The organism is Sphingomonas trueperi, assembly GCF_040545965.1.
GTDB lineage: Bacteria > Pseudomonadota > Alphaproteobacteria > Sphingomonadales > Sphingomonadaceae > Sphingomonas > Sphingomonas trueperi_C.
This window is the reverse complement of sequence record NZ_JBEPMV010000003.1, coordinates 1-222,050: the sequence shown is the minus strand read 5'-3', so window position 1 is coordinate 222,050 and position 222,050 is coordinate 1. Positions and strand designations below refer to the sequence as shown.

219 protein-coding genes, 2 tRNA genes, 2 pseudogenes and 1 riboswitch are annotated in these 222,050 nt (G+C 67.3%); of the genes and pseudogenes, 109 read left to right on the top strand and 114 right to left on the bottom strand.

Annotated features, from left to right (window positions below):
* Positions 1 to 14: 14 nt before the first annotated feature.
* Entirely contained in the window at positions 15 to 740 is a 726-nt protein-coding gene (locus tag ABIC35_RS08740) for a glycine betaine ABC transporter substrate-binding protein (protein WP_121075147.1), read from the bottom strand.
* A gap of 268 nt (positions 741 to 1,008) precedes the next feature.
* On the opposite strand from ABIC35_RS08740, the gene ABIC35_RS08735 reads away from it, so the two are divergent.
* From ABIC35_RS08735 to ABIC35_RS08720, 4 genes are read left to right on the top strand one after another with little or no spacing between them, the layout of a single operon-like run.
* On the top strand, positions 1,009 to 1,572 hold the full coding sequence (locus ABIC35_RS08735; RefSeq protein ID WP_121075150.1) for an ester cyclase: 564 nt from the start codon (positions 1,009 to 1,011) through the stop codon (positions 1,570 to 1,572).
* A gap of 20 nt (positions 1,573 to 1,592) precedes the next feature.
* A complete protein-coding gene (locus tag ABIC35_RS08730; RefSeq protein WP_354278407.1) occupies positions 1,593 to 2,708 on the top strand; it encodes an L-dopachrome tautomerase-related protein in 1,116 nt (371 codons plus the stop codon).
* A gap of 8 nt (positions 2,709 to 2,716) precedes the next feature.
* Complete coding sequence (locus ABIC35_RS08725; protein ID WP_121075156.1) at positions 2,717 to 3,019, top strand: putative quinol monooxygenase; 303 nt, start codon at positions 2,717 to 2,719, stop codon at positions 3,017 to 3,019.
* Positions 3,020 to 3,042: 23 nt separating this feature from the next.
* The gene (locus ABIC35_RS08720) at positions 3,043 to 3,879 is read left to right on the top strand and encodes an SDR family oxidoreductase (protein WP_121075159.1); all 837 of its coding nucleotides are present in this window, start codon (positions 3,043 to 3,045) and stop codon (positions 3,877 to 3,879) included.
* Between the two features lie 269 nt (positions 3,880 to 4,148).
* On the opposite strand, the gene ABIC35_RS08715 is transcribed toward ABIC35_RS08720, so the two are convergent.
* Positions 4,149 to 4,775, bottom strand: coding sequence for an MBL fold metallo-hydrolase (locus tag ABIC35_RS08715; RefSeq protein ID WP_183049334.1), 627 nt, complete (start codon positions 4,773 to 4,775; stop codon positions 4,149 to 4,151).
* A 111-nt stretch (positions 4,776 to 4,886) separates the two neighbouring features.
* Here ABIC35_RS08715 and ABIC35_RS08710 point away from each other — a divergent pair, with 111 nt between their 5' ends.
* From ABIC35_RS08710 to ABIC35_RS08700, 3 genes are all read left to right on the top strand, one after another.
* The gene (locus ABIC35_RS08710; RefSeq protein WP_121075165.1) at positions 4,887 to 5,309 is read left to right on the top strand and encodes a winged helix-turn-helix transcriptional regulator; all 423 of its coding nucleotides are present in this window, start codon (positions 4,887 to 4,889) and stop codon (positions 5,307 to 5,309) included.
* A 35-nt stretch (positions 5,310 to 5,344) separates the two neighbouring features.
* Complete coding sequence (locus ABIC35_RS08705; protein ID WP_121075168.1) at positions 5,345 to 6,235, top strand: LysR family transcriptional regulator; 891 nt, start codon at positions 5,345 to 5,347, stop codon at positions 6,233 to 6,235.
* 99 nt (positions 6,236 to 6,334) lie between these two features.
* A complete protein-coding gene (locus ABIC35_RS08700; RefSeq protein ID WP_121075171.1) occupies positions 6,335 to 7,348 on the top strand; it encodes a zinc-binding alcohol dehydrogenase family protein in 1,014 nt (337 codons plus the stop codon).
* A 274-nt stretch (positions 7,349 to 7,622) separates the two neighbouring features.
* Here the strand turns inward: ABIC35_RS08700 and ABIC35_RS08695 are convergent, their stop codons facing one another.
* Positions 7,623 to 7,838 carry a helix-turn-helix transcriptional regulator gene (locus ABIC35_RS08695; RefSeq protein WP_121075174.1) on the bottom strand — a complete coding sequence of 72 codons (216 nt, stop codon included), beginning with the start codon at positions 7,836 to 7,838 and terminating at the stop codon, positions 7,623 to 7,625.
* 311 nt (positions 7,839 to 8,149) lie between these two features.
* Here ABIC35_RS08695 and ABIC35_RS08690 point away from each other — a divergent pair, with 311 nt between their 5' ends.
* From ABIC35_RS08690 to ABIC35_RS08680, 3 genes are read left to right on the top strand one after another with little or no spacing between them, the layout of a single operon-like run.
* Positions 8,150 to 8,362, top strand: a complete 213-nt coding sequence (locus ABIC35_RS08690; protein WP_066725748.1) for a hypothetical protein — start codon at positions 8,150 to 8,152, stop codon at positions 8,360 to 8,362.
* Between the two features lie 10 nt (positions 8,363 to 8,372).
* Complete coding sequence (locus tag ABIC35_RS08685) at positions 8,373 to 8,831, top strand: hypothetical protein (protein WP_121075177.1); 459 nt, start codon at positions 8,373 to 8,375, stop codon at positions 8,829 to 8,831.
* Between the two features lies 1 nt (position 8,832).
* Positions 8,833 to 9,147 (top strand): hypothetical protein, encoded by a 315-nt coding sequence (locus ABIC35_RS08680; RefSeq protein WP_121075180.1) that lies wholly within the window; start codon positions 8,833 to 8,835, stop codon positions 9,145 to 9,147.
* On the opposite strand, the gene ABIC35_RS08675 is transcribed toward ABIC35_RS08680, so the two are convergent.
* The 3 genes from ABIC35_RS08675 to ABIC35_RS08665 are packed head-to-tail and all read right to left on the bottom strand — an operon-like array spanning position 9,144 to position 10,501.
* A complete protein-coding gene (locus tag ABIC35_RS08675; protein WP_121075183.1) occupies positions 9,144 to 9,788 on the bottom strand; it encodes an SOS response-associated peptidase in 645 nt (214 codons plus the stop codon). The genes ABIC35_RS08680 and ABIC35_RS08675 overlap by 4 nt on opposite strands.
* Before the next feature lie 56 nt (positions 9,789 to 9,844).
* Positions 9,845 to 10,213 carry a hypothetical protein gene (locus tag ABIC35_RS08670; RefSeq protein WP_354278444.1) on the bottom strand — a complete coding sequence of 123 codons (369 nt, stop codon included), beginning with the start codon at positions 10,211 to 10,213 and terminating at the stop codon, positions 9,845 to 9,847.
* A gap of 33 nt (positions 10,214 to 10,246) precedes the next feature.
* The gene (locus tag ABIC35_RS08665) at positions 10,247 to 10,501 is read right to left on the bottom strand and encodes a hypothetical protein (RefSeq protein ID WP_354278406.1); all 255 of its coding nucleotides are present in this window, start codon (positions 10,499 to 10,501) and stop codon (positions 10,247 to 10,249) included.
* 790 nt (positions 10,502 to 11,291) lie between these two features.
* On the opposite strand from ABIC35_RS08665, the pseudogene ABIC35_RS08660 reads away from it, so the two are divergent.
* From ABIC35_RS08660 to ABIC35_RS08645, 4 genes and pseudogenes are all read left to right on the top strand, one after another.
* A pseudogene (locus ABIC35_RS08660) lies at positions 11,292 to 11,678 on the top strand (TrbI/VirB10 family protein); the annotation flags it as partial.
* 9 nt (positions 11,679 to 11,687) lie between these two features.
* Positions 11,688 to 11,906, top strand: a complete 219-nt coding sequence (locus ABIC35_RS08655; RefSeq protein ID WP_121075186.1) for a DUF2274 domain-containing protein — start codon at positions 11,688 to 11,690, stop codon at positions 11,904 to 11,906.
* 348 nt (positions 11,907 to 12,254) lie between these two features.
* On the top strand, positions 12,255 to 12,518 hold the full coding sequence (locus tag ABIC35_RS08650) for a type II toxin-antitoxin system Phd/YefM family antitoxin (protein ID WP_121075189.1): 264 nt from the start codon (positions 12,255 to 12,257) through the stop codon (positions 12,516 to 12,518).
* Complete coding sequence (locus ABIC35_RS08645) at positions 12,518 to 12,940, top strand: type II toxin-antitoxin system VapC family toxin (RefSeq protein ID WP_121075192.1); 423 nt, start codon at positions 12,518 to 12,520, stop codon at positions 12,938 to 12,940. The genes ABIC35_RS08650 and ABIC35_RS08645 overlap by 1 nt, the downstream gene beginning before the upstream one ends.
* 63 nt (positions 12,941 to 13,003) lie before the next feature.
* Here the strand turns inward: ABIC35_RS08645 and ABIC35_RS08640 are convergent.
* From ABIC35_RS08640 to ABIC35_RS08605, 8 genes and pseudogenes are all read right to left on the bottom strand, one after another.
* Positions 13,004 to 14,236 (bottom strand): annotated as a pseudogene (locus ABIC35_RS08640) (tyrosine-type recombinase/integrase).
* A gap of 197 nt (positions 14,237 to 14,433) precedes the next feature.
* Positions 14,434 to 14,507: transfer RNA gene (locus ABIC35_RS08635), tRNA-Gly, on the bottom strand.
* On the bottom strand, positions 14,498 to 15,058 hold the full coding sequence (locus tag ABIC35_RS08630; RefSeq protein WP_147425839.1) for a hypothetical protein: 561 nt from the start codon (positions 15,056 to 15,058) through the stop codon (positions 14,498 to 14,500). Before ABIC35_RS08630 ends, ABIC35_RS08635 begins: the two co-directional genes overlap by 10 nt.
* An 89-nt stretch (positions 15,059 to 15,147) precedes the next feature.
* The gene (locus ABIC35_RS08625; protein ID WP_183049335.1) at positions 15,148 to 15,444 is read right to left on the bottom strand and encodes a hypothetical protein; all 297 of its coding nucleotides are present in this window, start codon (positions 15,442 to 15,444) and stop codon (positions 15,148 to 15,150) included.
* 288 nt (positions 15,445 to 15,732) lie between these two features.
* A complete protein-coding gene (locus ABIC35_RS08620; protein ID WP_220667339.1) occupies positions 15,733 to 16,089 on the bottom strand; it encodes a baseplate J/gp47 family protein in 357 nt (118 codons plus the stop codon).
* On the bottom strand, positions 16,004 to 16,201 hold the full coding sequence (locus tag ABIC35_RS08615) for a hypothetical protein (protein WP_147425840.1): 198 nt from the start codon (positions 16,199 to 16,201) through the stop codon (positions 16,004 to 16,006). Before ABIC35_RS08615 ends, ABIC35_RS08620 begins: the two co-directional genes overlap by 86 nt.
* 871 nt (positions 16,202 to 17,072) lie before the next feature.
* Positions 17,073 to 17,408: a hypothetical protein gene (locus ABIC35_RS08610; RefSeq protein ID WP_354278405.1), complete on the bottom strand. Its 336-nt coding sequence runs from the start codon at positions 17,406 to 17,408 to the stop codon at positions 17,073 to 17,075.
* A gap of 7 nt (positions 17,409 to 17,415) precedes the next feature.
* On the bottom strand, positions 17,416 to 18,006 hold the full coding sequence (locus ABIC35_RS08605) for a phage tail protein (protein ID WP_354278404.1): 591 nt from the start codon (positions 18,004 to 18,006) through the stop codon (positions 17,416 to 17,418).
* 183 nt (positions 18,007 to 18,189) lie between these two features.
* On the opposite strand from ABIC35_RS08605, the gene ABIC35_RS08600 reads away from it, so the two are divergent.
* Positions 18,190 to 18,642, top strand: a complete 453-nt coding sequence (locus tag ABIC35_RS08600; protein ID WP_147425841.1) for a hypothetical protein — start codon at positions 18,190 to 18,192, stop codon at positions 18,640 to 18,642.
* A 127-nt stretch (positions 18,643 to 18,769) separates the two neighbouring features.
* Here ABIC35_RS08600 and ABIC35_RS08595 read toward each other — a convergent pair whose 3' ends face one another.
* A complete protein-coding gene (locus tag ABIC35_RS08595) occupies positions 18,770 to 18,910 on the bottom strand; it encodes a hypothetical protein (RefSeq protein ID WP_183049336.1) in 141 nt (46 codons plus the stop codon).
* A gap of 199 nt (positions 18,911 to 19,109) precedes the next feature.
* Here ABIC35_RS08595 and ABIC35_RS08590 point away from each other — a divergent pair, with 199 nt between their 5' ends.
* From ABIC35_RS08590 to ABIC35_RS08575, 4 genes are read left to right on the top strand one after another with little or no spacing between them, the layout of a single operon-like run.
* Positions 19,110 to 20,330 (top strand): NAD(P)/FAD-dependent oxidoreductase, encoded by a 1,221-nt coding sequence (locus ABIC35_RS08590; protein WP_121075206.1) that lies wholly within the window; start codon positions 19,110 to 19,112, stop codon positions 20,328 to 20,330.
* A gap of 57 nt (positions 20,331 to 20,387) precedes the next feature.
* Positions 20,388 to 21,161, top strand: coding sequence for an enoyl-CoA hydratase-related protein (locus ABIC35_RS08585; RefSeq protein WP_121075209.1), 774 nt, complete (start codon positions 20,388 to 20,390; stop codon positions 21,159 to 21,161).
* 39 nt (positions 21,162 to 21,200) lie between these two features.
* On the top strand, positions 21,201 to 22,043 hold the full coding sequence (locus ABIC35_RS08580) for a diacylglycerol/lipid kinase family protein (protein WP_121075212.1): 843 nt from the start codon (positions 21,201 to 21,203) through the stop codon (positions 22,041 to 22,043).
* Positions 22,040 to 22,786 carry a metallophosphoesterase family protein gene (locus tag ABIC35_RS08575; protein ID WP_121075214.1) on the top strand — a complete coding sequence of 249 codons (747 nt, stop codon included), beginning with the start codon at positions 22,040 to 22,042 and terminating at the stop codon, positions 22,784 to 22,786. Before ABIC35_RS08580 ends, ABIC35_RS08575 begins: the two co-directional genes overlap by 4 nt.
* On the opposite strand, the gene ABIC35_RS08570 is transcribed toward ABIC35_RS08575, so the two are convergent.
* The 12 genes from ABIC35_RS08570 to ABIC35_RS08515 form a co-directional block, all read right to left on the bottom strand.
* On the bottom strand, positions 22,783 to 24,141 hold the full coding sequence (locus ABIC35_RS08570) for a DUF1501 domain-containing protein (RefSeq protein ID WP_121075217.1): 1,359 nt from the start codon (positions 24,139 to 24,141) through the stop codon (positions 22,783 to 22,785). The two genes, ABIC35_RS08575 and ABIC35_RS08570, sit on opposite strands and share 4 nt — an antisense overlap.
* Before the next feature lie 12 nt (positions 24,142 to 24,153).
* Positions 24,154 to 25,842, bottom strand: a complete 1,689-nt coding sequence (locus ABIC35_RS08565) for a DUF1800 domain-containing protein (RefSeq protein ID WP_121075221.1) — start codon at positions 25,840 to 25,842, stop codon at positions 24,154 to 24,156.
* A 412-nt stretch (positions 25,843 to 26,254) separates the two neighbouring features.
* A complete protein-coding gene (gene rpsI / locus ABIC35_RS08560; protein ID WP_064310032.1) occupies positions 26,255 to 26,824 on the bottom strand; it encodes a 30S ribosomal protein S9 in 570 nt (189 codons plus the stop codon).
* Complete coding sequence (gene rplM, locus ABIC35_RS08555; protein WP_019369452.1) at positions 26,824 to 27,303, bottom strand: 50S ribosomal protein L13; 480 nt, start codon at positions 27,301 to 27,303, stop codon at positions 26,824 to 26,826. Before rplM ends, rpsI begins: the two co-directional genes overlap by 1 nt.
* A 136-nt stretch (positions 27,304 to 27,439) precedes the next feature.
* On the bottom strand, positions 27,440 to 27,754 hold the full coding sequence (gene cutA, locus ABIC35_RS08550) for a divalent-cation tolerance protein CutA (RefSeq protein WP_121075223.1): 315 nt from the start codon (positions 27,752 to 27,754) through the stop codon (positions 27,440 to 27,442).
* Positions 27,751 to 28,779 (bottom strand): COX15/CtaA family protein, encoded by a 1,029-nt coding sequence (locus ABIC35_RS08545; RefSeq protein WP_121075226.1) that lies wholly within the window; start codon positions 28,777 to 28,779, stop codon positions 27,751 to 27,753. The genes cutA and ABIC35_RS08545 overlap by 4 nt, the downstream gene beginning before the upstream one ends.
* Positions 28,780 to 28,821: 42 nt before the next feature.
* Positions 28,822 to 29,046 (bottom strand): hypothetical protein, encoded by a 225-nt coding sequence (locus tag ABIC35_RS08540; RefSeq protein ID WP_147425842.1) that lies wholly within the window; start codon positions 29,044 to 29,046, stop codon positions 28,822 to 28,824.
* Positions 29,043 to 29,414, bottom strand: a complete 372-nt coding sequence (locus tag ABIC35_RS08535) for a plasmid mobilization protein (protein WP_121079218.1) — start codon at positions 29,412 to 29,414, stop codon at positions 29,043 to 29,045. Before ABIC35_RS08535 ends, ABIC35_RS08540 begins: the two co-directional genes overlap by 4 nt.
* Before the next feature lie 186 nt (positions 29,415 to 29,600).
* A complete protein-coding gene (gene dxs / locus ABIC35_RS08530) occupies positions 29,601 to 31,526 on the bottom strand; it encodes a 1-deoxy-D-xylulose-5-phosphate synthase (protein WP_121075232.1) in 1,926 nt (641 codons plus the stop codon).
* A gap of 51 nt (positions 31,527 to 31,577) precedes the next feature.
* A complete protein-coding gene (locus tag ABIC35_RS08525; protein ID WP_121075235.1) occupies positions 31,578 to 32,036 on the bottom strand; it encodes a Fur family transcriptional regulator in 459 nt (152 codons plus the stop codon).
* A gap of 53 nt (positions 32,037 to 32,089) precedes the next feature.
* Positions 32,090 to 32,476 (bottom strand): MerC domain-containing protein, encoded by a 387-nt coding sequence (locus ABIC35_RS08520; protein ID WP_354278403.1) that lies wholly within the window; start codon positions 32,474 to 32,476, stop codon positions 32,090 to 32,092.
* A 305-nt stretch (positions 32,477 to 32,781) separates the two neighbouring features.
* Positions 32,782 to 33,504: an RBBP9/YdeN family alpha/beta hydrolase gene (locus ABIC35_RS08515; protein ID WP_121075241.1), complete on the bottom strand. Its 723-nt coding sequence runs from the start codon at positions 33,502 to 33,504 to the stop codon at positions 32,782 to 32,784.
* A gap of 135 nt (positions 33,505 to 33,639) precedes the next feature.
* Between ABIC35_RS08515 and ABIC35_RS08510 the strand changes: the two genes are divergently transcribed.
* Positions 33,640 to 34,374: a TlyA family RNA methyltransferase gene (locus ABIC35_RS08510; RefSeq protein WP_121075244.1), complete on the top strand. Its 735-nt coding sequence runs from the start codon at positions 33,640 to 33,642 to the stop codon at positions 34,372 to 34,374.
* Between the two features lie 54 nt (positions 34,375 to 34,428).
* Here the strand turns inward: ABIC35_RS08510 and ABIC35_RS08505 are convergent, their stop codons facing one another.
* Positions 34,429 to 35,565, bottom strand: a complete 1,137-nt coding sequence (locus ABIC35_RS08505) for a TonB family protein (RefSeq protein WP_121075247.1) — start codon at positions 35,563 to 35,565, stop codon at positions 34,429 to 34,431.
* Between the two features lie 230 nt (positions 35,566 to 35,795).
* Between ABIC35_RS08505 and ABIC35_RS08500 the strand changes: the two genes are divergently transcribed.
* The 5 genes from ABIC35_RS08500 (at position 35,796) to ABIC35_RS08480 (ending at position 38,752) form a co-directional block, all read left to right on the top strand.
* A complete protein-coding gene (locus tag ABIC35_RS08500; protein ID WP_121075250.1) occupies positions 35,796 to 36,359 on the top strand; it encodes a TspO/MBR family protein in 564 nt (187 codons plus the stop codon).
* A 15-nt stretch (positions 36,360 to 36,374) separates the two neighbouring features.
* Entirely contained in the window at positions 36,375 to 36,635 is a 261-nt protein-coding gene (locus ABIC35_RS08495) for an accessory factor UbiK family protein (RefSeq protein ID WP_064310044.1), read from the top strand.
* A 112-nt stretch (positions 36,636 to 36,747) separates the two neighbouring features.
* Entirely contained in the window at positions 36,748 to 37,257 is a 510-nt protein-coding gene (locus ABIC35_RS08490) for a YbjN domain-containing protein (protein WP_064310045.1), read from the top strand.
* Position 37,258: 1 nt separating this feature from the next.
* Positions 37,259 to 38,065 carry a pyrroline-5-carboxylate reductase gene (gene proC / locus ABIC35_RS08485; RefSeq protein ID WP_121075253.1) on the top strand — a complete coding sequence of 269 codons (807 nt, stop codon included), beginning with the start codon at positions 37,259 to 37,261 and terminating at the stop codon, positions 38,063 to 38,065.
* Positions 38,066 to 38,137: 72 nt separating this feature from the next.
* Positions 38,138 to 38,752, top strand: a complete 615-nt coding sequence (locus ABIC35_RS08480) for a hemerythrin domain-containing protein (protein ID WP_121075255.1) — start codon at positions 38,138 to 38,140, stop codon at positions 38,750 to 38,752.
* Between the two features lie 23 nt (positions 38,753 to 38,775).
* On the opposite strand, the gene ABIC35_RS08475 is transcribed toward ABIC35_RS08480, so the two are convergent.
* Positions 38,776 to 39,261: a MarR family transcriptional regulator gene (locus ABIC35_RS08475; RefSeq protein ID WP_121075257.1), complete on the bottom strand. Its 486-nt coding sequence runs from the start codon at positions 39,259 to 39,261 to the stop codon at positions 38,776 to 38,778.
* Between the two features lie 69 nt (positions 39,262 to 39,330).
* Here ABIC35_RS08475 and ABIC35_RS08470 point away from each other — a divergent pair, with 69 nt between their 5' ends.
* The 4 genes from ABIC35_RS08470 (at position 39,331) to ABIC35_RS08455 (ending at position 42,515) form a co-directional block, all read left to right on the top strand.
* On the top strand, positions 39,331 to 40,428 hold the full coding sequence (locus ABIC35_RS08470; RefSeq protein ID WP_121075260.1) for a branched-chain amino acid aminotransferase: 1,098 nt from the start codon (positions 39,331 to 39,333) through the stop codon (positions 40,426 to 40,428).
* A 23-nt stretch (positions 40,429 to 40,451) separates the two neighbouring features.
* Positions 40,452 to 40,526, top strand: a tRNA-Gln gene (locus ABIC35_RS08465).
* 621 nt (positions 40,527 to 41,147) lie between these two features.
* Complete coding sequence (locus ABIC35_RS08460) at positions 41,148 to 41,474, top strand: abortive infection family protein (RefSeq protein WP_220667340.1); 327 nt, start codon at positions 41,148 to 41,150, stop codon at positions 41,472 to 41,474.
* A gap of 510 nt (positions 41,475 to 41,984) precedes the next feature.
* Positions 41,985 to 42,515, top strand: a complete 531-nt coding sequence (locus tag ABIC35_RS08455; RefSeq protein ID WP_121075263.1) for a TolC family protein — start codon at positions 41,985 to 41,987, stop codon at positions 42,513 to 42,515.
* A 58-nt stretch (positions 42,516 to 42,573) separates the two neighbouring features.
* Here the strand turns inward: ABIC35_RS08455 and ABIC35_RS08450 are convergent, their stop codons facing one another.
* From ABIC35_RS08450 to ABIC35_RS08410, 9 genes are read right to left on the bottom strand one after another with little or no spacing between them, the layout of a single operon-like run.
* Complete coding sequence (locus tag ABIC35_RS08450) at positions 42,574 to 44,247, bottom strand: GMC family oxidoreductase (protein WP_121075266.1); 1,674 nt, start codon at positions 44,245 to 44,247, stop codon at positions 42,574 to 42,576.
* Between the two features lie 32 nt (positions 44,248 to 44,279).
* Positions 44,280 to 45,125 carry a sugar phosphate isomerase/epimerase family protein gene (locus tag ABIC35_RS08445; RefSeq protein WP_121075270.1) on the bottom strand — a complete coding sequence of 282 codons (846 nt, stop codon included), beginning with the start codon at positions 45,123 to 45,125 and terminating at the stop codon, positions 44,280 to 44,282.
* A complete protein-coding gene (locus ABIC35_RS08440) occupies positions 45,122 to 45,685 on the bottom strand; it encodes a gluconate 2-dehydrogenase subunit 3 family protein (protein WP_121075273.1) in 564 nt (187 codons plus the stop codon). Before ABIC35_RS08440 ends, ABIC35_RS08445 begins: the two co-directional genes overlap by 4 nt.
* Positions 45,682 to 46,512 carry a 3-keto-disaccharide hydrolase gene (locus tag ABIC35_RS08435; RefSeq protein WP_121075276.1) on the bottom strand — a complete coding sequence of 277 codons (831 nt, stop codon included), beginning with the start codon at positions 46,510 to 46,512 and terminating at the stop codon, positions 45,682 to 45,684. Before ABIC35_RS08435 ends, ABIC35_RS08440 begins: the two co-directional genes overlap by 4 nt.
* Positions 46,513 to 46,526: 14 nt before the next feature.
* Positions 46,527 to 47,429 (bottom strand): hydroxypyruvate isomerase family protein, encoded by a 903-nt coding sequence (locus ABIC35_RS08430; protein WP_121075279.1) that lies wholly within the window; start codon positions 47,427 to 47,429, stop codon positions 46,527 to 46,529.
* Positions 47,426 to 47,788 (bottom strand): c-type cytochrome, encoded by a 363-nt coding sequence (locus ABIC35_RS08425; RefSeq protein WP_121075282.1) that lies wholly within the window; start codon positions 47,786 to 47,788, stop codon positions 47,426 to 47,428. Before ABIC35_RS08425 ends, ABIC35_RS08430 begins: the two co-directional genes overlap by 4 nt.
* Positions 47,785 to 48,930, bottom strand: a complete 1,146-nt coding sequence (locus tag ABIC35_RS08420; protein WP_121075285.1) for a Gfo/Idh/MocA family protein — start codon at positions 48,928 to 48,930, stop codon at positions 47,785 to 47,787. The genes ABIC35_RS08425 and ABIC35_RS08420 overlap by 4 nt, the downstream gene beginning before the upstream one ends.
* A complete protein-coding gene (locus tag ABIC35_RS08415) occupies positions 48,927 to 49,991 on the bottom strand; it encodes a sugar phosphate isomerase/epimerase family protein (RefSeq protein WP_121075287.1) in 1,065 nt (354 codons plus the stop codon). Before ABIC35_RS08415 ends, ABIC35_RS08420 begins: the two co-directional genes overlap by 4 nt.
* On the bottom strand, positions 49,988 to 51,211 hold the full coding sequence (locus ABIC35_RS08410) for an MFS transporter (RefSeq protein ID WP_121075290.1): 1,224 nt from the start codon (positions 51,209 to 51,211) through the stop codon (positions 49,988 to 49,990). The genes ABIC35_RS08415 and ABIC35_RS08410 overlap by 4 nt, the downstream gene beginning before the upstream one ends.
* A gap of 150 nt (positions 51,212 to 51,361) precedes the next feature.
* Here ABIC35_RS08410 and ABIC35_RS08405 point away from each other — a divergent pair, with 150 nt between their 5' ends.
* From ABIC35_RS08405 to ABIC35_RS08390, 4 genes are all read left to right on the top strand, one after another.
* Positions 51,362 to 52,369: a LacI family DNA-binding transcriptional regulator gene (locus ABIC35_RS08405; RefSeq protein WP_121075293.1), complete on the top strand. Its 1,008-nt coding sequence runs from the start codon at positions 51,362 to 51,364 to the stop codon at positions 52,367 to 52,369.
* Between the two features lie 67 nt (positions 52,370 to 52,436).
* A complete protein-coding gene (locus tag ABIC35_RS08400; protein WP_354278402.1) occupies positions 52,437 to 53,363 on the top strand; it encodes a VOC family protein in 927 nt (308 codons plus the stop codon).
* 97 nt (positions 53,364 to 53,460) lie between these two features.
* Positions 53,461 to 54,339 (top strand): hypothetical protein, encoded by an 879-nt coding sequence (locus ABIC35_RS08395; RefSeq protein ID WP_183049337.1) that lies wholly within the window; start codon positions 53,461 to 53,463, stop codon positions 54,337 to 54,339.
* Positions 54,340 to 54,680: 341 nt separating this feature from the next.
* Positions 54,681 to 56,138: a carbohydrate porin gene (locus tag ABIC35_RS08390; RefSeq protein ID WP_121075299.1), complete on the top strand. Its 1,458-nt coding sequence runs from the start codon at positions 54,681 to 54,683 to the stop codon at positions 56,136 to 56,138.
* Between the two features lie 120 nt (positions 56,139 to 56,258).
* Here ABIC35_RS08390 and ABIC35_RS08385 read toward each other — a convergent pair whose 3' ends face one another.
* The 3 genes from ABIC35_RS08385 to glpK form a co-directional block, all read right to left on the bottom strand.
* Complete coding sequence (locus tag ABIC35_RS08385) at positions 56,259 to 56,744, bottom strand: SRPBCC domain-containing protein (protein ID WP_121075302.1); 486 nt, start codon at positions 56,742 to 56,744, stop codon at positions 56,259 to 56,261.
* Entirely contained in the window at positions 56,725 to 57,087 is a 363-nt protein-coding gene (locus ABIC35_RS08380; protein ID WP_121075305.1) for an ArsR/SmtB family transcription factor, read from the bottom strand. Before ABIC35_RS08380 ends, ABIC35_RS08385 begins: the two co-directional genes overlap by 20 nt.
* A gap of 170 nt (positions 57,088 to 57,257) precedes the next feature.
* Positions 57,258 to 58,757 carry a glycerol kinase GlpK gene (glpK, locus tag ABIC35_RS08375; RefSeq protein WP_121075308.1) on the bottom strand — a complete coding sequence of 500 codons (1,500 nt, stop codon included), beginning with the start codon at positions 58,755 to 58,757 and terminating at the stop codon, positions 57,258 to 57,260.
* Positions 58,758 to 58,855: 98 nt separating this feature from the next.
* Here glpK and ABIC35_RS08370 point away from each other — a divergent pair, with 98 nt between their 5' ends.
* From ABIC35_RS08370 to ABIC35_RS08335, 8 genes are all read left to right on the top strand, one after another.
* A complete protein-coding gene (locus tag ABIC35_RS08370) occupies positions 58,856 to 60,382 on the top strand; it encodes a glycerol-3-phosphate dehydrogenase (RefSeq protein WP_121075311.1) in 1,527 nt (508 codons plus the stop codon).
* The gene (locus ABIC35_RS08365; protein WP_121075314.1) at positions 60,382 to 61,164 is read left to right on the top strand and encodes a DeoR/GlpR family DNA-binding transcription regulator; all 783 of its coding nucleotides are present in this window, start codon (positions 60,382 to 60,384) and stop codon (positions 61,162 to 61,164) included. Before ABIC35_RS08370 ends, ABIC35_RS08365 begins: the two co-directional genes overlap by 1 nt.
* An 84-nt stretch (positions 61,165 to 61,248) precedes the next feature.
* Positions 61,249 to 62,505: an MFS transporter gene (locus tag ABIC35_RS08360; RefSeq protein WP_121075317.1), complete on the top strand. Its 1,257-nt coding sequence runs from the start codon at positions 61,249 to 61,251 to the stop codon at positions 62,503 to 62,505.
* Positions 62,502 to 64,889 carry a glycoside hydrolase family 31 protein gene (locus ABIC35_RS08355; protein ID WP_121075320.1) on the top strand — a complete coding sequence of 796 codons (2,388 nt, stop codon included), beginning with the start codon at positions 62,502 to 62,504 and terminating at the stop codon, positions 64,887 to 64,889. The genes ABIC35_RS08360 and ABIC35_RS08355 overlap by 4 nt, the downstream gene beginning before the upstream one ends.
* A gap of 239 nt (positions 64,890 to 65,128) precedes the next feature.
* Entirely contained in the window at positions 65,129 to 67,300 is a 2,172-nt protein-coding gene (locus ABIC35_RS08350; RefSeq protein WP_354278401.1) for a TonB-dependent receptor, read from the top strand.
* 263 nt (positions 67,301 to 67,563) lie between these two features.
* A complete protein-coding gene (locus tag ABIC35_RS08345) occupies positions 67,564 to 69,867 on the top strand; it encodes a TonB-dependent receptor (RefSeq protein ID WP_121075326.1) in 2,304 nt (767 codons plus the stop codon).
* Positions 69,868 to 70,120: 253 nt separating this feature from the next.
* Entirely contained in the window at positions 70,121 to 72,412 is a 2,292-nt protein-coding gene (locus ABIC35_RS08340) for a TonB-dependent receptor (RefSeq protein ID WP_121075329.1), read from the top strand.
* A 59-nt stretch (positions 72,413 to 72,471) separates the two neighbouring features.
* Complete coding sequence (locus ABIC35_RS08335) at positions 72,472 to 73,782, top strand: alpha/beta hydrolase family protein (RefSeq protein WP_121075332.1); 1,311 nt, start codon at positions 72,472 to 72,474, stop codon at positions 73,780 to 73,782.
* Between the two features lie 6 nt (positions 73,783 to 73,788).
* Here ABIC35_RS08335 and ABIC35_RS08330 read toward each other — a convergent pair whose 3' ends face one another.
* Positions 73,789 to 75,174, bottom strand: coding sequence for an L-serine ammonia-lyase (locus tag ABIC35_RS08330; RefSeq protein WP_121075335.1), 1,386 nt, complete (start codon positions 75,172 to 75,174; stop codon positions 73,789 to 73,791).
* 102 nt (positions 75,175 to 75,276) lie between these two features.
* Positions 75,277 to 75,367: riboswitch (glycine riboswitch) on the bottom strand.
* A gap of 27 nt (positions 75,368 to 75,394) precedes the next feature.
* Positions 75,395 to 76,072, bottom strand: a complete 678-nt coding sequence (locus tag ABIC35_RS08325) for an HAD-IA family hydrolase (protein WP_121075338.1) — start codon at positions 76,070 to 76,072, stop codon at positions 75,395 to 75,397.
* An 84-nt stretch (positions 76,073 to 76,156) separates the two neighbouring features.
* Between ABIC35_RS08325 and glmU the strand changes: the two genes are divergently transcribed.
* Both glmU and ABIC35_RS08315 read left to right on the top strand, forming a co-directional pair.
* Positions 76,157 to 77,509, top strand: a complete 1,353-nt coding sequence (gene glmU, locus ABIC35_RS08320) for a bifunctional UDP-N-acetylglucosamine diphosphorylase/glucosamine-1-phosphate N-acetyltransferase GlmU (protein WP_121075341.1) — start codon at positions 76,157 to 76,159, stop codon at positions 77,507 to 77,509.
* A complete protein-coding gene (locus ABIC35_RS08315; protein WP_121075344.1) occupies positions 77,506 to 77,817 on the top strand; it encodes a hypothetical protein in 312 nt (103 codons plus the stop codon). The genes glmU and ABIC35_RS08315 overlap by 4 nt, the downstream gene beginning before the upstream one ends.
* A gap of 16 nt (positions 77,818 to 77,833) precedes the next feature.
* On the opposite strand, the gene ABIC35_RS08310 is transcribed toward ABIC35_RS08315, so the two are convergent.
* Positions 77,834 to 78,586: a hypothetical protein gene (locus ABIC35_RS08310; RefSeq protein WP_183049338.1), complete on the bottom strand. Its 753-nt coding sequence runs from the start codon at positions 78,584 to 78,586 to the stop codon at positions 77,834 to 77,836.
* 164 nt (positions 78,587 to 78,750) lie between these two features.
* Between ABIC35_RS08310 and glmS the strand changes: the two genes are divergently transcribed.
* The 3 genes from glmS (at position 78,751) to ABIC35_RS08295 (ending at position 84,182) form a co-directional block, all read left to right on the top strand.
* Positions 78,751 to 80,574 carry a glutamine--fructose-6-phosphate transaminase (isomerizing) gene (gene glmS / locus ABIC35_RS08305; protein ID WP_121075347.1) on the top strand — a complete coding sequence of 608 codons (1,824 nt, stop codon included), beginning with the start codon at positions 78,751 to 78,753 and terminating at the stop codon, positions 80,572 to 80,574.
* Between the two features lie 292 nt (positions 80,575 to 80,866).
* Entirely contained in the window at positions 80,867 to 82,183 is a 1,317-nt protein-coding gene (locus tag ABIC35_RS08300; protein WP_121075350.1) for an SIR2 family protein, read from the top strand.
* Positions 82,173 to 84,182, top strand: coding sequence for an ATP-binding protein (locus ABIC35_RS08295; RefSeq protein WP_121075353.1), 2,010 nt, complete (start codon positions 82,173 to 82,175; stop codon positions 84,180 to 84,182). Before ABIC35_RS08300 ends, ABIC35_RS08295 begins: the two co-directional genes overlap by 11 nt.
* 42 nt (positions 84,183 to 84,224) lie before the next feature.
* Here the strand turns inward: ABIC35_RS08295 and ABIC35_RS08290 are convergent, their stop codons facing one another.
* Together ABIC35_RS08290 and ABIC35_RS08285 are read right to left on the bottom strand one after the other, a co-directional pair.
* Complete coding sequence (locus tag ABIC35_RS08290) at positions 84,225 to 85,631, bottom strand: CBASS cGAMP synthase (RefSeq protein ID WP_121075356.1); 1,407 nt, start codon at positions 85,629 to 85,631, stop codon at positions 84,225 to 84,227.
* A 6-nt stretch (positions 85,632 to 85,637) separates the two neighbouring features.
* Positions 85,638 to 86,624 carry a CBASS cGAMP-activated phospholipase gene (locus tag ABIC35_RS08285; protein ID WP_121079222.1) on the bottom strand — a complete coding sequence of 329 codons (987 nt, stop codon included), beginning with the start codon at positions 86,622 to 86,624 and terminating at the stop codon, positions 85,638 to 85,640.
* Between the two features lie 567 nt (positions 86,625 to 87,191).
* On the opposite strand from ABIC35_RS08285, the gene ABIC35_RS08280 reads away from it, so the two are divergent.
* The gene (locus ABIC35_RS08280; protein WP_121075362.1) at positions 87,192 to 87,401 is read left to right on the top strand and encodes a hypothetical protein; all 210 of its coding nucleotides are present in this window, start codon (positions 87,192 to 87,194) and stop codon (positions 87,399 to 87,401) included.
* Between the two features lie 38 nt (positions 87,402 to 87,439).
* Here the strand turns inward: ABIC35_RS08280 and ABIC35_RS08275 are convergent, their stop codons facing one another.
* The 9 genes from ABIC35_RS08275 to ABIC35_RS08235 form a co-directional block, all read right to left on the bottom strand.
* The gene (locus tag ABIC35_RS08275; RefSeq protein ID WP_121075365.1) at positions 87,440 to 87,880 is read right to left on the bottom strand and encodes a DUF411 domain-containing protein; all 441 of its coding nucleotides are present in this window, start codon (positions 87,878 to 87,880) and stop codon (positions 87,440 to 87,442) included.
* A gap of 58 nt (positions 87,881 to 87,938) precedes the next feature.
* Positions 87,939 to 88,316, bottom strand: coding sequence for a DUF305 domain-containing protein (locus ABIC35_RS08270; protein WP_354278400.1), 378 nt, complete (start codon positions 88,314 to 88,316; stop codon positions 87,939 to 87,941).
* 48 nt (positions 88,317 to 88,364) lie between these two features.
* The gene (locus tag ABIC35_RS08265; RefSeq protein ID WP_121075371.1) at positions 88,365 to 89,081 is read right to left on the bottom strand and encodes a PepSY domain-containing protein; all 717 of its coding nucleotides are present in this window, start codon (positions 89,079 to 89,081) and stop codon (positions 88,365 to 88,367) included.
* Positions 89,082 to 89,105: 24 nt separating this feature from the next.
* Complete coding sequence (locus tag ABIC35_RS08260) at positions 89,106 to 89,549, bottom strand: DUF305 domain-containing protein (RefSeq protein WP_121075374.1); 444 nt, start codon at positions 89,547 to 89,549, stop codon at positions 89,106 to 89,108.
* Between the two features lie 35 nt (positions 89,550 to 89,584).
* The gene (locus ABIC35_RS08255) at positions 89,585 to 90,772 is read right to left on the bottom strand and encodes a copper resistance protein B (protein WP_354278399.1); all 1,188 of its coding nucleotides are present in this window, start codon (positions 90,770 to 90,772) and stop codon (positions 89,585 to 89,587) included.
* Positions 90,769 to 92,697: a copper resistance system multicopper oxidase gene (locus ABIC35_RS08250; protein ID WP_121075377.1), complete on the bottom strand. Its 1,929-nt coding sequence runs from the start codon at positions 92,695 to 92,697 to the stop codon at positions 90,769 to 90,771. Before ABIC35_RS08250 ends, ABIC35_RS08255 begins: the two co-directional genes overlap by 4 nt.
* Positions 92,698 to 92,778: 81 nt before the next feature.
* Positions 92,779 to 93,345 (bottom strand): RNA polymerase sigma factor, encoded by a 567-nt coding sequence (locus tag ABIC35_RS08245; RefSeq protein ID WP_121075380.1) that lies wholly within the window; start codon positions 93,343 to 93,345, stop codon positions 92,779 to 92,781.
* Positions 93,342 to 93,782 (bottom strand): periplasmic heavy metal sensor, encoded by a 441-nt coding sequence (locus ABIC35_RS08240; protein ID WP_121075383.1) that lies wholly within the window; start codon positions 93,780 to 93,782, stop codon positions 93,342 to 93,344. Before ABIC35_RS08240 ends, ABIC35_RS08245 begins: the two co-directional genes overlap by 4 nt.
* Positions 93,779 to 94,054, bottom strand: coding sequence for a hypothetical protein (locus tag ABIC35_RS08235; protein ID WP_121079226.1), 276 nt, complete (start codon positions 94,052 to 94,054; stop codon positions 93,779 to 93,781). Before ABIC35_RS08235 ends, ABIC35_RS08240 begins: the two co-directional genes overlap by 4 nt.
* A gap of 146 nt (positions 94,055 to 94,200) precedes the next feature.
* On the opposite strand from ABIC35_RS08235, the gene copC reads away from it, so the two are divergent.
* On the top strand, positions 94,201 to 94,575 hold the full coding sequence (copC, locus tag ABIC35_RS08230; RefSeq protein WP_121079227.1) for a copper homeostasis periplasmic binding protein CopC: 375 nt from the start codon (positions 94,201 to 94,203) through the stop codon (positions 94,573 to 94,575).
* A 2-nt stretch (positions 94,576 to 94,577) separates the two neighbouring features.
* On the top strand, positions 94,578 to 95,504 hold the full coding sequence (gene copD, locus ABIC35_RS08225) for a copper homeostasis membrane protein CopD (protein WP_354278398.1): 927 nt from the start codon (positions 94,578 to 94,580) through the stop codon (positions 95,502 to 95,504).
* Positions 95,505 to 95,541: 37 nt separating this feature from the next.
* Here the strand turns inward: copD and ABIC35_RS08220 are convergent, their stop codons facing one another.
* Positions 95,542 to 96,258 carry a MauE/DoxX family redox-associated membrane protein gene (locus ABIC35_RS08220; RefSeq protein ID WP_183049482.1) on the bottom strand — a complete coding sequence of 239 codons (717 nt, stop codon included), beginning with the start codon at positions 96,256 to 96,258 and terminating at the stop codon, positions 95,542 to 95,544.
* A 109-nt stretch (positions 96,259 to 96,367) separates the two neighbouring features.
* Here ABIC35_RS08220 and ABIC35_RS08215 point away from each other — a divergent pair, with 109 nt between their 5' ends.
* The gene (locus tag ABIC35_RS08215; protein ID WP_121075388.1) at positions 96,368 to 96,760 is read left to right on the top strand and encodes a MerR family transcriptional regulator; all 393 of its coding nucleotides are present in this window, start codon (positions 96,368 to 96,370) and stop codon (positions 96,758 to 96,760) included.
* 217 nt (positions 96,761 to 96,977) lie between these two features.
* Here the strand turns inward: ABIC35_RS08215 and ABIC35_RS08210 are convergent, their stop codons facing one another.
* Genes ABIC35_RS08210 through ABIC35_RS08180 form a run of 7 tightly spaced genes read right to left on the bottom strand, consistent with a single transcriptional unit; the run spans position 96,978 to position 104,982 of the window.
* Positions 96,978 to 97,895, bottom strand: coding sequence for a cation diffusion facilitator family transporter (locus ABIC35_RS08210; RefSeq protein WP_121075391.1), 918 nt, complete (start codon positions 97,893 to 97,895; stop codon positions 96,978 to 96,980).
* Positions 97,885 to 101,115, bottom strand: coding sequence for an efflux RND transporter permease subunit (locus ABIC35_RS08205; protein ID WP_121075394.1), 3,231 nt, complete (start codon positions 101,113 to 101,115; stop codon positions 97,885 to 97,887). The genes ABIC35_RS08210 and ABIC35_RS08205 overlap by 11 nt, the downstream gene beginning before the upstream one ends.
* Positions 101,116 to 101,118: 3 nt before the next feature.
* Entirely contained in the window at positions 101,119 to 102,270 is a 1,152-nt protein-coding gene (locus ABIC35_RS08200) for an efflux RND transporter periplasmic adaptor subunit (RefSeq protein ID WP_121075397.1), read from the bottom strand.
* A complete protein-coding gene (locus ABIC35_RS08195; RefSeq protein WP_121075400.1) occupies positions 102,267 to 103,532 on the bottom strand; it encodes a TolC family protein in 1,266 nt (421 codons plus the stop codon). Before ABIC35_RS08195 ends, ABIC35_RS08200 begins: the two co-directional genes overlap by 4 nt.
* Before the next feature lie 54 nt (positions 103,533 to 103,586).
* Entirely contained in the window at positions 103,587 to 103,913 is a 327-nt protein-coding gene (locus ABIC35_RS08190; protein WP_121075403.1) for a hypothetical protein, read from the bottom strand.
* A gap of 56 nt (positions 103,914 to 103,969) precedes the next feature.
* Complete coding sequence (locus ABIC35_RS08185; protein WP_354278397.1) at positions 103,970 to 104,338, bottom strand: DUF3703 domain-containing protein; 369 nt, start codon at positions 104,336 to 104,338, stop codon at positions 103,970 to 103,972.
* Entirely contained in the window at positions 104,335 to 104,982 is a 648-nt protein-coding gene (locus tag ABIC35_RS08180; RefSeq protein ID WP_121075406.1) for a cation transporter, read from the bottom strand. Before ABIC35_RS08180 ends, ABIC35_RS08185 begins: the two co-directional genes overlap by 4 nt.
* A gap of 81 nt (positions 104,983 to 105,063) precedes the next feature.
* On the opposite strand from ABIC35_RS08180, the gene ABIC35_RS08175 reads away from it, so the two are divergent.
* Both ABIC35_RS08175 and ABIC35_RS08170 read left to right on the top strand, forming a co-directional pair.
* On the top strand, positions 105,064 to 105,474 hold the full coding sequence (locus ABIC35_RS08175; protein WP_354278443.1) for a MerR family transcriptional regulator: 411 nt from the start codon (positions 105,064 to 105,066) through the stop codon (positions 105,472 to 105,474).
* Positions 105,471 to 106,298: a hypothetical protein gene (locus ABIC35_RS08170; RefSeq protein ID WP_121075411.1), complete on the top strand. Its 828-nt coding sequence runs from the start codon at positions 105,471 to 105,473 to the stop codon at positions 106,296 to 106,298. Before ABIC35_RS08175 ends, ABIC35_RS08170 begins: the two co-directional genes overlap by 4 nt.
* Positions 106,299 to 106,433: 135 nt before the next feature.
* Here ABIC35_RS08170 and arsH read toward each other — a convergent pair whose 3' ends face one another.
* The 7 genes from arsH to ABIC35_RS08135 all read right to left on the bottom strand — a co-directional run bounded on the left by arsH (position 106,434) and on the right by ABIC35_RS08135 (position 111,164).
* Positions 106,434 to 107,180: an arsenical resistance protein ArsH gene (arsH, locus tag ABIC35_RS08165; protein WP_121075414.1), complete on the bottom strand. Its 747-nt coding sequence runs from the start codon at positions 107,178 to 107,180 to the stop codon at positions 106,434 to 106,436.
* Positions 107,177 to 107,617, bottom strand: coding sequence for an arsenic resistance N-acetyltransferase ArsN2 (gene arsN2, locus ABIC35_RS08160; protein ID WP_354278396.1), 441 nt, complete (start codon positions 107,615 to 107,617; stop codon positions 107,177 to 107,179). The genes arsH and arsN2 overlap by 4 nt, the downstream gene beginning before the upstream one ends.
* Entirely contained in the window at positions 107,614 to 108,642 is a 1,029-nt protein-coding gene (gene arsB / locus ABIC35_RS08155; RefSeq protein ID WP_183049340.1) for an ACR3 family arsenite efflux transporter, read from the bottom strand. The genes arsN2 and arsB overlap by 4 nt, the downstream gene beginning before the upstream one ends.
* On the bottom strand, positions 108,642 to 109,070 hold the full coding sequence (gene arsC / locus ABIC35_RS08150; RefSeq protein ID WP_121075420.1) for an arsenate reductase (glutaredoxin): 429 nt from the start codon (positions 109,068 to 109,070) through the stop codon (positions 108,642 to 108,644). Before arsC ends, arsB begins: the two co-directional genes overlap by 1 nt.
* Before the next feature lie 10 nt (positions 109,071 to 109,080).
* The gene (locus tag ABIC35_RS08145) at positions 109,081 to 109,413 is read right to left on the bottom strand and encodes an ArsR/SmtB family transcription factor (RefSeq protein ID WP_121075423.1); all 333 of its coding nucleotides are present in this window, start codon (positions 109,411 to 109,413) and stop codon (positions 109,081 to 109,083) included.
* A 147-nt stretch (positions 109,414 to 109,560) separates the two neighbouring features.
* Positions 109,561 to 110,742, bottom strand: a complete 1,182-nt coding sequence (locus ABIC35_RS08140; RefSeq protein WP_121075426.1) for an abortive infection family protein — start codon at positions 110,740 to 110,742, stop codon at positions 109,561 to 109,563.
* 56 nt (positions 110,743 to 110,798) lie between these two features.
* Positions 110,799 to 111,164 carry an ArsR/SmtB family transcription factor gene (locus ABIC35_RS08135; RefSeq protein ID WP_354278395.1) on the bottom strand — a complete coding sequence of 122 codons (366 nt, stop codon included), beginning with the start codon at positions 111,162 to 111,164 and terminating at the stop codon, positions 110,799 to 110,801.
* 215 nt (positions 111,165 to 111,379) lie between these two features.
* On the opposite strand from ABIC35_RS08135, the gene ABIC35_RS08130 reads away from it, so the two are divergent.
* The 26 genes from ABIC35_RS08130 (at position 111,380) to ABIC35_RS08005 (ending at position 139,078) form a co-directional block, all read left to right on the top strand.
* A complete protein-coding gene (locus ABIC35_RS08130; RefSeq protein ID WP_183049341.1) occupies positions 111,380 to 112,117 on the top strand; it encodes a hypothetical protein in 738 nt (245 codons plus the stop codon).
* A 56-nt stretch (positions 112,118 to 112,173) separates the two neighbouring features.
* A complete protein-coding gene (locus ABIC35_RS08125; protein WP_121075432.1) occupies positions 112,174 to 113,055 on the top strand; it encodes a 3'-5' exonuclease in 882 nt (293 codons plus the stop codon).
* Between the two features lie 47 nt (positions 113,056 to 113,102).
* Complete coding sequence (locus ABIC35_RS08120; RefSeq protein ID WP_147425844.1) at positions 113,103 to 113,744, top strand: hypothetical protein; 642 nt, start codon at positions 113,103 to 113,105, stop codon at positions 113,742 to 113,744.
* Complete coding sequence (locus ABIC35_RS08115) at positions 113,741 to 114,631, top strand: hypothetical protein (protein ID WP_121075437.1); 891 nt, start codon at positions 113,741 to 113,743, stop codon at positions 114,629 to 114,631. Before ABIC35_RS08120 ends, ABIC35_RS08115 begins: the two co-directional genes overlap by 4 nt.
* A 22-nt stretch (positions 114,632 to 114,653) precedes the next feature.
* Positions 114,654 to 115,325 carry a multiubiquitin domain-containing protein gene (locus ABIC35_RS08110; protein WP_183049342.1) on the top strand — a complete coding sequence of 224 codons (672 nt, stop codon included), beginning with the start codon at positions 114,654 to 114,656 and terminating at the stop codon, positions 115,323 to 115,325.
* Positions 115,300 to 116,508, top strand: a complete 1,209-nt coding sequence (locus ABIC35_RS08105; protein WP_121075444.1) for a ThiF family adenylyltransferase — start codon at positions 115,300 to 115,302, stop codon at positions 116,506 to 116,508. Before ABIC35_RS08110 ends, ABIC35_RS08105 begins: the two co-directional genes overlap by 26 nt.
* A gap of 51 nt (positions 116,509 to 116,559) precedes the next feature.
* Entirely contained in the window at positions 116,560 to 116,961 is a 402-nt protein-coding gene (locus tag ABIC35_RS08100) for a hypothetical protein (RefSeq protein ID WP_121075447.1), read from the top strand.
* A gap of 287 nt (positions 116,962 to 117,248) precedes the next feature.
* The gene (locus tag ABIC35_RS08095; RefSeq protein ID WP_183049343.1) at positions 117,249 to 118,055 is read left to right on the top strand and encodes a TnsA endonuclease N-terminal domain-containing protein; all 807 of its coding nucleotides are present in this window, start codon (positions 117,249 to 117,251) and stop codon (positions 118,053 to 118,055) included.
* On the top strand, positions 118,055 to 120,217 hold the full coding sequence (locus ABIC35_RS08090) for a DDE-type integrase/transposase/recombinase (protein ID WP_121075453.1): 2,163 nt from the start codon (positions 118,055 to 118,057) through the stop codon (positions 120,215 to 120,217). Before ABIC35_RS08095 ends, ABIC35_RS08090 begins: the two co-directional genes overlap by 1 nt.
* On the top strand, positions 120,214 to 121,866 hold the full coding sequence (locus ABIC35_RS08085) for an ATP-binding protein (protein ID WP_121075457.1): 1,653 nt from the start codon (positions 120,214 to 120,216) through the stop codon (positions 121,864 to 121,866). Before ABIC35_RS08090 ends, ABIC35_RS08085 begins: the two co-directional genes overlap by 4 nt.
* A gap of 2 nt (positions 121,867 to 121,868) precedes the next feature.
* Positions 121,869 to 123,584: a TnsD family Tn7-like transposition protein gene (locus ABIC35_RS08080; RefSeq protein WP_121075460.1), complete on the top strand. Its 1,716-nt coding sequence runs from the start codon at positions 121,869 to 121,871 to the stop codon at positions 123,582 to 123,584.
* A 53-nt stretch (positions 123,585 to 123,637) separates the two neighbouring features.
* Positions 123,638 to 125,347, top strand: a complete 1,710-nt coding sequence (locus tag ABIC35_RS08075; protein WP_183049344.1) for a TnsD family Tn7-like transposition protein — start codon at positions 123,638 to 123,640, stop codon at positions 125,345 to 125,347.
* A gap of 529 nt (positions 125,348 to 125,876) precedes the next feature.
* A complete protein-coding gene (locus ABIC35_RS08070; protein WP_220667341.1) occupies positions 125,877 to 126,302 on the top strand; it encodes a hypothetical protein in 426 nt (141 codons plus the stop codon).
* 286 nt (positions 126,303 to 126,588) lie between these two features.
* Positions 126,589 to 127,260, top strand: coding sequence for a carboxypeptidase-like regulatory domain-containing protein (locus tag ABIC35_RS08065; RefSeq protein ID WP_121075469.1), 672 nt, complete (start codon positions 126,589 to 126,591; stop codon positions 127,258 to 127,260).
* Position 127,261: 1 nt separating this feature from the next.
* Positions 127,262 to 128,461 carry a phage tail sheath family protein gene (locus ABIC35_RS08060; RefSeq protein WP_121075472.1) on the top strand — a complete coding sequence of 400 codons (1,200 nt, stop codon included), beginning with the start codon at positions 127,262 to 127,264 and terminating at the stop codon, positions 128,459 to 128,461.
* Positions 128,462 to 128,488: 27 nt separating this feature from the next.
* The gene (locus tag ABIC35_RS08055; protein ID WP_121075475.1) at positions 128,489 to 128,962 is read left to right on the top strand and encodes a phage tail protein; all 474 of its coding nucleotides are present in this window, start codon (positions 128,489 to 128,491) and stop codon (positions 128,960 to 128,962) included.
* A gap of 4 nt (positions 128,963 to 128,966) precedes the next feature.
* Positions 128,967 to 129,845 carry a hypothetical protein gene (locus tag ABIC35_RS08050; protein ID WP_121075478.1) on the top strand — a complete coding sequence of 293 codons (879 nt, stop codon included), beginning with the start codon at positions 128,967 to 128,969 and terminating at the stop codon, positions 129,843 to 129,845.
* A complete protein-coding gene (locus ABIC35_RS08045; RefSeq protein ID WP_121075481.1) occupies positions 129,833 to 130,606 on the top strand; it encodes a CIS tube protein in 774 nt (257 codons plus the stop codon). Before ABIC35_RS08050 ends, ABIC35_RS08045 begins: the two co-directional genes overlap by 13 nt.
* Positions 130,603 to 132,117, top strand: coding sequence for a phage baseplate assembly protein V (locus tag ABIC35_RS08040; protein ID WP_121075484.1), 1,515 nt, complete (start codon positions 130,603 to 130,605; stop codon positions 132,115 to 132,117). Before ABIC35_RS08045 ends, ABIC35_RS08040 begins: the two co-directional genes overlap by 4 nt.
* Before the next feature lie 3 nt (positions 132,118 to 132,120).
* A complete protein-coding gene (locus ABIC35_RS08035) occupies positions 132,121 to 132,465 on the top strand; it encodes a hypothetical protein (RefSeq protein WP_121075487.1) in 345 nt (114 codons plus the stop codon).
* Positions 132,462 to 132,893, top strand: a complete 432-nt coding sequence (locus ABIC35_RS08030) for a GPW/gp25 family protein (protein ID WP_121075491.1) — start codon at positions 132,462 to 132,464, stop codon at positions 132,891 to 132,893. Before ABIC35_RS08035 ends, ABIC35_RS08030 begins: the two co-directional genes overlap by 4 nt.
* Entirely contained in the window at positions 132,893 to 135,433 is a 2,541-nt protein-coding gene (locus ABIC35_RS08025) for a baseplate J/gp47 family protein (protein WP_121075494.1), read from the top strand. The genes ABIC35_RS08030 and ABIC35_RS08025 overlap by 1 nt, the downstream gene beginning before the upstream one ends.
* The gene (locus tag ABIC35_RS08020) at positions 135,433 to 136,005 is read left to right on the top strand and encodes a hypothetical protein (protein ID WP_121079235.1); all 573 of its coding nucleotides are present in this window, start codon (positions 135,433 to 135,435) and stop codon (positions 136,003 to 136,005) included. Before ABIC35_RS08025 ends, ABIC35_RS08020 begins: the two co-directional genes overlap by 1 nt.
* Positions 135,992 to 137,386 (top strand): FG-GAP-like repeat-containing protein, encoded by a 1,395-nt coding sequence (locus ABIC35_RS08015; protein WP_183049345.1) that lies wholly within the window; start codon positions 135,992 to 135,994, stop codon positions 137,384 to 137,386. The genes ABIC35_RS08020 and ABIC35_RS08015 overlap by 14 nt, the downstream gene beginning before the upstream one ends.
* A 38-nt stretch (positions 137,387 to 137,424) precedes the next feature.
* Positions 137,425 to 138,465 (top strand): PASTA domain-containing protein, encoded by a 1,041-nt coding sequence (locus ABIC35_RS08010; RefSeq protein WP_121075499.1) that lies wholly within the window; start codon positions 137,425 to 137,427, stop codon positions 138,463 to 138,465.
* Between the two features lie 7 nt (positions 138,466 to 138,472).
* Positions 138,473 to 139,078: a hypothetical protein gene (locus tag ABIC35_RS08005; protein ID WP_147425845.1), complete on the top strand. Its 606-nt coding sequence runs from the start codon at positions 138,473 to 138,475 to the stop codon at positions 139,076 to 139,078.
* Positions 139,079 to 139,095: 17 nt separating this feature from the next.
* On the opposite strand, the gene ABIC35_RS08000 is transcribed toward ABIC35_RS08005, so the two are convergent.
* The 12 genes from ABIC35_RS08000 to ABIC35_RS07945 all read right to left on the bottom strand — a co-directional run bounded on the left by ABIC35_RS08000 (position 139,096) and on the right by ABIC35_RS07945 (position 156,647).
* Positions 139,096 to 139,788 (bottom strand): hypothetical protein, encoded by a 693-nt coding sequence (locus ABIC35_RS08000; protein WP_121075505.1) that lies wholly within the window; start codon positions 139,786 to 139,788, stop codon positions 139,096 to 139,098.
* 19 nt (positions 139,789 to 139,807) lie between these two features.
* The gene (locus tag ABIC35_RS07995; RefSeq protein WP_121075508.1) at positions 139,808 to 140,743 is read right to left on the bottom strand and encodes a hypothetical protein; all 936 of its coding nucleotides are present in this window, start codon (positions 140,741 to 140,743) and stop codon (positions 139,808 to 139,810) included.
* 4 nt (positions 140,744 to 140,747) lie between these two features.
* Positions 140,748 to 141,035 (bottom strand): hypothetical protein, encoded by a 288-nt coding sequence (locus ABIC35_RS07990; RefSeq protein WP_147425846.1) that lies wholly within the window; start codon positions 141,033 to 141,035, stop codon positions 140,748 to 140,750.
* A 290-nt stretch (positions 141,036 to 141,325) separates the two neighbouring features.
* A complete protein-coding gene (locus tag ABIC35_RS07985) occupies positions 141,326 to 142,717 on the bottom strand; it encodes an HlyD family type I secretion periplasmic adaptor subunit (protein ID WP_121075511.1) in 1,392 nt (463 codons plus the stop codon).
* On the bottom strand, positions 142,714 to 144,849 hold the full coding sequence (locus ABIC35_RS07980; RefSeq protein WP_354278394.1) for a type I secretion system permease/ATPase: 2,136 nt from the start codon (positions 144,847 to 144,849) through the stop codon (positions 142,714 to 142,716). Before ABIC35_RS07980 ends, ABIC35_RS07985 begins: the two co-directional genes overlap by 4 nt.
* Positions 144,846 to 146,450, bottom strand: coding sequence for a TolC family protein (locus ABIC35_RS07975; protein ID WP_121075514.1), 1,605 nt, complete (start codon positions 146,448 to 146,450; stop codon positions 144,846 to 144,848). The genes ABIC35_RS07980 and ABIC35_RS07975 overlap by 4 nt, the downstream gene beginning before the upstream one ends.
* 82 nt (positions 146,451 to 146,532) lie before the next feature.
* Positions 146,533 to 150,846, bottom strand: coding sequence for a glycosyl hydrolase (locus ABIC35_RS07970; protein WP_121075517.1), 4,314 nt, complete (start codon positions 150,844 to 150,846; stop codon positions 146,533 to 146,535).
* Positions 150,847 to 151,071: 225 nt separating this feature from the next.
* On the bottom strand, positions 151,072 to 151,902 hold the full coding sequence (locus ABIC35_RS07965; protein WP_121075520.1) for an alpha/beta fold hydrolase: 831 nt from the start codon (positions 151,900 to 151,902) through the stop codon (positions 151,072 to 151,074).
* Positions 151,903 to 151,976: 74 nt separating this feature from the next.
* On the bottom strand, positions 151,977 to 154,061 hold the full coding sequence (locus tag ABIC35_RS07960) for a PAS domain-containing sensor histidine kinase (RefSeq protein ID WP_354278393.1): 2,085 nt from the start codon (positions 154,059 to 154,061) through the stop codon (positions 151,977 to 151,979).
* 28 nt (positions 154,062 to 154,089) lie between these two features.
* Positions 154,090 to 155,718, bottom strand: a complete 1,629-nt coding sequence (locus ABIC35_RS07955; RefSeq protein ID WP_121075526.1) for an FAD-dependent oxidoreductase — start codon at positions 155,716 to 155,718, stop codon at positions 154,090 to 154,092.
* A gap of 4 nt (positions 155,719 to 155,722) precedes the next feature.
* Positions 155,723 to 156,442: a hypothetical protein gene (locus ABIC35_RS07950; RefSeq protein WP_121075529.1), complete on the bottom strand. Its 720-nt coding sequence runs from the start codon at positions 156,440 to 156,442 to the stop codon at positions 155,723 to 155,725.
* A 55-nt stretch (positions 156,443 to 156,497) separates the two neighbouring features.
* The gene (locus ABIC35_RS07945; RefSeq protein WP_183049347.1) at positions 156,498 to 156,647 is read right to left on the bottom strand and encodes a hypothetical protein; all 150 of its coding nucleotides are present in this window, start codon (positions 156,645 to 156,647) and stop codon (positions 156,498 to 156,500) included.
* A gap of 230 nt (positions 156,648 to 156,877) precedes the next feature.
* Between ABIC35_RS07945 and ABIC35_RS07940 the strand changes: the two genes are divergently transcribed.
* The gene (locus ABIC35_RS07940; RefSeq protein ID WP_121075532.1) at positions 156,878 to 157,972 is read left to right on the top strand and encodes a Zn-dependent alcohol dehydrogenase; all 1,095 of its coding nucleotides are present in this window, start codon (positions 156,878 to 156,880) and stop codon (positions 157,970 to 157,972) included.
* Positions 157,973 to 158,362: 390 nt separating this feature from the next.
* Here the strand turns inward: ABIC35_RS07940 and ABIC35_RS07935 are convergent, their stop codons facing one another.
* A complete protein-coding gene (locus ABIC35_RS07935; RefSeq protein WP_183049348.1) occupies positions 158,363 to 158,734 on the bottom strand; it encodes a response regulator transcription factor in 372 nt (123 codons plus the stop codon).
* Positions 158,735 to 158,949: 215 nt separating this feature from the next.
* On the opposite strand from ABIC35_RS07935, the gene ABIC35_RS07930 reads away from it, so the two are divergent.
* Positions 158,950 to 160,377, top strand: coding sequence for an aldehyde dehydrogenase family protein (locus tag ABIC35_RS07930; protein WP_121075538.1), 1,428 nt, complete (start codon positions 158,950 to 158,952; stop codon positions 160,375 to 160,377).
* Between the two features lie 3 nt (positions 160,378 to 160,380).
* The gene (locus tag ABIC35_RS07925) at positions 160,381 to 161,253 is read left to right on the top strand and encodes an aldo/keto reductase (RefSeq protein WP_121075541.1); all 873 of its coding nucleotides are present in this window, start codon (positions 160,381 to 160,383) and stop codon (positions 161,251 to 161,253) included.
* A 42-nt stretch (positions 161,254 to 161,295) separates the two neighbouring features.
* Here ABIC35_RS07925 and ABIC35_RS07920 read toward each other — a convergent pair whose 3' ends face one another.
* Positions 161,296 to 161,637, bottom strand: coding sequence for a carboxymuconolactone decarboxylase family protein (locus tag ABIC35_RS07920; protein ID WP_354278392.1), 342 nt, complete (start codon positions 161,635 to 161,637; stop codon positions 161,296 to 161,298).
* 187 nt (positions 161,638 to 161,824) lie between these two features.
* Between ABIC35_RS07920 and ABIC35_RS07915 the strand changes: the two genes are divergently transcribed.
* Positions 161,825 to 163,795, top strand: a complete 1,971-nt coding sequence (locus ABIC35_RS07915; RefSeq protein WP_183049349.1) for a sensor histidine kinase — start codon at positions 161,825 to 161,827, stop codon at positions 163,793 to 163,795.
* Here ABIC35_RS07915 and ABIC35_RS07910 read toward each other — a convergent pair.
* The 4 genes from ABIC35_RS07910 to ABIC35_RS07895 form a co-directional block, all read right to left on the bottom strand.
* Positions 163,782 to 164,426, bottom strand: a complete 645-nt coding sequence (locus ABIC35_RS07910; RefSeq protein WP_121075547.1) for a response regulator transcription factor — start codon at positions 164,424 to 164,426, stop codon at positions 163,782 to 163,784. The genes ABIC35_RS07915 and ABIC35_RS07910 overlap by 14 nt on opposite strands.
* A gap of 118 nt (positions 164,427 to 164,544) precedes the next feature.
* The gene (locus ABIC35_RS07905) at positions 164,545 to 165,879 is read right to left on the bottom strand and encodes a c-type cytochrome (protein ID WP_121075550.1); all 1,335 of its coding nucleotides are present in this window, start codon (positions 165,877 to 165,879) and stop codon (positions 164,545 to 164,547) included.
* Position 165,880: 1 nt separating this feature from the next.
* On the bottom strand, positions 165,881 to 168,025 hold the full coding sequence (locus tag ABIC35_RS07900; RefSeq protein WP_121075553.1) for a xanthine dehydrogenase family protein molybdopterin-binding subunit: 2,145 nt from the start codon (positions 168,023 to 168,025) through the stop codon (positions 165,881 to 165,883).
* On the bottom strand, positions 168,022 to 168,483 hold the full coding sequence (locus ABIC35_RS07895) for a (2Fe-2S)-binding protein (protein WP_121075555.1): 462 nt from the start codon (positions 168,481 to 168,483) through the stop codon (positions 168,022 to 168,024). Before ABIC35_RS07895 ends, ABIC35_RS07900 begins: the two co-directional genes overlap by 4 nt.
* Before the next feature lie 173 nt (positions 168,484 to 168,656).
* Between ABIC35_RS07895 and ABIC35_RS07890 the strand changes: the two genes are divergently transcribed.
* Together ABIC35_RS07890 and ABIC35_RS07885 are read left to right on the top strand one after the other, a co-directional pair.
* On the top strand, positions 168,657 to 169,067 hold the full coding sequence (locus ABIC35_RS07890) for a hypothetical protein (RefSeq protein WP_121075559.1): 411 nt from the start codon (positions 168,657 to 168,659) through the stop codon (positions 169,065 to 169,067).
* A complete protein-coding gene (locus ABIC35_RS07885; protein ID WP_121075564.1) occupies positions 169,064 to 169,687 on the top strand; it encodes a glutathione binding-like protein in 624 nt (207 codons plus the stop codon). Before ABIC35_RS07890 ends, ABIC35_RS07885 begins: the two co-directional genes overlap by 4 nt.
* Here ABIC35_RS07885 and ABIC35_RS07880 read toward each other — a convergent pair.
* Positions 169,671 to 169,922, bottom strand: a complete 252-nt coding sequence (locus ABIC35_RS07880) for a hypothetical protein (RefSeq protein WP_147425847.1) — start codon at positions 169,920 to 169,922, stop codon at positions 169,671 to 169,673. The two genes, ABIC35_RS07885 and ABIC35_RS07880, sit on opposite strands and share 17 nt — an antisense overlap.
* Before the next feature lie 219 nt (positions 169,923 to 170,141).
* Positions 170,142 to 171,086 carry a GlxA family transcriptional regulator gene (locus tag ABIC35_RS07875; protein WP_121075570.1) on the bottom strand — a complete coding sequence of 315 codons (945 nt, stop codon included), beginning with the start codon at positions 171,084 to 171,086 and terminating at the stop codon, positions 170,142 to 170,144.
* Between the two features lie 107 nt (positions 171,087 to 171,193).
* Between ABIC35_RS07875 and ABIC35_RS07870 the strand changes: the two genes are divergently transcribed.
* Genes ABIC35_RS07870 through ABIC35_RS07850 form a run of 5 tightly spaced genes read left to right on the top strand, consistent with a single transcriptional unit; the run spans position 171,194 to position 175,259 of the window.
* Positions 171,194 to 171,997, top strand: coding sequence for an SDR family NAD(P)-dependent oxidoreductase (locus tag ABIC35_RS07870; protein ID WP_121075573.1), 804 nt, complete (start codon positions 171,194 to 171,196; stop codon positions 171,995 to 171,997).
* 42 nt (positions 171,998 to 172,039) lie between these two features.
* Positions 172,040 to 172,804: an SDR family oxidoreductase gene (locus ABIC35_RS07865; protein WP_121075576.1), complete on the top strand. Its 765-nt coding sequence runs from the start codon at positions 172,040 to 172,042 to the stop codon at positions 172,802 to 172,804.
* A gap of 58 nt (positions 172,805 to 172,862) precedes the next feature.
* Positions 172,863 to 174,032 (top strand): M48 family metalloprotease, encoded by a 1,170-nt coding sequence (locus ABIC35_RS07860; RefSeq protein WP_183049350.1) that lies wholly within the window; start codon positions 172,863 to 172,865, stop codon positions 174,030 to 174,032.
* Between the two features lie 37 nt (positions 174,033 to 174,069).
* Entirely contained in the window at positions 174,070 to 174,696 is a 627-nt protein-coding gene (gene rclC, locus ABIC35_RS07855) for a reactive chlorine resistance membrane protein RclC (protein WP_121075588.1), read from the top strand.
* Positions 174,697 to 174,731: 35 nt separating this feature from the next.
* Complete coding sequence (locus ABIC35_RS07850; protein WP_121075591.1) at positions 174,732 to 175,259, top strand: DUF302 domain-containing protein; 528 nt, start codon at positions 174,732 to 174,734, stop codon at positions 175,257 to 175,259.
* Positions 175,260 to 175,304: 45 nt separating this feature from the next.
* Here ABIC35_RS07850 and ABIC35_RS07845 read toward each other — a convergent pair whose 3' ends face one another.
* Positions 175,305 to 176,240 carry an MBL fold metallo-hydrolase gene (locus ABIC35_RS07845; protein ID WP_121075594.1) on the bottom strand — a complete coding sequence of 312 codons (936 nt, stop codon included), beginning with the start codon at positions 176,238 to 176,240 and terminating at the stop codon, positions 175,305 to 175,307.
* Positions 176,241 to 176,585: 345 nt separating this feature from the next.
* On the opposite strand from ABIC35_RS07845, the gene ABIC35_RS07840 reads away from it, so the two are divergent.
* The 6 genes from ABIC35_RS07840 to ABIC35_RS07815 all read left to right on the top strand — a co-directional run bounded on the left by ABIC35_RS07840 (position 176,586) and on the right by ABIC35_RS07815 (position 181,367).
* Positions 176,586 to 177,014 (top strand): DUF983 domain-containing protein, encoded by a 429-nt coding sequence (locus tag ABIC35_RS07840; RefSeq protein ID WP_121075597.1) that lies wholly within the window; start codon positions 176,586 to 176,588, stop codon positions 177,012 to 177,014.
* A 5-nt stretch (positions 177,015 to 177,019) separates the two neighbouring features.
* Positions 177,020 to 177,337: a hypothetical protein gene (locus ABIC35_RS07835; RefSeq protein ID WP_147425848.1), complete on the top strand. Its 318-nt coding sequence runs from the start codon at positions 177,020 to 177,022 to the stop codon at positions 177,335 to 177,337.
* Positions 177,338 to 177,396: 59 nt separating this feature from the next.
* Positions 177,397 to 178,779, top strand: coding sequence for a PLP-dependent aminotransferase family protein (locus ABIC35_RS07830; RefSeq protein ID WP_121075603.1), 1,383 nt, complete (start codon positions 177,397 to 177,399; stop codon positions 178,777 to 178,779).
* Positions 178,780 to 178,841: 62 nt separating this feature from the next.
* Complete coding sequence (locus tag ABIC35_RS07825) at positions 178,842 to 180,248, top strand: cytochrome ubiquinol oxidase subunit I (protein ID WP_121075606.1); 1,407 nt, start codon at positions 178,842 to 178,844, stop codon at positions 180,246 to 180,248.
* A complete protein-coding gene (cydB, locus tag ABIC35_RS07820; RefSeq protein ID WP_121075610.1) occupies positions 180,238 to 181,245 on the top strand; it encodes a cytochrome d ubiquinol oxidase subunit II in 1,008 nt (335 codons plus the stop codon). The genes ABIC35_RS07825 and cydB overlap by 11 nt, the downstream gene beginning before the upstream one ends.
* The gene (locus tag ABIC35_RS07815; RefSeq protein WP_121075613.1) at positions 181,245 to 181,367 is read left to right on the top strand and encodes a DUF2474 domain-containing protein; all 123 of its coding nucleotides are present in this window, start codon (positions 181,245 to 181,247) and stop codon (positions 181,365 to 181,367) included. Before cydB ends, ABIC35_RS07815 begins: the two co-directional genes overlap by 1 nt.
* A 126-nt stretch (positions 181,368 to 181,493) precedes the next feature.
* Here ABIC35_RS07815 and ABIC35_RS07810 read toward each other — a convergent pair whose 3' ends face one another.
* Both ABIC35_RS07810 and ABIC35_RS07805 read right to left on the bottom strand, forming a co-directional pair.
* Positions 181,494 to 182,333: an alpha/beta fold hydrolase gene (locus tag ABIC35_RS07810; protein WP_220667342.1), complete on the bottom strand. Its 840-nt coding sequence runs from the start codon at positions 182,331 to 182,333 to the stop codon at positions 181,494 to 181,496.
* 10 nt (positions 182,334 to 182,343) lie between these two features.
* A complete protein-coding gene (locus ABIC35_RS07805; protein ID WP_121075616.1) occupies positions 182,344 to 183,195 on the bottom strand; it encodes an alpha/beta fold hydrolase in 852 nt (283 codons plus the stop codon).
* Positions 183,196 to 183,514: 319 nt separating this feature from the next.
* Here ABIC35_RS07805 and ABIC35_RS07800 point away from each other — a divergent pair, with 319 nt between their 5' ends.
* Together ABIC35_RS07800 and ABIC35_RS07795 are read left to right on the top strand one after the other, a co-directional pair.
* Entirely contained in the window at positions 183,515 to 184,291 is a 777-nt protein-coding gene (locus ABIC35_RS07800) for a DUF2334 domain-containing protein (protein ID WP_121075619.1), read from the top strand.
* Positions 184,291 to 185,460, top strand: a complete 1,170-nt coding sequence (locus ABIC35_RS07795) for a glycosyltransferase (protein WP_121075622.1) — start codon at positions 184,291 to 184,293, stop codon at positions 185,458 to 185,460. Before ABIC35_RS07800 ends, ABIC35_RS07795 begins: the two co-directional genes overlap by 1 nt.
* Positions 185,461 to 185,562: 102 nt before the next feature.
* Here ABIC35_RS07795 and ABIC35_RS07790 read toward each other — a convergent pair whose 3' ends face one another.
* Positions 185,563 to 186,789 carry a histidine-type phosphatase gene (locus ABIC35_RS07790; RefSeq protein WP_121075625.1) on the bottom strand — a complete coding sequence of 409 codons (1,227 nt, stop codon included), beginning with the start codon at positions 186,787 to 186,789 and terminating at the stop codon, positions 185,563 to 185,565.
* Positions 186,790 to 187,022: 233 nt separating this feature from the next.
* On the opposite strand from ABIC35_RS07790, the gene ABIC35_RS07785 reads away from it, so the two are divergent.
* On the top strand, positions 187,023 to 189,815 hold the full coding sequence (locus tag ABIC35_RS07785; RefSeq protein WP_121075628.1) for a TonB-dependent receptor: 2,793 nt from the start codon (positions 187,023 to 187,025) through the stop codon (positions 189,813 to 189,815).
* 287 nt (positions 189,816 to 190,102) lie between these two features.
* On the opposite strand, the gene ABIC35_RS07780 is transcribed toward ABIC35_RS07785, so the two are convergent.
* The 4 genes from ABIC35_RS07780 to ABIC35_RS07765 form a co-directional block, all read right to left on the bottom strand.
* Positions 190,103 to 190,831, bottom strand: coding sequence for a 3'(2'),5'-bisphosphate nucleotidase CysQ (locus ABIC35_RS07780; protein ID WP_354278391.1), 729 nt, complete (start codon positions 190,829 to 190,831; stop codon positions 190,103 to 190,105).
* Entirely contained in the window at positions 190,828 to 192,741 is a 1,914-nt protein-coding gene (gene cysN / locus ABIC35_RS07775; protein WP_121075634.1) for a sulfate adenylyltransferase subunit CysN, read from the bottom strand. The genes ABIC35_RS07780 and cysN overlap by 4 nt, the downstream gene beginning before the upstream one ends.
* On the bottom strand, positions 192,741 to 193,661 hold the full coding sequence (cysD, locus tag ABIC35_RS07770) for a sulfate adenylyltransferase subunit CysD (protein WP_121075637.1): 921 nt from the start codon (positions 193,659 to 193,661) through the stop codon (positions 192,741 to 192,743). The genes cysN and cysD overlap by 1 nt, the downstream gene beginning before the upstream one ends.
* A 116-nt stretch (positions 193,662 to 193,777) precedes the next feature.
* The gene (locus ABIC35_RS07765; RefSeq protein WP_121075640.1) at positions 193,778 to 195,094 is read right to left on the bottom strand and encodes a UDP-glucose dehydrogenase family protein; all 1,317 of its coding nucleotides are present in this window, start codon (positions 195,092 to 195,094) and stop codon (positions 193,778 to 193,780) included.
* Here ABIC35_RS07765 and ABIC35_RS07760 point away from each other — a divergent pair.
* The 4 genes from ABIC35_RS07760 (at position 195,087) to ABIC35_RS07745 (ending at position 199,835) form a co-directional block, all read left to right on the top strand.
* Positions 195,087 to 195,404 carry a hypothetical protein gene (locus ABIC35_RS07760; protein ID WP_147425849.1) on the top strand — a complete coding sequence of 106 codons (318 nt, stop codon included), beginning with the start codon at positions 195,087 to 195,089 and terminating at the stop codon, positions 195,402 to 195,404. The two genes, ABIC35_RS07765 and ABIC35_RS07760, sit on opposite strands and share 8 nt — an antisense overlap.
* Positions 195,405 to 195,675: 271 nt before the next feature.
* On the top strand, positions 195,676 to 196,923 hold the full coding sequence (locus tag ABIC35_RS07755) for a putative bifunctional diguanylate cyclase/phosphodiesterase (RefSeq protein WP_354278390.1): 1,248 nt from the start codon (positions 195,676 to 195,678) through the stop codon (positions 196,921 to 196,923).
* A complete protein-coding gene (locus ABIC35_RS07750) occupies positions 196,920 to 199,379 on the top strand; it encodes an ATP-binding protein (protein ID WP_147425850.1) in 2,460 nt (819 codons plus the stop codon). The genes ABIC35_RS07755 and ABIC35_RS07750 overlap by 4 nt, the downstream gene beginning before the upstream one ends.
* 69 nt (positions 199,380 to 199,448) lie before the next feature.
* Positions 199,449 to 199,835 carry a response regulator gene (locus ABIC35_RS07745; protein ID WP_121075646.1) on the top strand — a complete coding sequence of 129 codons (387 nt, stop codon included), beginning with the start codon at positions 199,449 to 199,451 and terminating at the stop codon, positions 199,833 to 199,835.
* A 3-nt stretch (positions 199,836 to 199,838) separates the two neighbouring features.
* On the opposite strand, the gene ABIC35_RS07740 is transcribed toward ABIC35_RS07745, so the two are convergent.
* From ABIC35_RS07740 to ABIC35_RS07730, 3 genes are all read right to left on the bottom strand, one after another.
* Positions 199,839 to 201,125 (bottom strand): MFS transporter, encoded by a 1,287-nt coding sequence (locus tag ABIC35_RS07740; RefSeq protein WP_121075649.1) that lies wholly within the window; start codon positions 201,123 to 201,125, stop codon positions 199,839 to 199,841.
* 192 nt (positions 201,126 to 201,317) lie between these two features.
* The gene (locus tag ABIC35_RS07735) at positions 201,318 to 202,598 is read right to left on the bottom strand and encodes an ATP-binding protein (protein ID WP_354278389.1); all 1,281 of its coding nucleotides are present in this window, start codon (positions 202,596 to 202,598) and stop codon (positions 201,318 to 201,320) included.
* Positions 202,595 to 203,332, bottom strand: a complete 738-nt coding sequence (locus ABIC35_RS07730; RefSeq protein WP_121075652.1) for a response regulator — start codon at positions 203,330 to 203,332, stop codon at positions 202,595 to 202,597. The genes ABIC35_RS07735 and ABIC35_RS07730 overlap by 4 nt, the downstream gene beginning before the upstream one ends.
* Positions 203,333 to 203,554: 222 nt before the next feature.
* Here ABIC35_RS07730 and rpsU point away from each other — a divergent pair, with 222 nt between their 5' ends.
* Both rpsU and ABIC35_RS07720 read left to right on the top strand, forming a co-directional pair.
* The gene (gene rpsU / locus ABIC35_RS07725; RefSeq protein ID WP_010545388.1) at positions 203,555 to 203,761 is read left to right on the top strand and encodes a 30S ribosomal protein S21; all 207 of its coding nucleotides are present in this window, start codon (positions 203,555 to 203,557) and stop codon (positions 203,759 to 203,761) included.
* Positions 203,762 to 203,848: 87 nt separating this feature from the next.
* On the top strand, positions 203,849 to 204,433 hold the full coding sequence (locus tag ABIC35_RS07720) for an FKBP-type peptidyl-prolyl cis-trans isomerase (RefSeq protein ID WP_121075655.1): 585 nt from the start codon (positions 203,849 to 203,851) through the stop codon (positions 204,431 to 204,433).
* Between the two features lie 66 nt (positions 204,434 to 204,499).
* Here the strand turns inward: ABIC35_RS07720 and ABIC35_RS07715 are convergent, their stop codons facing one another.
* The 3 genes from ABIC35_RS07715 to wecB form a co-directional block, all read right to left on the bottom strand.
* Positions 204,500 to 205,252, bottom strand: coding sequence for a metallophosphoesterase family protein (locus tag ABIC35_RS07715; protein WP_121075658.1), 753 nt, complete (start codon positions 205,250 to 205,252; stop codon positions 204,500 to 204,502).
* A gap of 2 nt (positions 205,253 to 205,254) precedes the next feature.
* Positions 205,255 to 206,553 (bottom strand): UDP-N-acetyl-D-mannosamine dehydrogenase, encoded by a 1,299-nt coding sequence (wecC, locus tag ABIC35_RS07710; protein WP_121075661.1) that lies wholly within the window; start codon positions 206,551 to 206,553, stop codon positions 205,255 to 205,257.
* A gap of 67 nt (positions 206,554 to 206,620) precedes the next feature.
* Positions 206,621 to 207,760, bottom strand: a complete 1,140-nt coding sequence (gene wecB / locus ABIC35_RS07705) for a non-hydrolyzing UDP-N-acetylglucosamine 2-epimerase (protein ID WP_121075664.1) — start codon at positions 207,758 to 207,760, stop codon at positions 206,621 to 206,623.
* Positions 207,761 to 207,873: 113 nt separating this feature from the next.
* Here wecB and galU point away from each other — a divergent pair, with 113 nt between their 5' ends.
* A complete protein-coding gene (gene galU / locus ABIC35_RS07700) occupies positions 207,874 to 208,743 on the top strand; it encodes a UTP--glucose-1-phosphate uridylyltransferase GalU (RefSeq protein ID WP_121075667.1) in 870 nt (289 codons plus the stop codon).
* Between the two features lie 39 nt (positions 208,744 to 208,782).
* Here galU and ABIC35_RS07695 read toward each other — a convergent pair whose 3' ends face one another.
* The 10 genes from ABIC35_RS07695 to ubiE form a co-directional block, all read right to left on the bottom strand.
* Positions 208,783 to 210,129, bottom strand: a complete 1,347-nt coding sequence (locus ABIC35_RS07695) for a nucleotide sugar dehydrogenase (RefSeq protein ID WP_121075670.1) — start codon at positions 210,127 to 210,129, stop codon at positions 208,783 to 208,785.
* A gap of 46 nt (positions 210,130 to 210,175) precedes the next feature.
* Positions 210,176 to 211,195, bottom strand: a complete 1,020-nt coding sequence (locus tag ABIC35_RS07690; RefSeq protein ID WP_121079247.1) for an NAD-dependent epimerase/dehydratase family protein — start codon at positions 211,193 to 211,195, stop codon at positions 210,176 to 210,178.
* 48 nt (positions 211,196 to 211,243) lie between these two features.
* Positions 211,244 to 212,008, bottom strand: a complete 765-nt coding sequence (locus ABIC35_RS07685) for a HesA/MoeB/ThiF family protein (protein ID WP_121075673.1) — start codon at positions 212,006 to 212,008, stop codon at positions 211,244 to 211,246.
* Positions 212,005 to 212,385: a hypothetical protein gene (locus tag ABIC35_RS07680; protein ID WP_121075676.1), complete on the bottom strand. Its 381-nt coding sequence runs from the start codon at positions 212,383 to 212,385 to the stop codon at positions 212,005 to 212,007. Before ABIC35_RS07680 ends, ABIC35_RS07685 begins: the two co-directional genes overlap by 4 nt.
* Positions 212,382 to 212,828 carry a dUTP diphosphatase gene (dut, locus tag ABIC35_RS07675; RefSeq protein ID WP_121075679.1) on the bottom strand — a complete coding sequence of 149 codons (447 nt, stop codon included), beginning with the start codon at positions 212,826 to 212,828 and terminating at the stop codon, positions 212,382 to 212,384. The genes ABIC35_RS07680 and dut overlap by 4 nt, the downstream gene beginning before the upstream one ends.
* Before the next feature lie 2 nt (positions 212,829 to 212,830).
* The gene (locus ABIC35_RS07670) at positions 212,831 to 213,652 is read right to left on the bottom strand and encodes an alpha/beta hydrolase (RefSeq protein WP_354278388.1); all 822 of its coding nucleotides are present in this window, start codon (positions 213,650 to 213,652) and stop codon (positions 212,831 to 212,833) included.
* A complete protein-coding gene (coaBC, locus tag ABIC35_RS07665; RefSeq protein ID WP_121075682.1) occupies positions 213,642 to 214,814 on the bottom strand; it encodes a bifunctional phosphopantothenoylcysteine decarboxylase/phosphopantothenate--cysteine ligase CoaBC in 1,173 nt (390 codons plus the stop codon). The genes ABIC35_RS07670 and coaBC overlap by 11 nt, the downstream gene beginning before the upstream one ends.
* Positions 214,811 to 215,929: a hypothetical protein gene (locus ABIC35_RS07660; RefSeq protein ID WP_121075685.1), complete on the bottom strand. Its 1,119-nt coding sequence runs from the start codon at positions 215,927 to 215,929 to the stop codon at positions 214,811 to 214,813. Before ABIC35_RS07660 ends, coaBC begins: the two co-directional genes overlap by 4 nt.
* The gene (ubiB, locus tag ABIC35_RS07655) at positions 215,926 to 217,458 is read right to left on the bottom strand and encodes a 2-polyprenylphenol 6-hydroxylase (protein ID WP_121075688.1); all 1,533 of its coding nucleotides are present in this window, start codon (positions 217,456 to 217,458) and stop codon (positions 215,926 to 215,928) included. The genes ABIC35_RS07660 and ubiB overlap by 4 nt, the downstream gene beginning before the upstream one ends.
* Positions 217,459 to 217,588: 130 nt before the next feature.
* Positions 217,589 to 218,320 carry a bifunctional demethylmenaquinone methyltransferase/2-methoxy-6-polyprenyl-1,4-benzoquinol methylase UbiE gene (gene ubiE, locus ABIC35_RS07650; RefSeq protein ID WP_121075691.1) on the bottom strand — a complete coding sequence of 244 codons (732 nt, stop codon included), beginning with the start codon at positions 218,318 to 218,320 and terminating at the stop codon, positions 217,589 to 217,591.
* Positions 218,321 to 218,409: 89 nt separating this feature from the next.
* Between ubiE and mutM the strand changes: the two genes are divergently transcribed.
* The 4 genes from mutM (at position 218,410) to ABIC35_RS07630 (ending at position 221,879) form a co-directional block, all read left to right on the top strand.
* Positions 218,410 to 219,219 carry a bifunctional DNA-formamidopyrimidine glycosylase/DNA-(apurinic or apyrimidinic site) lyase gene (gene mutM, locus ABIC35_RS07645; protein WP_121075694.1) on the top strand — a complete coding sequence of 270 codons (810 nt, stop codon included), beginning with the start codon at positions 218,410 to 218,412 and terminating at the stop codon, positions 219,217 to 219,219.
* Positions 219,220 to 219,316: 97 nt separating this feature from the next.
* On the top strand, positions 219,317 to 219,580 hold the full coding sequence (rpsT, locus tag ABIC35_RS07640) for a 30S ribosomal protein S20 (RefSeq protein ID WP_121075697.1): 264 nt from the start codon (positions 219,317 to 219,319) through the stop codon (positions 219,578 to 219,580).
* Positions 219,581 to 220,014: 434 nt separating this feature from the next.
* The gene (dnaA, locus tag ABIC35_RS07635; RefSeq protein WP_121075700.1) at positions 220,015 to 221,394 is read left to right on the top strand and encodes a chromosomal replication initiator protein DnaA; all 1,380 of its coding nucleotides are present in this window, start codon (positions 220,015 to 220,017) and stop codon (positions 221,392 to 221,394) included.
* The gene (locus tag ABIC35_RS07630; RefSeq protein WP_121075703.1) at positions 221,391 to 221,879 is read left to right on the top strand and encodes a GNAT family N-acetyltransferase; all 489 of its coding nucleotides are present in this window, start codon (positions 221,391 to 221,393) and stop codon (positions 221,877 to 221,879) included. The genes dnaA and ABIC35_RS07630 overlap by 4 nt, the downstream gene beginning before the upstream one ends.
* Positions 221,880 to 222,050 lie beyond the last annotated feature (171 nt).

The window sequence follows — 222,050 nt, the reverse complement described above, 5'->3', positions numbered from 1 at the left end:
TTTCCAGCTCCACATCAACGAATATCTCGCACGAGCGCATCTTCAAGCGCGCTAACCCGCGCATTGCCTAGTTGTAACGCCGCTAGATCCGCCAAGGCAGCTGCACCAACACGAGCCTCGGCGTCGCGGCGGACGATTAGCGTCGCCGCGTCGGTGCCGCCGAGCAGGCCCAGCGGCTCCTCCAACGCGCGGATGGTGTACCGGGCATGGAGATATTGCGGGTGCCATAGCGGCACCACGATCCATCGCTTCTCCGCAACTGCCGCTTCGAAGCGATCGAAACAATCGGCTTCGCTGCCGGTCTCGAAATGATAGCCACCCGCGCCGAGGCCGTAGCGGTCAACAATGGCTTGCGAGAAGCGGCTGATGCCGGCGCCGGGGTTGATCCCCTGGATACGGCGTTCCATCCGCTCCAGCGCCGGCGCGCTGAGCAGATCGGCAACGCCGGCCACCTCGGCCGACACATAGTCCGGTACGCCCCAGATGCAGTAGGGCGTGTAGAGCACGGTCAGCTTGCGCACGTCGTTCTCGAACGGATCGAGATACGTGCCATGGCTCGCGGGCAGCCAAGCGGAGACGAGCAGGTCCACCTCGCCGCGTCCCATGCGCCGGAACATCTCCTCATGGGGTGCAGCAGAGCGCTCGACGCGGTGGCCGTGGCGCGCGAGGACGGACTCGACCACGCGCGCGCTGGCATCGTGAAAGCCGAGTGCAATATGGCCGACGCGTATGAGGGACATGGCAGGATCTCCTTTTCGATGTGCACCCTTCGTGCACGCGCCTGCGGCCCAGGGGCATCGCCAGCTTCGAATTGTGGTCATGCGTCGGCGCATGGTGAGCCGCATCCCCTACCGGGGCAGGCCCGTGGTGGTCCACGGTGCAGGTGGTGCATGGCGGCTGATCGAGTCAGGCCACGACCATGCAGCGCTGCATGGAGAACATGCGTGATTGGCCGTGGAGCGCGGCTGAAAGGCTCCCCATTGTTCTCGGCAACGAAAGGACACCGCCATGAAGACCCATGTCACACGGATTGCCGTTGCCGCCGCCATTACCTCCGCGATGCTACCGGCGAGTGCCGGCGCTGCGCGTCTGGACGACCACGCCGCGATCGCCGCCACCCGTCCGCAGGAGCTGATCGTCGCGGCCGATATGCCGGCCGCCGAACGCGCACGGTTGCTCGCGCCGGTGGATGCCTTTTACGGTTTCTGGGCGAACGGGAGCGCGACGCTGCTTGCCCGCGCGATCGGTGCCGACTTCGTCGACCACACGCTGCCCGCCGGCAGGCCGCAAGGGCCTAGCGGCCCCGCCGCCGCGTCCAAGGCATTTCTCGGGGCAGTGCCCGACCTAAAGGTCACCGTCGTGCAGCGGCTGGTGGTCGCCGATCGCGTAGTATCGCATCTGCGCTTCACCGGCCATTTCACCGGCAGCTTCGGCGGTCGACAGGGGCGAGGCGAGCCGGTGGACTTCATCGCGACGGACATCGTTCGCGTCCGAGACGGTCGCATCACTGACAATTGGCATCTCGAGGACAACCTGACCTTCCTCCAGCAGATCGGCATGGCTGCGCGATGAGCGCGGGAAAGGAAAATTCGATGAAGCACATCGTCGCCGCGCTGGCACTCGCCGTCGCCGCACCCGCCCTTGCCCAGCCGGCCAGAGTGGAGGTGGTCGCCAACCTTACCGGGGCGATGCCCACCGGCGTCACCATCGCCCCCAGCGGGCGCATCTTTCTCAACTATCCCCAGTGGGGAGATCATCCGCCATTCGCGGTGGGCGAGCTTCGCGGCGGCAAGGTGATCGCCTATCCCGATGCCGCGACCAACGATCCCCAGGGCGACCCGGCTCACCATTTCCTCAGCGTGCAAAGCGTCGTCGCGGACGGTGTCAACCGGCTCTGGGTGCTCGACACCGCCGCACCGGGTTTTGCCGCGCCGACCGTCGGCGGCCCGAAGCTGGTCGCGATCGACCTGGCGACCGACAAGATCGTCCGCACGATCGTGCTGGGCCCCGAGGTGGTGCTGCCCACCACCTATCTGAACGATGTGCGGTTCGATCTCCGCCAGGGCGAGGCCGGCGTCGCCTATATCACCGACAGCTCGGTGAAGGGCCCCGGCGGGCTCATCGTCGTCGATCTTGCCAGCGGCAAGGCACTGCGCCGCCTGTCGGGCCATGCGAGCACCATGCCCGATCCGGGCTTCACCCCGCGCATCGAGGGCGCGGTGCTGATGAACCGGCCCGCTGGCGCCGCGCCGAGCCCGTGGCTGGTGGCGACCGACGGTATCGCCATCTCGCCGGACGGGGAGACGCTCTATTACTGCGCGCTTTCCAGCCGCCACTTCTACGCCGTGCCGACCGCCCTGCTGCGGGATCCGGCGACGAACGACGCAACGATCGCCGCCGCGATCCGCGACCTCGGCCCCAAGGCCCCGTCGGACGGGTTGGCCGAGGATGATCGCGGCGTGATCTACGCCGGCGATTACGAACAGGGCACCATCCGCAGCTTTGCCGATGGCGTCTGGAAGACGATCGCGCGCGACCCGCGTATCCTGTGGCCGGACACGCTTTCGGTCGGCACCGACGGCTATCTCTATTTCACCGCCAACCAACTCTACCGCCAGCCCGGCTTCCACCAGGGCAAGGATCTGCGCAGGCCGCCCTATCAACTGCTGCGCGTGAAGATCGGCGCCGACCCCGTCTTGTTGAAGTGAGGATTCCGATGACCGACACCAACCAAATCCATCTCGTCGCCTATCTCGTCGCCAAGACGGCCAAGGAGCAAGCGCTGATCGACGCAGTTCTCGCGATCGTGCCCGCCGTTCGCGAGGAGCGGGGCTGCATCGCCTATGAGCCGCATCTAAGCCTCGAGCACCCTGGAACGGTGGTGATGGTGGAGGCCTGGCAGGACCAGGCCGCGCTCGATGCGCACGCCGCAGGCGCCAGTTTCACCGCACTTGCCGCGCGGTTCGACGAACTGCTCGCCGAACCGCTCCGCGTCGAAACCCTGCGCCGACTCGCCTGAGCGGCGCTTCAGGAGAAGACAGCATGTCCAACTGGTTCATCACCGGCATCAGCAGCGGCCTCGGCCGTGCGCTGGCCGAAACCCTGCTCGCGCGCGGCGATCGCGTATTCGGTACCGTCCGAGCGATCGAGCTCGTCGCCGAGCTGCGCGAGCGCTACCCTGATCGGCTGCACGTCGCCACGCTCGACCTGCGCGCCATCGATGCCGTGCGCGCCGTGGTGGACGACGCGTTCGCGGTACTCGGCAGCATCGACGCGGTCGTCAACAATGCGGGCTACGGCCTCTTCGGGGCGGCGGAGAGCCTCACCCTCGAGCAGATCAAGGACCAGCTGGCCACCAACCTTCTCGCGCCGATTGAGGTGGCGCGCGCGGCGCTCCCCCATCTGCGTCGGCAGGGCAGCGGGCGGCTGATCGCCATCTCCTCCTATGGCGGCCAGGCGACGCATGGCGGCGCATCGCTATATCACGCCAGCAAATGGGGACTGGAGGGCTTTTTCGATGCGCTCGCCCAGGAAGTCGCCCCGTTCGGCATCGGCGTGACGATCGTCGAGCCGGGGGCGGCGCGCACCGGATTCCGCGCCGCCGCCACCGCAGCGCTCGGCGCGGACCTCGACGCCTATCGCGGAACCCCGATCGGGCATTTGCGCACCGTGCTCAGCGATCCGGCCCGCACGCCGGGCGGCGATCCGCAGCGCATGGCAGCAGCGATCATCAAAAGCGCGGCCGCCGAACCTGCGCCGCTGCGGTTGGTGCTCGGCAGTGATGCCCCGGCCATTCTGGATCGCGCACTCTCCGCCCGGCTGGAACAGGTCCGCGCACAGGCGGAAACCGCATCGCGAACCGACGCCGTCGCGGGCTGACGACGTGCACCGGGCGGAGGGACGGCACCTCCTTCCGCCCGGCGTGCCCGGTCAGCCCTGCACGGCGTATAGCTGTAACCGGTCCGTTCCCGCTCCACGCGCCCGAAGCCGGGGAAGCGGACATGCATGCCGGTGACCAGCGCGCCATCCACCGAGACCCGGTCGAACAGCGAGAGCCGGGACGTGCGCGCGCCCGCCTGGTCCACGTCCGCCTGCACGGAAACCGCCGGGTCCCGCGTCTGCACGTCAACCTGGTGCACCGCATCGCCTCAAACGACCAGCTGCTGCTTGCCGGCGCCGTCGACGTGGAAGCCGCTATGCCCCGGCGTATGCCCGGGCAGCGCCAGCGCCTCGATGCCGGGCAGGATCTCGCCCCCCGTGAACGGCTCGATACGGCCGGCATAGGGCGCGAAGGCTTCGTGCGCCCAGTCGTACAGCGCGCGCATGGTCTCGGGCGCTGCCGTCCGCGCGTCCTCCGACAGCCAGAAATCCACCTCGCGCTGGTGCACGAAGATCTGGGCATTGGCGAACAACGGGGCCTTGTCCGCGTCGATCAGGCCATTGGTGTGATCGGGGTGGATGTGCGTGCACAGCACCGCATCGATATCGGCGGGCGTGAGGCCCACCGCGGCAAGGCTCGCGCCCAACTTGTTGACGGTGGGGCCCAACTGGGCACCGGCGCCGGTATCGACGAGGATGTTGCGCGCTCCCGTCTGCAGCAGGAAGCAGTTCACGTCGAGGTGGAAGGTCTCGCCGTCCATCGCCTGGGCGCCGTCGGGGCGCTGCAGAAAGCCGGTCGGCAGGTCGAAATGGCCGTCGTGCAGCGCCGTTACATGAAATTGGCCGAGCGCGAGGGCACGGGGAGCGGTGTCCGCTCCAGAAGTCGTCGTTTCCATTCTAGGGATTCCCTTGCGGATGCCGGAGGCGGCGGTTCCTGTGGTATCGAATGGATACCTCGTGTAAATTACGCACCGAAAGATCATAAGGTATCGCGGAGGTGACCGGGCATGGCGGAGCATGAGGAACTGGAGGCGATGCGCCTGCTGATCGATCTGCTGGCCGACAAATGGACCATTGCGGTGCTGGCGTCGCTGTGCACGGGCGGCGGCGCGCAACGGTTCAACGCCATCCGGCGGGCGGTGCCGGCGATCTCGCAGAAGAGCCTGGTGACCTGCCTCAAGCGGCTGGAGCGGAACGGCCTGATCGAGCGCGTGGTGATGACGACGGGGGAACTGGCGGTCGAATATCGCGTGACTCCGCTGGGGCGGACGCTCGACGATCCGGTAGCGGCGCTGCTGCAATGGTCTGCGCTGCACAGCCCGGCGGTGCGCGCCGCGCGCCATGCCTTTGCCGAGCGCGCCGCCGCCAATGCAGGCGCCTGGGGGCGGGAACCGCTCGCAACCGCGTGCCCTGTCCCCCTTTCGGTATAGCTTGTGCGGATGCGCCTGCGCGGCGATGAAACGGCATGGCCGCCGAACCGACGCTCCGCCTCGACTGGGATGATCTCAAGCTGTTCGTCGAGATCGCCCATACCGGCACGCTGACGGCGGCAGCCGAGCGTCTGCGGCTCAGCCAGCCCACGGCAGGCCGGCGGCTGCGCAGCCTGGAAGAGGCGGTCGGCGCGGCGCTGTTCCAGCGCACGCCTGCCGGCTTCCGCCTGACCGACGAAGGCGAGGCGATGCTGGTCCATGCCGAGCAGATGGCGGAGGAGGCGGTCGCCCTGCAGCGCAAGCTGATCGGCGGCGCGCGCGGGCTGGAAGGCGTGCTGCGGCTCTCCGCCTCGGACTGGGTTTCGTCGCGGGTGCTGGCGGCGCCGCTCGCCGGCTTCGCGGTCGAGCATCCCGGCCTTGTCGTGGAGGTGCTGGCCGACTCCCGCCTCTATGATCTTCAGCGGCGCGAGGCGGACCTGGTGCTGCGCTTCGTGCCGTTCTCCGGCAGCGACATCGTCCAGCGCCGCTTCCTGCGGATTCGCTATGCGCTCTACGCCGCGCCCGCCTATCTGGCGCGCTGCGGCGATCCGCGCGCGAGCGGGGACGGCAACGGCCACCGGCTCGTGACAATGAACAGTGCGCTCGATCAGCTCCCCGATGTCGCCTGGCTACGCGGTCGCTGGCCTGCCGCCACGCCGGCCTTCCGCAGCAACAATCGCGAGGCCCAGGGCGCAGCCTGCGTTGCGGGCGCTGGACTGGCCGTGCTGCCGCGGGTGATCGGCGACCAGTTGCCGCTCGCCCGGCTGGAAGGCGAGGAGCCACCGCCGCGCGACCTGTGGGTCGGCTATCACCAGGATCTGCGGCGGTTGCGACGGCTTCGGATGCTCGTGGACGCGCTGGTTTCCGCGCTGCCTAGCGAACTCTGAGGTGCATGCATCATCGCATGGCGGCCGTGCGGAACTGGCCGTGGCGGCACGCATTCGCATGGACGATCTGTAGCGCGAACGATCATCAGGAGGTTCGACATGAAAGCCATCGGTTACCATCAGCCCGGCAGCATAGACCGCGAAGACGCGCTGCTCGACCTGGACATTCCCGCACCCACGCCCGGCCCGCACGACCTGCTCGTCCGGGTGAAGGCGGTCTCGGTCAATCCGGTCGACGTGAAGGTCCGTGGCGGCAGCCCGGCGCCAGAAGGCGGCCCGAAGATCCTCGGCTGGGATGCATCGGGCATTGTCGAGGCGGTGGGGGACGCCGTCACGCTGTTCCGCCCGGGCGACGTAGTCTTCTACGCGGGCGACATCACCCGTCCCGGCGCCAACGCCGAGCTGCACACGGTCGACGAGCGCATCGTCGGGCACAAGCCAGTCAGCCTGGATTGGGCGGAAGCCGCCGCGCTGCCGCTCACCGCGATCACCGCGTGGGAATTGCTGTTCGACCGGCTGAACGTGCCGCATGGGCGCAAGCGGGCGCAGGGCAGCCTGCTGGTGATCAACGGCGCCGGGGGTGTCGGATCGATCCTGATCCAGATGGCACGGCGACTGACCGGCCTCACGGTCATCGCCACCGCCTCGCGCCCGGAGACGATCGCCTGGGTGGAGCAAATGGGGGCGCATCATGTGATCGACCACCACAAGCCGCTGGACGAGGAACTTGCCCGGATCGGCCATCCGGAAGTCAACTATGTCGCCGGCCTCACCGCGTCGGACCGCTACCTGCCGCTGTTCCCCAAGATCGTCGCGGCGCAGGGGCATATCGCGTTGATCGATGATCCCGCGCACTTCGACATCGTGCCGCTGAAGCGCAAGTCGATCACCGTCGCCTGGGAGCTGATGTTCACGCGCGCAATGTTCCAGACGCCCGACATGATCGAGCAGCACCGGCTGCTGGAGGAAGTGGCGCATCTCGTCGACGCGGGCGTGCTGCGGACGACGCTACGGGAGCGCGTGGCCGGCATCGACGCAGCCAATCTGAAGCAGGTGCATGCGTTGCTGGAGAGCGGGCGCGCGATCGGCAAGACCGTATTGGAAGCGTTGTAATCAGCACAATGGCCGGCATGGCTGCAGGCAGGTCATGCCGGCGAATAAGAACTAGGATCAGTCCCCTTGATCATTTCCGCTGCGGCAATTGGTCGCAAGCGTCATCGTTCAGTGGAGTGGCTCCGGGGGATCGATTTGCGTTTTCCCTCCATTAGCGATCTCCCGTTGAATGAGCTATGGCTGGCGCGATGCCGTGGCGGCTTGCGGCGAGAGCAGCCGTTCCGGGGGCACCTGAAGAATGACGGCTTTGTCCCACACCCGGTCAATCGTTGCCTTATCGCTCCAGGGTCGGGGCTGCCTCATATGTCATCGGATCATCAAGCCAGCAGCTAACAGCAGACTCGCGCCAGCCGATACAGCGGGTGCTGATCTGCGTGCTAGCGGGGAAGGTGCCTGCTTCCATCTTCCGGTAAAGGGTGGAACGCGTGAGGCCTGTTAGAGCGAGGACGGCTTTGCGCCGCAGGATGCGGTCCGTTGCGTTGGAGTGCATTGCTATCACCTTGCATCGTTCGGGGGTTGGTGGAGGGTTTCGACGCAAGATGGACCCGAACGGCTTGCCGGCAGAAGAGTTCGTCTGGGGCTGAAATGGCACTGTTCGGTGCAGGCTGGCATGTACATCGACTGGGATCGACGGTCGTGCGAGCAGTCCGTCTGCCCGAGAGTGTCGCCGACTAGGTTGCAGCCCACCTGAGCCTGCATGGCACAAGTAAGAGACTTTGCGTTCTTGCCCTTCGTTCCCATTTTGTTCTAGCTGACAATCCGCTGCCGATGCAGCGATTCGACATCATTGGGAGCTTCGGCATGGAGCACGACCTCCAGCTGCGCGCTGCTGCGCGTGCGATCTACGACGCCTGCTATCCGAGCGAGGAATGGGCGCCGTTCGGCTTCGACGAGGCGGAGCGCTTCAGGACCATCCACTATCGCCAGGCAGTCGGCGCGGCGCTGCAGGCGCGTCGGGCGCTGCACGATCGCGCCGTGCAACCGAGCCTGTTCGCCGAGCAGGTGCACGCCTGACGCCCGCGCGATGGATGCGATCGAGAGGACCAACTGGCTGGCGCACCGCTGGCCGATCGAACTCGAAACCTTCTCCTATGGTGGATGGCTGATCCATGTAGGCAGAGTCGAGGGGCATCGCCTGGGGCAGGTCAATTCCGCTGCGGAGTTCGAGACCTGGAAGTCGGCGCAGCGACCGCTATGCCTGGCACGCTTCATTGCGGGGAGGCGCGAGCTTCACCCTCCGGCGGTGCTGGTGGTTGCCGGCAAGTACCGCCTGGGCCGAATCCCGCCGGAACTGTGGTGCGGCTATGACGCGACGCTGCTGATGGATGCACCGGCGGCGACGCTCCTGTCCGCCAAGGTGCGGGCGATGTTCCCGGCTTGGCCAGATGCTCTTATCCGGGTGGTGCCGCAGGCGCAGGTGCCCGCGCTCGGCCTGCACCCTGCGCCTGCGGCGGCAGGTCCGCGCCTGCGCTTGGTAGGTTGATATGGCACGCTACGACGCAGATGGCGGGCAGGTGCCCCGGACGCTGTTCGAGGCTGCGGCGTTCCACCGTTCGGTCCGGGCAGCCTGTGCGGGGTGCGGACACATCGGGGTCTTTCATGCGGCGGCGCTCTGGCGGCTGTTCGAGCGCAGGCAATGGCCCGGCCTGCTCGTCGAGGTGGGGGCTCGCCTCCGATGCTCGCGGTGCGGGCGGCGCGGCACGACGATCAGCCTGACCCGTGATCCGCCGACGATTACCAGCCTGCCGCTCCCGAGCGATGTCGAATGGCGGCGGGCGGTCAGCCGGTTTCGTGCCTAGAACAGGGCCGGCTGTTCGACAGCGCCCTTGCGCTTCACCCAGGGCTCGTCGGTACGCTCAATGACAATCAGGTCATCGGGGAAGCAGCGCGCCTGGAAAGCGAGGATGTCATCGAAGCTGCCGTGCAGCCAGCGATCATGGTCGTCGCGGTGAAGCAGCACCGGCATGCGATCGTGCACCGGGCGGATCGCCTCGTTGCAGTCGGTCATCACGCCGGAATAGACCGGACCCCATTCGGCGCTGTCCCGCCACAGTCCCGCCCAGGCGAAGAGCGACGCATCCTTGACGCTGAACCAGGTCCGCGTCTTCGATCCCTTGGCGCCTTCCGCTTCGGCAAAGCCGGTCAGCGGGATGAGGCAGCGCCATTCCGGCTTGCGCGCGAGCCCGACCCACATCGGCTTGGTGAGATCGGCGATGTTGTTGACCGGCTTCGGCTTTGCGGTCGGGCTCATCCCCTTGAGCCGGAGCGGGAAGCCCCAGCCCATCGACTGGAGCACGCGGGCGCCCGCTTCCTCGCGCACCACCATGCCGGGGTAGCCGGGGTAGACTTCTTCGCCCGCGTTGGACTGCACCGGATTGTCGACGCCGAAATGCGCGGCGACTTCGGCTGCGCTCTTCCGAAGGTGGTAGAGGTTGCACATCGCGGCAGCCTAGGTCGAAGGCGAGGGGGCTGCAACGCGCAGCCCATGGTTCGCGGCTAGAGCAGGTCCAACTGCGTGCCATCGGGCGGCGGACCGCCGCCGCGCCAGGAATTTTCGGTGCGCAGGACGACCATCCGCTCGGCCGCAATCGGCGGGCGAAACTGGAAGCCGATCACGTCGCGGATCGAGCCGTGCAGCGAGCGCGCGTGCTCGTGCGGCTCGAGCAGTACCGGCATGCGATCGTTGGTCGGCGGAATGGCCGCGTTCGCCTCCATGGTCATGCCCGCATAGGAAGGGCCCACCTCGGGGAAGTTCCGGCAGAAGCCTGCCCAAGCCAGGATTGGCTGGTCGCGGACCGAGAACCATGTCCGTGTCTTGGCCCCTTCGTCGCCGTCCGGGTTGCCGAAATGCGTGATCGGGATGATGCAGCGGTAGCGTGGCTCGACGACGGTCTGCTCCTAGAGCGGATTGGTGAGGTCCGCTACCAGGCCGATGATCTCGGGCTCGTTCCGCTGCAACTGCGCGTCGCGGATACGGCGGGGAAAGCCCCAGCGCATCATCCGCAGCCGCCTGCGGCGACCGGCCTCGAACATCACCAGCCCTTGGCGGCCCTCGGTTACGTCGGGCGGAAGGGTGATCTGCCCCACGGGCTCCGCGTCCAGGAAGCGGGTGACATCGTCGATCGTGGCGCGGAGGCTGTGAAGGCGGGACATGGTTCGACGCGGGAGCCTAGCGCTACCCGCCGACGGGGCAAGGGCACCGCGCAAATGCGGACATCCGCCGCTGCTGCCGCCCTGCAAACATTTTTTCGGGTCGGACCCCGTGTTTCGCCGTCGGCTGCGTCAATCGCTCCAGTGCCGGGACACCGGCCGCGGGAGAAAAGAATGACGATTTCGAAAAGGGCGCTTTGTGCGGCGACGCTTGCCGCGACGCTTTCCTACAGTGACATGGTGGTTGTCGAGGCACGCGCCCAGGCGGGCGCGACGCGCTTCGACCTGCCGGCGCAGGACCTTGCCTCCACGCTCCGTGCGATCGCTCGTCAGGGCGGCCGGGAGATCCTGTTCGCGGACGAGGAGGTGCGCGGCAAGCGCTCGGGGACGATCCGGGGTATCTACACCGTCGAGCAGGCGGTGCGTCTCGCCATAGGAGAGGAACTTCTGGTCGGCGAGGAATCCGGCGCCATCGTTATCCGGGAGCGACCCGGCAAAGGCGGGGGCGCCTCAGCCCAAGAAGAGAAATCGGATGCCATCACGGTAACCGGCTCGCGCATCCGCGGGGCCGAGGGGCCTTCGCCAGTCATTATCGTGTCGCGCTGGGGGCTGGAGGAGCAGGGTATCCCCGACATGGCGAGTGTTTCGCGGATACTCCCGCAGAATTTCACCGGAGGGCAAAACCCCGGGGTCGCGGGGGGCGGTGACCAGGGCGGATACAATAATGCGAACAATGCGACGACGCTCAACCTTCGCGGGTTGGGCTCGGACGCGACGTTGACGCTCATCAATGGTCGTCGCCTTCGGGCAAAAGCGTGCGCTGGTCATTTGGCAGCGCATCCTGCTGCCGAACGGCAGTTCGCTCCGGATCGACAACGTGCCGGCGACCGATGCCTCGGGCTATGCCGGCCTGCAGGACAAGGTGGACTTCCACACCTGGACGCTGCTCAAGGGGATCGCGCTGTCGACCCTGCTCGGCGTGGGCTCGGAGCTGACGATTTCCGGTGACAGCGATCTTGTCCGGGCGATCCGGCAGTCGACGCAGCAGAATGTCGCGCGCGCGGGCGACCAGCTCACCTCCCGCAATCTCAACGTCCAACCGACGCTCACGGTTCGCCCCGGCACGAACGTGCTGCTCGTGGTCCACAAGGACCTGATCCTCGCGCCCTGGCGCGGATAGGAGGCCGACATGCCCGACCTGAAACTCGCCAAGCTACCGGATCGAAAGCCCGTCAAGCTGGCGATCCTCATCACGCCCGACCTGCACCAACGGCTGCAGGACTATGCTGCGCTATATGCCGACACCTATGGTCAGAAGGAGGCGGTAACGGATCTGATCCCGGCGATGCTGGCGTCCTTCCTCGAGAGCGGTCGGGGGTTCGCGCGGGGGCGGGGAGCCAGCCGATGACATCCGGTCTGGCAGGCTGAAGCTTCGTTGCTGGCCAACTTGCCAATCTCGGCGCCGCCGGAAGCAGAGCCTCCAGCGCCCGATGTGAGTCCTGTAAGCGCGGCGTCTAGGAGGCTGAAGCTTCCGGAAAAGGGAGGATAGTCGCTCCGCATCGTAAGCTGTCCAGCAGGTTCAACCACCACTGTGCCCTGGCCATGCGCTCCTTCCAGTGGGTACCGCCATGATAGGCCGCACGCACATTGTCGGTATCGCCATGCGCTAATGGTAACCCCTACGTTCGCACGCGTCTTGACTTTCGCCGCCTCGCTGACAATGTAGCAACATATCGTCAAGCGCCAGGAGGGCGTCATGGGCATCACCAGCCTTACCAGCCGCGAGTTCAATCAGGACGCCGCCCGCGCCAAGAAGGCGGCCCTGCATGGCCCTGTGTTCATCACCGATCGCGGGCGCCCCGCGCATGTCCTGCTCTCGATCGAAGAATATCAGCGGCTGATCGGCAAGGGCCCGACGCTAGCGGATATGTTTGCGGATAAGGACGGTGGCGGAGACTTCGATTTCGACCCGCCCAAGCTGAACATCGGCTTCCGTCCAGCCGAGTTCGGCGAGGATTGATGTTCCTGTTCGATACCAACGTCGTGTCGGCACTCCGAAAGCCGGAACGGGCAGGCCCTGCGTTCGAGGCTTGGACAAAGATGGCAGTCGGTGCTCGCCCGTTCGTGTCGGCAGTGACGATCATGGAAATCGAGATCGGCATCCTTCGGCTGCAACGGCGGGACGAAGCGCAGGCAGCATCGCTCCGTCGCTGGATGGACAAGACCGTGATGCCCGGATTTGCGGATCACATTCTCGACTTCGATTCTGCGGTGGCCCGTCGCTGCGCAGCCCTCCACGTTCCCGATCCTCGCGCAGAACGCGATGCAATGATTGCCGCCACCGCCCTTGTTCACGGCCTCACCGTCGTCACCCGCAATACCGCCGACTTCATTGCGACCGGCGTTCCGCTGCTCAATCCCTGGGAAGACCCCGCCCAATAGGCGTGCGGCGTCGCATACCGACACCTAAAACGGCGCGCGATCGGGCGGCGTGACCGGAGGCGTTCAGCCGACCCGCACTCCCGGGAAGGGCAAGATCGTTGCGCCGCTGCGCAGGTTGTCGAGCAGGTTCGACCACCACTGTGCCATCGCTACCCGCTCTTTCCAATGGGTACCGCGATGATAGGCCGCACGAACCTTGTCGGTATCGCCATGCGCCAGCGCGCGTTCGATCGCGTCGTAGGACCACTTGCCCGACTCGTTGAGCAGGGTGCTCGCCATGGCGCGGAAGCCATGTTCGGTCATTTCATTGCTGGCATAGCCCAATCGGCGGAGTGCGGCGTTGAGGGTGTTGTCCGACATCGGCCGCGTGCGCGACCGCATTGACGGGAATACATATCCGTTTGACCCTGTGATCGACCGGATCTCCAGCAGGATGGCGATCGACTGGGTCGAAAGCGGGACGTGATGCGGCTTGCGCATCTTCATCTTCTCGGCCGGGATGGTCCACACTGCGGCGTCGAAGTCGATCTCGTCCCATCGTGCGTGACGTAGTTCTCCGGGGCGCACGAACACATGCGGCGCCAGTTGCAGCGCCCATTTGGTCATGCCCTAGCCCTCATAGGCGTCGATTGCACGCAGCAGCTTGCCAACGTCCTTCGCCTCGGTGACCGCGCCGTAGTGCTTGACGGTTGGCGTCAGCAGCGAGCCGCGCAGGTCCCTCGTCGGGTCCGACTTCAATCGGGCAGTGGCGACGGCGTAGCGGAACACGGCGCTCGCCAACTGCAAGGTTCGCCGTGCGCTCTCCAGCTTGCCACGCTTCTCGATCTTTCGAATCGCGGTCAGCGCATCGATGGGCTCTATCTCATGGATCGGCATTGTGCCGATGGAGGTGTCGAGCAGGCTGAGGAGATATTCGCACCGTGCAGCGGTGGAGGGTGCCCAGGCCCGGTCGCCGTCGCGCCGCCGCTTCGAGCAGTATTCGTTGGCGATGCGAGTGAAGGTGTTTTCCGCCAGTGCTTCGGCCCGAATTCTCTCGCGCTGCTTCTCCAGAACGGGGTCCTTCCCCTCGGCAAGGATCTCGCGCGCGTCATCGCGCAGTTTACGCGCGTCGCGCAGGCTGACCTCCGGGTAGGAGCCGAAGCTGAGCTTCTTCTCGACGCCACGGTGTTTGAACTTCATCCGCCACAGGCGGGAGCCGGACGGAGACACGATGACGTAAAGGCCCAATTCGTCATATAGCTTGTAGGCCTTTTCGCGGGTCTTGGCCTTGCGGATCGCCATATCACTCAACGGCATGGTTCGGGCCTCTCATCCCGAGGCCCCACCACCTTGGGGCCTCGTGCAAAAAAGTGGGGCCCGCGATTTTTGAGAAGGCCCCATCTCCAGTTGCGATTTGATGAGATGAGACGAGCGATCACGAACCGGACAGCCCGAAAAATACCGCCGATTTCCGCGGTTTACAAAGTTCTGTGGGATTTCGTGAGATCGGAAAATGGAGCGGGTGAAGGGAATCGAACCCTCGTCGTAAGCTTGGGAAGCTTCTGCTCTACCATTGAGCTACACCCGCAAACCGTTGAGAGGCCTCAACTTTTCGCCGCTGCCGCCGAGTTGTTTTGCAAAATGTTTTGCAACCGGCGGCTGGTGGAGGTCGAAATAGCGACGCTGGCGCCCTCTGGCAATGCCCCACTTGCTGCCAGAGAGCGCCGCGATCCGTTGTCCGAGAGCGACAACGACGCGCGTGTGATCAACGTACACCTTGCGGATGTGTGCGACGCGGTCGGGCCACCATCCCATGATATCGACCGCCCCCTGATCCGTTAATTCCCACTCGGTCAGCAGCATTGTGCAAAAGGTGCCGCGAACGTCGTGCAGGTGCTTTGGCCGCACGTCACCGTCTTCGTCGACGTGCACGATGTTGGCAGCGTCGCGGATTCGGTTGAAGCTGCCGCCGAAGCCATCGCCGGTCCATGGCTCGCCACGGCTGTTCACCAGCACGTTGTTCACACCTGGTGAACGGTAGCGGCTGCGCAGCTCGCCCAGAACCAGCTCCAGCTGGGATGTCTGTGGAATGACGGCCCGGCGGCGTTTGCCTCGGCTGCGCTTCAACGTGCGCTTCACGATCGCAAACTCCCCGACTTGGTCTCAAGTCAGCGAGACGAGATCCTGCCGGCGCATACCGGTAACCGCCGCCAGTTGCAGTCCGTCGATCAAGTAAGGGCAGCCCCCTCCCAGGCGTGCCACTCGAACGCAGCCATGTCGTCGTTCGTCCAGACGATCTCGGCTCGGTCGCTGCCCTTGTAAAGCTGCGGTATGTCGCGGGCTACGTTCTCGGGAACATGTCCGCGCAGGCGTGCGAACGCCAGCAGAGCCGACAGCACGGTGATGCCTATGTCGCCTGATCGCGGTGTTGCTGCCCGCTCGTTGCGCCACTTCACAACCTTCGCCGTCATCCGAGGATCGGCGAAGATGGCGGTGGGGAACTTACCCGCCCGTTCCTCGATCAAGTCGATGTGGCCGCGGCATACGCGTCGCGATTCGAACACGCTGCCCGAACCGTCAGGAGAGATCTGGAAGCCGGCAACGTCAAGGCCGAGCTCGCGAGCGATGTTGACGGCCTCGGCAATCTTACCGCGACGGGCCCAACGGGTCCGGTGCTCTCGTTCTGTCGTGTCATCGGCGGCGTTCTCCCACTACGGCAGCGATCGCGAGCACGAGCAGGCCCAGCATGACGGCGATCGACGAACGCGCGGTGCCTGCGGCGCGCACGGGCGCCGCGGCGCGGATAGGCGACACTAATCGCGGTGCAGAGGGCGGCCTGGGTGCGGCCTCGGCAAGCACGACATTCTGCACGCCTTCGGCATAGAGGGCGGCAAAGATGCCGGAGCGCGTGACGTCGACGCCCAGGCGGTGCTGGCGATCGCGATACTCCTCAACCCGGCTACAGGCCTCGGTGAGTACGATCGAGCCATCAGGGCCGCTGTACGTCGTGAGGGTGGCGGCGATCTGGTAGGTAAGATCGTCGCGGACTGCACCGTCACCGCGTCGGTGAGCGGGCGCACCGCCTCAGCTGAGACGTGCGCCGAGATCTTGGCCAGCAGCTCGGGCGAGGCGGTGCCGTCGCCCAGACGCGACAGGATGGTGACCAGCACCCCCCCCAGGTGCGGGCTGGTCGCGCTGGAGCCCGGCGACGTTCATCAGCGCGGCGAGCCGGTCGAGATCCGAGAGGTCGACTGCGGCGAAGGTGACGGAGGTATCGACCATGACGGCCATTTTGCGGCGACCGGGGCAGGCTTGCCAGCGGTGGGGCTTGTAAAGAGCGAGTTTACAAGGTCAGTCGAGACAGGCGAACGGCTGAAAGCGGCGCTGGAACTGCCGTTCCGCTCTCATGGCCTTATCAATCGTCGATCCTCTCAGGCTCCACCTCTTTAACAAAGTTAAGCCTGGGTTTCTTCAGCATAACGAAGATAGCGAGCGCCGCGTATATGGCTAATGCTGTCAAAATACCGCAAATTAGCCCTAGTGAGTCAAATAACTGCAACTGTTTTATCCCTTCCTCTTCGTGATTGGGTGGGAATGGATCAGTCGCCGTTTGCCGCCATTATATCGGCAATAAGTACAGTCGCGATCGGCAGTGCTATGAAGATGATAAAGAGCGTTGCAATGATGCCCAGTGCAAACGATAGCGCAAGTGCAAACATTTTTTTCCCCGGTTACGTCGCCCCCTGTGAGGGTCGCAAGTCGGTATTTCGAAATATTACTCGATTGCAACGCAAGGAAATATTTCAGTATTTATGAAGGCTTTTGTCGTTCCCACGGGAATGCGCCATCGGGTGGTGCTGCAAGCCGGACGAGTGTGCCAGAAGGGAACAGCAAGGAGTTTGTCTTGCGAAAAAAAGTTGGGAACAACAAGTGATAAGTACCGGGCAGTGCGCAAAAAAAAAGTTCCTTTCATATCGGCTCCGTCACGATACGGTGCGCCTACACCGGGCCCCCTTTCCGAAATACGGTCAGGGTAATCTCGTCGGGTGGCAGAGCAGCATGTCGAGCATTGCGCCCGCTTAGGCACCGGTGACGCCCAGCAACGCGCGGCGAGCGTAGCGTAAGGGTTTCGCCTTGGCCGCCGGCCGATCCATCAATCCGTGTTGAGACACGCCGGCAATTTCCGACGCACGACCAAAAAGCCGATCCACGCCTCTCGATCGGTAGCGCCAGCGCGCAGGTTGCGCCCGTTGCGAAGCTTGCGGAACATGGCAGCGCGCCGAATGCTGCTCTTGCGCCGATACTTCCCCGCGCCCTTGTTCTGCTCCTCGGGCTCCAGGGGTAGCCAGCGGTCGACCTTGTTCCAGAAGAAGCTACGCGCGCCGCCGGCCTCGACGTCGAAGCCGGTGAGTAGGTTGCCCTCGTGGGTCCAGCTCTTCATCAGCACCAGGCGCGGCTCGGCGGCGCCCTTAGGGTAGAGAAACTTCACCGCGTAATTACCTGGGCGCGGCGCGGGCTTGGCCTTGGGTGGGCTGTAGGCGCTGCCATCGGGGTTCTGCTAGCGACCGATGCGCGCGGCTTGCGAGCGCTGCAGCTCCTTGACCATTGCCGGAGGAGGCGGCGCGGTCCTGGCGGCACGATTGTCCGCAGCCATGCGCTCGCGATCCGCTCCAGCTCGGCCAGGTCGCCGCGCATTCGACGAGCCGCGGTTCGGCCAGTTGCACGGCGTTGAAGCCGCCCTGCGCCAACGCCTCGACCGACACCGCCTCGGTCAGCTCGATCCACGCCGACACGTCGGCCGCGTCGGCGTCGAGGAGTTCGGACTCGAAGCGGAAGGGGTCCTGCTGGCCCACCGCGAGCCGTTCGGGCTGGGCTTCGGTGCTCCAGGCGAGAATGGGCACCATCAGCCCATCGATAGAGCCGGCATAGTCCCGGGCTACGATGTTGAGCGTGTAGCGATATTTGAAGGACAGCCGGTCGCGCCGCGCGGCGACGCGACCCTTGTCGACGAACAGGCTGCGCTTCAAGGGATCAGCGCCGAGCTGAGGCACAGTTGGTAGAGCATCTTGTTTACACTGATAGCCCATGCTTCGAGTGTACTGCAGAAGAGTTGGTGGTCCGCTCCGTGGGGAAGCTGCCAGTCCGTCCACGCCCCAGCTTGCAGGGCCAGTAGACGCCCGCGAGCCTCAATTGTTCGGCTCGTGCGGTGCAAGCAATTTACCCGCTGGGCTGAGGCTCTTATCCTGCGGTGCCGGATAGAGGAGCATGACATGTCGCGTGGGAAAGTGATGGTTAATAACCGCAGCGAGCAGAAGCTGGCGGCGCTGGTCGTGTTTCATACGCCAAGCCTGCCGGAACCCCAAGATCTCCAGCTTAGCCGCGCCGTGATTAACGTTGCCGGCCCGGAGCATGGGCTGGGGGCGAATGGAGACGTGGACCTGCCCACCTCGCCTTTTGACTTCTGGATGCTCGGCTGCCGGTTCGAGGGCGATGACGCGGGCTATGCCATGTCGAACATCTCCTCCATGCCCTTCAAGGAATTCGCCATATCCGACGGCGACAGGATCGAGTTTGAAATCCGCGAGGCCGGGCTACCCGGACATTATCCCGTCGACGTCAAGCTCAACGGCGACTATTCGGCCACCGCGAAGCTGGTGAACGCGAAGGAGCTCGTGGTGCTCGAACTGGTCGAGGTGCTGCTCGGGGTAATCGGCGGAATCTGAACGGGCGGGTTCGGGCGCGGCAGTCAGCTTCCTCTGCGCTACGAGCGATAGCTGCCCGCGAGCTTCCCACCCAATCTCGGCCTTCAGGATAGACCTACGTCCAAGACCGGACGAGTGCCTGCTCCGCTCATCCATGACCTGAGCTGAAATTAGTTTGCAGGCTCTTGTTAAGTGGCTGTTCTGTAATGATATTTTTGAGACCGTCTTTGCGCTGAATAGCTGGGAAAGGTGCGGAAACGGCCAGCTTGGGAAGCTTCTGCTCTACCATCAAGCTACACCCGCAATGCCGCCACGGGGCCGTGGTGCATCAGCGTTTCTGCCCGGCGGAATAGCGTTGCTTAACTGCAGTGGCAATGGGGTAGTTGACGCTATTGGCGCAGCTGCGCACCGGCAATATGGCATGGCAGCCGGCACGCGTTCGTATGAGTATAGCGATTTCGTGCATGGGATCGCAGGGAGTGCGCTTTTTGGACAGATTCGATATTCTGATCGTCGGTAGCGGCCATGGCGGGGCGCAGTGCGCGGTGGCGCTCCGGCAGGCGGGGTTCGGGGGCACGCTGGCGGTGATCGGCGAGGATCCCGAGCTGCCCTATGAGCGGCCGCCGCTCTCCAAGGATTATCTGAAGGGCGAGAAGAGCTTCGAGCGCATCCTGATCCGCGCGCCCGCCTTCTGGGAGGAGCGCTCGGTGACGATGCTGGCCGGGCGCCGGGTTGTGGCGGTCGATCCCGCGGCGAAGACCGTTACCGACGCGGCGGGCGCGCAGATCGGCTATGGCGCGCTCGTCTGGTCTGCGGGCGGCAGCGCGCGGCGGCTGGCGTGCAGCGGGCATGATCTCGCCGGCGTCCATGCCATCCGCACGCGCCGCGACGTCGACCAACTGCTTGCCGAATTGCCGGCGACCAAGCGGATCGTCGTGATCGGCGGCGGCTATATCGGGCTGGAGGCGGCCGCCGCGCTGATCAAGGCCGACAAGCACGTTGTTGTGCTGGAAGCGATGGACCGGGTGCTCGCCCGCGTCGCCGGCGAGCCGCTGTCGCGCTTCTACGAGGCCGAGCACCGCGCCCACGGGGTCGAGATCCGCACCGGCGCGCTGGTCAAATGCCTGGAGGAGCAGGACGGGCGCGTCTCCGGCGTGCGGCTGGCGGGCGGCGAGGTGCTGCCGGCGGACATGGTGATCGTCGGCATCGGCATCGTCCCCGAAGTGGCGCCGCTGCTTGAAGCGGGCGCTGCCGGCGGCAACGGCGTGCGAGTGGACGCGCAGTGCCGCACCAGCCTGGCGGACGTCTATGCGATCGGCGACTGCGCGCTGCATGTGAACGGCTATGCCGACGGCGCCGAGATCCGGCTGGAATCGGTGCAGAATGCCAATGATCAGGCGAATGTCGTCGCCAAGCTGCTCACCGGCCAGGACGCGCATTATGACGCGGTGCCGTGGTTCTGGTCGAACCAGTACGACCTCAAGCTGCAGACCGTCGGGCTGTCGATCGGCCATGACGCGACGGTGCTCCGCGGCGATCCGGCGGCACGATCCTTTTCGGTGATCTACCTCAAGCAGGGGCGGGTGATCGCGCTCGATTGCGTCAACGCCATGCGCGACTATGTCCAGGGCAAGCGGCTGGTGGCCGAGCGCATGGTGGTCGATCCCGCCGTGCTCGCGGATCCGGCGACGGTGCTCAAGGAGCTTTGAGTTGCGCGAGGCCGCGCGCGCGGGCATCCCGTTTCCCGACCAAAAGGAGAAGTGAGGATGTCCGACGCGCCGGTGCTGCTTGCGATGGAAGGCGATGTCGCGGTGGTGCACCTGAACCGCCCCGATCGGCTCAACGCGCTCACCCCCGACATGCTCGATCTGCTCGCGGCGACGCTACGGCGCGCGGCAGAGGATGGAGCGCGGGCGGTGCTGCTCACCGGCGAGGGTCGTGCCTTCTGCGCGGGCGCGGACCTTACCGCCAGCGTCGGCATGCGCGATTCGGGCGAGGCGTTGCGGCGGCACTATAATCCGGTGATCGCGACGATGGCCGAGCTGCCGATCCCGATCGTCGCCGCGGTCAATGGCGCGGCAGCGGGGGCGGGGGCCTCGATCGCGCTCGCCGCGGACATCGTGGTGATGGCGCAATCGGCCTATCTGCTGCTCGCCTTCGCCAATATCGGGCTGGTGCCCGATGCCGGGGCGACCTGGCTGATCGGCAAGGCGGCGGGCCGTGCGCGGCTCTTGGAAATGGCGCTGCTCGGCGAGCGGATGCTGGCCGAGGAAGCGCTGGCCAACGGGCTCGTCACACGGGTCGTGGAGGATGGCGGGCTGCTGCAGGTGGCGCACGGGCTGGCGACCAAGCTGGCGGCCATGCCCACCGTCGCGCTGGGGCTGATCCGCAAGCAGGTAAGCGTCGCGCTCTCGGGAACGCTGGCCGAGACGATGGAGATCGAGGCCGATCACCAGAGCATCGCCGCCAAGACCGACGATTGCCGCGAGGCGATCGCCGCCTTCCTCGAAAAGCGCGAGGCGCATTTCACCGGCCACTGAGCGACGCCACGAAATCGGTTCTCGGGCGTTACGAGGGCCATGCAGACGCTCTGGTTCATCACCAATCCCAATTCCGGCACCACCTCGCAGGCGAAATGCGACGCGATGGAGGCGGTGTTCGAGGAGCGCGGGTTGCGGCTCGCCGGCCGCACCCGCTTCCCCGAGGACGCGCTGCCCGAGGCGGCGCGGCTCTACGCGGCGGACGTCGATACGGTGGTGCTGTTCGCCGGCGACGGCACGATCAACGCGGCGCTGCGCGCGTTGGCGGATTGGGAAGGCGCGTTCCTGATCCTGCCCGGCGGGACGATGAACCTGCTCGCCAAGGCGCTGCACGACGAGACCGATCCCCACAAGATCATCCACGCCGCGCATGGCTGTGATCGCCGGGTGGCGCTGCCCTATATCGTGGCGGGCGAGCATCGCGCGTTCGTTGGCCTGATCCTCGGTCCGGCGGCGAGCTGGTTCCGTGCGCGGGAGGTAGTTCGCAAAGGCCGGTTCGGCCGGCTGCTCGCGGCAGTACGCGGCGCCTGGCGGAGCACCTTCCACCGGCGCGGCGTGCGGGTGCAGGGCGCCCGCAATCTCGGCGACAGCTACCAGGCGGTGTTCGTCACGCCCACGCTCGAGGGGCTGGAGGTCGCGGCGGTCGATGCGCGCGACTGGGGCTCGATCGCGCAGCTCGGCTGGGAATGGGTGACCGGCGACTGGGTCGCGGCGCGCGCGGTGACCGAAAGCCGCACCGAGCAGCTCAAGCTCGCCGAGCGCAAGCCGGTGCTCGCATTGTTCGACGGCGAGCCCGAGACGCTCGAGCCCGGCACCACCATCCGCGCGGGACGGAGCCTGGAGACGTTCATCGCCACCCGCGCGGAGGTGCCGGCCGCATGACCCGCTTTTTCCATGTCAGTGACGTGCATTTCGGCCGAGAAAATCGTGAGGCGGTCGACTGGTTCAACGCCAAGGTGCGTGACGAAAAGCCCGCTGCGGTGATCATGACGGGCGACCTCACCATGCGCGCCCGCGCCAAGGAGTTCGCCGCCGCCGCCGAGTGGCTGGAGAGCCTGGCAGTGCCGACCACGGTAGAGGTCGGCAACCACGACCTGCCCTATTTCAACCCGTTTGCGCGACTGGCGATGCCCTATCGCCGCTACCGCGCGCTGGAGCGGATGATCGAACGCCCGCTCGACATCCGCGGCGTCTCGATCGTCCCGCTCAAGACCACCGCACGCTTCCAGTTCCGCACCAATTGGTCGAAGGGCCATGTCAGCCGCCACGCGCTGCACAAGTCGCTGGCGTTGGCGGAGGCGGTGCCGGCGGGTGGGCTGGTCTTCGTCGCCGCGCACCACCCGCTGGTAGAGGCAGGCACCCGCGCCACCTCGCGCACCCGCGGCGGACGACGGGCGCTGGAGGCGCTGGCCCAGGCCGGCGCGAACGCGGTGCTGACGGGGCATGTCCACGACCCCTTCGATATCGAGCACCCCGTCGGCGATCGCACGGTGCGGCTGATCGGTGCGGGCACGCTGTCCGAACGCACCCGCGACCAGCCGCCCTCGTTCAACGAGATCACCGTCGACGGCACCAGCTTCTCCACCCGCGCCCGCTTCCTGGGCGAGGCGAGCGTCGCACTCTAGCGGCGAAACAGCGCCAGCGGTCCGCGCCCGGCGGTCGACCAGGTTGACCAGTTGGGGAAGACATAGGGCATGTCCGCATTGCTCACGCCGTGCCATCGCGCGATCGCGCCGAGATATTCCTCCTGCGCGATGCCGGGGATGAAGCGGCCCTCCTTGGTGATGTCGTCGTCGCCGCCGAGCACCGGATCGGGATAGGTGCCGAAGATGCCGCCCTTCGCGACGTCTCCGCCCATCACGAGGTGGTTGTTGCCCCAGGCGTGGTCGGTGCCGTTCTGCGCATTGCTGGCATAGGTGCGGCCGAAGTCGCTCATCGTGAAGGTCGTCACGTTGGCGCCTACGCCCAGCGCCGTCACCGCGCGGTGGAAGGCGGCCATCGCCTGCGCGAGATCGCCCAGCTGGTCCGCGTGCGCGCCGGCGGTGGGGGAACCCTGGATCTGGTTGGCGTGATAGTCGAACCCGGCCATGCTGAGCAGGAAGCTCTGGCGGCTATGGCCCAGCGTGCCGCGTGCCTCGATCATCTTCGCCGCGCCGAGCAGCTGTGCCGCGATGTCGCTGGTCAGCGCGCGCCCGTTCGCATCGACGAAATAGCGGGTGACGCTGCTCGCGCCCGAAAGCAGGCTGTTGGCCAGGTCCGCCTGGTCGAACGTATCGCGCAGCGTCGACTCCACGCCGTCCATGATCGGGCCGCCATCGCTCGTCGCGAGCATGGTGGTGGCGAGGTTCTTGGCGGTGTCCTTGGCGCTGTAGCCCGAACGGCCCGGGAGGCCCGAGGCGGGAAGCACCAGCGGCGTCGCCGTCTTGCCGATCAGCGCCAGGGTCGACCCGGCAAGCGAGATCAGCGGCGGCAGCCGGCCGCCCGGCATGCGATCGGCCAAGCGGCCCAGGAACCCGTCGCTGGCGGCATCGCGGGCGCGCAGACCCTGCCAATGCGCCTGCTCGTCCGAATGGCTCATCAGGTTGCTAGGGCGCAGGTCCGGGCGGGACTGATACGTCGCCTTGGTCAACGGGGCGAACAGCGTCCCGGTGTTGAGCACCAGCGACAGCGCGCCTTCATCCCAGATCGGGCGCAGCGCCGCCATCGCCGGGTGCAGGGCATAGCTGCTGTTCGTGAGCGGCGTCAGCGTGTTGCGGGGCAGCGCGACGCCGCCGCGCGCAGCCTGATAGGCGGCGTGCCGGGCATCCGTCGGCACCACCATGTTCCAGCCGTCATTGCCGCCATAGAGGAAGATGCCCACCATCGCCCGGTAGCTGCCGCTGGGGGCGGCGACCGCGGCGGTGCGGCCGAGCTGGCCCATGGCGGCCAGGGCACCGGTGCCCGCGGTGAGGCGCACGAAATCGCGTCGGGAAAGCGTCATCGGATCGGTTCCTTACCGGTCGACCAGGAATTGCGGGCTGGTGGCGGCGATGTAGAGCAGCATCTGCGCGCGCTTGCGGGCGCGCACACGCACATCCTTGTCGTTGATCGCCATCGCGGCAGTGCGCAGCGCGGCGCGCTGAGCCGGCGTAATGCTATTGCCCAGCAATAGTACGTCTACGGCGGCGACCATCGCATCGACATTGTCGCCGAAGGACTCCCAGGTCGCCCAGGCGAATTTGGTGCCGGAAGCGGTGCCATAGCCGGTCGGCGCCTTGAACTCCGCGGTCGAAACCTCGGTGCGCACGGTCCATTCGTACATCATGTTGTGCAGTCGAAGAACGGTGCTGCTGTTGAGCAGCTTCGACGCCGGGTTGAACAGCGTGGCGCTGCCCTGCAGCGGGTAATCGACCGGGTAGAAGTTGAACACCGAAGGCGCGTGCATCACCGGCTGGCCGAGCCCGGTATCGCGCATGACGAAGGCATAGCCGTCGGTGGTCATGCCGATCGCGCGGGCGAGCGAGACCATCGCCAGTACCGGCTCCTTCAGCTTGCCGCGATCAACGCGGGGCGCGGTGCGGGCCTCAGGATCGGTGAGGATCGCGTGCACCACCGCCTTGAGGTCGCCGCGTACGCCCTGGCCGTTGTTGGCGAACACCGCTGCCACGCGGCCGATATAGCCCGGGGTGGGGTTGGCGGTGACGAGATGGACGATCAGGTGGCGCGAAACGAACGGAGCCGTGGAGGGGTGGTTGAACGCGGCGTCGACCACCGCATCCACGCTCGCCTGCTGGCTCGCGCCCGCGGGCACTCGGGTGCCGAGGAACTGCTTCTCGCCGGCGTCGTAGCGATCGGGCACCGGGATCATCGGCTTGACGTCGTCGCCGGCGAGCTGGTTGGTGATCGGGGCATTGCCGATCCGCGCGCGATCCCAGCCGGTGAGCGCGCGGGCAACGCCGCGGATATCGTCCGGGCCATAGTTGGGCACGGTGCCGCCGGTCGCGTCGCGGCGCGGCGAGCCGTTCTGGTTGAGCATGTTCGGGCCCATCGAGAACAGCTGGAGCATCTCGCGCGCATAATTCTCGGAAGGGGCGGCCTTGTTGCTGCCTGCCATGTTCAGGTACATGCCCATATACGGGCTGAGCGTGACGGCCTTCAGCAGCGTGCGGTAATTGCCGAAGGCGTTATCGAGAAACAGCTGGTTGAACGACGCCATGCCGGCGGTGGAGCGCTGCTCCTGCTCGGACGCGACGATCATCTGGGCGAGCGCAAAGGCAACGCGCTGGCGCAGCTGGTCCGGTGCCGAGACGGCGTTGGCGTAGAAGCGCATCGCCACGGGCGTGCGGCTGAAATAGCGGCGGTTGCAGGGGACGTCCTTGCAATAGTCGATCCTGCGCGCCACCGCGAGATCGGCATAGGTGCTGCCGCGGGCCGAGAATTGCTGGTTGAGCCAGCCTTCGGTGCCCAGCTTCGAGATCTGCTCGAGCACCTGTGGCGTAGGACCGAAGGTCGTTTGCCGCGCCAGCCGAATGCCGTCGGTCACCTGGGATTGCGCCGGCGAAAGCCCGGCATTGGCGGCCGACAGGTCGACCAGCCCGCTGGTCATCCGGGTGTCCGCCAGGTTGATGTTGTCGCTGCTGCCGTCGCAAGCCGACAGCAGGCCCGCCGCGCCAAGCGCAGCCGCCGTCCAAATCCGTCGCATGTCTGAATTCCCCGCCCGCAGGTTTTGCCGCGTTGCACCCAAGCTTTACGGGGAACCGATTTTTTTAGGAAGACCTGTCCCAGAGTGGGATTATCTGCGCTACCCTGAACAAGCACGGTACAAGGCGGGACGATACGCTATCGTATCGAGTTTTCCTGCGGTCGGCCGTTGCGAGTCCACGGCGATTTTCTTGGAACAAGTGCATCCGAAGCGCGTCTCACGACGTAGTCGTGCGCTCGCTGGCTACCATCCGGCGCCACCGCAGCGGCCAAGTCATCGCCCTTTGCGCGTTGCGGTGCACCATTTTGGGTAAGGAGGCAAGCGGCTAGGCCAACCCGCCGGATTTCACCAGCACGAAAAAGGGCGGCCCGTTGCCGGACCGCCCCAAATTCCTTGGCCGAAGCCGAGATGCTTAGCGCTTCGAGAACTGGAAGCTGCGGCGGGCCTTCGCCTTGCCGTACTTCTTACGCTCGACGGCGCGGCTGTCGCGGGTCAGGAAGCCGGCCTTCTTCACCGGGGCGCGCAGCACCGGCTCATACTTGGTCAGCGCCTGCGAGATACCGTGCTTCACGGCACCGGCCTGGCCCGAGAGACCGCCGCCCTTGACGGTGCAGATCACGTCATACTGGCCCTCACGCTCGGCGACACCGAACGGCTGGTTGATGACGAGACGCAGCGTCGGACGCGCGAAATAGATTTCCTGGTCACGACCGTTGATCGTGATCTTGCCGGTGCCCGGCTTCAGCCACACGCGGGCCACGGCGTCCTTACGACGGCCGGTGGCATAGGCGCGGCCATACTGGTCCAGTTCCTGCGCACGCAGCGGCGTGGTCGGGGCGGCCGGCTCGTCGATCTGGCCGGCGAGATAGGCGTCGGCAGCGGCGGCAGCAGCCGGAGCGGCGGCCTGGCCTTCGGTCGGCGCGGCGGGCTGCTGGCCCAGCGCTGCGCCCAGGTCGGAAAGCGACTGGCGGTTGTCAGACATTATGCACCCACCTTGTTCTTGCGGCTCATGCCGGCGATGTCGAGAACCTCGGGGTTCTGAGCTTCATGCGGATGCTCCGAACCGGCGAAGATGCGCAGGTTGCGCATCTGCTGGCGACCGAGCGGGCCGCGCGGGATCATGCGCTCCACGGCCTTCTCCAGAACGCGCTCCGGGAAGCGGCCCTCGAGAACCTTGGCGGCGGTGATGCCCTTGATGCCGCCTGCGTAGCCGGTGTGCTTGTAGTACACCTTCTGGCCGAGCTTCTTGCCGGTGAAACGGATCTTGTCCGCGTTGATCACGATGACATTGTCACCGCAGTCGACGTGCGGGGTGAAGCTGGTCTTGTGCTTGCCGCGCAGGACGTTAGCGATCACCACCGCTGCACGACCGACGACGAGCCCTTCGGCGTCGACGATGTGCCACTTCTTCTCCACCTCGGCCGGCTTGGCCGACTTGGTGGTCTTCATCAGCGCCTTCATGGCCTGTGACCTTTCGCGTAGGAAATGCATACGCGCCACCGTTGCCGGCAGCGCGATCCACGCCCCAATGCCGATAGAGGGCCTGAAAGTCAAGAAATGCGTGGGTTTGCTGACGGGTAAAATGATACCTGTCGGTTCAGCGTGTCTCTTCGGCGATCCAGCGGACGACGGCGGCCCCCGCTTCGACGGGCCATTGCTCGATCACCGGCAGGTCATAGCCGTGGACCGCCGCGATCCGCTCGCGCAGGCGGAGTGCCAGGGCAGGGCGGGTCTTGAACAGGGCGGGGACTTCCTCGCCGCGCTGGATGTCGCCCTGCCAGCGATAGATCGAGGTGCAGGGCGCGAGGATGTTGACACAGGCCGCCAGCTGTTCTGCCAGTACCGTCTTCGCCACCCGCTCGGCATCGGCGCGGCTGGCGAAGGTGACGTAGAGCAGCGCGGTGTCGCTCACCGGGGGCGGCCGATGGCGTGGACGCCCCAGACGGTCGCGCAGACCAGCAGCGCGCCGACCAGCTGGTGGGTGGCGGCAAGGTGGAGGTTCACGCCGGTCATCACGGTCGCGATGCCGAGCAGGATCTGGATGCCGAACGCCGAGTGGATTGCGATCGACGCGCGGCGATCGCCGGCCGCCTTGGCCTTGCGGGCGAGCACGATCAGCCCGGCGACGACGACCCAGGCCCACCAGCGATGGATGAAGTGGACGATGGCGGGATCGTAGAGCGCGGCGTGGAGCGGGCTCTCGCCGACCTGGCTGACGCCTGGGAAGAAGCGGTCGTTCATCAGCGGCCACTGATCGGTGACCAGCCCAGCGTCGAGCCCCGCGACCAGCGCGCCGTAGAAGAGCTGGATCGCCAGCAGCACCAGCACACCGGCGCTGAGCCCGGTCAGCCGGGCAGGGCGCTCGGCATGATTGGCGGCGAGCGCACGCAGGTCGAGCATCGTCCAAACAATGCCGCCCAGCGTGAACAGTGCGGTCATCAGGTGGGTCGCCAGCCAGAAATGGCTGACCGAGGTGCGGGTGTGGTTGAGCCCCGACTTGACCATCCACCAGCCGAACGCACCCTGCAGCCCGCCTAGCGCCAGCAACGCCACCAGCCGCCAGCCATAACCCTGCGGGATCTGCTTGCGGACCCAGAACCACAGCAGCGGCAGCGCGAACACCATGCCGATCAGCCGGCCGAGCAGGCGGTGGATATATTCCCAGAAGAAGATCGACTTGAAGCCGGCGAGCGTCATGCCCTGGTTGAGCTGCTCATACTGGCCGATCTGCTTGTAGTGATCGAATTCGGCCTGCCACTGCGCGTCGTTGAGCGGCGGGATGATGCCGGAGATCGGCTTCCATTCGGTGATCGACAGGCCGGATTCGGTCAGCCGGGTGATGCCCCCGACCACAACCATCGCGACGATCATCGCGGCGACGACGAACAGCCAGTGCGCGAGCGCGCGGGGGCGGGCGGTTAGGGGTAGGATGGTCATTTTCAGCACGTACCGCGATGTACGCGCTCGGGGAAGCGGGTGCTAGCTGCCGGCTTGTGGACTTTCGGGAAGTGCAGGCGGTGCCGGCGGTGCTGCGCTCTGGCGCTTCATCGCGATGTCGATCAGCGTCTCCAGGCGGATCACCCGCTCGCGTGTCTCGATCGAGTGGCGGCGCGCTTCCTCGGCGGTGGTCAGCGCCTGATCGACCTTGTGCTGAAGGAGCGCGACCTGCTGGAGGGCGCGCAACGCGTCGGTCCAGAAGCTCACTGGCGCGCCCAGCCGGACAGGGCGGTGGAGAGTGCGTCCCAATCGATCGACGAATCGGCCAGCAGCTGCTCGCGCACCTCAGCGCGATACGCCTCTTCATTGAACTCGGCGGCGGCGGTGCGCGCAGCTTCGAGTTGCGCAAAGGCCTCGTCCGTGCGGGCATTGGCCTGTTCGAGCTGGGCGAGCAGGTCGCGCATCAGCGCCATCTCGGCATCGGTCGGTTCGGTATAGCGCTCGGCAGCGGTGCGCATGAAGTCGCTCACCGTCATGTCGGCCGCTTCCGCATTGGCGGAAATACGCCGCTTTTCCTCGGGCGATACCAGCACGACGACACGGCTGGAGCGAGTCTGGGGAAGCTGCGTAGCCATGTGCATGTACATGGCATGTGCATGTTGGAGATTCAAGGACGCAAGTGTTTCCTTCCCTGCCAGGGGGAGGTGGCGCCGAAGGCGACGGAGGGGGAGGTTGGCGACCCACTGGCCGTGGTGCTTCCTCCCCCTCCACCATGCTTCGCATGGTCCCCCTCCCCCTGGCGGGGAAGGATACGGAATCCCTTACGCCCGCGCGCCGTCGGCCAGCTCGGCCTCGTTGTAGCGCAGTGCCTTCAGCACCGTGTCGACGATGTTCGCGGCATTCAGCCCCGCTTCGTCATACTGCTTCTCGGGCTTGTCCTGGTCCTGGAACACGTCCGGCAGGCGCATCGTGCGCAGCTTGAGGCCCGCATCGATCAGGCCGGTGTCGCTGGCCAGCGTCAGCACATGTGCGCCGAGGCCGCCGATCGCGCCTTCCTCGATCGTCACCGCCACTTCGTGGGTGGTGAGCAGGCGACGGATCAGATCCTCGTCGAGCGGCTTGGCGAAGCGCAGGTCGGCGACAGTCGTCGAAAGCCCCTTGGCTTCCAGCGTATCGGCAGCCTTGAGCGCCTCGGCCAGACGCGTGCCGAGCGACAGGATCGCCACCTTCTTGCCCTCACGGACGACCCGGCCCTTGCCGATCTCCAGCCGCTCGGGAACCTTGGGCAGTTCCAGTCCGACGCCGTTGCCGCGCGGATAGCGGAGCGCGATCGGGCCGCTGTCGTGCATCGCGGCGGTGTGCGTCATGTGGACGAGTTCGACCTCGTCCGCCGCTGCCATCACCACGAAGTTGGGCAGGCTGGCGAGATAGGTCACGTCGAAGCTGCCGGCATGGGTCGCGCCGTCGGCGCCGACCAGACCCGCGCGGTCGATCGCGAAGCGGACCGGCAGGTTCTGGATCGCGACGTCGTGGACGACCTGGTCGTACGCACGTTGCAGGAAGGTCGAGTAGATCGCGCAGAACGGCCGCATGCCCTGCGCGGCGAGACCCGCCGCGAAGGTGACGGCGTGCTGCTCGGCAATGCCCACGTCGAAGGTACGATCCGGAAATGTCGCCTGGAACTTGTCGAGACCGGTGCCCGAGGGCATCGCCGCGGTGATCGCGCAGACGGTCGCGTCGCGCTCCGCCTCGGCGAGCAGCGCGTCGGCGAAGACCTTGGTGTACGCCGGCGGGCCCGGGGGCGCCTTGGCCTGCGCGCCGGTGATCACGTCGAACTTCTGGACGCCGTGATATTTGTCCGCCGCCGCTTCGGCCGGGGCATAGCCCTTGCCCTTCTTGGTCACGACATGGATCAGGATCGGGCCCTGCTCGCTGTCGCGGACATTCTCCAGCACCGGGATCAGATGCTCGAGATTGTGGCCGTCGATCGGGCCGACATAATAGAAGCCCAGTTCCTCGAACAGCGTGCCGCCGGTCGCCATGCCGCGGGCGAATTCCTCCGCCTTGCCGGCCGCAACGGTGAGGCGGCGCGAAAGCTTGCGGGTGAAGCGCTTGGCCAGTTCGCGCAGGCCGAGATATTCGGACGAGGAAATGAGCCGTGCAAGATAGGCCGAAAGCCCGCCCACCGGCGGCGCGATCGACATGTCGTTGTCGTTGAGGATCACGATGAGCCGGTTGCCGGCGGCCTCGGCGTTGTTCATCGCCTCATAGGCCATGCCGGCGCTCATCGCGCCGTCGCCGATCACCGCGATCGCCTTGCCCGGCGCTTCGTTGAGCTTGTTGGCGATCGCGAAGCCGAGCGCTGCCGAGATCGAGGTCGAGGAGTGCGCGGCGCCGAACGGATCGTACTCGCTCTCGCTGCGCTTGGTGAATCCGGACAGACCGCCCCCCTGGCGGATCGTGCGGATACGGTCGCGCCGGCCGGTGAGGATCTTGTGCGGATAGCATTGGTGCCCAACGTCCCAGATCAGCCGGTCGTCGGGGGTGTTAAACACATAGTGGATCGCCACCGTCAGCTCGACGACGCCGAGGCCGGAGCCGAGATGTCCGCCGGTGGAGCCCACCGCACTGATGGTTTCGGCGCGAAGCTCGTCGGCCAGCTGGCGAAGCTGGGCGGGGGCGAGCTTCCGGAGGTCCTGCGGCGTGTCGACCGTGTCGAGCAGCGGCGTCTTGGGTAGGTCAGCCATGGGCTTTGTTAGCGCAGTGTTAGTCTCAAGTCGAACGGTCTGTTGGGCAGGTCAGTCGCACTTGCCGCACTTGCCGCGCACCTCGATCACCGGGCGGACCGGCGAAAAACCGGCATGCTGCGCGGCCGAGCGGACGTTCTTGGTGATCGAATCGTCGTCGATATGCGTGGTCTGGCCGCAGCTGTCGCACACCAGGAAGATGCAGTCGTGCAGGCATTCGGGGTGCGCATTGGCGACATAGGCATTCGCGCTTTCCACGCGGCGTGCCAGATTGGAACCGACAAACAGGTCGAGGATGCGATACACGCTGTTCGCGGCGACCCGGCGGCCTTCGGCCTTCGATACCGCTTCGGCGATGTCATAGGCCGAAGCCGGCTTGTCGAACCCGGCCAGCGCCTCGAACACGCGCTCGCGCATCGCCGTCCACTGCTCGCCGGCCTCTTCCAGCCGGGTGCGGGCAGCCTTGGTAAGATCGGCCCCATGGTGTTCGTGATGATTGTGCGCGGACATGCAGGGGATTTAGGCGTTGCGGGGCGCTGCGGCAAGCAGCGGCCGGCGTGCGCTCAATAGGTCGCGCGGCGGTTGAGATCGTGACCGAGCGCGACCAGCGACACGCCGACCAGCGTCCAGAAGGTCTCGAACCCGCCATGCGGCAGGCTCAGCGCGCCGCCCATGATGCCCAGCCCGAACGCACCGACGGCGGCGGGGGCCATATAGCCGTGATGGACGATGCCGCGGCCGAGCGCATAGATGCCGAACCCGATCGCGAGGACCAGGCCGTATTCATGGATGTGCGGGTTGAGCAGGCCGCCTGCGGTCGACACGATCGTCAGCAGCACGGTCGTCGCGATGCAATGAATCAGGCACAAGCCGCTGATCCCGATCGCGATGCGATCAAAGGCGCCATCCATGCCCGCCCACCAGCGGGCCATCGGGGTACTCAACGACATGGGCTGCCATATAGACCCGTGGTCCCGGCGGTACAATATATCATGGCGCAATTTCGTGCGGAATCTGGGAGAAGGTGCCGAAATGCCCTGTCACGCGCGAACGCGGACCGGCAGCTCGCGCCAAGGATGTATTGGCTATGCAACTAGATGGCTCGCGATGTTGCGATGCAAGCGCGGCTCAGTACGAAATTGTGTGACAATTTCGTGAAGTACAGGCTGCTGCGGCGAGGGTAGGCCGGATGCCGCTCTAGGGTACGTCACCCGGCCATTCCCATAGCGTCTACTATAGATCGTCCTCCTTGCGTTTACCAGTGTGCTTGCACCGATTTAGCCGCGTTTTGTGCGGTGCTGGCCGTGCGGTCGCCAAGATAATGTGCCTGGGCTGCGTCGGTCGCGTTGACTGCCAGCAGCGAGCGTGCTTCGGCGGTGGTCCGCACCGATCCGCTGCGCTCGGCGGCAGTGTCGAGCAGCCGGTCGAGCAGCGCCTGGCCTTCTTCCCACCAGCCGATGCCGCTCGCGGCATTGAGGTGGCCCTGCGGCCCGGCATCGACGAACAGGCTGCCCCAGCCGCGGGCGAGATCCTCGGACCGCTCGATCGACATCCAGGGATCGTCGCTGCTTGCCACCACGACGCTGGGGAAGGGGAGCAGGGTTGCCGGTGTCGGGCGGAAGGCATGAAGCTCGGCGGGCGCCGAGTCGCGGTCGACATCTGCGGGGGCGACCAGCAGCGCGCCGGCCACCGGCGTGCCGAAGGTCTGTCCGGCAAGCGTCGCCCACCAGGCAACGGCGAGACAGCCCAGGCTGTGCGCCGCGAGTACCACCGGTGCCTGCGCCTGCCGGATCGCCTGGTCGAGCTTGGTCACCCACGCATTGCGATGCGGCGTGTCCCACATGCCGAGCTCGACTCGGTGGGTGTCGGGGCGGGATTGCTCCCACAGCGTCTGCCAGTGCGACGGCCCGGAGCCGCCGAGGCCGGGGACGGTGAGGATGATCGGCGAGCGATCATCGATCGGCGAAAAGATCGTCATTGCGTTCCTCTCCTTGTGTCCTGGGAGGGACTGGCCGGACTTCTTCTATAATCCCCACTGGATTAGTAGGCAATAAGCCTTGCGTCGAATGGAGGAGCGGTTGCGCCGGGGCGTTGGCCGCGCCTAAAGGGCGGCATGGCAAAGCTTCGCGCCGATCAACTGCTCGTCGACCGCGGGCTCGCCGAGAGCCGCACGCGGGCGCAGGCGCTCATCATGGCGGGCCTCGCCTTCACCGGCGAGCGCAAGATCGAGAAGGCGGGCCAGATGCTCGCCGAGGACGCGACGCTGGAGGTGCGCGGCCGCGACCATCCCTGGGTGTCGCGCGGCGGCATCAAGCTCGCCCATGCGCTCGAGCATTTCGGCTGGGACGTGACCGGCGCCGTCGCGATCGACGTCGGTTCCTCGACCGGCGGCTTCACCGACGTGCTGCTGACGAACGGCGCAGTGCGCGTCTATGCGGTGGACAGCGGCACCAACCAGCTCGCCTGGAAGCTGCGCCAGGACGAGCGTGTGGTGGTCCATGAGCAGACCAGCGCGCGCATCCTCACCCCGTCGCACATTCCCGAGCCGATCGACCTGGTGGTGTGCGACGCGAGCTTCATCGGGCTGGCCAAGGTGCTCGACGTCCCGCTTGGCTTCGCGCGGCCCGGCGGGCGGCTGGCGGCGCTGATCAAGCCGCAGTTCGAAGCGGGGCGCGAGGAAGTCGGCAAGGGCGGGGTGGTGCGCGATCCTGCGGTGCACGAGCGGGTGTGTGCCGAGGTGGCGGCCTGGCTGGAAGGCAAGGGCTGGCAGGTGCTGGGCGTGACCCGCAGCCCGATCACCGGGCCGGAGGGCAATGTGGAGTTTTTGATCGGGGCGGTGCGCGACTAGTTCGGCCTAACCGAGACTCGCGCGCGCTGCATACCGGCCGCCGCGCCTCGATGGTCAGTCCTCCTCCGGCTCCTTGCCTTTTTGCGGCATGACGAAGCGTACGATATCTATGCATCCTGTGCGCCCGCTGGCCGAGGAGGCCTGGCGCGCCTGCATCACGATGTCGCGTGCCTTGTCGCCAAACGCTGCCGCCGGCTCGGCGGCGAGGACACGGACGTTGCCGGTCTGTCCCCAAGGCGCCACGTCATAACCGACAATTGCCCAGCCTTCGATCCGTCGCTCCGCGAAGCCCGCGGGGAATTGCAACTTGGGCATGCTCGTCCAGCCGGTGTCGCCATCGGGGCAGCGCGCGTCCGCGGGCCGGAAGCTGGCCTTGTCGGGGGACGTTGGCGCCGCGATCGTCTCCTCGCTGCGACGATAATAGGGATAGGTGCAGCCATGCCGCGCCTCGGGCGCGAAGCGGGACTGCTCCACCGCCCGGACCGAGGCGCGATCGAGCGCTGCATTCCCGTCGGAGCCGATGATCCGCACATTCGTCGGCCGTCCCTTCGCGTCAATGTCGAACGCCGCCATCGCATAGGCCCAACTGCCGGGGGCAACTGCGATGTTCTCGAAAGCTGGATAGGCGCGAAGGCGTACCTTGGGGTTGCCCGCGCCGATGCAATTGGTGTCGGCTGGATGGAAACGGCGGAAGATCGTCTGCTCGCCCGAGAGTCGCGGATGCGGCGCGACGATATAGCGCATGGCCCTCTGCGGGGGTGCCTCGCTGGCGGCGACCTGCTGTGGTTCGAAACGTATCGTACAGTTCTTGCGTGCGCCGGGTGCGAAACGCGACACGGCAAAGGCTGGAATCACGTCAGCGTCCGAGAAGTAAAGCCGGTTGGGGCTCCACTCGCTGGCATCCGCGCGTTTGATGCCGAACGGCCTTCCCTGTGCATCCAATTGAAAGGTGAGAGTAATCGGGAGCGGGGCGTTCCCGTTGCCGTAGACTGCCGTCGGCAGGGGTGCCTCGCGTCGCACCAGCGCCACCGGCCCTCCGTCACAGCGCGCCTCACCGGCGGTGGGTGTAATCAGAAGCAAGGTCGGCGCGGCCCCCGGCTTTCCCGGGCCCGGATAGATCGGCGGCGGAGGCAACTCCTGGGACGGCGCGGCGGAGACGGCGAGCGACAGGAGCAGTGCGGAAAGAGTCATGCAGCGAAGTTGCGCCGCGTTTACTGTCGGTTCAAGAACAAACTTCTCAATTTTATTGTGTTCTCAGAAGGATATCGATTTCACTGCAGTTCTCGTCTTGATGTTCTCGCGGCCGCGTCCTCCGCGAGGAGGAATGGCCTCGCGCGCACGAGGATGCGGGCCGCCTTTGCAGATTCGCGGCAATCGCCTAGGCCATGCCGCGGGTCCGGCAACTGCAAAGGGGAGATCGTGTGAACGCACTGGCATCGAAGGCGCAACTACGGCGTGGCTTCTGGCGGCGTGCGCTGGTGACGGTGCCCGTGGTGGTGCTGCTCGGCTTCGGATCGGCGATGGTCGCGCCCGCCGGGGACCAGAATCCATGGTTCACCGCGCTCGCCAAGCCGGCGATCCAGCCGCCCAACATCGCCTTTCCGGTCGTCTGGACCATGCTCTATGTGCTGATGGGCCTGGCGCTCGCGCTGGTGCTCAGCGCACGGGGCGCGCGGGGGCGGGCGGCGGCAGTGGTGCTGTTCGTCCTCCAACTCGCGGTGAACCTCGCCTGGTCGCCGATCTTCTTCCGCTTCCACATGCTCGATCTCGCGCTGATCGTGATCGTGGCGCTGGCGGTGCTCGTCGCCGTGACGATGGTCGCCTTCTGGCGCATCCGCATGCTCGCCGGGTTGATGCTGCTGCCCTATCTCGCCTGGGTGTGCTTCGCGAGCGTGCTGTTTTCGCAGGTCCGCGATCTCAATCCGGATGCGGAAAAGATTGCGTCGGCGGCGCCGAACGCCCACATCCACCTCGAAACGCTTTGACTGGGATTCTTTGACATGCAGACCGACAACCGCCTGTTCGACGATCTGGTGAAGATGGTGAACGGCGCCGCCGGCACCTTCGCCGGGGTGGCGCGCGAAGCCGAGGCCGGTGCCCGCGAGCGCGCCCGCGAATGGATCGGCGGGCTCGATTTCGTCAGCCGCGACGAGTTCGAAGCGGTGAAGGCGATGGCCGCGGCCGCGCGCGACGAGGCCGATGCGCTGAAGGCGCGCCTCGATGCGCTCGAGGCGAAGCTCAACCCGCAAGGGAATGCGTGACGCTGGCTAGGGCTTCCTTGTCCACAGTTTTGAGCGGCGGGGCGCAGGCGCAAGCTTGTGCCCCGTCCGCGCGCTTGGCACTAGCGGGCATGGCTACACGACCGGGGGCGACATGGGCATGCTAGACGAAGCGGAATTCGACCGCGACGCCGCGGCGCCCATCGACATGCTCGAAACCTATTTCGCCGCACATGGCTGGACCCATGAGCGCGAGGACGACGAGATCGTCGCCAAGGTGAAGGGCAGCTGGACCCAGTACGAGCTCCGCGCGATCTGGCGCGAGGACGACGGCGTGCTGCAGTTCATGGGCTTCCCCGACGTGCGCGTGCCCGAGGAGCGGCGCGGGCTGGTCTATGAGACGATCGGGTTGGTCAACGAACAGCTGTGGATCGGCCATTTCGAGCTTTGGTCGTCGACCGGCATCCTGCTGTTCCGCCATGCCGCGCTGATCGACGGCGACGAGGGCGCGTCGCTGACGCTCGCCCAGGCCGAGCTGCTGGTGGAAAGCGCGATCGACGAGTGCGAGCGCTTCTACCCGGTCTTCCAGTTCGTCTTGTGGGGCGGCAAGACGCCGACCGAGGCGATCGCCGCCGCGCTGATCGAGACCCAGGGCGAGGCCTGACATGGCGGCGCTGCTCGAACGGATCTGGCTGGTCGGCGCCGGCAATATGGGCGGGGCGATGCTCCGCCGCTGGGCCGAGGCGGGTATCGACGCATCCACGATCACCGTCATCGATCCGGGCAGCCCGTCGGTTCCCGAGGGCGTGCGGCATGTGACCACGCCGCTGGAGGGCGAGCGCCCGACTGCGCTGGTGCTGGCGGTGAAGCCGCAGCAGCTCCACGCTGTGGCGCCCGTACTCGCGCCGTTCGTGGCGGGCGTGCCGCTGCTCGTGTCGATCCTGGCGGGGGTGGAAGTCGCGACGCTGGCGGAGGCGCTGGGGGCGCAGACCGTCGTCCGCGCGATGCCGAACCTGCCGGTCGCGATCGGCAAGGGCGTCGTCGGCCTCACCACCCCGAGCGACGATGCCCAGGCGCGTGCCGCCGCCGAGACGCTGATGCAGCCGCTCGGGCTGGTCGAATGGGTGCCGAGCGAGACCATGCTCGACGCGCTGACTGCGCTCGCCGGCTGCGGCCCGGGCTTCGTCTTCCGCTTCGTCGATGCGCTCGCCGAAGCGGGTGCGGCGCTGGGCCTGCCGGCCGACCAGGCGCAACGGCTTGCGCTCGCCACCGTCGAAGGATCGGGGCTGATGGCGGCTGCTGCCAGCGAAAGCCCGGCAGTGCTGGCCGACCGTGTGGCGAGCCCTGGCGGCTCGACCCGCGAGGGGCTGAACGTGCTCGATCGCGACGACGCGCTGAAGACCTTGCTGCGCGAGACGCTCGCGGCGTCCGCGCGTCGCAACGCCGAAATGGCCGCCGAAGCGCGCAAATAGCGCGGTATTCTACGGAACGCCTAGTATTCCCAACGGTTAAGCCTCCGATCCCACGTATCGACGGAGGCTTTTATGGCTACCACGACCGAATCGAAGCGGAACACCAAGACCAACGCGAACAACACCGCCAAGACGAGCGGCAACGGTGCCAGCCTGGGCGTGATCGCCGGCGCGGCGGCCGGCGGTGCGGCGCTGGGCCTGCTCGCGATGCTCGGCCGCAAGGCGGCGGTACAGGCGCCGAGCGCGCTCGCCGGCAATTGGGACGATGCGCTCAAGGCCGAGCACAAGGCGGTGCTCAAGGTGTTCGACACGCTCGAAGCGACCGACGACAAGGCGACGATCCGCCGCAACATGCTCCTCGCGCACATCAAGCACGCGCTGGTGAAGCATGCGATCGAGGAAGAGAATGTCATCTACCCGGCGCTCCGCGAAGCGGGCAAGACCGAGCAGGCCGACGAGCTCAACGCCGAGCATGGCTATGTGAAGCAGTTCCTCTACGAACTGGAAAACATGCCGAGCACCTCGCCCAAGTGGCTGGAGAAGGTGAAGGAATTCCGCGCGGCGCTGGAAAAGCACATCCGCGAGGAAGAAGACACGCTGTTCCCCGAGCTCCGCGCCCAGCTGAGCGAGGAAAAGAACAAGGCGCTTACTCTTGCGATGAACAAGGAAGGCTTCAAGGTCGCCTGAACCAGGCGGCGGCGCGCGGGCGCTCAGCGCCCCAGCGTCGCCACCCGGCCGCGCTCGTCCTTGGGCATCAGCCCTTCGAGCACGGCCCAGAATCCCCCGACGGCTCCCTGGCCGGCGCTCGAATAGGCGCCGGCCATTTTTTCGCGCAGCGCTTCGAACAACTCCGATTCCAGCTTCGCGCCAGCGTCGGTGAGCCGCAGCAGCCGCTGCCGCCGGTCGCGCGTGCCCGCGCGCGTCTCGACCAGCCCGCGCTCGGCCAGCTCGCCCAGCACCCGGCCCAGCGACTGTTTGGTGATCGCGAGTAGCGAGAGCAACTCGCTCACCGTCAGGTCGGGCTTGCGGGCGATGAAATAGAGCGCGCGGTGGTGCGCGCGGCCCAGCCCCTGGCGCGCCAGCCCGTCGTCGATCGAGCGGGTGAGGTGCGAATAGCCGAAATAGAGCAGCTCGATGCCGCGCCGGATTTCGGGTTCGCGCAGGAAGAGGGGAGAGGCAGGAATTGGGGCAGCCATGTTGACCGTTTCTGCCACCGCGCCTAGTCCTGCGCAACCCGAGGCTCTGGGGACGAGAAAGACCGAGTGATGGAAGACGCGACGATCCTGGATTTCGAATTCGAGGCCCACACCAACCCGCGCAGCGGCGACGAGCGCGCGACGATCCTCGCGAACCCCGGCTTCGGCAAGGTATTCACCGATCACATGGCGGTGATCCGCTATTCGGCCGACAAGGGCTGGCACGATGCGCGCATCCAGCCCTATGCGCCGCTCCAGATCGATCCGGCCTGCGCGGTGCTGCATTATGCACAGGAGATTTTCGAGGGGCTCAAGGCCTATCGTCTGCCCGATGGCGGCGCGGGGCTGTTCCGCCCGGCCGAGAATGCCCGCCGCTTTCGCGAATCGGCCGAGCGCATGGCGATGACGCCGCTGCCGGAGAAACTGTTCCTCAGCTCCATCCGCGCGCTGGTGAAGGCCGACCGCGACTGGATTCCGGAAGGCGAGGGCGCCTCGCTGTACCTGCGCCCCTTCATGTTCGCGAGCGAGACCTTCCTCGGCGTCAAGCCGGCGAGCGAGTATCTGTACCTCGTCATTGCCTCGCCGGCGGGGGCCTATTTCAAGGGCGGCGCGCCGTCGGTCACCCTGTGGGTGTCCGATCACTATACCCGCGCAGCGCCGGGCGGCACCGGGGCTGCCAAGTGCGGCGGCAACTATGCCGCCAGCCTGGTCGCCCAGGCCGAGGCGATCCGCCAGGGCTGCGACCAGGTCGTGTTCCTCGACGCGGTTGAGAACCGCTTTGTCGAAGAACTCGGCGGCATGAACGTGTTCTTCGTCTTCGACGACGGCACCATCGCAACCCCGCCGCTTTCGGGCACGATCCTGCCGGGCATCACCCGCGAATCGCTGATCACGCTGGCGCGCGGCGTGGGCGTCGAGGTGCGCGAGGAGCGCTATTCGATCGACCAGTGGCGCGAGGACGCCAAGAGCGGCCGCCTGCGCGAGGCCTTCGCCTGCGGCACCGCCGCGGTGGTGACGCCGATCGGCGCGGTGCGCGGGTCGGGCTTCGAGTTCCAGATCGGCAATGGCGGCCCGGGCCTGCTCACCGAGAAGCTGCGGGAGCAGCTGGTGGGAATCCAGCGCGGCGTGGCACCGGATCCGCATGGGTGGCTTGAACGTCTGTTCTGAGGCTCTATAAGCCCGCTTCCCGTTGGGGCGTCGCCAAGTGGTAAGGCAACGGTTTTTGGTACCGTCATTCGGAGGTTCGAATCCTCCCGCCCCAGCCAGAGATCAAAAAGCGTTTTATTTCAAGCCATTGGAACCTCGAATTCGTCTCTTGTGGGGCAGGTTTGTGGGGGCGGGCGTGACTTCGCGCGTCTCTACTTTCGCCGATTCGCGGCGCGAGGCACAACGTCCCGTCGGCAATCGAATCATGATTGTGGAGTGGGCCATGTTTGACCTTCCTGATCCCGTAGAGGCGTTGCCTTCTGATCCGGTTGAGCGGGTGTTGGCGCTCCGGCTCGGCTTGGTGTCCCAGGCGACGGGCGAGACTATCGATCAGAACGTGTACCGCGTTCTCCGCGCGGAGCTGATGCAAAACCCGTCCTTGAGCGACTTGCTGCCAAGGTTCGTGAGGACCTGTCAGTCCCCAGACGATTTCTGGCAGTTCATCAAAGCGGAGTACTCCTCCTACGCAGAGCGTCGGACGTTCTTGCGCGAGCAGTTTGCCCCCGCTGTTAGAGCGGCTGGAGATGCGAGGGAGTCCGACGGCGGACCTCATCACATACAGGCTCAACAGTCACGACGCAGCCGAGGTTGGCAGGGTGTGGGAGAAGGCGCTCTCTAGGTGTGCGGGCGATGCGGAGGGAGCGGTTACATCTGCGCGAACGCTGCTTGAAAGCGTATGCATGCACATTCTGGACGAGTTCACAGATGGCGAGCCCCTTTACGAAGCAGGGGACGATCTGCCGAAACTTTATCGCCTCACGGCCGAAAAGCTGAACCTTGCCCCGTCTCAGCACACCGAACAGGTCTTCAAACAGCTGCTTGGCGGTTGCGTTACGGTTGTTGAAGGCATTGGCGCAATCCGGAATCGGCTCGGCGACGCGCACGGCAAAGGGAAGCGGCCTGTTAGGATCGCAGAGCGGCACGCCCACTTGGTCGTGAACCTCGCCGGTTCCATGGCGCTCTATCTGGTTGAGACGGCAGCGCATCGCCTCGACAGCGCGGAATAATCGAACGCGACCCGCGCTCGATGTGTTTGGAAGGGGATACCCTAAGAATTACATAGAGGTGCTGTATCGTGCCCGCTTCGAAAAAAGCAGGGCTTCGGGGAAACAAGCCATCACCCCGCCGCGCAATAGCGCTTCACCGTCGCAGCGGATAGACCGAACTGCAGGGAAGTTGCGGCGATGCTGGCGCTCTGCGCCTTCCGCCATTCCCACACCGCAGCTGCGTCAGCGGCGAGCGGACGGCAAGGCTCTCCTTGCCCCGGTGGTCCTGCCGGTCTCCGCCAGTGCCTTTCGGGCAGCCATACGGCCCGCCTCAGTGCGCTCGGCGATCCTGCGTCGCTCCAGGGCGGCCATCTGAGCCAGAACGGCAATGATGATCTCGCCCACGCCTTCACCGATGGGCCAATCCCGTGAACGTGCGGGGTTACGCCCTTGCCCAGAAGGTCACGGACGGTGGTCTGCACGTCGATGGCGTTGCGCCCGAGGCGGTCGACCGCGTAGACGTGGCCCGACATCGCGGCGGCGGAGCGGCGGCTCGCGGCTGCCGACCATCGCCTCGCCGCAGCGCGCGCGGCCTTTCTCCCTCGTATCCAGCTGGCGGGAAGCGGCGGCGGGGTGGCCTCGACCTTGCTTGACGATCCGATTTCGCTGTTCTCGGTCGGCGGATCGATCCTCGCGCCGATCTTCCAGGGCGGTGCGCTCCGTGCCGGCGCGGACGCGGAGGCCGCGCAGCGTGACGAGGCCGCCTATGCGTACAAGGCCACCGTGCTCCAGGCCTTTCGGGACGTGGAAGACGCAATGGCCTCGCTCCGCTTCCTGACCGAGGAAGCGGAAGCCGCCGAGCGGCAGGTCGCGGCGCTGGACCAGGCCTATCGGGTGGGGCGGCGGCGTCACGAGGCAGGCTATGCGTCGTATTTGGACCAGCTCGATGCCAAGCGGGCGCTGCTTTCCGCAAGGCTCGACCTGGTGCAACTCCGATTCCAGCGGCTCACCGCAATAGTGAGCCTCGTCCGCGGTATCGGCGGCGGCTGGACACACGACTAGCGCGAGAGGACATGCCGGGCCGAAGCGGAGCGCGCCGCACCGGGCGCGCTCCGTTGTTTCATGCCCGCAGCTGCTTCACTGCATGGTCCGCGGCGCGCATCGTCAACGCCATGAAGGTCAGCGACGGGTTGACGCAGGAGGCCGAGGCCATCTGCGCGCCGTCGGTGACGTAGAGGTTCGGCGCGTCATGTGCCTGGCTGAAGCCGTTGAGCACCGAGTTGCGCGGATCGGTGCCCATGCGTGCGCCGCCCATTTCGTGGATGGCGTCGCCGGGGACGTGCTCGCCCTCGTTGCTCGTCACGTTCTGCAGGCCGGCGGCGCGCAGCATCGCTTCGCCCTGCACCTTGGCGTCGGCGATCAGCTTCAGTTCGTTCTCGCGGAAGGTCACGTCGAAGCGCATCAGCGGCACCCCGAAGCGATCGACCTTGCTCGGGTGGAGCGAGACGCGATTGTCCTTGTAGGGCAGGCACTCGCCGAACGCGCCCATGCTGAACCGCCACGGGCCGTAGCGGCGCATGCCGTGCTTCATCTCGGCACCGAAGCCCACCGGGCCCGCGGGCTGGCGCCAGGCGCTGCCCTGATAGCCATAGCCGCGCTTGAAGCCCACGCCTTCCTCGCCGCCGATGTTGCGGAAGCGGGGGATGTAGACGCCGCCGGGGCGCCGGCCATATTCGATCAGATCGGTCATGCCCGGGATCTCTCCGTCGATGCCGACGCGGAAGATATGGTCCATGACATAGCGGCCCAGCGTGCCGCTGCTGTCGAAATGGCTGCGCTCGCTGCCCGGCGCGCGCGAGTTGAGCAGGATCTGGTTCGATCCCATCGCCGAGGCGCAGAGGAAGACGAGGTCGGCATTCACCACGGTCGCCTGGCCGGTCTTGGCATCGATGTAGCGGACGCCGGTGACGCGCTTCTTGGCTGCGTCATATTCGATGTTGGTCACCACGGCGTCCGACTGGAGCGTCAGCTTGCCCGTGGCGCGGGCAGCGGGGAGGGTGACCGCCTGGGTCGAGAAATAGGCGCCGAACGAGCAGCCATTGCCGCACTGGTTGCGGAACTGGCACTTGGTGCGGCCCTGGTCGGGCTTGTCCTCGGTCATGTTGGACAGGCGGGTGTTGATCAGCTTGCGGCCGGGGAACTTGGATTCCAGCCGCTCCTTCAGCCACTTCTCGGCGACGTTCATCGGCATCGGCGGCTGGAAGTTGCTGTCCGGCAGATAGGGCAGGTTCTCGCGCGAGCCCGAGACGCCGATATAATCCTCGACCTTGGCGTACCACGGCGCGATGTCGTCATAGCCGATCGGCCAGGCGCCATCGACGCCCTCGCGCTTGTTCGCCTCGAAATCCTCGGGCGCCCAGCGGAAGCTCCAGCGCCCCCAGATCAGCGACTTGCCGCCGACCGCACCCGGGCGGATCCAGTAGAATTTGCTGCCCTCGTCGAAGGCATAGGGGTTCATGCGGTCGTTGTTGTAGAAGCCCATGTTGCTGGGCTGCACATAGCCGCGCTTGGCGATGAAATAATCGCGTTCCTGCAGCGGCTTGGGCATGATGTTGTGCGCCGGCACCTCATAGGCGGGCTTGCCGTCATACGGATAGTCTTCGCCGTGCTCGACCATGCGGCCACGGTCGAGCATCAGCACGCGGAGCCCCTTTTGAGTCAGTTCCTTGGCGGCAAAGCCGCCGCTCACGCCCGAGCCGATGACGATTGCATCGAACCTGTTGGTTGCAGCCATTGTATGTCCCTCTCCCAGGGAGTGTGGTTTGGTTAGAAGCGCAGCGCTTGTAGCGTCTTGAAGCTGGTGGTGATGTCCGGAAGATAAGGCGCGGGCGCCTCGTCATTCTCGACATAGAAGTGGCGGACATGGGCGCTCGACGGACGCTTGAACAGCGCCGCGAAGTCGATCGTGCCGGTGCCCACCGCGGTCATCTTGCCATCGGGGCGCATGTCCTTGACGTGGTAGGAATACAGCCGGTTGCTGAGCCGGTCGATCAGCGCGCCCAGATCCTGGCCTGCATGCTTGGCCCAGTAGAGGTCTAGCTCCACCTTCACCAGCGCGGGATCGGTTTCCTTGAGGAACCGATCGTAGAGGCTGACGCCGCCGGGCTTGTTGGTGAACTCGAAATCATGGTTGTGATAGGCGAAGTCGAAGCCCGCCTTCTTGAGGTCGCGCGCGAACTTGTTGAAGTTCGGCAACGCAGCGTTCCAGCCGGCCTCGGTGCGGTGCTCGTCGGTCATGTAGGGCAGGATTACCGTCTTGGCGCCGAGGGTGCGGGCCATGGCTACCGACTTGTCGAACTGCCCGAGCAGCGCGTCATAGCCGATGTGGAGCGAAGGGCAGCGCAGGCCGGCCTTGTCCATCGTGGCGCGGAGCATCGCCGGGTCCATGCTGTCATAGCCGCCACCGCCGAACTCGATCTCGCGATAACCGATCTTCGCGATCGCCTGGAGCGTGCCGACGGGATCCTTCTGGAAGATGTCGCGCACGGTATAGAGCTGGATGCCCACCGCGGGGATCTGCGCGGCAAAGGCCTGCGGGATCAGGCGATCCATCAGCGCGAGGGCGGTGACTCCGCCGGCACCGGCGAGCAGGGTACGACGGGTGATCATCATGCGCTGTACACCTTGTTGACCTGGGAATAGGGGAAGGCACCGTTATATTCGCCCGGCACCGGCAGATATTCGCGCTCCTGGGTGATGCCGATCTCCGAGGTGTAATACCCCGTGATCACCAGCTGGCGGAACGCCTCGAAGAAGGTCTTGCCGCCCGCGATCTGGCCGTTCATCGCCAGGGTGAGCAGCGCGTCCTGTTGCGCCGGCGTCGCCTTGGCAGCGGCGACCTTATAGTCCTGCTGGGACCGCGCCTCGATCGCGTCGAGTCCGGCGACGATCGGCACGCGGTCGTCCGGCATCGCCCAGTCGGCGAGCAGCTTCTCGATGAAGGCGGGCACGCCCGCGGAAATCGCCCCCGGCGTGTCGGTGGTGGGGATCACCCGCTCGCTCAGCGCGGTCATCAGCGCGCGCTGGGCAGGGGTGAACACGGCGACGCTGGGCGGACCCTCGGGGATCATCTGTGTCGCGGTCATCTGGGCGGCACGGGCAATGGGGGCGAACACGCCCGCCCCGAACAGGGCGAGCACGCCGGTGAGCGCGGCGCGACGGTCGATGTTCATTTGCGGTCTCCCGGGAGGTCCTGGGCGATTGCCGCTTCAGGCAGCGGGCGCACCCAGATGTTGCGGAACGACACCGGCGAGTCATGGTCCTGCAGCTGGATCGGCAGGGCATCGGCATGCGCGGTATATTCGGCGACATGGCGCCAGTTGGTGGTGCCGAGCATCGCCTGGTGGTTCTGCACGAGCACGCCGTTGAGGAAGGCGGTGATATAGGCCGGGCGCAGCAGCTTGCCGTCGGTGGCGAAGCGGGGGCGCTCGAAGACGATATCGTAGCTCTGCCACTCGCCGGGCTTGCGCGACGGGTTCACCAGTGGGGGCTTCCAGCCATAGACGCCGCCCACCGTGCCGTCGGCATAGGTGGGGTTCTGATAGCCGTCGAGGATCTGGATCTCGTAGCGCTGCATGAACCAGATGCCGCTGTTGCCGCGATCCTGCGAGCTCTTGGTCGGCGGGTTGGGCGAGCGGAATTCGAGGTGGAGCTGGACGTCGCCGAAGCTCTGCTTGGAGATCAGCGCATTCTCGCCGCCGCTGCTTGCGCGGGTCGGCACGGTGAGCACGCCGTTTGCCACCGGCCACAGCTTGCGCTGCGCGGTCCAGGCATCGAGCGAGCGGCCGTCGAACAGGACGATCGCGTCCGAAGGCGCGCCGCCGGGCTGCGCGGCGGGGGTGACGACCGTCGGGTACGGGCGGTCCGAATCATGGACGTGCCAGTTCCCGCCGCCCGGCAGGATAGGCGTGTCCTTGAATCCGGGCTTTTCCTGTGCCGCAGCGGGCGTCGCGGCAAGCACCGCCATACCCGCGAGCAGCAGCTGTGTGCGTCTCGTCATGCTTCTCTCTCCCCTCAGACGGCGTCGATCGTGCGATAGGCGGCGATCAGCCGCTCCTCGCCCGCGCGCCCCTTGATCGAATTGCCGTGTTCCATGCCGATCGTTCCGGCATATTTCCGCTCGCGCAGCCAGCGGACGATGTTCGTGAAGTTGATTTCGCCGGTGCCTGGCTCGTTGCGGCCGGGATTGTCGCCGAACTGGATATAGCCGATCTCGCTCCAGCAGGTGTCGAGCACCGGGATCAGGTTCCCGGACTGGATCTGCTCGTGATAGAGGTCGGCGAGGATCTTCACCCCCGGGCTGTTCGCCCCGCGCGCCACCGCATAGCCCTGCGCGATGCTCTGCATGTAGACGCCGGGATGATTGGTGCGGGTGTTGAGCGGCTCCATCACCAGCGCCATCCCGTGCGGCGCGACCAGATCGCCCGCGCGGCGCATCAGGTCGATCACCCGCGCGGTCTGGATGTCGAGCGGCACCTTGGGATCGAGGAAGCCGGTGACCACCGTCATCCGCGTGGCGTTCAGCCGCTTGGCGACGTCGATGGAGGCGCGGATGTCGGCCAGGAACGCCTCGCGCTCGGCGCCGTCGTTCGCGCCGAGGATCGGGCGGGACTGACCCCATTTGGGCATCGAGGTGACGAACACGCCCATCGTCATGCCGCGGCTGGACAGCGCCTTGGCCATCGCCACCTGCTCGTCGACCGGGCGCGTGGCGGCCTCGTTATCCTCCCAGGCGGTGAAGCCCTGGTCAGCGGCGAAGGCGATCTGTTCCAGCCGGCTGCCGCGGCTGGCGAAGCTGCCCTCGTGCGGCGCGAAGTGGAGCGAGAACCGCGCCGCATTCGACTGGCCGCGCGCCGAGGATGCCACCAGGGGCATCGCCGTCGCGCCGGCCAATACGGTGCGGCGCGTCACGCTCATTTGCCGCTCATCGCCTTGAGGTACGCGATGATCTGCTGGCGCTTGGCGGGATCGGCCATGCCGATCGGCATGCGGGTACCCGGCACCTTCTTCATCGGCGCGGCGATGAACTGGTCGAGCGACGCCGGATCCCAGGTCAGCTTGGAGTTCTTGAGCGCGGTCGAATAGTTGAAGCCGGGCGCCGAAGCCGCCGGGCGGCCGACCACGCCATTCAGGTTGGGGCCGACGCCGTTCTTGCCGCCCTTCTCGACGGTGTGGCACGCCTTGCACGCTGCAAAGGCGGGCGGGGCGGTCTGCGCCCAGGCGGGCGCGCCCGCCGTCAGCGCCGCGGTTGCGGCAAGGCCAATCCAGAACTTCATCTACGCTCTCCGGTTACGATCTCGGTCCATTTGGTGTCGGCCTTCGCATTGGCGATCATCGCCTCCACGAACGCCATCGTCCGCAATCCATCCGCGACGCCCGGCACCTGCGCCGAATCGCCGCGAACAATGCGTGCGAACCCACGATAAAGGTTTGCAAACGCTTCGATATACCCTTCCGGATGTCCGGCGGGTGTACGAAGCAACGGCATCGTGCTGTCGCCCAGTCCGGGCCCGCCCGCGCGCAGCGTTTCGGTGGGGCGATCGAGCCAGCGCAGGGTGAGCGTGTTCGGCTCCATCTGCGCCCATTCCAGCCCGCCGCGCTCGCCATGGATACGGAGGCGCAGGCCGTTTTCCTCGCCTGCAGCGACCTGGGTCGCCTTGAGCGTGCCGCGCGCGCCGCCCTCGAAGCGCAGCAGTGCGCTCACGTCGTCGTCCAGTCGCCGGCCGGGGACATGCGTCGCGAGTTCGGCCGACAGGGTTTCGACGCGCAGGCCCGAGACCAGCTCGGCAAGGTGAAAGGCGTGGGTGCCGATATCGCCGAGGCAGCCGCCGAGACCGGCACGGGCCGGATCGGTGCGCCATTCGGCCTGCTTGTTGCCCTCCGTGTCGAGCGAACCGCTCAGCCAACCCTGGATATACTCGACCTGCACCAGCCGGATCGCGCCGAAATCGCCGCGGGCGACGCGCGCGCGCGCCTCCTCGACCAGCGGATAGCCGCTATAGGTGAAGGCGAGGGCGAACTGTTTGCCGCTCGCGCGCGCGGCGGCGGCGATGGCGCGGGCCTCGTCCCCGTTCATCGCCATCGGCTTTTCGCAGAAGACGTGGAAGCCGGTGTTCAGCGCGGCGATGGCAACCGGCGCGTGGAGATGGTTCGGGGTGACGATCGCCACCGCGCCGATCCGCTCGCCCTCCGGCAGCGCAGCTTCGCCGGCGAGCAGGTCGTCATAGGTCGCATAAACCCGCGCTGGATCAAGCCCGAGCAGGTCGCCGGTCCGCGCATTCTTTCCGCCATCGGTGCTGAACGCGCCCGCGGCCAGCCGCCAGTCGCCGTCCAGCGCCGCCGCCATGCGGTGCACGGCGCCGATGAATGCGCCTTCGCCGCCGCCGACCATGCCGAGTTTCAGCGGATGCCGGATCATGCGTCGCCGCGCTCCAGACCCAGCAGATTGCGGATCGCGCTCTTGTCGACGCCGCTCGAGGCGAAGTCGTCGAACGCGCGCTCGGTCACGCGGATGATATGGTCGCGGATGAACGGCGCGCCTTCGCGGGCGCCGTCCTCGCTGTTCTTCAGCGCACATTCCCACTCGATCACGGCCCAGCCGCGATAGCCGTACTGGGCAAGCTTGCTGAAGATGCCGATAAAATCGACCTGGCCGTCGCCGGTCGAGCGGAAGCGGCCGGCGCGGTTCACCCAGCTCTCGTACCCCCCATAGACGCCGCTGCGGCCGGTCGGGTTGAACTCGGCATCCTTCACATGGAAGCACGAAATCCGGTCGTGATAGCGATCGATGAAGTCGAGATAGTCGAGCTGCTGCAGCACATAGTGCGACGGATCGAATAGGATGCGCGCGCGGGGATGGTGGTTCACCGCCTCCAGGAATCGCTCCCAGCTGGCGCCGTCATGGATGTCCTCGCCGGGGTGAATCTCGAAGGCGCAGTCGACGCCGGATTCCTCGAACACGTCGAGGATCGGCAGCCAGCGCCGGGCGAGCTCGGCGAATGCCTCTTCGACGAGGCCCGCGGGGCGCTGCGGCCAGGGATAGACATAGGGCCAGGCGAGCGCGCCCGAGAAGGTGGCATGCGCCTTCAGCCCCAGCCGGCCACTGGCGCGGGCGGCGAGCTTGACCTGCTCGACCGCCCAGGCCTGGCGCTCGGCGGGCTTGCCGTGCAGCTCGGCCGGCGCGAAGCCGTCGAACAGCGTGTCGTACGCCGGATGCACCGCGACCAGCTGGCCCTGGAGGTGGGTCGAAAGCTCGGTCGGCTGGATGCCGAACTTGTCGAGCCGCGCGCGAAGATCGTCGCAATAGGCCTGACTTTCGGCGGCCTGTTTCAGATCGATCAGCCGCGGGTCGCACGGGATCTGCACGCCGACATAGCGGAGGCCCGCCGCCCATTCCGCCATATGGTCGAGCGTGTCGAACGGCGCGGTATCGCCGAGAAACTGGGCGAGGAAGATGCCCGGACCCTGCATCGCGGTCATGCTTGCACCTCGTTGCGGTTGTTCTTGAAGGTGAACTGGAAAAGCAGCGCGATCACCGCGGCGGCGATCGCCGGGTACCACCAGAGATGGTGCCAGTCGGCCACGGTCGCGTCCGCCGGCAGTTGCGCATAGAGCAGGCCGCCGATCTGCGAGCCGAGCAGCATGCCCACGCCATAGGTGAACAGCGTCAGCATGCCCTGGGCCTGGGCGTTGACGCCCTTGGGCGTGGCGATGGTGCCGGTGTAGATCGCACCGGCGACGAAGAAGAAGTCGTAGCAAACACCGTGCAGCGCCACGCCGAGATAGATCGCCCAGATCCCCGCGCCACCGTCGCCGATCGCGAACAGCGCATAGCGCAGCGCCCAGGCGACCATGCCGACGAGCAGCAGCGGCTTCACCCCGAAGCGGCGATAGAGCCAAGGCATCGAGAACATGAAGACCAGCTCGGACATCTGCCCGATCGCCAGCGTGCCGCCGACATTCTCGATCCCCGCCGCGCCAACATAGGGCGAGGCATAGGCATAATACATCGCCAGCGGGATCGAGATCAGCGTGGCGCACAGGATGAAGATCAGGAAGGAGCGGTTGCGCATCAGGCCGAAGGCTTCGGTGCAGAACACCTCGGCGACCAGGCTCTTGCCCTGCGGCGCATCGGGCTGAACGTTCGGCAGCGTAATGCTGTAGAGGCCCAGCGCGAGCGAGACGACGCCCGCCACCTGGAAGATCTGCGGGCTGGCAGAGAGGTGCGCCCAGCCGATGATTAGCCCGGCAACGATCCAGCCGAGCGTGCCGAAGGCGCGGACGAAGGGGAAGCGGTCGACCCGCTCGCCGAAGCTCTTGAGCGCGATCGTGTTCGCCAGGCCCACGGTCGGCATGTAAAGGATCATGTAGCCGAGCAGCAGCCAGACGAAGCTGGCGCCATGCTCCGGGGTGAGCAGCGTCGGCAGGATGAACAGCAGCACGCCGCCGATGAGGTGAAGCACCACCATCAGCATCTTGGGGCTGAGGAACCGCGCCGCCGCCATGCCAAGCAGGAACGAGCCGACGATCGAGGCGATCGGGCCGACCGAAAAGGCATTGGCGATCAGGCTGCCGACGCCGACGGTCTGCATCACCAGGCCGAGCGTGACGTTCCACGCGCCCCAGACGAAGAACTGCATGAACATCAAGGCGCTGAGCCGCCCGGTGAGTACTCCCGATACGGGCTGCGTGCTGTTCATGGTGATCCCTCCAGCAGCGACCATGCGCTTCCTCTCCCCCGCGCGGCTTTGCCGCTGTTCGACTCGCAGCCTATGCAGAGCCGGATACGATGTAAAGGATTACATTCGCGGGGCTCGACACGGCGCGTCGCACGCTACAAAGATATCTGCATGGCTACGATTATCGAAGTCGCCGCGGCCGCGGGCGTTTCCACTGCCACGGTGTCGCGCGTGCTGAGCCAGCCCACGCGGGTGGCGGAAGCGACGCGCGCCAAGGTGATGGAGGTGGTAGAGGCGCTCGATTACCGGCCCAACGTCGCGGCGCGGACGCTGCGCACGCTGCGCGCCGCCAAGATCCTGCTGACCGTGCCGGACATCTCCAACCCCTTCTTCGCCAGCGTCATCCGCGGCGCCGAGGAGGCGGCGCGCGATGCGGGCTATGCGGTGGTGCTGGGGGATACCCGGCACGACCCCGAGGTCGAGGACCAGTATGCCGAGATGCTGTCGCGCCGCGAGGTCGACGGGCTGGTGTTCCTCGGCCACCGGCTGCCGGCGAGCCTGGAAGCGCTGGTCGCGCGGGAGGGGGCGTCGGCGCCGATCGTCAATGGCTGCGAGTACAGCCCCGAGATCGGGGTGCCGAGCGTGCATATCGACAATGCCGCCGGGAGCGCCGATGCGATCGAGCATCTGGTCGCGCTCGGCCACCGCGGCATCGGCATCATCACCGGCCCGCCGATCAGCCCGATCAGCCGCGACCGCCTCGCTGGCGTGCTGCGCGCGGCCGATCGGCATGGGCTCAAGGACCGGCTGCACCTGCGCGAAGGCGATTACGGTGCCGATTCCGCCCACCGCGCCGCCCGCGCACTGTTGGCGGAGGGCGTGACCGCATTGTTCTGCTTCAGCGACGAAATGGCGCTGGGGGCAATCAGCGCGGTAGGGGCGGCGGGGCTGTCGTGCCCGGGCGACGTTTCGGTGATCGGCTTCGACGACCTGCCGCTGGCGCGTTTCTTCCATCCGGCGCTGACGACGATCGCGCAGCCCAAGGGGATGATCGGGCGGCGCGCGGTGGAGCTGCTGGTCGGCATCCTGCGCGGTATCGAGCCTGTCGAGCGGCAGCTGACGCTCGCCCATGAGCTGATCCGCCGCGCCAGCACGGGGGCCGCGCCGAACCCCCGGTGACACGCGGCGCGTGCGTGCTATGCTTCTGGAAACGCGATCGAAAGCATCGCCTGCCGGGAGAGACACGATGCCGATGTTCCGAAAGCTAAGCGCGCTCGGCCTGATCGCCGCGACGATGATCGGCGCCGCGCCGCCGAACGAAGGGCGACCGCCGATCACCGGCATCTCGCACCTCGCCGTCTACGCCACCGACATGGCGGCGAGCGATCATTTCTATCGGGTGGTGCTCGGCGCGCGGAAGGGCACGGACCCGGAAGACGCGGCGGGCGTGCGCTATTATTTCAGCCCGCGCCAGTTCGTCGAGGTGCTGCCCGCCCCGAAAGGTCATGGCCCGAGCATGCTCGCCCATGTCGGCTACATCACTGCCGATGCGGGCAAGCTGCGGAGTTGGCTCGCCGCGCGCGGCGTCCGCGATCTCACCCCGGTGCAGCGCGGGCAAGGCGGCGACCAATGGTTCGGCGGGCTCGATCCCGAGGGCAACCAGATCCAGTTCGTCCAGCCCGGCAGCAGCGCCTCCACGGCGGAGAAGGGGGCAATCAGCGGCCGGATCATCCATGTCGGCCATGCAGTGCACGATCGCGCGAAGCAGGACGGCTTCTACCGCACGCTGCTTGGCTTCCGCCCCTATTGGTTCGGCGCGTTCCACCCGGACAAGGTCGACTGGGTGTCCCAGCAGCTTCCCGACGGACGCGACTGGCTGGAATATATGATGGTGGGCGAAGGCTCGGACGTGACGCCCGAGAAGGTCGATGCGCGGCAGCTGGGGGTGCTCAACCATCTATCGCTGGGCGTGGTCAACATGCAGGCGGCGGTGACCACGCTCTACCGCGAGAACCGGCTGAGCCCGCGCCATGACGGCCCACAAATGGGCCTCGACGGCAAGTGGCAGGCCAATTTCTACGATCCCGACGGCACCCGCGTGGAACTGATGGAGTTCAAGCCGGCGACCAAGCCCTGCTGCTCGCCCTTCACGGCGGACAGTCCTGACCCCTGACCCTTCCTGTCCATCGCTGGGACGGCAACCCTGTTCAAATCGCAACGCTTGCGTTACAAAAACGGGGTAGAGGGGGGTGGTGCAGGAACAGCGGAACTTGCGGGTCCGGGCGGAAGCGCCCGGCGTACCCTATTTCAACGTCTCGAACGCGCCGCCCGAACTGCGCTTCGACGCCTATGCGGCGTCGGTGGATCCGATCTTCGATACGCGGCGCGAGGCGGTATCGGGCGATTTCAGCGTGGGGCTCGACGGGTTCAACGCCGGGCCGGTGCTGATCGGCCGCTCGCGCATGTGGGGCGCGGGGTTCCGCTATGACCGCAATATCCGCAAGGTAGCGCAAACCGGCGTCGAGGCGGTGCTGGTCCAGATCATCACCCGCGGCAGCGATGTGCGGCTGCACGACGGCGAGGGGACGGTGACCCGTCCCGGCGACATCTGCGTCGCCGACATGACGCGGCCCTTCGCTACCCGCACCGATGGCTGCGAGAATATCAGCATGGTGGTGCACCACGGCGCGCTGGGACTCGACGAGCCGCGGCTCGACGGGTTGCACGGGCTGGTGCTGCGCCGCGAGACGCTGGCAGCGCAACTACTGGGCGAACATGCTCGAATGCTGGTCGAGCGGCTGCCGCAGGCAGGCGCGGAAGATGCGATGGCGGTGGCGCGCGCGACCGGGTTGATGATGGGCGGGCTGATCGCGCCCGTCGTGCAGGAGAGCGGTCCCCGCGCCTCGGTCGCGGTGGCGGCGCTGTTCCGGATCAAGCGGTTCATCCGCGCAAACCTTGCGCATCCTGACCTAGGCCCGGACATGGTAGCCCGCGCGATGGGCATGTCGCGCGCCTCGCTTTACCGCGCCTTCACGCCGCTGGGCAGTGTCGGCGACTTCATCCGGCGCCAGCGGCTGGAGCGCGTACTGAGCGATCTGGGGGATGCGGCGCAACGCGGCAAGTCGATCGCCGAGATTGCGTATGGCTGAGGGTTCGCCGACTGGTCGACCTTTTCGCGTGCCTTCAAGGCGGCGTTCGGCATCACGCCGAGCGAGGCGCGCGCCGGGGCCGGGCTGGTGCTGCACCAGTCCGAGGGCGGCGCGGGCGACGTGCTGCTGCCGCACTGGATCCGCACGATGGAGACGCTCCGCCTCCCGACCTGACGCTTGTCGGCTAGCCGTTGGTATAGGTCTGCACCGCAGGCCTATGCGCTAGGGCGGTTCATCCCCTATGCGGCGCAGATTGCGAGTCCCGAAGGCTGGGGTTGCACCGCAACGCAACCAAATGGCCGTTCGGCTCTTTGGTGCGCCGCGAGATAAAAGGATATGAAATGAAGCGTGGGAGTTGGCGCGTGGGGCAGGGGGCTCTGCTCGCGATCATGGCGTTCGGAACTGCGATGCCCGCCTTGGCGCAGCAGGTGGACGTGGGCGCACCGCCGCCGCCGGCGGACGAACTCAACAAGCCCAAGCCCGACGCGACGCAGGCGGATGCCGGCTCCGGGCCGCGCGCGGATACCCAGCGCCGTGCGCGGAGCCACATGCTCCACCCGCGCGATCCATCGCCCTCGTCGCTGGCCGGTGACACGCAGAGCGCGCCGCCCCCCGGCCTCATCGGGGACTGGCAGGATATCCGCACCCGCATGGGCGAGCGCGGTATCGGCCTCTCCGCCCGCTATGCCTCGGAAACGGCGTACAACTTCACCGGCGGGGATCGCAACCTGGTGGCGGAGACCGGCCAGTTCGATTTCGGCGCGTTGCTCGATCTAGGCAAGTTGGTCGGTTGGAGCGGGGCGGCGCTGCAGGGCACCGTCACGTGGCGCAGGGGCATCGACCTGACCACCACCGCCGGCCTCGGCGCGCTGCAGCAGGTGCAGGAAGTCTATGGCCGCGGCCAGACGGTGCGCGTGACGCAGCTGTGGCTCCAGCAGAAGCTGGGCAGCAAGGTGGAAGTGAAGCTGGGCCGCACCAATCCCGGCGAGGATTTCGCGGTCTTTTCCTGCCACTTCCAGAATCTGAGCTTCTGCGGCGCCCAGCCGGGCAATCTCGTCGGCGACTATTGGTACAACTGGCCGGTTAGCCAATGGGGTGCCAACGTCCATGTCGACGTGGCGCCCGGCGTCTATGTCCAGGGCGGTGCCTATGAGGTGAACCCGCGCAACCTGGAGAGCACCTTCTTCATCGGCCATTTCAAGGGCGCGACCGGCGTGCTGCTCCCCGCCGAGATCGGCTGGACGCGCGGCGGCGACAAGGGCCATGTCGGCTCGTACAAGCTGGGCGGCTGGATCTCGACCGCCGACGGCGACGATCTGGTGCTCGACATCAACCGCCAGCCGCGCGCGGTGACGGGGCTGGCCCCGCTCCAGCATTCGAGCCGCTACGGCGTGTTCGCCAGCGTCCAGCAGCAGCTGACCGGTACCTCGAAGGATGGCCGCTCGCTGACCGGCTTCAGCATGTTCGCCAATGCGACCTTCGCCGATCGGGCGACGTCGCTGACCGACAACCAGGTCTCGGTGGGCCTTTTCTACAAGGGCCTCGCGCCTAGCCTCCCGGGCGACGTGATCGGGCTGGCGGTCGCGCGGACTAATGTGAACGGTCGGATCGACACCGCGGATCGGCTCGCGGGCAAGCCGGCGCGGGATGCGGAATATGCGGCCGAGCTCTACTACAGCGTCTCGCCTACCGAATGGCTGGTGGTGCAGCCCAACGTGCAGTGGATCCACCAGCCGGGCGGGGTGAAGAACGCCAAGGATGTCGGGGTGTTGGGGCTGAAGTTCGCGGTGACGTTGTAGAGACAGTCGCTAAGCCCCTCCCCTTTAGGGGAGGGGTTGGGGTGGGGCGGTGTCTCACCGAGACCAACGAGCGTTCTGGAATCCCTCCACCCCCAACCCCTCCTCCAAGGAGGAGGGGCTTTATCCCTCCACCACCGCCGCCAGCTGGTCGAACTGCTCGGCGATCCCACCTTCCATGTCCTCGAAGGCCGCGTCGAGCGACTCCTTCGAGCCGTGGCGGTCATGATAGGTCACCAGCGTCTTGCCGTCGGTCTCCTCGAAGGTCACCGTAGTCAGCGCGCCGTCGTCGCTTTCCTCGTTAGTCCAGACGATCTTCTCGTTCGGGACCACTTCGACATAGCGGCCGAAAAAGGCATGCACCGGCCCCTCATCCTCACCGAATTCGAGCCGGTAGCTGCCGCCGGTGCGCACCTCCATCTCGCAGGTCCGCAGGCGGACCGGCGCGGACGCGGGCACCCACCAGCGGCGGAACAGTTCGGCGTCGCTCCACGCCTGGAAGACGAGGCGGGCGGGGGCGTCGAAGGTTCGCCGGACGACCATATCCACGTCCGAGGTGCGCTCCACCTTGGTCCGCGACATTGCCGCGTCATGCATGCTCAGGCCCATCCGACTGCTCCTTGCGTTTGAGTTCCTCTACGATTCCGTCCAGCACGTCGAACCGCGCATCCCAAAGTTGCTGTATGCCTTCGATCCAGGCGGCCTCGGCCCGCAGGCCCCGGCCGTCCAGCCGGCAGGTCCGCACTCGCCCGATCTTCTCGGTGGTGACGAGGCCTGCCTGTTCCAGCACGCCGATATGCTTCTTCATGCCGGTAAGGGTCATGTCGAACGCATCGGCGAGCGCGGAGACCGAGCTTTCCTGCCGCCCGAGCTGCTCCAGGATGCCACGGCGGGTGGCATCGGAGAGCGCGGCGAACAACGCATCCAGCGCGGCGCTGCTATACTGAACCATATGGTTCAGTGTTAAATCGAGTCACGTAGGAAAGCAAGGGGGAACGATAATAGCCCCTCCCCTTCAGGGGGGGGGTGGGGTGGGGCAGTGTCTCACCGAGACCAACCTCAGTTCTGGAATCCCTCCACCCCTACCCCTCCTCCAAGGAGGAGGGGCTTGAGAAAGGAATGTTACCCCAGTGTCCGCCGCAGGGCGTCGTGCCACCCAGCGAGCAGCGTGGTCCGGTGCCCCGCTTCCATCGCCGGCTCGAAGCAGGCCTGACGCGACCAGATCGCCGAGAGTTCATCGAGCCCCGACCATAGCCCCACCGCCAGCCCGGCATGGAACGCCGCGCCGCGCGCGGTGGTCTCCAGATCGTCCGGCCGCTCCACTGCGACGTCGAGGATGTCGGCAAGGAACCGGCACAGCCAGTCGTTCGCCGCCATGCCGCCGTCGACACGCAGCATCGCCGGTCGCACGCCGCCATCCTGCACCATCGCCGCGACCAGGTCGTAGGTCTGGTAGGCCACAGCCTCGAGCGCCGCCCGGGCGAGATGGGCTTGGGTTGCACTGAGCGTCAGCCCGAAGATCGCGCCGCGCGCCTCGGGATCCCAGTGCGGCGCGCCGAGCCCGACGAACGCCGGGACCATGTAGACGCCGTGGCTGTCCGACACGCGCGTCGCCATGTCGTTGGTCTGGCGGGCATGGGTGATCACGCCGATGCCGTCGCGCAGCCACTTGATCGCGGCACCGGCGACAAAGATCGAGCCTTCCAGCGCGTAGGAGGTCCGCCCGTTGATGCGGTAGGCGGGGGTGGTGAGCATCCGGTGCTCGGAGGCGACGGCCTTGTCGCCGGTGTTGAGCAGCAGGAAGCAGCCGGTGCCGTAGGTCGACTTGGCGGTGCCCGGCGCGAAGCAGCACTGGCCGAACAGCGCGGCCTGCTGGTCGCCCGCCATGCCCGCGATCGGGATCGGCAGGCCGAACCATTCGGGATCCGTCATCCCATAGACATGGGCGTTGTCGTGCACCGCGGGCAGCAGCGCCATGGGAATGCCGAACAGCCGGCACAGCTCGGCGTCCCATTCGCCCGTGTGGATGTTGAACAGCGAGGTGCGTGCCGCATTGGTCACGTCGGTTGCATGCACCGCGCCCTTGGTCAGCCGCCAGAGCAGGAAGCTGTCGATCGTGCCGAAGGCGAGTTCGCCGCGCTCGGCCCGCGCGCGTGCGCCCGGCACATGGTCGAGGATCCAGCCGAGCTTGGTCGCCGAGAAATAGGGGTCGACCAGCAGCCCGGTGCGCGCCCGCACCTCGGCCTCTACGCCCTCCGCCTTGAGCTCGGCGCAGCGATCGGCGGTGCGGCGGTCCTGCCAGACGATCGCGCGGTGGATCGGTTCGCCGGTGGCGCGGTCCCAGACGAGCGTCGTCTCGCGCTGATTGGTGATGCCGATCGCGGCGATGCTCGCCACCCCGACGCCGCTCTTGAGCAGCGCTTCGCGCGCGGTGATGAGCGCATCGCGCCAGATCGTCTCGGGATCATGCTCCACCCAGCCTTGGTCGGGATAATGCTGTTCGAATTCGGTCTGCGCTGTGGCGACGCGGCGTCCGGCCGAATCGAAGATCACGCTGCGCGTCGAGGTGGTGCCCTGATCGATCGCGAGAATGTGATTCCGGTCCACCAAAGCCTCTCCCATGTTCGTTCGGACGCTCGTAGATTTTCGTTCGCGCGTCAACGCTTTCGTTTCTGTTCGCTTGCTGCTATAAACGAAAAATAGCGAACATGAGGCGAAGCATGGCGGCCGCATACTCCGAAGAGCGTTTCGATCTGCTGGTAGTGGGCGGCGGCATCAACGGCGCCGGGATCGCGCGCGATGCGGCGGGGCGGGGCCTGTCGGTGCTGCTGGTCGAGAAGGAAGACCTGGCCAGCCACACTTCCTCGGCCTCGACCAAGCTGATCCATGGCGGCCTGCGCTATCTCGAATATGGCGAGTTCCGACTGGTGCGCGAGGCGCTGATCGAGCGCGAGCGGCTGTGGGGCATGGCGCCGCACATCATCTGGCCGCTGCGCTTCGTGCTGCCGCAGACCCAGTCGCCGCGCCCGGCCTGGATGGTGCGGCTGGGGCTGTTCCTCTACGATCATCTCGGCGGGCGGAAGAAGCTGCCGGGCACCGACACAATCGACCTTGCCCGCACCCCGTTCGGGCGCGGGCTCAAGACCGCCAAGGGCAAGGCCTTCGTCTATTCGGACTGCTGGGTGGAAGACAGCCGGCTGGTGGTGCTCAACGCGATGGACGCGGCGGAGAAGGGGGCGGACATCCGCACCCGCACCGCGCTGCGCCGGGCGCGTCGCGAGGGGCGCGAATGGACCGCGACCATCGCCGACGATACGGGCGAGCGGACGGTGCGCGCCAAGGCGCTGGTCAATGCGGCGGGCCCCTGGGTGGCGGACGTGCTGGGCCGCGTGCCCGACGTGGTCGCCGATCGAGGGCTGCGGCTGGTCAAGGGCAGCCATCTCGTCGTGCCCAGGCTCTATCCGGGCGACCATGCCTTCATGCTGCAGAACCCCGATCGCCGGATCGTGTTCACCGTCCCCTATGAGGGCAAGTACACGCTGATCGGCACCACCGACCAGGTGTGGGAGGGCGCGCCGGGCGAGGCGCAGATCAGCGCCGAGGAAACCCGCTACCTGCTCGATACCGCCGCGCGCTATTTCGACGATCCCCCGTCCGAGAAGGACGTGGTGTGGAGCTATGCCGGCATTCGCCCGCTCTATGACGACAAGGCCGGCAATGCCTCGGCGGTAACACGCGACTATGTGCTCGATCTCGACGGCGACGAAGACCGCGCGCCGATGCTGAGCATCTTCGGCGGCAAGATCACCACCTATCGCAAGCTCGCCGAGCACGCGATGGCCGAACTGGCGCGCTTCTTCCCGCAGGCGACGGGTGCCTGGACCGCAGGCGCGGTGCTGCCCGGCGGCGACCTGCCCGAGGGCGATTTCGATCGCTTCGTCGCCGGCCTGCAATATGCCCGGCCGGGCATGCCGGCCGAGCTCCTGCGGCGGCTCGCCCGTGCCTACGGCACGCGGGTCCATGCGCTGCTCGGTGATGCGATGACTCCGTTCGACCTGGGCGCGGATCTCGGCGGCGGGCTGACGCTGCGCGAAGTCGACTATCTGCGTGCGCAGGAATGGGCGGTGACCGCGGAAGACATCCTCTATCGCCGCAGCAAGCTGGGGCTGCACGTGCCGCCGGGCACCGCCGAGCGGCTCACTGAATATCTCGCGGGCGAGCCCCGGCGGATGGCGCGGTCGGCCTGATGGCCGAGGACCTGCCCGATCTGGTCGCGGGGCGCCATGCGCGGATCCTCGAACTCGCCCGGCGGACCGGCAGCGTGAGCGTCGAGGCGCTGGCGACGGCGCTGGAAGTGACGCCGCAGACGATTCGGCGCGATCTCAACCAGCTCGCCAAACGGGCAATGCTGTCGCGCGTGCATGGCGGTGCGGTGGTGACCTCGGGCGTAGACAATCTCGATCGCGAGGCGCGGCGCCAGGTCGCGGCCGACGCCAAGGCGGCGATCGGCGCCGCGGCGGCGGCGCTGGTGCCCGACGGCGCCAGCCTGTTCATCAATATCGGCACGACCACCGAGGCGATTGCCCGCGCGCTGGTGCTGCACCGCCACCTGCTGGTGGTGACCAACAATCTCAATGTCGCCGACATCCTGGGCGGCGTGCCGACGATCGAAGTGGTGGTGGTCGGCGGCCGGGTGCGCGCCAGCGACCGCGCCGTGGTGGGCGCGCTGGCGATGGATTTCCTGCGCGGCTTCAAGCTCGATTATGCGCTGATCGGGGCCTCGGCGATCGACGAGGAGGGGACGCTGCTCGACTTCGACATGGACGAGGTGCGCGTCTCGCAGACGATCATCGAGCAGGCGCGCACCGTGATCCTCGGGACCGACCAGACCAAGTTCGGCAGGCCGGCACCCGTGCGGATCGCCGAGATCGGCATCGTTGATCATTTGGTCACCGATCGCCTCCTACATCCTGGGATCGCGGCGGCCTGCGCGGCGGGGCAAGTGAAGGTGACGCAGACGGACGCTTGATTGGTCAGGCCAATCTGTGCAGGATTGCCGAAACCGAAGAACAGAATGGCCGGGGAGCCATTCAGAGAGGGCAGTGAAAGGTTTATGCGGCGTATTGCCCATCTTCGCTGGTGGATCGTCGGGCTGATCTGTGCCGGCACCATTGCCAATTATCTTGCGCGTAACTCGCTGGGCGTGCTCGCACCCGAGCTGAAGACCGTGATGCACATGACCACCGAGCAATACAGCTACGTGGTCGGCGGCTTCCAGCTCGCCTATACGGTGATGCAACCGGTCGCGGGGATGATTGTCGACCGCATCGGGCTGCGCGCTGGCTTCGCGCTGTTCGGCGCGGCGTGGTCGGTCGCCAACATGCTCCACGCGCTGGCGGCGGGTTGGCTGGGGCTGGTGTTCTTTCGCGGGCTGCTCGGCATGTTCGAATCCGCCGCGATCCCCTCCGGTATCAAGGCGATCGCCGAATGGTTTCCGGCGCGCGAGCGTTCGGTGGCGGTCGGCTGGTTCAACGCCGGCACCTCGCTCGGCGCGCTGCTGGCGCCGCCGGTGGTGGCGATCGTGATGATCTATACCGACTGGCGGATGGCGTTCGTGGTCACCGGCGCGGTGGGGCTGCTCTGGTCGCTCGCCTGGTGGGTGTTCTACCGCAGCCCCGGCAACCATCCCAAGATCACCCATCATGAACGCATGTTGATCGCCGACGGAAGGACGGCGCCGCTCGATCGTCGTGCCTCGGCACGCGAGATCCTGGGTACCGCACGCTTCTGGATCATCGCGGTGCCGCGCTTCCTCGCCGAGCCGGCCTGGCAGACCTTCAGCTTCTGGATCCCGCTGTACCTTGCCACCGAACGCGGCATGGACCTCAAGCAGATCGCGCTGTTCGCCTGGCTGCCTTTCCTCGCCGCCGATCTGGGCGGGGTGCTGGGCGGCTATCTCTCGCCCTTCCTAGTGACGCGCTTCCGCCTACCGCTGATCGCCTCGCGCGTCGCCGGCGTCGCGCTGGCGGCGGTGCTGATGATCGCGCCGGGCTGCATCGGGCTGGCTGCCAGCCCCTATACCGCGATCGCGCTATTCTGCGTCGGCGGCTTTGCCCACCAGATGATCTCAGTGCTGATCAACACGCTGTCGGCCGACGTGTTCACGCCCGAGGAAGTCGGCGCGGCCAACGGCTTTATCGGCCAGGCCGGCTGGGTCGGCGGGCTGCTCTTCTCGCTGCTGATCGGGCAGCTGGCCGACACGGTCGGCTATGCGCCGCTGTTCGGCATGCTTTCCGTCTTCGACATTATCGGTGCCGTCGTGCTGATCGCCGGCCTGCGCCATCTTCGCCTTCCGGAGCCTGTGAAATGAGACGCGCCACGCTATCCAATCCCCCGCGCTTTACCGTCGCCGAGGAGGGGCAGGGGCGGATCACGCTGGAGTCCGATACCGGCGCGGTCGCCCATCTGTTCGTGCTCGAGCCGGACATGGTGCGGCTGCTGCTGCTGGCGACCGGTGCCGTCACCAGCCCGCCGAGCTGGGCGATCGCGCCGGGGCAGGAGGACATTGCCGAGCCGGGTCGCGGCCGGATGGACGTGTCCGGCTTTACCTGCCCGGCCTATAGACTGTCGCACGATGCCGAGCAGCTGGTGCTGGAGAGCGATCGCATCCGGCTCACCGCACGGCTGCACGGGCTGCACTGCCGCTGGGAGCAGCGCGACGGCGACGACTGGGTCCTGATGGCGCAGGATCGGCCGACCCACGCCTATGATTTCGGCTGGTGGGACGGCAAGGCGCATCACTATGTCGCGCGCAGCCCGGGCGAGCGCTTCTACGGCCTGGGCGATCGCACCGGCGATGCCAACCGCGCCGGCCGCAGCTTCCGCCTGACCAACCTCGACCCGATGGGCTATGACGCGGAAACGAGCGATCCGCAGTACAAGTCGATCCCCTATGTGCTGGTCGCAGACGAGAGCGGCCGCTGCCACGGCGCCTTCTACGACACGGTGGCCGACGTCGCGTTCGATTTCGGGCGCGAGCTCGACAATTACCACGGCTATTATCGCCACATGGTCGCCGAGCATGGCGATGTCGACCTGTGGATGATCGCCGGGCCCGATCCGCTGGCGGTGACCAAGCGCTTCACCTGGCTGACCGGCCGCCCAGCGCTGATGCCGCGCTGGTCGCTCGGCTATTCGGGCTCGACCATGACCTATACCGACGCGCCCGACGCCGCGGCGCAGATGGGCGGGTTCCTGGAGAAGCTCGCCGAGCATGACATCGGCTGCACCTCGTTCCACCTCTCCTCGGGCTACACCTCGATCGGCGACAAGCGCTATGTGTTCCACTGGAACCGCGACAAGTTCCCCGATCCCAAGGCGTTCGTGTCGAGCTATGCCGAGGCTGGCGTCGAGCTGGTGCCGAACATCAAGCCGGCGCTGCTGCGCAGCCACCCGCGCTATGATGAGGTCGCGGCAGCGGGCTATTTCGTGAGCGACGCTGAGGGCCAGCCCGTCGAGGCGCAGTTCTGGGACGAAGTCGGCAGCTATATCGACTTCACCAATCCGGACGCCGCTGCCTGGTGGCGCGCGCAGGTGACGTCGGCGCTTCTCGACAACGGCATCCGTTCGACGTGGAACGACAATAACGAATATGAAGTGTGGGATGCCCGCGCGCGCTTCGCCGGCTTCGGCACCTCGGTGCCCGCCGCGGCGATGCGGCCGGTCCAGCCGCTGCTGATGATGCGCGCCTCGCGCCGCGCGCAGATTGAGGCGCGGCCCGACGAACTGCCCTATGTCGTCACCCGCGCCGGCATGGCCGGGCTGCAGCGCTACGCCCAGACCTGGACCGGCGACAACCGCACCGAATGGAAGACGCTGCGCTACAATGCGCGGATGGCGATCGGCCTGGCGCTGTCGGGCGTGTCGAACAGCGGCCATGACGTGGGCGGCTTTGCGGGTCCGGCGCCGGACCCCGAGCTGCTGGTCCGCTGGGTGCAGGCGGGCGTGCTGATGCCGCGCTTCAGCATCCATAGCTGGAACGACGATCGCACCGTCAACGAGCCCTGGATGTACCCGGAGGCGCTGCCCGCGATCCAGGCGCTGATGCGGCTGCGCCAGCAGCTGGTGCCGTTCTTCCACGACCTGCTGCACCGCTATCACTCGGACTATGTGCCGATGGTGCTGCCGACTTGGGCGGTGTTCCCCCAGGATCCGCAATGCTGGGCGGAAAGCGACGAGCATCTGCTCGGCACCGATGTGCTCGCCGCGCCCGTGGTGGAGCAGGGGGCGACCGATCGGCGGCTGTATCTGCCCGCGGGCACCGACTGGACCCACGTTTGGACCGGCGAGACCTTCGCCGGCGGTGCCTGGGTGACGGTCGCCGCGCCGCTGGACGAGCCCCCGCCGCTGTTCGCGCGCGCGGGTTCGGCGATGCTGGTCGATTTGGCGGATGGCGGCTGGCGAGCCGGTGCCCCGCGCCGCGCCCTGTGCCTCTTCCCGCCGCGCGCGGGCGCCTTCACCTGCGAAGTGATCGAAGACGAGGGCGACAGTCAGCATGGCATCCTGCGCTGGCATGTGCAGGGCGAGGCGCACGAGAACCGGATATTGGTCCGCCTTCAGCAACAAGGTGTCACATTGGGAGCTAAGGATATAACCTTGTTGATGCCAAATAATGACCAACGCAAAGTAGAAGTGAAAGGTGATGTGACCGCAACTGTTGCCTCTCAGCAACAGATTTGGATCAACCGTAAGTAACAAACGATTGCACACCGTGTTTCCCCGATATTTCTCGCGATGTCGGGGAACCTATTGTCCGGCTGTCTAAAAGTGAGGTGCGGGTAGAACCCTGCCGGACAAGGGGAGTATTAATGAGAGGTTACCAAGTATCGGTCGCGCATGTCGCACTAGTTGCTGCATGCATGGCGTGCAGCGCCCATGCTCAGACCCAGACCGTTGACACGTCCGCCGCAACTACCGCTGCCGCAGGTGCCGCCGTGGCCCAGTCGGCCGGCAAGATGGCGCAGGACGATGGTGAGATCGTCGTTACCACGACCGCCCAGAAGCGCTTCGAAAATATCCAGAACGTCCCGCTCGCGGTGCAGGTGGTGACCCCCGCACAGCTGGAAGCTCAGGGCGTTCGCAACTTCCAGGATCTCGGCAAGGTCGCGCCCTCGCTGACCATCCGCCCGGCCGAACACCCGGTCAACGCCAACGTCTCGCTGCGCGGCGTCGGCACCTTCGCCTTCGGCATCGGCGTGGAATCCTCGGTCGCCGTGACCGTCGACGGCGCGGCGCTGGCCTTCCAGGCGCGCGCCTTCACCGATCTGCCCGACGTCGCGCAGATCGAAGTGCTGCGCGGTCCGCAGAGCACGCTGTACGGCAAGGCGGCCTCGGCCGGTCTGATCAAGATCATGACCACCCAGCCGACCAACGACTTCCACATCAAGGCCAACACGACCGTCACCGACGACAACGAATATGGCGCCAATTTCAGCGTCAGCGGCCCGCTGAACGACAAGCTGGGCTATGTCTTCTCGGCCAGCTATTCGAACTGGGACGGCAACGTCCTCAACGTCTTCAACGGCAAGAAGGTCAATGGCCGCGAGACGCTGAACACGCGTGCCAAGCTCAAGTGGAAGGCGTCGCCGGACGTCGTTTTCACGCTGTCGGGCAATTATCTGAACGGCAACACCACGGTGGGCCGCCCGTTCATCCGCATGGCGCCGACCGCACTGCTGCGCGGCTCGGCGGGGCAGACCAGCGCCGTCACCATGCCGGGCGTGACGGTCAGCGAAGGCAACCAGACCGTCAGCAACGACTATGACTCGCGCACCAAATACTGGGGCGCCGGCGGCCTGCTGCGTACCGACATCAACATCGGCAAGCTGCAGTTGCTCGGCCTGACCAACTATGACCGCTTCCGCCTGGACGATTATCTCGACCATGACGACACGTCGTCGACGAAGATCAAGAACCTCCAGATCGGCGCCTTCAAGTCGAAGATGTTCACCCAGGAAATCCGGCTGCTGTCGCCGGGTACCGACGCGTTCCGCTACGCCCTGGGCCTCTATTATGCCAACACGCAGTTCCAGCGCCCGTTCCTGCGTGGACCTGCCTATTCGTCGGCCGATTGGTACGCCACCTCGGGTTCGCGGCAGATCGCCGCATTCGGGCAGATCGACTGGGAATTCATCAAGAGCCTGACCGCGACGGTAGGTGGCCGTGCACAGAACGAGCGCGTGAAATATACCTTCCGCGACAACATTGCGAAGGCCAGCTTCGCCGGCAATGCCAGCGACAATGCCACCACCTACCGCCTGGGCCTCAACTGGCAGGCGACACCCGACGTGATGCTGTTCGGCAGCTACTCGACTGGCTACAAGGGCCAGACGTACGACCTGACCACCGGCTTCAACCAGAGCCGTGCCAATGCGGGCCCGATCAAGCCGGAGACGTCGAAGGACAAGGAACTCGGTATCCGCACCCAGTTCTTCGATCGTCACGTGACCTTCAACGTCACCTATTTCGACACCAATTATACCAACCTGCAGGCGCAGACGATTGAAACGATCGATGGCGTAGCCAACTTTCGCCTGACGAACGTCGGCGGCCTCAATACCAAGGGCCTCGAGTTCGAAGTGGCGGCGCGGCCGATCCGGGATCTCACGATCAGCGGTTCGGCGACCTATCTGGACGCGACCTACACCTCGTTCCCCGCGGCGCCCTGTTACGCGCTGCAGTCGGCTGCGGCAGGTTGTGCCACCTTGGGCAAATTGACGTACCAGGTGCTGACCGGCACGCGCGCCGTGCAGTCGCCGGAATGGAAGACCTCCGCGGCGATCGACTTCGCCCCGGCCCTCACCGAAACGCTGAACGGCGTCGCGCAGCTCAGCTGGCAGTACCAGGGGGATGTCTATTATGCCGCGCGCGATCCGCAGCAGTTCCAGCCGGCGTTCAGCATCTTCAATCTGGGCCTGGGCGTGCGCGATCACAAGCGCCGTTGGGAAGCGACGGTTTTCGTCAGCAACCTGTTCGACAAGCAATATTACCCCTCGCTCGTGAACTCGGCAGGCAACTGGGGCATCCAGCCCCAGCTCGCCACGCAGGTCATCCTGCCGCGTGACTTCCGTCGCTACGCGGGTATCCGCTTCGGCGTGAACTACTGAGCGAATAGATCAAGACGGTGAAGAAAAGGGCGGGGGGAAACCTCCGCCCTTTTTCGTATAACAAAATGCAAACGTTTGCCTGACTGTGGCTCCTGCGTTACACTTTGCTCCCGTTATTGGCAAAGGTTGGCGATAATTCTCAAGCAAATTTGGGAATTCTCCCGCCGGTCCTACAATTGTCAGGACAGGGCGACCGGTGGCCAGAGAGTATACCGGCGTTGGGAGAGGAGGGATGAGGTTCACCTTCCAAAGGGGCATGATTAATGAGGGGTTACCAGTTTCCGCTGTGCACGCTTGCGCTCGCCGCATCGTTCATCGGCAGCGCCGCGCACGCGAACGTGGCGGAAGAGCATCGCGATCCGGCGGCCGCGCCGGCCCAGGCCGCGGCGCCGTCCAAGGATGACGGCGAGATCATCGTCACCACGACCGCGCAGAAGCGCTTCGAGAACATCCAGAACGTTCCGCTCGCGGTGCAGGTCGTCACCCCCGCCCAGCTCGAGGCGCAGGGCGTCCGACACTTCCAGGATCTCGGCAAGGTCGCGCCGTCGCTGGTGATCCGCACGGCCGAGAACCCGGTCAATTCCAACGTCTCGCTGCGCGGCGTCGGCACCTATGCCTTCGGCATCGGCGTCGAATCCTCGGTCGCGGTAACCGTCGACGGCGTGCCGCTCGCCTTCCAGGCGCGTGCCTTCACCGATCTGCCCGACGTGGCGATGATCGAGGTGCTGCGCGGTCCGCAGAGCACGCTGTATGGCAAGGCAGCGTCGGCCGGCCTGATCAAGATCATGACGACGCAGCCGACCAACGACTTCCACGTCAAGGCCAACCTCACCGCCACCGACGACCGCGAATATGGCGGCAATTTCAGCGTCACCGGCCCGATCAGCGATACGCTCGGCTATGTCTTCTCGGCCAGCTATTCGAACTGGGGCGGCAATGTCCGCAACGTCATCGATGGCAAGGACGTCAATGGCCGCGAGACGCTGAGCACCCGCGGCAAGCTCAAGTGGAAGGCGACCCCCGATGTCGTCTTCACGCTTTCGGGCAACTATCTGAACGGCAACAGCACCGTGGGACGTCCGTTCATCCACGCCGATCCGAACGGGCTGCTGAGCTACCAGGCCGGCCTTACCCCGTCCGTTATCCTGCCAGGCATTACGATCGACCCGCTGAATCAGAAGGTCGCCAACAATGATCGTGCCGGTACCAAATATTGGGGCTGGGGCACGATGCTCCGCACCGATATCAACATCGGCAAGATGAACGTGCTTGGCCTGACCTCGTACGACAAGTTCCGAATGGACGACTATATCGATCATGACGACAGCGCTGCGCCGGGTCCCTTCGGCCGCAACACCCAGGTGGGCGCGTTCAAGTCGAAGCTGTTCACCCAGGAAATCCGCCTGCTATCGCCGGGGACGGACGCGTTCCGTTACGCATTGGGCGTCTACTACGCGAATGTGAACTTCCAGCGCCCGTTCCGCCGCGGACCGGCCTTCTCGCAGGCCGACTGGTTCGCGACTTCGGGTTCGCGCCAGATCGCGGCCTTCGGCCAGATCGACTGGGAGTTCGTCAAGAACCTCACCGCCACCGTGGGCGGCCGCGCGCAGAACGAGCGGGTGAAGTACACCTTCCTCGACAAGAATCTGAAGGTCCCTACCAGCTGGGACGGCCATGCCAGCGACAATGCCACCACTTATCGCCTGGGTCTGCAATACCAGGCGACCCGCGACATCATGTTCTTCGGTAGCTACGCCACCGGCTACAAGGGCCAGACCTATGATCTGACCACCGGCTTCAATCAGGGGCGTGCCGACGCCGGGCCGATCCGTCCGGAAACGTCGAAGGACAAGGAACTGGGTATCCGCACGCAGTTTTTCGGGCGGCGCATGACGTTCAATGTCACCTATTTCGACACGGACTATACGGACCTGCAGGCGCAGTCGATCGAAACGATCAACGGCACCAGCAACTATCGCCTGACCAACGTCGGTGGACTCAACACCAAGGGGCTCGAGTTCGAGAGCGCGGCGCGCATCACCCGCGATCTGACGATCAGCGGCGCGGCGACCTATCTCGACGCGACCTACACTTCGTACCCCACGGCACGCTGCTACCCGCTGCAGACCCAGGCGCAGGGGTGTAACCCTGGCAAGCCGGCATACCAGAACCTCACGGGCACGCGCGCAGCGCAGGCACCGGAATGGAAAGCGAACGCCACGATCGAATATACGCCTGCGCTGACCGACAAGCTGAACGGCGTGGTCCAGGGCAGCTGGCAGTATCAGTCGAGCGTCTATTATGTGGCGCACGATCCCGAGACGTTCCAGCCCGCCTTCAGCATCTTCAACGTGAGCGCCGGCATCCGCGACCACAAGCGCCGCTGGGAAGCGACGCTGTTCGTCAACAATCTGTTCGACAAGCAGTATTTCCAGTCGCTGGTGAACACGGCGTCGAACTTCAACATTCTGCCGGTGAAGGACTCGCCCAACACGCTGGCGACCCAGTCGTTGCTGCCGCGCGATTTCCGCCGCTATGCGGGCATCCGTTTTGGCCTTAACTACTGAACCCTTCGCTCAGCGGAGGAGATACCCGGGGAGGGGCGGAGGCGATGCTTCCGCCCCTTTTTCGTGCGCGCTGCGCACGCTCGCAACATTCGGAAACAGGTGAGACCGAAAACATTTGGGGTCATTTTACGGTCTAGCCAAAACACTTATCCTATAATTCTCACAAAATCAGCGTCGGCGCGCGGACACGCGCAGCCGGCCGTTCCAGCTTGGGAGAGGCAAACGATAGCATCACGCAAGGGGTTCAAGTTTCATGAGGGGTTTCCCATTCTCGGCACGCGCCGCTGCGCTCGCCGCCACGTTCCTCGCCGGCAGCGCCTATGCCGCAACGCCCGAGGACGCTGACAAGGGTGCGGGGGCGCCCGCCCAGGCCGGGCCGACCGCCGGCCAGGATGACGGCGAGATCATCGTCACCACCACCGCGCAGAAGCGCTTCGAGAACATCCAGAACGTCCCCCTCGCGGTGCAGGTGGTAACGCCCGCCGATCTCGAGGCGCAGGGCGTCCGCCACTTCCAGGATCTCGGCAAGGTGTCGCCCTCGCTGGTGATCCGCCCGTCGGAAAATCCGGTCAACGCCAACGTCTCGCTGCGCGGCATCGGCACCTTCGCCTACGCGATCGGCGTCGAGTCCTCGGTCGCGGTGACCGTCGACGGCGTGCCGCTCGCCTTCCAGGCCCGCGCCTTCTCCGACCTGCCCGACGTCGCCATGATCGAAGTGCTGCGCGGGCCGCAGAGCACGCTGTACGGCAAGGCCGCCTCGGCCGGCCTGATCAAGATCATGACCACCCAGCCGACCAAGGACTTCCATGTGAAGGCCAATGTGCTGGCGACCGATGACCGCGAATATAGCGGCAATTTCAGCGTCACCGGCCCGATCAACGACAATCTCGGCTATGTCGTCTCGGCGAGCTATTCGAACTGGGACGGCAACGTCTTCAACACGTTCAACGACAAGCGCGTCAACGGTCGCGAGACGCTGAACACCCGCGCCAAGCTGAAGTGGAAGGCGACGCCGGACGTCACCTTCACGCTCTCCGGCAACTATGTCGACGGCAAGACCGATTTCGGCCGCCCGTTTATCCGCATGACGCCCGGTGTGACGCTGCTCAACCGCCCGGGCCTGACCACCGATGTGGTGCTGCCGGGGATCACGATCGACCCGCAGAACCAGAAGATCGCCAACAATGATCGCGCAGGCACCAAGTTCGCCGGCGGCGGCGGCATCCTGCGCACCGACATCAATATCGGCAAGATGCAGGTGCTGGGCCTGACCTCGTACGACAAGTTCCACATGGACGACTATCTCGACCAGGACGACACCGTCGCCCCGGGCGCGATCGGCCGCAACATCCAGGACGGCCGCTTCCAGTCGCGCCTGTTCACCCAGGAAATCCGCCTGCTGTCGCCGGGCGAGGACGCGTTCCGCTATGCCCTCGGCGTCTATTATGCCGATGCGGCGTTCCAGCGCCGCTTCTATCGCGGCCCGGCGACTTCGGTGCGCGACTGGTTCGCCACCTCGGGCTCGCGGCAGATTGCCGCGTTCGGCCAGATCGACTGGGAATTCGTCAAGCACCTGACCGCCACCGTCGGCGGTCGTGCGCAGAACGAGCGGGTGGAATACACCTTCAACGACAAGCTGCTCGCAACCAACTATGGTGGGCATGCGAGCGACAACGCCACCACCTACCGGCTGGGGCTGAACTGGCAGGCAACCCGCGATATCCTGGCGTTCGGCAGCTATGCCACCGGCTATAAGGGCCAGACCTACGACATCAGCAGCGGGTTCGACCGCAACCGCGCCGCTGCCGGCCCGATCCGCCCGGAAACCTCGAAGGATTGGGAGTTCGGCCTTCGCACCCAGTTCTTCGACCGCCACCTGACCTTCAACGTCACCTACTTCAACACCGAGTACACCGATCTGCAGGCGCAGACGATCGAGCCGCTGGCCGACGGCACGTCCAACTTCCGCCTCACCAATGTCGGCAAGATGAAGACCCAGGGGCTTGAGTTCGAGGCGGCAGCGCGCGTGATGCGCGACCTGACGATCAACGGCGGCCTGACCTATCTCGATGCCAAGTACACCTCCTGGCCGGCGGCGACCTGCTATACCCAGCAGACGGCGGCGACGGGCTGCATCACCCAGGGGATTTTGCGATATCAGAACCTGAGCGGCACTCGTGCAGTGCAGGCTCCGGAGTGGAAGGGCTCGATGTCCTTCGACTATACCCCGGCGATCACCGACAAGCTGAACGGTGTGCTGGTCGGCAGCTGGCAGTATCAGACGAGCGTCTATTATTCGGCGCGCGATCCGGAGACCTTCCAGCCCGCCTTCAGCATCTTCAACCTGAGCGTCGGCGTGCGCGAGCATAGCCGCCGTTGGGAAGCGACGCTGTTCGTCAACAACCTGTTCGACAAGCAGTATTTCCCGGCGCTGGTGAACTCGGGTGGCAATTTCGGCCCCGCGGGCGTCACCATCGCCACCCAGTCGGTCCTGCCGCGCGATTTCCGTCGCTATGCAGGCCTGCGCTTCGGTGTAAATTACTGATGCAGACACGGGAGGGCGGGGGCGATGCCTCCGCCCTCGCCATCAGGAGAGGGGACCGGATGATCGGCAAAATCGGAATCGCGGCTGCAGCATGCGCAGCCGCGATTTTTGCGTTTGAGAGCCAGGCGCAGCAGGCGCCGGCTCGGCCCAGCGTTGACGCGCCGGAACTGGCCGCGCTCGGCAACTACGGCATCGGCGTCGCCGATCTGGAATTGGTCCAGCCCGGCCGCGCCGATCCGCTCCAGGGCACAGACAAGCCGGCGATCGTCGATCGGCACATTCCCATCAAGGTCTGGTATCCGGCCTCCGCGAAGGGGGCAGGCACCCGCTATCGCACCGCGCTGCCGGGCGAGAAGGGCAGCGACGTGCCGTTCGAGGTGCCGGGCCTCGCCACGCCCGGCGCGGCGGCCGCCAAGGGGCGCTTTCCGCTGGTGATCCTCGCCCATGGCTATAGCAACACGCCCGAGGTGCTGTCGTGGCTCGGCGAGAATTTGGCGAGCAAGGGCTATGTCGTGGTCGCGCCTGCGTTCCGCGATCCGCCGATTACCATCCGTACCCCGGCCGCGCGTGCCGGACCGCTGACCAGCCGCCCGCTCGACCTCGCCTTCGTCGCCGCGGAAGCGCAGCGGCGGGCGAAGGCTGGGCGGGGGGCGTTCGCCGCCGCCGACCCCGCGCGCACCGCGCTGATCGGGTATTCGATGGGCGGCTATGGCGTGCTCACCGCGGCCGGAGCGCCGCTCGATCCCGCGGTTGGGTCGGCGACGCGCGGCGTGCTGGCCCCCTATGTGGCGGGGGCGGAGAAGGCGGGGAGCCTCAAGGTCGCCGATCTCAAGGCCGTGGTGGCGATCTCGCCGGCGAGCAATCTCTACGGCACCCCGCTCTGGGCGGCGCCCGGCGTTGCCGCGATCCGCGCGCCGACGCTGTTCATCGTCGGCAGCCAGGACCATGTCGTCGGCTATGATCCCGGCGTGCGCACGCTGTTCGACCAGGAGGTCCATGCGCCCCGCTACCTGCTCACCTTCCGCGAGGCGGCGCACAGCATCGCGCTGATCGGCGCGCCGCCCGCCATGCGCGAGAGCTTCTGGGACCTGGACTGGTTCGAGGATGCCGTCTGGCGCAAGGACCGGCTGATGGCGGTGCAGGCGCACTTCATCACGGCGTTTCTCGACCGCTATGTGAAGGGCGAGGAGGCGAAGGCGTCGTACATCGACGGGCTGGTGCCGAACTCAAACGACGGGAAGTGGGTAGGCGCGCCCGGCGGCCGCTATGCCGGGTTCAGCCCCGGCGCACCGGCCTCGACGATCTGGAAGGGCTTCCAGCCCAGCCGCGTCTCGGGAATGAACTTCGAGTTCAAGCCCACCCAGCCCTAAGCTGGGTCAGCACTCGACGACGTTGACCGCTAAGCCGCCGAGGCTCGTCTCCTTGTACTTGGAGCGCATGTCGAGGCCGGTCTGGCGCATCGTCTCGATCACTGCATCGAGCGAGACCTTGTGGGTGCCGTCGCCGTGGAGCGCGAGCATGGCAGCGTTGATCGCCTTCACCGCGCCCATCGTGTTGCGCTCGATGCAGGGGATCTGCACCAGCCCGCCGATCGGATCGCAGGTGAGGCCGAGATTATGCTCCATGCCGATCTCGGCGGCGTTCTCGATCTGGGCGTTGCTGCCGCCCAGCGCGGCGGCAAGGCCCGCCGCCGCCATCGAGCAGGCGACGCCCACTTCGCCCTGGCAGCCCATCTCGGCCGCCGAGATCGACGCCTGGCGCTTATAAAGGATGCCGATTGCCGCGGCGGTGAGCAGCAGGCGGCGCGCGCCGACCTTGGTCGCGTTGCCGACGAAGCATTCGTAATAGCGCAGCACCGCCGGGATCACGCCCGCCGCGCCGTTGGTCGGCGCGGTGACGACGCGGCCGCCCGCTGCATTCTCCTCGTTCACCGCCAGCGCCCAGAGGCTCACCCATTCGAGCACCGAGGCGGGCTCGACGCGGGGACCGCGCGCCATCAGCTTCTGGTGCAGCTTGCGCGCGCGGCGGGGGACTTCCAGCCCGCCCGGCAGGATGCCGTCCTGCGCCATGCCGCGATCCATGCAGGCGTTCATCGCATCGTGGATGCCGTCAACGAACGCCAGCGTCGCCGCATCGTCGCGCCAGCCGCGCTCGTTGGCGAGCATCAGCCCGGCGATGTCGAGCCCGAGCTCGTCGCAGCGCTCCAGCATCTCGCGGGCGCTGGCGAAGGGGTGGTTGGTGCCGGCGGAGAGGCCGGCCGCCGCTTCCTCCCCCTCGCGCCGGATCGCGCCGCCGCCGACCGAATAATAGGTCCGCTCCAGCACCGCCCCGTCGACCAGCGTGGCGCGCAGCTTCATGCCGTTGGGGTGGCCGGGGAGGAACTGGCGCTTGCGGAATTTGATATCGGCCTCGGGATCGAACCCCACCGATGCGGTGCCGCCAAGCGGGATGCGACGCTCGGCGGCGATCTGTGCCAGCATCGGCTCGACCGCATCCGGGTCGACGCCGTCGGGCCGCTCGCCCGCAAGGCCCAGGATCACCGCGCGATCGGTTGCATGGCCCCGCCCGGTGAGCGCCAGCGAGCCGAATAGCTCGCAGCACAGCTTGGTGACCGCGCGGCCATCCGCGACGACCCAGGCCGCGAAGTCGCGCGCGGCGCGCATCGGCCCCACGGTATGCGAGCTCGACGGCCCGATGCCGATGGTGAACACGTCGGTGATGCTGATCGGCCCTGCATTCGGCCCGACGCCTTTGGTCGCCACGGAACCCGTCTCCTGAAACACTCGGTTGCGGGCCCCTTCTGTCCATTTGCCTGAGATCGCTATCCCGTCGGCGGGCGCGCGCGGCGCCACTCTCCAGAATGTGGTGGTCGGAAGGTCCTTTTGCCTGAGAGTTTCCGGGGCGGTTGCTCCTTCGGCGATCCGGTTTCCCGGATTCTCTCCCTTTCCGACAGCTTGTGTTTCGCTTTGAGGCCTTGCGCTGTCAAACGTTGATTGGGCGAAGGGCTTCCAGTGCGGGCAACAGTTCGGCGAAGGAATCGATCACCGCCTCGGCGCCGAGCGTGGCCACCGGCACCTGCGAGAAGCCGAAGCTGCAGGCGATCACGGGCACGCCCGCCGCTTGCGCTGCCTGCACGTCATAGACGGAGTCGCCGACGAACGCCGCCGGACCGCCGCACCGCCGGAGCATCTCCAAGATCGGCGCCGGGGAGGGCTTGGCAGTGCCGGGGCCGAGCGTGTCGCCGCCGATCACCGTGGCGAAGCGGCGGAGCAGGCCGGTCGCTTCCAGCAGTGGCAAAGTGAGGGCCTCGAGCTTGTTGGTCACCACCGCCAGCGTGATGCCCTGCGCGGCCAGCGCATCGAGCGCATCGACCACGCCGGGATAGGGGCGGCTATGCTCGGCATTGTGCGCGGCATAGGTGTCGACGAAGCGGGGATAGAGCCGCGCCACCACCGCTGCATCGCCGCCGCCGGTTGCCGCTACCGCCTGCTCCAGCAGTTTGTGCACGCCGCGGCCGACCATGGACAGGACGTGGTCGAGCGGCAGCGTTGGCCGGCCGTCCTCGGTCAAGACGCGGTTGAGCGTCGCGGCAAGGTCGCCGCTGGTGTCGAGCAGGGTGCCGTCGAGATCGAAGCCGATGGTGCGGAAGGGCAGGGGCATGGGGCGCGCATGGCAGCATCGCTATGGAAAAGCCATGTCCACCGTGGCAGGGGTTGCACCCCATATCGACCGGAGACTGGCCACGTGACTGCACCCATCGCCGCGATCATCCTCGCCGCCGGCAAGGGCACGCGGATGAAATCCGATACCCACAAGGTGCTCCATCCGATCGCCGGGCGGCCGATGCTGCTCCACCTGATCGACAGCGTGAAGGCGCTCGGCGCCGCGCGCGAGGTGGTGGTGGTCGGCGCCGGGCGCGAGCAGGTCGAGGCCGCGGTGACGCCGCTGGGCGCGGAGACCGCGCACCAGGCCGAGCAGCTCGGCACCGGCCACGCCGTGCTTCAGGCCAAGGATGCGCTGGCGGGCTTCGAGGGCGACGTGCTGATCCTCTATGGCGACGTGCCCCTGGTCACCACCGCGACGATGCGGCGGATGGTCGAGCGGCTGCATGGGGACGACGCGCCCGCAGTCGTCGTGCTAGGCTTCCGCCCGGCCGATCCGGGTGCGTATGGCCGGCTGATCGTCGAGGGCGGCGATCGCCTGTCGAAGATCGTCGAATACAAGGATGCGAGCGCGGAGGAACGCGCCGTCACCCTGTGCAATTCGGGGCTGATGGCGGTGCGCGGCGCCGATCTGTTCGCGCTGCTCGAGCGCGTGACCAACGATAATGCGGCGGGCGAATATTACCTGACGGACATTGTCGAGCTGGCAAACGGCGACGGCCGGGTTGCGGCGGTGATCGAGACCGCCGCGGTGGAAGTCGCCGGCGTCAACAGCCGCGGCGAGCTGGCAGCGCTGGAGGCCGAGTGGCAGCAGGCCCGCCGTGCCCGCGCGATGGTCGAAGGCGCGACGCTGATCGCCCCCGAGACGGTGTGGTTCGCCCACGACACCCAGATCGGCCGCGACGTGACGATCGAGCCGAACGTGGTGTTCGGCCCCGGCGTCACCGTGGCGGACGGCGTGGTGCTGCGCGCGTTCAGCCATATCGAAGGCGCGACCATCGCCAGCGGCGCGACCGTCGGCCCCTATGCGCGGCTGCGGCCCGGCGCGGTGCTGGAGGCGGATTCCCATGTCGGCAATTTCGTCGAGCTGAAGAATGCCGTGCTGGGCAAGGGCGCCAAGGCCAACCATCTCACTTATCTGGGCGATGCCAGCATCGGCGCGGGCGCGAATATCGGCGCCGGCACGATCACCTGCAATTACAACGGCTTCCTCAAGCAGAAGACGGTGATCGGCGAAGGTGCGTTCATCGGATCGAATAGCGCGCTGGTGGCGCCGGTGGCGATCGGCGACGGCGCGATCATCGGCGCCGGATCGGTGATCACGCGCGACGTCGAGGCCGATGCGCTGGCCGTTACCCGGCCGGAAACATTGACGAAGCGGGGCTGGGCCACGACCTTCCGTACGATAATGAAGGCACGAAAGGCCGCCAAATGACCGACCGCTACACCGACAAGCCCTTCCTCAAGCTGCTCGACGCCTATGTGCTCGATGCGATCGGCCATCTCGACGAAAAGAGCGATGCCCAGCTGACCGCCGCCGAACCCGCGCTGCGCGAGGCGTTCGGCGGCGAGAGCGACTGGCGCGGCATCGTGGTGCAGCGGATGCAGTTCCCGGAAGGGATCGCCGGCGCGATCCGCGAGGTGTGGGAAAAGGGTGCCGTCCGCTTCCGCGAAGAGCAGGGCCACGAGCCCGACCCGTCCGAATTCACGCGGATCTTCAACGACACCAACTTCCCGCACTGACGCGTTGCGCCCGCCCCTATTTGGAGGGGGCGGGGCGCAGCTGCGCGGAATCGATGTGCCAGCGCAGCTGCGAGTCCGACGCGCCGTCCACGCCATTGACCCGCCGCACGACATAGCTGCCGGTGAAGCGCTGCGCGGTGCCGTCGTCCAGCGTTGCGGCCACCGTAACCGGCACCGTCTGATAGACCGATCCTGCCGCGCCTTCGCTGGGCCCTAGCGCGCCGATCGTCACCTTGGTCGCGCGGGTGTGGGCAAAGCCCTTCTCGAACGCCGCGAGGGTTTGGCCGGGCCGGCCGTCGTCGCCCCATTGGGTCCAGGCGGTGCCGAAATCGCGGGCGTCGATCGCCGCGTAGTAGCGGCGCACGACGTCCGCCGCCGCCTGGCTGCTCTTGGGATCCACCACACAGCCTGACATCGGCTGGCCGTCGCCGTCGAACAGCGCGCAGCTGCGGGCGATCTCGTCCTCGATCATCGCACAGCTGTTGGCGGCATTGCACGGCGGGTGCGTCGCCGGAGAGACGTTGCGGCAGAGTTTCACCCGCTGCGCCGCTGCTGCCTTGCCGATCTCCGCGTCGCAGCTTCGTGGTTCCAGCGCTGCAAGCGCGGACGAAGGGCTGGACTTGGGGGAAAGCGGGGCGGTCGGATCCTTGCGCATCGGCGCCTTGCTGACCTGCGTCGTGCCGTTGGACGGCGCGGGGGCAGGGTCGGTGGTGCCGCACGCGCCAAGGGGCAGCAGGAACGCGAGCAGCACAGCGTTTCGACGAAGCATCGGATCGACCTCTTTCTTCCAGCGGCGGGCGCTGTGTTTTCGGACAAGGCGAAACGCCGCGCCAGCCCCCAGGGAGGCAGACGGCCGTTCAGCTCATCGCAACCAAAGCGTGGCTAGGCGCGGCCGCCCACCCGCGCTAGGGCTGGGGCAGGAGGACGGATGCCATGTGCGGAATCGTTGGAATCGTGGGCAAGGAAGACGTCGCAGAGCGTCTGTTCGAGGGTCTCAAGCGCCTGGAATATCGCGGCTATGATTCGGCCGGCATCGCCACGGACGTAGAAGGGAAGATCGAGCGCCGCCGCGCCTCGGGCAAGCTGGTCAATCTCGGCAAGGAACTCGCCGCCAATCCGCTGCCCGGCACCACCGGCATCGCCCATACCCGCTGGGCGACGCATGGCGGTCCGACCACCAACAATGCCCACCCGCACGCCACCGGCGAAGTGGCGCTGGTCCACAACGGCATCATCGAGAACTTCAAGACGCTGCGCGAGGAGCTGATCGCCCGCGGCCGTACCTTCACCAGCGAGACGGACACCGAAGTCGTCGCGCATCTGGTGAGCGAGAAGGTCGAGGCCGGCATGGCCCCGGCCGAGGCGGTGCGCGAGGTGCTGCCGCGCCTCCACGGGGCCTTCGCGCTCGCCATCCTGTTCCGCCAGCATCCCGATCTGCTGATCGGCGCGCGGCTCGGCTCGCCGTTGGTCGTCGGCTATGGCGAGGGCGAGACCTATCTCGGCTCGGACGCGCTGGCGCTGGCACCGCTCACCCAGCGCATCGCCTATCTGGAAGAGGGCGACTGGGTCGTCATCACCAAGGATGGTGCGGAGATCTTCGACAAGGACAACAATCCCGTCGAGCGGCCGATCACTATTTCCGGCGTCACCGGCGAGCTGATCTCCAAGGGCAACCATCGGCATTACATGCTGAAGGAGATCTACGAGCAGCCGATCGTCGTCGCGCAGACGCTGCGCTCCTACCTCCAGCGCATGGAGGAGAAGATCACGCTGCCGATCCCCGAGTTCGATCTCTCGGCGATTCGGCGCGTCACCATCGTCGCCTGCGGCACCAGCTATTACGCCGGCATGGTGGCGAAATACTGGTTCGAGCAGTTCGCCCGCGTGCCGGTGGACATCGATGTCGCCTCCGAATTCCGCTACCGCGCGCCGGTGATGGAAGAGGGCGGGCTGATGATCGTGATCAGCCAGTCGGGCGAGACGGCGGACACGCTCGCCGCGCTCCGCCATGCGCGCAGCGAGGGACAGAAGATCGCCGCCGTCGTCAACGTGCCGACCAGCTCGATGGCACGCGAGGCGGACCTGCTGCTGCCGACCCATGCCGGGCCCGAGATCGGCGTCGCCTCGACCAAGGCGTTCACCTGCCAGCTGGCGGTGCTCGCGGCGCTGGCGGCCAATCTCGCGATTGCCAAGGGCAAGCTGGACGAGGCCGAGGAGCGCCGCATCGTGCGTCACCTCGCCGAAGCGCCGGCCTCGCTCAACGCGGCGCTTGCCTATGACGAATCGATCCAGGCAATGGCCGGCGTGATCGCCGCAGCGCGCGACGTGCTGTATCTGGGCCGTGGCACCGATTATCCGCTGGCGCTGGAAGGCGCGCTGAAGCTCAAGGAAATCAGCTACATCCATGCCGAAGGCTATGCCGCCGGCGAGATGAAGCACGGCCCGATCGCGCTGATCGACGATGCCGTGCCGGTGATCGTGATTGCGCCTTCGGGCCCGCTGTTCGACAAGACTGTCAGCAACATGCAGGAAGTGCAGGCGCGCGGCGGCAAGGTGGTGCTGATCTCGGACTATGACGGCATCCAGGCGGCGGGCGACGGCTGCATTGCCACCATCACCATGCCGAAGGTCCACCCGCTGATCGCGCCGCTCGTCTATGCGGTGCCGGTGCAGCTGCTGGCGTACCATGTCGCCGTGGCCAAGGGCACCGACGTCGACCAGCCGCGCAACCTGGCCAAGTCCGTCACCGTCGAGTGACGTGTCGGCGTCGCCGGGGTTCACTGTAAAACTACAATAAAGTTTTCCCCTTCCCAATAAAGTTCTCCCACCGACAATAGATTTCTCCTGTGGCGTGCCGGCCGGTTCGTCCCGATGATCAGGGTTGCCCTGATCATCGAACCGCATTGCGGCACACCGCCCAATTCGGAGCCGACTGTCGGCACGGCTTGCGGATGATGCGCTACACTCGCACAAAGGTTTGCACGGGTGCCGATGGCGGACGGCATGTGGAGAAGAGTCGCGTCGGCGGAGGGGGCGGGTTTTGAGCGAGATGGGCGATGGGGCGGATCAGGGTATAGTTGGCGCGACTGCATCGAGTGTGTCGCAGTATTTTACCTTCGTCAGGTCTGGCGACCACGCGACCCAGCGGCTCGACTGGGACAAGGGTCCGGAACAGGTGCGCAAGGCGCTGGGCGAGGCGCTCGGCGCGCGCAACGTCGCCTTCCTGCTCGGTGCGGGCTGCTCGTCGATGGTGAAGGACGGCACCGAGCGCGGCATCGCCACGATGGCGCCGCTGGCGGCGGAGTTCTGCGGTGCGGCCGGCGCCGCCGCGGGCGGCCCCGCCTGGGCGCTTGACGCATCCGACCTGTCATGTCTGGCGGGGCACGGCCTCACCCTGGCTGGCGACTACACCCGCAACCTGGAACGGCTGATGGAGACGCTGCACGCGCTCCGATTCGTGCTGTCGCGGAGCGACGACGCCGGGGACGTGGACGAGGTCGCGGCGATCGAGGGCATGATCGCCAAGGTGCAGGCGTTCCTGTGGGAGCGGTGCACGGCCGGGGCGTTCGCCAACGGGGACGACCAGGTGCTCGGCCTCTACGAATCCTTCTACCGCCGCCTGGTGCTGCGCGACCGCTCGCTGCCCCGGCCCTGGATCTTCACGACGAACTACGACCTGTTCAGCGAACGGGCGATGGACCGTCTGGGGCTGCCATACGCGAACGGGTTCTCAGGCGTCGTCGAGCGTCGCTTCAATCCGGCGACGTTCAGATACGCGCTCGCCGAGCAGCTCGACATCTCGAACCGCAAGTGGTCGGCGGTCGACGGATTCGTGTACCTGTGCAAGCTGCACGGCTCGATCAGCTGGACGGAGGACGACCACGGGCTCTTCCCGATCCGCGAGACCTGGCCGCAGACCGGGCCGTCGAAGGTCATGATCTTTCCGACGCCGGCGAAGCAGAACTCGAGCCTAGGCTCACCGTATTCCGACCTGTTCCGCGAGTTCCAGTCTCGCATCGTGCGCGAGCAGAGCGTGCTGATCACCATGGGCTACGCCTTCGGCGACGAGCACCTGAACAACATCATATACCAGGCGCTGACCATCCCGACCTTCAGGCTCATCGTGTTCGCCGATCCTGGTTCGGACGGCGACATCGCCAAGCTGCGTGCGCTGGCCGATCCGCGCATCTGGATCATCGGCGGGTCGGGCCCGCCCGGCGGCGCGCCGGCCCATTACTTCAGCACCATCGTCGAGCACCTGCTGCCGAGGCGGCCGTCGGACCGCATCGACGACGCGGTGAAGCTGGTGCTCCAGACCATGGCCGCCAGCTCGGCCGCCGCCGCGGTGCCGACCGATGACGACTGACGATAGGCGCCGCGCCATCGGCTCGGTGGTCGCGGTCGCGGCCGACAGGTTCGTCATCGAGATGCATGGCGGCACGGACAGCTTCACCGTGGTCGGGTTCGACGACGTGCACTACGTCGCCCGGCTGGGCTCGTTCGTCATGATTCCGGCCCAGGCGGAATACGTCGTGGCGGAGATCGTGGGGCTGCGCGAGCGCGACGCCGGTGCGGGTGGCGAGATGGACAAGGCCGGCTCGGCCAAGTTCCTCGACGTCGTGCCCGTGGGCATGCTGCCCGTGGAGGGCGGAAGGTTCCGCTTCGGCGTCTCCATTTTCCCCTCCCTCTACGCTGATGCCCTTTACGCGCTGGACAAGGAACTAGACCGCATTTTCGACACGAGCCCGGCGTCGGAAAGGTCGTCGGGTCCAGATGGCGGCAACTGCGTGCCGGCTGAGGCGACCCGGCTGCGCATCTTGGAGATCGGGCAGTCGGTCGTATTCGAGGATTACCGGGTCAAGGTGCGCATCGACGAGTTCTTCGGCGGCCATGCGGCCGTGCTGGGCAACACCGGAAGTGGCAAGTCGTGCACCGTCGCGTCGATCCTGCAGGAGCTGTTCGACAAGCCCGACGAGCACCATGCCAGGGGCGCGACCTTCGTCGCGCTCGACGTCAACGGGGAATACCACCAGGCGTTCGGCAGGCTGGCCGCGGCGGGCGTGATCGGCGTGGATCGGCTGGTGCTCGACGGCACGGCCGCTGCCGACCGGTTCCGAATTCCGCACTGGTTCCTGGACCTTTCGGAATGGGAACTGCTGCTCCAGGCGAGCGAGCGCACGCAGGTGCCTATCCTGCGCATGGCGCTCGGCCTGGCAACGCTGTTCGGGGGCGCGGCCGACCAGCAGCTCAACGGCATCCGCAACCACATCCTCGCCAAGTGCATCACCCAGATCCTGTCCGACGAGAGCCCGCCCGGCGCCAAGGAGACGCGGATCCTTGGCATTCTCCAGCGTTTCAGGACCGCCGAGATCAACTCGGGCACGATCGGCGCGATGGTGCACACGCACTTCGGCAAGATGGACCATATCGAAGACGCATTCGAATACCTGGTCGGTGCGGATGGCGACGGCGGCTTCGTCATCGAAAAATTCAAGCTGCCCGACTATTCGAACAGCCCGTTTGAGTTTTCGACATTGGGTGACGCTATCGACCTGGCGCTGCTCTACGAGGAGGCGCACGGCAACCGCCAGATCCGGGACCATTGCTCACAGATGGTAACTCGCTTCAAGGCCCTGCTGGAGCGTGAGGATTACGCCTTCATGCGCCACCCGACGGCGGGCGCGACGGGGGACACCGGCCCGTTTCTCGCCCGGCTGCTGGGCCTCGGCGTCCAGAACGGCTGCCATGTGAAGAACTCGCAGGTCGTGATCATCGACATGAACGCGGTCGAGGACGAGGTCGTCGAGCTCGTCAGCGCGGTGGTCGCGCGCATGGTCTTCAGGCTGCTGCGGCGCGCCGAGCCCCGCAGCCGCTTTCCAGTCCACCTCCTGCTCGAAGAGGCGCACCGCTACATCTCGTCCACGCCGTCCCGCTATGCGTTGGACGCCGGCCGGGTGTTCGAGCGGATCGCGAAGGAGGGCCGCAAGTATGGCCTCTTCCTACTGGTGGCGTCGCAACGGCCGAGCGAGCTGTCGAAGACCGTGCTGTCGCAATGCTCGAACTTCGTCGTCCACCGCATCCAGAACCCCGACGACCTGTCGCAGATCAGGCAGATGTCGCCGTCCATATCCGACGGCGTGCTGCGCCGGCTGCCGACGCTGCCCAAGCAGCACGCCCTCGTGTTCGGCAACTCGGTCAACCTGCCGACGACGTTCAAGGTCCGGAGCGCCGATCCCCTGCCGGCGAGCGACGACGCGAAGATCGTCGACCTGTGGTTCCACGAGGCCGGACGCAAGGCGGGCATCACCTTCTCGGCCGCGCCCGCCGACCTGATCGACGAGGAAGAGGACGATCCGCCGTTCTGACCGCCCGTCTTTTCCTCTCAACCAAGGACCACCTCGCTAAGCCTAGCGGCGCCTGAAGACGCGCTTCATGGGCTTGTTCCTCGGCGGCATAACGCCGCCCCGCACGTTGATCTCGACCCGGCGGCGGCCGATGATGCGGCCCCATTGGTAGACCGTTACATCCATCGCGTGGTTGCCGTTGTAGGCGGAGTGCTCGTCGGCCGCGAGTTCCGCCCCGGCGAAGTGCCCGATGTCGTTCTTGCTCCAGGCGTCGTGCCCGCGGTTGCGGACGGTCCAGCGAACCGAAGCGCCGGCCGGCAGCTCGTCGGCGTTGATCAGCTCGAAGTGGATCGAGCAGTTCTTCACGATCGTAGCGATGGAGTTCACGCCGTCGCGGACGTAGCTGGCGTTGTCCTTCGAGACGGCCCGGATGTAGATCCGGGGGTCAAAGGTGTAGGCGACCAGCGCCGTGCCCTTGGCGACGGTCGCCTGGCTGCGTTCGCCCTCATTCTCGCCATCGACGTCCTCGGGCATGGGGAAGAAGTGCTCGAAGGCCTCGGTCCATATCTCGGCGGCGCTCTCCTCGCTGGTGGCGGCGTTGGCGCGTCGCGCGGTGTCCTCGAACTCGCGCAGCCGAGCGACGAGATCATCGCTGGCTTCGGACGTAAGCCTGTTGAGGTTTTCCCCGGTGTCAGCCGGATTGAAAACCGCGGCATCCTCATCCAGCCGGTCGGCGACGGCGGTGATCGTCTTGTCCAGCACGTCGTCATCGTCGACCAGGTCCGATCGGGCGAGTTCGCTAAAGGCCTCGGCGGCCAGGACGGTGAGCATGATCGACGACGGGCGCGCGGCCTCGTCCTCGATCTTCAGCGCCGCCCACATCTTGAAGTAGCAGACGAGACGCCGCAGTTGAGCGCGGTCCCGCGCATCCTCGTGCAGGCCCTTGAACCAAGTGTAGATCGCCTTGGGATCGCTGTCCTCCCATCCGCGCGTCTCGGTCGCCAGCGCGCGCCGGTCGGCGCCGCGGTCCAGATGATAGCAGGGCACGTCGATGTGGAAGTCCGGCTTGAAGGCGATGCGGCAGCACCGCTCTTTCGGGTCCGCAACGCCAGATGCGTCGTTCTCGTCATCGTCGGCATAGTCCAGCAGCGCGTTCTGCACGAGTTCCTTGAACCCCTCGGGCTCATAGTCGCCGTCGTCGTCGTCGCCCGCCCATTCGAAGTAGAGGCCGAGGTCGATGTCGAACTCGGCGCCGGATTCCCACGGGCGGATCTGGGTGTCGAACTTGTAAGAGCCCTGGAGCCAGGTGCTCATCGTGTAGCCCGTGTCGTCCTTGAGCCGCGACTTCAGGAAGTCGGCCAGGTCGTTCCAACGCGCCTGCTGTGTCGCGAACTGGTCGCTGGACGGCGTGATGCGCGCGTAGAGCGTCTGGTCGGACTTGGAATGGAACAGGCGTGCGGCGCGGGACATGGGGCCTCAGATGCTCGCGTTGACGAAGGTGAATGGCGGCGCCTCGTGCGCGAGGAACGCGCGCAGCCGTTCATCCGCGGACACCTCGGCGAACGAGGCGCGCGCGATCGACTGCAGGTTGGCGACCGCGCCTGGCGTGGCCACGTCGAGCGCCAGCTCGCTGCGCTGCTCGTCGGCCTGACGCCGGTCGATGCGCATGTACCGGTCGGCGAGGACGTGCTTCATCATGTCATTGATCAACGCTTGCTGCGACCCGATCATTACGTCGGTGAGCCGCTGGTTTCTCGTCCATCCCCAGACCCCCATGTCCGGGTCGAGCGAGCTGGACACGGCGAAGTCGGTGGTGGTCGTCCCGACGCTGAGCACGTGAATGTCCTCACGCCGAGCGCCTAGGAACATCTCGGCCTCGTGCGTCGCGATCATGTCGGGCGAGTTCGCGAACATGCCGCCGTCGGCGAAGAGCTCGTCGCCGATCCGGTGCGCTGGGAAGTATGTGGGCGCGGCGGAGGTGGCGAGCGCCACGTCGGCCACCTTCAGACGCCAGTCCAGCACGAAGCGCGGATGATGCCCCGTCTTGAACACCTTGGGACCGCCCTTCGTCAGGTTCACTGACGGGATCACCACGGGCCGGGTCAGGTCCGACATGCGGGTGTCCTTGCCGACGATCTGCTCGACCGTGTCGCGCAGCGGAGCGGCGCCGTAGAGCGGCTTGGGCACGCTGCGGGCGAAGCGGAGCAGCGAGGCGGTCTTCGTCTTCGGCGCGGCGCGGGGGAAGATTCGCGGTCCATGTTCGATGAAGGCGTCGCGGATGTGGCTGGCCGGGCGCCCCGCAGCGAGCCCGAGCGCGATGATGCCCCCGATCGAGGTGCCCGCGATCAGGTCGAAGCACTGGTTGAGCGGCTTTCCCGACCGCTCCTCGAGTTCCGCCAGCACGGCGGCGGTGTAGAGCCCGAGGAACCCACCTCCGGAAAGCGACAGGATCTGAAAGGCCACGCACACCCCCTCTGTCGAACATAGCGCGAACAGGCCTGGATGCAACGACGATCGCAAGTTGCGATGGCGGGTGACCGCCCCCGACGTCGCGTCTGGCTCGGGCTCGTTCGTCGCCGCGTATGACAGCCAGGGCGTTGTTCGATTGTCTGGGGATCTGCTACGTTGAGACGATGTTCGGGCCGCGTGCACTTCACCGCCTATTCGCCATGTCCCTCATCTGCCTGATGATGGTCGTGCGGGCGGGCCCTGCGTGCGCGGGGATCGCGATGCCGACCGCCGTCGCTGCCATGCCCACGGCCGGCTCGGAAGCGGACTGCCATGAGCGCACGGGCGGGCGGGCGCCGGACGGGCACGAGGGCTCCTCGAAGGGCGAGACGGCTTGCGGGGTGGCCTGTGCGGCCTTGCCGGCAGAACTTGTGCGCGAGCCGCGTCAGCCTGCCGTCGCGGCGGTGACCGCGGCGCACCTGCAGCGCATCGCCGCAGGATTAAAACTGGCCCCAACACCACCTCCGCCCCGCACGTGAGCCGATGATTCGAGCACACGAACAAGAGGTTAGAGGAATACATATGAAGACGATCAAGATCATCGGCGCCGCGCTGGCGCTCACCATCTCGGGCGCTGCCGCTGCAGCCACCGCCGACTGCTGCAAGGACATGGCCTGCTGCAAGGAAGGCGCGGACTGCTGCAAGGACGGCAAGCAGTCGGACTGCTGTCACGGCATGAAGAAGGGCGGCGACCACGCCGGCCACGACATGTCGGGCAAGCCCGCGAAGTGACGTGACGGAGAGGAGCGCGCCCGGCGCGCTCCTCTTTCTCAGTGCCGTGCGAAGACGCGGCGCCCGCCGGGACCGAATGCGACCACGACGTAGGGCTGCGCCTTCACGCCTGGCATTTCCATGCCGGGCGAACCCATCGGCATCCCGACCACCGCGAGGCCGCTCACGCCCTTCGGGCGTGTTGCGAGCGCGCGCTTCATGTCGGCGACGGGCACATGCCCCTCGAACGTCATGCCGTCGATGACGGCGGTGTGGCACGATGCGAGATCCGCCGGGACGCCGCGCGCCTTCATGAATGCCGGACGCGCGGCGTCGTCGACGACCTTCGCGGCCCGACCGAACTGCGCCTTCACCTGCTGCACCCACTTCTCGCAGCACGGGCAGCCCGGGTCGCGGTGCATGAGGACGGGATCGGCCGCGATGGCGGCCACGGGGATCGCACATGCGAGCGCGGCGGAGACCAGGTGCGGTAGCTTCATGTCGGACTCCAAGGTTGCACCCCGCGGTCCTTGGGATCGCGGGGGACGTGATGCCTGTCTATTGCGCCCGCTTTCCGTGCGCGCGCAACCAGGCGTTCAGCTCGGCGACCTCCTTCTGCTGCATGGCGACGGTCTTGGTCGCCATCTGCCGCACCTTCTGATCGCGGGTCTGCCGGATGACCATCTGCGACATCTCGATGCCGCCGCGATGGTGCTCGATCATCTTCCGGACCCATGTCTCCGTCGCGTCGGCGCCGACGGCGGCCATCATCTTCTCGTGCATCCGCATCTCGGCCGGCGGATAGGGATTGGCAGGCGTCGCCTGCATCGTCATTCCGCCCGCGGGATGGTGGCCGGCATGGCCCCTCTGCTGCGCGACGGCGGTGCCGCCCGCGATGCCAGCGAGGGCGATGGCGCTCAGGACTGCTTTTCTCACACGAACTCTCCAGTTGCCCCGCTCACGCACCATACGCAGGAGCGCCGGTTACCCCTCCGCCCTGCGACGCCTTTTTCTCGGCCAGCGCAGATAGAGCAGGATCGTCCCCGCGATGGCGAGCAGAAGCCCGCCGATGGCGAAGGCCTTCAGCCATGGCGTGTTGAAGTCCTCGTGCTCGCTCCAGTCCATGATGTGGAGCGCCCAGAAGAAGTCGTAGAACCGCCATGTCCCGGTGCGGACGGCGGCGATGCGCCCGGCATCGTCGATGTAGATCCGCGTCGCCTCGCCATCGGCGAATGCGGCCTGCCACGCCGGCAGTCGGCCCTTATACTCGGTGCTGCCGGTGGTGACCCGGGCGACCGCGACGGCGGGCGCAGGCCGCCCCCTGTATGCGGCCGACGCGATGCGGCTCGCCGTCGTTGCATCGATCGCCGGCAGTCGGTCGCCCGTTGCCGCGTCGTGAAGCCGCAGCTCGCCGGATGCGGTCTCGATCTCCACGACCGGGCGGCCGAGCAGCAGGCGATGCCGCGCGCTCCGCAGCGGCGTCCCCGCCGCGATGCGGTCGAGCGGCGCGTAGTCCTGCGCTGGCAGGACGCCCCCGTCCTCGCGCTCGACCAGGTGCTCGCCGCGCACCCGCTCGATCGGCAGCAGGCTCATGACGAGCCCGCTCGTGAACCACAGCAGCAGCTGAACGCCGATTATGAGCGCCAGCCAGCGGTGAAGTCGGCTCGCCCCGATGTGCAGCCGCATCCTCGTGCTTCGCATTCGTCCCCCTCGTGGTCGGGCGCCTCACTGGCGAGCGAGCATGCCCTTCATCTGGTCGATTTCCTGCTGCTGCGAGCGGATGATGTCCTGGCACAGCGACTTCAGCTCGGGGTCGCGCAGCGACGCCTCGCGGCACATCAGGATCGCGCCCGAGTGATGCGGGATCATCGAGCGCAGGAAGGCCGTGTCGCCGATCGTCGTCTGGGTGCGTATGAGCGCGAAGCTCGCCACGAACACCACCGCCGACCCGACGAGCAGGGCGGCGTTTGCCCGCTTCGACGGGAACATGTGCGGCATGGCGATGATCATCAGCACGACCATCGGCGTGACCATCATCAGCGCCATGTAGAGCATATTCAGGTTGTTGAAGAAGCTCGACAGGCGGTCGATCATCACGAACATGACGAAGTACATGATGATGCCGCCCACGAGCGACTGGACCGCGAGGTTCACGTAAGGGTTCTTCATGGCGTCACTCCCTGTTGCCCCGCTCTCCACTCCGCTCAGAACCAGGCGCGGATCCCCGCGACGAGGCTGAAGCCGCCGGTGCCTTCGCCCGCCGCGCGGCTGTATCGAGCGGTGTCGCCGAACCTGCGCTCCCAGGACACGCCGACATAGGGGGCGAACTCGCGCCTGATCTCGTAGCGCAGGCGCAGCCCGGCCTCGGCGTCGGTCACGCCCGATCCGATGTTGCTGGACGGCACGTCCTGCGCCGACAGGTTGAGCTCGACGCGCGGCTGCAGCACGAGCCGCTGGGTCATGCGCTGGTCATAATAGCCTTCGAGGCGCCCGAGCACATCGCCCCTGTCCGACAGGAACAGCGCGCCTTCTACGTCGAACCAGTATGGCGCGAGGCCTTCGAAGCCGACCGTCGCGTAGGTCCGGTCCGGGCCGCGACGGAAGTCCTGCCGGACGCCGGCCTGCAGGTTGAAGTAGGGTCCGACGGCGCGGCTGTAGAGCGCCTGCACCTCACCTTCGGCGTCCTCCCGGAACGTGCCTTCGCCCTCGCTCTTGATGGTCAGCCGGTTGATGTCGCCGCCATACCAGAACTCGCCGTCCCACCTGTAGCCGTCGCGGCCGTCGCGGAACTGCACCTCGGCGAGGTTCAGCATCAGCTGCGAGAACGACATGCCGCCATGCTCGCTGCGCAGCGTGGCGCGCGCAGGCGCCATCGCGTCGCGGCCCCAGACGCGGTCTGCGTAGTTCGCCTCGGGCGCCGCGGGCGCGGGTGCGTTCCCCGCGGGCAGCGCGGTGCCGCCCGTGCTCATCGAAGCCGGGGCGGCGGCAGGCGCGGTCGCCTTGGGCGTGCAGTGACCCACCGCGGCGTGCTCGGGCGGACAGTCCGGATCGCTCGTGGCCGCAGCAGCAGGCGCGGCAGCCGCGGGGGGTGCCGCCTGTTGCGCCGCCGGCGCCGACGCCTTGGGCGTGCAGTGACCCATCGCCGCATGCTCCGGCGGGCACGACGGATCTACTGGCGCGGCGGCGGGCGCCGCGCCGGCGCGTGGAGGCGGTGCCGAACGCTGTGCCGGGCGCGCGGGCGCCTTGGCCGCCGGCTTCGGCCTAGCCGCCGGCTTGGGATTGGCCGACTTCGGCTTGGCGGCGGCGGGCATCTTGCAGTGGCCCATGGCCGCGTGCTCGGGCGTGCACTGGGCGGCCGACGCCAGCAGGATGGCGCTGAGGACGAGGCTCATTTCGTGTCTCCATCGCGCGGGCGGACGGAGACGACCTGCATCATGCCGGCGTGCATGTGATAGAGCATGTGGCAGTGGAAGGCCCAGTCACCGACCGCGTCGGTGGTGACGTCGAACGTAGCGGTGCCGCCCGGCTGGACCTGGATCGTGTGCTTGCGCGGCGCATACTCGCCGTGGCCCGTGACGAGCTCGAAGAAGTGGCCGTGCAGGTGGATCGGGTGACCCATCATGGTGTCGTTGACCAGCGTGACCCGGACCCGCTCGTCCTTGAGGAACGGGATCGGCTTCTTCACCTCGTTCAGCTTCTCGCCGTCGAAGGCCCACATGTAGCGTTCCATGTTGCCGGTGAGGTGGATGCGCATCGACCGGTCGGGCGCGCGCACGTCCGGATTGCGGTCGACCGCCGTCAGGTCTGTGTAGACGAGCACCTTGTGGCCCACGTCCTCCAGGCCCTGGCCGGGCTCACCCATGCGGTCGACCGGCATCGGCGAGATGGTCTGGACGGTCGGCGTCTTCTTCACCTCCGGCGCGACCGAGAAGTCGCGCATCGAGTGCTTCATCGCGCCCGAGCCGTGGTCCATGCCGGCATGCTGTCCGGCCGTCGCGGGCGCAGACGGTCCGGTCGCCGGCGCAGGCGTGCAGTGGCCCATTGCGGCGTGCTCGGGCGGGCACGCTGCGGCCGTCGGGGCGGCACTTGCGCCCTGGCCCATGGCGGAATGGTCCATCCCCGCCATCGCGCCGCCGGAGGCGGCCGCGCCGTGTTCCATCCCGGCCATCGAGCCGCCGGAACCGTGGTCCATGTCGCCCATGTCGCCCATGCCCATGTCCTTCATGTCGGCGAGCGGGCGTCGGCGCAGCGGTGGGACGGCGGCGGACATGCCCTCGCGCGGCGCGAGCGTCGCGCGCGCCATGCCCGACCGGTCGACGCTCTCGCCGACGATCGTGTAGGCGCGCTCGTCGGCGGGCTGGACGATGACGTCGTATGTCTCGGCGACGGCGATCTGCATCTCGTCGACGGCGACAGGGCGGACCGGCAGGCCGTCGGCCTGCACGACGGTCATCTTCAGGCCGGGGATGCGGAAGTTGAAGGTCGTCATTGCCGAGGCGTTGATGATCCGCAGACGCACGCGCTCGCCGGGGCGGAAGAGCCCAGTCCAGTTGTCGCGCGGGCCATGGCCGTTGACGAGATAGGTGTAGGTGCTTCCGGTCACGTCGGCGACGTCGGTCGGGTCCATCCGCATGGCGCCCCACTCGCGACGCTCCTTCGCCGACTGGTCCTTGCCGGCGAGCAGCCCGGCCAGCGTCTGCTTCTGGAAGTTGAAGTAGCCGCCCTGCTGCTTGAGCTTCTTGAAGATGATGTGCGGGTGCATCTGGCTGTGGTCGGACAGCACGATCACGTGCTCGCGGTCCGACCGGATCGGGTCGTCGCCCCTGGGGTCGATGACGATCGGGCCGTAGTGGCCCAGCTGCTCCTGCAGGCCGGAATGGCTGTGATACCAGTAGGTGCCCGACTGCACGATGGGGAACTCGTACGTGAACGTCGATCGCGGCTTGATGCCCGGGAAGCTGACGCCGGGAACTCCGTCCATGTGGAACGGCAGGATCAGCCCGTGCCAGTGGATCGAGCTGTCCTCGTCGAGTGCGTTCTCGACGTGCAGCCGCACGTTCTGGCCCTCGCGCAGCCGGATGAGCGGCGCAGGGACCGTGCCGTTGATGCCGATGGCGTGGCTCTCGCGGCCGTCGATGGTCATCATCTGGTGCGCGATGCGCAGGGTGATGTCCTCGCCCGACACGGTCGGAAGCGGCTTCACGATTCCTGCGGACACCGACTGCGCCCAGGCAGGCATCCAGGCGGACAACGCCAGCCCGCCGCCGGCGAGCGTGGCGCCGCGCAGCAGGCGTCGGCGGTCGATGGTGGCGTTCATGCGGTCTTTCGGTTCTCGGTTGAGCGGACAGTGTCTGTGCTTATTACGCAGCGGCGGGTCACGCCCCTCGCCGTTTTGGGATCAGCGGCCGAGCATTTCCGCGAGGCGGGCGCGGGCGCGCCGGATGCGGGTCTCGACCGCCTTTTCGCTAACCGAAAGCAGGGTTGCCGCTTCGGCCTGGCTGAGACCATCGACCGCGCACAGAACCAGCGGCTCGCGCTGGGACGCTGGCAGCTGTGCGACGGCACGCGAGAGGCGCGCAAGGTCCGCCCGGTCTGCCGCTTCGGCATCCGGGAGCGGTCGGTCGTCGGCGTGCAGGTCGGCGACCTCGTCGAGCGGAGTGGCCAGACCGAACAGCCGCCGAACGGCTCGGCGCCGGCCCCAGTCGCGGCACTTGTTGATCGCGATGCGCGCGAGCCACGCCGACATGGGCCGGTTCGGATCGAAGCGGCGGAGCGCCCCGTGCGCGGACACGAACGTCTCCTGCACGAGGTCGAGCGCTTCGTCCGGATCGGCGACGTTGGCGAGGATGAGGCGGTAGACGCGCTGGCGGTGCCTTCGCATGATCTCGGCGAACGCCTCGTCGTCCCCGCCCGCCGACAGGCTGGCGAGGTCGCTGTCGGCGAGTGCCGCCAGGTCCGCCCTCACCGGGCGCCGGTGGTCAGCGACTTCGTGACCGCGCGGTCGAACGCCGCCTGCTGCTCAGGACGCAGCACTTCGCGCATCGCGAAAACGTGCGTGAGCGTCGCCTTCTGCAGCTCGCCCATCGCGCGATGCGACGCGTCCACGGCAGCGGCAACCTTGGGTCCGTTCCCGTGCTCGGCCTCGATGGCGGCGGCGAGCCGCGCGTTGTCGCTGCGCAGCTCGGCTTCCAGCGATTGGCGCCTGACCGCGAACTCGCGTTCGAGCTGCTCGATCCTTGCTTCCTGATCGGCGTCGAGCTTGAGGTCGTGGTGCAGCAGGGCGTGCAGCTCGGACGTCTGAGCATGCCGGGCCGGGATGATCACGCGGCCGACGAACACGCCGCCGATCGCGGCGAGGAAGGCGACGACGGCGACCAGCGCCGTCCAGCGTCCGCGCGTCATCGGTCGGCGAGCAGCAGCGTCGACGGAGCGAGCGGGCTCGCCACGCCGAAGGGGTCGATGGGGGCGGCGCTCGCGGACGACGCCGCGGAGCCGGCGGTCATGGTCCCGAGCATGATCGCACCGGCGGCGGCGAACGCGACGGCGCCGGTGCCGGTCCGCGCGCTCGTCCGGTTCGCCTGCACGCGGTTGAGCACGGCCGCCTCGATCGAGCGCAGTCCGGGATGCTCGTCGTCGGCGACCCGGCGGAGCGCGGCATCGAGATCGAGGTCCATCTGGTTCTCCATTCCGTCTTATACGGGCTGGTTGCTAGCAGCCCTCGTCGATGGGCGCAGTTGCGAAGTGCGACGACGCCGCGAGGGGGCGAGCGGCGCCGCGCGTATTGGTCGAAGATCCCCCTGATTTCACGATGGAGTCGAAGATGCGTTTCCAAGCTGTCGCCGCCGCTGCCGCCCTCATGGCGATCGCGGCGCCCGCCATGGCCCATCCGAAGCTGGTGTCGGCCAATCCGGCGCCGAACGCCACGGTCGCGCCGACGGCGCGGGTGCAGGTGACCTTCACCGAGGCGCTGCTGCCCAAGCTCTCGGGCGCAGACATCGTGATGACGGGCATGCCGGGCATGGATTCGCACCCGCCGATGAAGATGCCGGCGAAGATCGGCGTCAGCCCTGACCGCAAGACGATGATCCTGACGCTGGCCAAGCCGCTGCCCAAGGGCACATACCGTCTCGACTGGCACGGGGTGTCGGCCGACACGCACCGCGTGAAGGGCAGCTACGTCTTCAAGGTCGCCTGACCGTGGACTGGGCGGGCGTCGCCGTCCGGTTCGCGCTGTATCTGGACCTGATGCTCGCCTGCGGCCTGGCCGCCTTCGCGCTGACCGCGCCGGCAGGGACCGGGAGGGCCATGCCGCTGCGCACGGTGCTCGTCGCCTTCGGGTGCCTGGGTCTCGTCCTGTCCGCGGGCGGTCTCATCGTCATGACGGCGGCGATGGCCGGCACCACGCTTGGGCAGATCGACCGCGAGACGCTGACGATGATCATCGACGAGACTCCCTATGGCGCCGCCTGGACGGTCCGGATCGTCGCGCTCGTCCTGGCGATCGGATCTGCATCGACCATCCGCGGCGCGGAGCCCGCATCGACGCGCATCGCGGCGTCGGCGGCCGCGTTCGCGCTTGCGGTCGCCACGCTGGCCTGGGGCGGCCACGGTGCGATGAGCGAAGGCGCTCTCGGGTTTCTGCACCTGGGCGCGGACATCCTCCACCTGCTCGCGGCGGCGGTCTGGATGGGATCGCTTCTCGGCCTCGTCCTGCTCGTCGCAAGACCGGTGGCGAGGATGGACGCGGAACATCTCCATCTGTCCTGGCGCGCGCTTCACGGCTTTTCGCGCACGGGCATGGCGGCGGTTGCGATCATCGTCCTTACTGGCGTCGTGAACGGCTGGCTGATCGTGGGTCCGAACGGCCTGCCCAGCCTCCCATCGACGCTTTACGGCCAGCTGTTGCTGGCGAAGCTGGCCGCTTTCGCCGCCATGGTGGCGCTGGCCTCGCTGAACCGGTTCCGGCTGACGCCCGCCCTGGGCTACGTCGCGTCGTCCGGTGCGGCGGCGCGGGAGCTCGGCGCGTTGCGGACGAGCCTTGCGTCCGAGGCCACGCTGGGGATCGCGATCCTGGCGCTCGTCGCATGGCTGGGCACGCTGGAGCCGGGCGCGGCGACCGGGTGACGGTGCGGGCGGGCGCGCAGCGACCGCCCGCAGGCCCTCACATTCCGCCGATGCCGGTCAGCATCCAGACGGCCATCGCGATCATGCCGAGGTTCTCGGTGAGCGAGACGAATCCCAGCGGCACGTTGGACGAGCCGCCGACGCATGCGCATTTGAGTTCGCGCCTGTCGATGTAGACGGCCTTGAAGACCGACACGGCGCCGACCGTGCCGATGAACAGCGCGATCGGAATCGAGAGCCAGTCCAGCGCACCGGCCACCATGAGGACGCCGGCCAACCCTTCCGCGAAGGGGTAGACGTATCCGTAAGGGATCCAGCGCTTGGCGAGCAGGTCGTAGTTGAGGAACATCGTCGAGAACTTCTCGACATCCTGCAGCTTGAGCAGCGCCAGGATGGCCATGCTGAAGCCGCCGAACCACTGCAGCGCGTGGAGCGTGAACGGCGTGCCGAAGGCGGCATGGCTCGCCGCCAGCGCGAGCAGCGCGGTCATGGCGAAGAGCGCGATGACCGGACGGTAGCTGGTGGCGCCGGGCTCGGCGACGTGCATTCCGAAGTGCCGCCGCAGGTCGTCGTATCCGCCGATGCGCTCGCCGCCGATGAACACCTGCGGCGTGGTCTTCACGCCGTGCTCGGCCTTGAAGGCGTCGGTCTCGGCGCGCGTGGTGAGGTGGTGGTCCTCGACTTCGAAGCCCTTGCGCCTAAGCAGGTCCAGCGCCTTGAGCCCGTAGGGACAGGTGTGTTCGGGCATCACCATGCGGTGAAGGACGGCGGTGGGAAGGGTCGACACGGGTGCGCTCCTCGTTTGCGGTTCAACGGCACCCGGCCCATATGGGGTCCGTAGCATGGTCCGGAGTCAAGAGCCGATGTCGACGTTGACGATCGCGAGGCTGGCGGAGGCCGGCGGAGTGGGCGTGGAGACCGTGCGATACTATCAGCGGCGGGGTCTGCTGCGCGAACCGGAACGGCCGGACGGCGGCGGCTTCCGCAGCTACGGCGAGCTCGACGTCCGGCGCCTGCGCTTCATCCGCTCGGCACAGGGCGCCGGGTTCACGTTGGACGAGATCGGCGAGCTTCTCGAGCTTGACGCGATCGATGACAGGGCTCGGGCTCGTGAGCTGGCACGCTCCCGGGTGGCCGCGCTCGATGCTCGGATCGCGGAACTCCAGGGCGCCCGTGCGGCGCTGGCGCGGCTGGCCGACGCCTGTGCCGGCGGCTCCGCCGGGGCCTGCCCGATCATCACCGCCTTCGAGCCGTGATCACCTGCGCCGCGGATACGACCGCCACGGCCGCTGCGACGGCGTGAGGGTGAGCCCCAGCACCTGCGCCCGGCCTCGCAGGCCGTCGATCGTCCTTCCCATCTCCCGGGCGATCTGCGCCGTCTGCTGGCGCGCCTCGAGGCGGACGCGGAGTTCGGCGTCGTCCTCGTCCGTCCACCGGCGTGGCGCCCGCGGCGCCGCCGGCGGCTTCCCGTCGTCAGCTATGGAGATGCCCGCTCTCCTCGCACGCCTCGCCCGGTCCCTCGGTCTGGATCGTCGCGTGCTCGATCCCGAACCGCTCGTCGATCAGGTCCGCCACGGCCTTGCGGACGGTGTCGGCATCGGCGCCCGGTGCCAGCGTGACGTGCATCGTGCAGCTGACGTCGTCGTTCGACATCGACCAGACGTGCAGGTCGTGGAGCCCCGCGACGCCGGGGACGGCCGAGACCGCCGCCCGCACCTCGACGAGCCGCAGGCTCGACGGCACGCCCTCGAGCAGCACGTTCGTCGTGTCGCGCAGCAGGACCCACGTCCGCGGCAGCACCCACAGGCCGATCGCCACGGCGACGATCGGATCGATCCAAGTCCAGCCGGTGAAGCGGATCGCCAGCGCGCCGACGATGACGCCGACCGACCCGATCATGTCCGCCCACACCTCGAGATAGGCTCCCTTGACGTTGAAGCTCCCGTCCTTGCCGGCGGTCAGCAGCCGCATCGAGATCAGGTTCACGACGAGACCGATCGCCGCGACGATGAGCATGCCCCACGACTGCACCGGCTCGGGATCGGTGAAGCGCCGGACCGCCTCGACGAACACGTAGATCGCGATGCCGAACAGCAGGATCGCGTTGAAGGCCGCGGCCAGGATCTCGAAGCGGCGGTAGCCGAACGTGCGGCGGTTGTCAGGCGGACGCTGCCCGATCCGGATCGCCATCAGCGCGATCACCAGGGCGGCGACGTCGGTGAGCATGTGGGCGGCGTCGGACAGCAGCGCGAGGCTGTTGAAGACGAAGCCGCCGACGACCTCCGCCACCAGGTAGGTGGACGTGAGCGCGAGCGCCCAGCCGAGCATCCTCGCGTTCGCGCCGGCCGTGTGGTCGTGGGAATGACCGCCGGCTCCGTGATCATGCGCCATGCGTCCGGGCTCCTTCGATGTCGGTGGTTTCGAAAGTCGGTGCTGTCTCGATCCGCCGCTGGCCGAAGCGGGCGTAGAGCGTCGGCAGCACGAACAGCGTCAGCAGCGTGGCCGAGATCAGCCCGCCGATGACGACCGTCGCCAGCGGCTTCTGCACCTCGGCCCCCGCGCCATGACCCAGCGCCATCGGCACGAAGCCGAGCGAGGCGACGAGCGCCGTCATCGCGACGGGCCGCAGGCGCGCCAGCGCGCCCTCGCGGGCGGCCGCGGCCCGGTCGAGGCCTCGGGCCATCAGGTCTTGGATCGCCGACAGCATCACCAGTCCGTTGAGCACCGCGACGCCCGACAGCGCGATGAACCCGACCGCTGCGGAGATGGAGAACGGCATGCCCCGGAGCAGCAGTGCGAGAATGCCACCGACCAGGGCCAGCGGCACGCCGGTGAAGACGATCAGCGCGTCGCGGACCGAGCCGAGCGCCCCGTAGAGCAGCAGCATGATGACCGCGAAGCAGATCGGCACCACGACCATCAGCCGGTCACGCGCCGACGCCAGGTTCTCGAACTGGCCGCCCCATTCCAGGTATGTGCCCGGCGGCATCTTCACCCGTGCGCCGATCGCCGCCTGCGCGTCCGCCACGACGCCCGCGACGTCCCGGCCGCGCACGTTCGCCTGCACGACGACGCGGCGCTTGCCGTTCTCGCGGCTGATCTGGTTGGGGCCGTCGACGATCTCGATGTTCGCGACCGTCGACAGCGGCACGAACCCGCCCTCGGCCGTGGGCACGGGCACCTGCGCGATGGCGGTGAGGTCGGAGCGTGCCGACTCCGGCAGGCGGATCACGACCGGGAAGCGCCGGTCCCCCTCGAAGATCATGCCGGCCTCGCGACCGCCGATCGCGGCGGCGACCGTGTCCTGCACGTCACCGGCCGTCACCCCGACCCGCGACATCGCGGTGCGGTTCGGGCGGATGTCGAGCATCGGCAGCCCCTCCGTCTGCTCGACCCGCACGTCGGTCGCGCCCTGCGTCCGGCGCAGCACGCCGGCGATCGCCTCGGCGGTCGCGTTCATCTGCGCGAAGTCGTCGCCGAACACCTTGACCGCGACGTCGCCGCGCACGCCGGCGATGAGCTCGTTGAAGCGCATCTGGATGGGTTGCGTGATCTCGTAGTTGTTGCCCGGCAGGGTCGAGAGTCGCTTCTCCAGCCGCTCGACGAACTCGGCCTTGCCGAGGTTCGGGTCGGGCCACTGGTCCCTCGGCTTCAGGATCACGAAGGTGTCGGTGATGTTCGCCGGCATCGGGTCCGACGCGATCTCCGACGTGCCGGTCCGCGAGAACGCGAACTGGACCTCCGGCTCCTTGGCGATCGCCTTCTCGACCTGCGCCTGCATCGCCTGGCTCTGGTCGACCGACGTGCCGGGGATTCGGATCGCCTGGACCAGCACGTTGCCCTCGTCGAGCTGCGGCAGGAACTCCTGTCCGAGCGTCGTGAAGGCCACGGCCGACAGCGCGAGCGCGCCGACCGCGATGCCGAGCGTGGCGTTGGGTCGGCGCAGGGCGGTGTCGAGGCCGGGTTCGTAGCGCCGGCGGAGCTCGGATACGATCCGGCCCTCCTTCTCCTCCACCCGCTTGCTCAGCCAGATCGCGATCGCGGCGGGCACGAAGGTCAGCGACAGGACGAAGGCGAAGACCAGCGCGATGATCACGGTCAGCGCCATGGGCTCGAACATCTTGCCCTCGACGCCCGTGAAGGTGAGCAGCGGCGCGTAGACGAGGATGATGATCGCCTGCCCGTAGACGGACGGGCGGATCATCTCGCGAGCGGACGCCGCGACGATGGCGAGCCGCTCCTTCAGCGGCGGCGCGTCGTCGCGTCCGTGCTGTGCCTCGGCCAGGCGTCGCAGCGAGTTCTCGACGATGATCACGGCGCCGTCGACGATCAGCCCGAAGTCGAGCGCGCCGAGGCTCATCAGGTTGGCGGACACGCCCGCCTGCAGCATGCCGATGCTGGTCAGCAGCATGGTGAAGGGGATCACCATCGCGGCGATCAGCGCCGCGCGGAAGTTGCCCAGCAGCGCGAACAGCACGACGATGACGAGCAGCGCGCCCTCGGCGAGGTTACGTGCCACCGTCGATATCGTCGAGTTGACGAGGTCGGTGCGGTTCAGCACCGGCTTGACCACCACGTCGACCGGCAGCGACGGCCCGATCTCCTCCAGTCGCTCCGACACGCCCGTCGAGACGGTGCGGCTGTTCTCGCCGATCCGCATGACGGCGGTGCCGACGACGACCTCGTGCCCGTTCTCGGACGCCGAGCCCATGCGCAGGCCCTGACCGGTCCTGACCTCCGCCACCTGGCTCAGCACGATCGCCACGCCTTCGCGCGTGGCGATTACCGTCCGGGCCAGTTCGTCGGCCGTGCGGACGCGGCCGTCCGCGCGCACCGACAGTCCCTCGCCGTTGCGGTCGACGACGCCTGCGCCAGCGCTCGTGTTGTTGCGCTCGAGCGCCGTGGCGAGGTCCTGCAGCGTGATCTTCATCGCCGCCATGCGCTGGACGTCGGGGACGACCAGGTATTCCTTGGTGTAGCCGCCGAGCGAGTCGATGCCGGCCAGGCCGGCGGTGCCCTTCAGCTGCGGCGCGACGATCCAGTCCTGCACGGTGCGCAGGTAGGTCGCCTTGTCCGCCTCGCTGACGAGATGGTCGCCTTCGGGGCTGATGTAGCTGCCGTCGGGCTGCAGTCCGGGCTCGCCGCTCTTGTGGTTGACCTTGTCGAGCTCGCGGTATTCGACCGTCCACATGAAGATGTCGCCGAGCCCGGTGGCGATCGGTCCCATCTCGGGGTTCACGCCCTCGGGCAGGTCCTCCTCGGCCGTGCGCAGGCGCTCGGACACCTGCTGGCGCGCGAAGTAGATGTCGGTGCCCTCGTCGAAGACGGCGGTGATCTGGGCGAAGCCGTTGCGGCTGAGCGAGCGGGTGTATTCGAGGCCGGGGATGCCGGCGAGCGCGGTTTCGACCGTGAATGCAACCTGCTTCTCGACCTGGTCGGGTGAGAGGGCTGGTGCGACGACGTTGATCTGGACCTGGTTGTTAGTGATGTCGGGGACGGCGTCGATCGGCAGCCGCTGGAGCGCGAGCATGCCGGCGATGGCGGCGACGGCGGTGAGCAGCAGGACGAACCAGCGCCGCTCCACCGAGAAGGTGACGATGCGGGCGATCACGGGTCAGTCCTCGTGCTCGGCTTCGCCCTTTCCGAGCTCGGCCTTGAGGGTGAAGGAGTTGGTGGACGCGATGCGTTCGCTACCGTTGAGACCGGCCGTGACGACGACCTGGCCGCCGTTGCGCCGGCCGAGCGTTACCGGCACGGCCTTGAAGCCTGTGGCGGTGCGCACGAAGACGTGCGGCTTGTCCTCGATCATCTGGACGGCCGCCGACGGCACCGCGACGGTCCGGTCGCCGCCTGCGGGCACAATGACCGACGCGTTGACGGTCTCGCCCACGTGCCAGGTGTTGCCGCCGTTGTCGAGCGTGGCGATGACCGGCACCAGCCGGGTGGTCTCGTCGAGAACCGGCGACACGAACGTGACCCTCGCCGCCTGCCGGCGCCCGGGACCTGTAACCTCGACCTGGGCGCCAGGCTGCACGCGTCCGGCGTCGGCCGGAAGCAGCGACATAGCGACCGATACCTTCGACAGGTTGGCGATGCGGAACAGCTCCGCGTCCGCCGCCACCGTCTGGCCGAGGGTGGCCGACCGGGCGATGACCTGCCCGGAGATGGGGGATCGCACGGTGACGCGGTTGAGCGCCCCGCCGCCGCCGCCCGTAGCGGCGAGCTGCTGCTGCGCGAGCCGCAGGGCGATGTTGGCCTCGGTCGCGGCGGTGCGGGCGGCGATCAGGTCCTGCTCGGGCGAGACGCGCTCGGCGAACAGGCGCTGCTCGCGGCGGAGGTTCGACTGCGCCAGCGCCGCGCGGGCGCGCGCCGCCTCGATCTCGCCCTTCAGCGATGCGGCCTCGCGGCTCTCGATCACGGCGAGCACGTCGCCGCGTCCGACGGATTGGCCGAGGTTCCTGGTCAGCGATACGAGCCGCCCGCCGATCGCGGCCGACGCGACCTGGACGCCCTGCGGATCGCCCTCGATGGTGGCGCTCACCTCGATGGCGCCGGCGACGCCGCCGACCGTCGGCCGGACGACCTCCATGCCCGCCTCGGTGATCTGCTGCTGGGTGAGCGTGACCACGCCTTCCTCGGCGTGGCCTTCCTCGGCCGCATGCTCCCCGGCGGCGTTCTCGGCTGGCGCTTCGGTGCCGCCGCCGCAGCCGGCGAGCGCCAGCGCTAGGGTCGCAGGGACGAGCGCCCCAAGGATCGTCTTCTTCATGGCTGGACTTCCGTGTTGGCGGGCGCGCGGGCGGTGAGCCGCTCCAGGCGTGCCTTGGCGTCTTGGTAGGCGGCGAGTGCGTCGATGGCGGCCGAGCGGGTCTGGGCGAGCGTGCGCTCCGCCTCGAGCAGGTCGAGCTGGCCGAACTTGCCCTCGCGGTAGCCGATGCGGGCGATGCGGGCGGCCTCCTGAGCCGCCGCGAGTGCCGGTCCGTTGGCCGCTCGCGCGTTCGCCTCCGCGTTGGCGAGGTCGGTCTCCGCCGTGGCGATCGCCTGCTGCGCGTCGAACAGCGCGACCCGCCGCAGCGCCTCGGCCTGCTCTCGCTGGGCGCGGGCGGCGTCGATGCCCGCCCGGCCGTTGTTGAACAGCGGGATCGGAAGGCTGACGCCGAACACCGCCGCCACGTCGTTGGTGGCCTCCAGCCGGCGGGCACCTGCGCTCAGCGTCAGGTCCGGGACCCGCTGGCTTCGGGCCAATCGCACTTGGGCGTTGGCGGTGGCGACCTCCGCCTCCGCGGCGGCCAGGGCCAGCGTCCCTTCCGGGCTGGCCGGAACCCTCGGGCCGACGCCGCCGGCGACCCTGTCGAACCAGCCGGGGTCGAGCGCGCCGGGTTCCCGCCCGACCAGGCGGGCCAGGTTGGCGCGCGCGAGCGCCGCCGCCCGCTCGGCCTGGGCGAGCGCCGTGTCCGCGTTGATGCGCGCGACGTCGGCGCGCTGCTCCTCCAGCGGGGAGGCCCGGCCGGCGCGGACGCGCACGTTCGCCGCCCTCAGTCCCTCGATGGCGATGCGCTGCTGGTCGCGCGCGATCAGCAGCCGGCGCTCGGACGCCACCGCCTCGTTGTAGGCCTGGGTGACGCGGAGCCTGAGATCGGCACGGGCCGTCACCACCGCCAGTCGGGCACGGGCGGTCTGGGTGTCCGCCACGGCGATCCGCGCGGAGCGCTTGCCGCCGAGCTCCAGCGGCAGCGACATGCCGACGGTCGTCTCGGCGCCGCGGATGCCGCTGTAGGCGCCCGTGCCGACGACGTTCTCGACCTCTACGTTGACCGAGGGGTTGGGCCGCTGCCCGGCGACGCGGCGCTGAGCCTCCGCGGCCCTGACCCCGGCGTCCGCCACCCCGATCCCCGGCGCATTGGCGCCGGCGAGGTTGAGCGCCTGTTCGAGCGTGAGCCCATCCTGCGCGGTCGCCGGTGGACTGGTCTGCGCCTGCGCGGATGATGCGCAGACGGTTGCGGCCAGCGCGGCCGCGATGATGCGATGCATGTGTTGCTCCTGACGTGGGATGACGGCCGCCGGGGTCCGGCGGCGCGGCGCACGTCAGGCGATCGGCGGTCTCAGCGTGGAGTCGGCCTGGACCATCGCGAGTTCGGCGCTGTCGCCGGCCATGTGCTGGCCGGTGCTCGCCGGCGGGGCGGCGTGCGCGACCCGGTCGAGGGGCGCGGCGACGTGGTGGCCGTGGCACCCACCGTGGTGATGGGGGTAGCCCTTCTCGGAATCGGCGGGCACCTGGTCGGCGTCGCCGTCGACGTGGCCGGCGACTGCGGTCGCTTCGACGCCCGGGATGCACATCTGCTCGTTCGCGTGCGCGGCCACACCCAGCCCCATGGAGGCGAGGAGCGCGAGGCTCATCAGAAAGCGCAGCATGCGTGACACGAGGAACCGCATAGCACCGTCGAACGGGCGTGTCAGCGACGGAGCGGTCACGGCCTAGTCTCGGCATCGATCGCGGCGCGCAGGTCGGCCGGGATCGCCATGGGCTCGAAGGCGCTGACGTTGGAGCGGCCCGTGTTGCCGATCGGTATCCGACGGGTCAGCGAGCCGATCGGCGCCAGCGCCAGCCGCAGCGTCTGTCCGGGGACCTCTCGCAGGTCGCCCGTCCGAACGGCGTAGCCGAGCATGGTCCAGTGCACCCGCAGGTGCAGCGGAAGATCGGATTGCGAGAGAATGTGGGCGCGCTGGAGCGCCCACCACGCTGCACCGGTGTCCCCGATGGCGGCCGACGCGTCGTGGCGCTCCAGTTCGAGTCCGACGAGTTCATGCCGTCTGGACTTGGCGAGGTGCGTCATCATGCTGCTCCGCTCTGCAGGACGTTTGCCCGGCGGCCGCCGCTCAGCTCGGCGCGCGCCTGCCGGATGATCTGGACGCCGCCCGAGATGCCCAGCGCGGCCATGATCCCGGCGACGATCAGGTCTGGCCAGGCGGTGCCGGTGCCGAACACGCCGGCGGCGGCGAGCACCACTGCGACGTTGCCGATGGCGTCGTTGCGCGAGCAGATCCATACCGAGCGCATGTTCGCGTCGCCGGTGCGAAAGCGATAGAGCATCAGCGCCACAGCGGCGTTGGCGACGAGGGCGGCGACGCCCACGACGCCCATCACCTCGGCCTCGGGCATCCGACCGTGCCAGACCGCCCATAGGGTCGCGCAGAGCACGTAGATGCCGAGGGCGGCGAGCGTCGCTCCCTTCAGCAGGGCCGCGCGGGCCCGCCAGGCGAGCGCCATGCCCGCGACGCCGAGGCTGATCGCGTAGTTGGCGGCGTCGCCCAGGAAGTCGAGCGCGTCGGCCTGGAGCGCCTTCGATCCGCCCGCGACGCCCGCCGCCATCTCGGCCACGAACATGGTCGCGTTCACCGCCAGCGCGATCCACAGCGCGCGGCGCCACGACGGGCTGTTGTTGGGGTCGGGCTTTCCCGATGCGCAGCTGCTGCAGACCATTTCCACCTCGTGCGACTCGACGTGGATTGGTATATGGACCCTGTAGCAACTACAGACTCAAGGGGTTTTCTCGTGGCGAACCTGACGATCGGTCGCCTGGCCGAAGCGACGGGCGTGAAGGTGGAAACGATTCGGTATTACGAGCGGGCCGGCCTGATCGCGCCGCCGGCGCGCACCGCCGGCAACTATCGCGCCTATGCAACCGACGATCTCGACCGGCTCCGCTTCATCCGTCGGACGCGGGACCTGGGGTTCACGCTGGAGGAGGTGCGCGCCATGCTCGATCTCGCGGCCCAGCGGGACCGTTCGTGCGGGACCATTGACGCGATCGCCACGAAGCATCTCGACGAGGTGGATCGGAAGATCGCCGATCTGCAGGGGCTGCGGCGCGAGCTGTCCGCCATCATCTCGAGCTGCGCGGGCGGCACCGTCGGCCAGTGCCGGATCCTCGAGGCGTTCGCCGAGCAGCATGCCCGGGATGCTGCCGCATGAGTTCCGGTCTCGAACGCAAGCCGGAGACCGCGCCCCCGAGCCTGGAAGGGCTGGAGCGCGACGAACGCGTCGAGGCCATGGTCGGCGGGTTCTTCGAGAACTTCGAAGACCCGGGAGCGCACACGCCGCACGACAGCAGCGAGGGCGGGTTCCAGTATATCTGGGGCGGCCCATACGATGCGCTGGACCAGATCGGGTCAGCCTTCCCGGATGCGGAGCAGGACGAGATCGAGGAGGCGGTGGACGAGGTGCAGGCGGACGGCACCTACGACTGGGCCCCGTCCGACAGCCGGATCCAGCCCGACGATTATGACGATCCCGACATGGAGCTGGACGGCGGTTTGGAACTCGACGGCGGCCCGGCACCGGAACCGCTGGCGGATCGGCTGGCCGTTCTTGGCGAGCAGCTGGATCGGATCGAGGGGCACGTGTCGGCGCTGCTGAAGCTGCGCACGGAGGAGACCGGCGGCCTCGCGGGCATCGGCCACAACCGCCCCCCGGACGACGTCGACGGCGAGATCGACCTTCATGCCGTTCAGGAGAGCATCGAGGATGTTCGTGCCGAACTGGCCAAGCCAGCACGCGAGGACGACGCGGACGCCGAGAAGCTGGCTCGCGCCGAAACCCGCTTCCGCCGGCTCTTGGCGTGGGTGCAGCAGCACGCCGCCGAGGCGCCTGGCAAGTTGGTCGGCGGAGCGATCGCCGCAGCGGGCGGGCTGATGTTCAAATACGCGGTGGAGCACCAGGACCAGATCCTCGGCGCGCTGGAGCCTGCGATCTCTACGATATCGTCCTGGGCGGTGGCGGTGCACGCCTTGTTCTGAAGCTCGGGTTGGCCGGCGGCTTGCACCCCGCCGGCCGCCCGGCCGGGCGACGTCCGGGCCTTCCACAAGCCCGGGCGTCCGGCAATGCGTGATACGTTCAGCGCGTCTTTTCGAACAATTTTCAGAATCTTTTCGTCAGCGCGGCGCGATGGCGACGGCCGAGTGATCCGGAGGCGCATGGGCTTTCGGACCCGCCGCCTTGCGCTCCGAATACCTGTCGACGAGCTGGGCCGAATGGGGCCGCAGCAGGACGGTGAACCGCACAAGCTCCTCCATCACGTCGACGATGCGGTCGTAATAGCTGGATGGCTTCATGCGCCCGGCGTCGTCGAACTCCTTGTAGGCCATGGCGACCGACGACTGGTTGGGTATCGTGAACATGCGCATCCACCGGCCGAGCAGGCGCAGCGTGTTGACCGCGTTGAAGGACTGCGATCCGCCGGACACCTGCATGACCGCGAGCGTGCGGCCCTGGGTCGGCCGCATGCCCTTCATCTCGAGCGGGAGATGGTCGATCTGCGCCTTCATGATGCCGGTCACCTGTCCGTGCCGCTCCGGGCTGCACCAGACCATGCCCTCGGACCACAGCGCGTGTTCGCGCAGCTCGTGGACGGCGGGATGGTCGTCGCCGGCGATCTGGTCCGGCAGCGGCAGGTCGGACGGGTCGAAGATGCGCGTCTCGGCGCCGAACAGCCGGAGCAGCCGCGCCGCCTCCTCGGTCGCGAGGCGGGAGAAGGAACGCTGGCGCAGCGATCCATACAGAAGCAGGATGCGAGGCGGCGGCTGGTCCGAGCCGAGGCCGTCTGCCGGGCGGCGGATTACGAACGCCGGGTCCAGCGCCGGCAGGACGTCCACGTCATGCAGCTGGCGGAGGCGGCTCATGCGAGTTCCTTGACGAGATATGAGGCGCTCGCTGGGCAGAGCGACGAGAACTGGGCGGTGCCGGTGATTGCAGCCGGGGCCGTCGTGCGGTCGCCGTCGCGATAGCCGCGCCCGCGAAACAACCCGGCGACGCTCGTGGTGAGCAGGTGCAGGCGCTCGACGCCTTCCCGGCGCGCTACCGCCTCGGCATGAGCCATGAGAAGCCCACCATGTCCTTGGCGCTTGCGGCTCGGCAGCACCACAAGCGAGCGGAGCAGGCGATCCGGTCCATCGCCCTCGATGCCGATGAACCCGATCGGCCCGTTGTCGTCGGACAGCTCGAAGAAGGCGCGGCCTGGGTGGTCGAGGTCGTCGGTCGGAAGACCGGCGGCGTCTAGCGCCAGCTTCAGGATGTCGCGTGCACCGCCTGCCAGTGGGGCGAAGATCGTACGGTTCACGCCGGAGCGCCTTCATACCAGAAGCGCGTGCGCTTGACGATAGCGACGACGCTCAGCATGACGGGCACCTCGACCAGCACGCCGACCACCGTCGCCAGGGCTGCACCGGACTTGAGGCCGAACAGCGAGATCGCCGCCGCAACCGCGAGCTCGAAGAAGTTGGACGCGCCGATCAGCGCGGCGGGCGCCGCCACGCACCAGGCAACGCCGAGGCGCCTGGACAGCCAATATGCGATGCCCGCGTTGAAGTAGACCTGGATGAGGATCGGCACCGCGATCAGCGCAATGACGAGCGGCTGCGCGACGATCTGCTCGCCCTGGAAGCCGAACAGCAGGATGAGCGTCGCGAGCAGCGCGACGAGCGACGCGGGGCCGAGCCTGCGCAGGATCCGGTCGAGCGCCGGCTGACCGCCGCTCGCCAGCAATGCCCGGCGGACGATCTGCGCGGCGATGACCGGCACGACGATGTAGAGCACGACCGATAGCAGCAGCGTATCCCAGGGGACGGTCACGGAGGCGACGCCCAGGAGCAGCGCGACCAGCGGTGCGAACAGGAATACCATGAGCAGGTCGTTGAGCGCCACCTGGCTCAGCGTGTAGGTCGGCTCGCCCTCGCACAGGTTGGACCAGACGAACACCATGGCGGTGCAGGGCGCAGCGGCCAGCAGGATAAGGCCCGCTATGTAGGACTGGATCTCCCCCGCCGGCAGCAGCGGCGCGAACAGCCAGCCGAGGAACATCGTCCCGAGCGCGGCCATGGAGAAGGGCTTCACGGCCCAGTTGACGAATAGCGTGACGCCGACGCCCTTCCAGTGCTGCCGGACCGAGCCGAGCGCGGCGAAGTCGATCTTCAGCAGCATGGGGATGATCATCAGCCAGACGAGCGCCGCCACGACGAGGTTAACGCGCGCCACCTCGGCGGCAGCGATCGCGGCGAAGACCTTTGGGATCGCCTGTCCGAGCGCGATCCCCGCGACGATGCACAGCACCACCCAGAGCGACAGGTATCGCTCGAACGTGCCCATCAGCGCACGCGCTGGCCGGCGGCGTCGACGACCTGTTCGCCGTCCTCCTTGGCGAAGGCGCCACGCTGCGGCCCGGGCAGGATGTCGAGCACGGCTTCGGAGGGGCGGCATAGGCGCACGCCGAGCGGCGTCACGACGAGCGGACGGTTGATCAAAACTGGGTTCGCCATCATCGCGTCGACGAGCGCCTCATCGCTCAAGGCTTCGTCGCCCAGACCGAGCTCACCGTATGGCGTGCCCTTCTCGCGCAGCAGCTGCCTTGGGGTGAGACCTGCTCGCTCGATCAGCTGGATGAGCAGCGCCCGGGCGGGCGGCGTCTTGAGATACTCGACGACGTGCGGCTCAATGCCGGCGTTGCGGATCATCGCCAGCGTGTTGCGTGACGTCCCGCATTCGGGATTGTGGTAGATGACGACGTCGACAGCCATCGGCGGTTCCTCAGCAGCAGGCGGTGAGTTCGGCGACGAGCGGCTCGCACAGTTCGGCACGGCCCTGGCAGCAATCCTTAGCCAGGAAGGTCATCAGGTCGCGCAGCGCGTCCAGGTTGGCGCGCTGGACCATGCGGCGGCCCTGCTTGTCGGATTTGACCAGTCCCGCCTTGGCGAGAACCGCGAGATGTGTGGAGAACGTGCTCTGCGTGAGCGAGAGCATTTCGGCGAGCTCGCCCGTCGAAAGCCCCTTCGGCTCGTGCCGAACCAGATGGCGGAAGGTCGACAGCCGCGTCTGGTTCGCCAGCGCGGCCAGCACATCAAGAGCATCGGCCTGGTTCATGCATCGGCATTATCCGATGCAAATGCCGCGCGCAAGAAGCATCGGCATTCCCCGATACATTGCGGATTTGGCCGGACCTACGACTACCTGGGGTGCTGCCGATCGCATGGCGGCAAAGTTGGTCGAGCTGGTCTTTCCTCGGGCGGATCAGTCGTCGACTGCCGTTCCGGTCGGTGTCTTCCGCCTCGTGTCCCAGGTTGCGACCAGGAAGGTCGCCATCGAGCCTGCGAGGTTGACCGCGAGCTCCGCGTGTCGTGCCGCCGGACGCGCCCGCTTCGGTCCGCCGCCGTGCGCATCGCCGAGCTTGTTGCGGAGCGCGCCGAGCGACTCGACGATCGACTGGCAGTTGCCGAGGATCTGCTTGAACACCTGTTCGCTGTGATCGTCCGGCGCCAGCTTTAGTCCTTTCGACAGCTTGCGGTAGAGCGCCGGCAGGTCGTCCTGATCCGCCGCCGGTATGTCGAGATCGTCGAGCAGCCAGCGGCAGACGTCTTCCAGGAGCGTGCGCGCCAGCGTGATAGCGCCGGCGGGATCGTCGCTGCGACGGTCCAGGGCCGCGGTCCAGCGCGCATGCACCTGTTCGGGTTCGAACTTGGCCAACGTGTTCGAGATCGTGGCGTCGGCGGGCGATCCGATGGCGGCAGCATTGACCGTGTAGACCGGGCAGCCCGAGATCCGGCCGGTGCGCGACAGGCGGTAGCCGTCGTGCTGGAGATGGCGGTTGATCCTCTCGACGCGATCCTTCTGGCCGTTCTCGTCGATCGCCGTGGGATGCACGGCCGCTTCAAGGAAGCGGAAGAGGAGCGCCTTAGACGCGTCGAGCAGGCCCAGTCGCTCCAGCAGCTCGCGGTTGGTCCAGTCGTCATTCCGGATGGTGTGCTGGACGATGTCGTCCTTCAGCGAGCGGTGCCCCCAGACATCCGTGTCGGCAAAGGCGGACGGCATGGCTGCGACCGGCCATATCTGCTCGATGAAGTCGAGCTGGTCATACTCGGTGCACAGCGGCTCGCCCTCGAACGCATCGAAGATACGCCGCCGCGTCAGCACGGATACCGGGGGGGTCCCCTGTTCCGCCACCTTCGCGACGTGCTCGGCGAGCCAGAAGTCGCCATCCTGCTCCAGGAGTTCCTGCGCGATCTTGACCAGCCGCGCGGTCGGCACCGAGTTGAGTCGCGAGTTCACGTAGCGCAGCTTGCTCCGCATCGCCTCGTCTTCCGTCCCGGGCGCTAGGCCGAGCCGGGCGCAGATGGCGGGAACGTCATATGCCTTGTTGCCCGCCACGACCTCGGCGATGCGGGTTCTAAGATTATTTACGTCCGTGCGGGTCATGCTGGCAGCGTATATGATGCGACGATCTCCACCAAGTGGCTGCGCCTCGGTCGGTTTTAGGCGATCGGGGCGTCGCCGATCACGTCCTTGACGCGCTCGCCGCAGCAGCAGTCCATCCGTTCGAGCTGCGGGTCGATGACGTCGGCACAGCCAAGGCAGCAATCGTGCATGAGGAACAGCGCGAGGTCGCGCACGGCGTCGGGCTCCGCCCTGTAGGTGATGTTGCGCCCGGCTTTGGTCGATGAGATCAGGCCGGCGCGGGACAGGATGGTCAGGTGCACCGACATGGTGCTCGCCGGCGTGCCGATGCGTTCGGCAAGCTGGCCAGGGGACAGGCCGTCCGGCCGCGCCCGAGCGAGCTGGGTGAAGACCTCCAGACGGGTCGGCTGCGCGAGGGCGCTCATCACCTCGATCGCTTTCATCTTTTCCACTCCTCTAGAATAGTCGAAGCGACAGCGGCCGCAAGCCGTTCCGGCGTGGCCACACTCGTGAAACGAGCGTTAACCATCAAAATATATTTCGTTGTTTCTAGAAAGGTTGAAATAAGGAGCGACGGGTCCATATCGTCGCCGTCCGGCCATCCGTCGCCAGGGTCGGGCGAGTGAGCGTCAGAACCACCGGCGACTGGGAGTAGGCTATGAACGCCATCACTCTGGGCGCGGATCATGGCGCCATGCGGGTCGACTATCCGACCAGCGACATCGACTACCAGGATCCCCTGGATGCGGACGAGCCGAACGACGGCATCGTCGCCACCTCGCGGCGGGGGCTGACCCGTCTCGCTCTCGTCGCCGCCGAGGCGGGCGCCCGTTTCCAGCGTGAGGGGATCGCCCACGATCCCGTGGCCTGGATGCTCGCCCCGCGCCAGCTCTTCCGCGGAGCCGCGGCGATCGAGGCCTGTCTCGAACGCGACGACTGCATGCGCGCGGTCCTGCTGCACGGGCTCTCCATCGGGCTGGATGCCGCGCCGGCTCGCATCGACGCCCTGCTCGCTGACAGCCCGGGCGACGACGACCTCGGCGGCCCGTGGCTCGGCGGGGAGCGTGGAGGGATCGCGAGCGGTCCGCCCGGCAGTCGCCGGCTGCGCCTCTACAGTGCGGTCATCGTGATCGCCCGGGGCGGCGAGCTGCTCCACGCCTTCCACGCGTCGGTCGCGCCGTCGGCAGCCGTGGTGCGCGAGCGTATCCGCGCGCGGTTCGGCTCGGCGGCAGCCGCACAGGCCGAGATCCGCGTCGGCTTCGACCCCGAGTGCCCCGCGACGATGGGCATGGTGCCGCCCGCCGTCGTCGACACGCTGATCGCCGCTGGCCGCCGGCGCCGCCCCGCCATGCTCGCCGGTCTCGACATCACGGTGGAGCAGCGCCTGCCGTCCTGATCCCGGGCGAGCGCACCAGACGACGACCGACACCACAATCGAATACGGAGGCAACCATGTCGTTCTCGAACGTCGGGTGCGAAGTCGCGCCCGCGGATCACAACGATTCGTCCGTCCGCATCCTGCACAGGCTCGACGTGCAGGAGGGCCCGACCGGTGAGGGCGCAGGCAAGGGCCCGCATGTTGGGCTGGTGCTCGACGTCGAGACCACCGGCCTGGACTTCGAGCGCGATGCCATCATCGAACTCGCCGCGCGCCGGTTCCGCTATGACGATGAGGGCGTCATCACCCACATCGACCGGCCCTACGAATGGACCGAGGATCCGGGCAAGCCGATCCCGCCGGAGATCGCCGCGCTCACGGGGCTGCGCGACGAGGACGTCGCCGGCCGGTTCATCGATGACGAGGCCGCGACGCGCCTGCTGCGGTCCGCGACCGTCGTGATCGCCCACCATAGCCGTTTCGACCGCCGCTGGGTCGAGCGGCGGCTCGAGGGAGCGCAGGGTCTGGCCTGGGCGTGCTCGATGGAGCAGATCGACTGGCGGGGGCGCGGCTTCGATGGCCGCAGCCTCGGCTTCCTCCTGTGCCAGGCGGGCTGGTTCCACGACGGCCACCGTGCGGGCGCCGACGTGGACGCCGTGATCCAGCTGCTGCGCCACCCGTTCGAGGACGGGCGGACGGCCTTGGCGGACCTGCTCGAGCGTTCGGCGAGGCCGAGCTGGGTGGTGCGGGCGGTCGGTGCCGACTTCTCGGTCAAGGATCTGCTGCGCTCGCGTGGTTATCGCTGGGACCCTGCGCGCAAGACCTGGTGGACGGAGGTCACGGACGACGAGCGCGTGCGCGAGGAGTTCTGGCTGGCGGCCAACGTCTACTCGACCTCCGCGCGAGCGCTGGGCCCCACATTCGAGGAGATCTCGGCGACGACGAGGTTCCTGTGACCGGCGGCGGTCATCGTCGCGGTCATCGGGCCGCCGACCGGAGCGCCGTGCTAGTCGAGGCGCCCCACCTTGGTGAGGGCTGCTGGCCCGCGCTCGACGTCGAGGCGTCTTCCGTTCTGCTTGTGCGCCCGGTGCCCGGTCACGATGGCAGGCGCAACGCGATCTGGAGCCTCGATGCCGGTCCGGCTCGCGCCCAAGCCGTGTTCGACTGGATGGCGAATCGGGTGGACCAGTGGCCGCTCTGGGCGAGGCTGGCCTGCCTGTTCGGCGAGCAGGCGGTCACGGCGATCGTGGTCGACGGCGCGGAACGCGACGCCGAGCAGGCGGCACTGCGGGAGGAGAGCGCAAGGCTGGAGGCGGAGGAGCGTCGCAGGCTGCACGAGCGCATCGAGCTGTTCGTGCTCGACCCGAAGAACAAGCGTCCCGGCCTGTCCCTGGAGAGTGGCGACGAGGACAAGCCGTTCTTCGTCATGCGATTTTCCGAGAAGTGGGAGCGCGAGCGTGTCCTTGACTGGATGCGTTGGCAGAAGCCGCGGTTCCAGGAGTTTCGCGGGATCGCCGAGGCCGAAGGCGCGGTCGTGCTCGAGCGCGTGGTAATTGCCGGCATGCGTGAGACCGAGGCCGAGGTGAAGCGCCGCGGCATCGGCTCGGGCGGCCGTCGCCCGCTCCGGTTCTGGAGGGGCGAATGACGGGATCCACCCTCCATGGCGATGCGGACCGGGGCACTGAGGTGGCGCTCGTGCCGGGTCAGATGAATGCCCCGTCGGTGTTGATCGCGCAGGGCTTTGGGGCCGACGCGCCACCGCTCGGTCTGGCCGCTGCGCTTCCGCTTCGCGGCGGTGGCAGCCGGGTCCGGGATCGGTTGATGTCCGAACTCGGCTTCCACTGGCAGGCGGAGTTGCGCGGTGTGGTGGAGCGAGCGGTCGCTCGTTCCCGCGCCGTGGGAGCAGATTGGCTGACGATTCCGCCGCTGCTGCTCTGCGGCCCCACTGGCGTCGGGCGCACGCACGTCGCAAGGCGCATCGCAGAAATGGCAGGTCTCCCGCACGTCGGCATAGCGGTCGGGGGCTCATCGGGCATCGAGCAGCTTCGACCGAGCAGCTGCGGTCCCGACCTTCTGCTTCCGTCGGCGCCGGTCCTGGCCATGGCGGTCTCGCGATGCGCCAACCCCGCCGTCAGCGTCTTCGGAGTGGAGGCGCTCGACGCTCACGGGCAGGCCGAGCTCGCACGGATGATCGATCCCGCAACGGCGGAACGGTGGGTCGACTATGCCTGCGGGGCCACCGTCGACCTCCGGCACGTCAACTGGATGGTCCAGGCGCACGAGCCCGCAGCGCTGGTGCCGTCCCTCTTGCGTCTGCTCCAGCCGGTCTGGCTCCGCTTTCCTGAAGGTGCCGATGTCCCGCTGCACCTCTCCGAGATCCTAGCCGAGGCGGCCATCGATCTGGGGGTGATCGACCGCGTCGGGAGCCGCGCCAGCGACGGGGTGGAGCATCTCTCGCGCCTGCGCGGTGAGCTCTCGACCGCGCGCATTTACGCAGCCGCGCGGCAATGGCTCGACTCGCAATTCGGATGATCAACGGAAGAAGGAGATGAAGATGAATGGGGACGACCGTTTCGAGATTGAGGTCGACGACAGGTTGGTTGCCGCGACCGGGTCCGCGGTTTCGGCGGACGGAGTTCTGGCGTTGTCCGGGCTTGGCGATGGCGGGATCGTGATCCGTGTCGATGGAGGGCGGGCCGCCCACCTGGCGCATGGAGCCAGCGTGCCGCTCGAGCCCGGCATTCGGCCCGCCTTCAGAACCTTCCGAGGTGCGACGGTCCGCCACCTGCGAGTGGCCGGCCTGATCTGGGATTGGGGCGACCCGGCAATCACGGAGACGGAGATCCGCGCGATCGGCGGCATCGGTGACGACGTCGATCTGTGGCGGGATGGCGGGAGCGAGCCGCTGCGCCGAGGCTCGGTCGTCGATCTGACCACCCCGTGGCCGCCGCAGATCGATGCTCGTGACGCGGTGCCGGAACGCTCGTCGGTGCCGGTAGTAATCAATGGCCGACAGGTGCTGCTGGAGCGGCCCGAGGTTACGTTCGAGGATCTCGTGGGCCTGGCGTTCCCCGGCACCGACCTCGTCAGCGCGTCGAGCCGCGCCCTGACCGTCACCTATCGCCAGGGACCACCAGATCGACCGGAAGGCTCATTGCTTGCGCAGGAGGCGATCAGGGTCCGCCAGGGCGAGGTGTTCAATGTCAGCGCCACGAACAAGTCGTAGCCCCGACCTCCAGCGCCTTGTCGACGATGGCTACGACGTGGCCATCGTTGCCGGGTTCCTGGTCGTGCGCGACGTTCCCTATGTCGATCGCTACAGGCAGGTCAGACGCGGGCAGCTGGTGTCGCGCCTCGATCTCGCCGGCGACCGCACGGTCGCCCCGCGCGACCATCAGGTCTGGTTCGCCGGCGCGCTCCCCTGCGACCGGGAGGGGCGGCCCCTCGTCAACATGGTCCATTCCCAGAACGCGCGACGGGATCTCGGCGGCGGGCTGGTGGTCGACCACTGGCTCTGCAGCAGGCCGATCGGTCGCGAGTTCGTGGACTATCACGAGAAGATGGTGACGTTCGTAAATCAGATCTCGGGCCACGCGGCGGCGATCGATCCCGCGGCGAGCGCGCGGCCGGGCAGGATCGTCACTGCTGACCCGTCGGACTCCCCGTTTCACTATGTCGACACCGCCACCTCGCGCAACGGGACCGGCAGGCTGGCCGACCGCATCGCCGGTCAGTCGGTCGGCATCGTCGGGCTAGGCGGAACTGGCGGCTATGTGCTCGACTTCGTGAGTAAGACGCCAGTCGCCCGTATCCATTTGTTCGACGACGACGAGTTCCTGCAGCACAACGCCTTCAGGGCGCCCGGTGCTGCCTCGCGCGACAGCCTTGGGGATCGGCGCGCAAAGGTGGATCACTTCGACCGGATCTACTCTCGGTTGCATCGCGGTATCGTGCCGCATCGAGTGAGGATGGGCCGTGCGACTGTGGATCTGCTCGACGGCATGGACTTCGTGTTCCTCTGCCTGGACGATCCTTCGGCTAAGCGGCCCGTGATCGAGCGACTCGAGGATCGGGGGGTCGCCTTCGTCGACGTCGGCATGGGATTGCAGGCTGGAGACGGCGGGCTGACGGGCATCTTGCGGGTGACCACAAGCACCGCGGAGATGCGTGACCACGTGTGGGACCGGAACCGCATCCCCATGGCGGGCGCCGATGCCGACGATCCGTATTCGACCAACATTCAAGTGGTCGAGCTCAACGCCCTGAACGCAGCGCTCGCCGTGATCCGGTGGAAGCGCCTTTTCGGCTTCTACGTCGATCTCGGCGCAGAATACTTCGCCACATACGACGTCGCGGGGAACTACATCATCAACGAGGATCAGCACAATTACTTGAGAGTTGGACTCTAGAGTCCAACTCTCAAGTTGACTTAAACTCAGAGTCAATGAATTTATGAGGACATGATAAAGGCCGACAGATTCGCCGGTAAGGTGCTCCTAAGGAAGCGCAGCTCCTGCATCGCAGATCTGGAGCAGCTCTACGCGGAACGTGACGAGCTGATCGAGCAGTTGAGACAGCTCGATGCGATGATCGGTGCGACGCAGGCATACATTCGCGAGCTCGACATCCGTGCTGGCGACGCGCCTGCGGATCGCCGGCTACGCGGCGCACGCAGCATACGGGAGATGGTGCTGACGGTCGTGACGCAGGCCGGCGGGCCGCTTCGGGCGAGCGACATTCAGGCCCGGATCGAGAAGGAGTTCAGCCGCCGTGTCGAGCGGACCAGTCTGTCGCCCGTCCTCTCGAAGCTGAGGTGGGCGGGAAAGCTCGGACACGGAGAGGAGGGATGGAGTATCCCGTGAAATGAGGCGGGGCCGTTCGCGCCAACGAACGACCCCGCAGTGGCTTAGTCGATTCCAGACAGCCCTCGAAGACCAACCAGCGGGTTGCACCCCGCCAGCCAAGAAAGGAACTCAACCATGACCTGACAGAACAAGCCTGAAAAGTCCGCCGACTCGAGAGTCGCACAGTCGCGAATCGGGGTCAATCCCGCACCATCCTCCTGCCGGCAATCAGTAGAAATCGATCTCGGTCCGACGCCAGGCGCCGGACCGATGGAGGCATGCGGGTGGCCAAAAGGCAGATAAAGATGACGGAGCAGGTGATCGGCGAGCGATACCGCGCCGGGCGCGGAATCGGCGACCGCGACACCTATCGGCCGTGGCTCGACGTCCATGACCTATCCTCTCTCGGGCTCTCCGCGCGGGTGCCGTGCCCGAAGACCGGCCGGTTGCATCACCTGCTGTCGGGCCTCGAGACTGGAGCGTTCATGGAATTCATGTTGATGCCGGACGTCATCGATGTCCAGGAGCAGTATCCGCTCGACCGCGAGGACACACGATCGATCGCCCTGGAGATGGGGGTAGCGCATCCGACCTATCCCGGTGGGAAGGTCGACGTCGTGATGACTACGGATCTCGTCGTTCATCGCCGCACGCCTAACGGCGTCGTGCGGTATGCGCGCTCGGTGAAGCCGGTCGCGGAGCTTGATGACGCGCGGACGCTCCTGAAACTGGAGATCGAGCGGCGTTACTGGAAATCGCGAGGCATCGAATGGATGCTGGTCACGGATCTCGATCAATCTCGCCGTCGGCACACCGGCATCGCGTGGATGTATGCGCGGCTCGCGTTGGAGGAGCACGAAGACCCGGCCTATTGGTCGTCACGCGTGGACGCGCTCCTAGGCGCATACCGGTCGGGCAAGGCTAAGACGTTCGCCGACATCGACACTGAACTCCGGCTGCGTGGACATGCGGCGGAAGGCGAGACCGTGGAGATCGTGCGGCACCTTTGCGCCACCGGCCGCCTGATCTTCGACCCCGAACGCGTCTTCGACATCAGCTGGTTGCTGACCGAGCTTCCGCTGGTCGAGACAGGCATGCGGCACGCAGCCTGATGTCGCACGGTCCGATCTTGCAGGGCGACGTCTTGCGGTTCGCAGAGACCGGGCGTCATGTCCGTGTCGTCTGGATAGAGCAGCCGGCGGACCTGCTCGTGGTCTTCGATCTCGAGGGCGACGAAGGCTTCTCGCGGGCGAGCTTTAGCGGGACCGAGGCGATGATCGCCGCAGGGTCGGTGGAGCCCGTATTCAAGCACGGCTTCGACGCACCCATTCGGCCCGGGCCGATATCGGAGAAGCGTGCGGATCGCGGCAAGGTGCTGATGAAGGCCATCGAACCGCTCCTCGCGATGGGGGTCGAACTCTTCGACGACCGCAAGCGTGGTTCAGCCGTGATGCGCGCTGCGGCCGACGGGCCCGACCGCAAGACCCTGCATGCGGCTCTCGACCGCTACTTCAGACATGGCATGACGCCTGCGGCCGTGATTCCGGGTTTCCTCAACTGCGGCGCACCCAATAGGAAGAAGCGTCGGGGCCTGGTGAAGCTCGGCCGCCCGAGGAGGCTGGGCAAGCGGCCGGGCACCAACGTCACGCCTGAGATCGAGAAGATCTTTGAGCTTGGGATCAGGCGTTACTACGGACGGAACGGGCGCATTAGTCTTGCGAAGGCGCGAGTCCTCATGCTGACCGAGCTCTGCATGGAGCGCCGGATTGATCCGGACACGCGCAGGATCGTCTACACGGCGAAGCCGCTCTATGAGGAGGAGGATTTCCCGACCATCCGGCAGCTCTCCTACTGGTTCAAGGAGAACGCGGACATCTTCGCGATCAAGCGCGAGCGGACCGGCCGCAAGAGCTACGATCGCAACCTGCGCGGTATCACGGGCAGCGCTCAGTCTCACGTCAGGGGACCAGGTTCGCGCTACGAGATCGATGCCACGATCATCAACATCTATGTCGTTTCGGAACTTGAAGACGGGCTGATCATCGGCCGACCGGTCCTCTATGTCGTCGTCGACGTCTTCAGCAAGATGATCGTCGGCTTCTACATTGGCCTCGAGGGACCCTCTTGGGTCGGTGCGATGATGGCGCTGGTCTCGGTGGTCGAGAACAAGCGCGAGTTCTGCGCCCGCTACGGCGTGATCATCCGTGATGGCGAGTGGCCCTGTGAGTTCCTACCGGAGGCGCTCCTCGGCGACCGCGGTGAGATCGCGTCTCGCATCATCGAGATGCTGCAGCAGCGGCACAACGTGATCGTCGAGAACGCGCAATCGCACCGTCCGGACTGGAAGGGGACGGTCGAGAAGCGGTTCGACCTCATCGATGTTGAGTATCGGCCGTTCGTGTCAGGCTATGTCGCCCCCGATTTCGGCGAGCGGGGAGTTCGCGACCCGCGGCTGGACGCGATCTGGACCATCTCGGACCTCTACAGGACGATGATCCCGCTCATCCTCCACTTCAACAACCGGCACAAGTTGGTCGACTATCCCCGGGACGGTGCGATGATCCGTGAGGGGGTGCGCGCCATTCCCGCAGAACTGTGGGAGTGGGGGATTGCGACCCGCCAGGGACGGATGCGACGCGCCTCGGTCGATGCGGTCAAGTTCGCGGTGATGCCGACGGACACCTGCACGGTGCGCCATAAGGGAATCTACTTCCGCGGGCTCTATTACACGTGCGACAGAGCCGAAGCGGAGGATTGGTTCGCCCACGCGCGCCAGACTAGATGGTTGTCGAAACCGATGTCCTACGACTTGCGGTCGGTGCGGCACATCTACCTTCACGACGACAGTGCCCCGGAGGGCTACGTCGTCTGCAAGCTGCTGCCGCATTTCGAGTGCTACGAGAACCTTTCCTTCATGGAAGTCGCGGCGATCATGGCGAGTGACAAGGCGGACACCGCCGACCGGTCGGTGGAGGAGGTCACGTCGCAGGCCGAGGTCGCCGCGATGATGCAGGACACCGAGCGCGCCGCCCGTGAGAGGGGCAAGGCCTTCCGGGCGCGCCGTCCGAAGGATGTGAAGGGCATCCGCGAGAACCACGCCGGCGAAAAGGCCGAACGGCGCCGGGACGAGGCCTTCGATCTCGGCGAGGGCCGCGCGAACGGCGGCAACGTACATCAACTTCCGATGCCTTCACGCCACGACCGGAACGACGACGATGATGGCGCCGAACCGACGCTCTCGCAGCTCCTGAAGCGGAAGGACGACACACGATGACCACGTGCGGAAATCATGCCAGCGGCAGCTTCTACACCGCCGGCCTCCCCACGGTTCGTGCTGCGGCCGATCTCTATGCTGATCTTGCGGTGCCGCCGCGTTGGACGGAGGACGAGCGCAACCTCGACCACTGCCATCGCCGCATCTGCGTGGTGAGGCTCAGCAACTACTTCAAGCCCGGTGCGCGGCACATCAAGTTTGCGGAAGGGTTCCTCATGTTCCTGCACAAGGGATACGAGGGCAGGGGGCGGCTTGTGACGGACCACCAGCGCCGCATCCGGGAGTTCGCGGCCGAACGCGCGGCCGGCACGTTGCTCGACCTGTCGGATGAGGCTGGCCCGCACGCTCCTCGAGTCCATATGACGCGCAAGGCGATGGGCACGAACAACTCGGCGAGCAGCGCGGTGCTGCTTGGCATGGCTGGCATGGGAAAGACACTCACGACGGAGGAGATCCTCAACGGCGTGCCGGAGGTGATCGAGCACACCGCTCCAGTGACGATGAAGCAGGTTGTGTGGCTGAAGCTCGACTGTCCCCACAAGGGGTCAGTGCGGGCGCTCTGCATCGACTTCTTCGCTGAAATGGATCGGATCCTGGGCACCTCCTACAAGCGTCAGTATGCCTCCTCCCGTGCCACGGAGGAGTCGATGATGAGCGACATGGCGCTCGTTGCGAATCTTCATGCCCTGGGCGTGCTGGTGATCGACGAGATCCAGCACCTAGGACGTGTCCGCGAAGACAATGACGTCCTGCTCAAGTTTCTCGTCACGCTCATCAACAAGATTGGGGTGCCGGTGCTGCTCGTCGGGACGACGGCAGCGACTGACATCGTTCGCAAGACGCTTCGGCTCGGTCGGCGTTCTGTCGGTCTCGGATCAGCCTCATGGGATCGCTACGACCGTGCCGACGCCGACTGGAACGAGTTCGTCGACGACCTCTGGTCGTATCAGTGGACGGATGTCGAGACGCCGCTCGACGATGCCCTCCGTGAGGTATTCTACGACGAGACGCAGGGTATCGTGGACCTCGCGGTGAAACTTTACATCCTGGCGCAGATGCGTGCGATCCGGCGGGGCGAATCCGGTGGCAACGAGCGGATCACGCCAGCCATTGTTCGCCGCGTCGCCAGCGAGGATCTCGCGATTGTCCGTCCGCTCATCGATGCGCTGCGCTCGGGTGATCGCCGACGCATCGAGAAGTATGGCGATATGTCGTCGCTGCGTGACGAGTTCACGAAGGTGCTTGAGGCGCAGTTGGGGCGTCCAGGCTTCGCTCTGCCGGCGCCGACGCCGGGACACCGCGGCACCCGTGCAGAGGGCGAGGCCGAGATGTCGGACGATGACCGGTTTCTTCAGCAGGTGTTCCGCCAGCTTGGGATTGGAGACGACGTGGGGTCCCGGATGGTGGAGGACGTGCGGCAGGACGAACCCGGCGCGGACGTCTGGCGGATCGCGGACCTGCTGCGTGCTGACCGTGGGGCGCCTAAGCGCAAGCCGCGGATCGCTGCTGCGAAGGCACCGGCTGTGCCCATGCAGGCCGACGATATGCGCGCCATCGTGGCCGCTGGAGGCGCTGACGGGCTTTCCGCCTATGCGTCGCTGGCGAACGCCGGTCTGGCCGGCCCTCAGACCTTCTTCAGGACGGTGTAGGCGTGCTCGCCTACTTCCCTGAAGTGATGCCGGACGAGCTGCTTTACAGCGCCCTCGCCCGGCTGCGGCGACATCGCGGGATTGGGGCTTCCAGTCAGTTCATGGAGGAGCTGTTCGGACGCAGTCACGCCGTTGCCTCATTCGACTTGCCCGGCGGGATTGGAGCTCTCGTCGAACGGCTGGGGTCGGCGTGCGGCCTCAACGCCGAGGCGATCATCCGCCGCGCTACGCTGTTCCCATTCTACACCGCCTTTGTCTCCGCAGAGGCCAGGGAGACCACCCGGCGTGCCATGGTCGAAAGCACAGTTGGCGTTCACCTTCGGCTGGGGTTGGCTGCGTCGCGCATCCCCGTCGTGCGCGCACTTCGCTACTGTCCCGAATGCATCAGCTCGATGGGCGCCAGGGGAGGTGAGCGGTATTGGCGGCGTGCGCATCAGCTACCAGGCATCACCACCTGTCCGGACCATGGAATTGCGCTCCATCGTTCGTCCCTCGTCGTGGGCCAGACGCGTCGCCATGGGTTCGTTGCTGCGGACGACGCAGACCTTGTCGTCGTCGGATCAGGAAACCCGGTGATCGCCTCACCGGACGCCGCACGTCTGCAGGCCCTCGCGGTGGCGGCCGCACGGCTTCTTGAAACGCCGCCCGAACCAGCGGAGCCAGCGGACATTTCCGAAGGTTATCGCGCCAGGTTGGCGCGTGTCGGCCTCGCGACGGGCGCCAAGGTCCACCAAGCCGAGCTTGAGCAGGCATTCCGCGGATACTGGGGGGCGGCGCTTCATCATGTTCCGGGCATCTTATCCCGCGCCGCGTTGCAGGGGGATTGGCTTGCCAGCCTCGTGCGGCCGCGTCCCCGCGCGATGCACCCCATCTACCATCTTCTCCTCAGGCTGTTTCTCGACGAACTGGCTGAAGTCCAGCCGCCGTTCGGCTCCGGCCCATGGGAGTGTCTTAATCCGCTTGCCCCTCACTTAGGCGATTTCGTCGTGACCGACTTGCGGGTGAGACGTGATCGCTCGCATCTCTACGGCGACTTCGAATGCGGTTGCGGTTACGTCTACACACGCAGGCGAGACGTAGACGGGACGATCGGGCCAGCCCGTTATCGCTTATACGGCCCCAGCTTTGCGCCGGCGCTCAGGGAGGCGATCGCGCGCGGTGAGGGGCTGCGGGCTGTAGCGCGCCGGCTGAAGCTCGACCCCAAGACGGTGATGCGGGAGGCTGCTATCGCCGGCGTCGCGACGCCTTGGCGGCTGGCGCCGTCCGGTGCTGTAGCGCGGGGCAACCCCGTCGATGTGCGATGCAGATCGCAGTCCGCCGTGCAGACACCGCATCATGGGTCCTGCGCGCGGGACTGGTCGTTCATCGATCGTCTCATAGCGAGGGCTGTCGGCGCCGAGGCGGCGGCCGTCCATTCGCTGCTGCCGCCTGTGCGGGTGACGTTCAGCGAACTGGAGCGACGTATGACAAGCCAATCGTGGATCCGTGACCGCAGCGCCAAGCTGCCGAGGACGATCGCGCGCATCGACTCCGTCGTTGAGTCTACGAACGCATTCCGCGAGCGTCGTCTCGGCTTCGCGCTGTCTGAAGCGGAGGGCGCCACGAACGTCACCGCGTCGTGCATTCTCAGGAGCGCCGGACTCCCAACCACATGGATGCCCAGGGTTCGTGCTGCGATGGCTGCGAGGAGCACGGTCCAGGTGGAAGAGGCCGCGTGACAAACGCAGGCAACTCTTCCGGGACTGGCGGGCCTCTCGCAGGGCTCGCCTACATGCCGGAGCGCTTTCCCGACGAACTGCTCTTCAGCTGGCTAAGCCGCAGTCACGTCCACTACGGATCGCCTGATCCGGTGACGTTCACCCGCTCGCTCTTCGGCTCGAAGAGGATGGCCTCGTCCTACGACTTGCCGGGGAACCTGCGGCTGCTTTCGTCATGTTTGCCGACGCGCACCGACCTGGCAGCGGAGATGATGCTCTGGGAAATGACCCTGTTCCCCTACTACGCCGCGTTCGCAGATCGTGCGAACCGCGACGCGGCCATGGCGGCGCTGATTGAGGGGGAAGGAGCCCAGGGTAGGGCCCTCCTCGGGATGAACGCGCGGAGCCACAAGTTATCGGCATTTCGATTCTGTCCCGAATGTCGCGACGAAGATATTGCGGAATTCGGCGAAACCTACTGGCGCCGCGCCTTTCAGGTAGAGGCTGCACTGGCGTGCCCGAAGCACCAAAGGATGCTCTTGGCATCGGATTGCCAGCTCGAGGGTAAGTATCGCTTCCAGGCCGCGACTCGTGAGAACTGCCGCGATGACGCGGTCCCTGTTTCAGTAGCGACGGATGCAGGGGTTATCGAGCGCCTGGCAAGACTTACGTCCGCGGTGCAGCACCTCTTGGTGCTTCCTCCGGCAGCGATGTCGAGGACGGAGCTCAGGGATGATTACAGGCGACGTTTCGCCGACGTGGGCATCGCCCGCATGCGTGGCGACAAGTATAGTGCCGCGCTCAATCAAGCGATGGTTGAGCACTGGGGAGGAGCGCTTGCCTGCTTGGGCTCGCAGGCGGAGATCGACGAGAAGATGCCTTGGCCTACGCGGATGGCGACATCGAGCTACGGCCATTCGGTCGTTCGCCATCTGCTGCTGAGGGGCTTGCTCGATGCTGCCCAGGATGGGCGATTCGGACGTGACCGACCCTTCGGTAACGGACCATGGAATTGTGAGAACCCGCTCGCTGAACACCGAGGGCAACCAACGATACCGACTTGCAAGCTGGGCCGGAGCTATGCTGGCGGCGGGCGCGCCGGCATCTTCGAATGTTGTTGCGGTTACGTCTACACGCGCAGATTGATGCCTGACGGCTCCATCAAGCAGCCGGCACGGCAGAGTTGGGGGCCACTTCTGGAGCCCTACCTTCGAGAGTGCGCATCCAACGGCCTTGACGCGTCCGTCGTCGCCGTGAGGCTCGGCTGCACACCGAAAACCGTGCGGAGTCTGGCGGCTTATTACAACTTGGGCACGAGTGTATCGCGTCAGGTGTATCGAAACTCTTGGGTATCGACCTACGTTGATGGGCCTCGGCGCCGCAAGTCTAAGCCGCCAGCGACTGACGGCAAGAAGCCGGTCAAGCGCGGCCGCGACTGGGGCGCTTTCGATTCCGATCTCGCAGTTCGGCTCGCTGCCGCGAACGCAGAGATCCTGTCGGCAGATCCTCCAATCCGTGTAACGCTGGAAGCATTGGCGGCTCGGGTCGAAGAGTGGCCCGCCGCAATATCGGGCAATTTGCACCGCATGCCGCAAGTCGCGGAATTCTTGCGCGTGGCAATTGAAACGAAGCTAGGGTGGGATACTAGGCGGGCGCAGATGATCGTCCCTTTTCTCCGGGCGAACTGGGATAGCCTGATGAAATTGGAGCGTTTGCGGCTGCTTAACAGCCCCGGCGTTCGGCAAAGGCGCGCGATGGATCGAGCGTCAGGCGATCCGTGGTAAAACTCTATTGGTTCAGATCAGATTGAAGTGAGGAATATTTTCGGTCCGCTTTGTCCGCTGTGGGAAAACTTTTGAGCGGAACGGGTCGAAATGGTGGCGGCGTAGCCAGCGGCTCAGTGGGATTTCTTTATTGCACTTTCACATTCACGTGTAGGCGTTCAAAGAGACTGCGTCGGACATTAAAATCTCTGGGCTGTGGACCGGACGGCGGAAAGATCTCCAACGACAGGCCTTTGGCTTGGCGGACGGGTTCAGCTGGCCGAGGTCGTACTCCCAGACCTCGGCCGTGACTGCTGGACCGCTATGATGGCCAGGCGACCGGAGGAAGCTGCCGCCGGCCTAATGGCCTTCTGCGACGCCGTGATCGCGCTAGTGGCGGGGCACCATGACAGGCGTCTCGTCCAGGTGGTGATAGACACGCTGACCTGGGCGCGGGACAATCGCGACCGCTCTTGAGCCGCGAGTTGCGCGCGCTCGGTTATCGCAAGCTATCGGCGCGGCCGAACACCATGCCCAAGACCCGGAGTCGATGAAGGCTCTTAAAAAGGGTGCTTCGCTGCCGAGCTGGACAACTTCAGGCGCTCCCTCCGCGCGGCACACCGATAGAGATCTGGTTTCAGGGCCCGCCCCGGACTTGATCCGGGAACGAGGCGCGGGTCGGGTAAGAGAATATCGGCGCCGCACGACCAGCGCACCAAATCCGCCTTACCTCTTCGGCGCGATCTGCCCTCGGGAGGGTAAGGCCGCGGGCCTCGTTCTGCCGTTCTGCAATATCGACACCGTGAACCTGCACCTGGCCGAAATCGCCAGGCACCTGGCCCCAGGCGTCCACGCCGTGCTGATCATGGATCAGGCCGGCTGGCACATGACGAACAAAGTTGCCGTGCCTGGCGACATCAGCATTTTCCCAATACCTGTCAAATGCTTCGAACTCAATCTGCAGGAGAATGTCTAGCAATTCCTGCGCGATAACTAGCTTGGGGGCCGCATCCTAGCCTACTAAGAGGAAATCGCCTACCATCGCCTCGGCACCTGAAAACGGCTTGTCGACCAAAGCGCGGTCGCCATGGCAAACCTCCTATCCGGCTGCATTGCTGAATCAAGGCCAGACTCTGCCTGCAAGTCCCCACGACTCGCCCTCTTCGAGCCTTCATGTCGGTAGGTGCAATCAAGTGGCCGATCTTGCTGCTTTGCATTTGGAGGTTATTGATTTAATATTCGGGCGAGGGGGAGGCGAGCGCATGCTCGAACACGCAGATGACCTCACGCGATCGTTGATTGCCCGCCTTGCCGATGGCACCGGCCTGCCGGTCGTTGCCCTTTCCGCGGGGCAGGGCGGCGACATCGACCGGATCGAGGTGCGTCTGGTTGCCGTGCGGCCTCGGGGCACACCCCGCAGCTGGGATCGGGCCGATCACCTTCAGCTCGATTATCTGGTGACGGTGCGGCGCGGCGATCCGCTGGCCGAGCATCGCGCCGTTGCCGACCTTGCCTTTGCGCTGCTCGGCGATCCTGGCTTTGCCATTGTCGACGATGCCGATGTCCCCGGCTGCTGTGCCCGGCTGGGCATGGCGCTCGCGCCCGGCATGGTGGTGCGGGCATCGCTGGTCCGCATGCAGCCGGCGGAGGAAGCGCCGCTGGTCCGCTTCCCGCTGCGCGCGCAGATGGGCGCGATCGGCAGCGTACAGGGGCGCGTACTGGGGCCGGCCGAAACGCCGATCGCCGGGGCGCTCGTCAATCTCGTGGGGTTCGATCCCGTCACCCGCACGGGCGCCGATGGCGGCTTCCGGCTGTCCGCGCCCGCCGATCCGGAGTCCGCGCTGCGGGTACGCGTGCGGGCGCGCGGCTTGGAAGCGGAGATGCCGGTCGCCCCCGGCGAACCGACGATCGTCACGTTGAGGATGGAGAGCTGACATGGCGGCCTATCTCAGTCCCGGTGTCTATGTGGAGGAAGTCAGCTCGGGTCCACGCCCGATCGAGGCGGTGGGAACCTCGACGGCGGGGTTCGTCGGCCTGGCGCCCAGCGCCGGGGCACGGCCCGGCGAAGCAGTGGCGATCAACAACTGGAGCGCGTTCGTCCGCGACTTCGTCGAACCCGGCAGCGCCGCGACGGACCTCGCCAATGCCGTATACGGCTTCTTCCTCAACGGCGGCACGCGCTGCTATGTGGTCAATATCGGGACATCGGACGGCGCGATCGCCGGCGGCGGGCGTGGGCTCGACCTGCTGGAGGCGATCGACGAGATCGCGATCATCGCCGCGCCCGGCCGCACCGATCCGGCCGCCTATGCCGCGCTGCTCGACTCCGCGGAGCGGATGCGGGACCGTGTCGCGATCCTCGACGGGCCGGCCACGGTCGACGACGTCGAAGCGCTGACCCGCGCCGCCAGCGTGAGCCCCACCGAAGGCGAGGAGGGCGATGGCCGAAAGGCGAAGCAGAAGCCCGGCCTTCGCCCGCGTGATTCCGACGGCGGCTATGGCGCCTTCTATTACCCCTGGATCATCGTCCGCGACGCGCTGGACCCGGACAAGCAGGTGCAAATCGCGCCCTCCGGCCATCTCGCTGGCATCTATGCGCGGACCGATGCCGAGCGCGGCGTCCACAAGGCGCCGGCCAACCTGCCGATCCGGGGTGCGCTGGGCGTCAGTCGCATCGTGTCGCGCGCGGAGCAGGATGTGCTCAACCCTGTGGGCGTGAACTGCATCCGCCAGTTCAGTCGCGAGGGCGTGCGCGTGTGGGGTGCCCGCACCCTCGCCCCCGCCGGCAGCGAATGGCGCTACCTGAACGTGCGGCGCCTGTTCAACATGATCGAGGAATCGATCGCGATCGCGACGCGATGGGTGGTGTTCGAGCCGAACGACCGGCCCTTGTGGAAGTCCGTCAAGCGCGACGTCGATGCGTTTCTCACCCTTTTGTGGCGGCAGGGCGCGCTGGCCGGAGCGACGCCGCAGGAAGCCTTTTTCGTGCGCTGCGACGCAGAGACCAATCCGCCGGAGGTGGTGGATGCCGGGCAGGTGGTCGCGCTGATCGGGATCGCGCCGGTCAAGCCCGCCGAGTTCGTCATTTTCCGCATCGGCCAAAGCGCCACGGGGGCAAGCGTCGAACGCGCCTGACCCCGGCCTTGTTGAGGAGATGTTGCGATGCCCGATGCACCCACGGACAATGGCACCAAGCAATCGCGGGTGGGCGCGCCCACCGACCCATATCGCAACTATCATTTCCTGCTGACGATCCAGGACGTGTCCGAGGCGCGGTTCACCGAATGCGTCGGGCTGGGAATGCGCATCCAGCCGATCCGGTACCGCGAGTCGGGCGCCGGGCAGATCGTCCGCGCGCTGCCAGGGCCGGTCGACTATGCAGAGGTCACGCTGCGCTATGGCCTCACCAACTCGACCGAGTTGTGGAACTGGATGAACGCGGCGGCGACCGGGCGGCCGCTGCGGCGGCACGTCTCGATCGTGTTGCTCGAAAGCGACGGCGCGCGCGAGGCGATGCGCTGGAACCTCATCAACGCATGGCCGTGCCAGTGGCGCGGCGCCGTGCTCGACGCGATGGGCCGCGACGTCGCGATAGAGGAATTGTCGCTGGCCTTCGATTCGCTGGATCGGGGCTGATCCGATGGACCAGATGGGGCGCGTGCTGGGCAGCGTGCTGGCGGCACTGGCCGCGCTGATGCGGTTCCTGGCCGACAGGCTGGATCGCGCAGGCGGGCGGCGTGCGACGTCCGAACGGACGATGCTGGCGCTGCGTCGCCGTTATCCTGATGCCCCGGATCACTGGCTGCAGACCCTTGCCGAGCGGGCGCCGCACCTCGCCGCGCCGGAAACGGCGTTCGAGGGGGACGCGGCCTATGGTCTGGAGGAGGGGCCGGTCGACGAGGCCGCACAGCCGCCCGCGATCGGGCCCGTTGGGGAGCGCGCGCGCCGACCGCGGTTGTCTCGGCCGGCGCCGCTGCGCTGGCTCTTCCCGCGCCGCAATCTGCCGTCGCGCGCTTCGGCGCCCGAGCAGAGGCGGAAGCCGCGGTTCGCGCCCCGCTTCCCGGCGACGCATCGCCGCCCGCCGCCACCCGCAACCGCCTGGGGCGACGCGGCGCTTCAACCTTCGCGCGTACCCGCGCCGCGCCGCGAGGACGGCGCCCGGACGGTGCGTTCGCGACCGGCTGATCGCTGGCCCCTGCCGCCGGCGGCGCGCGTAGACGCCGGGTCGGACGGGCCTGATCCCATCTCGCCGCCGCCCGTCGCGTTGCCGGTCTGGCCGGAACTGCCGCACCGCCCGCGAGCGGACCCGCGCTTCCCGCGTGACGGGCACGCAAACGGCCATGCTGAGATGGCCTTCGACGTGCCGGATCGCCCCGGCGTCGCGCCGTCGCATCGCCCGCGATCGATGGACGCCCGCTGGCCGTCGCTCCCTGATGCCGATCCCGAAACTACGGCGCTGCCGTGGCGCCCGGCGAGTGATCTCGCCGCCGAACAGGGGAGCAACCGATGGAGCGCGTGACGTTCGTCATCGAGGCGACCGGGGATCGCTTCTCCGCGCTGCTCAACCCGGAGAGCCTGGAGATGCGGCGCACCGCAGGCTTGCGGCGGCGTGCCGGCGCGGGTGGTGTCGTGCTGGGTGGAGCCCGCACCGACGATCCGCTGATCGCCACCGGCGGCGGCGCCACCGAATATGACCTGTACCTGCTGTTCGACGTCGACTTGGCGGAGGAGGCGCGCAGCGTGCGCGCGGCAGACCAGGCGCCGTCACTGGGCAGCCGCGACGTGCGCGAACTCACCCGGCCGCTCTGGAACCTGAGCGAGAATGCCGGCGGCGAAGACGGCACCAGTGCCCCGCCGATGGTGCGCTTCATCTGGGGCAAGGCGTGGAACGTGCCCGGCGTCATCACCGCGGTGGCGGAGCGACTGGAGCAGTTCGATGCGAACGGGGCGCCTCGGCGATCCTGGCTGAGCCTGCGCCTGCGCCGTGTCGAGGAGCGGGTGCCGTCGCCGGCCGTGCCACAGCCGACGAGCCCGCAGTTCGAGGTCGCGACGCCGCTGCGCGACGAACGCAACATCGTGAACTATGATTCCATCGCGGTGGCGGCGGGCGAGGGCGGCATGCTGCTCAACCGGCTCTATCTGATCGCGGCCGAACGCTATGGAGACGCCGCCTATGCCCGCGCGATCGCGCGGTTCAACGGTCTCGACGATCTGCTGCGCATCCCCGAGGGGGGCGCGCTCACCCTGCCGCCGGCGGCGGTACTGATGCAGTTTCTATGAGCGGGCCGGTGCTGCGCCGCCTTCCCGAACTCCGCCTGTCCGGCGCGCTGGTCGCGGGGCCGATGGCGGCATCGGTCACGTCGCTTGTCGTGCGGCACGCGCTGGGCGCGCCCACGGCGGCCGAGATCCTGTGGGCGGATCTGGCGCCGGCCCACCGCGCCGAGATCGCGATCGGCGCCCCCGTCGAAATAGGCGTGCGCGGCGAGGGCTGGTTGTTCGACGGGGAGATCACGGCCATCGAGCATCAGGTCGATGGCGCAGGCGGGCGTATCCTGCGCGTGCGCGCCTTCGACCGGTTGCACCGGCTGCGCAAGCGACAACGGCCCCGCGCGCTGAGCGAGGTGACGCTCGCGACCCTGCTGGCCGAGGCGATGGCGGAGGTCGGCGCCGCCTCCTTCGTAGCGCCCGACACGCCGCCGCGGCCGACCCTCATCCAGCACGACCAAAGCGACTTCGACCTGATCGCCGAATGCGCCGCCGCCCATGGCTATTATCTCCGGCTGCAGGACGGCGTGCTCGATGCATGTAGCCTGGCCGGCGACGGGCGGCCGGCCCTGCCGCTGGAGGTTGGGGCGGAACTGCTCGCCGCCCGCGCCGCCACGAGCGTGGAAACGCTGCGCCGATCGAGCGAGGCGCAAGGCTGGAGCCCCGCCGATCTCGCGCCGATCGCGGCGACGGCCGGGCTTGCCCGGCAGGACGCGGTGGAATTGCGGGATATCGATGGCGGCGCCTTTTCCGACCTGGGCGCCCGTTTCCTTCTCAATCGCATCGGCGCGGATCGGGACGAGGCGCTCGGCTTCGCTCAGGCGGACATGGACCGGGCCGTCGCGGCGCAGCTCGTGCTCGAGGCGACGGTGGCGGGTACGGCGGCGCTGCTGCCCGGCCGGGTGCTGGCGGTGCGCGGCATCGCGGACGAGGTCGACGGCGCATTCGTGGCGACCGTGACCGAGCATCGCTTCGATGCGGCGATGGGCTATGTCGTCGAACTGTCGACCGCGCCGCCCCCGGTGCCTGCCCGCGCCCGGGTTCCGGCGGTGACGCTGGGAACGATCGCCGATGTCGACGACCCGCAGCGGCTGGGCCGCGCGCGCGCGCTGCTGCCGGCCTTTGGCGGGGTCCAGAGCGGCTGGATGCCGGTGCTGTCGCTCGGCGCCGGCACCGGCAAGGGCGCGGTGCTGCTGCCCGAACCGGAGGACGACGCGCTCGTCCTTCTGCCCGATGGCGATCCCGCGCGCGGCATCATTCTGGGCGGTCTATATGCCACGGGGGACGCCGATCCGCGGCTCGCCTGGGACGGTGTGCCTCGCGCCTATGAGCTCCAGGCGCCGGGCGGCCAGAAGCTTCGCTTGTCCGGGCATGATGCCTCCTGCCGGCTCGAAACGGGGGCCGGCGACGTCTTCGAATTCGGGCCGGATGGCGCGAAGCTCCACGCCACCGGCGATCTGGTGATCGAGGCGCCGGGGCGGCGGCTGCGGCTGCGCGCCGCCGCGATCGATTTCGAGCGGGCCTGAGCGATGCGCTGGCTGACCCGCGATGCCACGATGATTTGCGACCATGTCGGCCATGTCGACATCGGCTTCACCCAGACGCTGGTGCGCATCCAGGGCCGCGAGGTGCTGGTGGCGACCGATCCCGAGGGGCCGCGCATCACCGGCTGCCCGAACATCAATCCGGTGATCGGCCTGCGCCCTTGCCTGACCACGCTCAAGGTGGCCGAAGGCTATTCGGCGCTGGTGCGGATCGAGGGGCGTCCGGTGTGCCTCGATACGGTGCATGGGCTTACCGACGGCTCTCCGCCGGGCACCGTCGCCTATAAGGTGACCGCTCCCGGCCAGACGCTGGTGGAGGCGGCGGCATGAGCCTGCGGCCGATCCGGGGGTTCCGCTTCGAGGGCGGCCTGCTCGGCACCAGCGCCGGGCCGTTCGACGGGCTGACGCTGACGCCCACGGGTACGTTGGCGATGGTGGATGATCATGCTGCGGTCCGCCAGGCGGTTCTGATCCTGCTGACGACGGTGCCGGGGGAGCGGGTGATGCGCCCCGACTATGGGTGCCCGCTCGATCGGCTGATGTTCGCGCCCAATGATGCGACGACGGCCGGGCTCGCGATCCATTATGTGCGTGAGGCAATTCGCCGCTGGGAGCCGCGAGTCGAGATTGTCCGCATCGATGCGGGCGTCGAGGATGCCGACGGGGGACGGCTGCGCATCGAACTCGACTATCGCGTGCGCCGCACCGATCGGCTGGACAGCATCGTCCTGCCGATCGACCTGCAGGGAGCGAACTGATGCCGCTGCCTTCGCCACGGCTGGACGATCGCACCTACCAGCAGCTGGTCGACCAGGCGCTTGCGCAGGCGAGCGCGACCTGCCCCGAATGGACCGACCACAACCCCGCCGATCCTGGCCGCACGCTGCTCGAGTTGTTCGCCTTTCTTACCGAGGCGATGCTCTACCGGGTCAACCGGGTGCCGGAAAAGCTCTACATCGCGCTTCTCAACCTGGCGGGGGTGGAACTGCGGCCGCCCAGCGCGGCGGCGGCGACGCTCACCTTCGCGCGTACCGGGGGCGGGGATGCCGCCATCGCGGTGCCGCGCGGCACCCAGGTGACGACGGCGGACGGAAGCGTGCAGTTCGTCACCACTCAGGCGGCCACGCTCGACACCGGCCAGGCGAGCGTCGACGTGCCGGCGCTCGACTGTACGCTGATCGAGGGCGAATTGCTCGGCGTGGCGAGCGGCCAGCCGGGCCAGACCCTCTCGGTGTCGCGCGCGCCCGTCATCGCGCCCAGCCATATGGGCGCCGACTTCCTGCTGGGCGTCGAAGCCGCGCCGGAGGAAGATCTGGAAGGCGACGCGACGATGCCGTTCGGCACCAAGGCCTATCGGCTGTGGCGCGAGGTCGACAGTTTCGCCGATATCGGGGCCGGCGACCGGCTGTATCGGCTCGACCGGGCGCAGGGGCGCGTGCAGTTCGCGCCAGCCATCGATGCGAGCGGGCAGGGCGCGCGTGCCGTGGCCGCCCTGCCGCCGCCGGGGCGCGAACTGCGCGCCTGGTATCGCACCGGCGGCGGGCGCAGCGGCAATGTGGCGGCGGGCGCGCTGAAGCTGCTCAAGAACGGCCCCGTCGGCGTGGCGGTGACCAATGCCGCCCGTGCCACGGGCGGCACCGATGCGGAGACGCTGGCGGAGGCGCTGGCCCGCGCCCCGCTGGCACTTTCGTCGCTGCGCTGCGCGGTGACCGAACGCGATTATGAGCAGGTCGCGCTGTCCACCGGCGGTGTCGCCCGCGCCCGCGCCTATGCGCAGGCGCAGGCCTGGGCCCATGCCGATCCAGGCGTGGTCGAGGTGCAACTGATCCCCGAGATCGACCCCGCGGTACTGCCCGATCGCGCGATCACCGCCGAGGTCGTAAGTGATCATCGCGGCGAGGAACTGCGCCAGCGCGTCGCCTCCGCGCTCGATCTCCGCCGTCCGCTCGGCGTGCGTACGGCCGTGGTCTGGGCGCGGGTGCGGCCGGTTGCGGTCTCGGTGCGGGTGGTGGTGGGCAAGGAGGCCGATCATGCCCGGATCGGCCAGGCGGTGCGCGAGCGCGTCAACGATCTGCTGTCGCCGCTGCGCGGGCTGCCGTTCGGTGCAGCGCTGCGCGCCGCCGACGTCTACGAGGCGATCATGGGTCAGGCCGGTGTCCGTTATGCCGACCGGCTGTGCTTCGAGATCGGCGAGACGCCCGATCGTGACGTGGCGGCACTGGTCCGCGATCCGCACCAGCCGGGCTGCTGGTTCGCGGGCGGCGCGACGGGGCTGTACCGCAGCCTCGACGATGCCGACAGCTGGGCCCGCGTGCTGGCGAACGAGGGCGAGACCGTCCGCTTCGTCGTGCCCCATGCCAGCCTCGCCGGGGTGCTGGCGGTGGGGGTGATCCGCGCCAAGGGCGCCGCCATTCATGTCTCCTATGATCTTGGCGAGACCTGGCGGCAGAATGCGGTGGTGTTCGACGCGGAGGTGTTCGACGCCGAGTGGATCGATCGCGACGGCGCGCCGATGCTGCTGATCGCAACCGCGCAGGGGCTCCGCCAGTTCGCCCCGCGCGGGACGGCGGGGCCGGTGCCCGTGTCGGTCGACAAGGCGATCGATACCAGGGGCTTCTATGCGGTCGCCAGCGCCACCTCGCCCTCGGGGGTGGTATCCGTCGCGGTCGCGGCGTGCGGGGAAGGCGGCGTCTATCTCTCGGCCGCCGGCGGCGTTTCGGAGACTTTCCGGCCGGTGGGCCTGAAGGGCAAGGATGTCCGCGTGCTTGCCGTCCAACACACCCAGGCGCGCGCGTTTCTCTGGGCGGGTGTCGCCGCCGAAGCGGGCGAGCAGGGCGAGGGCGCCTATCGCAGCGAATTGCGCGCCGACGGCGCCAATGATCCGGACGGGTTCCAGCCGTTCAACATCGGCTGGCAGGGCGGCAGCTGCCAGGCCCTCGCCTTTGCCGATGCGATGGTGTTCGCCGGCTCCAATCGCGCGGGCGTCCTGTGGACGGACGCGATGGCGGGCAAGCCGGCCTGGACCGGGGTACGGCTCGATGCCGGGCTGCCGATTCGCGACACCGAACGGCTGCTCCATGTCGTCAGCGCGCTGGCCGCGACGCCGCAACCGGGTGGAGCGCCGATGGTGCTCAGCGGCGGGCCGCTCGGCGTGCATGCCAGCATCGACGGCGGCAACCGCTTCCTGCTCGCCTCGGCGACGCGCTTCACCGAACGTATCCCGCTGCCGCCGGGCTGGCTCTATTGCGCCGGGGCGCACCGCATCGACGTGGCGAGCGACGACGGGGCGTGGCGCTGATGCGGCGCGAACTGATCGCCGGGTTCCTGCCCGAAATCTACCAGGTCGCGCTGCGCCCGGGGACGCCGCTCGCCGCCCTTCTCGCAGTGATGGAGGGGCTCCACATGCCGACCGAAGCCCGGCTCGACAGCCTGGACGCGGTGCTCGACCCGCTGCGCGGCGAAGAGCGCTTCGTGTTCATGCTCGCCGACTGGCTCGGCTTGGCCGCGTATCTCGACTGGACCGGCGGGCGCCCGGGGGCAGGTGTGGCGAGCTTCGCCACGGGGAACGAGCGCCTGCGCCTGCTCGTCGCCGAGGCCGCCCGCCTGTGGCGCGATCGCGGCCTGCGCCAGACGCTGGAGCGTTTCCTGACAGTCGCGACGGGGATTGACGGCATCCAGGTGGAGGACGGGGTGGCAGGCGCGGACGGGCGCATCCGCCCGTTCCATCTTCATGTGCTGCTGCCGGCGGGAGCGCGCCGCTATGCCACGCTCGTCGCGCGGATCGTCGCCGCCGAGCGGCCCGCCCACGCGACCTATTCCATCCGCTATGCCGAGCCAAGTGAGGACCAGGAGCAGCATGCCGAGCTTTGAAATTCCTGACGGCCCCGCCGAGCTGAAGCTTGCCGCGGGGGGAAGTGGCACCGCCGTCTACGCGGTGACGAACAAGGCGGCGCTGTCGCTCAGGGGCCGGGTAAGCGTGCAGGTCAGCGACGGCGCCCGGCCCGAATGGTTCACGATCAAGGGCGAGAGCGAGCGCCAGTTCGGGGTCGGTGAAAGCCAGACCGTCGAGGTTCAGGTCGCCGTGCCGCAGGGCACCGTGTCCGGACGCTACAAGTTCCGGCTGCGCGCGGTGGCGGTGAACGATCCCGACAATGACCATGCCGAAAGCCCCGCCGGCGCGATCGTGCTAGTCGGCGGCAAGCCGGACCCCTTCCCTTGGCTGACGCTGCTGCTGGGCCTGGTCGCGCTGGCGATCGTGGTCGGGCTGGGCGTCTGGCTGCTGACGATGAAGGGCGCGGCCCCCAAGCCCACGCCTTCCGACACGCCCAGGCCCGCGCCGCCGACACCGACGCCGGTGGCATCGGCAGCGCCGCCGCTGGTGCAGCCCAGCGCGGACTGCCACTGGGCATTTTCACCGGGCGCGCGGGAGTCCGGCGTCGATCTAATCGACGGGCCACCGATCCGGCGGCTGCGGTTCGGCGATTTCGACGGCGATGGCAGGACCGACGTCTTCACCAGCGTCGCCCAGTCGGACGGTAGCTTCCGCTGGTTCTATTCGCCCGGCGGTGCCAAGCCGTTCCGCCCGCTGGGCAGCGGCGCCGATCTTGCCGATCTCGGCTTTGGCGATTTCGACGGCGACGGCAAGACGGACGTCTTCTACACGACGCCCCTTCCGGACGGGACGACGCAGTGGCGCTTCGTGCCCGCCGGAACCGGAACGCCGCAGGACCTGCGGGTCGGCCCGGATATCAAGCATCTCGGTTTCGCCGATTTTGATGGCGACGGCACCACCGACGTGCTGACCACGGTGCCCGATGGTGCCGGGCAGTTCCGCTGGCAGATGTTCTCGGGCGGGCGTCGCGCCCCCCGCGCGCTGGGCCTCGGGCCCGATCTGCCGGCGCTGCGCTTCGGCGATTTCGACGGGGACGGGGAAAGCGACATCTTCTTCTCGCTCCCCTCGACGCTGTATCCCGGCGCCTTCGCCTGGTGGATCCAGTTCAATAGCGGCCTGCGCAAGACCGCCGATGGCGACGAAACCTCCACCCTGCGGTTCGGCGATTTTGACGGCGACGGCAAGACCGACGTGCTTGCCACCTCGCTCAGCCAGCCGGGTGTCTATCAGTGGAAATATTCGTCTGCGGCGAATTCCAATTACCAGCCGGTCGCATCGGGGCCGAGCTATGAACAGCTCGCTGTCGGTGACTTCAATGGCGACAGCGTATCCGACGTCTTCTACGTGTCGTGCAATTGAGGACTTCGGGAGACGGCCTGCTTTAGGGGAGTGGCGCGATGTCGAGCTTCGAGATACCGGATGGTCCGGCCCAGGTGACGTTGAAGCCGGGGGCGTCGCCCGCCGATCCGGCACGCGGCAGCGCCGTCTATGCGGTGACCAACAAGGCGCTTGCGCCGGTCACCGCCCGCCTCGCCGTGCAGGTCACGGGCGATGCGAAGAGCGACTGGTTCGCGGTCGAGGGCGAACGCGAGCGGCCCTTCGCGCCCGGCGAGACCCAGACCGTCACTGTCTCGATCGCGGTTCCGCCCGGGGCGCCGCCGGGGGAACACAAGTTCCGGCTTAGGGTGGTGGCGGTCAACGACCCCGACAATGATCATGTCGAGAGCCCCATCGGCACGATCGCCGTCGCGGCTGCCCCCCTGGCGGGGGGGAACGCATTTCCCTGGTGGGCCGTCGCCATCGGGATCGGCACTCTGGTGCTGCTCGTCTTTCTGTTCACCGCGTTCGTCAGCCCCGGCTTTCTGCGAGGGACGCCGGCCGTGGCGCCGACGCCAACGCCCACATCCACGCCTACGTCTACGCCGTCACTGCCGCCGATCGACGAGGCGCGCTTCCGCGACAAGCCCTATAGCTACGCCGAAGGGTATCTGGGGGCCATCGGCTACAAAACGCGCGCGCGGGCGAATGCCACCGCAACCGGGCTGGCCCCACAGGCCTTTCTTTCCGCCACCGTGTCGACGGCCGCCGGCGATCCGCCGGGTACGGTCGACATCCTCTACGATCCCGGCGTTGCCGTTCCGCACTTCCTGGGGCTTACGCCAGCCCAGGCAAAAGACCGTGCCGGCGACCGTTTCAACCTGTCGCTCTGCAAGTCGAACACGCCGACCGATGAGATCAGCGGAAAGGTAGTGCGCCAGAGCGTCGACGATGGATCCGTGGTGGCGAAGGGAAGCCCGGTGCAACTCACCGTTGCAACCGTCGAGAATATCCCCCTCTGCCTGCGCCGGCCGTTCCCGATCCAGACCTTCTCGCCGATCCTCGACTATCGGAAGTTCGGTATCGATGCCGCCCGGCGGCGCCCTCCGATCGATCGCTAGGCGCCCGATGCGCATCCTCGGCCTGCTGCTGTTGCTGATCGGCGCCAGCTTCGCAATCATCGAAGGCTATGCGATGCTCGCGCCCGAACAGGCGCCCGCACAGGAGCCGAGCGGCAGCTGCGGTTCGCCCCCGCCGATGAAGGACGGCACGCTCGACCAGGACCGCGCCCAGGGCTGGTGCGCGAATCCGCCCGGCCCGGTCGCCTTCCTGACCCGGCGGTTCGCGCCGCGCACCCATCTCCTCGATCATCCGGTGCGCGCTTCGGCGGAGCTTGGCGACGCGACGGTGGCGGTACCGTCCGTGCCTGAGGCGCAGCGGGGGGATGCGCGCCGATCGACGCGGCAGGCGCCGTTCGAATGGCGCGCGGGGGCGGCGATGCTGCTTGTCCATGGCGATCAGAGGCTCTGCCTGTGCCGGCCGGGCCAGCCGCTCGATGCCTCTGCCACGACCGCGTGCGGGGCAGGCTGGATCGCGCACCGCGCCGGGTCGGACGGTGCGCTGCAGTGCGGGCGCAAGGACGGCGCCGGCATGTTGTTGCTGGCACCGCAAGGCGGGACGATCCGCTTTCACGCGCTGGGCGGTGAATCCAGCGTCGCGCAGCCGGAGGGCTAGCCGCCGGCTGTTCCACGCTACCCGGTCGGGGCGAGACTGCGAATGGCCTTGATCGTGGCGATGAGCGATCCGATCAGCAGCAGGATCAGCCAGATCAGGCCGATAATGGCGATGATCAGCGCAACCAATGCATCGGCAATGCTGGCGAGAAACGACGGGACGAACGCCTGCACGAAGCCCACGAGCCAAGTCAGGCCGATCGAGGCGGCGGTGATGAAGATCAGCCCCTTGTTCTGCAGGAAGCGTTGGTGCGCCAGCGGCAGCAGGAGCGCGAACCCCAGCTTAAACAGCATCAGCAGCAACAGGGTGCCGGCGGCCGCATGCACCGCGAAATGGCCCCACGCCGCAAGATAGGCGATCGTCCCGAACGGCACCGCCAGCAACAGGCTGACCATCAGCATAAGCAGGGCGAAGGCGCCCGCCACGGGCACCGCAAGGACGAAGGCGATACCGGCTAGCGCGAGAAGCAGCGTCACCGGTCCCTGCAGGCGACCGACCAGATTGCGCGGCGCGACCAGTTGCAGCGCCATCAGCGCGATGCTGTGGAACAGCAGCACGTCAAGGATCGCCAGCGCCCGAATTGCGATGCCGGGGGTGGCGTGTTCGCACGCCATGCGGGCGATCGCCCAGGTCGAGGCGAGTTCGATCAGAAGCGCGAGCAGCAGCAGCCAGCAGGCGAGCAGGAAGAAGGGGATGCGAAGCCGCTCCATCAGCTATCGACCGGCGCCGTCATGTCCACCGCTCGGCGGCAGGCGCGGCCGGAGCGGGGGCGGGCGGCTGGTTCCGGTTTTCCCGTCGCCAATAGAAGTACAGCATCAGCGCCATCACCCCCGAAAAGCTGTGCCAGAGCAGCCCGTGCGGCTGGAACGCGCTGTGCGGGCTGCACCAGATGTCGCCCGGCTTGGCAGAAAGCGCGCGGGCGGTCATCGCGAAGAGGAAGCTTGCGCCGGCAATGCCCCAGAAGGTCATCGCCCAGCCGTCCCGAAAGCCGAGGAAATTCATCGGCCAGTAACGCCAGTTCGATTGCCAGAAGTAGAGATTGCGCGGCAACAGCTCGAGCAGCCCGTACAGGCCGACCAGCAGCCCGACCAGGATCTCCGAATTCACGCCCCGCGCGCCGATCTGCGTGAAGAACATGACGACTAGCGGATAGCCGAGCAGCAATATCGTTCCGCGCACGCCGCGCGACGCGCCATGCGCCACGAAGATGCGATCGAGCGTGTAGAACAGCAGGAACCCGGCAAAGGCATACATCGACATGCCGTCCATCCAGGCGACATGCTTGGCGGCCGACGCGTGCAGCCACATGCTGCCCAAGCCGAGGAACAGCGCGACCAGGACATAAAGGTCGGCCCAGAACCCGCTCGACTGCATGCTGTTGGCGGCATCGCCGCGATGGCGATCACGCGAGAGGGTGAAGGCGATGATCGGCACCGTGACGAACACATAGAGGTTCGACCAGGTGTTGACCGGTTGCCGAATGCCGCGGGCGCCTGCGGTAACGTCCCGCACGTCGAAATATTCGCAATAGCAATAGGTGTCGACACAGTCCTCGGGCACCGGCGGCCAGCCGAGTACCACGGCGAACAGGGTGAACAGGCCCATCAGGAACAGGGCGGCGCTGATCCACAGGATCCAGGGCCGCAGCACCGGCCAGGCGAACACGATGTCAGCCCTTCAGAACGAAGCTGGCGATCAGCGCGAGGACGATCAGGATCATGTCGGTGACGGTCAGCCAGTCGGGCAGGCCGGTGAACTTGCCGCCCAGCTTGGGCGGATCGATGCTGCCCGAAGGCTCGCCGCCGGTACCGAAGAGGAAGCCTGTGATGCCGCCGAAAAGCGCCACTCCCGCCCAGGGAAGCGCAGCAGGGCTATGCCGGGCAATGCCCAAATAGAGCAGCAATATGCCGGCACCCACTGCACCGGCGCATGCCAATATCCGGAAAATATTCGTCACAGCGACGTCCTCCCTCGTCCGCAGGCCGGTGTTCCGGCGCGGGTTGATCCGTTCGTCTGCGACCTTGCTCTTCGTCCAGCGCTACTGGTTCGGCGACCGACTCCGGCGGCTCGGCTAAGATAGCATACGGTACTACACGCCTCCAATAAGGCTGCTATTCTTGTTGCGCGTAATCGACCGATCGCCGGGTTTCCTTATTTTCGCACGCAGTCAGTTGTTAACAATGGGTTTTCTCGGGATTGGCGGAGACTTTGATTATATGGACACATTAGGCCCGGCCACGCCGGTGGTCATTGTTCCCGCGCGGCCTCGCGGCGGATTTGTTCGATCGGCTGGACCAGGTACGCCAGGATCGAGCGGCGGCCGATCGAGATGTCGTTGGTGGTGGCAAGCCCCGCGCCAAGCGGCACCTTGCCCTTGTCCGTGTCGATGCTCGATTTCTCCAGCGCGATCCGGGCGAGGAAATAGGGGCCGATGTCCTTGTCCGGCACCGCGTCGCGGCTGATCGTCAGGATGCGGCCGGGGATGGTGCCATAGGTGGTGAAGGGGAAGGCCTGGAGCTTCACCGCCACCGGCTGGCGGGGACGCACGAAGCCGGCGTCGCGATTGAGCACCTTTGCCTCGACGGTCAGCCCGCCATTGGGCACCACGATCATCAGCGGCTTGGCCGGCTCGACAACGCCACCGATGGTGTGGACGGCGAGCTGCTGTACCGTGCCCGCCACCGGCGCATAGAGCCGCTGGAGCCGCGACTTCTCGCGTGCCTTGCGCAGTTCCTCGGCGCGCAGCACGGCGTCGCCCTGCGCCTTGGCGAGCTCGGCGAGCGCGCGCTGCTGCGCCTCGGCGCGGGTCTGGACGCCCTGGTCGCCGAACTTGCGCGCTTCGGAGAGCGCGCGTGCCTGCTGCGCCTCGGCCACCTTGCGCTCGCCGCCCTCGGAATGGCGCTGGCGCTCCAACTCCATCAGCCGCAGCCCGGGGGCATAGCCCTTGGCGGCGAGGCCGTTCATCGCGTCGATCTCGGCATCGAGGACGGGCGCTGTGGCGTGATATTTGCGGACCTGCTCGGCCGCGGCCTTGGCATCGGCCATGGCGGAGGCGCGGGCGGCGCCATAGCCGTGCACCGCCGCCTCGATCTGCGCGAGCTGCGCGGCGATCAGGCGGCGCTGGGTCTCGACCACCTCGGGCGGGGTGCCCTCAGGCGCAGCGAAGCGCAAGGGGCCGCCGCGCAGCGCATCGGCGATGGCCTGCGCGCGGGCCACGTCTAGCCTGGCGGTCGCCAGCGCCTGTTCGGCCTGGCGTTCCTCGGCACCCGAGACGGTGGGGTCGAGGTCGAGCAGCGGTTGGCCCTTCTGCACCACATCGCCTTCATGGACGAAGATGTGGCGGACCACGCCGGTCTCCGAGGCCTGGACGAGCTTGACGCTGTCCGCCGGCACGATGCTGCCCTCGGCCGAGGCGACCACGTCGACCTTGCCGAAGGTCATCCAGGCGAGCGTGAGCGCGAAGCAGAGGAGGAGCAGCCAGGCGGTGACGCGGCCGGTGGGAGAGACCGGCTTCTCGATCACTTCCAGCGCGGCGGGCAGGAAGTCGGGCTCGTGGCTGACGAGGCGGCCCTGGGTGCGGGCCTTCTCGGCGCGGACGGCGTCGGTCCAGAGATGGGCGTAGTGGCGGAGCGCGCTCATGCCGCGAACCCCTGGGTCACGCCCGCTTGGCGGCGGTGCAGGTCGGCATAGCGGCCGTCGAGCGCGAGCAGTTCGTGGTGGCTGCCGCGTTCGACGATGTGGCCGCGCTCCAGCGTGATGATGCTGTCGCACTGGCGGATCGCGGAGAGGCGGTGGGCGATGATCAGCACCGTGCGCCCTTCCGCCATCGCCTTGAGGTTGGTCTGGATGATTTCCTCGCTTTCGGCGTCGAGCGCCGAGGTCGCTTCGTCGAAGATCAGGATGCGCGGATCGGTGACCAGCGCGCGGGCGATGGCGAGCCGCTGGCGCTGGCCGCCCGACAGGTTGGTGCCGCGCTCCTCGATCATCGTGTCATAGCCCTGGGGCAGGCGGGTGATGAATTCGTGCGCGCCCGCCAGCTCGGCCGCGGCGATCACCTTTTCCAGCGGCAGGGCGGGGTTGGCGAGGGCGATATTCTCGCGCACGCTGCGGCTGAATAACAGGTTTTCCTGCAGCACCACGCCGATCTGGCGGCGGAGCCAGGCCGGATCAATCTGGGCGATGTCGACGCCGTCGATCAGCACCCGCCCGCCGGCGGGCACATAGAGCCGCTGGAGCAGCTTGGTGAGCGTCGACTTGCCCGATCCCGAAGAGCCGACGATGCCGAGCGACTGGCCGGAAAGGACGGTGAGGTCGATATCCTCCAGCGTCCACGGCCCTTCCAGGCCATAGCGGAACTTCACGTTCTCGAAGCGCACCTCGCCGCGCAGCGCCGGCAGCGCCACCTGGCTGCCCGCGCCCGGCTCGGTCGGCTGGTTGAGCACGTCGCCCAGCCGCGCGACCGAGATGCGCACCTGCTGGAAGTCCTGCCACAGCTGCGCCATCCGGATCACCGGCCCGGACAGGCGCTGGGCGAACATGTTGAACGCGACCAGTCCACCGACGGTCAGTTCGTGCGCTATCACCTGCTTGGCGCCGAAATAGAGGATACCGGCCATGCTCAGCTTGGAGATCAGCTGGATCGCCTGGCTGCCGGTATTGCCCAGGTCGATCACCCGCTGGCTGGCGTGCGAATAGCCGGCGAGCTGGCGCTCCCAACGGTCCTGCCATTGCGGCTCGACCGCGGCGGCCTTGATCGTCTGGATGCCGCCGATGCTTTCGATCAGCAGCGCGTTGTTCGCCGAGCCGCGCTCGAACTTGTCGTTCACCCGCGCCCGCAAGGGGCCGGTGACGAGGATCGCGACCGCGAAATAGGCGGGGATGGTCAGCACCGCGACGATCGACAGCGATGACGAATAGACGAACATCGCCACCAGGAACACGATGGTGAACAGCGGATCGACCAGCACCGAGAGCGACGCGTTGGTGAGGAACTCGCGCACCGATTCCAGCTGGCGCACGCGCATCGCGGTGTCGCCCACCCGCCGCGCCTCGAAATAGCCGAGCGGCAGCCGCAGCAGGTGCCAGAACAGCTTGGCGCCGAGTTCGACGTCGATCTTCTGGCTGGTCTCCGAATAGAGCCGGGTGCGCAGCCAGCCGAACAGCGTCTCCCATACCGAGACCGCGACGAAGCCGATCGCCAGCACCGTCAGGGTAGAGAGCGTGTTGTGCACCAGCACCTTGTCGACGATGTTCTGGAAGAACAAAGGCGCGGCGAGGCCCAGCAGATTCAGCACCAGCGTGATCAGCAGCACCTCGCCGATCAGCTTGCGATACTTGGCGGCCTGGGGGACGAACCAGCTGAAGTCGAAGGCGCGGGCGGTGGCGCCCACCGCCTCGCGGGTGGTGACCAGCACCAGCTCGCCCGACCAGAACTGCGTCATCTCCTCGCGATGGACCTTCACGATCCCTTCACTGGGGCGCTGGATCAGTGCCTCATCGCCGGCGACGCGGCCGAGCAGGAACCAGCCGTCCGGGCCGTTGGCGAGCACCGGCAGCGGCAGTCGCGCGAGCTGGTCCCAGCTGGCCGTGCGGCTGCGCGCCTTGGTGCCTTCCTGGCGGCGAATCAGGCGGAGCATGTCGGTGGCGTCGAGCGGCGCCTGGTGGCCGATTGCGTGCCGCAGCTGGGCGGGGTCGGCGGCGATACGGTGCATGCTCAGCAGCTGGGCGAGCATGATGGGGCCGCTCTCGGTGCGGTTCGAGGCGTCGCTCACGGGTTGGGCTTTCGAAGGCTGGGGGTGATGGGCTGCGGGGTGATCGTCGCCGCATCCGGCTTGAGCACGGGCGCGGCGGCCGGCGCGGGCCGGGCGGGCGCGTGGACCCGCGCGGCGGGCACCAGGATCGCGTCGAGCGCGCCGACCGTGTCGTCGAGCGGCAGCCGGTTGGCTTCGCGGGCCGCGGCGCGGGCGGGCTTGGGATCGTGGAGCGGCACGCCGCTGGTGAGGTCGTCGGCCTCAAGCGTGCCGATCCGGCGGAGCAACGTCGCCCGGCTGACATAGCGGTCGCGCTCGGCATCGAGCACCGCGACCTCGGCGTCGCGCAGCGTCTGCTGGGCGTAGAGCAGGTCGAAGGTCGAGCGGAGGCCCAGCCGATATTCGGCCAGCATGCCCTCCAGCTGGGTGCCTGCAGCTTCGCGACGCTCGGCGCTGATCGTGCCGATCCGGTCGGCGGTGGCAATGTCGTTCCAGGCATCGGTCACCACGCGCGCCAGTTCGCGCTCGGCGGCTTCGATGCGGAGCCGATCGGCCTGGGCGCGGGCGGTCGCCTCGCGGACCTGCGAGGCGCGCAGCCCGCCGCCGAGCAGCGGCACAGCGAGCACGACGCTGCCCGAATAGGCCTTGTCCTGGTCAGCCAAGCGATAGGGCAGCGTCGCCCGCCCGCTGAGCCCGGCAGAGCCGCGCACGGCAAGGGTGGGGCGGCCGGTGGCGCGTGCCGCCTCGACGTCATGGAGCGAGGCCTGAGCAGTGTTGCGCGCATAGGCGAGCTCGGGGCTGCGCTGCGAGGCGAGGAAGAAGGCGCGATCGGGGTCGGCGGGCAGCCCGGGCAGGGCGGGGGGGACCGGCGCCGTCTCCAGCTCGGCACCGACCACCGACAGGAAATCGGCCTGGGCAGTGCGCAGCGACTGCTCCGCCTGGAGCAGCTGCGCCTCGGCCTGGGCGACCTGGCCGCGCGCCTGGGCGATGTCGGTACGGGTCAGCTCGCCGGCGACCTGGCGCGCCTCGATCTCGTCGAGCAGCTTGTGCAGTTCCTGCACGCTGGCGGCACGCACCTCGCGCTCGGCACCGAAGCGGTAGATGTCCATATAGGTGGAGACGACCGAGAGCAGCAGGTCGCCTTCGGTGGCGCGCAGCCGCTGCTCGCCCGCGCTCACGGTCGCCTCGGCCGAGCGCCGGGCGGCGGTGGCATGCCCGCCGGTGTAGAGCGGCTGCTGGACGCTGAGGCCGAGCTGGCTCTGCGACTGCGCGCTGTAGGGCGTGCCGAACAGGTTTTCGCGGCGCGAGACCCGGCCCTCGATGTTCCACTGATACCCGGCGGTCGCCTGCGCATCGGCGCGCAGCCGCAGCTCGGCCTTGGCCTGGGCGATCCGTTCGTCGACGCCGCGCAGATCGTAGCGGGTCGCCTGGAGCGTGGGGTTGTTGCGATAGGCAAGCGCGATCGCCGCGGCGAGCGTCCGCACCGTCTGCGGGCGATCCGCATCGATGGGCGCAACCGTCTGGGCAATCGCGTGGGTGGGGAGCAGCGCTCCGGCACAGGCGAGCGCGATCGCGCAACCCCTGCGCAGCGAGGTTGCGCGAGCCCGATGAGATGGGCGCAAGAAATGCGTTCCTTACCAATGGAAAAGGGGCGCCGCGTGGGGGACGAACCGCCACGCGACGCCGGTAGTTGGGGCCTAGGGATTAACGGAACATCGATGCGGCCGAGAAAGACGATGCGCCGCTAGCGCCCCCGGCGGCCGTCTTCGCGGCGCTGCCGATCACGCCGTCGCCGTTGAGATCGACCGAGAACAGCTTTTCGGCGGCGCCGACGCTGTTCTTGTCGAAGCTCTCCTCGCCGTACCAATGGCCATTGGCGTCGAGGATCCAGGCGTAGCGCATGTCCGAGAACGGGCTGGTGTCGAGCACGCGGGTGCGGCCCTGGTCGTCGATCGCGATCGCCGCCAGGCCCCAGTCACCACGCTGCTGCAGCACGTCGCCCCAATTCGCTCCGTCCCGCGTGATCTGCAGCGGGTTGGACCCGTCGATCGAGAAGGAGGCCTTGCCGGTCGACTGGTCGACGAACAGCGTCGCGCCGCCATGCTGGTCCACCGGGCGCAGCGCCGAGGTGCCGACCACGCCGTCGCCGTTCAGGTCGGAGCCGAAGATCGTCTCCGCCTTGGGCAGATCGGTGCCGGCAAACACGTCCTCGCCGACCCAGTGGCCGGTCTTGTCGAGGATCCACGCCCAGTGCTGCGAGTTCGGCCCCATGTCGTTGGCGTTGCCGTCGAGCACGCGCAGCCGGCCCTGGTCGTCCCGACCGACCGCGAACAGCTTGGAGCCGCGATCGAGCTTCACCGCCTCGTCCGGCCCGCCGCGGGTGATGGTGAGGCGGGTGCCGTCTTCCAGCTGGATCAGCGCATTGCCGGTTGCCGGATCGACGAGCAGGCGCAGCTCGCCATTCTTGGCCACCAGCTGGGCGAGCGGTGCGGGGATCAACCCGTCGCCGTTCAGGTCCTTCTGGAACAGCGCCTCGCCGTCCTGGAAGTTGCGGGGCGTGTAGACCGTCTCGCCGATCCAGTTGCCCTTGGCATCCAGCTTCCAGCCATAGCTGGCGCCCGCGCCGGCCATCGAGTCCAGCACGCGGATGTTGCCGTCCTGGTCGCGGCCGATCGCCGAGAGGCTCCAGCCGTTGCGGGCCAGCGCGGTGGGCTTGCCGTCGGCATCGCGGAAGATGGCCGACATGCGGCCGTCCCCGTCCTGCACATAAGCGAGGCCGCTGCCCGTATCGAGGATCAGCTTCAGGCTGCCGTTCCGGGCGACCGTCTGCAGCGCGCCGCGCACGACGATGCCGTCGCCGTTGATGTCGGTGCCGTACATCGGTTCCAGCGTCTGCCAGTCGTTCTTGTACAGCGCCGCACCGCCGCCGCCGATGTGCAGCGAGGCGTCGAGCTTGAACGGGTAATAGGGCTCGCCGCCATTGACCGAGGCCAGCAGCACCAGCGACCCGTCGGCGTCACGGCCGATACCCGCCAGTTTCGTGTGGTCGTCGAGCGTCAGCGACTGGCGCTTGTCGCCGTTCAGCAGCGCCCGCGGTTGTGCGTTGCCGATGGTGATCCAGGCAGTGCCGGTATTGGCTTCGACCGACAGCGTCAGGTCGCCGTTGACCGCGATCGTGGTGAGCGCGAATTCGGGCGGATCGGTCGGCAGGTCGAGCGGCACGCCGTCCGGACGCTGCGGGATGTCCTGGCTCTGGAAGTCCGTGGTGTGGAGCTGGCCGTCCGCGGTCTTGGTCACCATGTCGCCTGCGCCGACGGTCAGCTTGGTGCCGTCGGAGAAGGTTATTGTGGTTTCCTTGTCGCTAGGATTGAACGCGGTGTAGCTCTTCACGCCGTTCTTGTTGAATGCCACCGCGAAGCTGCTGTTCGAGGTGATCGAGAGGTCCGGCGTGCCCAGCTGCACGAGGGTTTCGATCCACTGCAGCGTGTAGACGCGCGATTCCTCGCCCTGGCCGCTCTGATATTGCGGGTTGGCGAGATAGTCGGCGAGGGCGGCTTCCGGATCGGCGAGGGCCAGGGCCATCTGCGATCCGTTCATCCACTCGCTGGCGCGCCCGTCCTTCTGGAGCGCATGCATCTCGTTGATTTCTTCGAGCAGCTCCTTCGGATAGCCGGCCATGAACAGCGAGCCGGCGTTGATCGGCGTGTACTGGATGCCGATGATGTGCGCCGGATCGCCATCAAAGAAGTTGGTGAAGCCCGCGCCGTCGGCACCGACGATGCCCATGATCGAACGATCGACCCCGTCCGGGAACACCGCATTGTCGACGTCCTGCCAATATTGCTGGAAGGCAGTCGCTTCGGTGGTGTGAAGGTAGGTGCCGAGATCGGCGAGATCCTTCTGGCCGGTCACGGCGCCCCAACGGGCCACGGCACTCGCGAACTCCAACGCTTCCGACGCAGATTCCTGGTTCTGCCCGTTGCCCGTGCCCGATGCCCAGCTGTGGCCGGCATAGGGATCGAAGTTGCGCAGGAAGGTGTAGGTCAGGTCGTTGCGATCGTCGTTCGCCGCGTCCTTGATCAGCTCGTTGACCATCGCGCCCCACTTGCCCTGCTGTGCCCATTGCGGGTCGAGCTGCGCGATCGTGGCGGCGGCATTGATGATGTAGCCGTAATGGAAATGGTGGTCGTTGAGCTTGTCGTCGGAATCGTACGAGGCCGGATAGCCGATCAGCGTCGCCCATTCCTTGTCGTAGACGAACTCGAACTTGTCGCCGTCATCGGCAGTGAACCAGCGCTCCAGCTGCTTCTCGATCGCACCGACGAAGACGTCCTTGGCCTGGCCATAGCCGACCATCTGGGCCAGCATCGCAAGATCGCCGAACTTGGCGTTCTGGCGCGATCCCCAATAGGTGTCACCTTCCAGCGGGTTGCCCTGCGCGGTGAGGAACGTCTTGAGCTCGCCGTGCAGCATGTCGACGATCTGCTGCCGCTGCGCTTCGGTGCCGACGAACGGCAGGATCGGCAGGATCGGCTGGATGTTCATCGTCGTCGTGAACGTGTTGCCGTCCTTCAGCACCTTGATCTCGCCGCGCGGCGAAGCGTAGCTGATGTTGCTGAGCGGCGCGTCCGAGTTGATGTACTGGTGCCGGTACAGCGCCATCATCGGGTTCTCGGACAGGCCGGGGCCGGTCTCCATCATCTGCGTGGTCGCAGTGAAGGTGGTGGTGAGCTTGCCGGTGTTCTGGTCGACGACGAACGACGACTTGGTGTCGGTCACGAAGGCATAGGCGTGCGCGCGGAAGTCCATCAGCGTGCTGACCGATGCATCCGGCAGCACCGCCACCGAATAATAGTCCTTACCGTCGAGGTTCGAGGTCAGGCCCTTACCGGTGAACGTCCAGGTCGCGCCGCTCGGGCCGAAGATCCCGTAGTTCTTGCCGTTGATCGTCACGCCGACCACGCCGTCCTGCGCGTACCAGACACGGCCCGGACCTTCATAGCCCGGCACGCTCAGGCCCGGCTGGATATGGGTGGTGTCGTAGGTCGGCGCACCCGCTGGCGTGGCAGTGAGGCCCGAGGGATCGCTGCCTGCCTTGGCGCCGCCCTGCAGGTACAGCACGCCGCCGTCGACGGCCTTGCCGATCGCGTCGGTCAGGTTGCTGAAGGGCAGCTTGACGTAGCTGGCCGCATCGTTGGTGCGCACCGAGACATCGTCCTCGCCATTGGCGCGCCACAGCTCGACCTTCACCGAGCCGTTGTGCATGTCCTTCATCGCGCCGGTGGCGGTGAGCAGCTTGGCGCCGGTATAATCCTGGTCGCCCTGGGCAGCATCGGTGCCGTACCAGTCATAGGTCTCGACGCGATCGACCTTGCCGTCGCCGTCGAAGTCGTAGGAGAGGCGGAACTGGATACCGTCCGCGACATGGGATCCGGCATCCACCGGGAAGTTGAACGCGAGCGCGCCGCCGTTGAAGCTGCCGTTGAGGCCGGTGGCCATGTAGCTCAGCGGATTGTTGGGAACGTCGCGGGTCGGCCCGGTCTGCTGGCTGAAGTCGATCTCGACATCGGCGCTGCTCGAACGGGTGACATAGACGAAGGGCAGGCCTTCGCCCATCGTCGCGCGCATCTGGCCATCCCAATCGGCGGTCGCGGTCCAGTCGGACTCCGCGGCCAGCTTGGTGCCGCTGGCGTTCATGCCGACCAGGCCGAGCGTGATGTCGGCATGGAAGTCGTAATTATAGCCGGTTTCGGTGACGCGCGGCGTATCCGAATAGCCGATGTTCAGGCCGTGCGCCTGGGTCTGGAAGCCGAACGGATCGGCCTGCATGACGCTGGAGAAATTGCCGTACTGGGCATAGGCCAGCGTGGTGAAGATCGAATTGCTGGGCGGTGCGCCGACATAATCGTCGGTAAGACGCGGCTTTACCGGTACGCCCGCGTCGTTGGTCGGACCCTTGGAACCATCGGGAAACTCGGTCGCAATACTGCCGGCCCCCACCGAAATAACGGTACCCATATGCGCGTTACTCCCTTTTTACTGACTGTACTGAGACCTGGCGGCTCAGCATGCGCAGGTGGGACTCCCCGGTTTCCCGTGCGTCGCACGGTACAATCCCCCCGAACATGGGGCCGACCCTTCACCATCGGCGATGTCGGTCTTGTGACATTCGCAACGCTGGATGGTTACGATTGAAATGCGGGCCGGCGTTCTTGGCGCCGGCCCGGCGGCCTCGCGTACGGGTCAGGCGAGGAAGAGATCCAGATGCGCGACGAACTGCTCCGGATACTGGAAGTGCGGCGCGTGCCCGGAATCCGGGAACAGGATCAGCTGCGCGTTCGGCAGATGCTGCTGGAGGTAGAAGGAGTTGATCGTCGGCAGCATCACGTCGGTGTGGCCGTTGGCGACCAGCGTCGGGACGGTGATCCGCGCGAGATCGGCGAAGCGTTCACCGTGCGGCGACAGCCAGTCGCGGCCGGCGGCGACCTGCGCCAGGATGGTCGGCATTTCGCTGGGTGGATCGCGATCCTCGGTGCGGGCATGGCGGCGCTGCCAATAGCGGGCCGCCGCCGCGCGGCCGGCATCCGAATGGCCGAAGAACAGCCAGGCCATTTCCCCTTCGCCGGCATTGCCGCGGGCACGCTGCGCCACCTCGGCGCCGAACGGCGTGGGATCGCCGCCGCGCGGCGAGGTGCCCACCAGCACGAGCCGGCGGATGCGGTCGGCATGCTGCTTGGCATAGGCCTGGGCGACCATGCCGCCCATCGAGAAGCCTAGCAGGTCGAACTGGGTAAGGCCCAGCGCATCGACGAAGTCGCGGATGCAATCGGCCATGCCCTCGATCGCCTGCGGCGTCTCACCGGTCGAGGCACCGACGCCGGCGTTGTCGACCAGGATCACCTCACGGCTGGCAGCGACGCCGTCGGTGAAGGCGGGGTCCCAATGGTCGAGCCCGCCGGTGAAGTGCTGCAGCAGCACGATCGGCACGGCCGAGGGGGTGCCGAAGCGGCGATAGGCGTAGCGGACGCCGGCGGCGTCGATGAACTGGGTCGGGGCAGTGGCATGGGTGTGCATGGCAAGTCTCCTTGCCGCACAGCTTGGATATGCACGCCCGCGCCGACGATATGAACGCCGGTATGGGTTTGAAGTCAGTCCGCCGAGCCCACCGCCGGAAGGATCAGGGTGAAGGCTGCACCGGTGCCTTCGGTGCGATCGCGCACCTCCATCTTGCCGCCATGCGCCTCGGCAATCGAGCGGCAGATGGTGAGGCCGATGCCCAGGCCGTTGGCCTTGGTGGTGCGAAAGGACTGGAAGGGATCGGTCCGGAAGTCGGCGGCGAGACCGGGGCCGCTATCTGCCACCTCGGCAGACACCATGCCGTCGCGGCTACGCAGCGTCAGGTCGATGCGGCGTTCGCCGAAAGGCACGGCGTCCATCGCCTGGATCGCGTTGACCATCAGGTTGGCGAGCAGCTGCTGCAGCTGGATGCGGTCGCCGCACACCTGGGGCAGGTCCGCATCACGCGTCATCGTGACCAGCACGCCCTGCTCCCCGAGCTCCTGGCGGAGCAGCAGCCGCGTCTCGGCGACGACATCGGCAAGCGACAGCGGCACCATCGGTATCTCGCGATTGGCGGCGAGCGCGCGGATGCGCTGGATGATCTCGCCGACGCGCAGCGCGTTCTGGCCGATCTGGCCGGTGATCTTGCCGAGCTTTTCCAGCTGCGGCTCGGGTGCCTTCGCCAGCCGCTCTGCGGCGGCGGCGTGCATGGCGATGGCGGTGACCGGCTGGCTGATCTCGTGCACGATCGAGGCGGAGAGCTGGCCGAGCAGCGCAATGCGCGAGGCATGCGACGCCTGCTGGCGCATCCGTTCGATCTCGTCGCGCGCCTTCACCTGCTCGCTGATGTCGATCTGCGCGACCAGCACTTCGGGGCTGGTCGGATCGGGATTGGAGACGCGGCAGAACAGCGTGTCGAACGGCGTGCCGTCGAGCCGGAACATCCGTACCTCGGCCTGGAACACCGGCTCGCGGACATAGGAGCCTTCGATCGAACGGCGCAGTACCTCGCATCCGGGCTGCATCAGCCCCGTGAGCGAGCGGCCGATCAGTTCGTCGGCCGATCGAGCGCCGTACAGGCGCACCGCCGCTTCGTTGACCGCGGTGAAGCGCAGGTTCGCCGCGAGCTGGTCGACCAGCTCCGGATGCCGGTCGATATAGGCGTGCATGTCGGTGACGCCCTCGGCACGCAGGCGGGTGAACAGCGCCCGCGTATCGGGCGCGGCGAGCTCCGACACCGCGATGGTCGGCACGTCGAGCAGCATCTTGCGCCGCATGCTCGCTTCGTCGCGCTGGCGGGTGGCCTGCACGCGATCGGTGATGTCGGTGAAGCCCACCAGCAGCGTGCCGTTGCCAACCGTGCCGGGGAGGAAGGAGACGGTGAACAGCGCGTCGAACTCGCGGCCGTCGAGCGCGCGCATCCGGGTCTCGGCGACATGGCGCGGCTTGCCGCCGATCGCGGAGAGTACGCTCTCGAGGAAGTCGCCGGTGCTCGTCTCGGGCCAGTAGCGGTCCAGCGGGGTGGTGATCAGGTCGCGCTTGGTGCCGGGGCCGAACATCTCGATCGAGCGATCGTTGGTATCGACGATCCGCGTCGCGCGCATCATCTGGCGGACCAGCGCCGGGGTGACGCGGAGATGCCCGGCGATGTCGGTCACGCCCTGTTCGCGCAGACTGCGCAGCAACGCGCCGACCCCGCTGAAATCCATCTCCCAGAAGGAGGCGGCAACTGCGCCGAACAGGTTGCGATAGCGATATTCGCTCGCCGCCAGCGCCACTTCGGCGGGGTGGGCGGGATCGACGGGGGTGGAAACCTCCATCCACGCATCCTCGGCATCGGTGCAGCTGGCGAGCCGGACATGAACGGTGGTGGTGGTGCCGTCGCGGCGGCGCCGCTCGACACGGCCCTGCCACAGGCCGCGCCCGCGCAGTTCCGAGATCGCACCCTCCGGATAGGGGCCGAGCAGATCCGGCAGCGGCTGGCCCAGCGCTTCCTGCGGATGCCAGCCATAGAGCGTGGTGGCGGCGAGATTCCAGCTGGTGATCGCCGCGCCCGCGGTGGTGGAGATCATGCTCTCGCTTGATAGATCCAGCAATTGCGCTGGCACTCGCTGCACGTATATTCCCCGACCTTCGCCCTGCCGGATGCAGCGCGACCGCCGCCCTGCTATCATCAGGGCGGGGCAAGGTACATGGGGTTGCTCAGCCTGCGAGGTGGCGGTGGACGGCGGAGACCACCGCTGCGCCTTCCCCCACGCCGGAGGCGACGCGCTTGACCGATCCCGCCCGCACATCGCCCACTGCGAACACGCCGTCGATGGTGGTGGCATAGGGCGAGGTGAGGGGGCGCCCCCCGGCATCGAGGCCGGTGGGCACGAAGCCGGCGGGATCGAGGGTGAGGCAGTCCGCCACCCATTCGGTGTTGGGCGCGGCGCCGATCATCACGAACAGGCCGCGCACGTCGCGGGTTTCGGTGGCGTCGCTTGCGCGGTCGCGCCAGCTGAGGCGGGTCAGGAATTCGTCGCCTTCGACTGCGGTCACCTCGCAATAGGGGTGGAGCTGGACGTTGGCGCTATTGGCGATGCGCTGGACGAGATAGTCGGACATGGTCGCGGCGAGGCCGGGGCCGCGCACCAGGATGTGGACCTTGGCGCAGCTGCGCGACAGGAACATCGCCGCTTGGCCGGCCGAGTTGCCGCCGCCGACCACCACCACTTCGGCCCCCGCGCAGAGCTGCGCTTCCATCGGCGTGGCGGCGTAATAGATGCCCCGGCCCTCGAGCGCGGCATAGCCCGGCAGGTCGAGCCGGCGATAGCGCGCACCGGTGGCGATGACGACGGCGCGGGCGGACACCGTCTCGCCGCCCTCCAGCGCGATGCGAAAGGGGCGGGCGCTGCAATCGAGATGCTCGGCCCGGCGCGACACGCGCAGCACCGCGCCGAACTTGTGCGCCTGGGTGATCGCGCGGCCGGCCAGCGCCTGGCCCGAAATGCCGGTGGGGAAGCCGAGATAATTCTCGATCCGGCTGCTGGTGCCCGCCTGGCCGCCGGGCGCCTCTGCCTCGACGACGAAGGTGGAGAGGCCTTCCGACGCGCCGTACACCGCCGCCGCGAGTCCGGCAGGGCCGGCACCGACCACGACCAAGTCATAGGTCTCGTCGCGGCCAGCCGCCGCGTTGAGGCCGAGCAGATCGGCCAGTTGAGCGGAGGAGGGTCTGGAAAGTACCCGGCCCTCGGGCAGCAGCACCGCGGGCAACTCTGCCGCCTCAAGCGTGTCTGGCGCGGCGGGATCGCGCAGGTCGACGAAGCGATGCGGATGGGCGTTTCGGGTAAGGAACTCGCGGATCCGGTGCGTCTCCGGATCCTCGGCCGATCCGACCAGCGTGATGCCGCCGAAGCCGGTGGCGAGCAGGTCGACGCGGCGCAGGATGAAGGCGCGCATCACGATCTCGCCGATGTCCGGCTCGGCTGAAGCCATGCGGCGAAAGGCGGCGGGGGCGAGGCGGAGCAGCCGCGTGCCGGCGGCGGCGCGGCCGTCGAGCAGCGAGGCGCGGCCGCTGAAAAGGTGCAGCTCGCCGCTGAACTGGCCGGGCAGATAGCTGCGGACATAGCCGCCATCGGTATCGAACAGGTCGATCGCACCTTCCAGCACGACGAAGAAGTCCGGCCCGCGATCGCCGCGACCGAACAGCAGGGTGTCGGACGCCGGGGACTCCTCCGCGCCATAGGCGGCGATCCGCGCGATCAGCGGCGCGGCGAGGCGCGGGAAGATCTGCTCCTCGCGCGCATGGACCGGCGGCTCGGGGCGCAGCGGGGTATCGACGTCCGACATCGGCTCAGCCGAACACATAGTGGTCGATGTCGATCGACACGACCAGAGGCTCGGGCACGCGCTGGCCGTCGGGCTGGCGCGGGTAGATGCGGCGGCGGGTGGGCAGGCGGATGCCGTCGACCTCGGTATAGTCGGTCAGATAGTGCGCGCCCGGCGTGCCGCCGGCGATCTCCACGTCATAGTCGTGGCGGGCGATCAGTCCCTCCTCGGTGACGTAGAGCGTCTGCACGCTGCTGTGGCTGACGATGCCGGACGGCAGCGTCACGCGCAGGCGGCGCCAGCGGTTGCCGTCTTCCTCCCGGTCGGCCAGCTGCTCGGTCTCCACGCCGTCCCAGGCGAGCAGGAACGGCATGTTGAAATAGGTCCACATCGCGCAGCCGGCGAAATAGGCGAGCTGCGGCGGGGTCCAGGGCGTTTCCAGGGTGTGGCCGGCGAAGCTGTCGCGCGGCTGGTCGAGCGCGGCGATCTCCACGCCTTCGGCGTCGAGAAGCGTAACCCGGTCGGGGCGATAGTCCGAGCGGGCAGCGACGGTGCCGAACGGCGCATGGCCGGCGTGGATCTCGCGCAGGCTGACGGTGACGCTGGTATCGTCGAGCACGCCGCCCTGGCCCTTGAGCGGCCAGAGCACGCCGCCCTGGGTCAGGTGCGCAGTGAGGCGGTCGTGGCGCTTCCAGCGCTCCAGACCGCCATGGGCGTCGATGATTTCTGCGGCGAGCTTGAACATGGTGTCGGTCCCTTCCGGTTTCCCCAAAGCTTAGGGGCGGGGGACCGACGCGCCATCATACGCCGGTAGGAGCGGCAGCACGCGGGGCAGGGGGCTCGTCGAACGGCATCGCCTGTGCGCGGCGCGGGCTGCGCGGCTGGGGGCTGTCGAGCAGGATGCGTACCGCCCAGGGGCGGCCGGCATTGCGGGCATAGTTCACGCGCATCTTCGGTCTCCTGAAGTCTTGCAGCCATAAGCACCAGGCCGGGCGACCGCTCCATTCTACGGACGGCATGGCGGCGCCATACGTGCGTTTAGGTTAGCTCTTCGGTGTGGCCGGAACCGCCTATGCATACCGCGGTGGAGGGGGCGGGATACGCACGCCTGATAGCGGCCCGGCGCGGACCCAAGCACAAGCAATTCTCTGATTTCCCGCTCCAGAGAAGGACTTCGCCCATGAAGGCTGCCATCCTCAACGCCAATGAAGGCCGCTTCGACATCGAGCAGGTCGCGATCGACGCCCCCAAGGGCCATGAAGTGCTGGTCGAGGTGAAGGCCGCGGGCCTTTGCCATACGGACCTGCATCTGGCCGAAGCCAATTACGGCACCCCGCTCCCCGCAGTGCTGGGGCACGAACTGGCCGGCGTGGTGAAGGCGCTGGGGCCGGGCGTGACCGAGTTCGCGATCGGCGACCATGTCGTCGCATCGCTGGTACAGTTCTGCGGCCATTGCTTTCCGTGCCTCGACGGCCGCACCTTTCAGTGCGACCATCCCGAGGAGACGATGCGCCCGGCCGAGCAGGGCCAGCGGCTGACCCGCGCCGCCGACGGCGCGCCGGTCTATCCCGGCTTCGGCACCGCTGCCTTTGCCGAGATGGCGCTGATCCACCAGAACCAGCTGGTGAAGGTGCCCAAGGCGATGCCGTTCCCGCAGGCCTCGCTGCTCGGCTGCAGCGTGATCACCGGCGCCGGTGCGGCGATCAACACCGCGCAGGTCCGCCCGGGCGACAGCGTCGTGGTGATCGGCGCGGGCGGCGTGGGGCTGAACGCGATCGCCGGCGCCAAGCTGGCGGGCGCCGCGCACATCATCGCCGTCGATGCCCAGCCGCAGAAGGAGGCGCTCGCCCGCAAGTTCGGTGCGACCGACTTCATCGACGCGCGCGCGACCAACGCGCTGGAGGCGGTGCGCACGCAATTCCCCGGCGGCGTCGACCATGCCTTCGAGATCATCGGGCTGGTGCCAACGTCGGAACAGGCGGTGGCGATGGTCCGCAAGGGCGGCGGCGCCTATCTGATCGGGCTGCACCGGCCGGGCGTGAACGTGGCGGTTTCCGGCCTCGACCTGATCGTCCGCCAGGTGGAGCTGCGCGGCGTCTACATGGGATCGAGCAACATCAAGCACGACATCCCGATGTTCGCCGAGCTGTACCTGCAGGGCCGCTACAATCTCGACGATCTGGTCTCGCGCGAGGTGAACGTCGCCGAGATCAACGAGGCCTATGAGGATCTGAAGCACGGCGCCGTCGCGCGCGCGGTGATCACCTCGTTCTGAGGGCTCGCAACGCGCTCCGGCGCGTCCGGCGCTTCGCCGCCCGGTGACGTTCCCCAGCCCGCATCCCACCTTCTGTTCCAAGCAGGAAAGCAGCGGGTTGCTCGGAACCGGCCGCCGGGCGGCGGATATGCGGCGGCCTTCCGCCCTTTCCCGATCATCCTTTTCCTGAAAGGCCCACAGGCGAACGGCATCGCCTGCGAGCCCTTCTCGTGCGTGCGCGGCGTCACGGGCCGGGCTGCCATCGCTTGCGCTGCATGGGGGAGGTTGTCGGGCGGCGGGGGGGCAGGGGGGCAATGCCGCCCGACCCCTTCTATGTACCGCGCCGCGTGCCGTGACGTCAGTATACGGAGGTATCCGCTAACCCATCCTGGGGTAAGGCTGCCCGATCCTTCAATGCCGGGGAAGTACAGCCTCGACACAGCCGAGCAGCTCCGTCGGGTCGAACGGCTTGGCCAGGACGCAGCTAACGCCGAGGGCCTCGGCGCTTCGCCGAACGGAGTCGGTCGCATAGGCGGAGATCAGGATGATCGGCGTGGTCACCGCTTCCGAACGGAGGTGGCGGGAGAGTTCGATGCCGGTCATCCCCGGCATCTGGATGTCGCTGACGATGCACTGACACTTCTCGGCCACCGCCGCGCGCAGGAAATCGCCGGCGCAGCCAAAGGCCCGCGTGCGCAAGCCGCTGCTCTCGAACAGATCGGCCAGTGCCTCGCGCACGCCGGCATCGTCGTCAACGATGGAGACGAGGGGGGCGTCATTCACGCGCAAGACCTTCTTGCCGATAGTTCACCCGATCACCTCTCGACCCTTCCTGCTGCTGCGCAATCCATACTCGGGTATGCGGAGGAGGGTTCCTGCGCGTCAAAGCAAATATGCTCCGTTTCCTGTCTCCGCCGCATACTGGCGTAGGGCTACCCGCGGGCGGGGCGGCCGTACCAGATCGGGGCTCCCCGTTTCGATTTTTGGGAGTCTTCACAATGTCCGATATCGACCCAGCCGCCGCCCGTCACTTGCTGATCGACGGCAAGCTCGTGCCCGGCGATGCGCAGCTGGACATCGTCGACCCCACCACCGGCGGAGTGTTCGCCCAGGCACCGCGCGCCAGCGCCGCCCAGGCCGAGCAGGCGATCGCCGCTGCCAAGGCCGCCCAACCAGGCTGGGAAGCGCTCGGCTATGACGGCCGCAAGCCCTATCTGCACGCGCTCGCGGACGCGATCGATGCGCGGGTAAGCGAGCTCGCCACGGTGCTGACTCGCGAGCGCGGCGGCCCGATCGCCGAATGCCGCCGCGAGGTGGGCATTGCCGCCGGCGCGATCCGCCACTTCGCGGACCAGCGGCTCGAGGACGAGGTTCGCCGCGATACCGAGGCGGAGCTGATCGTCGGCCAGCGCTATGCTCAGGGCGTGGTGGTGGCGATCACGCCGTGGAACCGGCCGATGACGCTGCTGTCGTTCAAGCTCGGCCCGGCGCTGATCACCGGCAACACCGTCATCTCCAAGCCGGCGCCGACCACCCCGCTCGCCACGCTGCTGCTCGGCGAGATCGCCAGCACGATCCTGCCCCCGGGCGTGTTCCAGACGCTGGCCGACGCCAATGATCTCGGCCCACTGCTCACCAGCCATCCGGACGTTGCTCATGTCAGCTTCACCGGTTCGACGCCCACCGGCAAGAAGGTGCTGACCAGCGCTGCCGGCACGATGAAGCGCTTCACGCTGGAGCTGGGCGGCAACGACGCCGCGATCATTCTCGACGATGCCGATCTGGACGTGGTGCTGCCCCGGATCTTCGCCGCCGCGATGATCAACGCCGGCCAGGTCTGCTACGCCGCCAAGCGCATTTACGCGCCGGCTGCGATGCTGGATGCGGTGAGCGAGGGGCTGGCGGCACTTGCCCGAGCGGCGGTGCTGGGCGACGGGCTCGATACCGCCACCACCATCGGCCCGGTGCAGAACAAGATGCAGTTCGAGAAGGTGCTCGGCTTCATCCAGAGCGCCCGCGACGAGGGGGGCACAATCCTCAGCGGCGGCGAGGCGCTCGGCCGCGGCTATTTCATCGCACCGACGATCGTTCGCGACCTGCCGCTGACCGCGAAGCTGGTTCGCGAGGAGCAGTTCGGCCCGGCGCTGCCGGTGCTTGGCTACGAAACCGTCGAAGACGTGATCGCCGAGGCGAACAACAGCGAGTTCGGCCTGGGCGGATCGATCTGGACCGGCGACGTGGCGCGCGGCATCGCGGTCGCCTCGCGGATACAGAGCGGCACGGTATGGGTTAACCGGCACATGTCGCTGCCCTATGACGTGCCGTTCGGCGGCGCCAAGGAATCCGGCCTCGGCCTGCAGAACGGGCATGAGGGCATGGAAGATTTCACCCAGCTGCGCATCGTCAATGTCGCAAGGAGCTTTTGAGCCATGACCGATTCCCGTACTCCGGACGCGCGCGCCGCCGGCACCTTCGCGATCGGCGGCGACATGGAGGTCGTCCGCCTCGGCTATGGCGCGATGCGGATCGCCGGACCGGGCGTGTGGGGCCCGCCGCGCGACCGCGACGCGGTGCTGGCGACGCTCCGTCGCCTGGCCGAGCTGGGCGTGAATTTTATTGACACGGCGGACTCGTATGGTCCCGATGTGTCCGAGCCGCTGATCCGCGAAGGGCTGCATCCCTATGACGGGCTGTTCGTCGCGACCAAGGCGGGGCTCAAGCGCCCGGGTCCGGACCAGTGGGCGCCGCACGGCGATCCCGACTATCTGGTCTCGCAGGCGCATCGTAGCCGCGAGCTGCTCGGGGTCGAGCGTATCGACCTGTGGCAGCTGCATCGCATCGATCCCAAGGTGCCGGTGCGCGAGCAGTTCGACGCGATCGCGCGGCTGCTGGCCGAGGGCGTGATCCGTCACGCCGGCCTCAGCCAGGTGACCGTCGAGGAGATCGAGGCGGCGCGCGCGGTGTTCCCGGTGGCGACGGTGCAGAACCGCTACAATCTGGGCGACCGCAGCAGCGAGGATGTGCTCGATTATTGCACGCGGGAGGGGATCGGCTTCATCCCCTGGTACCCACTGTCGGCCGGGCGGCTGACCGAGAAGGGCTCGGTGCTTGATCGGATCGCGCACGAACATGGCGTGACGCCGGGGCAGATCGCGCTCGCCTGGCTGCTCCAGCGCAGCCCGGTGATGCTGCCGATCCCGGGGACGGGCCAGGTGCACCATCTGGAGGAGAATGTCGCCGCGGCCGGTATCCGGCTGAGCGACGACGCCTTTGCCGAGCTGGACGCCGCCGGCCGGGCATGAACGGCGGAGCCCCCTTCCCGCGGGAAGGGGGCTCGTGGCGCTTCATTCGTGGTCCGAATATGCATCCATGGCGCGCGTCGAATAGACCAGCGCCGCACCAGCGTTCAGGCTGATCGCCACGCCGAGCGCTTCGGCCAGTTCCTCCGGGGTCGCACCGGCCTTGCGCGCCGCATCGGTGTGCACGGTGATGCAGCCGTCGCAACGCAGGCTCACCGCGCAGGCCACCGCGATCAGCTCGCGCGTCTTCTGGTCCAGACGCCCTGTCTTCGCGCCGGCGCCACCCAGCGTCGCATAGCCGCGCACCGTGTCCGGCGTGAGCTTGCCCAGGCCGCCGACGCCGGCCAGTACCTGCTCGCGATAGCCGTTCCAATCCATCATGTGCATGATTTCTCTCCAAATTCGTGCCCGTTGCGGACGAGCAACGGTGTAGCAGGGGCGGGGCGCGGCGCCGTCCTAGACGGGGGTATGGCGGGAGGTGGCGGCGGCGCACCTACCCCGGTATAGGATGGTCGCAGCGGTGGCTGTGCCAACGTCCCGGTGGGCAACCGCCCGAGCCACGAGCAGGAGCCATATGACCGCGAACGGGACCAGAGTGGCGCTGCGGACCGCCGCCGTCGCTTTGGCGGCCATGGTGTTCTGGTGCGATTCCATTGCCGAAATCGACGCGTCGATCGCCATCCTCTACCTGCTCGTCCCGATGCTGGTCGCAGGGGCCGGCGGCGAGGGCGAGATCCGGCTGGCGACAGGCGCCTGTATCGTACTGGCGCTGCTCTCCTGGTGCCTGGTGCATGGCGCAGCGCCGGATTCCGGCAATGTCTTGCGCGTGCTGTTCGCCTGCGTCGCGATCGGGGTTACCGGTGCGCTGCTGGTCAGCCACCAGCGGCTGACGGCCGTGCGCGAGGCGCTGGAGACCAGCCGGCGGGAGATGGAGCATTTCGCGGATTCGGTGCCGCAGATCCTGTGGCGCTCGCGGCCGGAAGGCCAAATCGACTTCTTCAACCGCGCCTATGCGGACCTGACCGGCCGCTCCATCCCCGACGCGATCGCCACGCAGGACTGGACGCCGGATCTCTATCCCGAGGAGGCGCCTGCCTTCCTGGCGCATACCCAGGCATGCTTTGAAGCCGGCGCGGACATCCGCACCATGTATCGGCTGCGGCATGCAAGCGGGCAGTATCGCTGGATGCTGATCTCCGCCCGGCCGGTGCGGGACGCGAACGGACAGGTGCTCGCCTATTACGGCAGCAATACCGACGTACACGACCAAGTGACGATGCAGGAGCAGGTGCGCGAACTGAACGCGACGCTCGAAACCCTTGTCGCCGAGCGCACCGCCGCGCTGACCAAGGAGCAGGTGCGCAACTCCAGCCTGTTCGAGCTGAGCAGCATCAGCTTCGCCGAGATGGACTTCGGCGCGACCCTGCCGATCCTGGAGGGCCTGCGCCGCGCCGGCGTGCGCGACCTGCGCGCCTATTTTGCCGACCATCCGGACGAGCTCGCGCGTTGCCTCAGCCTGGTCCGCACCACCCGCGTCAACACCGCGCTGGCCAAGCTGATGGGCTATGCCGACCTCGCCGAACTGGCCGCCAAGCCGCCGGCCGAGAATGCGGAGGACGGGCCGGAGGTGCAGCTCCAGCAGCTGGAGATGATCTATGCCGGCGAAACGACGCTGAACGGCCACACCGTGCTGATCGGCAAGGACGGGCTGCGCGTTCCCGTATACTTCTCGGTCAGCACGCTGGGCGACGGGCTGCACCTGTCGAGCCTGGTCGATCTCACCGAGCGCGAGCGAATCGAGGAACTGCGCCGCGGGGCGCAGGCCGAACTGGCGCGGGCCAACCGCGCAGCGACGCTGGGCGCATATTCCGCATCGATCGCGCATGAACTCAACCAGCCCGTCGCCTCGCTGCTGATGGACGCACGCACCGGTCTGCGCACGCTGCAGGGCGACGCGCCGAACCCGGAACTCGCCGCACGGGTACTGGACCGGATCAATCAGGCCGCCCAGCGCATCGCCGCGATCATCGCGCGCGCGCGGGACACGATCGTCGCCGGCGACCGGCCCGCCGAACCTGTGGACCTCTGCGCGCTTGCGTCCGAATTGCGCGAACTGCTTGAGCGGCAGCTGCGCGCCGCGCGGGCGACGATCGAAGTGACCTGCGCGGAGGGAACGCCCCCGGTGCTCGCCGATCGGGTCAACCTGCAGCAGGTGCTCGTCAATCTCGTCAGCAACGCCGCCGATGCCCTGCGCGACAGCAGTGGCGTGCGCCGCATCCTCGTGTCGGTCCAGCCGGAGGCGGACGGGGTCGAGGTGCGCGTGGAGGATACCGGTCCGGGCATCGCCGAGGCGCATCTCGACAAGCTGTTCCAGCCCTTCTTCACTACCAAGGCCGGCGGAATCGGCATGGGGCTGCAGATCTGCCGCTCGATCGTCGAGGGCATGGGCGGGCGGCTGGAGGCGGGAAACCGGCCCGAAGGCGGGGCGTGGTTCCGCTTCGTCCTCGTCGCGGCGGACGAGGACGGGGCGATCAGCGCAGGTTGAGCGCGCGAACCTTCTGGATCATGTCGGCGACGGTGGTCGCCTTGAGCTTCCGGAAGGCGCTGCTGCGGTGCATCTTCACGGTGATCTCGGCGATGCCCAGCTCATAGGCGATCTGCTTGTTGAGCAGCCCGCGATCGACCGCCTTGAGGACGTCCAGCTCGCGCGGGGTGAGCCGCTCGGCGAGCTTGCGCAGCTCCGCGGTGCCCGCCTCGGCGGCGCGCTGCTCGGCATCGGTGCGCAGCGCCTCGGCCACTGCGTCCAGCAGTTCCTGGTCGCGAAACGGCTTGGGTAGGAAGTTCACCGCACCCAGCTTCATCGCGCGCACCGACATCGGCACATCGGCATGGCCGGTGATGAAGATGATCGGAATCCGCACGCTTTGGTCGTTCATGCGGCGCTGTAGATCCAGACCACTTTCTTCAGGCATGCGCACGTCGAGCACGAGGCAGCTCGGCACGTCGCGGCGCGGCGCGTCGAGAAAGGCGCGGGTGGAGGGGAAGGCTTCGGCGTGGAGGCCGACCGAGCCGAACAGGTCGACCAGCGCCTCGCGAATCATCGCATCGTCGTCGACGACGAAGATCTGACTATCGGCCAACACGGGTTCGGCGCGTTCTTCTCGCAATGCCAGCATTCCCATTCTCCTGCTGGAGCGAACCGAAGCGGCACGGCGCAGCAACGGATCGTAACATACCGCACGCGGCGCCATCCGTAAAATCCCGCAGGCCCCTACCGTAGTATGGGGGGCGAGCTTATTCGGCCCGCAGCTTCCCCACATCCTTCGGCGCGATCTTCGACGGCATCGTGCCGAAGCGCGCGGTCACGTAATTGGCGACGGCGGCGATCTCGGTGTCGCTGTAGCTGTGCGCGAACCCGGGCATATAGGGGCGGCCGGCGGTTTGCGGGCCGGTGCCCTGCAGCACCATCAGCGCCACGTTGGCCGCGGTGGGATCGCTGACCGCCTTCTTGGCGGTGAGCTGCGCGTCGGCGGTGAGCGAACCCTTGCCGCTCCAGGCGTGGCAGCTGACGCAGGCCTGCTCGAACACGCGCTTGCCGATCGGATTGTCAATCGGCCCCTGTGCGTGCGACACGGCGGCGAATTCGGCAGGGGCACCCAGGCGCGCGCTGTGGATCGGCGGGATGGTCTGCAGATAGGTGGCGATGGCGGCGATGTCGCCCTTGGTCAGCTTGGAGAAGCTGAGGTCGACCGCCTCGCGCATCGGACCGGAGGCGACGCTACGCCCATTCGCATGGCCGGTGGCAAGATAGGCCTCGATCTCCGGCTTGCTCCACGCGCCGATGCCGGTCGTGCGGTCGCTGGTGATGTTGTAGGCATTCCAGCCTTCCGCCACGCCGCCGGCGAACTTCGCCCGTGTGTTCATCGCCTGCGCCAGGGTGCGCGGGGTGTGGCACTCGCCGCAATGGGCTGGTCCTTCCACCAGGTAGGCGCCGCGATTCCATTCCGGGCTGCGCTCGGCGATTGCCTCGAAGCGCTTGTCCTTGTTGAAGAAATAGCCCCAGATCCCCATCAACCAGCGCTGGTTGTAGGGGAAGTGGAAAGTGTTGGGCAGATTGGCCTGGCGCACCGGCTGGAGCGAGAAGAGATAGGCCTTGATCGCCAGCACGTCCCCGTCGGGCATCAGCGAGTAGGAGGCATAGGGGAAGGCGGGGTAGAGCCGCGTGCCGTCGGCCGAGATGCCCTGGTGGACCGCGCGGAGGAACTGCGCGTCGGTCCAGTTGCCGATGCCGGTGGCTTTGTCCGGCGTAATGTTGGGCGTATAGAGCGTGCCGAAGGGCAGCTTGAACGGCCGCCCGCCGGCGAACGGCGTGCCGCCCTTGGCGGTGTGGCAGGCGCGGCAATCGGCCGCGTCGGTGAGGTAGCGGCCCTTCTCGACCAGGCTGGCATTGGCCAGCTCGGCCGGCACGCCGACGGGCGAGGGGCCCTTATAATCGGCCAGCGCGACCTTGGTGCCGCCCGCGAAATCAAGCGGACCTGGGAGGAAGAGCATGCGGCCGGCAATGCCGCCGCCGCCGATCACCACGGCAGCGCCCACCAGCAGGGCGATGGTGCGGGTGCGGATCGCCATGTCAGGCCTTTCGTGCGAGGAGAGTAGTGTCGATCGGCATGCGGGTCAGTTGCACGCCGGTCGCTGCATAGACGGCGTTGGCTACCGCCGGCTGGACGCTCACGGTGCCGGGCTCACCGATGCCGCCCGGTGCCTCGGCGCTGGGGACCAGATGGACTTCGATCTGCGGCATCTCGTCGATGCGCAGCACGCGATAGTCGTGGAAGTTGCTCTGCTGCACGCGGCCCTTTTCCAGCGTGATCTGTTGGTGGAGCACGGCGGAGAGGCCGAACACATGCCCGCCCTGGATCTGCGAGATCACGCCGTCCGGATTGACAGTGACGCCGCAATCCACCGCGGTCACCACGCGCTGCACCCGCACCGTGCCGTCATCGGCCACGGCGACTTCGGCCACCGTCGCGAGATAGCTGCCGAACGCATATTGGAGGCAGATGCCGCGCCCCGAGCGCGCCGGCAGCGGCGTCCCCCAGCCGGCCTTTTCGGCGGCGAGATCCAGAACATGGCGTGCTCGGCCCTTGGGATCGGTGAGGCTGCGGCGATAGTCGAGCGGATCCTTGCCAGCCTTGTTGGCCAGCAGGTCGACGAAGCTCTCGGTCGAGAACACGTTATTGTTCGGCCCCACGCCGCGCCAGAAGCAGGTCTGGACGCCCACCGGTTCGTGCCGGACATAGTTTACCGCCGGGCTGGGCAGCACATAGGGCGTCTCCGCGGCGCCATCGATAGCGTCGACATCGATGCCGCCGACAAAGGCGGGCGGGAGGAACCGGGCGATCTCGGCCGGGCCAACGACCTTGTGCGACCAGCCCACGGGCCTGCCGTCCTTCAGCTTGGCGCTGAGCCAGCTGCCATATACCGAGCGATACGGCGCCTTCTGGATGTCTTCCTCGCGGGTCCAGACGATCTTGACCGGGCCGTCGACCTTCTGCGCGACGCGCACCGCCTTCTCGACCATGTCCACTTCCAGCCGCCGACCGAAGCCGCCGCCGATGAGGTGGTTGTTGAGCGTCACCGCCTCGGGCGGGATGCCGAGCACCTGCGCGGCGATCCCCTGCGCCTTGGTGCTGACCTGGGTCCCGACCCACAGCTCGCAGGCGCCGGGCTTCACGTGCACCGTGCAGTTCATCGGCTCCATCGGCGCATGGGCGAGCAGCGGGATCTCGTAATGCGCGGAGACCACGTCCGTGGCGTTCGGATCGACCGCGTTGCCCTTGGTCACCGGCACGCCTGGCTGGGCGGCGGCTGCCTGCAGGCCCTGCCACAGCGTCTCGGTGGAGACTGCGGCGTTGGCGCCGTCCTGCCAGGTGATGGCAATGGCATCGAGCCCCTGCTTGGCCGCCCACATATGGTCGCCGACCACCGCGACGATGTCGTCCAGCACGATGATCTGGCGGACGCCCGGTAGCGCCTTGGCCTGGCTGTCGTCGACATGCGCCACCTTGCCGCCCAGCACCGGGCTGGCGCAGAGCGTGGCGAACTTCACGCCTTCGGGCATCGCGTCGATGCCGTATTTCAGGCTGCCGTCGACCTTGTGCGCAGTATCCAGCCGGTGGTGCGGCTTGCCGATCAGGCGGAAGTTCTTGGGATCCTTGAGCGCCGGCTCGGCGGGCGGCTTGAGGCGAGCGGCGGCACTGGCGACCTCGCCATAGCCGATCGCGCGGCCGCTGGCGGCATGCCGGATCTGGCCGTTCTCGGTGGTGCAACTCGCCGGATCGACGCTCCAGCGGGCAGCGGCTGCCTGCACCAGCATCGCGCGGGCCGCGGCGCCGGCCTTGCGCATCGGCAGGAAATAGCCGCGAACCGAGGTGGAGCCGCCGGTCACCTGGATCTTGAAGATGGGGTTGCCGTACAGCGCGTCGCTCGGCGGCGCCTCCGCCAGCGTCACCGTGGCGAGGTCGACGTCGAGCTCCTCCGCGATCAGCATTGCGAGGGTGGTGTAGATGCCCTGGCCCATCTCGACCTGGGGCATGATCATCGTCGTCGTGCCGTCGGTGCCGATGCGGATGAACGCGTCGGGGGCGAAGGCCGCGGCATGCGCGGGGTCGCCGGCGACGGCAATCCTGCTGCCGGCGATGCCCACCGCGAGGACGAAGCCGCCCGCGGCCATGCCGCGCAGCAGCTGGCGGCGGGTAGGGGCCGCGGCGTTCATGCGTGGTGCTCCGCCGCGGCCTTCTTGATACCCTCGCGGATGCGGACATAGGTGCCGCAGCGGCAGATATTCCCGGCCATCGCCGCATCGATATCGGCGTCGCTGGGGGCAGGGGTGCTGGCGATCAGCGCCGCGGCGGACATGATCTGGCCGGACTGGCAATAGCCGCACTGGATCACGTCCAGGTCCAGCCATGCCTTCTGGACGGCAGCCCCGGCGGGGGTCTGGCCCACGCCTTCCACCGTCGTGATCTTGCGCGCGCCGACCAGGCCGACCGGCAACAGGCATGAGCGGACCGGCTGGCCGTCGAGATGGACGGTGCAGGCGCCGCACTGGGCGATGCCGCAGCCGAACTTGGTGCCGGTCATGCCGAGCACGTCGCGCAGCACCCAGAGGAGCGGCACATCCGCCGTCACGTCGGCGCTGTGCGCCTCGCCGTTGATCGATAGCTCGAACATGCGCCCCTCGAAAATGCTGGTTTGATACGCGGCCGAACCTACCTGCGCCGGCCGCCCTGCGCAGCCATACGGCCGTATGCCTCCGCTTGGCCGATCGTACGATTTCGGTGCGGCGCAAAGCAGGTGATCGTGAAACTCCAGCAACCCGCAGCCGCAGCCGGAGGAGGCGCCCGATGATGCACAGTCCGCAGCTTCGCTTCGAAGGTCATGCCGGCCCCTATGCCGAGGCGGTGGGCCTTGCCCCCGAGGGGATCGGGCCGGGCCGCGACCGCTGCGACTTCACCCCGCTCGAATGGCTCGCCATCGCGATCGGCCAGCAGGAGGGGATCGAGGCGCGCGGCGGCCTGTTCCGGCTGGGCGCGCTGCTCCGCGGCCTGTTCGGCGGCCCGCGGGTGCGGCGAATGGCGGTCGACCGGCTCGAGGTGCTGAGCCGTATCGCCGCACGCGCCCAGATCGCTGGCGCGCGTCTGGCGGACGAGGACGTCACCCTGTTCCGCCGCGCAGGCTATTCCAACGGGCAGCTGCTGTTGCTGCACGCCAGCCTCGAACAAGCGCGACGGCTTCAGCCCGAGGAGAGTCTGTGAAGCTTTATACCCATCCGGGCGCGAGTTCGCTGTCGGTCCACATCCTGCTGCGTGAAACCGGGCTGCCGTTCGAGCTGGAGGTAGTGAACGTCACCGCCAAGACGCGGCCGGACGGCAGCGACTATCGCGGCGTGGCGCCGCGCGGGATGGTGCCACTGCTCGAGCTGGACGACGGTACCAGCCTTACCGAGAACATGGTGATCGCGCAGTATATCTGCGATCGCTCGGGCCGGTACGACCTGATGCCAGAAGCGGGCAGCATGGCGCGCTACCGGGTGATGGAGTGGCAGAGCTTCGTCGCCGCCGAGCTGCACAAGGGCTATATCCCGCTACGCTGGGCGCTCTCCCCCGAGGCAATGGCCTTTGCGCGGGACCGGCTGTTCAAGCGTCTCGCCATCGCCGATGCGGCGCTGGAAGGGCGGCGCTACCTGACCGGAGAGACCTTCACCGCCGCCGACGCCTATCTGTTCGTGATCGCCGGCTGGGTCTATTATTTCGAGTTCGAGGTGGCCAGGCTGCCGCGCATCGAACGCTTCCTCGCCGAGGTCAACCAGCGCCCCGCCGTACAGGCGGCGATGGAAGCCGAAGGCAAGGGCCTGGTGGTCATTCCGTCTCCCTGAGGGCGCGCTCGCCGCTGTGCGCGACCAGCGCAAGGAAGATGGCGAGGACCAGCCCGCTGACGATCGCGCTCACCAGCGCGTCCCGGAACAGCGGGTAGAGCAGCCAGGCGAGCAGCGCCGCCACGCCCCCCAGCAACGCGATCCGCGCCACCAATGCCCAGCGCTGCCGGCGCTCGCGCTGCTGGCGCAGGGTGCGGGCGGCACGCTGCCGCGCGGCGATGACGGTGCGTCGCATCATGGTCTCCAAGTGGGCCGTTCGCCCGAAGGAAGCGGAGCCATGAATGTGCCGCCGCGTGGCGGTCCGAGACAACTATCCACCGGTATGCCGCACCCTGCGCGCGGGATGGTGGTGCCGCGGTGGGATGTCGCGATACCGGCGTATGAATCGGCAAGCGGCGGGCGGGGCCGGTAGATCCGGGCCATGGACGGCACCCGGATGCCCGGCCGCCGGCGTTCAGGCGGCGATCGACATCGTCGGCCGCGCCGCGCGCCGGATCACCTGTGGCGGCTGGCCGAAGGCGCGCAGGAACGCGCGGCGCATCCGGTCGCGATCGCCGAAGCCGGTCTGTTGCGCGACCACGTCGATCGAGTGGTTGGAATCCTCCATCATCGCGCGCGCCGCCTCCAGGCGCAGATGCTCCACCGCCTTGGCGGGCGACTGGCCGGTTTCGGCCTGGAACGCCCGGCTGAACTGGCGCGGGCTGAGATGCGCGACGTCCGCCAGATCCTCGACGCTCAGCCGCTGGGCGAGGTTGCGCTTGGCAAAAGCGAGCGCGGTCTGGATTCGATCGGACTTGGGCTCCAGCTCCAGCAGCGCGGAGAATTGCGACTGGCCCCCCGTGCGGCGGTGGTACATCACCAGCTTGCGGGCGACGCCGCGCGCCGCCTCGATCCCGATATCCTCCTCGATCAGCGCGATCGCCAGATCGATGCCCGCCGTCATGCCCGCCGAGGTCCAGACATGGCCGTCGGCGATGAAGATGCGATCTTCCTCCACCTTGATGGCGGGGAACCGTTCCTGCAGCTCGCGGGCGCGGGCCCAGTGCGTCGTCGCGCGGCGACCGTCGAGCAGACCTGCCTCGGCCAACAGGAACGCGCCGGTGCAGGTCGCCGCCACGCGGCGCGCCCGTTCCGCGACGCGGCGGACGAAGGCGATCGTCTCGGCGCTCGATTCCTCCATGCCGCCGCCGATCAGCAGCAGGTCATAGTCGTCGGCGTCGAGCGCCTCGGTCATCACCGGGAAACCGACCGAGGTGCGCACCGGGCCGCCGCGCTCAGACAGCATGTGCACCGCATAGACCGGGGCGCCCGCCTGGAGATTGGCGATCTCGAACGCCGTCGCGACCGCGAATCCCATCGGCGAGAAGCCCGGGTGAATCAGAAAACCGACCTTGCGCATAACCGTCATCCTATGTCCGAAATCGCCGTGTTTATGACATTTCGGACGGAGAACGACAAGCCTAGAACAGCGCCATGGCCAACGCGGCCTTCCAAGGGAGATTGAACATGAGCACGAATTCCAAGGGCACTGCCGTCATCACCGGCGCATCGAGCGGCATCGGCGCGATCTATGCGGACCGGCTGGCACGGCGCGGCTATGACCTGATCCTCGTCGCCCGCAACCAGGAGCGGCTGCAGGACGTCGCCCGCAAGATCACCGACGAAACCGGTCGCTCGATCAACGTCGTCGCGGCCGATCTGGGCGCCCCCAAGGACCTGCGCCGCGTCGAGGCGATCCTGCGCGACAATGCGAGCATCACGCTGCTGGTGAACAATGCCGGCTTCGGCTCGGTCACGCCGCTGCTCGGCAGCGACATCGACAAGATGGAAGCGATGATCGACCTCAACGTCACCGCGCTGACCCGGCTGACCTATGCCGCGGTGCCCGGCTTCGTGGCACGCGGCGCGGGAGCGGTGATCAACATCTCGTCGATCGTCGCGATCGGCCCGGAAATCCTCAACGGCGTCTATGGCGGCAGCAAGGCCTATGTCCTCGCCTTCTCGCAGAGCCTGCACCACGAACTGGCCGACAAGGGCGTGCGCGTCCAGGCGGTGCTGCCGGGCGGCACGGCGACCGAGTTCTGGAACATCGCCGGCTTCGGCGCCTATGCCGAGAGCCCCAAGGTGATGGCCGCGACCGACATGGTCGATGCCGCGCTGGCCGGCTTCGACCTGGGCGAACTTGTCACCATTCCGCCGCTCCAGCAGGACGGCCGCTGGGAAGCGCACGACGCCGAGCGCCGCGCCATCGCCGCGGACCTCGCCCATGCCCAGCCGGCCCCGCGCTACCGCGCCGCCGCGCTCGCCTGACACGAATTTTCAGCTTCAAATCCAAGTAGAAGGACCAATCCCATGCAGATGCAGGGCAATACCATCTTCATCACCGGCTCCACCTCCGGCATCGGCCGTGCGCTGGCCGAGGCGTTCCACAAGCTGGGCAACAAGGTGATCGTGTCGGGCCGACGCCAAGCGCTGATCGACGAGATCGTCGCCGCCAATCCCGGCATGGCGGGCGTCGCCCTCGACATCACCGATCCGGCGAGCATCCAGGCCGCCGCGAAGCAGCTGCTGGCCGAGCACCCGGACCTCAACGTGCTGATCAACAATGCCGGCATCATGCCGTTCGACGATCCCGGCGCGCCGGTCGCGGACGAACTGGTCGACCGGATCTACACCACAAACTTCCTCGGCCCGATCCGCATGACCTCGGCGCTGATCGAGCATCTGAAGACCAAGCCCTATGCGGCGATCCTCAACAACACCTCGGTGCTGGCCTATGTGCCGATCGCGACCAACGGCGTCTATTCGGCGCTGAAGGCGGCGCTGCATTCCTACACCCTGTCGCAGCGCTTCCAGCTGCGCGACACCAAGGTGCAGGTACAGGAAATCGCGCCGCCCTGGGTCGATACCGATCTGATCCACAAGAGCGGCGACCCGCGTGCGATGCCGCTCGACGCCTTCATCGCCGAGACGATGTCGAAGCTGGGCGGGGATGCACCGGAAGTGTTCGTCGATGCGATCCAGATGCTGCGCGACAATCCGGGCTCGGGCGAACACGCCTTCTTCGATGCCTTCAACCAGTCGCTGGTCGAGAACCCGATCCCGGTCGGCGCCTGACATCCTCCGGCGGCGGGCGCGCCCCGCCGCCTTTCTCTTCCCCGAAGGCGATCTTTCGATGGACCCGGCAAGCGCAACCGATCAGTATCTCGCGACCATTCCCGCCGCCCGCGCGGCGCTGGCCACCGCCTATACGCAAGGCGGCCATTGGCTGGTGCTGTGGGGGTGGCTGTTCTCGATCCTCGTGCCGATCGTGATCCTGCGCACCGGGCTGATGCGCCGCATCGCCGCCAAGGCAGCAGGCGAGAAGGACCGCAAGAACCGCGCGGTGTTTGCGGTGGCGGCCACCTTCTTCCTGCTCCACTGGCTGCTGCTCCTGCCATGGAGCGCCTATGCCGATTGGTGGCGGGAGCGCAGCTACGGCATCACCAGCATCGCGGGCGACGCCTGGTTCGCCCAGTCGCTGATCAGCGCGATTGTCTCGGCGATCTCGGGCGGCATTTTCCTGGTGCTGCTCTACCTGCTGATCCGCAAGACCGGGCGGCGCTGGTGGCTCTGGGGGACCGGCATCTCGGCGATCGCCCTTTTCGCGGCAATCGTGCTCCAGCCGGTGCTGCTCGGCCCGGTGTTCCAGAAGTTCACGCCGCTGCCGCAAGGCCCGGTCCGCGAGACGGTCGTGGCGATCGCGCACGAGACCGGCACCCCGGCCGAGCAGACCGTGATCGCGCATGGCGGCGACGGCCCCAGCTATACCGCCCGCGTCGACGGGCTGGGCAGCTTCGCCCGCATCGTGCTGGGCGAGGGGATGGTCGCGACACCGGTCGACACCGCCGCGCTCAGCGCCGTGGTTGGCCACGAGATCGGCCACTACAAGCACCAGCACCTGCTGTGGCTGACCTTGTTCATGACCGTGCTGGTCGCCGTCGCGCTGCTGGTGATCGACCGGCTGTTCGCGCCGATCGCGCGCCTGCTGGGGGCGGGCGACCGCAGCCTCGCCGATCCCGCCGGCCTGCCGGTGCTGGTGGTGATCTTCTCCACCTTCATTTTTCTCACCACCCCGCTGATCAACACCGCGCTGCGCACCGTGGAGCTCGATGCTGATCGCTATGGGCTGGAGCACGCCCGCGAGCCGGACGGTGCCGCCCGCGCGCTGCTCAAGACCGTCGACTATCGTGCGCCGTCACCGGGGCGGCTCGAGGAAATCCTGTTCTACGAGCATCCGAGCATCCGTCACCGGCTGGAGAACGCGATGGCCTGGAAGGCCGCGCATCCGGCCGCGCACCCCTGATTACACTCAATTTTCTCCGCAACTGAGGAGCAATAGCATGCAATTCGATCAGATCCTGCGCCTTGCCGCCAGCGGCAACTCCAACCGCATCGGCATTGCCGGCATGAAGATCGCCATCGCCATCATCTTCCTGTGGATCGGCGCGCTCAAGTTCGTGCCCTATGAGGCGGACAGCATCACGCCGTTCGTGGCGAACAGTCCGGTGATGTCGTTCTTCTACAAGGACCCCGCGGCCTACAAGCCGCACTTCACCCATGAGGGGGAGCTGAACGTCGCCAAGCGCGAATGGCAGGTGCAGAATCGTACCTACAGCTTCTCGCGCGGCCTCGGCACGGTGGAGCTGATCATCGGCTTCCTCACGCTGGCCGGGCTGGTCTCGGCGCGGGTAGGGCTGGTGGGGGCGATCCTTGCCTTCTGTACGCCGTTCGTGACCCTGTCCTTCCTGGTGACCACGCCCGAGGCCTGGGTGCCCGCCCTCGGCGATGCGCAGCACGGCTTTCCCTATCTCTCCGACGCTGGCCGGCTGGTGCTGAAGGACGTCGCGCTGCTCGCCGGCGCCTGGCTCGTGATCGCGGATACCGCGCGGGTGCTGCTCGCCCGCCGCGCGGCAGCGCCCGCCTCGTTCGCGCCGGAAGGCTATTGGGGCGCCCCACGCGCCCGCTGACGCACCGCTTGGACATCTTGGAAAGGCATGTTGCCATGCAAAACGATCTCGTCCCCAACCTCGCCACCGAAGGCTTCGCGATCGAGCCGTTCGAAGGCGAGAAGCTCCATCGTACGGTGCCTGCAAGCTTCGATACCGTCGTCGCGCGCCTCTCGGCCCAACTGGGCCGCCTGAGCGCGGACGAGGTCAACGTCCTCGCCGCCGAAGCCGCCGATCATGCCGCGTTCGGCAGCGCCGTGCAGGCGCGGCTGGGCGCGAGCGGCTTCGTGGTCCTGGGGGTGATCGATCACGGCACCTGGCTCAGGCTGTTCGGTCATGAAGGCCGACTGGAGCGCTGGTTTGTCGGCAACCCGCTGATCGCGGAGACGATGATCGCCGAGGATCGGGTCGCCGGCCTGTTTGCCCCGGTCGAACTGCTGATCGACGAGGTGGGGCCGGCGCAGACCCGGATCGCCCTGGTGCGTCCGTCGACCCTGATCGGGCGCGGACATTCGGAAGCGCTCGATCGCATCACCGCGATGCTCGACGCGAAGCTGCTGGCACTGATCGAGCACGCGGGCTGACCCACGAAAGGGCCGCCGCGCGTCGGGCGTGGCGGCCTCGCTGTTTTACACGCCGCGATAGACCAGCGTCGTGAACAGGGCGGGGCTGATGATCATCTGGCCCCATTTCGCATCGAACTGGGCGGTCGGCTGGGCGGCGATGGTCTCCTCCAGCGTCTTGCCCTGCTGCTTCAGTGCGGCGACGTTGGCGCGGATCGCCACCAGCATGTCGCGATATTCGACCAGTGTCGCGCGGGTGCCGAGCGGCCCGTGGCCGGGGACCACGATCGTGTTCTCGCCCGCCATCGCGATATTGGCGTTGGCGGCCGCGATCATGCCGTCGATGCTGCCGCCCGCGACATAGTCGATGAACGGATAGAGACCGTTCCAATAGGTGTCGCCGGTCAGCAGCACATCGGCCTTGGTGAAATAGGCCGAGAGGTCGCCATCGGTGTGCGACGGCATATAGGCCCGCAGGCGCAGGACGTCGGTGCCGTAGGGGAGCATCTTCTCCGTGGCGACCAGCATGGCGGCACGGCCGCCCGCGGGCAGCGGCGCGAAGGTGTGGCCCCATTCGACGACGCGGATCGTCTGGCCGAGATGCTTGGCGGTGTTCGCCTGGGCGATGATCATCGCACCGGCATCGTGGACCCAGACATTGCCGTCGGTATGGTCCCAGTGCCAGTGCGTGTTGACCGCGTACTTGATGCCGCTCGGCTGGATGTCGTGCAGTTTCGCTTCTACCTTGGCCTTGGACAGCGCGATGCCGTCATCGACCATCAGCAGCCCGTCCGGTCCCGGCATCGCGACCATGTTGCCGCCGGAGCCCTGGAGCAGCACCACGCCGCCGCGTAGCGGGGTCGTGGTGATCTCCGACGACGCGGCGGCGGCGTTGATCTGGTCGTAGGGCGTCTGCTGCGCGGCGGCGAGGCTCGGCGCCGCCAGCCCGGCAAGCAGGGCCGTGGCGGATGCCAGCAGCCGGGGCAATGATGTGTTCTTCATGTCGCTCTCCCTGTTGGATCATGGGTGCTGCGCCGCCGATTTCCGCCGAGCTGATCGGTCGCGGAGGGCCGGGCGCGTGCCATGCGAGGGTAGGGCAGGCCGCGCGTCAGCCTGCTCTATACGGCCGTATCGAACGCTACCTGTTGGGTGCTGCCCCACCCATACCGTCTGCGGGCCTACGGGCGTAGGGGTGCCGCACATCAGGCCTTGGCCATACAGTTCCTTCGAGTTCACCGATGAGGCATAGGCATACATTGACCATACAAAATGCGGTTCATACGGATTGTGTATGGGTGATGCCGCGCCTATCTAGCATCCGAATGCAGCGACTCAGGAGTGTGGGTCATGACCGAACCGACCAAGGCAGCGTTTCCGTGGATCCTGAAAAGCGGATGGAAGGGGCTGTGCCCGCGCTGCGGCAAGGGGCGGATGTTCCGGTCCTGGCTGAAAGTGGTCGACAAGTGCGAGGCATGCCGGCTCGACTATCGCTTCGCCTCGCCGGACGACGGCCCCGCCTTCTTCTCGCTTTGCATCGTCGTCTTTCCGCTCACCTTCGTGGTGGTGTGGGTGCAGGTGGCGTTCGATCCGCCCTTGTGGATCCACCTGTTCACCTCGCTGCCGCTGATGGTGCTGGGCAGCCTGTTGCCGCTGCGGCCGATCAAGGGCTGGCTGGTCGCCTCCCAATATGTGAACCGCGCCCGCGAGGCGGGCACCGAGCGGCTGTGGAACCGGCTCGACGGCCGCGCCGCCGGCAGCGACCTGTTCGAGGGGTGATCGCCATGGCCTCGCCTTTCGCACAGATCGAGGCCGCGCGCGCTGCTGCCGCAGCGGTGCTCGTCGACATGGGGCGGCTGGCCGAGGCCGATATGGTCGCGCGCGGGCAGGGCGACGATTTCCTGGAGGTGCGGACGGCGCTGCTCGCGGTCCAGCGGGCGAGCGGCCGGGTCGCGCTGCTCGAACGGGCACTGCACTGCTATGCCGATCCGGACTTCTGGGATGCGGAGCCTTGCGAGGCGATGCTCGCCTATCATGATCGCGGTGACGTCGCCCGCGCCGCGCTGCGCGGCCGCGACGGCTTTGCGCAGCACCGGGATTGAGGGGCAGGGCATGCGCAGAACGTCTGTAATTTTGTATGGGATCGGCTAGGCCTCGAACCATGCAAGGCTGGAAACCCGACATCGCCGGAACTCTGGGTCCGAAGTACCTCGCCATCGCCGAGGCGATCGCGCGCGACATTGAGGCGGGGACGTTGCAACCGGGCGACCGGCTGCCGCCGCAGCGAATGCTGGCCGAGGCACTGGGCGTGGACCTCACCACCATCACCCGCGCCTATGGCGAGGCGCAGCGGCTGGAACTGATCGAAGGCGATGGTCGCCGCGGCAGCTTCGTGCGCAACAAGGCCGCCGAGCCCAGCGGCATTCCCTATACCGAGCCGGCCGATGCCGGGATGAATGCACCGCCCGAAGCCGCGGACCGCCAGCTGGAAAAGGCGTTCGCCAGCTCGGCGGCGAACCTGCTCGGCCGCGCGGACGGGCCTGCGCCGTTCCACTATCAGCCCCGCGGCGGCATGCCGCTGGCGCGTGCGGCGGGCGCCGCCCTGCTGCAGGGTCGCGGCATCCCGGCCCAGGAAGATACCGTGCTGGTCAGCGCGGGCGGGCAGCACGCGCTGCACGCGGTGATCAGCACCGAGCTGCGACCCGGCGACGTGCTGGCGGTGGGCGCGTTCGTCTATCCGGGGTTGCTCGCGGTCGCGCGGCGCTATGGCTTGGCGCTGCGGGTGATCGCGAGCGACGGCGAGGGGCTGGTGCCCGAGGCGCTGGCGGAAGCCTGCATGGAGGGCGTTGCGGCGGTCTATGTCGTCCCCACCAACGACAACCCGACCACCGCGACGATGGGCCTGGCCCGACGCGAGGCGCTGGCGGCCGTCGTCCGCCGCCACGCGCTGAAGCTGATCGAGGACGATGCCTATGGGCTGCTTCCCGCGGAGTCGCTGCCGCCGCTCGCCGCGCTGGTGCCGGAGCGGTGCTGGCATATCGCGAGCGTCTCCAAGATCCTGTCGCCCGGCCTGCGCGTCGCCTGGATCGCGGCGCCCGACATCGCGGCGGCATGGCGGCTCGCCGCCGATCTGCACGAGACCGCGGTGATGGCGCCGCCGCTCAACGTCGCCGTGGTCGCCGACTGGCTGCATGGCGGGAGTTTCGACACGCTGCGGGCGGCCGTGCGGGAAGAGGCCCGCGCGCGGCAGGCGATCGCCCGCGCGGTGCTGCGCCCCGGCGGCTTCCAGTCGCAGGACGACGGCTACCACCTCTGGATGCCGCTTCCGGACGGCGCCAATGCGGCGGAGATCGTCAACGCCCTGAGGCCGCAGGGCCTGGCCGTGGTGGCGGGCGACGCCTTCGCGGTAGACCCGAGCAGTGCTCCGCCAGCGCTCAGAATTTCCATCGGCGGATCAACGCCACGCGACCGGCTGGAGCGTGCGCTGCGATTGCTCGATGCGCTTACCACGCCCGACGTGACCCGAAAAATCGCGCTCGTCTAGCGGTTCGACCGACCCTCCGCCTGCCTCGGCAGGCTGCAACTCAATCCGGGAGGTTTCCTGCCATGGGAGACGAAGCCCTTCTCCTCGCGCGCGCCCAGTTCGCGTTCACGGTGTCGTTCCATTTCATCTTCCCGGCCTTCTCGATCGGCACGGCCAGCTTCCTAATGGTGCTGGAGGCGCTGTGGCTGAAGACCGGGCGCGGCGTGTACGCCAATCTCTACCGCTACTGGCTGAAGATCTTCGCGGTGGCGTTCGGCATGGGCGTCGTCTCTGGGCTGGTGATGGCCTATCAGTTCGGCACCAACTGGTCGGTCTTCTCGGACAAGGCGGGGCCGATCGTGGGGCCGCTGATGGCCTATGAGGTGATGACCGCCTTCTTCCTCGAGGCTGGGTTCCTCGGCGTGATGCTGTTCGGCATCAACAAGGTGGGGCCGAAGCTGCACTTTTTCGCCACCCTGATGGTGGCGACGGGCACGTTGATTTCCGCCACCTGGATCGTCAGCACCAACAGCTGGATGCAGACGCCGGCGGGCTTCGTCATCAGCGACAAGGGCCAGTTCGTGCCCGCCGGTTCCTGGCTGCCGATTATCTTCAATCCCAGCTTTCCCTATCGCGTCGTCCATGTCGTGATTGCGGCCTATCTCACCACGTCGCTGGTGGTGGCGGGGGTGGGCGGCTGGCACCTGCTGCGCGACCGCAGCAATGTCGGCGCGCGCAAGATGTTCTCGATGGCGATGTGGATGGTGGCGATCTCTGCCCCGGCTCAGATCCTCGCCGGCGACGCGCATGGGCTCAACACGCTCGAGCATCAGCCGGTGAAGATCATGGCGATGGAGGGGCATTATGAAAGCCACCCGCACGGCGCCCCGCTGATCCTGTTCGGCATCCCCGATCCGGCCGCCAAGCGGATCGACTATGCGATCCAGATCCCGAAGATGTCGTCGCTGATCCTCATGCATGATCCCAACGCGCCGCTGGGCGGGCTGGACAGCGTGCCCGACGATCGCATTCCGCCGGTCCCGATCGTGTTCTTCAGCTTCCGCATCATGGTCGGCCTGGGCTTCGCGATGCTGGGGCTGGCGCTGTTCGGGCTGGCGATGCGCGTCCGCCGCAAGCTGTACGATGCGCCCTGGCTTCACCGCCTGGCGGTGCTGATGGGGCCGACCGGCTTCGTCGGAGTGATCGCCGGCTGGGTGACGACGGAGGTCGGGCGGCAGCCCTTCACCGTCTATGGCTTCCTGCGGACGGCGCAGTCGCATTCGCCGTTGCAGGCATCGGCGGTGGCGGCGTCGCTCGCCAGCTTCGTCATCGTCTATTTCATCGTGTTCGGGTCGGGCACCTATTACCTGCTGCGCCTGATGGCCAAGCCACCCGCGCCGCACGAGACCGAGCCGGCAGCGATCCCGCAGCGCGCCGCCGGCATCACCCCCGCACCCGCGTTCGAAGGAGTCAGCGGCGATGCTCACTAATCCCGATCTCGCCACCGTCTGGGCGTGCATCATCGCCTTCGCCATCTTCGCCTATGTCGTGATGGACGGGTTCGACCTGGGCATCGGCATCCTCTTCCCCACGCTGAAGGTTGGGGCGGAGCGCGACCAGGCGATGAACTCGATCGCGCCGGTGTGGGACGGCAACGAGACCTGGCTGGTGATGGGCGGGGGCGGGCTGATGGCCGCCTTTCCGCTCGCCTATGCGGTGATCCTGCCGGCCACCTACCCGCTGGTGATCGCGATGCTGCTCGGCCTGGTCTTTCGCGGCGTCGCGTTCGAATATCGCTGGCGCGACCCACGGCACCGGCCGGCCTGGGACCTTGCCTTCTGCATCGGCTCCGTCGTTGCCACCTTCGCGCAGGGGGTGATGCTGGGCGCGGTGCTGCAGGGGATCCATGTCGTCGGCCGCGCCTATGCCGGTGGCAGCTTCGACTGGCTGACCCCCTTCAGCCTGCTGACCGGCGTCTCGCTGCTCGCTGGCTATGCCATGCTGGCGGCGAGCTGGCTGATCGGCAAGACGCATGGGCAGGTGCAGGACCAGGCGCGTCGCATGGCCTTCCGGCTCGGCATCCTGACCATCATCGCCATGGCCGCGGTGAGCCTCGCCACGCCGTTCCTGGCGATCGACTATTGGCACCGCTGGCTCCGGATGCCGGGTGTGCTGTTCACCGCGCAGGTGCCGCTCGCCACCGCCATCGTCACCGTCCTGTTCTTCTGGAGTCTGAAGCGGGCCCGCGAGCGACTGCCCTTCTTGGTGGCGCTGGGGATGTTCGGCCTCGGCTTCATCGGCCTGGGGATCAGCATGTTCCCCTATGTCGTGCCGCGCGCGTTGACGATCTGGGACACCGCCGCGCCGCAGAGCAGCCAGATCTTCATGCTGGTGGGCGCGGTGTTCATCCTCCCGCTGATCCTCGGCTATACCGGCTGGGCCTATTACGTCTTCCGAGGGAAGACCGTGACCGAGGGGTATCATTGATGCCCGCCCGGCCGCTCGCGCCGCTGTGGCAGCGGCTGGGTTGGATGGTGCTGATCTGGGCTCTCAGCGTCTCCGCCCTTGGTATCGTCGCTACGGTGATCCGCTGGTGGCTGCATTCTTGAAGGTATTGCAAGCCCCGTACGCCGGCAGGGGCGCTGGTGCAGCCTCGGCTCGGGCGCGGAAGGCCCGATGCAGTCCGGAAAAGGAGCCGGGCGCAGCCGCAAAGCGGTGCGCCCGGCCTTGGCGTCTCAGGCCTGACGGTAGACCGAGTGCACCCAGTTAACGATGAGGTCGGCATAGCGGGGCGCCGCATCCTCCCAGACGAAGTGGCCGCTATCCACCACCTCGTGCACGCAATGCGGCAGCCGCTCCGCCAGGAAGTCGCCGTTCGAGGTCGGCACGAACGGGTCGTCCTTGCCCGAGATGACGAGCACCGGCGTCTCGATGCCCCCGAGTATCTTGCCGAGGCGGGGCAGGTCGCGGGCATAGGCGCGGACGAACGCCGCGGCGTCGTTCCAGCGGCTGCCCGCCGAGGACTGGCGATAGTCTTCCAGTACCTCCTCTTCGATCGGCACGCGTGCGGTCAAGCGGATCAGGCCCACCACCTGCTCGCCGCCGTCGACGCCTGCGAAATCCGCGTGGCTGCTCTCGACGATCTGGCGCAGCGGCTCGCCGAGCAGCGGCAGGGCGACGCCGCCGCTGCCGCCGACGATGCTCTCGAAGCGGTCGGGGTGCCGCGCAGCGGCGAACAGCGCCGCCAGCGTGCCGACATCGGGCACGATCGCATGCACCCGCTCCAGCCCGAGTCCGTCGAGCAGCAGAGGCAGGAAGTCGCCCATCGCCTGGGGCGACATCAGGGCCTCGCTCTGATCGGACAGGCCGAAGCCCGGTAGGTCGACGGCGACGATGGGCCCAAGCGGCGCCAGCGCGGCCCACGCCCTGTCGAAGGCGCGGACGCTTTGCGGATAGGGGGCGGTAAGAAACAGCGGCGTGCCCTCGGTGCCTCCGCCCCTGCGCAGGCGGATGCGAATGCCATCGACCGTGATGGTCTCCAGGGTCGGCGTGGTGGTGTTAGTCGTCGTCATCATGGAATGTCCTTCAGGCGGAGAGGAAGGCGTTCACGTCGCGCGCAAATTCACCATGGTGCTGGAACAGGAAGCCATGGCCGGCATCGGGGTAGATCTTCACCTGGGCTTGCGGAATCAGGCCGCCCATCAGGTGCGAGAGGCTGGGCGGGATCATTGCATCGGCATCGCCATTGGCGACGAAGGTCGGCTGGCGGATGCTCTGCAGCCGCTGCAGCTTAGCATGATCGGCGACGCCCCAGGCGCACACCGCGTCGTAATGGGCATCGCGGGTCTGCAGGCTGCTCGCCACGTCGCGATCCTCGGTGCGGGCGAGGAAGCGGCCCAGATATTCCCTGCCTGCCGCCTGGCTGGTCGCGGTGGGCTTGAAGAAGGTGTAGAGCAACTCCGCGGCACCGGGTTCGTCCTTGCGGACGGCGTCGGCGATGTCCTTGCGCCAGCCATGCATGTTCGGGCCGCCCTGCGGTCCGGTCGCGGCGAGGATCAGCCGGCGGACGAGATCGGGCCGGATCAGTGCCACTTCCTGCGCGACGAAGCCGCCGAGCGAGAAGCCGAGCAGGTCGATATGCGTGATGTCCAGCGCGTCGATAAAGGCGAGCAGGTCGCGCGCCATCTCGAAGATGGTCGCGGGCGTGGTTCCGCTGGTGCTGCTGACGCCACGATTGTTGACGAGGATCAGTTCGCGCTCGGCCGCGAGCGCATCGAGCAGCGCCGAATCCCAGGTATCGAGGTCGCCGCGGAAGCGCGGCAGTAGCATGAGGGGCGTGCCGCCCGCCTTGCCGTAGCGCCGATAGGCATAGCGGATGCCGTTCTCCGCTGCGAGAAAGCGGGTAGGGGCGGTCAGGCTGGTATAGGTGGCAGACATTGCAGACTCCAAAGCTCTGGAATGTCTCCAAGAATTCCCGTTCCGGCGAGGCGGCGCCATCGGCCCGCGGCAGGGGGTGGCCGATGCCGGGGTATGTAGGGACACGCGCGTCAGCACCGGGTAAACCACCAAGAAGCTCGGCGAACTACCGTCTCCGGACGGCGGCCGATCGTATTTCTCGCCGCCATGGTGCGGATTGCCCACCACGGCGACGTTTGATGCTTTGACGTCACTGCGTTACAAAAAGTCCGATTTCGGCCCGCTTGCCGCCCTGTTCCGGCGGTCTATATCGCTCGCACCCGCAGCAAAGAACGATAGGATGACCGCAACCACCCGCCCCCAAGGGCCCCGAGGCCCCAGCCTGCTCGCATCGATCCACGATGTCGGGCCCCGTTCCGAGGGTGCGGTGGACCAGCTTTCCGAGCTGTTCCTGCGGCATATCGGCGCGCCCCGCTATGCGATGCTGGTCGTGCCGGACCATTGGGGCTCGGCGCCGCTCGTCGCCGGCAGCCCGTTTGCGACGCGGCTGCGCGCCTGGGCCGATTCGGGCATCGAGATGTTCCTGCACGGCTGGTTCCACAAGGACGTGTCCGAACACGCCTCGGCCAGCGCGCGCTTCATGGCCAAGCACATGACCGCGGGCGAGGGCGAATTCCTCGGTCTCGATTACGCCACCGCGCGCGATCGTATGACGCGCGGCCGGGCGCTGGTGGAGGACATTATCGGCCGCCCGGTCACCGGCTTCATCGCGCCGGCCTGGCTGTACGGCGACGGTGCCCGCGAGGCGTTGCGCGACCTCGGCTTCGCATTGGCCGAGGACCATTTCCGCGTCTGGGCGCCCCAGCAGCAGGACCGCGTGCTCGCCAAGGGGCCGGTGATTACCTGGGCCAGCCGCAGCAAGAGCCGGATCGCCTCGTCGCTCACCGTCGCCGCGCTCGCCCGCACGTTGCTCCCGCGCCGCCCGGCGATGCGGCTCGGCGTGCATCCGGGGGACGTTACCGTGCCGGCCTTGCTCACGAGCATCGACAAGACGCTCGGGGCGCTCACCAAGGGCGGCCGCTTCGGCCAATATAGCGAATTGCTGGAGACGCATTGATGCGCATCCTCGACGTCTGCGCCTTCTACAGCCCCTATGGCGGCGGCGTGAAAACCTATGTCCGTCGCAAGATGGAGCTCGGCGCCAAGCTGGGGCACGAGATCGTCATCCTCGCCCCCGGTGAGCGCGAGGAGATCCTCGAGGAGCGCGACGGCGCAATCCTCGCGACGATCCCGGCGCCGCTGCTGCCGCTCGACCGCCGCTACCGCTATTTCGACGACGAGCCTGCGCTGCACGCCGCGCTCAATCGCTGGCGGCCCGATTTCGTCGAGGCCTCCTCGCCCTGGCGCAGCGCCTCGATGGTAGCGCGCTGGCAGGGTTCGGCGGCACGTTCGCTGGTGATGCACGCCGATCCGCTGGCGGCCTATGCCTATCGCTGGTTCGGTACGATCGCCAACCGCGAGACGATCGACAAGGGCTTCTCCTCCTTCTGGCAGCATCTCCGCCGGCTGGACGACGGCTTCGACCAGGTGGTGACGGCGGGGCGCGACCTTGCCCGGCGGCTGACCGAAGGCGGTCTCACCAAGGTGGTGACGATCCCGATGGGCGTCGAGCCGGGCTATTTCAGCCCGACCCTGCGCGACGAATCGCTGCGTGCGGAGTTGCTCGCCAGCTGCGGGCTGGGGCCCGAGGCGACGCTGCTTATCGGCGTCGGCCGGCTGGCAGCGGAGAAGCGCTGGCCGATGGTGATCGAGGCGGCCGAGGCGGCGGCGGGGCGGCACCCCATGGGGCTGATCCTGATCGGCACCGGCACCGCGCGCTCGAAGGTGATCACCGCGATCGGGCGCAACCCGCATGCCCAGCTGTTCGAGCCGACCAGCAACCGCCAGCAGCTCGCCCGCGTGCTGGCGAGCTCGGACGCGCTGGTCCATGGCTGCGAGGCGGAGACCTTCTGCATGGTAGCGGCCGAGGCGCGCGCGAGCGGCCTGCCGCTGATCGTACCCGACGAGGGCGGCGCGGCGGACCAGTTCGTCGAGGGGCAGGGGATGCTGTACCGGGCGGCCGACCCAGTGTCCCTGCGCGATGCGCTGACCCACTTCGTCGACACTACTCCGATGTTCCACCGCATGCGCGCGACCGCCGACGCGCCGTCGACGCGGACGATGGACCAGCATTTCGAGGAGCTGTTCGCGAGCTATCAGGCGATGGCGTACTCGCGGGCGGCGTGAGGCTGGGTTTGTAAGGTCGGGTCACTGTCACCTGGAGCAGGGGGCGGGCTCGGGAGCGGCCTGGGAATGTCTACTTCTGGGTAGTGAGCGGACACTTTCCATTCACCCCCGCGCAGGCGCCGTCGCCGTCTCTAGCCGCTTCAGGAACTGCGGCAGTGGGCAGCGATGCTCGATGCCCTCGTCGCAGCCTGCGAGCCGCAGCGGGGCCCAGACCGTCCGATCGCGCGCGGCGCGCATGTCGGTGGCGCTCTGGCTGCGGTACCAGAGGCGCACCGCCTGCCGGCCGTTCGGTGCGCGAATGAGCGCGATGGCGATGCCGCCGCCCGGGGACGGATCATTGGTCGCGAACCCGGGCGCCTTGACCGGTACGCCCAGCACCGCCGCCAGTGCCGCGACATTGGTGTCGTGGCCGATCAGCATGTCGATCTTGGGCGCGGTGACGGCGGTTAGGTCCTGGGTGATGCGGTCGACCGTCGGCGCCATCTGGAAGGCGGCCATGTAGGGCGGGCGGCTGAACACGTCGAACAGTGCGCCATGGACTGCGCCCAGCGCTTCGAGCCGCGCGGGAGTCGCTCGGCCCCAGCCCACCTGCGCGAGCGGCATGCCCTCGAGATATTGCAGCATCAGCACCTGCGCGGTGCCGGACGCGGCGCGGATCGGGCCCTTGAGGTCGATCCCGTGGCCGTCCTCGCTGGCGCGGACCGAAGACGGTTCCACCGGGCTGCACGGTGCGGCCGGGCAGGCGAGCACCTGCTTCAGCAGCGTGAGCCCTTTGGCATGGCGCCGGGTCAGCGCCTCGGCACTGCCTGTGTAGCGGAGGATCGAATCCACTGCGCGTTTGGCGTCGAATGCGGCTGGATAGGCGCCCAGCGGCTCGAAGATCGGATCGTTGGCGCCTTCGGGCTTGTGGCTCACCGTGACCCCGCAACCGGGCGCGAAGCCCGCCGCATAGGCCTCGCCGCTGGCGATCGTGCGCGGCGAGCTGTTGGTCCAGAGCCGGAGCGCGGCAGGATCGGGGCAGCCCTTCGCGGCGACCAGCCCGGCGGCGGCGAACCAGCGCCGGTCGGCCCTGGCGAGCGCGCGGAGCGCCGCGGCGCCGTGCGGCGTCACCTGCTCGGCCGGCGCATTCCAGTGCGGCCAGGGCTGGCCGGTGCGCGTGGCGGGGGGCACCTCGCCATCGAGCGGCGCGCGCACGCCGTGGCGCATCAGCAGCACCAGCCGCTCGACCTGCGGGGGCTTGGGCGTCGTCGCCTGCGCGAGGGCTGGAAGCAAGCCAAGTGCGGCAAGTGCGACAAGCGCGACCGTGCGCGCGAAAGGAACCGTGATCATCGGGCGACGCTACCCGGACCGCATGAAAGCTGTGTGACGGAAACTAGTACCAATTTAATAATTGGTATTATCTACACGTTTTCCGCAATTTATGCTGCACTGCAGCAAATCTGTAACCTCAAGGCACTGAAAATGCCATGGACGCTACGCTGAATTGCCGCCGGGCAAGGCTAGCGGCAGCAGCGACCAGCCGGAACAGGCTGGCACCAATATCCAGCGAAGGACATAACCAAATGGGACACTGGAACAAGCGCACCGCGCTGCTCCTGGGCGGGGGCATGGTCGCACTCATCGCACAGGGCCAGGCATGGGCCGCAACGCCGCGCGAGGACACCGTCGCGGCCGCCGCGTCGGACACCCCGGCCTCGGACAATGACGACCAGACGCGCGATGGCGACACGATCGTCGTCACCGGCCAGCGCGCGGCGATCAAGACGGTGCAGGACGAGCAGGTGAAGAACGCCTCGCTCGTCACCATCGTCTCGGGCGAGGAGCTGCGCGCGCAGCCGCAGCAGAACCTGGCCGACCTGCTCAGCCGCTTGCCGGGCGTCAGCTCCTCGGTCGACCAGTCGCGCAACGCTGCCTCGACCGGCGAGGCGCAGTATCTCTCGATCCGCGGCCTCGACACCGCGTACAACGCCTATGAGCTCGACGGCGTTCGCCTGGCGCAGACCGATGCGCGCACCCGCGCCATCTCGATGAACCTGCTGTCGCCCTTCGCGCTTTCCGAAGTCCGCGTCGACAAGGCGCCGACCGCAGCGCAGGACGGCGATGCCATCGCCGGCGTGATCGACCTGCGCACTGCCTCGCCCTTCGATTTCGGCGCGCACCATTTCCAGATCCGCGCGCAGGGCCAGATCGCCGGCCGTGCCGCCGCGCGCGACCAGGATCCCTGGGGCGGCACGATCGCGCTCGAAACTGCGCAGCAGTTCGGCCAGTTCGGGATCTATGCCTCGGGCTATTACGGCAAGAAGAACGTCTTCAGCGAGTCGGTGGCGATCCACAAGGATTACACCAAGCTCAACGGCAATGTGCCGGGCGCGGTGCGCGACAACCTCGCCAATGCCGTGCCGGTCGGCGTCGAGTGGAACATCTTCCAGAACAAGATCGAGCGCTTCGGCGGCACGGTGAACCTGGAATGGAAGGGCGACAGCACCGATGTCTACGCCCGCACCACCTATGGCGAGTATCGCCTGAAGAACTGGATGGACCAGACCGCCGCGCGCAGCGTGGGTCTCACCGCGGGCCAGACCAACCCCAATCCGTCCAACCCGCTCGGCTCCAACTATGACGCGGCCGGCTATCTGGCAATGTACGGCCTGGGCGGCACCAACTATTTCCGTACCGAGCACAGCAATCAGCGCCTGTTCAGCACCAAGATCGGCGGCGAAAGCCGGCTGGGCGACCTGACGCTCGACTATAACGGCGCCTATTCGCGCGGCGCGACCAGCTATCCGCTGCGCATCCAGGCCAAGTGGGGCAGCCCGACCTATATCGGCACCAACGCGACGGGCCCGGCGACCTACAAGCTGATCACCGGCCTGGCCGATCGCACCAACCCACAGGTGGTGCTGACCGACGACGCCCGCAACACGATCACTAACCTCGATAATTTCGCCCAGTCCTACACCACGGCGCAGTTCGAGGATTCGTGGGAATCGAAGCTCGAGGGCCGGCTCGACGGCACCTGGAAGTTCGGCGACCGCGGGCTCTCCTCGATCCAGGCGGGCGGCAAGTACGAAGCCTCCAAACGCTATTCGAACAGCCTCGGCGACGACGGCGCGCTCGAATATGACTTCACCGCCACCGACCCGAACATCACCAAGCTCACATCGGTGCCGGGCAAGCGGCTAAACGGCTTCATGAACGACGTGCAGGTGCCGTTCTACATCCCCGATCATGCTTGGATCGAGGCGCAGAACGCGAAGCTGTCGCTCGCCAAGCTTTCAAGCATCGATCCTGTGCTGCTCGAACAGAACCGGCTCGACGGCAAGGAGCACCGCGCCAGCGCCTATGTGCTCGCCAACTTCGCGTTCGGCGGACTGACGATCACGCCGGGGCTGCGCTACGAGCATAACTGGTTCCAGGGCCGCTACTGGCAGGACAATGGCAAGACGTCTGGCTTCACCACCAGCGCCCGCAGCTATGACGAGTGGCTGCCCAGCCTGGTTGCCTCCTACCGCCCGGGCGAGACCACCGTGTACCGCTTCTCGGTGCGCAAGAGCTATTCGCGCCCGGCGTTCGACCTGCTGCTCGGGCCGACCAGCGTCTCGCGCGACGACAGCGGCAAGATCACCTCGATCTTCGTGCCCAACCCCAATCTCGACGCGGTGGAGGCGTGGAACGTCGATACCTCGATCGAGCACAAGGGGGCGGGCACCGACCTGTTCTCGGCGGCGCTCTACTATAAGCGCCTGAACCATGTGATGTTCTCGACCGGCTCGACCAACGCGACCGGCGACCTCAATGTGTGGAATGCGCCGAACAGCCAGCTCTCGCCCGACGGCGTCGAGATCGACACGCTCGACACTAGCGGCAAGGGCAGCGTGTACGGCGTGGAACTGTTCGTGCGGTACAGCCTGAAGGGTCTGCCGGGCATGCTCGACGGCCTAGGCTTCCAGGGCAATGTCACGCTGCAGCGCGCGGATGCGACGGTGTATGTCTCCAACGGCTATCGCCGCCAGCGCATGCCGCAGGCGCCGCAGGTGATGTTCAACACCGAGCTGTTCTGGGTGCATGGCGGGTTCCACGCCGCGCTGAACTACGCCTATACCGGCAACAAGCTGTACGACCTGCGCTCGTCACAGCCGGATACCTATGTGCAGCCGGTCTCCACGATGAACGCGATCCTCAGCTACACGGTGAACCGGCATCTCACCGCGGGCGTGTCGGTGCAGAACCTGCTCGACTCGCACAGCTATTGGGCGACGGCGGGGGTCGGCAAGGCGCTGCTCTCGGTGGATCGCAAGGGCGGCTATGTCGAGGTGGGCCGCACCTACATGCTCAACCTGTCCTACGCGTTCTGAACAAAAAGGCCGGTCCGCCAAGGGAGGGAAGCGGACCGGCCTGTCATGCGCAAGCAGTACTCTCGTACGCGGAAAACAAGTCGGCGCCCCACTGGGGGGATCGGTCGTGGGACGCCGACTTGTTCCAAAATGGCTGCGCCCTGCGTCAGTTCAGGGCTGGCCGATACGCGGTTACTGGCGAAGGGAGCGGGGGGAAGCGCTGCCGTTCGCGTGCCCTCCAGATAGCCGCTCGGGCCTGCTCCGGCCATTCGGGGGGAGTCCGATCCGGGTTTCTCCGTAACGCTTTCTCAACGAACCAATCGATTGCAGTCGGCCACCGCCGCCAGCACGGGCTCCGCCCATTCGCGGCGGCAGATCAGCAGATCGGGCACGCTGGTGCTCGCCTGGTTGTAGACGATCGGGCTGCCGTCGATGCGCGAGGCATGCAGGCCCGCCGCAAGCGCGACTGCGACCGGCGCGCAATTGTCCCACTGATGCTGGCCGCCCGAATGGAGATAGATCTCCGCCTCGCCGCGCACCACCGCCATCGCCTTGGCGCCCGCCGAGCCCATGCCGACATGCACCGCACCGATCGAACTGCCGACCTCGGCGCAGAGCTGGCTGGCGCGGGTGCGGCTGACCAGCATGCGCGGGGGCTGTTGCGGGGTGGCAAGCGCGGGCGGGGTGTCGCTGGCGAGGGTCACGCCCAGCCGGGGCAGGGCGACCGCGCCGACCGCCGGTGCGCCGTCGATCGCGAGTGCGACATGCACCGCCCAATCCTCGCGCCGCTCGGCAAACTCGCGGGTGCCGTCGAGCGGGTCGATGATCCACACCCGGCGACGGCTCAGGCGAACGGGATCGTCAGCCGATTCCTCGGAGAGGATCGCGTCGTCAGGTCGGGCCGCGCGCAGCATATCGAGGATCAGCGCATTGGCCTCCGCGTCGCCGCGCGCGCCGCCTGCGCACTCACTCTGGATGCGGAGCAGCAGCGCGCCGGCTTCCTCGGCGATGGCATGGGCGAGTTGGGCGTCGTTCACAGCATCGGGCTCCACACGCCCATGATCGCCTCAACGATCTGCTCGGCCGCTTCCTCGGGGCTCGTGCGGGTGGTGTCGATGCGGATCTCCGGCGCGAGCGGCGGCTCATAGGGGCTGGAGATGCCGGTAAAATTGGAGATCTCGCCGGCCCGCGCCTTCTTGTAGAGCCCCTTCACGTCGCGGCGCTCGGCCTCCTCGATCGGGGTATCGACGAAGATCTCGAAGAATTCGCCGGCGGGCAGCAGCGATCGCACCATCGCCCGCTCCGCGCGGAAGGGGGAGATGAAGGCGGTGAGCACTATCAGGCCGGCATCTGTCATCAGCTTGGCAACCTCGCCGATGCGGCGGATATTTTCCACCCGGTCCTGATCGCTGAAGCCGAGGTCGCGGTTGAGCCCGTGGCGGATATTGTCGCCGTCGAGCAGGAAGCTGTGCTTGCCCAGCGCGTGCAGCTTCTTCTCGACCAGATTGGCGATGGTCGACTTGCCCGAACCCGACAGCCCGGTGAACCACAGCAGGCGCGGCTGCTGGCCCTTTTGCTGGGCATGCGCCTCGCGGGTGATCTCCACCGCCTGCCAATGGACGTTCTGCGCACGCCGCAGCGCGAAATCGAGCATGCCCGCGCCGACCGTGGCGTTGGTCAGCTTGTCGATTAGGATGAAGCCGCCGAGATCGTGGCTCTCGGCATAGGGTTCGAACACGATCGCCCGATCGGTGGCGACCTCGGCGACGCCGATGTCGTTCAACGCCAGCGTCTTGGCGGGGGTGCGCGCCATGGTGTTGACGTCGATGGCGTATTCGGGCGCGCGGATGACCGCGCTGACCGTCTGGGTGCCGAGCTTAAGCCAATAGGCGCGGCCGGGCAGCAGCTCGGCCGGGTCCATCCAGACCAATGTCGCCTTGAATTGGTCCGCGGCCTGCGGAGGTGCGTCTGCCGTGGCGATCACGTCGCCGCGCGAGCAATCGACTTCGTCCGCGAAGGTGAGGGTTACCGACTCCCCGGCGACGGCCACCTCCCTGTCGCCGCCCATCGCGACGATCCGCGCAACCGTGCTGGTCCGCCCCGAAGGCAGGATGCGCACCGGATCGCCCGGCCGGACGGTGCCGCCGGCGATCATCCCGGCAAAGCCACGAAAGTCCAGGTTCGGCCGGTTGACCCATTGCACCGGCATGCGGAAGGGCTTGATGCGATCGATGTCGGCATCGACCTCGACGCTTTCGAGGTGATCGAGCAGCACCGGGCCGGTGAACCAGGGCATCGCATCGCTGCGCGTCGTGACGTTGTCGCCCTGGAAGCCTGAGATCGGGATCGGCGTGAAATCCTGGATGCCGATCGACTGGGCGAACTCGGAATAGGCATCGACGATGCGCTCGAACACGGCCTGGTCATAGTCGACCAGGTCCATCTTGTTCACCGCCACCACCAAGTGCCGGATGCCGAGCAGATGCGCGAGGAAGCTGTGGCGCTTGGTCTGGGTCAGCACGCCCTTGCGCGCGTCAATAAGGATTACGGCTAGGTCGGCGGTCGAGGCGCCGGTGACCATGTTGCGAGTATATTGCTCGTGGCCGGGCGTATCGGCGACGATGAACTTGCGCTTCTCGGTGGCGAAGAAGCGATAGGCGACGTCGATGGTGATGCCCTGCTCGCGCTCGGCGGCGAGACCGTCGACCAGCAGCGCGAAGTCGATCGCCTGGCCCTGGGTGCCGACGCGTTTCGAGTCACTCTCCAACGCCGAGAGCTGGTCCTCGAAGATTTGCTTCGAATCGTAGAGCAGGCGGCCGATCAGCGTCGACTTGCCGTCGTCGACCGAGCCGCAGGTAAGGAAGCGCAGCAGCGACTTGTGCTGGTGCAGTTCGAGATAGGCGGAGATGTCGGAAGCGATCAGTGCGTCGGGGCGATAGGCGGTCATCAGAAATACCCCTCCTGCTTCTTCTTCTCCATGCTGGCGGCCTGGTCGTGGTCGATCGCGCGGCCCTGGCGCTCGCTGGTGGTGGTGAGCAGCATTTCCTGGATCACCGTCTCCAGCGTGTCCGCCGTGCTCTCCACTGCGCCTGTCAGCGGGTAGCAGCCGAGCGTGCGGAAACGGATCGAGCGTTCGACCGGCGCTTCGCCGGGGTTCAGCCGGAAGCGCTCGTCATCGACCATCAGCAGCATGCCGTCGCGCTCCACCGTCGGGCGGGGGGCGGCGAAATAGAGCGGGACGATCTCGATGTTCTCGGCCAGGATGTACTGCCAGATGTCGAGCTCGGTCCAGTTGGAGAGCGGGAAGACGCGGATGCTCTCGCCCTTGGCCTTGCGGGCATTGTACAGCCGCCACAGTTCCGGGCGCTGGTTCTTCGGGTCCCAGCGGTGGCTGGCGGTGCGGAAGCTGAAGATGCGCTCCTTGGCGCGGCTCTTCTCCTCGTCGCGCCGGGCGCCGCCAAAGGCCGCGTCGAAACCATATTTGTCGAGCGCCTGCTTCAGACCCTCGGTCTTCCACAGATCGGTATGCAGGCCGCCATGATCGAACGGGTTGATCCCGCGCGCGATCGCGTCGGGATTCTGGTGGACGAGCAACTCCATGCCCGCCTTCTGTGCTGAGCGCTCGCGCAGCTCGTACATCGCCTTGAACTTCCAGGTCGTGTCAACATGGAGCAGCGGGAAGGGCGGGGGCGCCGGATAGAAGGCCTTGCGCGCGAGATGGAGCATCACCGCGCTGTCCTTGCCGATCGAATAGAGCATCACCGGGCGTTCGGCCTCGGCGACGACTTCGCGCAGGATGTGGATGCTCTCCGCCTCGAGCCGCTGAAGATGGGTCAGCGGGCCGGGCGATGCGGTGGCGGAATCCATGGCGCTCGTTTGCAGCATGGAAGGGGATGTAAAAAGCCCAGGCGCCCCGCGCGATCTAGTTATTGTTTAGCGCGGCATACCCGCCCCCGCCGCAGGTGGCGGGGGCGGGCAGCGGATCAGTCGTGGCTCGGCTTGCCGACGCCGGTATACTGCAGGCCGGCGCGCTCGAGCTCGGCCGGCGGATAGATGTTGCGCAGGTCGACCAGCACGGGGCTGTTCAGGCTGTTCTTGATGCGGGTGAGGTCGAGCGCGCGGAACGCGTCCCACTCGGTCACGATCACCAGCGCGTCGGAGCCTTCGGCCGCCGCATAGGGGTTCTCGACGAACTCGACGTCGGTCAGCATCTTGGCCGCCTGCTCGACGCCTTCCGGATCATATGCCTTCACCGTGGCGCCGGCATCCTGCAGCGCGGCGATGATCGAAAGGCTCGGCGCGTCGCGCATGTCGTCGGTGTTCGGCTTGAAGGTCAGACCGAGGATGCCGACGGTCTTGCCGCGCACGTCGCCGCCCATTGCCTTGATGACCTTGCGGCCCATCGCGCGCTTGCGGGCATCGTTCACCTGCACCGTCGCCTCGACGATGCGCAGCGGCGTCTCGTTGTCGGCCGCGGTCTTCATCAGCGCCAGCGTGTCCTTGGGGAAGCACGAGCCGCCATAGCCGGGGCCGGCGTGGAGGAACTTGCCGCCAATACGGTTGTCCATGCCGATGCCGCGCGACACTTCCTGCACGTCCGCGCCGACCTGTTCGCACAGGTCCGCGATCTCGTTGATGAAGGTGATCTTCACCGCGAGGAAGGCGTTGGCGGCGTACTTGATCAGCTCGCTGGTGCGGCGGCCGGTGAACAGCACCGGGGCCGACTGGTTGAGCGACAGCGGGCGGTAGATTTCGCGCATCACCTGGCGGGCGAACTCGTCGTCGGTGCCGACGACGACACGGTCGGGACGCTTGAAGTCCTCGATCGCCGCGCCTTCACGCAGGAACTCGGGGTTCGACACGACCTTGGCGCCGCTGTTCGGGGCGACTTCGGCGATGATCCGCTCGACCTCGTCGCCGGTACCCACCGGCACGGTCGACTTGGTGACGATCACGCTCGGCTTGGTCAGGTTCTCGGCGATCTCGCGCGCGGCGGCGAAGACGTAGGAGAGATCGGCATGACCGTCGCCGCGGCGGCTGGGCGTGCCGACCGCGATGAACACCGCATCGGCATCCTTCACGCCTTCAGCGAGGTCAGTGGTGAACGAGAGGCGGCCCGCCTTGACGTTGCTGGCGACCAGCGCGTCGAGGCCCGGTTCGTAGATGGGCATCACATTCTGGTGGAGCAGCTCGATCTTGCGCGCGTCCTTGTCCACGCAGATGACTTCATGGCCGAAGTCCGAGAAGCAGGCTCCAGATACCAGGCCCACATAGCCCGTGCCGATCATCGCAATGCGCACGATTTTCCCCTGTGCCGAGAGTGCTGTTTCCAGCGGTCAGCCAAGGCTCTTAACCGAACCTGCCGCGACCGCAACCCACCGCAGTGCAGCAAAAGCGTCAGGGCGTTGGCTACAAAAGAAAAAGGCCTGCGGGGGCAGGCCTTTTTCCTGGTTAATGTCGGCCGGCGACGTCGCGCCGCCAGCGTCCAAAGGATTGAATTCAGAGCGGGCGGATCTCGGTGCCGCCGACGCCATCACGGAAGAAGAGGTTGATGAAGGTCATTTTTTTGGCTCCCATTTCTGCGCTGTTCCGCGCAAGTCATTTCGTTAATGAAAAATTTACTTTCCCGCAATCGGGGATTCTGCGGAGGCTGAGAGCTGCGCAGATATGCAAATTCCTGTTTACCTTTTCTTCAATCACTTTTCGTAATCCTGTTCTTCCAACGGTTCGGGGCGCGTTCGCGAGGGGCAGGTCGGGGCCGGCAGGCAGCATAAATCACGAAAAATGCCGGTTTTTGGCTGCTTTCAACATCAGCCAGTAGTTTTTCGCGAATCTGTCCTTTATTCGGTGAGTGGCCGAACAGGCGGCGGGAGGGCATTCGGTGAGCCAGGGCTTGAACGTGTCGGTGTTGTGCCGCGTGACCAATTTCGAGACAGCGCGCCGCATCCTCGGCAAAAATGGCCTGCATTTCGCTGCCGAGGCGCTGGCAGCACGAATCGTTGCGCAGGCTGACGGTGTGCAACTCGTCGGCGTCGGTCGTGACCTCATCGAGTTTCATATTGCCGTAGCGGATCGCGAACAGGCCACGGCCCGCCTCCAGACGCTCCGTCGTGCGCTGGATGCCCAGCAGCGCGAGGCCCTGGCCGAGGTGCGGCTGGAATTCGCCATCGGTGCCGCCTGCGCCTCTACCGAGGAGGGCGACACGCTGCGGTTGCTCGAGGTTGCCGAAATCGCACTGGAGCGTGCGGGCGAGGCGGGCGGTTTCGAGATGATCGATCTTTCGCTCGCGGATCACGCGATCGACCGTCTCACGCTCATCGCCGACCTGCCGCGCGCCATCGCGGCTAGCGAGCTGTTCCTCCACTATCAGCCCAAGATCAACGTCCGCCAGCAGCAGGTGTCGAGCGCTGAGGCGCTGATCCGCTGGCAGCATCCCGAGCGCGGCCTGGTCATGCCGGGCGACTTCATCGCCGCGGCGGAGGATTCGGGCCTGATCGGTCCGCTGACGCTATGGACGCTGCGCCAGGTGATCGCCGACCAGCGCCGGCTTGCGGCGCTCGGGCACGACATCCCGCTGTTCCTCAATATCTCGGGCATGCTGCTCGCCAACGCGGGCTTCATCGACGAGGTGTGCGAGATCATCACTGCCAATCCGGCGGCGAAGCTCGGCTTCGAAATCACCGAAACCGCGGTGATCCGCGATCCCGAAAGTGCCATCCGCCACCTGCAGCGCTTCGCCGATCACGGTGTGGTGCTGGCGATCGACGATTATGGCGCGGGCCTGTCCTCGCTGGCCTATCTCAAGCAGCTCCCCGCCAAGGAGCTGAAGATCGACAAGATGTTCATCACCCAGCTCACCTCGAGCCACCGCGATCCGCTGATCGTGCGGTCGACGATCGATCTCGCCCATGCGCTCGAGATGGAGGTGACTGCAGAAGGCGTGGAGACGCCGGCGGCGCTTGCCCTGTTGAGCGTGATGGGCTGCGATCTCGTGCAGGGCTATCTGATCTCGCGTCCCGTGCCGTTCCCGGCGCTCTGCTCCTATCTCGGCGAGCAGGACCAACTGGCCGAGACCATGGCCAGCCGTCCGGTGTTTCTCCGGTCGGGAAGTTCGTGGACCCGCGCGTGAATCGCACCGGGCACCTGCTTGCTCGTGCTGTTCCGCTACTCTTCATCGTCGCTGCCCCCGCAACGGTACGCGCGCAGCAGTTGCCGCGGGACGTTGCCGGGCTCGTGTCGCAAGCGCGGGATCGCATTGTCGATCAATCGGCGGACCCGAAGCCGCTGATCAACCGGATCAACGATGCAGCCGATCGAAGCCAGGACTCCGGCCAGCGTGCGCTCATCCGCGGCACGGCGCTATGGCTTCGCGCGGAAATGCAGCTGCGCTCCGACGACGTGAATGCGGCGCGTCTTTCGCTGGAGGAGGCGCAAAGGGCGGTCGCGCCGATAGCCGCACCGGTACGCGTGAAGGGCGACCTTCTGCTTTCGCTTGGCAACCTGTACATGATGCGCGACCAAGCAGCCGAGGCGCTGTCGGCGTTTCAGCGCGCCTATCGAGTTTTCGAACAATTGCATGAAGTGCGCAGTCAGGCGCTGGCGCTTCAGTCGATCGGCTCCTTGTATGTGATCGCGCATGATGATCACCGGGCCGAACGCTATTTCCGCCAGGCGTCGTTGCTCTACGGTGGGGACGACATCCTGTCGCTCAGCCTGCACAACAGCCGCGGCAACGTGCTGCTCGTCCTTGAACGCTATCGCGAAGCCGATGCCGAATATACCGAAGCTGTGCGCCTGGCGCGGAAGCTCGGCAAACCGGTTCTCGAAGCGCGAATTCTCGACAATTTAGCGAGGAGCCAGATCGAAGCGCGCGATCTGCGCAGTGCGCAGGCGACGCTCGATCGTGCCTTTGCGCTCGCCAAGGGGGGCGATGCGGGGGGCTTGGAGCGGCTGCTGAACGCGACTGCGGCCAAGCTGGCGAAGGACGAGGGCAATCTGCAGCGCGCGGCGGCATTGATCGGGGAGACATTCAAGGGTGTCGACCTGGCGACGACCACGCAGGATTATCGCACGCCGCATCTGTTCGCCTACCTCATCTACCGCAAGCTCGGCGAGGATCGGCTGGCGCTGCGGCACCTGGAGGCGCTCAAGCGGCTGAGCGACGAGGCGGCGAAGGTGGCGACCACCAACAGCGCCGCGCTGATGGCGGCCCGGTTCGACTATGCGAACCAGGAACTGACCATCCAGCGGCTCAAGACCGAGCAACTGCAAAAGGCCGCGCATTTCCAGCGCGTGCTGTTCCTCTCGCTCGGCCTGGCCACTCTTGTGGTGATCCTGCTGCTGAGCGTTGGGCTGTTCACCATCCGCCGCAGCCGCAACCAGGTGCGGGCGGCGAACCGCGTGCTCGCCTCCACCAACGCCGCGCTCGAAAAGGCGCTGCGTGCCAAGACCGAGTTCCTGGCGACCACCAGCCACGAGATCCGCACGCCGCTCAACGGCATCCTCGGCATGACCCAGGTGATGCTGGCCGACGACGCCATCGACGGCGATGTGCGCGAGCGGCTGGAGGTGGTGCAGGGCGCCGGGCTGACCATGCGGGCGCTGGTCGACGACATTCTCGATGTCGCCAAGATCGAGAGTGGCAATCTTAGCGTCGATCCCGTGCCGATGGATTTCCGTGCGCTCGCCGAGGAAGTCGCGCGGCTCTGGACCGATCCGGCACAAGCCAAGGGGCTGGCCTTTGACGTCCAGCTGGGCGGCGCGCCTGGCTGGATCGTCAGCGATCCCAGCCGGCTGCGGCAGCTGCTGTTCAACCTGCTGTCGAACGCGCTCAAATTCACCTCGGCCGGCGCGATCGGCTTGCGGGCAGAGGTGGTGCCGGGCGAAGGCGGCGCGGGCGAACGCTTGCGGATTGCCGTCTCCGATACCGGAATCGGCATTCCGGCCGATAAGCTCGGCGAGATTTTCGAGAGCTTCCGCCAGGCGGATTCCAGCACCACCCGGCAATATGGAGGTACCGGCCTCGGCCTCACCATCTGCCGCAACCTGACCGAAGCGCTGGGCGGCGTGATCCTGGTGGCAAGCACGCCGGGCGAAGGCTCGACCTTCACGCTTGACCTGCCGCTGCTGCGCGCCGAGCCGCCGGCCACGCTGCCGGACGCCGGCGAAGCGGGCACCGGCGTGCTGATTCTCGAGCGCAATCCGATCACCCGGGCGATGCTGCGGACTCTGTTCGAAGCCGAAGCGGACCGAGTCCGATTCGCCAAGGACCGCGACGAAGCCGCGCAGCTACTCGAATTGGAGCAGTTCGATGCGCTGGTGATTGACGAAGCGGCACTCGCCACCGCAACGCAAGATCTGGTGGAGGGAGTCGCTATCCTACGCAGTATACAGCCCGATCTATGCGCAACCTTGCTGTGGAGCGGCAAGAACGTTGAACAACGTTCGCAATTTCTGGACGCCGGCATAACACAGGTGATAGAAAAGCCCGTCGCTGGAACGGAATTGGTAGCAGCGGCACTGCCCGCGTCCGCGCGGAAAAAGAAGAAACTGGGGAACGACCCGCTTGTTTCGCAGGCGGCTTAGGGCGATAATACACCTAGACATGCACAACGTGGCCAGAACGCCGGTTTCTGCCCAGAAGGGCCAGCGTCGATGAACATCCTGTTCATCGAGGACGATCCGATGAATCGGCGCGTCGTGAAGGACATGCTCGACGTGGCCGGGGCGACGATGGCCGAGGCGGCCTGGGCCGAGGAGGGGCTCGCTCGAATCGACGACGAGACTTTCGATATCATTCTGGTGGATCTGCGCATGCCCGGCACCGACGGGTTCGAGACGATTCGCCAGATCCGCGCACGTCCCGATGCCAAGGCCGAACTGCCGATCATCGTGGTCACCGCCGATACCGCGCTCGACCTGCGCGAGCGCTGCCTGGCGACCGGCGCCGATGACGTACTGTTCAAGCCGGTGGCAATGGACGCGCTGTTCGATGCGATCGGCCGGGTGCTCGCCAAGCGGGGCGGGGCGATCCTCGCGTGAGGCTCAGTCCTCGGCGATCCGGCTGTTGCGCGCGGTATCGCGCATCGTCGCATAGGTGATCAGCGAGATGCCGATCATCGCGGTGACGTACCAGTAGAAGCCGCGCTCCCAGCCTTCTTGCTTGAACCACAAGGCCACCGAAGGCGCGGTGCCGCCGAAGATCGCGTTCGCCAGCGCATAGGGCAGCGCGACGCCCAGGGTGCGGATATGCGCGGGGAACAGCTCCGCCTTCACCACCGCGTTGATCGCGGTGTAGCCGGTGACGATCAGCAGCGCCGCCGTCATCAGCCAGAAGGCCGAGGGCCCGTCGCGCACGCCCTCCATCGCAACGAAGATGGGGTAGGTGAAACACACCCCCAGCACGCCGAAGCCGATCATCAGCGGCTTGCGGCCGATCCGGTCGGACAGCGCCCCCGCCAGCGGCTGGACCAGCATGAACACGAACAGCGCCGCCGCATTGACCTGGGTGGCCGCCGCATCGGAGAATCCAGCGGTCTTCTTGAGGAAGGTGATCGGGTAGATGGTGTAGGCGTAGAAGGCGAGGGTGCCGCCGGCGGTGAGCAGCAGCACCAGCATCGCTTCGCGCGGGTGCTGGCGGAACAGCGCCAAGGCACTCGAGGCCGCCTTGCGATCGCGCTTGGCGAAGCTCTCGGTTTCGGCGAGGCGGCGCCGGAGCCAGTAGACCAACAGCGCGAGCGCGCCGCCGAGCGCGAAGGGCAGGCGCCAGCCCCAGTCGCGCAGGCTCCCCTCGGGCAGGACTGCCTGCAGCGCGAGCAGCGCCACCAGCGCGGTGAGCTGGCCGGAAATAAGCGTGACATATTGGAAGCTGGAGAAAAAGCCGCGGTGTCGCCGGCCCGCCATCTCCGACAGATAGGTGGCACTCGCGCCATATTCGCCGCCGAGCGACAGACCCTGCAGCAGCCGTGCGATCACCAAAGCGGCGGTCGCCGCCCAGCCGATCGCGCTGTAGCTGGGCGTCGCCGCGATCAGCAGCGAACCCGCGCACATCAGCGTGACCGACAGGCTCAGCCCCGCCTTGCGACCGTGGCGGTCGCCATAGACGCCCATCAGCCAGCCGCCGATCGGCCGCATGAAGAAGCCGATCGCGAAGACGATCCAGGCGTTCAGGTCCTGCGCGGTGCCGGGCGCGAAGAAATGCGGGGCAAGATAGCTGGCGAGCGCCGCATAGGCATACCAGTCATACCATTCGACGAGGTTGCCGGCCGATCCGCCGAGGATCGAGCGAAGGCGGGTGCCGCGATCGAGCGGAGTTTCGGAAACATGGGCCATCGCCCGCCTGTATAGCAAAGCTCCGCCCGCCGGAATGGCGCGCACAGGGGGCAGCGCGTCGCTCGGCGGGCGCAGTTGCAGTCGCGCGGAAAGCCGTACGCGCGATGCGGAGCCGCCGTTGGGGCTGCGGCTTGTGCGTGCTGTGCAGCGGGAACCTCGCCGGACGATGTCGCGGCGTAACGACGTGTTGCGTCAGGTTGCCAGCGGCAGGCGGACCCGCACCCGGCCGCCGGCGCCGCTGGGCCGGTTGGCGAGCATCACCTCGCCGCCGTGAAGCTCGACGATGGAGCGCACGATCGCCAGGCCCAGTCCGGTGCCGCCCGTCGCGCGGTTGCGCGAGCTTTCGCCGCGGACGAACGGCGCGAACAGATTCTCGGCGCGCGAAAGGTCGAATCCCGGGCCTTCGTCATCGACATGGATTTCGCCATGCCCGCTTCGAATGCTCCAGCTGATCCGTGCGACATGGCCATAGCGGATCGCGTTCTCGATCAGGTTGCCGAACAGTCGCCGCAGCGCCTGGGTGTCGCCGATCAGCACCATGCGCGGTCCGGGATCGACCGTCACCGGGGTTCCCGCCGTCGCCAGGTCGTCGGCGAGGCTGTCGATCAGCGAGCCCAAATCGAGCCGCACCATCTCGCCATGCGCGCGATCGTCGCGGGTGAAGCGCAGCGTCGCGGCGAGCATCGCGCGCATCTCGCCGATGTCGGCGACGGCGCGTTCGCGGGCCGCTTCGGGCAGTTGCTCGATCCAGAAGGCAAGGCGGGAGAGGGGGGTGCCCAGGTCGTGCGCCATCGCGGCCAGCATCACGGTGCGATTTTCGGCCTGCTGGAGGATGCGCGCCTGCATCGCCTCCATCGCGCGCCCGAGTTCGCGAATTTCGCGTGGACCGTCGAGCGGGATCGCCTCGGGGGCGCCGAGCCGCGCGCGTTTCGCCGCCTCCGCCAGCCGCCGGATGGGGCGGGAGATTCGCCGCGCTGCCGCCCAGGCGAGCAGCGAAAGGATCACCAGCGTCAGCAGCATCCATTGGAGGATCGCGACTCGCCAGCGGCCGAGCGTCGGCGCGCGGCTGACCGAGGCGACCAGCCAGCCCTTGTCAGTGCGGCGCCCGATCGTGAAGCTGCCATGGATGTCTTGGTCGGGATCGCTGGTCGGCCACTCATAATAGCCGCGCACGCTGCCCGCAGGCGCGGGGATCAGCGCCGCGATCGCGGAGTCGCGTTCCGGAAATGCCCGTTCTTCCGTTCGCCCGAAGCGATCGCTGTCGGCGTAATAGAGGTGGATCGCCTCGCCATGGATACGAGCGGGGGCGCGGCCGGTGCGCAGTGCATCGGCGACGCGCGCGATCGGGACCGGGCCGAAGCCGGGAGGCGGACCGTGGAACACCACCGCGAACTGCACCAGCATCACCACCGCTGCCGAGGTGATGGCGAACAGCATCATCGGCACCACGATCGACGCCGGGCGGCCGATCACTTGGTGGTCACCTCGGCGATGAACATATAGCCTTCGTTGCGGATGGTGCGGATCAGCTCGTCCGCGTCCGAGCGAGCGAGTTTCTTGCGCAGCCGGCTCATCTGCACGTCGATCGCGCGATCGAAATGCTCGGCATGGGCGCCGCGCGAATAATCGAGCAGCGCATCGCGGGTCAGCACCCGGCGCGGCCGCTCGACCAGCGCGAGGAGCAGGCGGAACTCGCCGTCCGACAGGTTGATCAGCACGCCCTCGGGATCATAGAGCTGCCGCCCGACCGGATCGAGCCGCCACCCGGCGAAACGCAGATAGCTGCGCTCCAGCGTGCTGGTCGTAGCCGGGGCCGCGACAGCGCGGCGCAGCACCGAACGAATGCGCGCCAGCAATTCGCGCGGATTGGCCGGCTTGGCGATGTAATCGTCGGCGCCCATCTCCAGGCCGACGATGCGATCGATGTCCTCGCTCAGCACCGAGTGGAGAATCACCGCGGGGCCCGCCTGGCGGTCCATTGTGCGGAGGATGGAAAGGCCGTCCTCGCCGGGCATCATCAGATCGAGCACCACCAGCGCATAGCTGTTGGCGGCGATCGCCGCGCGCATCGCGGTCGCATCCTCGGCCGTGTCGACGACATAGCCGTGCTGCGCCAGGAATGCGGCGGTGAGTTCGCGGATGCCGGGATCGTCGTCGACGATGAGGAGGCGGGTTTCGAGATCCAATGCGGGAGCTGACTGCATCATGAAGTGGGTATTGCGACCCGAACCTATCGACCGGGTTGCAGCGCTGCAATCTGCTGTAATGCGAATTCGGACGCGGCGCGCCCTCAATTCTGCGGAAGCATGGCGGCCATGCACGCTTTTGCTTGAAGAATCGAACGGGCGCTGATAGGAGGCCCGTTCGACGCCGTACCTTTGGTTTCGGCGGCCCCTTGCTATTGAGTTTGATCGGAGCTGTACGACTTTATGCAAATCATCGTTCGCGACAACAACGTCGACCAGGCGCTGCGGGCGCTCAAGAAGAAGCTGCAGCGTGAAGGCGTCTATCGCGAGATGAAGCTGCGCCGTCACTACGAGAAGCCGAGCGAGAAGCGCGCTCGCGAGCGTGCCGCCGCCGTGCGTCGCGCCCGCAAGCTGGAGCGCAAGCGCATGGAGCGCGACAGCGCCCGTTGAGGCCTGCCCGGCGCGCGTTGAACCAGCGCGCGCCGTCGTTTCTGTTTCCTACATAAACGGGGATGCCTTCCCCGTCGGAGTCCGATCATGTCGGTGACCGCCGTTCCGCTCCAGCCCGTCAAGGGCAGCTACAAGCTCTGGATCTGGTTGGGGGTGCTGGCAGCGGCTGCCATCGCCGCTGCGCTTGCCTGGACGGGCACGCGCACGCCGGCCGCATCGCATCTCGATGCCGATGCATTCATGGCGTGGCACAAGAACCAGTCGGGCATCCAGACCACGCCGTCGGGTCTCCAGTATCAGGTGATCGAGGCCGGAAGCGGCGCCACCCCTGCCGAGCAGGACGGTGTCGTCACCGAGATTCGCGGCGTTCTGCGCAGCGGCAAGGAATTCCAGCCGAAGACGCCGATGCGTTTCCAGATCGGCCAGCCGATGATCCCGGGCTTCACCGAAGGCGTGAAGCTGATGAAGAAGGGCGCCCATTATCGTTTCTGGCTTCCGCCGAAGCTGGGCTATGGCGCCGAGGGTGGCCAGCAGAACGAGCTGTCCGACCAGGTGCTGATCTTCGACGTCACCATGCAGGAACTGGTGCCTGCCGCGGTCATCCGCCAGATGATGATGCAGCAGCAGCAGGGCGGCATGCCGCAGGGCGCAGGCGAAGCCCCCGCCCAGTAAGCAGCTTCCGATTGCAGTATTTCGAAAAGCCCGCGAGCGACCCTCGCGGGCTTTTTCGTGTGCGCGTCAGGCGCCGGTGGCGAGGAAGCGGCGCTCCGGGCCATCGAGGCATAGCGCGGTAAGGCGACCGGTGGCGCTGGCGCCGGTGTCGATCGCGATACGATTCGGGTGAATCTCTGGTTCGCCGACGACCGTATGGCCGTGGACGATCAGCACCCCGTGGTCCGCGGCGCTGCGGAGGAACGGCGTCCGGATCCACCGCAGGTCCTGCGGCTCCTGCGCCTCCAGCGCCACCCCGGGGCGAATGCCGGCATGGACGAACAGAACGTCGCCAATCCGCACCGAATCGGGAAGCGCGCGCAGCAGCGTGGCGTGCGCCCCGGGAATTGCTGTGCGGAGCAGCGCCGGTGCAGCCGCAGGCTCGGCCAACAGCGCAATCGGGTCGAGTCCGTAGCTGGCGGCGCATTCCTCGCCACCGAAGTGCAGCCAGCTTTCGAGATCGCGCAGATTGCCGTCAAGCATCGCAACCAGCATCGTCTCGTGGTTGCCGCCGAGGATCGTCAGGCTGGGGTCGGACGCCTGCCGTTCGAGCAGGAGATCGAGCACCCCACGCGAGTCTGGGCCGCGATCGATCAGGTCGCCGAGCAGGATCAGATGCTCGCGGGCGCGGGGATCGGCGGCACGCTCGGCATCGATCCGTGCCAGCAGTTCTTCCAGCAGGTCACGCCGGCCATGCACGTCGCCGATTGCGTAGGCGCGGGTGCCCGCCGGCAGCGCATAGGCCGGCGGCTCAGGCCTGCGGAACAGCTCGGTGAGCATGTTCACCCGGCGAGGCGCAGACCGGCGGCGATGCTCTCCGGCGCAGGCTGGTCCGGCCAGATGCCGCGCGTGTCATAGACCAGCTTGCCCGCACGCTCGTCGAGCGGCACCGACTTGAACAGGTCGTGATCCACCAGGACGATGAAGATCGGGCAGCTTTCGATCGCGCTGTCGATATCGGTCAGCGTCGCGCCCGTTGCGGCGAGGGTAGGAGGCAGCGCTTGGGCATAGGGCTCTACGATACGGACGCGGGCCCCGTGCTGCTCGGCGATTGCTTGCGCCACCTTGAGCGCGGGGCTCTCGCGGAAATCGTCGATATTGGCCTTGAAGGCGAGGCCGAGGCAGGCGATCGGCGCGCCCGGCAGCCGGGCGATCAGCGCCTCGGCGCGCGCGATGCTGTGCGCGACCTTGCCGTCGTTCACTTCGCGCGCGGTTCGGATCAGCGGGCTTTGCGCCGGGTTGGAATGGACGAGAAACCAGGGGTCCACCGCGATGCAGTGGCCGCCCACGCCGGGTCCGGGCGAGAGGATGTTGACGCGCGGGTGGCGGTTGGCCAGCCGGATCACCTCCCACACGTCGACGCCCATGCCCTCGGCCAGAATTGAGAGTTCGTTGGCGAAGGCGATGTTGACGTCGCGGAACGCGTTCTCGGTGAGCTTGGTCATCTCGGCCGCGCGTGCGGTGGTGGTGACGCAGGCGCCGCGAACGAAGCGGCGGTAGAAGTGCAGCGCCTTGCGCGCACAGCGCGGGGTGATGCCGCCGATCACCCGGTCGTTCTCGATCAGCTCTACAAGGATGCGGCCGGGCAGCACGCGCTCGGGGCAATAGGCGATGGCGATGTCGGCGCTGCCGCTGCTGTGGCCGGGCACCTTGAGGTCGGGGCGCAGCTGGGCGAGCAGCTCGGCCACCTTCTCGGTGGTGCCTACGGGGGAGGTCGATTCGAGGATCACCACGTCACCGAACTTGAGCACCGTCGCGATGGTGGTCGCCGCCTGCAGCACATAGCCGATGTCCGGCGCATGGTTGGCGCCGAACGGCGTCGGCACGGCAATGACGAACACGTCTGCCGGCTCGATCGCCAGCGCCGCACGGAGATTGCCGCGCGCGACCACCCCGGAGACGAGGCCGTCGAGATCGATCTCCTCGATATGCACCCGGCCGGAGTTCACCGTCTCCACCACGGCCGCGTCGACGTCGATGCCCAGCACCCGGGCGCCCGTCCGCGCGATCACCGCCGCGGTGGGTAGCCCGATATAGCCGAGGCCGAGCACTGCGACCTTCGGCTCCGTGGTGACAAGCATCGCAAACTCCGCGCGAAATCAGGAGCGGCGACCATGGCAGAGAGGCGTTAAAATATCGGAAGACGGCTCAGTCGAAGCCGAAGCTCTCGCGGATGATGGCGGCGATGCGGGTCGCGGCATGGCCGTCGCCGAACGGGTTGTGCGCGCGTGCCATCGCGGCGTGCGCGTCCCGATCATCGAGCAGGCGGCTGACTTCCTCGACGATGCGATCGGCATCGGTACCCACCAGTCGCGCGGTGCCAGCGGTGACGCCTTCCGGCCGCTCCGTGGTATCGCGCATTACCAGCACCGGCTTACCGAGCGCCGGCGCTTCTTCCTGAACCCCGCCCGAATCGCTCAGCACCAGATCGGCCATGTCCAGCGCGCGTATGAAGGTCGGATAATCGAGCGGGTCGATGCGGGCGATGTTGGGCTGCTCGCTCAGGGCGGCGTCCATCACCGCGACGACATTGGGATTTGGATGCACCGGAAACAGGATCGCTACGTCCGGTCTTGCTGCGATGCGGCGAAGTGCGTCGGCAATCGCAACCATGCCCTCGCCGAAGTTCTCGCGGCGATGGGTTGTGACCAGCACTATCCGCTTGCCGGCGAAGCGCGTCGCAATCGGGTCGAGCCCGGCCGCGAGCTGCGGTTCGGCCATGATTCGCGCCCGCGTCGCGAGCAGCGCGTCGATCACCGTGTTACCCGTGACATGGATGGTGGCGGCGGCCACATTCTCGTCGCGCAGCGCGTTGGCGGCGGTTTCTGTCGGGGCGAAATGCTGGTCGGCGATCGGGGCGACGATCCGGCGGTTCACCTCCTCCGGCCAGGGCTGGTAGATGTCGCCCGAGCGCAGCCCTGCCTCGACATGGCTCACCGGAATCTTGCGATAATAGGCCGCCAGCGCGCCTACCATCGCGGTAGCGGTGTCGCCCTGCACGATCACCCGGTCCGGCCCCACCGAATCGAGCGCGTCGCCGATGCCGGTCAGCAGCCGCACCGTCAGCGCGTCGAGCGACTGGCCGGGGGTCATCAGGTCGAGATCGACGTCCGGGGTAATCCCTGCGATTGCCAGCACCTGATCCAGCAGGCCGCGATGCTGCGCGGTCACGCAGGTAACGACGTCGAACTTCGTCGACGCCTGCAGCGCGCGAATCACGGGGAAGAGCTTGATCGCTTCGGGACGTGTGCCGAAGACGACGAACAGCTTTTTGCGGACCTGTGCCATTTCGGTTCCCTAGCGTAATTGCATCACCGAACCATTACGGAAGCCGTGCGTTTGCCACCCGCGCGGTATACCGTTATGCCGCACTGCACCCAAAATTTACCATGAGGGGGGTTATGACGATCAAGCCGCTGCGTAAGGCCGTGTTCCCGGTTGCGGGACTCGGTACCCGGTTCCTGCCCGCCACCAAGGCGATGCCGAAGGAGATGCTGCCGGTCGTCGACCGCCCGCTGATCCAGTACGCCGTCGACGAGGCGGTGGAAGCCGGCATCGAGCAGATGATCTTCGTCACCGGCCGCGGCAAGTCCGCGCTCGAGGACCATTTCGACATCGCCTATGAGCTGGAAGCGACCATGGCCGCGCGCGGCAAGTCGCTGGAGGTGCTGGACGGCACTCGCCTCAAGCCGGGCAACATCGCCTATGTCCGCCAGCAGGAGCCGATGGGCCTGGGCCATGCCGTGTGGTGCGCCCGCGACATCGTCGGCGACGAGCCTTTCGCGGTGCTGCTGCCGGACGACTTCATGTTCGGCCAGCCCGGCTGCCTCAAGCAGATGGTCGACGCCTATAACAAGGTGGGCGGCAACCTGATCTGCGCCGAGGAAGTGCCGGATGACCAGACGCACCGCTACGGCATCATCACGCCGGGCACGCAGGACGGCACGCTGACCGAGGTGAAGGGGCTGGTGGAAAAGCCGGCGCCGGGCACTGCGCCGTCGAACCTGTCGGTGATCGGCCGTTACATCCTGCAGCCCGAAGTGATGCGCATCCTGGAGAACCAGGGCAAGGGCGCCGGCGGCGAGATTCAGCTGACCGACGCGATGCAGCGCATGATCGGGGACCAGCCGTTCCACGGCGTGACCTTCCAGGGCACCCGCTACGATTGCGGCGACAAGGCCGGATTCATCCAGGCGAACCTCGCGGTCGCCCTGTCGCGTCCGGATCTCGAACCGGCTGTGCGCGCCTTTGCGGAGAAGGCGCTGGGCTAAGCCTATCTGGCGGTGCGCCGGGCAGTCCGGCGCGCCGCGTCAGGCGCGGGCGATGTTCTCGCCCGTGACGCCTGCCTTGCCGCAGGCATTGCGCGTGTCGATCACCAGCTTTGCCGAGGCCGCCAGTGCGGTGTAATCGACCGCGTCGTGGTCGGTGGCGATCAGCACCGCATCGTAGCCGGCGATCGCGGCTTCGTCCCATGCCACCCCGTGTCGATAGTTGAGCGTCGGATGCTCGCGCGTGCCGTTGATCTGGGCGACGTGGGGATCGTGGAAATCGGCCGTTGCGCCGCGCGCCTCGATCAGTTCCATCAGGCGGAGCGACGGGCTCTCGCGGATGTCGTCGACATTCTTCTTGTAGGCCACCCCCAGTACCAGCACCCGCGCGCCGCGCAGCCCTCGGCCGAAGCGGGCGTCGAGCGTATCCGCCAGCACGCGGATCACGTGCTGCGGCATGTCGGCATTGATCTGGCCGGCCAGCTCGATGAAGCGGGTGTGCTGGTTGTACTCGCGGGCCTTCCAGGTGAGGTAGAAGGGGTCGATCGGGATACAGTGCCCGCCCAGCCCCGGGCCGGGATAGAAGGGCATGAAGCCGAACGGCTTGGACTTGGCCGCCTCGATCACTTCCCACACGTCGATGTCCATCGCGGTGAAGATCAGCTTCAGCTCGTTGACCAGGGCGATGTTGACCGCGCGGAACACGTTCTCGGTGATCTTCACCGCCTCTGCCGTCGCCGCCGAGGAGACCTGGATCGCCTGGGGCACGATGTGGCGGTAGAGCGCCATCGCCAGCCCGGCTGAGGCGGGATCGTCGGCGCCGACCACCTTTGGGATCTTGGTGGTGGAGAAGGTCGGGTTGCCGGGATCCTCGCGCTCGGGCGAATAGGCGAGGAAGAAATCCCTGCCCGCGGTCATGCCGTTCTCCTCGAGGATCGGCTGCATTACCTCGCGGGTGGTGCCGGGATAGGTGGTCGATTCGAGGATCACCAGCTGGCCCTTGCGCAAGCTGTGCGCGATCGCGCGGGTGGTGTGTTCGACATATTTGAGGTCGGGTTCGAGGTGGCGGGTGAGCGGCGTCGGCACGCAGATCAGCAGCACGTCGACCTCGCCCAGCCGGTCGAGATCGGCCGTCGCGGCGAGGCGCTTCTCGCCGACCAGCGGCGCGATGCGGTCGCCAGGGATGTGCTTGATATAGCTCTCGCCCCGGTTGAGCGCGACGACCTTCTCAGGATCGAGATCGAAGCCGAGGACGGAGCAGCCCGCCTCGCCGAACGCAACCGCCAGCGGCAGGCCGACATAGCCCATGCCGATCACGCCGATCGTCGCTGCGCGCGTCTCGATCCGGGTCTGCAGCTCGAGTCCGTGCGCCGGCCATTCGAAGGTCATCTTGTCCGCTCCAATCGGGAGCGGCTCTTGTGCACCAGCGCCGGTTTCAGCTTCGATAATGCTCCAGATACCAGCGCACGAACTGCGCCACGCCTTCCTCGGGGGTGGTGGAGGGCGCATAGCCGGTGAGACGACGGAGCAGGTCGGACGAGGCTTCGGTCGCCGGTACGTCGCCGGCCTGCATCGGCAGGAAGTTCTTGATCGCGGTGCGGCCCAGCGCCTTCTCCGCCGCGCCGATATAGTCCATCAGCGGGGTGGGGCGGCCCGCGCCGATATTGACGATGCGGAAGGGCGCGGCGGGGGACAGGCTGTCTCCCTCCACCGGTACGTCGCCAGGGACGGCGTCGATCAGCCGCACGATCGATTCGGCGAGATCGTCGATGAAGGTGAAGTCCCGCACCATCTCGCCATTGTTGTACACGTCGATCGGTTCGCCGGCGAGAATGGCGCGGGTGAACTTGAACAGAGCCATGTCCGGGCGTCCCCAGGGGCCATAGACCGTGAAGAAGCGGAAGAAGGTCATCGGCGTGCGGAACAAATGCGCGTAGCTGTGCCCCATCAGCTCGGTCGCGCCCTTGGTGGCCGCGTAGAGGCTCATCGGCGTGGCGGTGCGCTGGGTCTCGCCGAAGGGCATGTCGGTATTGGCGCCATAGACCGAACTGGTCGAGGCGGCGAGGAAGTGGCGGACCGAATGGTGGCGCGCCAGCTCGAGCAGGTTGAACGTGCCGACCACGTTCGCGCCGATATAGCTGGCCGGCTGCTCGATGCTGAAGCGCACGCCGGCCTGCGCGGCGAGGTGGATCACGACGTCGGGCCGGAACTCGGTCCAGGCATCGGCGAGTGCTGTCTGGTCCTCGATCGACAGGCGGGCCACCCGGAAATTCGCGTGGTTGGACAGCATGTCGTTGCGCGCTTCCTTGAGCGCGACGTCATAGTAATCCGAGAAATTGTCGATGCCGAGCACCGTCGCGCCTGCCTGGAGCAGGCGGCTGGCGGTGTGGAAGCCGATGAACCCGGCCGATCCGGTAACGAGCACGCGCGGGGGCTTGGCGGTCGGGTCGGTCATCATGGCTCCTGTGCTGCGGTGTCGGTGCCACTCCTAGGCCGCTTCTCCTTACCGGAGCGTTCCCGTGCCGCAAGACGGGCAGCCCGGATCCTTGGGCAGCTGGAGCGTGCGGAAGCGGAAGGCGAGTGCATCGACCAGCAGCAGCTTGCCGGCGGTGTCGTCGCCGAACGGCGTGATCGCCCGGATCACCTCCAGCGCGGCGAGGCTGCCGAGAATGCCGGTGAGCGCCCCCAGCACGCCCTGTTCGGAGCAGCTGATGCCCTCGCGCTCGGGATCGTGGCCGACGAAGCAGCGGTAACACGGCCTGTCCGCCTCCCAGCCGCGGAAGGTGCCAAGCTGGCCCTCGAACTCGGCGACGGCGGAGGAGACGAGCGGCACGCGAGCGGCGAGCGCCGCATCGGCGACGGCGAGGCGGGTGGCGAAATTGTCGGTGCCGTCGAGCACGACATCGTGCCCGGCGATCAGCGCAGGCGCGTCGGCGGCGGAGAGGCGGCGTGTCTCGACGCGGACCGTGACATTGGGGTTGATCGCGGCGACGCGGGCGGCAGCCGCTTCGGCCTTGCCGGTGCCGATATCGTCGGTGCCGAACAGTATCTGGCGCTGGAGATTGGAGCGGTCGACCACGTCGTCGTCGACGATGGTCAGCGTCCCCACGCCGGCGGCGGCGAGATACTGGATCGCCGGCGCGCCGATGCCGCCGGCGCCGATCACCAGCACCCGCGCGGCCTTGAGCTTCGCTTGGCCCGCACCGCCCACCTCGCGCAGGATGATGTGCCGGGCGTAGCGTTCCAGCTCTTCGTCGGAGAGCGTCATTTGGCCCAGGAGAAGGTTACCGTCGTGCGGTACCATTGATCGGCATTGGCCATGCGCGGCAGCAGGTTGCCCCGCGCGGCGCCGGCCACCATCGCGGCGGCATATTGCTCCACCGTCGGGCACTGGATCGCGCGTGGCACGGTCGTGCGGATATTGTCCTGCGCATCGACCAACACGGCGACGTCGACGCTCAGCGTCAGCCCCGGCCCGATCGCGACCGGGCATTTGCGCGTGGTCACTTCATTGGCGACGAAGGCGAGCATGTCCGGGCTGATCTGCGGCTCGGCGCGGTAGGGCAGCGGTGCGAGCGACGGCCAGTCGATCACCCGCGGCGGGTTCGCCTGCAGCGCAACGGCGAGGGCCAAGGTGGCGATCATCGCCCGGTCGAGCCGAAGCCGCCGGCCCCCCGTGTGGTTTCGTCGAGGCTGTTCACTTCGTCCAAGTCGGCGCGCTGCACCGGGGCGGGGACCAGCTGGGCGATCCGGTCGCCGCGCGCGATCGGGAAGTCCTCGGTGCCAAGATTGGCGAGGATCACCTTGATTTCGCCGCGATAATCGCTGTCGATCGTGCCCGGCGTGTTGAGGCAGGTGATGCCGTGCTTGAGCGCCAGCCCCGAGCGCGGGCGGACCTGCACCTCATAGCCGGCGGGGATCGCCATGGCGAAGCCGGTGGCGACGGCGTGGCGCGCGCCCGGGGCGAGCGTCAGGTCCTCGGCGGCGACCACGTCCATGCCCGCCGCACCTTCGGTGGCGTAGCGGGGGAGGGGTAGGTTCTCGCCATGGGGCAGGCGCTGGATCGCGATACGGATCGGCGGCAGCAAGGTCAGCCTTTCGTGGGAAGCGCGGTCGCCAGCCGGGTGGTTGCCGCCAGCACTTCGGGATCGTTGAGCAGATCATGTCCCCGTCCGGGGACGATCCGGAGATCGGTAGCGATGCCGCGAAGTGCAAGGGCCTCGGCATAGGCCCGCGACAGCGCCGGGGGCGTGATCTTGTCGTCGAGGCCGACCAGCACCGCGGCGCGCATGCCCGGCATTACCCCACCGGCGGTCTTGAGCGGATCGAGGCTGGCGACCGGCGTCGCCCAGGCGGCACCGTGGCGCTGCTTCTGCATGCCCTTGCGCCATTCGGGCAGCGCGCAGGGGCAGCCGACCAGCACCATCGCATCGACCAGATCGGGGCGGATGCCGGCGATGTCGGCGGCAATCGCCGCACCGCCCGAATCACCGACCAGGATCAGCCGCGCGGACGCGAAGCGGCGGCGCAGAATGCCGAGCGACTCCGCGATCGCGTCGATCCGCTCCTGCGTATAATCGTCACCGAAGCCGAGCCCGGCCTGTCCCGGCGAGCGGTTGCCGGCGGCATCGCCATAGCCCGGGCGCAGCAGCGCGACCGCAGCGCTGTTGGGGATGTTCTGGGTGGCCGCCTCGGCGAAGCGATAGTGGTCGCTGCGCGATTCCGGGCCGCCGTCGCCGTGGAGGACGACGATCAGCGTGCGCACCGTGTCCGGCGCGGTGGCGCCGAAGTTGCGGGCGTGCAGGTTGAGCGCCGGCTCCACCTTGGCGACGGTGTGCGTCGTTGCGACAGGCGTGGTGCAGCCGGCGAGCAGCGCAATGCCGGCAAGGGCGGGCAGCAGCTTAGAGCGCATCGGCGATCCGTTCGGCGAGGCGGCGGGCGACGTCGGCCTTGGACGCGCGCTCCCAGCTTTCGACGCCCTCGGCGGTGACGAGATGGACGGCATTGGCTTCACCCCCCATCACATCGCCCGAAACATCGTTGGCGACAATCCAGTCCGCGTTCTTGCGCGTGCGTTTCGCGACGGCATGTTCAATCACTCGCTCGGTTTCCGCCGCGAAACCCACCACGAGCCGCGGCCGGCGCGATCCCTGCGCCACGCCGGCGAGAATATCAGGATTCTGCGCGAGGTGCAGCAGCGGCGCGGCGTCCCCCTTCTTCAACTTCTGCGCAGCGGGCTCAACGTGCCAATCGGCTACAGCGGCAACCATCACGGCTGCGTCGGCGGGGAGGGCGGCGTCCACCGCGGCCGCCATCTCGCGCGCGGTCTCCACGTCGACCCGAGTGACGCCCGCCGGCGTGGGCAGCGTCACCGGCCCCGCGATCAGCGTGACCCGCGCACCCAGCGCCGCCAGCGCGCCGGCAATGGCAAAGCCCTGCTTCCCCGAGGAACGGTTGGCGATGTAGCGCACCGGGTCGATCGGCTCGTGCGTGGGACCTGCGGTGACGAGCACATGCTTGCCGGCCAGCCGCTGTTCGACGGGCGAAAGCGCCTGCTGGATCGCGGCGAGGATCGGCTCGGGCTCGGGCAGCCGACCGGCGCCATATTCGCCGCAGGCCATCGGGCCCTCGTCGGGTTCCAGCACGGTCACGCCGTCCGCGCGAAGCTGGGCCACGTTGCGGCGGGTGGCGGCATGGCTCCACATCCGCACGTTCATCGCCGGGGCCGCGAGCACCGGCTTGTCGGTGGCGAGCAGCAGCGTGGTCGCCAGGTCGCTGGCGATGCCGCCGGCCATGCGGGCGAGCAGATCGGCGGTAGCCGGCGCCACCACAACCAGATCGGCCTGGCGGCTGAGCTGGATATGGCCCATCTCCGCCTCGTCCTTCAGGTCCCACAGCGTCGTGTAGACCTGGTTCTCGGACAGCGCGGCGAGCGTCATCGGCGTGACGAAATGCTGGCCGCCTTCGGTGAGCACGCAGGTGACGCCGATCCCGGCCTTGCGGCACAGGCGAACGAGTTCGCACGCCTTGTAGGCGGCGATGCCCCCGCCGACGATGAGCAGGATGCGCTTCATGGAGTCACCGTTGTAACCGTGATCCGCCGCCTGTCGAGCGCACGGTGCCACAGGTCCGCCAGCGCATCGGGGACGAACACCAGCCCGACCAGTGCGGCGGGGGCGATCATCAGCGCCCAGTAAAAATTGTCGAGCCGCGCGAAGATCGAAATCACCACGCCATAGGCGATCAGCAGCGCGAACATCCGCAAGCCCAGCGGCTCGTCCCAGCTCGCCCAGCCGAGTAGTGCCAGCACGATCAGCACCGCGCCGACCATCACCGGCAGGGCCTGCAGCGCGGTGGAAGTGACCAGCGCGCGAAGGAAGAAGCCGGGGCCGTTGAACGCCGACCAGCCCGGCGATGCGGCATCGAGCGGGCCGGTCACGCCTGCCACGGCATGCGCGTGCAGCGCCAGCACCCCGCCGAAGACCAGCAGCGCCACGCCCCAGCCCAGCGCCTCGCCCCGCCGATCCTCGCCCCAGGCGAAGACCAGCATGACGATCGCGTACAGGGCTGCAGTCTCGCGGATCAGCATCGCGGCGAGGCCGAGCGCGATCGCCTCCAGCGCGCGACCCGGGCGGCGCAGCGCCAGCGACAGCGCGACGAGCAGGCCGGCCCAAACCTCGTGGAACAGCACGAGACCCGGCTGGAAGAAGGCCAGCATCGAGACCGCGAGCATCATCATCATCACCGCGCGCGGGAACAGCCCGTTCAGGGCCAAGCCTACGCGCGACGCCCATGCAAAGGCGGTCAGTGCAGCGAGCGCCAGCAGCAGGCCGATGCTCGCCCATCCGGGGATCAGCGCCTCGAGTGCCGCCAGCGCGGGCAGTCGCATGGTGAAGAACGGCCGCAGCGGATAGCCGCCGGCGCGCATCGCGTCGCTCGCCGCGACATAATAGGTATCGCCGCCCTTCATCGCCGCGACGACGCGCTCATACAGCCCGATATCGGTCATCCGATCGGCGGTGGCAGCGGCGGTGGCGCCGTCGCCGGTGAGCGACGGCACCGCCAGCGCGGTCAGCGAGGTGAGCACCAGCAGCAGCACCGCCAGCCAGGCCAGCCGCGCGCGGCCCCGCGACAGGGCGGCAAAGCGGCTCGGCTGGAGGGTCCAGAGGCGGCGCGTGCGCCCGGTCATTTCAGCAGCAGCGTTCCGGCCACACCGGCCAGCGCGGCGACGATGCTGACCAGCGCATAGCGCCAGCCGCCGCCGACGCGCACGACCTGGATCTCGCGCAAGGGCGGCTCGGGCGGGGCGCCGCCGGGGCCGGGGAAACGAAGTTCGATGTTACGGACCAGCTCCGGCAGGCGGGCAAGGGTGCGCAAGTCCTGGATCAGGCGATCGGCGACCTTGGCCTCCGGCCCCAGCTCGGTGCGGATCCATTCGCGGACGAACGGTGCCGAGACTTCCCACAGATTGATGTCCGGATCGAGCCCACGCGCGACGCCTTCCACCATCACCATCGTCTTCTGGAGCAGCAGCAAGTGCGGCTGCGTCATCATGTCGAAATCGCGGGTAATCGAGAACAGCCCGTCGAGCATGCCGCCGATCGACATTTCCTTCACCGGCAGGCCGCGCATCGGCTCGCCCACCGCGCGCAGGGCAGTGGCGAACTCGGCGACATTGTGGTGGGCGGGGACATAGCCCGCCTCGAAATGGATCTCGGCGACGCGCTTATAGTCGCCGGTGAGCAGTCCATAGAGGATCTCGGCGAGCCAAACGCGGGCGCGGCGGTCGATCCGACCCATGATGCCGAAGTCGATCGCGGCGATGCGGCCATCGGGCAGCGCGAACAGATTGCCCTGGTGCATGTCCGCGTGGAAAAAGCCCTCGGCGATCGCCTGGCGCAGGAACGCCTTGATCAGCTTGCCCGCAAGGCCCGGCATGTCGTGCCCGGCGCGGACCAGCGCGTCCCGGTCGCTCAGCTTGATGCCGTCGATCCACTCCAGTGTCAGCACCTTGCCGGTGGTGCGCTGCCAGTCGATCTGGGGGACCATGAAGTCCGGCTCGGCGGTCATGCCCTCGGCGAGTTCGGAGGCCGAGGCGGCCTCGCGGCGGAAGTCGAGCTCGCGTGCGGTCCAGCGCTTGAAGCTTTCGATCACCAGCCGCGGGCGCAGGCGGCGCGCCTCGCCGCCATAAGCTTCGAGCTGGGCGGCGGCCCATTCATAGGTGTCGATGGCGCGCGCGAAGTCGCTTTCAATACCCGGGCGCAGCACCTTCACCGCGACACGACGGCCGTCGGTGGTCACCGCGCGGTGCACCTGCGCGATCGAGGCGGCGCCGATCGGGGCTTCCTCCACTTCCGCAAACATCGCGGAGAGCGGGCGCCCAAAGCTGGTCTCGATCCGTTCGCGGATGATGTCGAAGGGGACCGGCGGCAGCGCATCCTGCAACCGGAGCAGGTCGTGCGCGGCGGTCTCGCCGACGAGATCCGGGCGGGTGGCGAGCGTCTGGCCGAGCTTGATCGCGGCGGGACCGATTGCCTGGAAGGCGTCGGCATAGGCAGGGACTGCCGGCACGCGCGCGCCCAACCGGGCAATGCGGGCAACGCGGCGCACCGGGCGCGGGGTGTTCGCATCGCGCTCGATACCCCGCAATGCGCCGTGGCGCGCAAGGATGCGGCCCCATTTGAGCAGGCGCCAGAGATGGACGGCAGGCGCGGTCATGCCTCTAGGCCCTCCTCCTGGGAGGAGGGGATGGGGGTGGAGGGATTCCAGAATGTCTGTCGGTCTCGGTGAGACACGGCCCCACCCCAAACCCCTCCCCTGAAGGGGAGGGGCTCAAACGCGTGCGCCATCAAATCTTCCAGCCGCTGTGGATCGCGACGAGCCCGCCGAGCAGCGGCTCCACCTTGGTCTGCTTGAACCCCGCCTCGGCGATCATCCGCTCGAAGCTCGGCATGTCGGGGAAGCGGCGGATCGATTCGATGAGGTAGCGATAGCTGTCCTCGTCTTGCGCTAGCAGCTTGCCGAGCTTGGGGACCAGCTTGTGCGAATAGGCGTCATAGATCTCGGCGAAGCCCGGCCACTGGGTGGTCGAGAATTCCAGCACGAAGAAACGGCCGCCGCGCTTCAACACGCGGTGCGCCTCGCGGAGCGCCTTGGGGATGTCGGTTACGTTCCGGATGCCGAACGCGATCGTATAGGCATCGAAGAAGCGATCGGGGAATTGCAGCGTCTCGGCATTGGCCTCGGTCCACACCAGCCCGTCAATGCCGCGCTGGGCGGCGCGCTCGACGCCGACGCTGAGCATTTCCGGATTGATGTCGGCCACCGTGATCGCGGCACCCGTCTCGGCCATGCGGAAGGCGATGTCGCCGGTGCCGCCGGCCATGTCGAGGATGTGCTCGCCCGCGCGCGGCTTTACCCGGCGGACGAAGCGATCCTTCCACAGCCGGTGCATGCCGCCCGACATGGCGTCGTTCATCAGGTCGTATTTGCTGGCGACATTCGAGAACACTTCGCCGACGCGGCGGGTCTTGTCCTCAGGGGCGACGTCTTCGTAACCGAAGGAAACGGTATCGGGCATGGGGGTGCCTTAGCCGCAGGTGACGGCCAAACCAAGAGGGCTGAGGGGCAGGTGACATTCCGCCCCGCACTTCCTAGCTGTAAGGCCAGATGCCTGAGCTTCCCGAAGTAGAAACCACCGTTCGCGGCCTGGCCCCCGTGCTGGAGGGGCAGCGGATCGAGCGCGTGCTGCTGAATCGCGCCGATCTGCGCCGCCCCTTCCCGGTCGATTTGGGCCAGCGGCTTACGGGCGCGACCGTCACCAGCCTGTCGAGGCGGGCGAAATATGGCCTTATAGATACGGACCGCGAGGACACGCTGGTATTCCACCTCGGCATGTCCGGGCGTTGGCGGATCGATCCGGCGGAATTGGGCAAGCACGACCATGTCGTGATCGAGACCGCGCGGCACCGGCTGTCGCTCAACGATCCCCGGCGATTCGGCTCGATGGACCTGGTGCCGACCGCCGAGTTGGCGGAATGGCCCGCGTTCAAGGCACTCGGGCCGGAACCCTTGGGCCCGGACTTCACCGCCGCGCATCTGGTGGCGGCGTTCGAGGACCGAATCGCGCCGGTGAAGGCCCTGCTGCTCGACCAGCGAATCGTCGCCGGGCTCGGCAATATCTATGTGTGCGAGGCGCTGTTCCTCGCGGGCATCGCACCGACCAAGCCGGCGGGCTCGATCGGCCGGGCCAAGCTGGAGAAATTGGTCGACGCGGTGAGAGAGGTGCTGGCGGCCGCGATTCGCGCCGGCGGCTCCACCTTGCGCGATTATGCCCGGCCCGACGGCGAGCTCGGCTATTTCGCCAAGGAGTGGCGGGTCTATGGCCGGGAAGGGGAGCCCTGTAGCTGTGGCCGCCCGGTGCAGCGCCGCGTCGATTCAGGGCGTTCCACCTTCTATTGTGGCAAATGCCAGCGCTGAAAAGGTTGACCCGAATCGCTACAGCCGGTAAGGGGCCCGTCTTTCCGGCGTGGGCTCGCTTCCGCGCCTCACCCATTTCGAGCAGGAACAAGACCGAATGGCGAATACGCCGCAAGCGAAGAAGCGCATCCGTCGCAACGACCGCCGCGCCGAGATCAACGGTGCACGCGTCGGCCGCATCCGTACCTTCATCAAGAAGGTCGAAGCTGCGCTGACCGCCGGCGACAAGGCCGCTGCCACCGAAGCGCTCGCCGCTGCGCAGCCGGAAATCGCCCGTGGCGTCGCCAAGGGCGTACTCCACAAGAATACGGCAGCGCGCAAGTTCTCGCGCCTGAACAAGCGTCTTCAGACGCTCGCCTAACCGTAACTATTCGGTAACGAAAAACCCTGCCGGACTCTGTCCGGCGGGGTTTTTCGCGTTTGCGCTGCAAAAAAATGGTTAAAATTTGAGCAACGCAAGCGAATCGCGCGAATCCACGAGTCGTCCCGATTCGGTCGACGATGACTCTGGCTTTACCATGCTAACTGACGGAATTAGTTGAGGAATTCTGGCACCCCCACGGTTTTCCTAGGGGTTCGGGCTGTCAACAAAACTATTTCAGAAAGTTTACATGGCAGGCCCTTGCTCGACTCAGTTCGAGCTTCCTACAACGAACCTCCCGGCCACGTTGCTGGCCGGGGACAACGAGCTCAGCGCGCGTCTCCGGGGGCATGACCGGCTGCGATGGGCCTCATGATCGACAATGGTTTTAGAACGCGGGAATCGTGATTCCCGCGAAGGAAGGGTGCGTCACAGTGACTCAGGTTCAACCGCTGGAACGTGAGGAAGGCCGCGACGTCGCCAAGGCTTGGGCGCATGTGCGCACCAACCTGCGCCGCTCGGCCGGCCAGCGGCTGTTCGACCAGTGGCTGAAGCCTGTGGTCCTCGTCGAGGGCAGCGATTCGCACGCCGTGCGTCTGGGCCTGCCGTCCCCGTTCCTCACCCAGTGGGTGAAGAATCACTATGCCGAGCGCCTGCTGCTCGAGTTCCGCGCGGTGCTGCCCAACGTGCGCACCGTTACGCTGGAGACGCTGCAGGACGCCGAGCAGCGCGTGCTCAGCGCCGAGCCGGCGCCCGCGCCCCGCAAGGAAACGCTGGTCGAGCCGGCCGAGCGCCCTTCCTTCGATCCGCGCTTCACCTTCGATCGATTCGTGGTGAGCACGACGAATCGCGTCGCCTTCAACGCCGCGCGCACCGTCGCGCAGCCGGGCGTGCCGATGTTCAGCCCGCTCTACCTCCATGCCGGCACCGGCCAGGGCAAGACGCACCTGATGCACGCGATCGGCCACGCCTTCCTCGAGGCGAACCCGGGCGCGACCGCGATCTACTCGACCGGCGAGCGCTTCATGTTCGAGTTCGTGCAGGCGCTGCGCAACAAGGACACGCTGGCGTTCAAGACCCGGCTGCGTTCGGTCGACCTGCTGATGATCGACGATCTTCAGTTCATCGGCGGCAAGGACGCGACCCAGGAAGAATTCTTCCACACGGTCAACGAGTTCATGAGCGCCGGCAAGCGGCTGGTGATCGCCGCCGACCGCGCGCCCCAGGCCTTGGAGGGCTTCGAGCCGCGCCTCGTCGGCCGCCTCGGCGCCGGGCTGGTGGCGGACATCAAGCCCGCCGAGCTGGACCTCCGCCGCGCGATCGTCGAGCGCAAGCTGAAGGACATGCCGGCAGTCGACATGCCCGTCGAGGTCGCTGACCTGCTGGCCGCGCGTATCACCACCAACGTTCGCGAGCTCGAAGGCGCGCTGAACCGTCTCGTCGCCTATGCCAGCCTGTCGAACGAATCGATCACCATCGACTTCGCGACCAGCGTCCTTGGCGAAGTGCTGCGCACCAGCCAGCGCCGCATCACCATCGACGAGATCCAGCGCGCGGTTTCGACCCATTTCGAGGTGAAGCAGCTCGACCTGATCTCGGCCCGCCGCGCGGTGGCAATCGCCCGCCCCCGCCAGATCGCGATGTACCTCGCCAAGCGGCTGACCACCCGCTCGCTGCCGGAGATCGGCCGCAAGTTCGGCAACCGCGACCACTCGACGGTGATCCATGCGGTCAAGCGGATCGAGGATCTGCGCAGCAAGGATGTCGAGATCGACGGCGCCGTCCGCGCGCTGATGCGCACCCTGGAGGGGTGAGCCCGGTGATTCGCTCCGCTGTCGCCCAAGACGGCGCGGCGGTCTGGGCGATCCTGGAGCCGGTGATCCGCGCCGGCGAAACCTATGCGCTGGACCGCGATCTATCGCGCGATGATGCCTTGGCCTATTGGCTAGGCGCCGATCGCGCAAGCTTCGTGGCCGAGGCGGAAGGGCAGGTGCTCGGCACCTACTATCTTCGCGCGAATCAGGCCGGTGGCGGCGCGCATGTCGCCAATTGTGGCTATGCGACGCATCCCGAGGCGCGCGGACGCGGCATTGCCCGCGCCATGGCCGAGCACAGCTTCGCCGAGTCGCGAGCACGGGGCTTTCGCGCGATGCAGTTCAACTTCGTCGTAAGCAGCAACACGCCCGCCGTGCGGCTGTGGCACGCACTCGGCTTCGAGACGGTCGGGCGGGTGCCCGAAGCGTTCGACCATCCGGAATGCGGGCTCGTCGATGCGCTCGTGCTGTATCGGCGGCTTTGACGGCAGCAAAACCGCGGACCGTTCAATAGCCGCGACAATTCGCGGCAGGCGCAGGTGCTCACGTCAAAGTCGTCGCCTAGAGCATCTTCACGATGGGCGGAATCGCGAGGGATTCCCTTTTCGGTGGTCGTGTGATTCATAGGCGTCCGTCACGACGGAGGCGGCAATGGG

Bases quoted from the DNA above. Each gene is read 5' to 3' on its own strand.
- ABIC35_RS07800 (WP_121075619.1), top strand. From the start codon at position 183,515: ATGACCGCAACCACCCGCCCCCAAGGGCCCCGAGGCCCCAGCCTGCTC.
- ABIC35_RS07875 (WP_121075570.1), bottom strand. From the start codon at position 171,086: ATGCGCAAGGTCGGTTTTCTGATTCACCCGGGCTTCTCGCCGATGGGA.
- ABIC35_RS07680 (WP_121075676.1), bottom strand. From the start codon at position 212,385: ATGATCGCCACCTTGGCCCTCGCCGTTGCGCTGCAGGCGAACCCGCCG.
- ABIC35_RS08700 (WP_121075171.1), top strand. From the start codon at position 6,335: ATGAAAGCCATCGGTTACCATCAGCCCGGCAGCATAGACCGCGAAGAC.
- ABIC35_RS08040 (WP_121075484.1), top strand. From the start codon at position 130,603: ATGAGCGGGCCGGTGCTGCGCCGCCTTCCCGAACTCCGCCTGTCCGGC.
- ABIC35_RS08005 (WP_147425845.1), top strand. From the start codon at position 138,473: ATGCGCATCCTCGGCCTGCTGCTGTTGCTGATCGGCGCCAGCTTCGCA.
- proC (WP_121075253.1), top strand. From the start codon at position 37,259: ATGGCGGCGCTGCTCGAACGGATCTGGCTGGTCGGCGCCGGCAATATG.
- arsC (WP_121075420.1), bottom strand. From the start codon at position 109,070: ATGGCTGTCGACGTCGTCATCTACCACAATCCCGAATGCGGGACGTCA.
- ABIC35_RS08595 (WP_183049336.1), bottom strand. From the start codon at position 18,910: ATGGTAGAGCAGAAGCTTCCCAAGCTGGCCGTTTCCGCACCTTTCCCA.
- ABIC35_RS07915 (WP_183049349.1), top strand. From the start codon at position 161,825: ATGACCGCGAACGGGACCAGAGTGGCGCTGCGGACCGCCGCCGTCGCT.
- ABIC35_RS07890 (WP_121075559.1), top strand. From the start codon at position 168,657: ATGATGCACAGTCCGCAGCTTCGCTTCGAAGGTCATGCCGGCCCCTAT.
- ABIC35_RS08045 (WP_121075481.1), top strand. From the start codon at position 129,833: ATGGAGCGCGTGACGTTCGTCATCGAGGCGACCGGGGATCGCTTCTCC.
- ABIC35_RS07865 (WP_121075576.1), top strand. From the start codon at position 172,040: ATGCAGATGCAGGGCAATACCATCTTCATCACCGGCTCCACCTCCGGC.
- cysN (WP_121075634.1), bottom strand. From the start codon at position 192,741: ATGACCGCCTATCGCCCCGACGCACTGATCGCTTCCGACATCTCCGCC.
- ABIC35_RS07815 (WP_121075613.1), top strand. From the start codon at position 181,245: ATGCCCGCCCGGCCGCTCGCGCCGCTGTGGCAGCGGCTGGGTTGGATG.
- ABIC35_RS08480 (WP_121075255.1), top strand. From the start codon at position 38,138: ATGGCTACCACGACCGAATCGAAGCGGAACACCAAGACCAACGCGAAC.
- ABIC35_RS07795 (WP_121075622.1), top strand. From the start codon at position 184,291: ATGCGCATCCTCGACGTCTGCGCCTTCTACAGCCCCTATGGCGGCGGC.
- rplM (WP_019369452.1), bottom strand. From the start codon at position 27,303: ATGAAGGCGCTGATGAAGACCACCAAGTCGGCCAAGCCGGCCGAGGTG.
- ABIC35_RS08415 (WP_121075287.1), bottom strand. From the start codon at position 49,991: ATGACCGCGATGCAGGGTCCGGGCATCTTCCTCGCCCAGTTTCTCGGC.
- ABIC35_RS08105 (WP_121075444.1), top strand. From the start codon at position 115,300: ATGTCAGCGCCACGAACAAGTCGTAGCCCCGACCTCCAGCGCCTTGTC.
- ABIC35_RS08525 (WP_121075235.1), bottom strand. From the start codon at position 32,036: ATGTCCGCGCACAATCATCACGAACACCATGGGGCCGATCTTACCAAG.
- cysD (WP_121075637.1), bottom strand. From the start codon at position 193,661: ATGGATTCCGCCACCGCATCGCCCGGCCCGCTGACCCATCTTCAGCGG.
- ABIC35_RS08325 (WP_121075338.1), bottom strand. From the start codon at position 76,072: ATGCCCCTGCCCTTCCGCACCATCGGCTTCGATCTCGACGGCACCCTG.
- ABIC35_RS08125 (WP_121075432.1), top strand. From the start codon at position 112,174: ATGTCGTTCTCGAACGTCGGGTGCGAAGTCGCGCCCGCGGATCACAAC.
- cydB (WP_121075610.1), top strand. From the start codon at position 180,238: ATGCTCACTAATCCCGATCTCGCCACCGTCTGGGCGTGCATCATCGCC.
- ABIC35_RS08510 (WP_121075244.1), top strand. From the start codon at position 33,640: ATGGCAAAGCTTCGCGCCGATCAACTGCTCGTCGACCGCGGGCTCGCC.
- ABIC35_RS07805 (WP_121075616.1), bottom strand. From the start codon at position 183,195: ATGTCTGCCACCTATACCAGCCTGACCGCCCCTACCCGCTTTCTCGCA.
- ABIC35_RS08025 (WP_121075494.1), top strand. From the start codon at position 132,893: ATGCCGCTGCCTTCGCCACGGCTGGACGATCGCACCTACCAGCAGCTG.
- ABIC35_RS07985 (WP_121075511.1), bottom strand. From the start codon at position 142,717: ATGAGCGCGCTCCGCCACTACGCCCATCTCTGGACCGACGCCGTCCGC.
- ABIC35_RS08715 (WP_183049334.1), bottom strand. From the start codon at position 4,775: ATGGAAACGACGACTTCTGGAGCGGACACCGCTCCCCGTGCCCTCGCG.
- ABIC35_RS08315 (WP_121075344.1), top strand. From the start codon at position 77,506: ATGACCGACCGCTACACCGACAAGCCCTTCCTCAAGCTGCTCGACGCC.
- ABIC35_RS07945 (WP_183049347.1), bottom strand. From the start codon at position 156,647: ATGCGCGTGAACTATGCCCGCAATGCCGGCCGCCCCTGGGCGGTACGC.
- ABIC35_RS08370 (WP_121075311.1), top strand. From the start codon at position 58,856: ATGGCGGCCGCATACTCCGAAGAGCGTTTCGATCTGCTGGTAGTGGGC.
- copC (WP_121079227.1), top strand. From the start codon at position 94,201: ATGCGTTTCCAAGCTGTCGCCGCCGCTGCCGCCCTCATGGCGATCGCG.
- ABIC35_RS08340 (WP_121075329.1), top strand. From the start codon at position 70,121: ATGAGGGGTTTCCCATTCTCGGCACGCGCCGCTGCGCTCGCCGCCACG.
- ABIC35_RS08445 (WP_121075270.1), bottom strand. From the start codon at position 45,125: ATGATGATCACCCGTCGTACCCTGCTCGCCGGTGCCGGCGGAGTCACC.
- ABIC35_RS08440 (WP_121075273.1), bottom strand. From the start codon at position 45,685: ATGAACATCGACCGTCGCGCCGCGCTCACCGGCGTGCTCGCCCTGTTC.
- ABIC35_RS08345 (WP_121075326.1), top strand. From the start codon at position 67,564: ATGAGGGGTTACCAGTTTCCGCTGTGCACGCTTGCGCTCGCCGCATCG.
- ABIC35_RS08060 (WP_121075472.1), top strand. From the start codon at position 127,262: ATGGCGGCCTATCTCAGTCCCGGTGTCTATGTGGAGGAAGTCAGCTCG.
- ABIC35_RS08180 (WP_121075406.1), bottom strand. From the start codon at position 104,982: ATGGTCTGCAGCAGCTGCGCATCGGGAAAGCCCGACCCCAACAACAGC.
- ABIC35_RS08690 (WP_066725748.1), top strand. From the start codon at position 8,150: ATGGAGCACGACCTCCAGCTGCGCGCTGCTGCGCGTGCGATCTACGAC.
- ABIC35_RS07685 (WP_121075673.1), bottom strand. From the start codon at position 212,008: ATGACGCTCTCCGACGAAGAGCTGGAACGCTACGCCCGGCACATCATC.
- ABIC35_RS07840 (WP_121075597.1), top strand. From the start codon at position 176,586: ATGACCGAACCGACCAAGGCAGCGTTTCCGTGGATCCTGAAAAGCGGA.
- ABIC35_RS08475 (WP_121075257.1), bottom strand. From the start codon at position 39,261: ATGGCTGCCCCAATTCCTGCCTCTCCCCTCTTCCTGCGCGAACCCGAA.
- ABIC35_RS07660 (WP_121075685.1), bottom strand. From the start codon at position 215,929: ATGACCGGGCGCACGCGCCGCCTCTGGACCCTCCAGCCGAGCCGCTTT.
- ABIC35_RS08300 (WP_121075350.1), top strand. From the start codon at position 80,867: ATGGGCGATGGGGCGGATCAGGGTATAGTTGGCGCGACTGCATCGAGT.
- ABIC35_RS08435 (WP_121075276.1), bottom strand. From the start codon at position 46,512: ATGACGAGACGCACACAGCTGCTGCTCGCGGGTATGGCGGTGCTTGCC.
- ABIC35_RS08085 (WP_121075457.1), top strand. From the start codon at position 120,214: ATGACCACGTGCGGAAATCATGCCAGCGGCAGCTTCTACACCGCCGGC.
- ABIC35_RS08090 (WP_121075453.1), top strand. From the start codon at position 118,055: ATGTCGCACGGTCCGATCTTGCAGGGCGACGTCTTGCGGTTCGCAGAG.
- ABIC35_RS08195 (WP_121075400.1), bottom strand. From the start codon at position 103,532: ATGCATCGCATCATCGCGGCCGCGCTGGCCGCAACCGTCTGCGCATCA.
- ABIC35_RS08380 (WP_121075305.1), bottom strand. From the start codon at position 57,087: ATGGTTCAGTATAGCAGCGCCGCGCTGGATGCGTTGTTCGCCGCGCTC.
- ABIC35_RS08680 (WP_121075180.1), top strand. From the start codon at position 8,833: ATGGCACGCTACGACGCAGATGGCGGGCAGGTGCCCCGGACGCTGTTC.
- ABIC35_RS07920 (WP_354278392.1), bottom strand. From the start codon at position 161,637: ATGCACATGATGGATTGGAACGGCTATCGCGAGCAGGTACTGGCCGGC.
- ABIC35_RS07955 (WP_121075526.1), bottom strand. From the start codon at position 155,718: ATGTCGGACGTCGATACCCCGCTGCGCCCCGAGCCGCCGGTCCATGCG.
- ABIC35_RS08725 (WP_121075156.1), top strand. From the start codon at position 2,717: ATGACCGACACCAACCAAATCCATCTCGTCGCCTATCTCGTCGCCAAG.
- ABIC35_RS08730 (WP_354278407.1), top strand. From the start codon at position 1,593: ATGAAGCACATCGTCGCCGCGCTGGCACTCGCCGTCGCCGCACCCGCC.
- ABIC35_RS08010 (WP_121075499.1), top strand. From the start codon at position 137,425: ATGTCGAGCTTCGAGATACCGGATGGTCCGGCCCAGGTGACGTTGAAG.
- ABIC35_RS08235 (WP_121079226.1), bottom strand. From the start codon at position 94,054: ATGGACCTCGATCTCGATGCCGCGCTCCGCCGGGTCGCCGACGACGAG.
- ABIC35_RS08695 (WP_121075174.1), bottom strand. From the start codon at position 7,838: ATGCACTCCAACGCAACGGACCGCATCCTGCGGCGCAAAGCCGTCCTC.
- ABIC35_RS08140 (WP_121075426.1), bottom strand. From the start codon at position 110,742: ATGACCCGCACGGACGTAAATAATCTTAGAACCCGCATCGCCGAGGTC.
- ABIC35_RS08215 (WP_121075388.1), top strand. From the start codon at position 96,368: ATGTCGACGTTGACGATCGCGAGGCTGGCGGAGGCCGGCGGAGTGGGC.
- ABIC35_RS08265 (WP_121075371.1), bottom strand. From the start codon at position 89,081: ATGCGAAGCACGAGGATGCGGCTGCACATCGGGGCGAGCCGACTTCAC.
- ABIC35_RS08240 (WP_121075383.1), bottom strand. From the start codon at position 93,782: ATGACGCGCGGACGCTGGACGGCGCTGGTCGCCGTCGTCGCCTTCCTC.
- ABIC35_RS07810 (WP_220667342.1), bottom strand. From the start codon at position 182,333: ATGATGACGACGACTAACACCACCACGCCGACCCTGGAGACCATCACG.
- ABIC35_RS08665 (WP_354278406.1), bottom strand. From the start codon at position 10,501: ATGTCCCGCCTTCACAGCCTCCGCGCCACGATCGACGATGTCACCCGC.
- ABIC35_RS08055 (WP_121075475.1), top strand. From the start codon at position 128,489: ATGCCCGATGCACCCACGGACAATGGCACCAAGCAATCGCGGGTGGGC.
- ABIC35_RS08115 (WP_121075437.1), top strand. From the start codon at position 113,741: ATGACGGGATCCACCCTCCATGGCGATGCGGACCGGGGCACTGAGGTG.
- ABIC35_RS08655 (WP_121075186.1), top strand. From the start codon at position 11,688: ATGCCCGACCTGAAACTCGCCAAGCTACCGGATCGAAAGCCCGTCAAG.
- ABIC35_RS07790 (WP_121075625.1), bottom strand. From the start codon at position 186,789: ATGATCACGGTTCCTTTCGCGCGCACGGTCGCGCTTGTCGCACTTGCC.
- mutM (WP_121075694.1), top strand. From the start codon at position 218,410: ATGCCTGAGCTTCCCGAAGTAGAAACCACCGTTCGCGGCCTGGCCCCC.
- ABIC35_RS07670 (WP_354278388.1), bottom strand. From the start codon at position 213,652: ATGCGCTCTAAGCTGCTGCCCGCCCTTGCCGGCATTGCGCTGCTCGCC.
- dxs (WP_121075232.1), bottom strand. From the start codon at position 31,526: ATGGCTGACCTACCCAAGACGCCGCTGCTCGACACGGTCGACACGCCG.
- ABIC35_RS08425 (WP_121075282.1), bottom strand. From the start codon at position 47,788: ATGAAGTTCTGGATTGGCCTTGCCGCAACCGCGGCGCTGACGGCGGGC.
- ABIC35_RS08065 (WP_121075469.1), top strand. From the start codon at position 126,589: ATGCTCGAACACGCAGATGACCTCACGCGATCGTTGATTGCCCGCCTT.
- ABIC35_RS08130 (WP_183049341.1), top strand. From the start codon at position 111,380: ATGAACGCCATCACTCTGGGCGCGGATCATGGCGCCATGCGGGTCGAC.
- ubiE (WP_121075691.1), bottom strand. From the start codon at position 218,320: ATGCCCGATACCGTTTCCTTCGGTTACGAAGACGTCGCCCCTGAGGAC.
- rclC (WP_121075588.1), top strand. From the start codon at position 174,070: ATGCAATTCGATCAGATCCTGCGCCTTGCCGCCAGCGGCAACTCCAAC.
- ABIC35_RS07880 (WP_147425847.1), bottom strand. From the start codon at position 169,922: ATGCGACGCACCGTCATCGCCGCGCGGCAGCGTGCCGCCCGCACCCTG.
- ABIC35_RS08310 (WP_183049338.1), bottom strand. From the start codon at position 78,586: ATGCTTCGTCGAAACGCTGTGCTGCTCGCGTTCCTGCTGCCCCTTGGC.
- ABIC35_RS08545 (WP_121075226.1), bottom strand. From the start codon at position 28,779: ATGACCATCCTACCCCTAACCGCCCGCCCCCGCGCGCTCGCGCACTGG.
- ABIC35_RS08450 (WP_121075266.1), bottom strand. From the start codon at position 44,247: ATGGCTGCAACCAACAGGTTCGATGCAATCGTCATCGGCTCGGGCGTG.
- ABIC35_RS08420 (WP_121075285.1), bottom strand. From the start codon at position 48,930: ATGATCCGGCATCCGCTGAAACTCGGCATGGTCGGCGGCGGCGAAGGC.
- ABIC35_RS08355 (WP_121075320.1), top strand. From the start codon at position 62,502: ATGAGACGCGCCACGCTATCCAATCCCCCGCGCTTTACCGTCGCCGAG.
- ABIC35_RS08250 (WP_121075377.1), bottom strand. From the start codon at position 92,697: ATGAACGCCACCATCGACCGCCGACGCCTGCTGCGCGGCGCCACGCTC.
- ABIC35_RS08585 (WP_121075209.1), top strand. From the start codon at position 20,388: ATGTCCGACGCGCCGGTGCTGCTTGCGATGGAAGGCGATGTCGCGGTG.
- ABIC35_RS07925 (WP_121075541.1), top strand. From the start codon at position 160,381: ATGACCGATTCCCGTACTCCGGACGCGCGCGCCGCCGGCACCTTCGCG.
- glmS (WP_121075347.1), top strand. From the start codon at position 78,751: ATGTGCGGAATCGTTGGAATCGTGGGCAAGGAAGACGTCGCAGAGCGT.
- ABIC35_RS08600 (WP_147425841.1), top strand. From the start codon at position 18,190: ATGTCGCGTGGGAAAGTGATGGTTAATAACCGCAGCGAGCAGAAGCTG.
- ABIC35_RS08460 (WP_220667340.1), top strand. From the start codon at position 41,148: ATGCACATTCTGGACGAGTTCACAGATGGCGAGCCCCTTTACGAAGCA.
- ABIC35_RS08070 (WP_220667341.1), top strand. From the start codon at position 125,877: ATGAAGGCTCTTAAAAAGGGTGCTTCGCTGCCGAGCTGGACAACTTCA.
- ABIC35_RS08580 (WP_121075212.1), top strand. From the start codon at position 21,201: ATGCAGACGCTCTGGTTCATCACCAATCCCAATTCCGGCACCACCTCG.
- galU (WP_121075667.1), top strand. From the start codon at position 207,874: ATGACGATCAAGCCGCTGCGTAAGGCCGTGTTCCCGGTTGCGGGACTC.
- ABIC35_RS08220 (WP_183049482.1), bottom strand. From the start codon at position 96,258: ATGGTGATGCCCGAACACACCTGTCCCTACGGGCTCAAGGCGCTGGAC.
- ABIC35_RS08605 (WP_354278404.1), bottom strand. From the start codon at position 18,006: ATGGGCTATCAGTGTAAACAAGATGCTCTACCAACTGTGCCTCAGCTC.
- ABIC35_RS07950 (WP_121075529.1), bottom strand. From the start codon at position 156,442: ATGTTCAAGCTCGCCGCAGAAATCATCGACGCCCATGGCGGTCTGGAG.
- ABIC35_RS08495 (WP_064310044.1), top strand. From the start codon at position 36,375: ATGCAGACCGACAACCGCCTGTTCGACGATCTGGTGAAGATGGTGAAC.
- ABIC35_RS08385 (WP_121075302.1), bottom strand. From the start codon at position 56,744: ATGGGCCTGAGCATGCATGACGCGGCAATGTCGCGGACCAAGGTGGAG.
- ABIC35_RS07830 (WP_121075603.1), top strand. From the start codon at position 177,397: ATGCAAGGCTGGAAACCCGACATCGCCGGAACTCTGGGTCCGAAGTAC.
- ABIC35_RS08515 (WP_121075241.1), bottom strand. From the start codon at position 33,504: ATGACGATCTTTTCGCCGATCGATGATCGCTCGCCGATCATCCTCACC.
- ABIC35_RS07745 (WP_121075646.1), top strand. From the start codon at position 199,449: ATGAACATCCTGTTCATCGAGGACGATCCGATGAATCGGCGCGTCGTG.
- ABIC35_RS08335 (WP_121075332.1), top strand. From the start codon at position 72,472: ATGATCGGCAAAATCGGAATCGCGGCTGCAGCATGCGCAGCCGCGATT.
- ubiB (WP_121075688.1), bottom strand. From the start codon at position 217,458: ATGACCGCGCCTGCCGTCCATCTCTGGCGCCTGCTCAAATGGGGCCGC.
- ABIC35_RS08275 (WP_121075365.1), bottom strand. From the start codon at position 87,880: ATGAAGCTACCGCACCTGGTCTCCGCCGCGCTCGCATGTGCGATCCCC.
- ABIC35_RS08615 (WP_147425840.1), bottom strand. From the start codon at position 16,201: ATGGTCGATACCTCCGTCACCTTCGCCGCAGTCGACCTCTCGGATCTC.
- ABIC35_RS08650 (WP_121075189.1), top strand. From the start codon at position 12,255: ATGGGCATCACCAGCCTTACCAGCCGCGAGTTCAATCAGGACGCCGCC.
- ABIC35_RS08075 (WP_183049344.1), top strand. From the start codon at position 123,638: ATGCCGGAGCGCTTTCCCGACGAACTGCTCTTCAGCTGGCTAAGCCGC.
- ABIC35_RS08100 (WP_121075447.1), top strand. From the start codon at position 116,560: ATGATAAAGGCCGACAGATTCGCCGGTAAGGTGCTCCTAAGGAAGCGC.
- ABIC35_RS07825 (WP_121075606.1), top strand. From the start codon at position 178,842: ATGGGAGACGAAGCCCTTCTCCTCGCGCGCGCCCAGTTCGCGTTCACG.
- ABIC35_RS08135 (WP_354278395.1), bottom strand. From the start codon at position 111,164: ATGAAAGCGATCGAGGTGATGAGCGCCCTCGCGCAGCCGACCCGTCTG.
- ABIC35_RS07905 (WP_121075550.1), bottom strand. From the start codon at position 165,879: ATGGCGATCCGCACCCGCACCATCGCCCTGCTGGTGGGCGCTGCCGTG.
- ABIC35_RS08675 (WP_121075183.1), bottom strand. From the start codon at position 9,788: ATGTGCAACCTCTACCACCTTCGGAAGAGCGCAGCCGAAGTCGCCGCG.
- ABIC35_RS08505 (WP_121075247.1), bottom strand. From the start codon at position 35,565: ATGACTCTTTCCGCACTGCTCCTGTCGCTCGCCGTCTCCGCCGCGCCG.
- ABIC35_RS08145 (WP_121075423.1), bottom strand. From the start codon at position 109,413: ATGAACCAGGCCGATGCTCTTGATGTGCTGGCCGCGCTGGCGAACCAG.
- ABIC35_RS07965 (WP_121075520.1), bottom strand. From the start codon at position 151,902: ATGCACACCCATGCCACTGCCCCGACCCAGTTCATCGACGCCGCCGGC.
- ABIC35_RS08360 (WP_121075317.1), top strand. From the start codon at position 61,249: ATGCGGCGTATTGCCCATCTTCGCTGGTGGATCGTCGGGCTGATCTGT.
- ABIC35_RS07850 (WP_121075591.1), top strand. From the start codon at position 174,732: ATGCAAAACGATCTCGTCCCCAACCTCGCCACCGAAGGCTTCGCGATC.
- ABIC35_RS08710 (WP_121075165.1), top strand. From the start codon at position 4,887: ATGGCGGAGCATGAGGAACTGGAGGCGATGCGCCTGCTGATCGATCTG.
- ABIC35_RS08000 (WP_121075505.1), bottom strand. From the start codon at position 139,788: ATGGAGCGGCTTCGCATCCCCTTCTTCCTGCTCGCCTGCTGGCTGCTG.
- ABIC35_RS08645 (WP_121075192.1), top strand. From the start codon at position 12,518: ATGTTCCTGTTCGATACCAACGTCGTGTCGGCACTCCGAAAGCCGGAA.
- ABIC35_RS07740 (WP_121075649.1), bottom strand. From the start codon at position 201,125: ATGGCCCATGTTTCCGAAACTCCGCTCGATCGCGGCACCCGCCTTCGC.
- glpK (WP_121075308.1), bottom strand. From the start codon at position 58,757: ATGGGAGAGGCTTTGGTGGACCGGAATCACATTCTCGCGATCGATCAG.
- ABIC35_RS08570 (WP_121075217.1), bottom strand. From the start codon at position 24,141: ATGACGCTTTCCCGACGCGATTTCGTGCGCCTCACCGCGGGCACCGGT.
- ABIC35_RS07720 (WP_121075655.1), top strand. From the start codon at position 203,849: ATGTCGGTGACCGCCGTTCCGCTCCAGCCCGTCAAGGGCAGCTACAAG.
- ABIC35_RS07715 (WP_121075658.1), bottom strand. From the start codon at position 205,252: ATGCTCACCGAGCTGTTCCGCAGGCCTGAGCCGCCGGCCTATGCGCTG.
- ABIC35_RS08405 (WP_121075293.1), top strand. From the start codon at position 51,362: ATGGCTACGATTATCGAAGTCGCCGCGGCCGCGGGCGTTTCCACTGCC.
- ABIC35_RS07695 (WP_121075670.1), bottom strand. From the start codon at position 210,129: ATGACCTTCGAATGGCCGGCGCACGGACTCGAGCTGCAGACCCGGATC.
- ABIC35_RS07860 (WP_183049350.1), top strand. From the start codon at position 172,863: ATGGACCCGGCAAGCGCAACCGATCAGTATCTCGCGACCATTCCCGCC.
- ABIC35_RS08735 (WP_121075150.1), top strand. From the start codon at position 1,009: ATGAAGACCCATGTCACACGGATTGCCGTTGCCGCCGCCATTACCTCC.
- rpsI (WP_064310032.1), bottom strand. From the start codon at position 26,824: ATGTCTGACAACCGCCAGTCGCTTTCCGACCTGGGCGCAGCGCTGGGC.
- ABIC35_RS07900 (WP_121075553.1), bottom strand. From the start codon at position 168,025: ATGAACGCCGCGGCCCCTACCCGCCGCCAGCTGCTGCGCGGCATGGCC.
- ABIC35_RS07690 (WP_121079247.1), bottom strand. From the start codon at position 211,195: ATGACCGACCCGACCGCCAAGCCCCCGCGCGTGCTCGTTACCGGATCG.
- ABIC35_RS08210 (WP_121075391.1), bottom strand. From the start codon at position 97,895: ATGGCGCATGATCACGGAGCCGGCGGTCATTCCCACGACCACACGGCC.
- arsB (WP_183049340.1), bottom strand. From the start codon at position 108,642: ATGGGCACGTTCGAGCGATACCTGTCGCTCTGGGTGGTGCTGTGCATC.
- ABIC35_RS08520 (WP_354278403.1), bottom strand. From the start codon at position 32,476: ATGTCGTTGAGTACCCCGATGGCCCGCTGGTGGGCGGGCATGGATGGC.
- ABIC35_RS08020 (WP_121079235.1), top strand. From the start codon at position 135,433: ATGCGGCGCGAACTGATCGCCGGGTTCCTGCCCGAAATCTACCAGGTC.
- rpsU (WP_010545388.1), top strand. From the start codon at position 203,555: ATGCAAATCATCGTTCGCGACAACAACGTCGACCAGGCGCTGCGGGCG.
- ABIC35_RS08170 (WP_121075411.1), top strand. From the start codon at position 105,471: ATGAGTTCCGGTCTCGAACGCAAGCCGGAGACCGCGCCCCCGAGCCTG.
- ABIC35_RS08410 (WP_121075290.1), bottom strand. From the start codon at position 51,211: ATGAACAGCACGCAGCCCGTATCGGGAGTACTCACCGGGCGGCTCAGC.
- ABIC35_RS08015 (WP_183049345.1), top strand. From the start codon at position 135,992: ATGCCGAGCTTTGAAATTCCTGACGGCCCCGCCGAGCTGAAGCTTGCC.
- ABIC35_RS07960 (WP_354278393.1), bottom strand. From the start codon at position 154,061: ATGATAGCAGGGCGGCGGTCGCGCTGCATCCGGCAGGGCGAAGGTCGG.
- ABIC35_RS07910 (WP_121075547.1), bottom strand. From the start codon at position 164,426: ATGCTGGCATTGCGAGAAGAACGCGCCGAACCCGTGTTGGCCGATAGT.
- ABIC35_RS08400 (WP_354278402.1), top strand. From the start codon at position 52,437: ATGCCGATGTTCCGAAAGCTAAGCGCGCTCGGCCTGATCGCCGCGACG.
- ABIC35_RS07940 (WP_121075532.1), top strand. From the start codon at position 156,878: ATGAAGGCTGCCATCCTCAACGCCAATGAAGGCCGCTTCGACATCGAG.
- ABIC35_RS08365 (WP_121075314.1), top strand. From the start codon at position 60,382: ATGGCCGAGGACCTGCCCGATCTGGTCGCGGGGCGCCATGCGCGGATC.
- ABIC35_RS08490 (WP_064310045.1), top strand. From the start codon at position 36,748: ATGGGCATGCTAGACGAAGCGGAATTCGACCGCGACGCCGCGGCGCCC.
- ABIC35_RS08050 (WP_121075478.1), top strand. From the start codon at position 128,967: ATGGACCAGATGGGGCGCGTGCTGGGCAGCGTGCTGGCGGCACTGGCC.
- ABIC35_RS08470 (WP_121075260.1), top strand. From the start codon at position 39,331: ATGGAAGACGCGACGATCCTGGATTTCGAATTCGAGGCCCACACCAAC.
- ABIC35_RS08295 (WP_121075353.1), top strand. From the start codon at position 82,173: ATGACGACTGACGATAGGCGCCGCGCCATCGGCTCGGTGGTCGCGGTC.
- ABIC35_RS08200 (WP_121075397.1), bottom strand. From the start codon at position 102,270: ATGAAGAAGACGATCCTTGGGGCGCTCGTCCCTGCGACCCTAGCGCTG.
- ABIC35_RS07835 (WP_147425848.1), top strand. From the start codon at position 177,020: ATGGCCTCGCCTTTCGCACAGATCGAGGCCGCGCGCGCTGCTGCCGCA.
- ABIC35_RS07785 (WP_121075628.1), top strand. From the start codon at position 187,023: ATGGGACACTGGAACAAGCGCACCGCGCTGCTCCTGGGCGGGGGCATG.
- arsH (WP_121075414.1), bottom strand. From the start codon at position 107,180: ATGAGCCGCCTCCGCCAGCTGCATGACGTGGACGTCCTGCCGGCGCTG.
- ABIC35_RS08280 (WP_121075362.1), top strand. From the start codon at position 87,192: ATGAAGACGATCAAGATCATCGGCGCCGCGCTGGCGCTCACCATCTCG.
- wecB (WP_121075664.1), bottom strand. From the start codon at position 207,760: ATGGCACAGGTCCGCAAAAAGCTGTTCGTCGTCTTCGGCACACGTCCC.
- ABIC35_RS08260 (WP_121075374.1), bottom strand. From the start codon at position 89,549: ATGAAGAACCCTTACGTGAACCTCGCGGTCCAGTCGCTCGTGGGCGGC.
- ABIC35_RS08030 (WP_121075491.1), top strand. From the start codon at position 132,462: ATGAGCCTGCGGCCGATCCGGGGGTTCCGCTTCGAGGGCGGCCTGCTC.
- ABIC35_RS08565 (WP_121075221.1), bottom strand. From the start codon at position 25,842: ATGCGACGGATTTGGACGGCGGCTGCGCTTGGCGCGGCGGGCCTGCTG.
- ABIC35_RS08095 (WP_183049343.1), top strand. From the start codon at position 117,249: ATGACGGAGCAGGTGATCGGCGAGCGATACCGCGCCGGGCGCGGAATC.
- ABIC35_RS08685 (WP_121075177.1), top strand. From the start codon at position 8,373: ATGGATGCGATCGAGAGGACCAACTGGCTGGCGCACCGCTGGCCGATC.
- rpsT (WP_121075697.1), top strand. From the start codon at position 219,317: ATGGCGAATACGCCGCAAGCGAAGAAGCGCATCCGTCGCAACGACCGC.
- ABIC35_RS08035 (WP_121075487.1), top strand. From the start codon at position 132,121: ATGCGCTGGCTGACCCGCGATGCCACGATGATTTGCGACCATGTCGGC.
- ABIC35_RS08190 (WP_121075403.1), bottom strand. From the start codon at position 103,913: ATGCTGCGCTTTCTGATGAGCCTCGCGCTCCTCGCCTCCATGGGGCTG.
- ABIC35_RS07970 (WP_121075517.1), bottom strand. From the start codon at position 150,846: ATGGGTACCGTTATTTCGGTGGGGGCCGGCAGTATTGCGACCGAGTTT.
- ABIC35_RS08110 (WP_183049342.1), top strand. From the start codon at position 114,654: ATGAATGGGGACGACCGTTTCGAGATTGAGGTCGACGACAGGTTGGTT.
- ABIC35_RS08720 (WP_121075159.1), top strand. From the start codon at position 3,043: ATGTCCAACTGGTTCATCACCGGCATCAGCAGCGGCCTCGGCCGTGCG.
- ABIC35_RS08740 (WP_121075147.1), bottom strand. From the start codon at position 740: ATGTCCCTCATACGCGTCGGCCATATTGCACTCGGCTTTCACGATGCC.
- ABIC35_RS08430 (WP_121075279.1), bottom strand. From the start codon at position 47,429: ATGAGCGTGACGCGCCGCACCGTATTGGCCGGCGCGACGGCGATGCCC.
- ABIC35_RS08290 (WP_121075356.1), bottom strand. From the start codon at position 85,631: ATGTCCCGCGCCGCACGCCTGTTCCATTCCAAGTCCGACCAGACGCTC.
- ABIC35_RS08705 (WP_121075168.1), top strand. From the start codon at position 5,345: ATGGCCGCCGAACCGACGCTCCGCCTCGACTGGGATGATCTCAAGCTG.
- ABIC35_RS07870 (WP_121075573.1), top strand. From the start codon at position 171,194: ATGAGCACGAATTCCAAGGGCACTGCCGTCATCACCGGCGCATCGAGC.
- ABIC35_RS08535 (WP_121079218.1), bottom strand. From the start codon at position 29,414: ATGGCTACGCAGCTTCCCCAGACTCGCTCCAGCCGTGTCGTCGTGCTG.
- ABIC35_RS07895 (WP_121075555.1), bottom strand. From the start codon at position 168,483: ATGTTCGAGCTATCGATCAACGGCGAGGCGCACAGCGCCGACGTGACG.
- coaBC (WP_121075682.1), bottom strand. From the start codon at position 214,814: ATGAAGCGCATCCTGCTCATCGTCGGCGGGGGCATCGCCGCCTACAAG.
- ABIC35_RS08390 (WP_121075299.1), top strand. From the start codon at position 54,681: ATGAAGCGTGGGAGTTGGCGCGTGGGGCAGGGGGCTCTGCTCGCGATC.
- ABIC35_RS07760 (WP_147425849.1), top strand. From the start codon at position 195,087: ATGCGCACGATTTTCCCCTGTGCCGAGAGTGCTGTTTCCAGCGGTCAG.
- ABIC35_RS08255 (WP_354278399.1), bottom strand. From the start codon at position 90,772: ATGAGCCTCGTCCTCAGCGCCATCCTGCTGGCGTCGGCCGCCCAGTGC.
- ABIC35_RS07845 (WP_121075594.1), bottom strand. From the start codon at position 176,240: ATGAAGAACACATCATTGCCCCGGCTGCTGGCATCCGCCACGGCCCTG.
- ABIC35_RS07930 (WP_121075538.1), top strand. From the start codon at position 158,950: ATGTCCGATATCGACCCAGCCGCCGCCCGTCACTTGCTGATCGACGGC.
- ABIC35_RS08575 (WP_121075214.1), top strand. From the start codon at position 22,040: ATGACCCGCTTTTTCCATGTCAGTGACGTGCATTTCGGCCGAGAAAAT.
- ABIC35_RS08185 (WP_354278397.1), bottom strand. From the start codon at position 104,338: ATGATGACGCACCTCGCCAAGTCCAGACGGCATGAACTCGTCGGACTC.
- ABIC35_RS07730 (WP_121075652.1), bottom strand. From the start codon at position 203,332: ATGATGCAGTCAGCTCCCGCATTGGATCTCGAAACCCGCCTCCTCATC.
- wecC (WP_121075661.1), bottom strand. From the start codon at position 206,553: ATGCTTGTCACCACGGAGCCGAAGGTCGCAGTGCTCGGCCTCGGCTAT.